The sequence below is a fragment of the Pseudomonas sp. NFPP25 genome (genome assembly GCF_900116505.1).
Taxonomy (GTDB): domain Bacteria; phylum Pseudomonadota; class Gammaproteobacteria; order Pseudomonadales; family Pseudomonadaceae; genus Aquipseudomonas; species Aquipseudomonas protegens.
On the sequence record NZ_FPBG01000007.1, the window covers coordinates 278,941 to 453,350 of the forward strand.

Annotated in this window: 186 protein-coding genes, 1 tRNA gene and 2 pseudogenes (1 of these 189 running past the window's edge); 115 read left to right on the forward strand and 74 right to left on the reverse strand. The window is 62.3% G+C overall.

Translation table 11 applies throughout. From position 1 onward, the window contains the following. A protein-coding gene (locus BM382_RS26510) for an LTA synthase family protein (RefSeq protein ID WP_072444476.1) crosses the window boundary here: on the forward strand, nt 1-1,471 show its 3' portion. It extends 563 nt beyond the left edge of the window; 1,471 of the gene's 2,034 nt are visible here — the last part of the coding sequence; the start codon falls outside the window, past its left edge; the stop codon is at nt 1,469-1,471. Nucleotides 1,472-1,863: 392 nt separating this feature from the next. On the opposite strand, the gene BM382_RS26515 is transcribed toward BM382_RS26510, so the two are convergent. Continuing rightward, nucleotides 1,864-3,141, reverse strand: coding sequence for a DNA cytosine methyltransferase (locus BM382_RS26515; protein ID WP_072444638.1), 1,278 nt, complete (start codon nt 3,139-3,141; stop codon nt 1,864-1,866). A gap of 116 nt (nt 3,142-3,257) precedes the next feature. Here BM382_RS26515 and BM382_RS26520 point away from each other — a divergent pair, with 116 nt between their 5' ends. Both BM382_RS26520 and BM382_RS26525 read left to right on the forward strand, forming a co-directional pair. Beyond that, nucleotides 3,258-3,494: a helix-turn-helix domain-containing protein gene (locus BM382_RS26520; protein ID WP_072444474.1), complete on the forward strand. Its 237-nt coding sequence runs from the start codon at nt 3,258-3,260 to the stop codon at nt 3,492-3,494. Nucleotides 3,495-3,619: 125 nt separating this feature from the next. Then, entirely contained in the window at nt 3,620-4,501 is an 882-nt protein-coding gene (locus BM382_RS26525; protein ID WP_072444636.1) for a Cfr10I/Bse634I family restriction endonuclease, read from the forward strand. 268 nt (nt 4,502-4,769) lie between these two features. Here BM382_RS26525 and BM382_RS26530 read toward each other — a convergent pair whose 3' ends face one another. After that, a complete protein-coding gene (locus BM382_RS26530) occupies nt 4,770-5,051 on the reverse strand; it encodes a fructose-bisphosphate aldolase (RefSeq protein ID WP_072444472.1) in 282 nt (93 codons plus the stop codon). 530 nt (nt 5,052-5,581) lie between these two features. Between BM382_RS26530 and BM382_RS26535 the strand changes: the two genes are divergently transcribed. The 3 genes from BM382_RS26535 to BM382_RS26545 all read left to right on the forward strand — a co-directional run bounded on the left by BM382_RS26535 (nt 5,582) and on the right by BM382_RS26545 (nt 7,786). Next, nucleotides 5,582-6,550 carry a hypothetical protein gene (locus BM382_RS26535; protein WP_072444470.1) on the forward strand — a complete coding sequence of 323 codons (969 nt, stop codon included), beginning with the start codon at nt 5,582-5,584 and terminating at the stop codon, nt 6,548-6,550. Further along, on the forward strand, nt 6,550-7,236 hold the full coding sequence (locus BM382_RS26540; protein WP_072444468.1) for a hypothetical protein: 687 nt from the start codon (nt 6,550-6,552) through the stop codon (nt 7,234-7,236). Before BM382_RS26535 ends, BM382_RS26540 begins: the two co-directional genes overlap by 1 nt. A 70-nt stretch (nt 7,237-7,306) precedes the next feature. Continuing rightward, nucleotides 7,307-7,786, forward strand: coding sequence for a DUF4265 domain-containing protein (locus BM382_RS26545; RefSeq protein ID WP_019094115.1), 480 nt, complete (start codon nt 7,307-7,309; stop codon nt 7,784-7,786). A gap of 89 nt (nt 7,787-7,875) precedes the next feature. On the opposite strand, the gene BM382_RS26550 is transcribed toward BM382_RS26545, so the two are convergent. The 7 genes from BM382_RS26550 to BM382_RS26580 all read right to left on the reverse strand — a co-directional run bounded on the left by BM382_RS26550 (nt 7,876) and on the right by BM382_RS26580 (nt 15,011). Further along, complete coding sequence (locus tag BM382_RS26550) at nt 7,876-9,195, reverse strand: MFS transporter (protein ID WP_072444466.1); 1,320 nt, start codon at nt 9,193-9,195, stop codon at nt 7,876-7,878. A 48-nt stretch (nt 9,196-9,243) separates the two neighbouring features. Beyond that, entirely contained in the window at nt 9,244-10,191 is a 948-nt protein-coding gene (locus tag BM382_RS26555; RefSeq protein WP_072444464.1) for a LysR family transcriptional regulator, read from the reverse strand. 25 nt (nt 10,192-10,216) lie between these two features. Then, nucleotides 10,217-11,641, reverse strand: coding sequence for an FAD-binding oxidoreductase (locus BM382_RS26560; RefSeq protein ID WP_072444462.1), 1,425 nt, complete (start codon nt 11,639-11,641; stop codon nt 10,217-10,219). 208 nt (nt 11,642-11,849) lie between these two features. Further along, nucleotides 11,850-13,061: a pyridoxal phosphate-dependent aminotransferase gene (locus BM382_RS26565; RefSeq protein WP_072444460.1), complete on the reverse strand. Its 1,212-nt coding sequence runs from the start codon at nt 13,059-13,061 to the stop codon at nt 11,850-11,852. Beyond that, nucleotides 13,058-13,681 carry an RraA family protein gene (locus tag BM382_RS26570; protein ID WP_065363271.1) on the reverse strand — a complete coding sequence of 208 codons (624 nt, stop codon included), beginning with the start codon at nt 13,679-13,681 and terminating at the stop codon, nt 13,058-13,060. The genes BM382_RS26565 and BM382_RS26570 overlap by 4 nt, the downstream gene beginning before the upstream one ends. A gap of 2 nt (nt 13,682-13,683) precedes the next feature. Continuing rightward, the gene (locus BM382_RS26575; protein ID WP_065363272.1) at nt 13,684-14,346 is read right to left on the reverse strand and encodes an RraA family protein; all 663 of its coding nucleotides are present in this window, start codon (nt 14,344-14,346) and stop codon (nt 13,684-13,686) included. Next, nucleotides 14,343-15,011 carry an RraA family protein gene (locus BM382_RS26580; protein WP_065363273.1) on the reverse strand — a complete coding sequence of 223 codons (669 nt, stop codon included), beginning with the start codon at nt 15,009-15,011 and terminating at the stop codon, nt 14,343-14,345. Before BM382_RS26580 ends, BM382_RS26575 begins: the two co-directional genes overlap by 4 nt. A gap of 103 nt (nt 15,012-15,114) precedes the next feature. Here BM382_RS26580 and BM382_RS26585 point away from each other — a divergent pair, with 103 nt between their 5' ends. From BM382_RS26585 to BM382_RS26595, 3 genes are all read left to right on the forward strand, one after another. Further along, on the forward strand, nt 15,115-16,008 hold the full coding sequence (locus BM382_RS26585; RefSeq protein ID WP_072444458.1) for a LysR family transcriptional regulator: 894 nt from the start codon (nt 15,115-15,117) through the stop codon (nt 16,006-16,008). 124 nt (nt 16,009-16,132) lie between these two features. Next, the gene (locus tag BM382_RS26590) at nt 16,133-16,951 is read left to right on the forward strand and encodes an alpha/beta fold hydrolase (RefSeq protein ID WP_072444456.1); all 819 of its coding nucleotides are present in this window, start codon (nt 16,133-16,135) and stop codon (nt 16,949-16,951) included. 1 nt (nt 16,952) lies between these two features. Further along, nucleotides 16,953-17,678 (forward strand): alpha/beta fold hydrolase, encoded by a 726-nt coding sequence (locus BM382_RS26595; RefSeq protein ID WP_065363276.1) that lies wholly within the window; start codon nt 16,953-16,955, stop codon nt 17,676-17,678. Nucleotides 17,679-17,764: 86 nt separating this feature from the next. On the opposite strand, the gene BM382_RS26600 is transcribed toward BM382_RS26595, so the two are convergent. The 3 genes from BM382_RS26600 to BM382_RS26610 all read right to left on the reverse strand — a co-directional run bounded on the left by BM382_RS26600 (nt 17,765) and on the right by BM382_RS26610 (nt 22,066). Continuing rightward, nucleotides 17,765-19,948: a TonB-dependent siderophore receptor gene (locus BM382_RS26600; RefSeq protein ID WP_072444454.1), complete on the reverse strand. Its 2,184-nt coding sequence runs from the start codon at nt 19,946-19,948 to the stop codon at nt 17,765-17,767. Between the two features lie 231 nt (nt 19,949-20,179). Then, nucleotides 20,180-20,494 carry an Arc family DNA-binding protein gene (locus tag BM382_RS26605; RefSeq protein WP_011062122.1) on the reverse strand — a complete coding sequence of 105 codons (315 nt, stop codon included), beginning with the start codon at nt 20,492-20,494 and terminating at the stop codon, nt 20,180-20,182. A gap of 180 nt (nt 20,495-20,674) precedes the next feature. Beyond that, entirely contained in the window at nt 20,675-22,066 is a 1,392-nt protein-coding gene (locus BM382_RS26610; protein WP_072444452.1) for an aldehyde dehydrogenase family protein, read from the reverse strand. Nucleotides 22,067-22,167: 101 nt separating this feature from the next. On the opposite strand from BM382_RS26610, the gene BM382_RS26615 reads away from it, so the two are divergent. After that, nucleotides 22,168-23,046 carry a putrescine utilization regulator PtrR gene (locus tag BM382_RS26615; protein ID WP_015636242.1) on the forward strand — a complete coding sequence of 293 codons (879 nt, stop codon included), beginning with the start codon at nt 22,168-22,170 and terminating at the stop codon, nt 23,044-23,046. Nucleotides 23,047-23,192: 146 nt separating this feature from the next. Then, nucleotides 23,193-23,435: a hypothetical protein gene (locus BM382_RS26620; protein ID WP_072444450.1), complete on the forward strand. Its 243-nt coding sequence runs from the start codon at nt 23,193-23,195 to the stop codon at nt 23,433-23,435. Nucleotides 23,436-23,500: 65 nt separating this feature from the next. Here BM382_RS26620 and BM382_RS26625 read toward each other — a convergent pair whose 3' ends face one another. The 3 genes from BM382_RS26625 to BM382_RS26635 form a co-directional block, all read right to left on the reverse strand. Next, on the reverse strand, nt 23,501-24,121 hold the full coding sequence (locus tag BM382_RS26625; RefSeq protein WP_011062117.1) for a LysE family translocator: 621 nt from the start codon (nt 24,119-24,121) through the stop codon (nt 23,501-23,503). 212 nt (nt 24,122-24,333) lie between these two features. Next, a complete protein-coding gene (locus BM382_RS26630; protein ID WP_072444448.1) occupies nt 24,334-25,362 on the reverse strand; it encodes a hypothetical protein in 1,029 nt (342 codons plus the stop codon). A 104-nt stretch (nt 25,363-25,466) separates the two neighbouring features. Further along, the gene (locus BM382_RS26635) at nt 25,467-26,465 is read right to left on the reverse strand and encodes a bile acid:sodium symporter family protein (protein WP_015636235.1); all 999 of its coding nucleotides are present in this window, start codon (nt 26,463-26,465) and stop codon (nt 25,467-25,469) included. Nucleotides 26,466-26,550: 85 nt separating this feature from the next. On the opposite strand from BM382_RS26635, the gene BM382_RS26640 reads away from it, so the two are divergent. After that, nucleotides 26,551-27,348, forward strand: coding sequence for an AraC family transcriptional regulator (locus tag BM382_RS26640; protein ID WP_015636234.1), 798 nt, complete (start codon nt 26,551-26,553; stop codon nt 27,346-27,348). Nucleotides 27,349-27,421: 73 nt separating this feature from the next. On the opposite strand, the gene BM382_RS26645 is transcribed toward BM382_RS26640, so the two are convergent. Genes BM382_RS26645 through BM382_RS26660 form a run of 4 tightly spaced genes read right to left on the reverse strand, consistent with a single transcriptional unit; the run spans nt 27,422 to nt 32,020 of the window. After that, a complete protein-coding gene (locus BM382_RS26645) occupies nt 27,422-27,874 on the reverse strand; it encodes a response regulator (RefSeq protein ID WP_015636233.1) in 453 nt (150 codons plus the stop codon). Beyond that, entirely contained in the window at nt 27,871-30,198 is a 2,328-nt protein-coding gene (locus tag BM382_RS26650; protein ID WP_170866350.1) for an ATP-binding protein, read from the reverse strand. Before BM382_RS26650 ends, BM382_RS26645 begins: the two co-directional genes overlap by 4 nt. Next, nucleotides 30,195-30,863, reverse strand: coding sequence for a response regulator (locus BM382_RS26655; RefSeq protein WP_011062112.1), 669 nt, complete (start codon nt 30,861-30,863; stop codon nt 30,195-30,197). The genes BM382_RS26650 and BM382_RS26655 overlap by 4 nt, the downstream gene beginning before the upstream one ends. Further along, nucleotides 30,860-32,020, reverse strand: a complete 1,161-nt coding sequence (locus tag BM382_RS26660) for a sensor histidine kinase (RefSeq protein ID WP_019094128.1) — start codon at nt 32,018-32,020, stop codon at nt 30,860-30,862. The genes BM382_RS26655 and BM382_RS26660 overlap by 4 nt, the downstream gene beginning before the upstream one ends. A 173-nt stretch (nt 32,021-32,193) precedes the next feature. On the opposite strand from BM382_RS26660, the gene BM382_RS26665 reads away from it, so the two are divergent. Next, nucleotides 32,194-32,715, forward strand: coding sequence for an SgcJ/EcaC family oxidoreductase (locus BM382_RS26665; protein ID WP_053152622.1), 522 nt, complete (start codon nt 32,194-32,196; stop codon nt 32,713-32,715). A 46-nt stretch (nt 32,716-32,761) separates the two neighbouring features. On the opposite strand, the gene BM382_RS26670 is transcribed toward BM382_RS26665, so the two are convergent. Then, on the reverse strand, nt 32,762-33,763 hold the full coding sequence (locus tag BM382_RS26670; RefSeq protein WP_011062109.1) for an AraC family transcriptional regulator: 1,002 nt from the start codon (nt 33,761-33,763) through the stop codon (nt 32,762-32,764). A 246-nt stretch (nt 33,764-34,009) separates the two neighbouring features. Here BM382_RS26670 and BM382_RS26675 point away from each other — a divergent pair, with 246 nt between their 5' ends. Further along, nucleotides 34,010-34,783 (forward strand): EAL domain-containing protein, encoded by a 774-nt coding sequence (locus BM382_RS26675; protein WP_072444444.1) that lies wholly within the window; start codon nt 34,010-34,012, stop codon nt 34,781-34,783. A 23-nt stretch (nt 34,784-34,806) separates the two neighbouring features. On the opposite strand, the gene BM382_RS26680 is transcribed toward BM382_RS26675, so the two are convergent. Both BM382_RS26680 and BM382_RS26685 read right to left on the reverse strand, forming a co-directional pair. Continuing rightward, nucleotides 34,807-35,196, reverse strand: a complete 390-nt coding sequence (locus BM382_RS26680) for a YceK/YidQ family lipoprotein (protein WP_072444442.1) — start codon at nt 35,194-35,196, stop codon at nt 34,807-34,809. A gap of 60 nt (nt 35,197-35,256) precedes the next feature. Continuing rightward, nucleotides 35,257-35,556 carry a YceK/YidQ family lipoprotein gene (locus tag BM382_RS26685; protein WP_041118988.1) on the reverse strand — a complete coding sequence of 100 codons (300 nt, stop codon included), beginning with the start codon at nt 35,554-35,556 and terminating at the stop codon, nt 35,257-35,259. A 92-nt stretch (nt 35,557-35,648) separates the two neighbouring features. On the opposite strand from BM382_RS26685, the gene BM382_RS26690 reads away from it, so the two are divergent. Next, nucleotides 35,649-35,960, forward strand: a complete 312-nt coding sequence (locus BM382_RS26690; protein ID WP_041118987.1) for a hypothetical protein — start codon at nt 35,649-35,651, stop codon at nt 35,958-35,960. On the opposite strand, the gene BM382_RS26695 is transcribed toward BM382_RS26690, so the two are convergent. Then, the gene (locus BM382_RS26695; protein WP_011062104.1) at nt 35,961-36,497 is read right to left on the reverse strand and encodes a DinB family protein; all 537 of its coding nucleotides are present in this window, start codon (nt 36,495-36,497) and stop codon (nt 35,961-35,963) included. Between the two features lie 239 nt (nt 36,498-36,736). Between BM382_RS26695 and BM382_RS26700 the strand changes: the two genes are divergently transcribed. The 9 genes from BM382_RS26700 (at nt 36,737) to ykgO (ending at nt 46,928) form a co-directional block, all read left to right on the forward strand. Beyond that, on the forward strand, nt 36,737-38,011 hold the full coding sequence (locus BM382_RS26700; RefSeq protein ID WP_072444440.1) for a cystathionine gamma-synthase family protein: 1,275 nt from the start codon (nt 36,737-36,739) through the stop codon (nt 38,009-38,011). A gap of 153 nt (nt 38,012-38,164) precedes the next feature. Further along, nucleotides 38,165-39,601 carry an amino acid permease gene (locus BM382_RS26705; RefSeq protein WP_011062102.1) on the forward strand — a complete coding sequence of 479 codons (1,437 nt, stop codon included), beginning with the start codon at nt 38,165-38,167 and terminating at the stop codon, nt 39,599-39,601. 41 nt (nt 39,602-39,642) lie between these two features. After that, nucleotides 39,643-40,533: a LysR substrate-binding domain-containing protein gene (locus BM382_RS26710; protein ID WP_011062101.1), complete on the forward strand. Its 891-nt coding sequence runs from the start codon at nt 39,643-39,645 to the stop codon at nt 40,531-40,533. A 16-nt stretch (nt 40,534-40,549) separates the two neighbouring features. Next, nucleotides 40,550-41,926, forward strand: coding sequence for a threonine synthase (gene thrC / locus BM382_RS26715; protein ID WP_072444438.1), 1,377 nt, complete (start codon nt 40,550-40,552; stop codon nt 41,924-41,926). A 22-nt stretch (nt 41,927-41,948) separates the two neighbouring features. Next, a complete protein-coding gene (locus BM382_RS26720) occupies nt 41,949-42,386 on the forward strand; it encodes an Lrp/AsnC family transcriptional regulator (RefSeq protein ID WP_011062099.1) in 438 nt (145 codons plus the stop codon). A 375-nt stretch (nt 42,387-42,761) separates the two neighbouring features. Then, the gene (locus BM382_RS26725; protein ID WP_011062098.1) at nt 42,762-43,805 is read left to right on the forward strand and encodes a homoserine dehydrogenase; all 1,044 of its coding nucleotides are present in this window, start codon (nt 42,762-42,764) and stop codon (nt 43,803-43,805) included. A 10-nt stretch (nt 43,806-43,815) separates the two neighbouring features. Continuing rightward, nucleotides 43,816-45,222, forward strand: a complete 1,407-nt coding sequence (locus tag BM382_RS26730; protein ID WP_011062097.1) for an aldehyde dehydrogenase family protein — start codon at nt 43,816-43,818, stop codon at nt 45,220-45,222. 155 nt (nt 45,223-45,377) lie between these two features. Then, nucleotides 45,378-46,592, forward strand: a complete 1,215-nt coding sequence (locus tag BM382_RS26735) for a TPM domain-containing protein (protein ID WP_072444436.1) — start codon at nt 45,378-45,380, stop codon at nt 46,590-46,592. 186 nt (nt 46,593-46,778) lie between these two features. Beyond that, a complete protein-coding gene (ykgO, locus tag BM382_RS26740; protein WP_011062095.1) occupies nt 46,779-46,928 on the forward strand; it encodes a type B 50S ribosomal protein L36 in 150 nt (49 codons plus the stop codon). Nucleotides 46,929-47,008: 80 nt separating this feature from the next. Here ykgO and BM382_RS26745 read toward each other — a convergent pair whose 3' ends face one another. Then, the gene (locus BM382_RS26745) at nt 47,009-47,203 is read right to left on the reverse strand and encodes a hypothetical protein (RefSeq protein WP_011062094.1); all 195 of its coding nucleotides are present in this window, start codon (nt 47,201-47,203) and stop codon (nt 47,009-47,011) included. A gap of 223 nt (nt 47,204-47,426) precedes the next feature. Between BM382_RS26745 and BM382_RS26750 the strand changes: the two genes are divergently transcribed. Both BM382_RS26750 and BM382_RS26755 read left to right on the forward strand, forming a co-directional pair. Next, entirely contained in the window at nt 47,427-48,311 is an 885-nt protein-coding gene (locus tag BM382_RS26750; protein ID WP_011062093.1) for a LysR substrate-binding domain-containing protein, read from the forward strand. Between the two features lie 186 nt (nt 48,312-48,497). Next, nucleotides 48,498-49,334, forward strand: coding sequence for a bifunctional allantoicase/(S)-ureidoglycine aminohydrolase (locus BM382_RS26755; RefSeq protein ID WP_011062092.1), 837 nt, complete (start codon nt 48,498-48,500; stop codon nt 49,332-49,334). Nucleotides 49,335-49,449: 115 nt separating this feature from the next. Here the strand turns inward: BM382_RS26755 and pseH are convergent, their stop codons facing one another. Next, on the reverse strand, nt 49,450-50,007 hold the full coding sequence (pseH, locus tag BM382_RS26760) for a UDP-4-amino-4,6-dideoxy-N-acetyl-beta-L-altrosamine N-acetyltransferase (RefSeq protein ID WP_011062091.1): 558 nt from the start codon (nt 50,005-50,007) through the stop codon (nt 49,450-49,452). Between the two features lie 210 nt (nt 50,008-50,217). Further along, a complete protein-coding gene (locus BM382_RS26765; RefSeq protein WP_019094218.1) occupies nt 50,218-50,418 on the reverse strand; it encodes a hypothetical protein in 201 nt (66 codons plus the stop codon). A gap of 544 nt (nt 50,419-50,962) precedes the next feature. Between BM382_RS26765 and BM382_RS26775 the strand changes: the two genes are divergently transcribed. Continuing rightward, nucleotides 50,963-51,619: an HD domain-containing protein gene (locus BM382_RS26775; protein WP_011062090.1), complete on the forward strand. Its 657-nt coding sequence runs from the start codon at nt 50,963-50,965 to the stop codon at nt 51,617-51,619. A gap of 3 nt (nt 51,620-51,622) precedes the next feature. Here the strand turns inward: BM382_RS26775 and BM382_RS26780 are convergent, their stop codons facing one another. Further along, a complete protein-coding gene (locus BM382_RS26780) occupies nt 51,623-52,399 on the reverse strand; it encodes a hypothetical protein (protein WP_072444434.1) in 777 nt (258 codons plus the stop codon). A gap of 405 nt (nt 52,400-52,804) precedes the next feature. Here BM382_RS26780 and BM382_RS26785 point away from each other — a divergent pair. Together BM382_RS26785 and BM382_RS26790 are read left to right on the forward strand one after the other, a co-directional pair. Beyond that, nucleotides 52,805-53,409: pseudogene (locus BM382_RS26785) on the forward strand (glycoside hydrolase family 19 protein). Further along, a complete protein-coding gene (locus tag BM382_RS26790) occupies nt 53,406-53,585 on the forward strand; it encodes a DUF2514 family protein (protein ID WP_041118972.1) in 180 nt (59 codons plus the stop codon). Before BM382_RS26785 ends, BM382_RS26790 begins: the two are co-directional and overlap by 4 nt. Before the next feature lie 132 nt (nt 53,586-53,717). On the opposite strand, the gene BM382_RS26795 is transcribed toward BM382_RS26790, so the two are convergent. Continuing rightward, nucleotides 53,718-54,029, reverse strand: a complete 312-nt coding sequence (locus tag BM382_RS26795; RefSeq protein WP_225368698.1) for a hypothetical protein — start codon at nt 54,027-54,029, stop codon at nt 53,718-53,720. A gap of 243 nt (nt 54,030-54,272) precedes the next feature. Further along, nucleotides 54,273-54,953, reverse strand: a complete 681-nt coding sequence (locus BM382_RS26800) for an SOS response-associated peptidase family protein (RefSeq protein WP_072444430.1) — start codon at nt 54,951-54,953, stop codon at nt 54,273-54,275. A gap of 350 nt (nt 54,954-55,303) precedes the next feature. Between BM382_RS26800 and BM382_RS26805 the strand changes: the two genes are divergently transcribed. Further along, nucleotides 55,304-55,819 (forward strand): hypothetical protein, encoded by a 516-nt coding sequence (locus BM382_RS26805; RefSeq protein ID WP_011062084.1) that lies wholly within the window; start codon nt 55,304-55,306, stop codon nt 55,817-55,819. 120 nt (nt 55,820-55,939) lie between these two features. Next, a pseudogene (locus tag BM382_RS26810) lies at nt 55,940-56,104 on the forward strand (IS5/IS1182 family transposase); the annotation flags it as partial. Nucleotides 56,105-56,561: 457 nt separating this feature from the next. Here the strand turns inward: BM382_RS26810 and BM382_RS26815 are convergent. From BM382_RS26815 to BM382_RS26845, 7 genes are all read right to left on the reverse strand, one after another. Next, nucleotides 56,562-57,611, reverse strand: a complete 1,050-nt coding sequence (locus BM382_RS26815) for a phage integrase (RefSeq protein ID WP_072444428.1) — start codon at nt 57,609-57,611, stop codon at nt 56,562-56,564. Between the two features lies 1 nt (nt 57,612). Continuing rightward, nucleotides 57,613-57,855 carry a DUF4224 domain-containing protein gene (locus BM382_RS26820; RefSeq protein ID WP_041774360.1) on the reverse strand — a complete coding sequence of 81 codons (243 nt, stop codon included), beginning with the start codon at nt 57,853-57,855 and terminating at the stop codon, nt 57,613-57,615. A gap of 245 nt (nt 57,856-58,100) precedes the next feature. Then, complete coding sequence (locus tag BM382_RS26825) at nt 58,101-58,853, reverse strand: adenine nucleotide alpha hydrolase family protein (RefSeq protein ID WP_072444426.1); 753 nt, start codon at nt 58,851-58,853, stop codon at nt 58,101-58,103. A gap of 155 nt (nt 58,854-59,008) precedes the next feature. Further along, nucleotides 59,009-59,344, reverse strand: coding sequence for a hypothetical protein (locus tag BM382_RS26830; protein WP_072444424.1), 336 nt, complete (start codon nt 59,342-59,344; stop codon nt 59,009-59,011). Between the two features lie 49 nt (nt 59,345-59,393). Beyond that, the gene (locus BM382_RS26835; RefSeq protein ID WP_083541090.1) at nt 59,394-60,134 is read right to left on the reverse strand and encodes a hypothetical protein; all 741 of its coding nucleotides are present in this window, start codon (nt 60,132-60,134) and stop codon (nt 59,394-59,396) included. Nucleotides 60,135-60,216: 82 nt separating this feature from the next. Continuing rightward, nucleotides 60,217-60,567 carry a hypothetical protein gene (locus BM382_RS26840; RefSeq protein WP_072444423.1) on the reverse strand — a complete coding sequence of 117 codons (351 nt, stop codon included), beginning with the start codon at nt 60,565-60,567 and terminating at the stop codon, nt 60,217-60,219. A 107-nt stretch (nt 60,568-60,674) separates the two neighbouring features. Beyond that, the gene (locus BM382_RS26845; protein WP_072444421.1) at nt 60,675-60,965 is read right to left on the reverse strand and encodes a hypothetical protein; all 291 of its coding nucleotides are present in this window, start codon (nt 60,963-60,965) and stop codon (nt 60,675-60,677) included. A 320-nt stretch (nt 60,966-61,285) separates the two neighbouring features. On the opposite strand from BM382_RS26845, the gene BM382_RS26855 reads away from it, so the two are divergent. Both BM382_RS26855 and BM382_RS26860 read left to right on the forward strand, forming a co-directional pair. Continuing rightward, a complete protein-coding gene (locus BM382_RS26855; RefSeq protein ID WP_072444420.1) occupies nt 61,286-62,404 on the forward strand; it encodes a PIN domain-containing protein in 1,119 nt (372 codons plus the stop codon). A gap of 131 nt (nt 62,405-62,535) precedes the next feature. Next, nucleotides 62,536-62,787, forward strand: coding sequence for a hypothetical protein (locus BM382_RS26860; protein ID WP_139187219.1), 252 nt, complete (start codon nt 62,536-62,538; stop codon nt 62,785-62,787). On the opposite strand, the gene BM382_RS31745 is transcribed toward BM382_RS26860, so the two are convergent. From BM382_RS31745 to BM382_RS26880, 3 genes are all read right to left on the reverse strand, one after another. Beyond that, the gene (locus BM382_RS31745) at nt 62,788-63,060 is read right to left on the reverse strand and encodes a hypothetical protein (RefSeq protein ID WP_072444416.1); all 273 of its coding nucleotides are present in this window, start codon (nt 63,058-63,060) and stop codon (nt 62,788-62,790) included. 39 nt (nt 63,061-63,099) lie between these two features. After that, nucleotides 63,100-63,312 (reverse strand): hypothetical protein, encoded by a 213-nt coding sequence (locus BM382_RS26870; protein WP_072444414.1) that lies wholly within the window; start codon nt 63,310-63,312, stop codon nt 63,100-63,102. Between the two features lie 350 nt (nt 63,313-63,662). Further along, the gene (locus BM382_RS26880; protein WP_072444410.1) at nt 63,663-65,168 is read right to left on the reverse strand and encodes a DNA cytosine methyltransferase; all 1,506 of its coding nucleotides are present in this window, start codon (nt 65,166-65,168) and stop codon (nt 63,663-63,665) included. Between the two features lie 43 nt (nt 65,169-65,211). Between BM382_RS26880 and BM382_RS26885 the strand changes: the two genes are divergently transcribed. Next, on the forward strand, nt 65,212-66,282 hold the full coding sequence (locus BM382_RS26885) for a hypothetical protein (protein ID WP_139187218.1): 1,071 nt from the start codon (nt 65,212-65,214) through the stop codon (nt 66,280-66,282). A 52-nt stretch (nt 66,283-66,334) separates the two neighbouring features. Here the strand turns inward: BM382_RS26885 and BM382_RS26890 are convergent, their stop codons facing one another. The 9 genes from BM382_RS26890 to BM382_RS26925 form a co-directional block, all read right to left on the reverse strand. Next, nucleotides 66,335-66,817 carry a hypothetical protein gene (locus tag BM382_RS26890; protein ID WP_072444406.1) on the reverse strand — a complete coding sequence of 161 codons (483 nt, stop codon included), beginning with the start codon at nt 66,815-66,817 and terminating at the stop codon, nt 66,335-66,337. An 81-nt stretch (nt 66,818-66,898) separates the two neighbouring features. Next, complete coding sequence (locus tag BM382_RS26895) at nt 66,899-67,417, reverse strand: hypothetical protein (RefSeq protein ID WP_072444404.1); 519 nt, start codon at nt 67,415-67,417, stop codon at nt 66,899-66,901. Between the two features lie 7 nt (nt 67,418-67,424). Beyond that, complete coding sequence (locus BM382_RS26900) at nt 67,425-67,988, reverse strand: siphovirus Gp157 family protein (RefSeq protein WP_072444402.1); 564 nt, start codon at nt 67,986-67,988, stop codon at nt 67,425-67,427. Further along, nucleotides 67,985-68,734: a hypothetical protein gene (locus tag BM382_RS26905; protein ID WP_072444400.1), complete on the reverse strand. Its 750-nt coding sequence runs from the start codon at nt 68,732-68,734 to the stop codon at nt 67,985-67,987. Before BM382_RS26905 ends, BM382_RS26900 begins: the two co-directional genes overlap by 4 nt. Before the next feature lie 139 nt (nt 68,735-68,873). Further along, nucleotides 68,874-69,047, reverse strand: a complete 174-nt coding sequence (locus BM382_RS31945) for a hypothetical protein (protein ID WP_011062073.1) — start codon at nt 69,045-69,047, stop codon at nt 68,874-68,876. Beyond that, complete coding sequence (locus BM382_RS26910) at nt 69,044-69,244, reverse strand: hypothetical protein (RefSeq protein WP_072444398.1); 201 nt, start codon at nt 69,242-69,244, stop codon at nt 69,044-69,046. The genes BM382_RS31945 and BM382_RS26910 overlap by 4 nt, the downstream gene beginning before the upstream one ends. Continuing rightward, nucleotides 69,241-69,432, reverse strand: a complete 192-nt coding sequence (locus BM382_RS26915) for a hypothetical protein (protein WP_041774353.1) — start codon at nt 69,430-69,432, stop codon at nt 69,241-69,243. Before BM382_RS26915 ends, BM382_RS26910 begins: the two co-directional genes overlap by 4 nt. After that, complete coding sequence (locus BM382_RS26920) at nt 69,429-69,860, reverse strand: hypothetical protein (RefSeq protein WP_072444397.1); 432 nt, start codon at nt 69,858-69,860, stop codon at nt 69,429-69,431. Before BM382_RS26920 ends, BM382_RS26915 begins: the two co-directional genes overlap by 4 nt. Nucleotides 69,861-70,397: 537 nt before the next feature. Then, nucleotides 70,398-71,249 carry a ParB/RepB/Spo0J family partition protein gene (locus tag BM382_RS26925; protein WP_072444395.1) on the reverse strand — a complete coding sequence of 284 codons (852 nt, stop codon included), beginning with the start codon at nt 71,247-71,249 and terminating at the stop codon, nt 70,398-70,400. A gap of 525 nt (nt 71,250-71,774) precedes the next feature. Between BM382_RS26925 and BM382_RS26930 the strand changes: the two genes are divergently transcribed. After that, the gene (locus BM382_RS26930) at nt 71,775-72,065 is read left to right on the forward strand and encodes a DUF1654 domain-containing protein (protein ID WP_092137486.1); all 291 of its coding nucleotides are present in this window, start codon (nt 71,775-71,777) and stop codon (nt 72,063-72,065) included. Between the two features lie 39 nt (nt 72,066-72,104). Here the strand turns inward: BM382_RS26930 and BM382_RS26935 are convergent, their stop codons facing one another. Both BM382_RS26935 and BM382_RS26940 read right to left on the reverse strand, forming a co-directional pair. After that, complete coding sequence (locus BM382_RS26935) at nt 72,105-74,114, reverse strand: ATP-binding protein (RefSeq protein WP_072444393.1); 2,010 nt, start codon at nt 74,112-74,114, stop codon at nt 72,105-72,107. Between the two features lie 29 nt (nt 74,115-74,143). Next, nucleotides 74,144-74,965: a S24 family peptidase gene (locus BM382_RS26940; RefSeq protein ID WP_072444630.1), complete on the reverse strand. Its 822-nt coding sequence runs from the start codon at nt 74,963-74,965 to the stop codon at nt 74,144-74,146. A 113-nt stretch (nt 74,966-75,078) separates the two neighbouring features. On the opposite strand from BM382_RS26940, the gene BM382_RS26945 reads away from it, so the two are divergent. The 15 genes from BM382_RS26945 (at nt 75,079) to BM382_RS27010 (ending at nt 84,113) form a co-directional block, all read left to right on the forward strand. Beyond that, on the forward strand, nt 75,079-75,351 hold the full coding sequence (locus BM382_RS26945) for a hypothetical protein (RefSeq protein ID WP_072444391.1): 273 nt from the start codon (nt 75,079-75,081) through the stop codon (nt 75,349-75,351). 74 nt (nt 75,352-75,425) lie between these two features. Continuing rightward, the gene (locus BM382_RS26950) at nt 75,426-75,848 is read left to right on the forward strand and encodes a phage regulatory CII family protein (protein ID WP_041118597.1); all 423 of its coding nucleotides are present in this window, start codon (nt 75,426-75,428) and stop codon (nt 75,846-75,848) included. 2 nt (nt 75,849-75,850) lie between these two features. Beyond that, nucleotides 75,851-76,255, forward strand: a complete 405-nt coding sequence (locus tag BM382_RS31750) for a hypothetical protein (protein ID WP_139187217.1) — start codon at nt 75,851-75,853, stop codon at nt 76,253-76,255. Then, on the forward strand, nt 76,245-76,697 hold the full coding sequence (locus BM382_RS31755) for a hypothetical protein (RefSeq protein WP_139187216.1): 453 nt from the start codon (nt 76,245-76,247) through the stop codon (nt 76,695-76,697). The genes BM382_RS31750 and BM382_RS31755 overlap by 11 nt, the downstream gene beginning before the upstream one ends. Nucleotides 76,698-76,699: 2 nt before the next feature. Continuing rightward, nucleotides 76,700-77,503 (forward strand): Rha family transcriptional regulator, encoded by an 804-nt coding sequence (locus BM382_RS26960; RefSeq protein WP_239690420.1) that lies wholly within the window; start codon nt 76,700-76,702, stop codon nt 77,501-77,503. 417 nt (nt 77,504-77,920) lie between these two features. After that, nucleotides 77,921-78,895, forward strand: coding sequence for an SIR2 family protein (locus BM382_RS26970; RefSeq protein WP_072444387.1), 975 nt, complete (start codon nt 77,921-77,923; stop codon nt 78,893-78,895). Continuing rightward, on the forward strand, nt 78,882-79,682 hold the full coding sequence (locus BM382_RS26975) for a hypothetical protein (protein ID WP_072444385.1): 801 nt from the start codon (nt 78,882-78,884) through the stop codon (nt 79,680-79,682). The genes BM382_RS26970 and BM382_RS26975 overlap by 14 nt, the downstream gene beginning before the upstream one ends. After that, the gene (locus BM382_RS26980; protein ID WP_011062057.1) at nt 79,675-80,262 is read left to right on the forward strand and encodes a DUF1367 family protein; all 588 of its coding nucleotides are present in this window, start codon (nt 79,675-79,677) and stop codon (nt 80,260-80,262) included. The genes BM382_RS26975 and BM382_RS26980 overlap by 8 nt, the downstream gene beginning before the upstream one ends. Then, nucleotides 80,259-80,870: a recombination protein NinG gene (locus BM382_RS26985; protein WP_072444383.1), complete on the forward strand. Its 612-nt coding sequence runs from the start codon at nt 80,259-80,261 to the stop codon at nt 80,868-80,870. Before BM382_RS26980 ends, BM382_RS26985 begins: the two co-directional genes overlap by 4 nt. Further along, nucleotides 80,867-81,562 carry a hypothetical protein gene (locus BM382_RS26990; protein ID WP_072444381.1) on the forward strand — a complete coding sequence of 232 codons (696 nt, stop codon included), beginning with the start codon at nt 80,867-80,869 and terminating at the stop codon, nt 81,560-81,562. Before BM382_RS26985 ends, BM382_RS26990 begins: the two co-directional genes overlap by 4 nt. 123 nt (nt 81,563-81,685) lie before the next feature. Next, nucleotides 81,686-81,949: a hypothetical protein gene (locus BM382_RS26995; protein WP_072444379.1), complete on the forward strand. Its 264-nt coding sequence runs from the start codon at nt 81,686-81,688 to the stop codon at nt 81,947-81,949. A 446-nt stretch (nt 81,950-82,395) separates the two neighbouring features. Further along, nucleotides 82,396-82,719, forward strand: coding sequence for a hypothetical protein (locus BM382_RS31760; protein ID WP_072444377.1), 324 nt, complete (start codon nt 82,396-82,398; stop codon nt 82,717-82,719). 347 nt (nt 82,720-83,066) lie between these two features. Beyond that, complete coding sequence (locus BM382_RS27000) at nt 83,067-83,387, forward strand: hypothetical protein (protein ID WP_072444375.1); 321 nt, start codon at nt 83,067-83,069, stop codon at nt 83,385-83,387. Between the two features lie 114 nt (nt 83,388-83,501). Beyond that, nucleotides 83,502-83,825: a phage holin, lambda family gene (locus BM382_RS27005; protein ID WP_011062053.1), complete on the forward strand. Its 324-nt coding sequence runs from the start codon at nt 83,502-83,504 to the stop codon at nt 83,823-83,825. A 57-nt stretch (nt 83,826-83,882) separates the two neighbouring features. Next, complete coding sequence (locus BM382_RS27010) at nt 83,883-84,113, forward strand: Acb2/Tad1 domain-containing protein (protein WP_072444373.1); 231 nt, start codon at nt 83,883-83,885, stop codon at nt 84,111-84,113. A 43-nt stretch (nt 84,114-84,156) separates the two neighbouring features. On the opposite strand, the gene BM382_RS27015 is transcribed toward BM382_RS27010, so the two are convergent. Continuing rightward, nucleotides 84,157-84,477: a hypothetical protein gene (locus BM382_RS27015; protein ID WP_072444371.1), complete on the reverse strand. Its 321-nt coding sequence runs from the start codon at nt 84,475-84,477 to the stop codon at nt 84,157-84,159. Between the two features lie 76 nt (nt 84,478-84,553). Between BM382_RS27015 and BM382_RS27020 the strand changes: the two genes are divergently transcribed. From BM382_RS27020 to BM382_RS27040, 5 genes are read left to right on the forward strand one after another with little or no spacing between them, the layout of a single operon-like run. Next, complete coding sequence (locus BM382_RS27020) at nt 84,554-85,162, forward strand: putative metallopeptidase (protein ID WP_170866351.1); 609 nt, start codon at nt 84,554-84,556, stop codon at nt 85,160-85,162. Nucleotides 85,163-85,193: 31 nt separating this feature from the next. Then, nucleotides 85,194-85,655 (forward strand): DUF2280 domain-containing protein, encoded by a 462-nt coding sequence (locus tag BM382_RS27025; RefSeq protein WP_072444370.1) that lies wholly within the window; start codon nt 85,194-85,196, stop codon nt 85,653-85,655. Continuing rightward, complete coding sequence (locus tag BM382_RS27030) at nt 85,642-86,943, forward strand: terminase large subunit domain-containing protein (protein WP_015636176.1); 1,302 nt, start codon at nt 85,642-85,644, stop codon at nt 86,941-86,943. Before BM382_RS27025 ends, BM382_RS27030 begins: the two co-directional genes overlap by 14 nt. Further along, the gene (locus BM382_RS27035; protein WP_072444368.1) at nt 86,940-88,403 is read left to right on the forward strand and encodes a DUF4055 domain-containing protein; all 1,464 of its coding nucleotides are present in this window, start codon (nt 86,940-86,942) and stop codon (nt 88,401-88,403) included. The genes BM382_RS27030 and BM382_RS27035 overlap by 4 nt, the downstream gene beginning before the upstream one ends. After that, nucleotides 88,378-89,466 (forward strand): minor capsid protein, encoded by a 1,089-nt coding sequence (locus BM382_RS27040; protein ID WP_072444366.1) that lies wholly within the window; start codon nt 88,378-88,380, stop codon nt 89,464-89,466. Before BM382_RS27035 ends, BM382_RS27040 begins: the two co-directional genes overlap by 26 nt. A gap of 13 nt (nt 89,467-89,479) precedes the next feature. Here BM382_RS27040 and BM382_RS27045 read toward each other — a convergent pair whose 3' ends face one another. After that, nucleotides 89,480-89,947 carry a hypothetical protein gene (locus BM382_RS27045; protein ID WP_041774338.1) on the reverse strand — a complete coding sequence of 156 codons (468 nt, stop codon included), beginning with the start codon at nt 89,945-89,947 and terminating at the stop codon, nt 89,480-89,482. Nucleotides 89,948-90,056: 109 nt separating this feature from the next. Here BM382_RS27045 and BM382_RS27050 point away from each other — a divergent pair, with 109 nt between their 5' ends. The 17 genes from BM382_RS27050 to BM382_RS27130 all read left to right on the forward strand — a co-directional run bounded on the left by BM382_RS27050 (nt 90,057) and on the right by BM382_RS27130 (nt 102,967). Further along, the gene (locus BM382_RS27050) at nt 90,057-90,773 is read left to right on the forward strand and encodes a hypothetical protein (RefSeq protein ID WP_072444365.1); all 717 of its coding nucleotides are present in this window, start codon (nt 90,057-90,059) and stop codon (nt 90,771-90,773) included. An 11-nt stretch (nt 90,774-90,784) separates the two neighbouring features. After that, nucleotides 90,785-91,732: a major capsid protein gene (locus tag BM382_RS27055; protein WP_072444362.1), complete on the forward strand. Its 948-nt coding sequence runs from the start codon at nt 90,785-90,787 to the stop codon at nt 91,730-91,732. 51 nt (nt 91,733-91,783) lie between these two features. Then, on the forward strand, nt 91,784-92,092 hold the full coding sequence (locus tag BM382_RS27060; RefSeq protein ID WP_072444360.1) for a hypothetical protein: 309 nt from the start codon (nt 91,784-91,786) through the stop codon (nt 92,090-92,092). 3 nt (nt 92,093-92,095) lie between these two features. After that, complete coding sequence (locus tag BM382_RS27065) at nt 92,096-92,599, forward strand: DnaT-like ssDNA-binding protein (protein WP_072444358.1); 504 nt, start codon at nt 92,096-92,098, stop codon at nt 92,597-92,599. A 16-nt stretch (nt 92,600-92,615) separates the two neighbouring features. Next, nucleotides 92,616-92,984, forward strand: a complete 369-nt coding sequence (locus tag BM382_RS27070) for a hypothetical protein (protein ID WP_072444356.1) — start codon at nt 92,616-92,618, stop codon at nt 92,982-92,984. After that, on the forward strand, nt 92,981-93,634 hold the full coding sequence (locus tag BM382_RS27075; RefSeq protein ID WP_072444354.1) for a hypothetical protein: 654 nt from the start codon (nt 92,981-92,983) through the stop codon (nt 93,632-93,634). Before BM382_RS27070 ends, BM382_RS27075 begins: the two co-directional genes overlap by 4 nt. Continuing rightward, entirely contained in the window at nt 93,631-94,047 is a 417-nt protein-coding gene (locus tag BM382_RS27080; RefSeq protein WP_072444352.1) for a phage tail terminator-like protein, read from the forward strand. The genes BM382_RS27075 and BM382_RS27080 overlap by 4 nt, the downstream gene beginning before the upstream one ends. A 402-nt stretch (nt 94,048-94,449) precedes the next feature. Then, nucleotides 94,450-95,106 carry a phage tail protein gene (locus BM382_RS27090; RefSeq protein ID WP_072444350.1) on the forward strand — a complete coding sequence of 219 codons (657 nt, stop codon included), beginning with the start codon at nt 94,450-94,452 and terminating at the stop codon, nt 95,104-95,106. A gap of 3 nt (nt 95,107-95,109) precedes the next feature. Beyond that, a complete protein-coding gene (locus BM382_RS27095) occupies nt 95,110-95,490 on the forward strand; it encodes a phage tail assembly chaperone (RefSeq protein ID WP_053158990.1) in 381 nt (126 codons plus the stop codon). A gap of 65 nt (nt 95,491-95,555) precedes the next feature. Continuing rightward, entirely contained in the window at nt 95,556-95,807 is a 252-nt protein-coding gene (locus BM382_RS27100) for a DUF1799 domain-containing protein (RefSeq protein WP_072444349.1), read from the forward strand. After that, nucleotides 95,804-99,052 carry a phage tail tape measure protein gene (locus BM382_RS27105; RefSeq protein WP_072444347.1) on the forward strand — a complete coding sequence of 1,083 codons (3,249 nt, stop codon included), beginning with the start codon at nt 95,804-95,806 and terminating at the stop codon, nt 99,050-99,052. Before BM382_RS27100 ends, BM382_RS27105 begins: the two co-directional genes overlap by 4 nt. Nucleotides 99,053-99,098: 46 nt before the next feature. Beyond that, nucleotides 99,099-99,437, forward strand: coding sequence for a phage tail protein (locus tag BM382_RS27110; protein WP_072444345.1), 339 nt, complete (start codon nt 99,099-99,101; stop codon nt 99,435-99,437). Further along, complete coding sequence (locus BM382_RS27115; protein WP_072444343.1) at nt 99,434-100,906, forward strand: hypothetical protein; 1,473 nt, start codon at nt 99,434-99,436, stop codon at nt 100,904-100,906. The genes BM382_RS27110 and BM382_RS27115 overlap by 4 nt, the downstream gene beginning before the upstream one ends. 4 nt (nt 100,907-100,910) lie before the next feature. After that, a complete protein-coding gene (locus tag BM382_RS27120) occupies nt 100,911-101,303 on the forward strand; it encodes a hypothetical protein (RefSeq protein WP_072444341.1) in 393 nt (130 codons plus the stop codon). After that, entirely contained in the window at nt 101,269-101,439 is a 171-nt protein-coding gene (locus BM382_RS31950) for a hypothetical protein (RefSeq protein ID WP_170866352.1), read from the forward strand. The genes BM382_RS27120 and BM382_RS31950 overlap by 35 nt, the downstream gene beginning before the upstream one ends. 59 nt (nt 101,440-101,498) lie before the next feature. Then, entirely contained in the window at nt 101,499-102,182 is a 684-nt protein-coding gene (locus BM382_RS27125) for a phage minor tail protein L (RefSeq protein ID WP_072444339.1), read from the forward strand. Between the two features lie 2 nt (nt 102,183-102,184). Beyond that, complete coding sequence (locus tag BM382_RS27130; RefSeq protein ID WP_072444337.1) at nt 102,185-102,967, forward strand: C40 family peptidase; 783 nt, start codon at nt 102,185-102,187, stop codon at nt 102,965-102,967. Between the two features lie 19 nt (nt 102,968-102,986). Here BM382_RS27130 and BM382_RS27135 read toward each other — a convergent pair whose 3' ends face one another. Beyond that, on the reverse strand, nt 102,987-103,331 hold the full coding sequence (locus BM382_RS27135) for a hypothetical protein (protein ID WP_072444335.1): 345 nt from the start codon (nt 103,329-103,331) through the stop codon (nt 102,987-102,989). Nucleotides 103,332-104,011: 680 nt separating this feature from the next. Between BM382_RS27135 and BM382_RS27145 the strand changes: the two genes are divergently transcribed. The 6 genes from BM382_RS27145 (at nt 104,012) to BM382_RS27175 (ending at nt 110,786) form a co-directional block, all read left to right on the forward strand. Further along, the gene (locus BM382_RS27145; protein WP_072444331.1) at nt 104,012-104,404 is read left to right on the forward strand and encodes a hypothetical protein; all 393 of its coding nucleotides are present in this window, start codon (nt 104,012-104,014) and stop codon (nt 104,402-104,404) included. 39 nt (nt 104,405-104,443) lie between these two features. Beyond that, entirely contained in the window at nt 104,444-104,794 is a 351-nt protein-coding gene (locus BM382_RS27150) for a hypothetical protein (protein ID WP_072444329.1), read from the forward strand. Nucleotides 104,795-104,846: 52 nt separating this feature from the next. Beyond that, nucleotides 104,847-105,419 (forward strand): tail assembly protein, encoded by a 573-nt coding sequence (locus BM382_RS27155; protein WP_072444327.1) that lies wholly within the window; start codon nt 104,847-104,849, stop codon nt 105,417-105,419. Between the two features lie 57 nt (nt 105,420-105,476). Further along, nucleotides 105,477-108,566 carry a TipJ family phage tail tip protein gene (locus tag BM382_RS27160; RefSeq protein WP_072444325.1) on the forward strand — a complete coding sequence of 1,030 codons (3,090 nt, stop codon included), beginning with the start codon at nt 105,477-105,479 and terminating at the stop codon, nt 108,564-108,566. 1,255 nt (nt 108,567-109,821) lie between these two features. Continuing rightward, nucleotides 109,822-110,268, forward strand: a complete 447-nt coding sequence (locus tag BM382_RS27170; protein WP_092137484.1) for a structural protein P5 — start codon at nt 109,822-109,824, stop codon at nt 110,266-110,268. Beyond that, nucleotides 110,265-110,786 carry a lysis system i-spanin subunit Rz gene (locus BM382_RS27175; RefSeq protein ID WP_011062017.1) on the forward strand — a complete coding sequence of 174 codons (522 nt, stop codon included), beginning with the start codon at nt 110,265-110,267 and terminating at the stop codon, nt 110,784-110,786. The genes BM382_RS27170 and BM382_RS27175 overlap by 4 nt, the downstream gene beginning before the upstream one ends. Nucleotides 110,787-110,788: 2 nt before the next feature. On the opposite strand, the gene BM382_RS27180 is transcribed toward BM382_RS27175, so the two are convergent. Then, nucleotides 110,789-111,748: a fimbrial protein gene (locus BM382_RS27180; RefSeq protein WP_083541085.1), complete on the reverse strand. Its 960-nt coding sequence runs from the start codon at nt 111,746-111,748 to the stop codon at nt 110,789-110,791. Nucleotides 111,749-112,178: 430 nt separating this feature from the next. Here BM382_RS27180 and BM382_RS31955 point away from each other — a divergent pair, with 430 nt between their 5' ends. Next, the gene (locus BM382_RS31955) at nt 112,179-112,328 is read left to right on the forward strand and encodes a hypothetical protein (protein WP_162865001.1); all 150 of its coding nucleotides are present in this window, start codon (nt 112,179-112,181) and stop codon (nt 112,326-112,328) included. Between the two features lie 54 nt (nt 112,329-112,382). Here the strand turns inward: BM382_RS31955 and BM382_RS27185 are convergent, their stop codons facing one another. Then, entirely contained in the window at nt 112,383-113,057 is a 675-nt protein-coding gene (locus tag BM382_RS27185) for an SOS response-associated peptidase family protein (protein ID WP_072444319.1), read from the reverse strand. A 111-nt stretch (nt 113,058-113,168) separates the two neighbouring features. Here BM382_RS27185 and BM382_RS27190 point away from each other — a divergent pair, with 111 nt between their 5' ends. After that, nucleotides 113,169-113,462 carry a hypothetical protein gene (locus BM382_RS27190; RefSeq protein WP_041752365.1) on the forward strand — a complete coding sequence of 98 codons (294 nt, stop codon included), beginning with the start codon at nt 113,169-113,171 and terminating at the stop codon, nt 113,460-113,462. Between the two features lie 218 nt (nt 113,463-113,680). On the opposite strand, the gene BM382_RS27195 is transcribed toward BM382_RS27190, so the two are convergent. Continuing rightward, nucleotides 113,681-113,768 (reverse strand) — tRNA-Ser (locus BM382_RS27195). A gap of 123 nt (nt 113,769-113,891) precedes the next feature. On the opposite strand from BM382_RS27195, the gene BM382_RS27200 reads away from it, so the two are divergent. After that, nucleotides 113,892-114,563, forward strand: a complete 672-nt coding sequence (locus BM382_RS27200; protein WP_011062013.1) for a Bax inhibitor-1/YccA family protein — start codon at nt 113,892-113,894, stop codon at nt 114,561-114,563. 248 nt (nt 114,564-114,811) lie between these two features. Here BM382_RS27200 and BM382_RS27205 read toward each other — a convergent pair whose 3' ends face one another. Beyond that, the gene (locus tag BM382_RS27205; RefSeq protein ID WP_011062012.1) at nt 114,812-115,249 is read right to left on the reverse strand and encodes an Lrp/AsnC family transcriptional regulator; all 438 of its coding nucleotides are present in this window, start codon (nt 115,247-115,249) and stop codon (nt 114,812-114,814) included. 132 nt (nt 115,250-115,381) lie between these two features. Between BM382_RS27205 and BM382_RS27210 the strand changes: the two genes are divergently transcribed. From BM382_RS27210 to BM382_RS27220, 3 genes are all read left to right on the forward strand, one after another. Next, complete coding sequence (locus tag BM382_RS27210) at nt 115,382-116,275, forward strand: DMT family transporter (RefSeq protein ID WP_011062011.1); 894 nt, start codon at nt 115,382-115,384, stop codon at nt 116,273-116,275. Between the two features lie 251 nt (nt 116,276-116,526). Next, a complete protein-coding gene (locus tag BM382_RS27215; RefSeq protein WP_072444317.1) occupies nt 116,527-118,800 on the forward strand; it encodes an FdhF/YdeP family oxidoreductase in 2,274 nt (757 codons plus the stop codon). A gap of 326 nt (nt 118,801-119,126) precedes the next feature. Further along, entirely contained in the window at nt 119,127-120,101 is a 975-nt protein-coding gene (locus tag BM382_RS27220) for a Dyp-type peroxidase (protein ID WP_015636148.1), read from the forward strand. Nucleotides 120,102-120,157: 56 nt separating this feature from the next. Here BM382_RS27220 and BM382_RS27225 read toward each other — a convergent pair whose 3' ends face one another. The 5 genes from BM382_RS27225 to BM382_RS27240 form a co-directional block, all read right to left on the reverse strand. After that, nucleotides 120,158-120,304, reverse strand: coding sequence for a DUF2474 domain-containing protein (locus BM382_RS27225; RefSeq protein WP_011062008.1), 147 nt, complete (start codon nt 120,302-120,304; stop codon nt 120,158-120,160). After that, nucleotides 120,297-120,428 carry a hypothetical protein gene (locus BM382_RS32215; RefSeq protein WP_275656339.1) on the reverse strand — a complete coding sequence of 44 codons (132 nt, stop codon included), beginning with the start codon at nt 120,426-120,428 and terminating at the stop codon, nt 120,297-120,299. Before BM382_RS32215 ends, BM382_RS27225 begins: the two co-directional genes overlap by 8 nt. Then, on the reverse strand, nt 120,415-121,431 hold the full coding sequence (gene cydB, locus BM382_RS27230; RefSeq protein ID WP_011062007.1) for a cytochrome d ubiquinol oxidase subunit II: 1,017 nt from the start codon (nt 121,429-121,431) through the stop codon (nt 120,415-120,417). Before cydB ends, BM382_RS32215 begins: the two co-directional genes overlap by 14 nt. A 16-nt stretch (nt 121,432-121,447) precedes the next feature. Further along, entirely contained in the window at nt 121,448-122,869 is a 1,422-nt protein-coding gene (locus tag BM382_RS27235) for a cytochrome ubiquinol oxidase subunit I (protein WP_072444315.1), read from the reverse strand. A 128-nt stretch (nt 122,870-122,997) separates the two neighbouring features. Further along, nucleotides 122,998-125,322, reverse strand: a complete 2,325-nt coding sequence (locus tag BM382_RS27240; protein WP_072444313.1) for an FdhF/YdeP family oxidoreductase — start codon at nt 125,320-125,322, stop codon at nt 122,998-123,000. A 456-nt stretch (nt 125,323-125,778) separates the two neighbouring features. Here BM382_RS27240 and moaA point away from each other — a divergent pair, with 456 nt between their 5' ends. From moaA to moaE, 5 genes are read left to right on the forward strand one after another with little or no spacing between them, the layout of a single operon-like run. Continuing rightward, complete coding sequence (moaA, locus tag BM382_RS27245; protein WP_041118959.1) at nt 125,779-126,777, forward strand: GTP 3',8-cyclase MoaA; 999 nt, start codon at nt 125,779-125,781, stop codon at nt 126,775-126,777. A gap of 45 nt (nt 126,778-126,822) precedes the next feature. After that, nucleotides 126,823-127,722 (forward strand): bestrophin family protein, encoded by a 900-nt coding sequence (locus BM382_RS27250; RefSeq protein WP_072444311.1) that lies wholly within the window; start codon nt 126,823-126,825, stop codon nt 127,720-127,722. A 26-nt stretch (nt 127,723-127,748) separates the two neighbouring features. Continuing rightward, a complete protein-coding gene (gene moaC / locus BM382_RS27255; protein ID WP_036996513.1) occupies nt 127,749-128,231 on the forward strand; it encodes a cyclic pyranopterin monophosphate synthase MoaC in 483 nt (160 codons plus the stop codon). After that, a complete protein-coding gene (gene moaD, locus BM382_RS27260) occupies nt 128,228-128,479 on the forward strand; it encodes a molybdopterin converting factor subunit 1 (protein WP_011062001.1) in 252 nt (83 codons plus the stop codon). Before moaC ends, moaD begins: the two co-directional genes overlap by 4 nt. A gap of 2 nt (nt 128,480-128,481) precedes the next feature. Then, complete coding sequence (gene moaE, locus BM382_RS27265; RefSeq protein ID WP_072444309.1) at nt 128,482-128,940, forward strand: molybdopterin synthase catalytic subunit MoaE; 459 nt, start codon at nt 128,482-128,484, stop codon at nt 128,938-128,940. A 72-nt stretch (nt 128,941-129,012) separates the two neighbouring features. Here the strand turns inward: moaE and fdhD are convergent, their stop codons facing one another. From fdhD to mobA, 3 genes are all read right to left on the reverse strand, one after another. Then, nucleotides 129,013-129,840, reverse strand: a complete 828-nt coding sequence (fdhD, locus tag BM382_RS27270; protein ID WP_072444306.1) for a formate dehydrogenase accessory sulfurtransferase FdhD — start codon at nt 129,838-129,840, stop codon at nt 129,013-129,015. Between the two features lie 58 nt (nt 129,841-129,898). Continuing rightward, nucleotides 129,899-130,789, reverse strand: coding sequence for a LysR family transcriptional regulator (locus tag BM382_RS27275; protein ID WP_011061998.1), 891 nt, complete (start codon nt 130,787-130,789; stop codon nt 129,899-129,901). A gap of 109 nt (nt 130,790-130,898) precedes the next feature. Beyond that, nucleotides 130,899-131,513 carry a molybdenum cofactor guanylyltransferase MobA gene (gene mobA / locus BM382_RS27280; RefSeq protein WP_011061997.1) on the reverse strand — a complete coding sequence of 205 codons (615 nt, stop codon included), beginning with the start codon at nt 131,511-131,513 and terminating at the stop codon, nt 130,899-130,901. A 226-nt stretch (nt 131,514-131,739) separates the two neighbouring features. Here mobA and moaB point away from each other — a divergent pair, with 226 nt between their 5' ends. Together moaB and glp are read left to right on the forward strand one after the other, a co-directional pair. Next, the gene (gene moaB / locus BM382_RS27285; protein WP_015636134.1) at nt 131,740-132,279 is read left to right on the forward strand and encodes a molybdenum cofactor biosynthesis protein B; all 540 of its coding nucleotides are present in this window, start codon (nt 131,740-131,742) and stop codon (nt 132,277-132,279) included. Continuing rightward, nucleotides 132,276-133,481 carry a molybdopterin molybdotransferase MoeA gene (gene glp, locus BM382_RS27290; protein ID WP_072444304.1) on the forward strand — a complete coding sequence of 402 codons (1,206 nt, stop codon included), beginning with the start codon at nt 132,276-132,278 and terminating at the stop codon, nt 133,479-133,481. Before moaB ends, glp begins: the two co-directional genes overlap by 4 nt. Here the strand turns inward: glp and BM382_RS27295 are convergent. The 4 genes from BM382_RS27295 to BM382_RS27310 all read right to left on the reverse strand — a co-directional run bounded on the left by BM382_RS27295 (nt 133,478) and on the right by BM382_RS27310 (nt 138,398). Next, on the reverse strand, nt 133,478-134,521 hold the full coding sequence (locus BM382_RS27295) for an FUSC family protein (RefSeq protein WP_011061994.1): 1,044 nt from the start codon (nt 134,519-134,521) through the stop codon (nt 133,478-133,480). The genes glp and BM382_RS27295 overlap by 4 nt on opposite strands. A 106-nt stretch (nt 134,522-134,627) precedes the next feature. Beyond that, nucleotides 134,628-136,253: an NADP-dependent glyceraldehyde-3-phosphate dehydrogenase gene (locus BM382_RS27300; RefSeq protein WP_065363311.1), complete on the reverse strand. Its 1,626-nt coding sequence runs from the start codon at nt 136,251-136,253 to the stop codon at nt 134,628-134,630. 183 nt (nt 136,254-136,436) lie between these two features. Continuing rightward, entirely contained in the window at nt 136,437-137,474 is a 1,038-nt protein-coding gene (locus BM382_RS27305) for an AraC family transcriptional regulator (protein ID WP_011061992.1), read from the reverse strand. 9 nt (nt 137,475-137,483) lie between these two features. Next, nucleotides 137,484-138,398: a GGDEF domain-containing protein gene (locus BM382_RS27310; RefSeq protein WP_011061991.1), complete on the reverse strand. Its 915-nt coding sequence runs from the start codon at nt 138,396-138,398 to the stop codon at nt 137,484-137,486. A gap of 455 nt (nt 138,399-138,853) precedes the next feature. On the opposite strand from BM382_RS27310, the gene BM382_RS27315 reads away from it, so the two are divergent. The 8 genes from BM382_RS27315 (at nt 138,854) to BM382_RS27350 (ending at nt 148,713) form a co-directional block, all read left to right on the forward strand. Continuing rightward, complete coding sequence (locus BM382_RS27315; RefSeq protein WP_072444302.1) at nt 138,854-141,376, forward strand: TonB-dependent receptor; 2,523 nt, start codon at nt 138,854-138,856, stop codon at nt 141,374-141,376. Between the two features lie 39 nt (nt 141,377-141,415). Then, nucleotides 141,416-143,338, forward strand: coding sequence for a phytase (locus BM382_RS27320; protein ID WP_072444300.1), 1,923 nt, complete (start codon nt 141,416-141,418; stop codon nt 143,336-143,338). Nucleotides 143,339-143,419: 81 nt separating this feature from the next. Further along, entirely contained in the window at nt 143,420-144,130 is a 711-nt protein-coding gene (tolQ, locus tag BM382_RS27325; protein WP_011061988.1) for a protein TolQ, read from the forward strand. A gap of 16 nt (nt 144,131-144,146) precedes the next feature. Then, nucleotides 144,147-144,593, forward strand: a complete 447-nt coding sequence (tolR, locus tag BM382_RS27330) for a protein TolR (RefSeq protein ID WP_072444299.1) — start codon at nt 144,147-144,149, stop codon at nt 144,591-144,593. Continuing rightward, nucleotides 144,590-145,402, forward strand: a complete 813-nt coding sequence (locus tag BM382_RS27335) for an energy transducer TonB (protein WP_072444296.1) — start codon at nt 144,590-144,592, stop codon at nt 145,400-145,402. The genes tolR and BM382_RS27335 overlap by 4 nt, the downstream gene beginning before the upstream one ends. A gap of 197 nt (nt 145,403-145,599) precedes the next feature. After that, nucleotides 145,600-146,007, forward strand: coding sequence for a c-type cytochrome (locus BM382_RS27340; protein WP_011061985.1), 408 nt, complete (start codon nt 145,600-145,602; stop codon nt 146,005-146,007). A gap of 86 nt (nt 146,008-146,093) precedes the next feature. Next, nucleotides 146,094-147,422, forward strand: coding sequence for a D-arabinono-1,4-lactone oxidase (locus BM382_RS27345; protein ID WP_170866355.1), 1,329 nt, complete (start codon nt 146,094-146,096; stop codon nt 147,420-147,422). Between the two features lie 85 nt (nt 147,423-147,507). Next, nucleotides 147,508-148,713, forward strand: coding sequence for a DSD1 family PLP-dependent enzyme (locus BM382_RS27350; protein ID WP_162470472.1), 1,206 nt, complete (start codon nt 147,508-147,510; stop codon nt 148,711-148,713). Between the two features lie 226 nt (nt 148,714-148,939). Here BM382_RS27350 and BM382_RS27355 read toward each other — a convergent pair whose 3' ends face one another. Beyond that, entirely contained in the window at nt 148,940-149,884 is a 945-nt protein-coding gene (locus tag BM382_RS27355) for a SphA family protein (protein WP_072444291.1), read from the reverse strand. Between the two features lie 260 nt (nt 149,885-150,144). On the opposite strand from BM382_RS27355, the gene BM382_RS27360 reads away from it, so the two are divergent. From BM382_RS27360 to BM382_RS27370, 3 genes are all read left to right on the forward strand, one after another. Further along, the gene (locus BM382_RS27360; protein WP_011061981.1) at nt 150,145-151,182 is read left to right on the forward strand and encodes an AraC family transcriptional regulator; all 1,038 of its coding nucleotides are present in this window, start codon (nt 150,145-150,147) and stop codon (nt 151,180-151,182) included. Between the two features lie 271 nt (nt 151,183-151,453). Beyond that, nucleotides 151,454-152,341: a Dyp-type peroxidase gene (locus tag BM382_RS27365; RefSeq protein ID WP_072444289.1), complete on the forward strand. Its 888-nt coding sequence runs from the start codon at nt 151,454-151,456 to the stop codon at nt 152,339-152,341. 17 nt (nt 152,342-152,358) lie between these two features. Next, a complete protein-coding gene (locus BM382_RS27370) occupies nt 152,359-153,327 on the forward strand; it encodes a Gfo/Idh/MocA family protein (protein WP_170866356.1) in 969 nt (322 codons plus the stop codon). Nucleotides 153,328-153,522: 195 nt separating this feature from the next. Here the strand turns inward: BM382_RS27370 and BM382_RS27375 are convergent, their stop codons facing one another. Further along, entirely contained in the window at nt 153,523-154,260 is a 738-nt protein-coding gene (locus tag BM382_RS27375; RefSeq protein WP_072444285.1) for a TorF family putative porin, read from the reverse strand. A gap of 101 nt (nt 154,261-154,361) precedes the next feature. Beyond that, nucleotides 154,362-156,104 carry an amidohydrolase gene (locus BM382_RS27380; protein ID WP_011061977.1) on the reverse strand — a complete coding sequence of 581 codons (1,743 nt, stop codon included), beginning with the start codon at nt 156,102-156,104 and terminating at the stop codon, nt 154,362-154,364. Between the two features lie 103 nt (nt 156,105-156,207). Between BM382_RS27380 and BM382_RS27385 the strand changes: the two genes are divergently transcribed. The 12 genes from BM382_RS27385 to BM382_RS27440 all read left to right on the forward strand — a co-directional run bounded on the left by BM382_RS27385 (nt 156,208) and on the right by BM382_RS27440 (nt 171,101). After that, the gene (locus tag BM382_RS27385; RefSeq protein ID WP_011061976.1) at nt 156,208-157,125 is read left to right on the forward strand and encodes a LysR family transcriptional regulator; all 918 of its coding nucleotides are present in this window, start codon (nt 156,208-156,210) and stop codon (nt 157,123-157,125) included. 38 nt (nt 157,126-157,163) lie between these two features. Continuing rightward, on the forward strand, nt 157,164-157,781 hold the full coding sequence (lexA, locus tag BM382_RS27390) for a transcriptional repressor LexA (RefSeq protein ID WP_047337206.1): 618 nt from the start codon (nt 157,164-157,166) through the stop codon (nt 157,779-157,781). Further along, nucleotides 157,781-158,398 carry a translesion DNA synthesis-associated protein ImuA gene (imuA, locus tag BM382_RS27395; protein WP_011061974.1) on the forward strand — a complete coding sequence of 206 codons (618 nt, stop codon included), beginning with the start codon at nt 157,781-157,783 and terminating at the stop codon, nt 158,396-158,398. Before lexA ends, imuA begins: the two co-directional genes overlap by 1 nt. A 7-nt stretch (nt 158,399-158,405) precedes the next feature. Further along, nucleotides 158,406-159,821 (forward strand): Y-family DNA polymerase, encoded by a 1,416-nt coding sequence (locus BM382_RS27400; protein WP_072444283.1) that lies wholly within the window; start codon nt 158,406-158,408, stop codon nt 159,819-159,821. Continuing rightward, on the forward strand, nt 159,818-162,922 hold the full coding sequence (locus tag BM382_RS27405) for an error-prone DNA polymerase (protein ID WP_072444276.1): 3,105 nt from the start codon (nt 159,818-159,820) through the stop codon (nt 162,920-162,922). The genes BM382_RS27400 and BM382_RS27405 overlap by 4 nt, the downstream gene beginning before the upstream one ends. A 449-nt stretch (nt 162,923-163,371) precedes the next feature. Further along, nucleotides 163,372-164,031: a CsgG/HfaB family protein gene (locus tag BM382_RS27410; protein ID WP_015636114.1), complete on the forward strand. Its 660-nt coding sequence runs from the start codon at nt 163,372-163,374 to the stop codon at nt 164,029-164,031. Nucleotides 164,032-164,060: 29 nt separating this feature from the next. Continuing rightward, nucleotides 164,061-164,432 (forward strand): DUF4810 domain-containing protein, encoded by a 372-nt coding sequence (locus tag BM382_RS27415; RefSeq protein ID WP_011061970.1) that lies wholly within the window; start codon nt 164,061-164,063, stop codon nt 164,430-164,432. After that, nucleotides 164,429-165,088, forward strand: a complete 660-nt coding sequence (locus tag BM382_RS27420; RefSeq protein ID WP_015636113.1) for a DUF799 domain-containing protein — start codon at nt 164,429-164,431, stop codon at nt 165,086-165,088. The genes BM382_RS27415 and BM382_RS27420 overlap by 4 nt, the downstream gene beginning before the upstream one ends. Nucleotides 165,089-165,337: 249 nt before the next feature. Beyond that, nucleotides 165,338-167,449 (forward strand): hybrid sensor histidine kinase/response regulator, encoded by a 2,112-nt coding sequence (locus BM382_RS27425; protein ID WP_019094004.1) that lies wholly within the window; start codon nt 165,338-165,340, stop codon nt 167,447-167,449. A gap of 208 nt (nt 167,450-167,657) precedes the next feature. Next, nucleotides 167,658-167,924, forward strand: coding sequence for a DUF1652 domain-containing protein (locus BM382_RS27430; RefSeq protein ID WP_011061967.1), 267 nt, complete (start codon nt 167,658-167,660; stop codon nt 167,922-167,924). Nucleotides 167,925-168,065: 141 nt separating this feature from the next. Beyond that, complete coding sequence (locus BM382_RS27435) at nt 168,066-170,732, forward strand: ATP-binding cassette domain-containing protein (protein ID WP_072444274.1); 2,667 nt, start codon at nt 168,066-168,068, stop codon at nt 170,730-170,732. Nucleotides 170,733-170,867: 135 nt separating this feature from the next. Beyond that, entirely contained in the window at nt 170,868-171,101 is a 234-nt protein-coding gene (locus BM382_RS27440) for a DUF465 domain-containing protein (protein WP_015636110.1), read from the forward strand. Between the two features lie 130 nt (nt 171,102-171,231). Here the strand turns inward: BM382_RS27440 and BM382_RS27445 are convergent, their stop codons facing one another. Then, a complete protein-coding gene (locus tag BM382_RS27445; RefSeq protein WP_072444272.1) occupies nt 171,232-172,335 on the reverse strand; it encodes an SMP-30/gluconolactonase/LRE family protein in 1,104 nt (367 codons plus the stop codon). Nucleotides 172,336-172,359: 24 nt separating this feature from the next. Further along, entirely contained in the window at nt 172,360-173,535 is a 1,176-nt protein-coding gene (locus BM382_RS27450) for an SRPBCC family protein (RefSeq protein WP_072444270.1), read from the reverse strand. A gap of 355 nt (nt 173,536-173,890) precedes the next feature. On the opposite strand from BM382_RS27450, the gene BM382_RS27455 reads away from it, so the two are divergent. After that, a partial coding sequence (locus BM382_RS27455) for a filamentous hemagglutinin N-terminal domain-containing protein (RefSeq protein WP_139238034.1) occupies nt 173,891-174,410 on the forward strand: 520 nt, incomplete at its 3' end.

Here is a 174,410-nt window from a genome sequence, read left to right on the forward strand (position 1 = left end):
GGGCATCGCCGCCGTGTTCCTCGGCCTGCTGGGCCGGGGAGAAAACCTCAACCTGGAAAACCCCGTCCCCCTGCGCTGGAGCGACGCCTACTTCTCCGGCAACAGCCAGATCGCCGCCCTGGGCCTGAACCCCGTGCTGTTCTTCTACGACACCCTCAAGGCCGGCCAGGCCCAGTACGACGAAGCCCAGGTGCGCCAACACTACCCGGCCCTGGCCCGTTACCTCGGCGTCGACCAGCCGGACCCGCACAGCCTGAGCTTCACCCGCCAACAAGGCGTGCAGCCGTACCGCATCGACCGCCCCCGGCCGCCCAACGTCATCTTCGTCATGCTCGAATCCCTCGGCACCAGCGCCGTGGGCGCCTACGGCAACCCGCTCAACCCCACCCCCAACCTCGACCGCCTGGCCCGCCAGAGCTGGTTCTTCAAACACTTCTACGTCCCGGTCACCGGCACCGCCAAGACCGTGTGGGCCAGCATCACCGGCGTGCCCGACGTCACCCGCCAAGAGACCGCCACCCGCCAGCCGCTGATCACCCGCCAACACAGCCTGATCAACGCCTTCAGCGACTACCACAAGCTCTACCTGATCGGCGGCAACGCCGGCTGGGCCAACATCAACGGCCTGATCCGCCAAAGCATCGACAACGTGCGCCTGTACGACGAAAGCCACTGGCAATCGCCCCAGGTGGACGTCTGGGGCATCTCCGACCTCGACCTGTTCAAGGAAAGCGACCGCCTGCTGCGCGCCATCCCCCAGGACCAACCGTTCTTCGCCTACCTGCAAACCTCCGGCAACCACCGCCCGTTCACCATCCCCAAGGACAACGACGGCTTTCAAGCCCAGGACCTGCCCCTGGAACAGGTCCAGGCCGCCGGTTCCCGCAGCCTGGAGCAATACAACGCCGTGCGCCTCCTGGACTTCAACATCGGCCGACTGATAGAGATCGCCAAGGCGGGCGGTTACTACGACAACACGATTTTCGTGTTCTTCGGCGACCACAACACCCGCATCAGCCAGATCCCCCACATGGCCCCCGCGTTTGAACAGCTAGGGCTGGAAAGCAACAACGTACCGCTACTGATTCATGCCCCGGGGATGTTGCGGCCCAGAGTGATCGAAGAAGCCGTCGGCCTCGCCGACCTGCTGCCCACCGTGGCCGGCATGGCCGGGATGCCCTTCACCAATGGCGCCATGGGGCGGGACATTCAGCAGCCCGCGCCGGAAGGCGAGCGCGTGGTGCCGCTGGTGTTGAGGGAAGGGACCTTTCCGGTGATTGGCGGCGTGACCAAGGATTTTTTGTTGCAGATGCAGCACGACGGCAGTGGCGCGACCTTGCATGACCTAGCGTCAAACACACCGCGTGAGGATGTGGCGCAGGAACATCCGCAGGAGTTTGAACGGTTGCTGGAGTTGACGCGGGGGATGCATGAGGGGGCGCGGTTGATGCTTTATCGAAACGTGCGGTAACCCAGGGATTAACGCATTCCTGCAGCCGCTGCTGGAGGCTGCGCTGGCCCTGCCGGGCGGCATGTGGCTGCTGTCGAAAGTTGCGCAGGCTGGTGCAGCCTCGAACATCGGCATTGAGCAACAACGAAACGCCATCCAACCCTTGCGGTTAATCCAGTCGTCGGGTACTAGCTCTACGTACCAACGATTATCCCGTCGAGTTAGATGCGGATAAGCCTAGGAGTTACTCCATCTATGTTGTTGAGGCATGAGCGGTTGCGCATCCCATTTTTTGTAACTAAGCGGCCACCAACGATGAGTCAACCGACTTAGTAATACGAGATGCCCAACTGCTTACCTCTTTTTTATCTATGTGCGTCTTAGATTGATAAATTAGACCCGAGGAGCGTTTGCTAAGCTGGAATCAACAGCTCAGATTGAACTGTCGGTGATTGCAGAGAGCTGGTGACGAGCTGTTCCCCGTCAAGTACAGAAAGAATACGGTGCGACAGCTTGCCCAAGGCGTACGCAAGCAATGGAGGCACGGCATTACCAATCTGTTTTAACTGTTGCCACTCACTACCAACAAAGACGAAGCCATCATGGAATGATTGTAGGCGTGCAGCCTCGCGAACTGTAATCCATCTGTTCGCGTGTGGGTGGATCCACTCACTCATGTCTCGGTGCATCTGAGCCAGAATCGTGTGCGACGGTTGATTTGGATGCAATCTCCTCCATTTTTCCGGCCGCTTCCCGTCCCAAATTTCTTTGGGGAGGCTGTTCGCTTTCATCCCAGGTTTGAGCAAGGAAATAAGATTGGCTCTGCGAGCTTGAATTTCTTTGGTGTGGTGGTTGTGCAGCGCAGCTGTTTTTTTACCTAATCCACGTTTTTTCTTGAGCGCTTTAGAGTAGCGCGGGCCATCGTAGTCCAGTCTCATATCTTTCATGAACTTTGATGGTTTAGCAGTTTTTGGGTAGTCTAAAATTTCACCGCTATGGACAATTTCATCTGGTAGATCACCAATTGCTTCGCTAACCGTAACGACTTTATCTACGCGGTATCCGTCTAGCGTCGTCTCGCAAAAAGAATAAAGATCGAAAGGGAACTTATCTTCGTCGCGAGTGCCAACAAATATGACCCGTTGCCTGGTTTGGGGTACGCCAAAGTCATCAGCGGAAAGCTGAAGCATTACTGCATTGCTGTAGCCAAGGCTTGCGAACTCTTTCAAAATTAACCGTTTGAAGTGGCCTTTGTTCATGAGTGCAAGGTTGGGGACGTTCTCCATAAAGAAGACTCGTGGACGCAGGGTGTCAACTACCCGGGTGTATTGTTTATAGAGCTCATTTCGTTCGTCATCTAACTTTCTCTGGCCTATTTGGCTAAAGCCTTGGCAAGGAGGGCCCCCAAAAACAAGGTCAACCTTGCTCAGTCGATAATCGTGAATGTGCGAAGAGTCATCAGCTAAGAAACTGTGAACATCGCCTTCGAATAGTGGTGTGCTAGGAAAATTGTGTCGATAGGTCTCGCAAGCAAATTTATCGAGCTCTACGGCGACCTGGATTTTTGTGCCAGCGCTTTCTATGCCCTCGCAGAAGCCGCCGCATCCTGAAAACAAGGAAACCGCCGTGGGCGTTAGGTTTGGCGCCATCACTGTGGTTGGTGCCGGCGCAAGGGGGTGACTTTTAGGCATCTTCTCTACCGCGTAAATCAATCAATAGCCCACAGTAGCTGGATCAAATCTATCTGTACACCCTATGTGACTCATAGTCCGTGGTCTCTTAGTCACCATGGCAGTAGCTTTCCGCCATGAATCTAGCGGACTACTTCGGTCTAGCCATCCGTCGGCACAGAGAGCTTTTGCGCCTTAGCCAGGAAGAGCTAGCCAACAGAGCAAATATTGATCGCACCTACATTAGCGGCGTGGAGCGCGGCGCGCGTAATCCGACGCTCCTCGTTATGCAGAAAATTGCGACAGCTCTTGGTAGTGATCTAGACGTGATTTTTGCCACTGCCCGCGATATAGCGCACGCTAAGGAAGGTTGATGCCATATTCATTCGATCACGCTACGGTTTGCATAAACTGCCCTTTCGGAAAGTGCTTTGAAGATAGGCGTGTAAATACGGTTAGAGGAAGAAGCACTAAGTTTCGGTTTCGTCAGATGGCCGCAATGAACTGTACTTTCACTGACTTTATGCCAGGTTGTGATAATGATCCCGATCCGGCACGTTCATTTGGAGAGTATCTTACACAGTTTACTAAGAATGCGACCTTGGCTGGTGAAACGCTATTTGGTGGTGACTTTGATGTTAAAACCTCAGCTATTGCAAAAGTTGAGGGGGATGTGTTTGAACTCTTGGAGGCCGGTGCATTCTGGAACGCAACTGTGGCGTGGAATAACTTTATGGATTCAGGTGTTTGGGTGTCCACAAGCTTCAAAAAACCACCCCAGGCCGTTCCTACCCCTACTCGAAAAATAGCTGTCGTTAAACTTCCGCGAGGGTACGATGCTACTAAGCTATTTCGCCCGGAAATTCGCAGTAGTATCTTGGCACATGAGGCAGCTCTGAGCACTCGAGGTTTGGCATTGGGGTTGTCTAGCCCAGATATTGTCGGGGTTCGCCTTCCATTTCCACTTCCCCTGGAATTGTCATGTTTTACTGAGCCAGCCGAGAGTTTGAGCGTAGTTGATTTAGTAAAGCTGGAAAACGCGCATAAGCTTTTAGAAGGGAAAATCGAGTCGACAGGCTTTCTGTTTGCAGTAGCTGTTAAAAGAACTACTAGGAGCGATCGATTGTATCAGCCTCTCTTTGAGGCTAATGTCTTGAAGTATTTGATCGAAGTGGTATTGAAGGGGGCAGCCTTTAGATTTTATGCTCATCTAAACTCGTTTGAAGGTGCGGATGTGGTTCGGCATTATAAAGCTGCATCTTTGATTTCGCTTGCGAGGGGAGGGACGCCTACTAAAGCAGTTGATGTGCTTTACCTAGCCACATCTCCTCGCGACTCAGCGCAATCACTTCTTGATGATTTTCCGCTTTTTCATCTTTAGTTGTTACATAACTATAACTGTCTGCAAATTTGAGGCGAAGCGGTCGGGTTTATTTTGGTGGTTTTAATAAGTAAGTAAAACCTATTTCTATCTTCATAAGTTCCGGGTTCGATTAGATTTTCGACTTGCTTTGGATTCAGCTCGCTCATTGGGTTTCCCTTGTCTTACGTTTTGCCACTCGCTTCTTTCCTGCTACATCGTCAGATGAGATAGGATCAGTTAAGACAATCAAAAAGCCGGCTTATGGCCGGCTTTCTTAGTATTTAAATCAAACGCTAAACGCCCTTGTCTCAATCACCGCCAACACATCCCGTACATCTTGCATCAACAATCTGGCTGTGTTGGTCACGGTGCCAATGTCCTTATCGCTCGCATCACGCAACCTAATGCAGGCCATCAGATTCAGAAAGTCGAGCGCAGTCACCAACCGCTCACTCGCACACGCATGCAAATCCACCAACGGCGCCTGGCTGTCTACAAACAGCACCGGCCCATCGCTGGCGATTGGGGTCATGGGAATAAATCGTTCGGATAGATCTTGAGTATTCATGGTGTCGTTTCTTCCAAGAAAATGAAAAATCGCCACCTGTTGCTGCGAATCAACTGGGTGGCAGCTGTACGCGGGTTCGCAGACCGAGGAAAGAAACAAACCCGGCAGACCCGAAGGTCTCCCACGCACAGCTGCCATAAACGAAACGCAGGCGAAGTTTGCCTGAGTTGGCATGGACTGTGTTGCTTGAATCTTTCTGTTGGGCTGCGAAACCCTGTTGCTGACAAAAATCAGCGAACGAGAAAACTATAGGGACGGGGCAGGTCCGGGACAATGGCGCTTCTGTAGGAACGGTCTCTATTGCGAGTAAGGACCGGCTGAACTCTCCAGTGAATTCATATCCGCTGTGCCTGACCCTAACTGTATGGGCCTTTCAGCTTGGTAATCGGCAGCAGAGTGGAGCCCCCAAGGTAATTGTCCAACAGCCTGTTGGACCATTTCAGATTCGGGCCAGGCCTCGGCAAATCCATCTGACCTCCAGTCGATTTTGCTATCCTGCGCCCCTTTTCCCCACCGCAAGGAACGCAGGCATGACCCAGCCCATTGGCAGCAGTTCGCAAACAAGGGCTGGCCAACAGCGTCACCTGCAACACCTCCTGTTCCGCCTGACCGCAGCACTCTTGCTCTGCCTCGGGCTCATCACCCCAACCGCCCAAGCCAACCCCACCACCACCTACCGCGGCACCCTCGGCGACACTCCGGTTGAACTGGCGCTCACCTACGACTCCCAATACGGCGGCGGTATGTCCGGCTATTGGTTTTCCGAATCCGAGCGCTTGCCCATGGCGTTGGAATCCACGCCTTTTCATCCCGGCTCCGCGCTCTTGATCAACATCATGGACAACCCGACCCTGCCGGCGACGGCGGTGTCGTTGCAGTCGTTTACCGAGGGGGCAGAGGCGCTGCAGGGCAGTCTGGTGGATCTGCGCACGGGCACGCAGCAGCCGTTGCAGTTGCAGCGGGTGACGCGTTTTGGTGACAGTCAGCTGGGCGCTTTTGAGGGGGAGTTGCTGCAGCCGGTGTTCGATCGGGATTTCTATTTCAGTGTGCATGCCGCGCGCAAGGCCGGGGAGGAGGTGGCGCGGGTGGACAGTATTCGGGTGATGAGCCGCACCACCGGGCGGCGGGTGCAGGAGATCAGTGGGCAGTGGTGCCTGTCACCGGTCGGTACCAGGACGCTGACTTTCGGGCATTTCCAGGCCGAGGCGCGGATTGATTTTCAGGCCCAGGGCTATCGCCTGGCGGAGTCGGATGGCCGGCTGTGGTGCTCGCCTACTCAGTACTACCTCTATAACCGTGAACGCCGGGAATACCTGCGTCATCCGCAGTTGGAGCAGTTCGCGGTGGACGGTGATCTGCGCTTTTCCCCCGGTGGCCAGATGGAGTTCAGCAAGCAGGACTTCATCAATTACGACCAGCGCACTCGGCGTTGGGATTATTACCGGGTGATCAGCCCTGATCGGCTGGAATATCTGTCGTCGGGCGAGGAGCGTTTCTGATGCGTGGGTTTGATGTTGCTCGGGGGCTGGCGGTGCTGGTGTTGGCGCTGTGGCTGTTGCCGGCGCAGGCGTCCCACGGGGTGTATGAGGGCACGGTGGGCAAGCAGGCGGTTGTCTTGACCCTGGGCAGCCAGAATGCGGTCTACCAGGGCACCTATGCCTATCAGCGCTATCGCACGCCGATCCGCCTCAAGCCAACCTTCAGCTACAGCAACAAGACGCTGGCCATGGATGAGCTGGACGAGCAGGGCTTGCCGGTGGCGCGTCTGCAGTTCAATGACTTGATGAACTCCCGCCAGCAGGAGCAGGTGCGCGGCACCTGGACCAGTTATCGCACGGGCAAGACCTTGCCCATTGCGCTGAAGCTGGTGGGCCTGGTGGATTCGGATCGCTCGTGGCCGCAGCCGGTCACCCCGCTGCTGCAGAGTGCTTCCACCAAACGCTGGTATTTCCAGGTGCAGATGGCGGGCAATGATCAGCGGATCACGACGGTGGAGGTGATGGACAAGGCCAGTGGCAAGTTGCTGCAGAGCCTGGCGGTTGCGGCGCCGGGGTGTCGCAACCTGGGGGTGGATACCTTGCAGGTGCAGGCTGAGGGGGAGCAACTGTGGATTGGCTTTCAGGACTGCACGTTGCCGGGGTTTGCGTGGAATGTGGGCAGTGGGCGCTTTGAGCCGTTGCCCTGAGGCAGGGGATGGAAGCGCTGGGTAACAGAACAAGGGTCAGGTGTAGAACGTGGAAACTGTGGAGCCCCGTATGGACGACAAGCAATCCCCTGTGCTGATTCAGGTGTACATGGCCGATGACGATGGCGCCGTTCGCGAGGAACTGCTGGCGCGGCGCATCGATGAGGATACCTACGAGTTGCTCTCCTCACCGGGCCTGGCGCAGAACCTGGCGCGGGGCGATATCGTTTCCATCCGCAATCCCGATGCGCCGGCGCAAGTGCTGAAGCGGGGCGGGAATTTCTGCATTCAGATCTATGCCGATTACATTGATCCGGCGGTGATCTCGGCACTCGAAAGCGATGTCATTCGTGAGCTGAATGGGACTCTGGATGGGGTGTGCGAGGGGACGCTGGCGTTGGCGGTCCCTGCAAAAAACGGGATGGAGAACATCAACAGGTTTTTTGATGGTTTCCGCGAGCAAACCGGGATCGAGTGGTACTACGCCAATGTCTATAAAAACCTCGATGACGATGAGGACGAGACGCTGTTGAACTGGTGGCTTGACTGATTCAGGTGCTCGGCGATGGTGTTACTTGTGCCGGCGAGGGCGGTCTTGTGGACGCCTTCGCCGGCAAGCCGGCTCCTACAGGGGGCGCGTCAGGCAGTTTGTAGTCGTGCCGTCTTGCGTACGTGGTTGACCATCAAGCCCAGCCCGCCGCCGATCAGCAGGATGGCCGCCATGAAGTACATTGCGGTCTGGGTGTTTCCCGTTACCTGGGTCAGCCAGCCCACCACGATGGTGCTGAAGAACCCCGCCACATTGCCCAGGGTGTTGATCAATGCCACGCCCGCCGCGGCGGCCGCGCCGCCCACTACGGCAGTGGGCAAGCCCCAGAACACCGGCAGGCTGCTGATCATGGCGGCGGTGCCGACGATCAGGCCGAACATGGCCAGTATCAGGTTGTCACCAAAGAAGGTGCCAAACGCCACGCCTAGCGCACCAATCCCCGCGCAGACCGCCAGGTGCCAGCGGTACTCGCCGTGGCGGTCGGAGCTGCGGCCCACGATGACCATGGCCACCGCTGCGGCGGCGTAGGGCAGGGCGGTGAGGGCGCCGATGGCCCAGGGCTGTTGCACGCCGCTGTTGCGGATGATGGTGGGCAGCCAGAAGCTGATGACGTATTGGCCCAGCACCAGGCAGAAGTACACCGCGCCCAGTAGCCAGATCTGGGGGTTGAGCAGGCCGTCGCGCAGGCGGTGGCTCTGTTTGTTGGCAGCTTCGCGGTCGATGGCGGCCTGCATGCCGTGGCGCTCTTCGGGGGTGAGCCAGTGGGCGTCGGCGATGCGGTCGCGCAGGAGGAAGAACACCGCGGCACCGAGGGCCACGGCGGGCAGGCCTTCGATGACGAACAGCCATTGCCAGCCGGCATAGCCGGAGACGCCGTTGAGGTGTTGCAGGATCAGCCCCGAAATTAGTGAGCCGAACAGGCTGGAAATCGGTAGGGCCATGATGAACAGGGCGGTCATCACCCCTCGGCGCTGGCTGGGGAACCAGGTGGTGAGGTAGAAGATGATGCCGGGGAAGAAGCCGGCTTCGGCAATGCCGATCAGCAGCCGCAACACGTAGAAGGTCAGTGGCGTTTCGATGAACATCATGGCCGCCGACAGCAGGCCCCAGGTGACCATGATCCGCGCGATCCAGCGCCGCGCGCCGAAGCGGTGCAGGGCGATGTTGCTGGGGATCTCGAACAGCAGGTAGCCGACGAAGAAGATCCCGGCGCCGAGGCCGTACACCGCTTCGCTGAACTTGAGGTCGTCGAGCATCTGCAGCTTTGCGAAGCCGACGTTGACCCGGTCCAGGTAGGCCACCAGGTAACACAAAATCAGCAGCGGGATGATGCGCCAGGCGGTCTTGCGGTAGGCCGAGTGCAGGGCCGCATCGTCGAGAGCCGCAGGTGGCGGGGCAGGTGGGTTCATGGCTAGCCTCTTTATTCTTGTTGTCGAAGCAATGGGTGAAACAGCGGTTCAGGCCTCGGGTAGCAGGCGGGTGGCGGGCCATTCGCCGGAGCGGCTCATGTCGCGCACCACCTGGGCGATCAGGTGGGCGATGGCGCTGCGCAGGTTGCTGCCGGGCAAGGCTTCGCAGACGCAGATGCCCAGGGTGCGAAAGACTTCCCGGGGTTGAATGGCGTGGGCCACCAGCCGGCCTTCGGCGACTTCGCGCAGGGCCAGGTTCAGCGGCATGATGCTGGGGCCGATGCCGGCCTCCACGGCGCTCTTGAGGATGTGCACCGAGTTGACCTCCATGGCCACTTGGGCCGGTGGCAAGTGCAGGCGTTCCAGGGCCTGGTCGACGCAGGCCCGGGTGCTGTGGCTGTGGGCGCGGCTGGGAAACACCAGCGGTCGGGCCACGGCTTCGGCCAGGGTGACGCTGCCCGGTGGCGGGGCGTGGCGGTCGTCGGCGCGGTGGATCAGGTAGAAGTCTTCTTCCAGCAGCGGGCTGAAGCTGACTTGCGGCGGCAGGCCGATGGGGGTGAACAGGGCAATGTCGACCCGACCCCGCACCAGTTGGTCCACCAGGTTGCCGGTGAGCTCTTCATTTAGATGCAGTTCGACCTTGGGGTAGGTGCGGGCCACGGCCTGGATCAGCGGCAGGGCCACGGTGCTAGCCACGCTCTGGGGCAGGGCGACCACGATGGAGCCGCTTAGCGCGCCGGGTTCGCTGCTGATTGCGGCGCGGGCGTCCTGTAGGTGCTTGAGCAGGCCCTGGGCGTATTCGTAGAACAGTTTGCCGGCGTCGTTGACGCGGATGCCGCTGTTGCTGCGATGAAAGAGCTGGGCGCCGAGGTCGGCTTCCAGGGCCGACATCTGCTTGCTCAGGGCCGATTGCGCCACGTGCACTTCCCGGGCGGCGCGGGACAGGCTGCCGGCATCGACCACGGCGACGAAGTATTTCAGCTGGCGGATTTCCATGCTGGCTCCTTGGCGGGCCGCTGCCTTAGTCGACGGCCGGGCCGCGGGGGAAGATCTTGCCCGGGTTCATCAGTTGTTGCGGGTCGAGGGCGGCCTTGATCGCCGCCATCACGTCCACCGCGTTCTGCCCGTGCTCCAGGCTCATATAGGCCCGCTTGGTCAGGCCGACGCCGTGCTCGCCGGTGCAGGAACCCTGCAGGGCGATGGCCCGTTCCGCCAGGCGCTGGGCCACGCCGTCGGCGCGCTGCACTTCCTCGGGGTCGTCGGGGTTGACCAGGATCACCGCATGGAAATTGCCGTCGCCGACATGGCCGAAAATCGGCGCCAGCAAGCCTTGCTGCTGCAGGTCGGCGGCGGTGGCTTCGATGCATTCGGCCAGGCGTGAGATCGGCACCACGGCGTCGGTGGTCAGGGCGCGGCAGCCGGGGCGCAGGGCCACGGCGGCGAAGTAGCCGTCGTGCCGCGCCTGCCACAGGCGGCTGCGGTCTTCAGGGTGCACGGCCCATTCGAAGTCCTGGCCGCCGTGTTCATCGGCCAGCAGGCGGATGGTTTCCACCTGTTCCTGGACCGAGGATTGCGAGCCGTGCAGCTCGAAGAACAGCGACGGCGCCTCGTTCAATCGGGTTTTGCTGTAGGCGTTCAGGGCACGCACGGTGAGGGCGTCAATCAGTTCGATACGGGCGATCGGCACCCCCAGCTGGATGGCCTGGATCACCGTTTGCACCGCTTGGTCGACGCTGGGGAAGTTGCACACCGCGGCGGAAATGGCTTCGGGAATCGGGTGCAGTTTCACCGTCAGCTCGGCCACTGTGGCCAGGGTGCCGCCGGAGCCTACCAGCAGGTGGGTGAGGTCATAACCCGAGGAGGATTTGCGCGCCCGACCGCCGGTGTGCAGCACTCGGCCATCGGCCAGCACTGCGGTCAGGGCTAGGACGTTTTCGCGCATGGTGCCGTAGCGCACGGCGTTGGTGCCCGAGGCCCGGGTCGCCGCCATTCCGCCCAGGGAGGCGTCGGCGCCGGGGTCGATGGGGAAGAACAGGCCGGTACCGTGCAGCGCAGCGTTGAGCTGCTTGCGGGTTACCCCGGGTTGCACGGTGACGTCCATGTCGTCGACGCGGATTTCCAGAATCTGGTTCATCGCCGACACATCGATGCACACCCCGCCGTGCACCGCATGCAGCCAGCCTTCCAGGGAACTGCCGCTGCCGTAGGGAATGATCGGCACCCGATGGCGATGGCAGGCCTGCTGCACGGCGATGATTTCGTCGAGGTGATTGACGAAGGCCACCCCTTGCGGCGGCAGCGGATCGAGGGCGGAGATGTCCCGGCCATGGTGCTCGCGAACGCTGGCGGAGGTGCTGAAGCGTTGGCCCAGCAGAGTGGTCAGTTCATCCACCAGGGCGACGGGCAGGGGCTGGAGTCGGGCGATATCGGGGGCAGGGGGCAGCATCAGGCAATCTCCGGTTTGTTGTTCGCACCGCACGGAAGGTCAGGCCGGGGTGGGGAGGGAGTTGCCCATATCGTAACTGCATACGCAGAGGGTGGGTCGTGCAGATTGGAGATGGCGCTATCGCGGGGGCAGATGGCGGCAGGTCTCTGCAGGAGCTGGCTTGCCAGCGAAGGGGCCCCCGAGATCGCCTTCGCCGGCAAGCCGGCTCCTACAGGGCGGTGCAGAAGCGTTCGATGGCGTCGCAGGCGCGCTGCAGCGCTGGGTCATCCAGGGCGTAGGCAATGCGCAGGTAGGGCCCCAGGCCAAAGGCGCTGCCCTGGACCACGGCCACATCGGCTTCCTCTAGCAGGGCATGGGCCAGGTCTTCATCACTGTTCAGCAGCCGGCCGCCGGGGGAGGTGCGGCCGAGCAAGCCGGCGCAGCAGACAAACACGTAGAAGGCCCCGGCCGGCACTGCGCATTTGAGCCCGGGAATGGCGTTCAAACGCGCCACCATCCAGTCCCGTCGTCGCTGGAATACCTCTCGGCTGTGCAGGATAAAGTCTTTGGGCCCGTTCAACGCCGCCACTGCGGCCTGCTGGGAAATGGCGCAAGCCCCGGAGGTTTGCTGGCCCTGGAGTTTTTCCATGGCCGCCAGCAGCCAGCGCGGCCCGGTGGCAAAACCGATGCGCCAGCCGGTCATGGCGTAGGCCTTGGAGACGCCGTTCATGGTCAGGGTGCGCGGTGCCAGGCGCGGTTCCACCTGGGCCAGGGTGTGGAAGGCCTGGCCATCGAAGATCAGGTGTTCATAAATGTCGTCCGCCAGGATCAGCACCTGGGGGTGCTTGAGCAGCACCTCGGCCAGGGCCTGCAACTCTTCGCGGCGGTACACCGCGCCGCTGGGGTTGGACGGTGAGTTGAGGATCAGCCAGCGGGTCTGCGGGGTGATGGCGGCTTGCAGGGCGGCCGGCGTCAACTTGAAGCCGCTGCCGGCCTCGCAGCGGATGATCCGCGAGGTGGCGCCGCACAGCTGGACCATCTCCGGGTAGCTGACCCAATAGGGCGCCGGCACCAGCACTTCATCGCCCTCATCGAGGGTGGCGGCCAGGGCGTTGTAGATCACCTGCTTGCCGCCGTTGCACACCAGGGTGTCCTGCCACTCCACTTCCAGGCCGTTTTCCCGGCGGAACTTGGCCGCCAACGCTTCGCGCAGGGTGCGGCTGCCGGCCACCTGGGTGTAGCGGGTGTGGCCATGCTCGATGGCCTGGATGCCGGCCTGGCGCACGTGGGGCGGGGTGTCGAAATCCGGCTCGCCGGCGCACAGCGAGATGACCCTGGCCCCCGCGGCGCGGCGTTCGGCCACCCGATCGATGATGCGGTAGGTGGCTGAAGGCTGGGTGGCGGCCAGGCGCTGGTTGAGGCGTTGCTGGTCTGTGTTCATGCCGGTGTTCTCCAGGCCGTCAGTTGCATCAGTTCCAGGGTCGAATGGCCCTGCTCCAGGGCCTGCATCATCTGCGCTTCCTTTTGCGCTCGGGCTTCGCCCTCGGCCAGGGTGCGGGCGATATGAGCCTGGGGAATGATGATCACCCCGTCATCATCCGCCACCACCAGGTCGCCCTGGGCCACGGCGGCGCCGTTGAAGTTGAAGGGTTGGCCGACCGAGGGCGCGCTGGCCTTGACCGTGCCCTGCACTGAAACGCCCCGGGCGAACACCGGGAAGCCCCGGGCCCTGAGCGCCGCCACATCACGTACGCCGCCGTCGATCACCAGGCCCACCACGCCGGCGGCTTCGGCGGCCACGGTCAGCACTTCGCCCCAGTAACCGGCGATGAAATTGCCGGTGGCCACCACCAGCACGCTGCCCCGGGGCGCCCGCTCCATGGCCAGGTGCAAGGCCAGGTTGTCGCCGGGGGAGCACTGCAACGGGAAGGCCGGGGCGGCGATGAAGGCGCCGTCCCAGATCGGGCGAATTCGGCTGTCCACGGCGCAGGGCAGGCCGCTGGCTTCATACAGGGTCGAGCTGCCCAGGCGCTTGGCCTGGGCCTTGAGGTCGTTGAACATGCTCAGGATTTCCTCTGCAACTGGTGATAGCCCAGGGTTTCCCGGGCTTGCTTGAGTGTCTGGCCCTGGTCGAGCAGGGCGCGGATATCGGCTTCCACCGCTTCGATCCGGCGGGCGCAGGCGGCCACTTCCCGGGCGTGCTCGCGGGGCACCACCACCACGCCATTGGCGTCGGCCACTACGATGTCCCGGGGGCAGACCCGGGCGCCGCCGATGGAGATCGGCTGGTTCAAGGCCTGCACTTGCACCCGGTCCTTGCCGGTGCGCATGTAGCGGCCCTTGCTGAACACCGGGTAGCCATCGCCCAGCGCCTTGCCGACATCACGGCAGACGCCGTCGATCACCGTGGCGGCGATACCCTTGCGCCCGGCGTACTGGGTCATGATGTCGCCCCACACGGTGCAGTCGCTGCGTCCGCCGTTGTCGATCACCAGCACGTCCCCGGGCGCCACGTCGTCGATAAAGTCGCCCACGGTGCCCGGTGGCACGCTGGCGCTGACGTACTGCACGGTAAAGGCCGGGCCCACCAGCGTCTGTCGGTAGTTGTCCAGGGGCATCAGGCCCAGGCATTGGCCCGGCAGGCCGAGCTTGTCCAGGGCATCGGAGACTCCGGGGGTGTCGAGGCCGGCGAACAGCGCCACCAGTTCCTGGTCCTGGCTGTTCATTGGGCCGGCTCCTGCTGGATGGCGTCGAAGTGGCTGTCGTGCATCACCTCGGCCACCGAGCGGCCGCTGCGCACGGCGGCGACCATGGCGTCCTGGCGCCGAGTGATGCGTTCCGCCAGCTCCAGCACTTGTTCGACATGCTCTGCGGCGACGAACACCGTGCCGCAGTTGTCGGCGATCACGTAGTCGTCTTCATTGACCCAGGTGCCCGCGACCTCGATGGCCACGGCGCTGGCCAGCTGCACCACCCGGTTGCGGGCGCTGATCATGGTCACGCCACGGCCGTAGACCGGGTAACCGATGGCCGCGCTACCGTCGATGTCGCGGCTGTAGCCGTCGATCACCGTGCCGCGAACCTGTTTGGCGCTCGCGGCATTGGCCAGGATGTCGCCCCAGCAGGAAATGCCCTCCAGGCCTCCGGCAATCACCAGCACCCGGTCAGTGCTGCAAATCTGCTCCACTACCGGGGTAATCAGGTGCGCCGTGGGCTGCTGGTCGGTCTTGGGCCCGAGCAGTACGGTGCTGGCGCGGCCGACGATTTTTTCGCAGTTCCACAAGGGCCGCAGGCCCAGGGTGGCGCCGGGCAGGGCGAGGAAGTCGAGGGCGTCGGAGACGGTGTTGCTGTCCAGTGCGGCAAGGCGCTGGAGAGAATTGGCACTGGGCATGGGTGGCTCCCGTGGTGAAGGAGGTGCCAGTGTCGAGGCTGGGCTTTGATAGGTATATTACGAATCGCAGAAGCCTTTCATACGTTCAACCTATGGAATTTCCATGATCAATTTCCGCCTGATTCGCCACCTCTGGCTGTTCCTCGCGGTGGCCGAAGAACAGAATTTCAGCCGCGCCGCCAAGCGCCTGGGCATGTCCCAACCGCCGCTGACCGAGCAGATCCAGGTGCTGGAGCACGCCCTCAAGGTCAAGCTGTTCGACCGCTCGCGCCGTGGCGCGCAGCTGACCCCGGTGGGGGCGGCGATCCTGCCGGCGGTGCGCAAGTTCGCCGAGCAACTGGAGCGCCTGGAGCTGGCGGTGCACGAGGCGGTGGCGGGGCAGACCGGGCTCTTGACCATCGGCGCCATCACCAGCGCCATGCTCGATGTGCTGCCGCCGCTGATCGAACAGCTCAAGGCCGATTACCCGCAGTTGACGGTGTCGGTGCGCGAGATCGACAGCGTCGAGGCGATTCCGGCGCTGGAAGCCGGCGATATCGACCTGGCCTTCGCCCGCCTGGAAGGCGACCTGGGGGCCAGCGTGCGTTCGCTGCCCTTGACCGAGGACCGCCTGGCGCTGGCTTTGCCCGCCGATCACCCGCTGGCCTCGCGTTCGCGCATCAGCCTGTCGAGCCTGGCCAACGAGCCGCTGGTGATGTTTTCCCGGCGGGTCAGCCCGGTGTATTTCGACAACCTGATCGCCACCTGCCGCGACAACGGTTTCTCGCCCCGGGTGCTGCATGAAGTGCGTTCGGTGGCCTCGCAGATCGCCTTTGTCAGCTGCGGCCAGGGCATTGCCCTGGTGCCGGCCTCGCTGAAGACCGTGGCGCCGGACAACGTGGTGTTGCGGCCTCTGAGCCAACGGCTGAACGTGGTGACCACCGCCATGGCCTGGAATTCGACCCGGGCCAATCCCCTGGTGCAGGCGCTGGTGGCGCAGTTCCAGGGCGCCAACTGAGTGGCGGGGTTTTATAGCTTTGCCCTATGGCTGTGTTCTGCAATGGGGAATTTACAGGCAGCTTGCCGGCCCCGAGACTGGCCTTCCTGTCGCCTGCGCCTGCCTGAAGCCCAAGGATTGTTTCGTGCCATCAGCCCCCGAGTTCACCCACACCCATCTGCCGCTGAACGTGGCCGGCGTGCCCCTGCAAATCGCCACCCTGCATCGCGGCGGCACCCGTGCGCCGATCCTGTTCCTCCATGGTTTTGGTTCCACCAAGGAGGATTACGCCGATATCACCCGTCACTCGGCCTTCGCCGGCCAGCCCTTTATCGCTTACGACGCGCCAGGTTGTGGGGCAAGCCAGTGTGAGGACCTATCGCGGATCTCCATCCCGTTCCTGCTGGAGACCGCGTTGCAGGTACTGGAGCATTTCGGTATCGAGCGCTTCCATCTGGTGGGGCATTCCATGGGCGGCCTGACGGCCCTGATGCTGGCGGACCGCTGCCCTGAGCGGGTGCTGAGCTTTGTCGATATCGAAGGCAACATCGCCCCTGAGGACTGCTTCCTCAGCCGGCAGATTGTCGACTACCCCGAGGCGGATGCGCAGCGTTTCCTCGACGATTTCATCGAGCGCGCGCGCCATGCCCCGGCCTATGCCAGTGCCCTGTATGCCGCGAGCCTGGGGCACAAGGTGCGGGCAGGCGCGGTTCGCGGCATCTTCGAATCCATGGTCCAGCTATCCGATCACGGCAATCTGATGCAGCGTTTTCTCGGCCTGCCGTGCCCGCGCATGTTCATGTACGGCGAGCAGAATGCCGGGCTGTCCTACCTGGCGCAGCTCCAGGCCCGGGGTGTGCAACTGGCACGGATTCCCGACTGCGGGCATTTCCCCATGTATTCCAACCCGGGCCTGATGTGGCAGCACATCGCCCGGTTCCAGGCGGCTGCCAATGGAGGTTGAGATGCCGGGTTCAGGCACTGACAAACCATTGCCCCTGGTCCTGCTGCCCGGGCTCTTGTGCGATGAACGCCTGTGGCAGCAACAGGCACGGGCCCTGGGGCCAGAGCGCGAGGTGCAGATTGCCGACCTCAGCCTGGATGCCAGCATTGCCGAGATGGCCCGCCGCACCCTGCAACAGGCGCCTGCGCAATTCGCCCTGGCGGCCTTGTCCATGGGCGGCTATGTGGCCATGGAAATGTTGCGCCAGGCCCCCGAACGGGTGCTGAAGCTGGCGCTGTTCGACACCATGGCCCGCCCAGACGACGAGGCCCGGGCGCGGATGCGTCGCGGCTTGCTGGCCCTGGCCCGTCAGGGCCGTTTCAAGGGCGTGACCCCGCACCTGCTGCCGCGGCTGATGCACCCGCGCTGCCTGGACACGCCGGTGGCGAAACTGGTGCAGGACATGGCCCTGGCCATTGGCAAAGAGGGGTTTGTGCGACAGCAACAAGCGATCATCGACCGTGCGGACTACCGCCCGCTGCTGGCGAGCATCAAGGTGCCGACCCTGATCGTGGTGGGCGAAAACGACGCCATCACCCCTCTGGCCGAAGCGCAGTTCCTGCACCAGGGAATTGTTGGTTCACGCCTGCAAGTGCTGGCGCAATGCGGTCACCTGCCGCCCCTGGAGCATCCCCAGCGCACCACCGAACTGCTGCGCGACTGGCTGACCCCGACCGCTGGCCTGTAGGAGCTGGCTTGCCAGCGAAGGGGCCCCGAGATCGCCTTCGCCGGCAAGCCGGCTCCTACGGGAGAGGCAGGTAGGGGCCGTCTGCATCAGAAATTCACCGAAGCACTCAATCGAGCCGTCAGCGGCGCGCCCTGGAAAAGGTAGTCGTCGCCCATGTATTCCCCGGTGTCGCGCCAGTAGCGCTTGTCGAACAGGTTGTCCACGGTCAGGCGAAACACCGTGTCGTAGCCATCAATTCGAGTGCTGTAGCGGCTGCCGATGTTGAAGATGGCGTAGGCGCCGGTGGCGACGTTGCCCTGGCGGTCGGCGTATTGGCTGGCGCTGTATTGCATGCCGCCCAGCAAGGCCAGGCCGTCGAGCCAGGGCAGGGCGTAGTCGCCCTGCAGGCTGGCTCGCAGGCGCGGGACGTTGAGGGTCTGGTGCCCCTCGTAGGCCGGGGTACCGGTGCCCTCCACCCGGGAGCGGATCGCCGCGACGCTGGCGGCAATCTGCAGGCGCTGGGTGGCCCAACCGTTGGCGGAGAGCTCCAGGCCGGTGTTCTTTTGCTGGCCCTGCTGGACGTAGGTGAAACCGCCGGAGGCATCGGGGCGCGAGTACTGGTAGGCCTGGCGCATCTGGAACAGCGCGGCGGCAAAGCTCATGCGCTGCCAGTCGTACTTGACCCCGGCTTCGATCTGCCGGGAGACGGTGGGGGCGAGGGTCTCGCCATTGTTGCTGGCGAACCAGGGGGCCTGGCCACCCAGGGACAAGCCTTTGCTGTACTGGGTGTACAGCGAAATGTTGTTGATCGGTTTGTAGATCAGCGCGGCCTGGGGCAGGAACACATAGCGTTGGGTGTGGCGATCGCGCACGCCGTCCTTGTCGAAGCTCTCTTCGTCGAGGCGTACTTCGCGCCCGCCGAGGACGGTCTGCCACTGTTCGTTGAAGCTGATGCGGTCGCTGAGGAACAGGCCGTATTGGCGGCTGTCGAGGCGTTTGTGGGAGTCGTTGAGGGCGCCGTCGTAGCGGCCGAAGTTCTCAGGCTCGTTCTGGATATTGCCCGTGCCAATCCATTGATTGATGGACTCGCGCCGGTCCACCACACGACGAAACGCACTGGTCCCCACGCTCAACTCATGGCCCAGGCCTGCGGCGTCGAAGCGACCATTGAGCACCGCCTGCACTTCATCGTTGCGCCGGGTGTCGTCGGGGCTGCGGAAGTCGTAGATGTCGTAGTTGCCTTCGGGGCTGAAGTAGTTGCCGTTGGCGTTGATGCAGCCGGTGGTACAGCCGCCCCAGGCAAACGAACTGTAGTCATCGATCACCACCTTGCTGCGCGACGCACTGAGGTTGCCCTTCCAGTCGTCGTTGAAGCGGTACTCGAAGTTGCCGCCGATGTTCAGCGATTCATTGGTCACCGGCTTTGATCCGCTCTGGTGCCCCAGGAGTCTTTTCGGCGAGGCGTGGTGGGGCAGGCTGGAGCCCCCCAGCAGTTGATAACCCGGGGCCGAGCGCTGCTGCTTGTTCTGGTATTCGATGTCCAGTTGCAGCAGGGCATCGGGGCTGATGTTCCAGTCCAGGGCCAGGGAGGCGAAGTCGCGCTGGCCATTGGTGTGCTCGACGTAGGAGTGCAGGTCTTCATGGGCCAGGTTGGCACGCAGGCCGAACTGCTGTTCGCTGCCGAACCAGCCGCCGACATCGGTGGCCAGGTAGCCGCTGCCGCGGTCGTCGGTGGAAACGGTCACCGAACGAATGTCCGTGGGCCGCTTGGTCACATAGTTGATCAGCCCGCCGGGCTCGCTGACCCCGCTTTGCAGGCCGGAAAGGCCCTTGAGCAATTCCACCCGCTGCTTGTTTTCCAGGGCGACGTTCTGCTCGCCGGTGATGGTGCGGTTGTTGATCTTGTAGCTGCTGGCGGCATTCAGCGAGAAGCCGCGCACCTCGAAGTTTTCGTAGTAGCCCACCGGCGCGTAGCTCTGGCCCACCGAGGCATCGTTCTTCAGCACGTCGCTGAGCAGCCGGGCCTGCTGGTCGAGGATCATGTCTTCATTGATCACGCTGATGGAGGCCGGGGTATCCAGCAAGGGCGCTTCGCTGAAACCACCCACCGAGGCGCTGTCGACGCGATAGCCGTAGGGCTCTTCGCCGCTGACGGTCTGGGTCGGCAACTGGGTGCCCGCGGCGTTTGCCACGGCGCTGCTGCCGGCCAGCAGCAGGCCCAGGGTCAGGCGGTTGAGGGGCAAAGCTGAGCTGCAGGTGCGCGCGGGGGCAGTCGGGTGAATCCGGCTCATGAACAATCCTAGAAGGCGACGCGGCCCCATGGCAGAAGCCGGGGGAGGTTCCTGGGAAGGCTAGGAGCGTCGACCTGCGTGTGTAGTGAGGAACAGCGGGGGAGCCCTGCGGGCATCAGGCCGGGGCCTGGCGGTTGCCGCTGGGTACTGTCGGGCAGGCGCCATCATACAAGCTGCAGCGAGGGGGTAAAGGCGGGAAAGGTAGAAGATCGCGTGGCGGGAGTGGCCGCTTCAAGTCCTTGCGTAACACGGCGGTGGGCAATCCTGCTCGGGCTCCGGGTGGCCCATCTGCAGGCACTTGATCCGCTCCTCCATGGAATCGACCTTGCGCAGCAGCAGGCTGATGAGCTTCTCATTCATCTCGCGGGTTTCATCGACGACCAGGGACTTTTCCAGGCGGTCGACGATTTCATTGTTCATGCTGCGGTTTTCTCGTTTGGCAATGTGTTTGAGCTGGTTGTGCAGGTCGCCTGGAAGACGAACGATGAACTTTTGCAGGGAGGAGCACATAGCGGACCTCAGAGTAATGCCAAAGAGCAGCATCATAAGAATGAGGCAGGCTTGCTTGCTTCAAGAAAATTCTTAAAAGAATGAAAAAAACGGCGCTTTTTCATTAGGAAAGTTCTGATTCGCACCAGAGCCGGCCTCTAATCCGATTAAAAAGCGGACCTGATCCAGGTCCGCTTTTCACCGGGGTCGTTCAGCCTATGACGTGGCCTCCGAGCCTCAACGGCGATCCAGCCACACCGTCTGCGCATTGCAGAATTCGCGTACGCCAAAGTGCGACAGCTCGCGCCCGAAGCCGCTTTTTTTCACTCCGCCGAAGGTCACCCGGGGGTCGCTGGCGCTGTAGCCGTTGATGAATACGCCGCCGGTTTCCAGCTCGTCGGTCATCTGCCGGGCCCGTTCCAGGTCCTGGGTGAAGATCGTGGCGGTGAGGCCGAACTCGCTGTCGTTGGCCAGTTCCAGGGCGTGTTGCGCATCCCGGGCGCTGATGATGGCGGCCACCGGGCCGAACAGTTCCTGCTTGAAGGCGGTCATCTGCTCGGTGACGTTGGCCAGCACCGTGGGTTGGTAATAGTTGCCGGCGCCTTCGACCTTGTCGCCGCCCAGCAGCAGGGTGGCGCCTTCGGCCAGGGTCGCCTGGACCTGCTGGTGCAGCTCGTCACGCAGGTCGAAGCGGGCCATGGGGCCGATATAGGTGTCGCTGGCCAGCGGGTCGCCCATGACCAGGGCGCGGGTGGCTTCGACGAATTTGCGGGTGAACTCCGCGACCACCCCTTGCTCGATGATCAGGCGCTTGGCGGCGGCGCAGACCTGGCCGGTGTTCTGGTAGCGCCCGATCACCGCGGCCTTGACCGCTTCGTCAAGGTCGGCGTCGTTGAGCACGATAAAGGGGTCGGAGCCGCCCAGTTCCAGCACGCACTTCTTCAGCGCGGCGCCGGCCTGGGCGCCGATGGCGATGCCGGCGCGCACGCTGCCGGTGAGGGTCACAGCGGCGATGCGGCGGTCGGCGATGGCGCTGGATACGCCGTCCGGGGTGACGTTGAGCAGCTCGAACACCCCTTCAGGGAAACCGGCGCGCTGCATGGCGTCCAGCAGCAGGTAGGCGCTGCCCATGACATTCGGGGCGTGCTTGAGCACGTAGGTGTTGCCCGCCAGCAGCGCCGGCACCGCGCCGCGCAGCACCTGCCAGATCGGGAAGTTCCACGGCATCACCGCCAGCAGCGGGCCCAGCGGGCGGTACTCGATGCGTGCCTTGTTGTTTTCCACCAGGGTCGCTTCCGGGGCCAGCATGGCCGGGCCGTGCTCGGCGTACCACAGGCACAGCTGGGCGCACTTTTCGATTTCGCCCCGGGCCTGGGGCAGGGGCTTGCCCATTTCCAGGCTGATCATGCGGGCCATGGCCTCGCTGTTGTCCCGCAGGGCCTGGGCCAGTGCGTTCAGGCGGCTGGCGCGCTCGGCGATGCTCTGGCGTTTCCACTGGGCGAAACCAGCGGCGGCACGGCTCAGCGCGGCGTCCTGCTCAGCCTCGGACTGGTAGGGGTAGGCGCCGATCTGCTCGCCAGTGGCGGGGTTGATCGACAAGGCGTGGGTGTGGCTGGAAACAAGGCTCATGGCACCGTCCTGCTCGGGTGGGAATGGCGGCAGGTTACGGTGCTGGATCTTTGCTGAAAACTGAATAATATTGAGCAAGTCGTTCACGTTTGGAGAATGTCGTGGATCTGGTCCAGCTGGAAATTTTCAAGGCTGTTGCCGAGCAGGGCAGCATCAGCGCCGCCGCGCAACTGATCCACCGGGTGCCGTCGAACCTGACCACCAGGATCAAGCAACTGGAGCAGGACCTGGGGGTGGAGCTGTTTATCCGCGAGAAGAGCCGCATGCGCCTGTCCCCCGCCGGCTGGAATTTCCTCGACTACGCCCGGCGCATTCTCGACCTGGTGGCCGAGGCGCGTCTGACTGTGGCCGGCGAGGAGCCCCAGGGACCGTTCGCCCTGGGCTCGCTGGAAAGCACGGCGGCGGTACGCATCCCGGCGCTGCTCGCGGCCTACAATCAGCAGTACGCCAAGGTGGAACTGGACCTGTCCACCGGACCCTCCGGGACCATGATCGACGGCGTGCTGTCCGGCCGCCTGGTGGCCGCCTTCGTCGACGGCCCGGTGCGCCACCCGGCTCTGGAAGGGCTGCCGGTGTTCGAGGAGGAAATGGTGCTGATCGCCCCGCTGGGGCATGCGCCGATTACCCGGGCGCGGGAGGTCAACGGCGAAAGCATCTACGCCTTTCGCGCCAATTGCTCCTACCGTCATCACTTCGAAAGCTGGTTCACCCAGGACGCCGCGGTGCCGGGCAAGATCCATGAAATGGAGTCCTACCACGGCATGCTGGCCTGCGTCAGCGCCGGCGCCGGGCTGGCGCTGATGCCCCGCAGCATGCTGGAAAGCATGCCCGGCTGCGCCACGGTCAGCGTCTGGCCGTTGTCCCCGCGTTTTCGCTTCCTGCGCACCTGGCTGGTCTGGCGGCGCGGCACCGTGTCGCAGAGTTTGAGCAGTTTTGTGAAGCTGCTGGAAGCGCGGGGCGTGGTGCTGGCCGAGGGGTGAATGGCGGGGGTGGGCAGATCGCCTGTGCTGCCCAGCCGTTGTGTGCGAAAGCGCCCCCGGCAGCCGTTATTGTCCTTGTGCAATGGCTGCGCAGGGCCGATGTGTGTAGGCTTTTCGGCCCTTGCCTAACCCCTGGACACTGAGCCATGACCGATCAGCTTTGCCTGGTATTCGTACCTGCGTTGGTGGCCTTGCTGCTGAATGCCGAAAACACCAAGGGCAGGCCCCTGACCGAGGCCGAAGTGCTGGAGATTCGTGATAACGCCGCCTGTGTCGCGTTGCCGGTGGCAGTGGCGCTGAGCATGGAAAACCAGCGGGGTTACCGCGATCTGGTGGCCGAGAACTGCTGGGAACAGTGGCAACAGTTTAGGAGCGAGGCGCAAGCCTGAGTGGCGGCCTTGGCGTGACCTCGTGAGTTTGTCGGGGGGTGTTGGCAGTGGCTGGGAGCGGCTTCTCAGCGCCTGCTCAAGGCCAATCGAGCGGCAAACAGTACGAAGATCATCCCTGTGGTGCGGTCCATCCACTGGATCACCTTTTCCCGCTGCAGCACACCGGCCAGGGGCCGGGTGGCGGCGATCAGCAGTAGCGACCAGACCAGCCCCAGCACCACGTGAATGCTCACCAGGCCGAAGGTCCAGGCCACCAACGGCTGGCCCTGGGGAATGAACTGCGGCAGAAAGGACACGTAGAACACTCCCACCTTGGGGTTGAGCACATTGCCCAGCATGCCCTTGAGAAACCAGTTGGTGCCGGGGTCGCTGTTCGCGCCTGTGGGAGCAAACGAGTGGCGCGGGCGCAGCAGCATGTTCAGTCCCAGCCAGGCGAGGTAGGCGGCGCCGCAGTACTTCAATAGGTTGAAGGCCAGTTCCGACACCGCGATCAAGGCCCCCAGGCCGAAGGCCACAGCCGCGCCCCAGATCAGGCAGCCGGCATTGATGCCCAACGCCGCGCGTAGCGCCTGCCGCCGGCCTTCTACCGTGGCGGTGCGCAGCACCAGGGCGGTGTCCAGGCCCGGGGTCAGGGTCAGTAGCGTGGCAGCCAGGGTGAAGGCCAGGAGATTCTCAGTGATGGACATGGGGCAGGGTTTCAAGCTTTGGGGTTGGCGAACGTTAGCACAGCCGTGGGGTGCCAATGCGCGCCACGGGTGCGGGTGATCACGGAAGGGGCGGTGAATCTGTAGGAGCGAGCTTGCTCGCGATGATTTCCAAAGCGCCGCCTGTTCCCTGCAAGTGCGCGTTATCGTTGACGTCCTTCGCGAGCAAGCTCGCTCCTACGAGAGGGCGGCGGTCAATAGGGGCCGCGGGGTTCAGGAATGCCCAGCTGCTGTTGCCGGGCGTCGAGCTGTTTGTCCACGGCGCGTTTGCCACTGAGCAGCTTGAGGTGCTGCACGCTGGCCGGTAGGTGGCTGTCGATCAGTGTCAGCAGATCCAACTGTGGGGCCTTGATGATGCGCAGGTCAGCGATGTTCGAGGTTTTCAGGCCGCTGAGTTCCCCCAGGGTCTTGAGGTTGATCAGGCTCATCTTGCGCAACTGCGGCGCCTCGCCAAGGTCCAGTTGGCTCAGTTGCGCCTGGTCCTCGATCTTCAACACTTCAAGCAGGGGAAAGCCATCCAGGTCCAGGCGGTTGAGGCCGCGCACCCGCATGATCTCCAGTTCCTTGACCTGGGGATTGCGCAGCTCCGGCATCTGCTCACGGCTGCCGAAAGTCACCGAGAGGCTGTGCAGGCCGGTCATGCCGGCGACCATGCCCAGGGGCGTCTTGGCCGGCATGCGATGCAGGTCCAGGTGGCGGATGCCCGGGCACTGGCTCAGTACGTCCAGGTGATGGCTTTGCACGCTGAGGGACAGGGTGTGCAGCTCGGCCATGGTGGCCAGGGGCGCGAGATCGATGGCCGGGCCTTTGTCCAGGGACAGGCGCAGCGTTCGCAGCCCCCTCAAGTTGGGCAGGGCCAAGAGGCCCGGCAGGTCGGCGCTGATGACTTGCAGGGCGAAATCCTTGAGCTTGTGCAGGCTGCCAATGGTTTCGAAGTGTTCCAGAGTGTCCAGGCAATCCAGGCTCAGGGAGTGAACATTGGGCAGGGCGAGCAAGGTGCGGCCGTCAAACGCGCTGCCCGGATAGTGGCTGTAGAAACGCACATTGAGGCGCTCGCCGAAACGGGCGCAGAGCGTGTCGAGCTGACTTAGCAGTTCGCCGTCGTACTGTTCGGCCTTGGCGAACTGGACGATGACCTGGGCCTGGTCATCGGCCTCCAGCCGGGCGCTAACCTGCAGTTCCAGGTCGGCCTGGCTGGGGGCTTGAATTCGATGGGGAAACATCAGCGGTCCTTGATGATTTTCGCCGCGGCATCATGCCATTGCGCGATCTTCACCGCCATCTGCGCGCAGGCCCGGCCAGCCACCGGGCCGCCTTGCAGGAAAGGCTACGGGTCGACCTGGCCCATCAGCTCGGCCACCGATTCCGGGCGCTTGGCGTAGCGCTGGGCCAGCACCGCGCAGACCATCAGCTGGATCTGGTGGAACAGCATCAGGGGCAGAATCAGCACGCCCATGGTGCTGCCGGCAAACAGCACCTGGGCCATGGGCACGCCGGTGGCCAGGCTCTTTTTCGAGCCGCAGAAGAGGATGGTGATGCGGTCTTCCTGGTCGAAGCCGAACAGCTTGCCGAGAAAGCTCGACGCCAGCAGCACCAGCGCCAGGAGGACGCAGCAGGCCACCACCAGGCCGGCCAGTTCCCACAGCGGGATCTGGTGCCAGATGCCTTCGTTCACCGCTTCGCTGAAGGCGCCGTAGACCACCAGCAGGATCGAGCCCTGGTCGACGAAGCGCAGCCAGTTCTTGTTGCGCCCGACCCAGGCGCCGATCCAGCGTCGGGCGATCTGCCCGGCGATAAAGGGCAGCAGCAACTGCACGCTGATCTTGAGGATGGCGTCCAGGGTCGAGCCGCCTTCGCCGTGCACGTTCAGCAGCAGGGTCACCAAGAGCGGGGTGAGGAAGATCCCGAACAGGCTCGACGCCGCAGCGCTGCAGATGGCTGCCGGGATGTTGCCCCGGGCCAGGGAGGTGAAGGCGATCGCCGATTGCACCGTGGCCGGCAGGGCGCACAGATACAGCATGCCCATGTACAGGTCGTTGCCCACCAGCGGTGACAGCAGCGGCTTGAGCGCCAGGCCCAACACGGGAAAGAGGATGAAGGTCAGGCTGAACACCAGCAGGTGCAGGCGCCAGTGGCCGGCCCCGGCAATGATCGCCTCGCGCGAGAGCTTGGCGCCGTGGAGGAAGAACAGCAGGCCGATGGCGATGTTGGTCAGCCAGCCGAAACCTATGGCCACCTGGCCGCTGGCCGGCAGGAAACTGGCCAGCAGCACCACGCCGATCAGGGTCAGGGTGAAGTTGTCGGGCAAAAGACGCGAGCGAGTCATAGCGGGATCATCCGGGGGTTGCCAAGTGCGGTGGGGCGACTCTAACGTGGCTGCGTTTTACCGACTAACGCCAAGGAGCCAGTTAATGCCGCCTAAAGGACATGAAAAGATCGTCCGGCGCAGTATTCCCGGTTTGCCCAGCCTGCCGCGGCCGGTGTACGGGCGCACCGAATCCTTGCCCAATCGCGCCTTGACCCGGCGCCACAGCCACCCGTGGGTGCAATTGTCCTACGCTATTGCCGGGGTGCTGGAGATCCAGACCAGCGGCGGGCGCTTTATCGCCCCGCCGCAACGGGCGGTGTGGATTCCCGCCGGGGTGCCGCACCGGGTGTTCAGCTCGCCGCGCACCGAGATGCGCAGCCTGTATCTCGATTGCAGCGTTACCACCTGGGCGGCGCCGGACAGCTGCCAGGTGCTGGCGGTCAGCAGCCTGCTGCGGGAGTTGATCCGCGCCTTCAGTGAATTGCCGGTGGAATATGTCGAGGACAGCGCCGACGGGCGCCTGGCCCAGGTGCTGCTGGACCAGTTGGCCGCCGCGCCGCAGCTGGACCTGATGCTGCCGCTGCCCCACGACGTGCGCCTGCGGGCGATCTACCGCAGCCTGCAGGCGCACCCGGAGCAGGCCACGACGCTGGGCCAGTGGAGCCAGAAGCTTGGGGTGACGGAGAAGACCCTCAGCCGCCTGTTCCTCAAGGACACCGGGCTGACCTTCCGTGCCTGGCGCCAGCGCCTGCGCCTGCTGGGCGCCCTGACTCCCCTGGAGCAGGGCGAGCGGGTCACCGATGTGGCGCTGGCCTGTGGTTATGACTCGACCTCGGCATTTATCGCCGCCTTTCGCCAGCAGTTCGACGCCACCCCGGGGGAGTTCTTCCGCGACCTCTGACCCCCCGAGCTTCCTGTAGCCGCAGCCTGCGGCAGCGGCTACAGGGGGCGGTGGTGGGGCCAGGTGCGGCAGGTCAGGTTCTTGGTGGGCGCAGCAGTTCGATGCGCTCCGGCGGCACCAGGGTGCGCAGGGTCTTGTACAGGGCCCGGGTCTCCAGCAGGTTCCAGATCCGCAGCAGGGTTTCCAGGGCATCCAGGGGTTTGCTGATGAAGTCCCGGGCGCCCAGGGCCAGCGCCCGCAGGCGGGTGTCGCGGGTGGCGTCGGCGGTGAGTACCAGGATCGGCAGGTAGTCGTTGGCCGGGATCCGTCGGTTGAGCTGTTCCAGTACCGCAAAGCCATCGAACTCGGGCATGTGCAGGTCGAGGATCACCAGGTCCGGCTCGAAGCTGTTGAACAGCTCCAGGCTGCGCAGCGGCTGGGTGCTGCTGAGGACGTTGTGCAGCCCTTCGCGGGCCAGCAGCTGTTCCATCAGGTCGAGGTTGGGGCGCTGGTCATCGATGATGAGGATGCGCAGATCGGCAGTCATGGGAGCTCCGGAAGACAGGCATCGAGGTGGGCGAAGAACACCGGGATGTGGATGGGCTTGGTCAGGATCGCCGTGGCCCCGGCGTCGAGCAGGGCGCGCCGGGTCGGTTCGCTGGCGTCGGCGGTGATCATCAGGATCGGGATGTCGGCCGTGGCGCTGGAGGCCCGCAGGCGTTGCAGCACCTCCAGGCCGGGCAGGTCCGGCAGGCTGACATCCAGCAGGATCATCTGCGGCGCGTGCTGGCGGGCCAGGTCCAGGCCCATCTGGCCTTGCATGCTCGACAGCAGCCGGATGCCCGGGCGCCGTTGCAGCAGGGTTTCGATCAGCGCCAGGCTTTGCAGGTTGTCTTCGATGCACAGCACCTTGCCCTGGTAGCGGCTTGCGGGCTGTGGCGCCGGCACGTTCAGCGCCGGGGCGTTGCAGGGCGCCACGGCGGCTGCAGCGGCCAGGCGCACGAAGGGCAGCTCCAGGGTGAAGCAACTGCCGCTGCCCGGGTTGCTCTGTACACCCAGGCTGCCGTCCATCATTTCCAGCAGGCTCCTGCTCAGGGCCAGCCCAAGGCCGGTACCTTCGACCCTGGGGTCGGCGTCCAGGCGTTCGAAGGGCTTGAACAGGCGCTCCAGGCGCTCGGCGGTGATGCCGGCGCCGGTGTCGAGCACGCTCAGGCGCAGGCGCGATGCCTCGATCGCCACGTCGATGCTGACCCGGCCACCCGCGCGGTTGTACTTGATGGCGTTGGACAGCAGGTTGAGCAGCACCTGGATCAGGCGCTGGCGGTCGGCGATCACGCCGCTGTCCGCCGCCAGTTCCGGCAGCGGCGCCAGGGTGATGCCGGCGTCCGCGGCCATGGGTGACACCAGGGTCAGGGCTTCGTGCAGCACCGCCGCCAGGGCCATGGGCTCGACGTTCAGCGGCAGGCGCCCGGCCTCGATACGGGCAATGTCCAGCACCTCGTTGATCAGCCCCAGCAGGTGCTGCCCGGCCCGCAGGATATGCCCGACCTGGGGCCGCTGGCCGGCACTGGAATCCATGTCCAGCAGTTGGGCGAAGCCGAGGATGGCGTTCAGCGGCGTGCGCAGTTCGTGGCTCATGCGCGAGAGGAATTCGCTCTTGGCGCGGCTGGCGCTTTCCGCTTCCTCGCGGGCGGTGCCCAGGGCGATTTCCGCGGCACGGCGATCGGTGATGTCCCGGGTGATCTTGGAAAAACCGCGCAGGGCGCCGCTGGCGTCGTACTGCGCGGTGATCACCACGCTGGCCCAGAAGCGGCTGCCGTCCTTGCGACAGCGCCAGGCCTCTTCCATGTAGTGGCCGTGGGCGGTGGCCTCGCGCAGGGCCATGTCCGGGTGCTGGGGGCACTCTTCGGGCAGGTAGAACAGGGAAAAATGCCGGCCGATGATTTCCTGCTCGCTGTAGCCCTTGATCCGTTCCGCGCCGACGTTCCAGGTGGTAACCCGGCCTGCGGTGTCCAGGGCGAAGATCCCGTAGTCCTTGACCCCGTCGATGATCAGCCGCAGGCGTTCCTCGTTGTCGCGCAGGGCCCGTTCGCGCTCGGCCAGCAGTTGCCCGGCCTCCACCAGGCGCGTGCCCAGCTGGCCGATTTCATCCTGTTCCGGCGCTTGCGGGCGCAGCGGCTGGCCCAGGGCCAGGCGCTGGGCATTGCCCTGTACCTGCTGCACCCGGGTGACGATGCCCCGGGACAGCAACAGCACCGCGACGATGGCGCCGAACAGCCCGCAGCCGGCGGCCAGCAAGGTGGCGAACAGCAGGCGCATGCGGGTTGCCGCGGCGGCTGCGCTACGTTCGGCCAGCAGCGCATCCTCGCGCACGCGCATGGCGCTGATCTGCTCGCGCAGCACGTCCAGTACCTGCTTGTTGTCGATCAGGATCGCGGTCACCGTGGCGGCGTCGTCGCGGCTGCCGTTGCGCAGGGCCACCAGGCCGTCGAGCTTGGTGCGGATCAGCGGGGTGATGGTCTGCAGGTAGTCGCGCATGCGCGGGTCCTGGACATTCTGGTCCAGGCGTTGCAGCGCGGCCTCGATCTGCGGCCGGGCCTGGAGGTAGGCGGGCAAAAAGTCCTCGCGCCGGGTCAGCAGGTAGCCACGCACGCTGGCGGCGGCCTCGGCCAGGAGGGTGTGCACCGCCTGGATATCGCCCTGCACCAGCAGCACCCGGCGCACGTCCTCCTCGGCGCGGGCGGTCTGGCGCTCGGTGCTGTAGATCAGCACCAGCGACAGCAGCAGGATCACCAGCGGCAGGGAGATCACCACCAGCGCCTTGCCCCGCAGCGGCAGGTCGGCCCAGCGCCGGGCGCTGAGCAGGTTCACGGCCACTGCCCGGCAGGTTGCGCCACCAGCCCCAGGGCCATGCCGCGCACCGCGGCCTGGGTACGGTCGGCGGCGCCGAGCTTGCCGATCACCCGTTCCACGTGGGCCTTGGCGGTGCCGGTGGTGATGCCCAGCTTTTCACCGATCTCGCGGTTGCTGAAGCCACCGGCCACCAGCCCCAGCACCTGGCGCTCGCGGGCAGTCAGGGCCTGAGCCTGGGGCGCCTGGCCGTTGCCGCGCTCGCTCATGCGCCGCAGCAGGCGGGCGCTGACCGCACTGTTGAGCGCCTCTTCGCCCCGGGCCACGCGCTGCAGGGCGTCGAGCACCTCTTCGCGGCTGGCGTCCTTGAGCAGGTAGCCCACGGCGCCGGCGGCCATGGCGGCTTCCAGGTGATCGGGGCTGTCGTCCATGGTGAAGATCACCACCTTGACCTCGGGCTGGCGCTGTTGCAGCAGGCGCGCGGCCCCCAGGCCGTTGAGCAGGGGCATGCGGATATCGAGGATGGCCAGGTCCGGGCGCAGTTGCTCGCACAGGGCCAGGGCTTGCTCGCCATCCCTGGCTTGCCCCACCACCTCGAACTCCGGGTTGCCCGCCAGCAGGGCGATGAAGCCGGTGCGGGTGACTTCATGATCGTCCGCCAGGACCAGGCGTATCACCGCTGTCATACCGCGTGCTCCAGGGAGGGGACGGGGACGCGGGCGAGAATCCGCGTGCCGCTGCCGGGCCGGCTGTGGCAGGTGAAACGCCCGCCCAGCAAATGGGCGCGTTCCTGCATGGCCACCTGGCCCAACTGTTCGATGCCCTGGCCGGATGCCGGCTGGAAACCTGCGCCGTCGTCGCTGATGCCGAGCACCGCCTGGCCTGCTTCCAGGGCCAGGTTCAGGCTGACGCTGTGGGCCCGGGCATGCTTGAGGATGTTGTTGATGGCTTCCTGGGCGATGCGGAACAGGGCGATTTCCAGGGCCGCCGGCAGGCGCTCCGGGTAGCGCTGCTGCCAGTGCACCGCCAGCCCGGCGTCGCGCAGGCGGTCGGCCTCGCGGTCGATGGCCCGCAACAGGCCGAAGTCGTCCAGCACATGGGGGCGCAGGCCGCCGATCAGTTGCCGGCCTTCGCCGACGCAGCCCTGGGCCAGTTGCAGGATGGTCTGCAGTTCATCGTGCAGGGGCTCCGGCAGCGGCGGGCAGCGCCCGGCGAAACCCTGCAGGCGCTGGTGCAGCCCGGCCAGGGTTTGCGCCAGGCCGTCGTGCAGGTCGTAGGCGACGCGCTTGCGCTCATCCTCCTGGGCGCTGAACAGGCGCTGCACCAGCTCCGACATGCTGCGCTCCCGGGCTTGCAGGTCCTGCAGCAGGCGCTGGTTTTCCAGGTGCGTGGCCAACAGCGTGGCCAGCAGTTGCAGGGATTCCAGGTCTTCGCTGTCCGGCGCGCTGATGGGCACACTGTTGGCCAGCAGCAGGGCGCCGAAGGGCTGGCCGTCGGCGCGGTGCAGCAGTACGCGCAGCACCCCGGTTTGCGCAAGCGGGCGCTCCAGCCACTGGGCCTGCCCGGCCACGGCGCGCAGGGCTTGCAGGCATTCGCCGTGGCCCTGTTCGGCGCTGGCGTGGGCCACGCCGTCGCTGCTCCATTCCAGTAACAGCCCCTGGTCCATGGCGACAAAGGCGCAGGCCCGCTGCACCACCCGCTGGCGCATCTGTCCGGGGGGCAGTTGCAGCAGCTCCTGGCCGGTGTCCACCAGCAGCCGCAGGCGCGCGGCGCGGCTTTGCGACTGCCGGTACTGGCTGCGCAGGGCCAGGGCGCTGGCGGGATCGAGGGGCGGGCTGGGCATCGGGAAACTCCAGGGTGGGGGCGGTGCAGTGGCTCGGGGCAGGGTATTAGACCCCCGTGCCCGGTATCGCGCCTATCTGCCGAATGGCATAGGCCGCAGGCTCCAGTTGGCCGATGGCAGGGGCGACGGCCCGGGGCACAGTGGGGCTCATTGAAACCCACTGGAGTCCGTGAATGAAACTGAAAAGCACCGCCCTGGCCCTGTTCTTCGTGCTGAGCGCGCCACTGGCTCAGGCCCTGGAAGCCACCCCTTACGTGTACCGCACCGTGGCCGAGCAGCCGCAGAACCTGCAGGACCGGGAAATCGCCGGTCTCTTCGATCGCTGGAACAGCGCCCTGCAGACCGGCAACCCGCAAGCCGTGGTCAGCCTCTATGCGGCCAATGCAGTGCTGCAACCCACGGTCTCCAACCAGGTGCGCAGCACCCACGCGCAGATCCAGGACTACTTCGAGCACTTCATGGCCTCGCGGCCGGTGGGCCAGATCAACTACCGGGAGATTCGTCACCTGGGCCCGGATGCGGCCATGGACAGCGGCGTCTACACCTTCACCCTGACTGCCGCCGACGGCAAGAAACAGCAGGTCCAGGCTCGCTACACCTTCCTCTACGAGCGCCTGGGCGGACAGTGGAAAATCCTCAACCACCACTCTTCGGCCATGCCGCAAGTGCAGCCGCAGTTGCAAGCCAGCCACTGATCCAGGCTCCAGTCGCCTTGCGCCGAGCCTTTGCTCGGCGTTGCTGTCACTGCTCGCGGTAGCGCCCCGGGGTCATGCCGAACCAGCGCAGGCAGGCCTTGTGAAAGCTGCTCTGGTCGCGAAAGCCCAACAGGGCGCCGATGTACTTGACGCTGCGCATGGAGTTGCGCAGAAAACTGTGGGCCAGCATCAGCCGCGCCTCGTCCTGCAGCGCCGAGAAGTGCACGTCTTCATGGCCCAGGCTGCGTTGCAGGCTGCGGGTGCTGACCCCCACTGCCTGGGCGATATGCGGCAGGTCGCTGGGCGCGCCCTGGGCCAGGGATTCGGACAGGGCGCGGCGCACCCGCGCAGTCATCGAGCCGCTGAGCAGCACATTGAGGCGGTTGCGGGCGTATTCCATGTGCAGCACATCCAGCGCCGGGTCGGCGGTGGGCAGGGCGATGGCGCAGTCCTGGCTGCTGAAGGTCAGGCTGTTGTGGGGCGCGCAGAACTGCAGGTTGTCGCCCATCAGCCGGCGCAGCATGCGCGTGTCCGCAGGCTCGGGGTAGGTGAAGGCCGCTACCAGCGGCCGCGGCTTGTGCTGGGGCAGCAGCCAGTGCAGCAGGCCCAGGGTCTGGGCGGCGCCGGCGTCGATCACCGCCCGGGGGATCAGCGAAGGCTCGGCGGTGACGTCGAAACCGATCAGTTGCAACGCGTCGGGCTTGCGTTCCAGGCACATGCAGAAGCCGTTGCTGGTCAGCGCCTGGTAATCCACCAGGCGCTGCAGCGCTGCCCCCAGGGTCGCGCAAGACATCACCGCATAGCCCAGGGCCTCCAGGTTGGCCGGGTGGGCCTTGCTGTAGGCCAGCAGCCCGAGGTCCGGGTTGCCGGTGCGGCGGGTGGCTTCGCGCATTACTTGATAGACCAGTTCCAGCCTCACGCCCTTGGGATTTTCCTCAACGTCCTGGATGCTGCTGCCGAAGGTTCTGAGCAGGGCGTCGACATTCGCGCCGCCTTCTCTCATGACATCGGCAAGCACCCGAAAGCTGGCGCTGGTCATTCTGTGCATAGGTCTTCCTGGACTAGTGGCTAAATGATATCGATGAGGCCTTTTGCATGATTGCAATAAACAAAAGGCCACAGACGAATAAGCACCGGCCCAGGTTTCCGAGGACAAGCGAAAGGTATCCGGGAACACTTCCGGGTGGCCCGGGCAGGGTCGATCATGGTTGGGCAGGGACCCTTGGGCGAGTGCGGCGGCGGGCTCGTCGTGCCACGTTCGAGGGTGCGTCGTTGGCTTGCCTATGGATCTGTCATGCAAAGCATCAAAGACTTTTATCGTGAATTGGCCGAGGGCCATTTGATGCTGGCATTCCAGCCGGTGGTGTGGCTGCCCGACAGCAGCCGGGTGCTCTACCACGAAGGGTTGCTGCGCCATGTCGATGCCCAGGGCGGGGATGTCTACCCCCTGGCGCTACTGGAGAAACACCAGGTGATGCGCGAGCTGGACCGCAGCGTGGTGCTCTGTGTGATCGACAGCCTGCAACGGGACGAACGCCTGCGCCTGGGGTGCAATATCTCGGCCCAGAGCGCGATCATCGATTCATTCTGGTACCCCATTGTCCAGCAGTTGCGGGACTTTCCCGGCGTGGCCGCGCGGCTGGTCATCGAGATCACCGAAAGCGCCACGCCACCGAGCATCGAGGCGGCCAGCGAGTTTGTCCTGTGCCTGCGCGAACTGGGCTGCCGGGTGGCCATCGACGATTTCGGCGCGGGCCTGGGCACCCTGGAGTTCATCCGCCAGACCCGGCCGGACATCGTCAAGATCGACAAGGGCTACATCCAGCGCGCCCGCAGCGAACTCAACAGCGCCCAGACCCTCAGCCACCTGGTGCAACTGTGCAAGACCCTGGCGCCCTGCGTGATCATCGAAGGGGTGGAGACTGCCACCGACCAGGGCCTGGCCACGGCCTGTGGTGGCGAGTGGGGGCAGGGCTACCTGTTCGGCCGCCCCCAGGTGGATCGCCTGGGGCGACGTTGCCGCCTGGCGCAGCGGGTGCCCCAGCTGTGCGCGCCGGATCAGGTGTAGCCTGCATGCCCGCCTGAAGGGGTTCAATCAGCCTGCGGGGTGATGGGCGGGGTGTGGGCCGTCGGGTCTTGCACCTCGGCACTGATGGGCAATGCCTGCAGGTCTTGCTCGGGAATCTCCTTCATATCCACGTGCGTGTTGCGCTTGGGCCGCTCCGGCTGGAGCGCGTCGTAGGGCAGCAGCACGGTGTCGAGCGCCGCGTCCAGGGGCAGGCTGGCGATCATCAGGATCGGACACACCACCATCACCCAGCAGCCGCCGGTGATCATGCGTGCGTAGCCCATGTCGTAGCCGGTGAGCACTTGGGCGTTGGTCTTGACGCTGCGGTAGTAGCGGTCGTCGCGAAAGTCCAGGGCATTGCCGCGAGTCATGTAGGTGCCGCAGCCGGACAGCAGCAGGGTGTTGAGCAGCAACAGGTAATTGATGATTCGGATGATCGCTCTTCCATTCAGGCCATTGGCAGGGGGCGCGAATCAGTGATTCATCGCGTCATAGGGCAGCAGCGCGGTGTCGGCCACGGCGTCCACCGGCAGGCTGACGATGGCCACCACCGGGCAGACAATGCTCATCCAGCAGAACAGCGTGACGTAGCCGTCGTAGCCGCTGGCTCCGCGCATGGTCAGCAGTTCGATATTGGCCTGGGTGCCTTTGTAGTAGTCGTAGCTGGTATGGGCATTGGGGGTGCGGGCGATCAGGGTGCCGCAGCCCACCAGGGACAGCAGGGACACAACGAACAGAGCATTGAGGGCTTTGATGGCGCCATTCCTTAGCAAGCGGGTTTTTCCGCGCGCATGGTCGCAGAAGCCCGATGCAGACGCTAGATTGGGCGCTGAATAAATACTGGGCGCAGTGCCGGGAGGGTTCGATGGAGGGAGAGCGCAGCGTCGCACGGCTGTTCGCCGAGGAACCGCTGTCCTGGGGGCTGCGGGGTGACCCCTATTTGTGGCGAGCCATGGCCACGCATCTGGCCCACACGCCCTGGCCGGCCACGGCGCAGCAGTTGGAAGCCCTGATCGTCCAGGCCTTCGAGCAACTGACCGGCAGGGCCTGGAGCTCGGCAGGGCACTTCTTCGTCGAGGCCTTTGCCCATGGCGGCATGTCCAGCGGCGGGATTTCCATGGGCTTCTGGCACGAGCGCGGCCTGCCCCTGTTGTGCGCCCGTTGGGCTCAAGCCTGATCAGATATCGCTGGGTATCAGCATAAGCAGGTCGGTATCGCCGATATCCACCCCGGCCTGGGTCAGCAGGGTGCTGGCCTGGCCGCGGTGGTGGGTCTGGTGGTTGAAGAAATGCACCAGCAGGCTATAGAAATCGCGCTCGGCGACCACGCCCCGGGTGTTGGCGTAATGCAGGCTGCTGTCCAGGTCTGCGTCGCTCAGGGACTGGCTGAAATCGAGGATCAACTGGTCCAGCCACTGACGCTGCTGCCAGAGCCCGCCCAGGTTTGGGAACAGCAGGGTCTTGAGGTCCTGTGGCAGGGCCACCTGCTGCAGCGGCGCCAGGGCCGCAAACCGCGCCGGGTGCTGGGCAAAGCGCTTGAGCCAGATGGTGTCGCCGGCCAGCAAATGATTGAGGGTGCCGAGGATCGAGCCGAAAAAGGCCTGCCGGTCCAGAGCCAGTTGCGCATCGGACAGGCCCATGGCGGCGCTGTACAGCTTGCTGTTCATCCACTGGTTGTAGCGAGCCATCAGGCACAGGTGCTCGGTGCGGTTCATTGCGGTTCCTTTCGGGGTTTGCGGGCTGGCGCGCAGCAGCTTCGCAAGCCCCGGTGCCGCAATGCAAGAGGCGTCACAAAAGCCTCGTGCGCAGGCCGTTTGCAGGGCTGTGCAGCCATTAAAAAAACTGCCCCTTTGGCCCCGATAACATCGTTTCTCGGGGCTTGGGCTTTTCTCTATATTGGCCACCAGATCCAGCGCGGCAACAGGCCGCGCACCCTTTATGGTGAGCCGTTGCAATGAATAAAAAACCTGAACGCACAGGGCTGGAAAACCCCGGAACCGCTACCCGGGTGGTCTGGGGCGGAGAGCAAGTCCGTCATCCCTACAACGCCACGCAACCCCCGATTGTCGCCAGCGCCGCCTATGGCTACGACGACATCGAACAGTGGTACGACGTGGCCCTGGGCAAGGCCCCGGGCTTTATCTACAGCCGCATGAGCAACCCCACGGTGCAAACCCTGGAAGCCAAGCTGCAGGACCTGGAAAACGCCGAATCGGCGGTGGCCTTCAGCAGCGGCATGGCAGCCATCAGCGGCGTGCTCTACAGCTTCCTGCGCCACGGCCAGCGGGTGGTGTCGACCAAGGACAGCTACGGTGGTACCAACAAGATCTTCGAGGAATTCCTGCCGCGCATGGGCGTGGCCGTGACCCTCTGCGAAACCTTCGACCAGCAGCAGATCGAGGCCGAGATCGCCAAGGGCTGCGACCTGCTGTACCTGGAGACGCCGACCAACCCGACCCTGAAGATCGTCGATATCCAGCGTCTGGTCGCCGCGGCGAAACAGGTCGGCGCCCTGGTGGTGGCGGACAACACCTTCGCTACGCCGCTGAATCAGAACCCCCTGGCGCTGGGCGTGGATGTGGTGATCCACAGCGCTACCAAGTTCCTCAGCGGTCACGGCGATGTGCTTGGTGGCGTGGCCTGCGGCAGCGAAGCGCTGATGAGCCAGGTGCGTCACTACCGGGAAATCAACGGTGCCAGCCTCGATCCGTTCTCGGCCTACCTGATCATTCGCGGGATCAAGACCCTGGCCCTGCGCATGCGCCAGCAACAGCACAGCGCCGCGCAGCTGGCGCAGTTCCTGCTCAACGAGCCGTTGGTGGAAGCCGTGAACTACCCGGGCCTGCCCAACCACCCGAACCACGCCGTGGCCTGTGCGCAGATGCGCGGTTTCGGCGCCATCGTCAGCTTTGTCCTGGTGGGTGGCATGGACAGCGTCAAGCAGCTGTTGCCACGCCTGCGCTATGCCCACTGCGCCGGCAACCTGGGGGCGGTGGAAACCATCTACGGCCCGGCGCGCACTACCAGCCATGTGGAGAACACCCTGGAAGAGCGCCAGGCCCTGGGCATTTCCGAAGGCCTGGTGCGGATTTCGGTGGGCATCGAAGACACCGATGACCTGCTGGCCGACCTGCAGCAGGCCTTCGCCTGGCTGCGCCAATCCCTCAAGCAGAATGCGGCGCCTGGCGCCATCCCATCCCAGGACCCGCGGGCCGAGGTCGCCCACTGAAAAGAGCGCGCAACACCCCCACAGCAAGGCAGCCAGTGGGGGCTTCATGAAGAGGAATAACAATAAAAACCTGGTGGCATCCGATTTGTTTTCTGCCCATTTCCACAGTCGCAGAAATTGAGACTTGCCCTGACAACTTTCATGAGAACCATCATGTCCCTACAAGAACAACAGACCGACTTGCGCGGCGGCTTCAAGCAAGAAATGCAGACCCGGCACATTGTCATGCTCGCCCTGGGCGGGGTGATAGGCACCGGGCTGTTCCTCACGTCCGGCTACACGGTGAACCAGGCCGGCCCGCTGGGCGCGGTGATCGCCTACATCATCGGCGCGCTGATGGTGTACCTGGTGATGATGTGCCTCGGCGAGCTGGCGGTGCAGATGCCCGAGACCGGCTCCTTCAGCACCTACGCCACGCGCTTTCTCGGCCCCGGTACCGGCTACACCGTGGCCTGGCTGTACTGGCTGACCTGGACCGTGGCCATCGGCTCGGAATTCACCGCCGCCGGGATCCTCATGGCCCGCTGGTTCCCCGAGACCCCGGTGTGGATCTGGAGCGCGTTGTTCGCCATGGTGGTGTTCTTGTCCAACGTGGTGTCGGTGCGGCTGTTCGCCGAGACCGAGTTCTGGCTGTCGCTGGTCAAGGTGATCACCGTGCTGGCATTCCTGGTGGTGGGCGGCGGGGCGATTCTCGGTCTTCTGCACATCGACCAGGCCCACAGCATCGGCCTGAGCAACTTCACCCGTGAGGGGCTATTCCCCACCGGCTTCATGCCGATCGCCATGACCCTACTGGCGGTGGCCTTCGCTTTCTCCGGCACCGAACTGATCGGCATCGCCGCTGGCGAAACCCGTGACCCGCAACGCAATGTGCCACGGGCGATCCGCACCACGGTGCTGCGCCTGGCGATCTTCTTCGTCGGCACCATCTTCGTCCTCGCCACCCTGTTGCCCCGGGAGCAGGCCGGCCTGGTGGAAAGCCCGTTCGTCACGGTGTTCACCTACATCGGCATTCCGTACTCGGCCGACATCATGAACTTCGTGATCATCAGCGCGTTGCTGTCCGCCGCCAACTCCGGGCTGTACGCCGCCTCGCGGATGCTCTGGACCCTGAGCGACCAGGGCCACCTGCCCAAGCAGTTCTCGGCCCTGACCCGCATGGGCACGCCGCTCAACGCGATCATCGTGAGCATGGCCGGTGGCGCCGCCTCGCTGCTCAGCAGCGTGTTCGCCCCGGACACCATCTACCTGGCCCTGGTGTCGATTTCCGGGCTGGCGGTGGTGGTGGTGTGGATGAGCATCGCCGCCAGCCAGATCGCCTTTCGCCGGCACTTCGTGGCCAACGGCGGTGACGTGCGCGACTTGAAATTCCGTGTTCGTGGCTACCCCTGGGTGCCGTTGGGGGCGCTGTTGTGCTGCGCCCTGGCCTGTGTCGGCATCGGTTTCGACCCCGAGCAGCGCGTGGCCCTGTACTTCGGCCTGCCCTTCATCGCCTGGTGCTACCTGGTGTATTACATTACCCGCAGTAGCCGCCAGCGGCGCCTGTCCCTGGCAGCCCTGGCTCGGCCCTCCGATGCCCTGCAGGGTTGACGGGTGCGCCCGGCGCCCAGGGTGTCCATGAGAGCCAGGCCATGAAGCAGAAAAGCTTGCCCCCGCTGAACTGGCTGCGCGCCTTCGAGGTGTCCGCCCGTTGCCTTAACTTCACCCACGCCGCCGAGGAACTGTTCCTCACCCAGGGCGCGGTCAGCCAACAGATCCGCCAGCTGGAAAGCCACCTCGGGGTGGCGCTGTTCAAGCGCCTGCCCCGCGGCCTGGACCTGACCGAGGAGGGCCGCTCCTACCTGCCGGTGGTGCAGGACGCGATCACCCGGTTGGCGGTGGGCACCAACGAAATTTTCGGCCAGCACAAGCGCCGGCCGATCAAGGTGCGCGGCAGCCTGGCGTTTTTCGTCCACTGGCTGGCGCCCAAGCTGGCGGATTTTCAGCACAGGCACCCGCTGGTGGATATCCGCTACATCAGCAATATCTGGGTCAAGGAGCTGGACGGCGAAGACGACCTGGAAATTCGTTGGGGCCACGGCCACTGGCCGGGGCTGGTGGCCCAGCGCCTGACTTGGGACACGCTGTTCCCGGTGTGCGCCCCGGCCTTGCTGGACAAGGCGCCGCTAGAGGTGCCGGCGGACCTGGCCCGGCACCCGCTGCTGCATGTGCTGGGCTACGAAGAGGGCTGGGGCTACTGGCTGCAGCGGGCCGGCGCCGAGCAAGTGGATTCGTCCCGGGGGATGCAGTTCGACACCCTGATTTCCACCTTGCGCATGGCCGAACTGGGCCTGGGCGTGGCCCTGGCCCGTTCCTCCATGGTCGACCAGATGCTCGCCGACGGGCGCTTGCTGGAGCCTTTCAGTCAGCGCATCGAGGCCAGCGAATCCTTTTACCTGGTGCGTGGCGCCGGGGCCGATCCGCACCCCGATGCGCTGGAATTTTCCACCTGGCTGGTGGAGCAGGCCCATCGCCATAAATGACTGGCCGGAGCCAAACATGCGTTATGTGAGTACCCGCAGTACCGCCGAGCAGGTGGATTTCGAAAGCGTGGTGTTATCCGGCGTGGCTGCCGATGGCGGGCTGTACGTGCCTGCCGAGCTGCCACGCTTCAGCCCCCAGGAGATCGCCAATTGGTCGACCCTGGATTACCCCGAACTGGCCTTCCGGGTGCTCAGCCCCTTTGTGGGCGACTGCCTGCCCGAGGCGGACTTCAAGGCCTTGCTCAGCCGCGCCTACAGCGGCTTTGGCCACCGCGCGGTGGCGCCCCTGCGACAGATCGACCGCAATGAATGGGTGCTGGAACTGTTCCATGGGCCCACAGGCTCGGCCAAGGATTTTGCCGCGCGGTTGCAGGCGCAACTGGTGGGCTATTTCCTCCAGCGCCGGCAGCGCCACGGGGTGCTGGTGGGGGCCAGCAACGGCGATACCGCGCTGGCGGCTATCGACGCCTTCAAGGACTGCCCGCAGACCCAGGTGCTGGTGTTCTATCCGCAGCACGGCGTGCCCGAGCAGCAAGGGCAGCAGTTGCAGGCGGCACACAACCCCGGGCTGTGGCGCTTTGCCGTGCAGGGCAGCTTCGACGACTGCCAGACCCTGGTGGCCCGCCTGCTGCGCCAATGGCCCCTGGCCGAGCGCGAGGTGATCGGCTTCAACTCCAGCAATTGGGTCGGGGTCATGGCCCAGCTGGTGCTGTATTTCCATGCCGTGCTGCAACTGGGGGGCGGCCAGCGGCCCATCGGTTTCAGCGTGCCGGCGGCCAGCTTCGCCGAGGTCTATGCCGGCTATATCGTGCAGAAGATGGGCCTGCCCATCACCCAGATGATTGTCGCCACCAACCGCAACGACGCCCTGCACCAGCTGTTCCTGAAGAACCGCTATTGTCGCGCCGAGGCCAGCCAGAGCCTGTCGCCGGCCATGGACCTGTCGCTGTTCGCCAACCTGGAGCGCCTGGTCTGGGAGCTGTATGGCCAGGACCCGCAGGCGGTGGCGGTGCTGATGCAGGGCTTCGAGGACAGCGGCGAGATGACCCTGGACAACGAGGCCTGGCTCCAGGCGCGGATGATCATCGACTCCTATTCGGTCAGTGATGAAGAGACCGGCAAGGAGATCGTCAGCCTGTATCGGGACACCGGCTACGTCATTGACCCCCATGCCGCCACCGGCGTCCTGGCGGCGCGCCTGTACCGCCGCAGCCTGGTGGCACCGATGGTCACCCTGGGGGAGATTGCACCGGCCAAGTCGGCGCGCCTGCTGAGCTCGCTGGGTATTCCCGGGCTGGCACCGCAGCCACTCGCGGCGCCTTCCACGGCGCAGTGGCAGGCACTGGCGGCGGATGATTTTGCCGCCGTACTGCACTGCCTGAAGGCACTGTGATGGGCACCGCGAAGGAGGCTTCATGAAGCGGATCCTGGATCCACTGGACGAATGCATCATCGCCGAGCTGACCCGCAATGCCCGGGCGGCTCATGCCGAGCTGGCGGCCAAGGTCAACCTGTCGCGCAACGCGGTGCGCCAGCGCATCGAACGCCTGGAGCGCGACGGAGCGATCCAGGGCTACACCATTCGCCTGGGCGAAGGGCGCGGGGCGGATACCCGGATCAATGCGCTGATCTTCGTCTACCGCTACGACCGCATGCGCGGGGCCGATGTATTGCAGGCGCTGCGCGCGATGCCGGAGATCATCCAGTGCGAAGTGCTCAGCGGCGAGTTCGATGTGCTGGTGCGGGTCAGCGCCGCCAGCGTAGAGCGGGTGCACCGGGTGTGGAATGACATCGCCGCCTTGCCCGGGGTGGAAAACACCGTGACGTCCTTTGTCTTGTCCTCTGTGGCCTGAGCGCAGAGCCGGATCTTCTGGCCTCCTGTAGCCGCTGCCGAGCCTTTGGCGAGGCTGCGAAAAGGGCCGAAGGACCTTCCTGCGCGGTCAATCAGCATGTTGCGATGAATGGAACCCTGTGTGGTGTCCTGTTGGACCGCACCGCCAGGGTTAGCGTCTCCTGCGGAGCCGGGTGCAGCTTTCGGCAGCGGCTACAGGGGCAGTCTTGGTTGCGGGTTTTGCGTAGCCAGCGCCTGTGAGCGCAGCCTTCGGCAGTGGTCACGGGCGCTGGGCAAAATGCTCAGCAAATACAGCAAAACGGCATATTTCACTGCCCGGTCCCGACCCCTAACCTTGTGTCCATCAGCTTCTCAACCCGGATGGAACACAACAAAAATGACTGAATACAACATCGCCCTGGTGGGCTTCGGCGGGGTCAACCGGGCCCTGGCGCAACTGATTGCCGAGCGCAATCAGGCGTGGAAAAAACAACTGGGTTTCAGCTTGAAGATCGTTGGCATCAGCGATCTGTTCCTGGGCTCCATCGTCGCTTCCCAGGGGCTGGATGCCGGTCTGCTGAGCAAGCTGCCGGCAACCAAGGGCGCCTTGGCGCAACTGCCGGGCGGCCAGGTGGAGGCGCTCAACGAACAGGTGATCAAGGACTCCGGCGCCGACATCATTGCCGAGGCCACTTTCACCAACCCGGTGGACGGCGAGCCAGCGAGTACCTTCTGCCGTTGGGCCCTGGAGCAGGGCAAGCACGTGGTGACCACCAACAAGGGCCCCATTGCCCTGCACAGCGCCGAGCTCAAGGCCCTGGCCCAGCGCAATCTGGCGGCCTTCGAATACGAAGGCGCGGTGATGAGCGGCACCCCGGTGATCCGCATGGCCAAGCAGTCCCTGGCCGGCAGTGGGCTACTGGGGTTCGAGGGCATTCTCAATGGCACCTCCAACTTTGTGCTGACCCGCATGGAGGCCGGCCTGGGCTTTGCCGAAGCGGTGGCCGAGGCCCAGGCCCTGGGGTATGCCGAGGCCGATCCGAGCGCGGATGTCGAAGGCTTTGACGTGCGCTTGAAGGTGGTGATCCTGGCCAACGAATTGCTCGACGCGCAGTTGACCGTCAGTGATGTCAGTTGCCGGGGTATCTCCGGCCTGACGGTCAAGGACCTGGAGCAGGCCCGTGCCGAGGGCGCGCGCTGGAAGCTGATCGGTTCGGCCCAACGCCTGGCCGATGGCTCGCTGCAAGCCAGTGTCGAGCCGCGCCTGTTGCCCCTGGCCCATCCGCTGGCGGGCATTGGCGGGGCGATCAACGCGGTGTCGTTCAACACCGAACTGCTGGGCGCGGTGACGGTGTCCGGGCCGGGCGCTGGGCGCATCGAGACCGCCTTTGCCTTGCTCTCGGACATCATTCACATCCACCAGTCGCGCTTGGCCCGCTAGGAGCATGCCCATGAACCTGTCACGTCTGGCGCTGGCCGCCGATTCGATTGATGTCTGCAGCCCCTTCGATGGTCGGCTGATCGGGACAGTGCCACGCCTTGAGGCCTGTGCCGTGCCCTACCTGTTGCAGCAAGCCCGCCAGGGTGTCAGCGACTGCGCGGCGCTGCCGCGCTATCAGCGGGCACGGATTCTGGAGCGGGCGGCCCTGAACATCGAGCGCGACGCCGAACATTTCGCCCGGTTGATCGTCGATGAAGCGGGCAAGACCCTGAAACAGGCGCAGAAAGAGGTCAAGCGCTGCATCAACACCCTCAAGCTGTCGGCCGAAGAGGCCAAGCGCAATGCCGGCGAGGTGCTGCCGTTTGATGCCTATGAAGGTTCGGAAAACCGCCAGGGCTGGTTTTCGCGCGAGCCCTTGGGGCTGATCCTGGCGATCACGCCTTACAACGATCCGTTGAACCTGGTGGCGCACAAGCTGGGCCCGGCCATCGCCGGGGGCAACGGGGTGATTCTCAAGCCCTCGGAGCTGGCGCCGCTGTCGGCGATCAAACTGGTGGACTACTTGCGCGATGCCGGCCTGCCGACCTCGGTGGTGACCCTGGCCACCGGTGGTGCGGACCTGGGCAAGGCCCTGGTGGAAGCCCGTGAGGTGCGCATGGTGTCGTTCACCGGCGGCTTCGTCACCGGGGAGCAGATCGCCCGCAGCGCCGGGTTGAAAAAGCTGGCCATGGACCTGGGAGGCAATGCGCCGGTGATCGTGATGGCCGACTGTGACCTGGCGGCGACGGTGGAAAGCTGCGTGTCCGGGGCCTTCTGGGCGGCGGGGCAGAACTGCATCGGCACCCAGCGCCTGCTGGTCCAGGCCTCGATCTATGAGGCGTTTCGAGAGGCTTTTGTGCGCCTGGCTCGGGAGCAGGTCAGTGGCGACCCGCTGGCCAGCAGCACGGACATCGGGCCGATGATCAGCCTGCAGGCGGCGCAGAACGCGCAGAAGGTCGTGGATGAAGCGCTGCAACAGGGCGCGCGTTTGCTCTGTGGGCATCAGCGCCGGGGTTCCTGTTACGCCGCCACGGTGCTGGAGAATGTCGACCACGGCAGTCGCCTGTGGCAGGACGAGGTCTTTGCGCCAGTGGTGGTCTTGCAACCGTTCGACGATCTGGATCAGGCCATCGCTTTGGCCAATCAGCCCGAATACAGCCTGCATGCAGGGATCTTCACCAATGACCTGCGTATCGCTATGGACGCTGCGCGGCGGATCGAGGCGGGTGGGGTGATGATCAACGACTCTTCCGATTACCGTTTCGATGCCATGCCCTTTGGCGGCTTCAAGTACGGCAGCCTGGGCCGAGAAGGGGTGCGTTTCGCCTATGAGGAAATGACCCAGCCCAAGGTGGTGTGCCTCAACCGCCTGGGCTGAGGCTGATTGCAGCAACACGACAGGTCGCCGGGCACCGGGCAGGTTTGGTCACCTGCCCGGTGTTTTTTGCTGGCGGTGAGGTGCGGTGAATCGGTCGCGGTACGGGCAGTGGTAAAGTTCGCCGCTTCAGGATGAACGATGCGGGAAGCGGGCCGATGATCAAGGTGTGGTTGCAACAAGGGCGTGGCCTGTGGCTGGCGCTGTTTCTCGGGCTGCTGTCGCCGGCCCTGGTGCACGCCGAGGAGGCGCCGCCGGGGCTGGTGAAGGTGCCCCTGGACCGGCGGGTGATCGACCTGACCGCGACCCTGGATAGCGCCACCCAGGAGCGGATGGTGCACAAGCTGGAGGCGCTGGAGCAGCGCCGCGGCGCGCAGATCGCGGTGATGCTGGTGCCCAACCTGGGCCAGCAGAGCATCGAGGCCCTGAGCAACCAGTTGTTTCGCGCCTGGAAGCTGGGGCGCAAGGGGGTAGACGACGGCATCCTGCTGCTGGTGGCGAAGAACGACCACAAGGTGCGGATCGAGGTCGGTTATGGCCTGGAACCGGTGGTCACCGACCTGCTGGCCGGGCAGATCATCGCCCAGGACCTGACCCCGGCCTTTCGTCAGGGCGACTTTGCCGGCGGTATCGACCGTGCCCTGGATGACTTGATCCTGCTGGTGGACGGGGGCTCGTTGCCCGAGCCTGCGGGGCTGGCGGTGCCGCTCGAAGCCTATGCCTTGCTGCTGGCGTTCGTTTTCGGCTCGGTGGCGGGGGTGATGCTGGCCGCCGGCTGGAACTGGCGCCGGGTGCTGGGGGGCGCAGTGGTGCTGATGGCGGTGCTGGTGGGAGCCGTGGGCGGCCATGAGTGGCTGGCGCAGTTGTTCCTGGTGCCGCTGTGCATGTTGATCGGCGGTGCGACCTTCGCCGGGCTGTGGCAGGCGCGGCGGGTGTTCTACGGGGTGCTGGGGCTGCTGCTGTACATCGGCCTGCTGACCCTGGTCAGCCAGTATCTGGGCCGTTTGACTTTCCTCTACGGCCTGGCCTGGCCGGCGGGGGTGCTGCTGGTGCTGGGCGGCCATTGGCTGCTGTACTGGATGATGCGCAACAGCTGGCGCAAGAGCCCCCGGGGCTTTTTATGGCGCTTTGCCGTGTTGCTGACGCTGGTTCTACTGATGGGCCTGGGTGTGGATGCCTGGCAGGCGGCGCAGCATTGGCTGAGGGTCGTGCCGTTCGCCTATTTCCTGAGTTTCATCCTGTTTGCCGGCGGCAGTGGCTTTCGCTGGAGCAGTGGCGGTGGCAGCAGCAGTGGCGGCCGCTCAAGCTCGGGTGGCGGTTTCTCCGGGGGCGGCGGTTCCAGTGGCGGCGGCGGGGCGTCGGGCAGTTGGTGAGGCTGGGCGCGGTAATGATCACGCAGCCGTCCTGCTCTCCCAAGCCTGCGGGGCCGGGCAACGGGCCGATGGCGGCGCGGAGAATCGTTGAGCGGTCAGGGTGGCGGAAATTGATGGTTGATAATAATTCTCATTGGTGAATATGATATGTTATTACATTAATTTCAGTCCCAAGGAAGCGTTGCCATGAAAGTCCTGTCGTCCCTCAAAGAAGCCAAGAATCGTCACCGCGACTGCCAGATCGTCAAGCGTCGCGGTCGCATCTATGTGATCTGCAAATCCAATCCGCGCTTCAAGGCTCGCCAGGGCGGGGCGAAGAACCGGAACAAGGGGTGAGTGCGGGGGCGGTCGGGAGTGACAAGGCGCTGCTGGAGCGAGCCAATCCCGACAGCACCCAGGCATGGGGGGCAGGTTTTTCAGTCGTGCAGCAGGGTCGAGCCGTACTCGTTGAAGCTGTTGCCCAATGCGCTGTTGCCGTTGAGATTCAGATTGCTCACGCCACCGCCAAGCCGGCACTTGTCCGAATAGCAGGGGTGGGTGGTCGCACTGGAGCAGGCGCCCAGTAGAAGGGTGGCGCCGATCAGCAACACCTTGAGGCAGTTCAACTTCATTTTCAGCATCTCCAGAGCAGGGTCAGGGATAGAGCGAACCGGAGCCTCATCCTACGCCGTTACATGTCGGTACACATTGCCAATCAGGCGGGCCCGGAAAAAATATCTGCCGTGCTTGCAGGATGCCGCCTTGGCACGGGGCTGCTCAGCGCCGCGGGGGCAATTGTGTCCTCGGGCCAGACCCGGTAGAAAGGCGCAACGCATTCAGAAAACAGATACCAGCATGAGCGACATTGAGAAACCCAATAGCCGCCTGTTCGACCTCGACTTGCTGCGGGCCATTGTCACGGTGGCCGACTGCGGTAGTTTCACCACGGCCGCCACTCGCTTGCATTCCACCCAATCCACCATCAGCCAGAAGATCCGCCGCCTGGAGGAGATGGTCGGGCAGCGCCTGCTTGAGCGCGGCAATCGCGATGTGTTGCCCACCGATGCCGGCGAGACCCTGCTGGGATATGCCCGGCGCCTGCTGGCACTGAACGATGAAATGTTCGAGGCGCTGTCCGGGGCCACGGTGGTGCTGACGGTGCGTATCGGCGTGCCGGACGACTTCGCTGCCGGCCGCACCACCGAGCAACTGGCTGCGTTCAACCGGCGCTATCCCCAGGTCAAGCTGGAGGTCACCAGCGGCATGAGTCGCGACCTCAACGCCAGTTATGACCGTGGCGAATTGGACCTGGTGGTGCTCAAGCAACTGCGCAACAGCCGCGAGGCACTGGCCTGCTGGCCGGAGAAGACCCGATGGGTGGATAGCGCGAAAAACCCCTGCATCGATCTCGACCCGCTGCCTATCGTTACCTTCCCGCCGCGCGGGGTGTACCGCGATGCCATGATCAATGCCCTGGAGGCGGTGGGCCGGCGCTGGCATATCAGCTTCACCAGCTCCAGCCTCAGCGGCCTGCAGTCGGCCATTGCCGATGGCATGGGCATAGGCCTGCTGCCATTGCGTGCGGTCACAGCTGGCCACCAGGTCCTGTCCAAAAGCACCGGGCTACCCTCGGTGGACGTGTTCGAGGTGGCGTTGCTGCACCGCCCGGCGGCAGATCCCATGGTCAAGGAGCTGGCGCGAGTCTTGTCGCGGGTGCTGGCCCAGGACACTCAGGGCTGAAGTCGCGCGGCATTCGATAAATGAATATGGCGGATTCCAGTATTTAATTTGTGCATGTGCGTAACGCTGGATATCGTGGTGGCCAGCAGCGGTCTGCGCCGCTTCCCTGGCGCGTCGACCCGCAGGTTTGTTCACCCTGGCGGCGTTGCCGCGCGGGGCAGCAAAACAACAATGAGGAGAGTCTCCATGTCCAAAACCACCTATTACGCGCCTCACGGCGGGCACCCGGCACAGACCGAACTGCTCACCGACCGCGCAATGTTCACCGAAGCCTACGCCGTGATCCCCAAGGGCGTGATGCGCGACATCGTCACCAGCCACCTGCCGCACTGGGACAACATGCGCATGTGGGTCATCGCTCGTCCGCTGTCGGGTTTCGCCGAAACCTTTTCCCAGTACATCGTTGAAGTCGGCGCCAATGGCGGTAGCGACAAGCCCGAGCAGGACCCCAACGCCGAAGCGGTACTGTTCGTCGTCGAAGGCGAGGTCAACCTGACCCTGCAAGGCCAGGTGCATGTCCTCAAGCCCGGCGGCTATGCCTTTATCCCACCGGCTGCCGACTGGAAGCTGCGCAACACCAGCGGCACCGAGGCGCGTTTCCACTGGATCCGCAAGCACTACCAGAAAGTCGATGGCGTGCCATACCCGGACGCTTTCGTCACCAACGAGCAGGACATCGAGCCGCGGGTCATGCCCGATACCGAAGGCCGCTGGAGCACCACGCGTTTTGTCGACATGAGCGACATGCGCCATGACATGCACGTCAACATCGTCAACTTCGAGCCGGGCGGCGTGATTCCGTTCGCCGAGACCCATGTCATGGAGCACGGCCTGTACGTCCTGGAAGGCAAGGCGGTTTATCGCCTGAACCAGGATTGGGTCGAGGTCGAGGCCGGTGACTTCATGTGGCTGCGTGCCTTCTGCCCACAGGCCTGCTACTCCGGCGGCCCGGGTCGTTTCCGCTACCTGCTGTACAAGGATGTGAACCGCCAGATGCGCCTGACCCTCAACGCAGCGCATTGATCCGATGGCAGTGCAGGGGCCGTTCTGGCCTCCGCACTGCTGAACGGCGAGTGACAGGAACCGGCGATCATTCGCCGGTTTTCTTTTGTCTGAGGGGCAGGGTAGCTGCCTATGCCTAGGACTCTCGCTGACCGAGCCGCGCGATCAAACCTTCAAGGGCCGGACGCTTGTCCTGCCACTCCTGGCGAGTAATACCTAGCAGCACTACGTCGATTCGCTCGCCGTCTTTCAGAATGTTCTGGCGCCGCAGGCCTTCCTGTACGAATCCAAATTTCAGGTGCAGCCTGATCACCGCTGTATTGCTTGCGAGCACCTCGCAGTTGAGTTTGTCCAGAGCAGCTTGATTGAAGGCATAGTCGAGCAACCAGAACTCCATGAGACTGCCCAGGCCTTTGCCTTGAAGCTCGGCGTCCAGGTAGAACGCCCAGTCGGCAGTTTTCTGCAGGGCATTGATGGCGTTCAGGGACACGACCCCCAAGGCTTGCCCGGCATCGACCGCGACAAACACCTCCTGACGCGGGTTGCCTTGAAGGCTGCTCAGCCAGTTTGCATGCTCCTGTTCGCTGATTTCATGGGAGGTGTACATGTATTTGCGCACCTCCTGCTGGTTGCGCAGCGCGCGCACTTGGGCTTGAACGGTGGGGCTGCTAGCAAGCAAAGGAATGAGCTGCATGGGAGGGTCCTGGATTGGAGGCGAGCCTGAGGTGCGATCTTCAGGCGCGAAGATTCTTTCAGACTAGAGATTATTCGGCCAGCAAGCTTGCTGCAGGTGTCGGGAGATGCTGGAGGTTCGCTTCAAGCGAGGAGGGATCGGCCTGGGCGGCCAGTGCCGGTTTATATGAGGGCTGGGTGTAATCAGGGAGGGAGCGCTGTTGCGCTGCCCTCACATCTCGATGGTTGGAATGGTGGTCTTGCCGCAGCTTATAAGTTGCCCTGCGGTTACCTGGAGCCCATTGCTGGGCTTGATGCTGTAGCCGATAAGGACGCCTGCCATTACCAAGGCCATGTATAGAGCCGTTTTTCTCAAGATCATGCCGGTGCCCACTGAATGATTGATCGGAAAGCGTGCAGCACTGATTGCCATTCCGGAAAAAGGTTCCTGCTACAGGTGAGTAACGGATACAGCGTGTGGCATTGGCCAGGGTTGTCGATTGGCTTGCCTTATCGGTAAAGTCCCAGCGCGTCGTCAGCGTGCTTGTCAGTCGTCCCAATCCACCTGCGGACACAGTCCATGGTTCATTCAGACCACCTTGCCAGCTACGTCAGTGCAAGCCTGGGAGTTGCATCGCCTCGCACCGCGCTACTTGACAACGCGAGTCAGGAAAGCCGGCTCGATCAGGGGGACACCGTCACCGCCGACGATGACAGGGCACTCATCAAGCGGCTAGCAGAGCAGGGCGGTTTCCCAGCGATGCAGCCTGCGTCGAAGGCTGGATCTGCCATGAAGGGGTTCGCCAACCTCTCGACAAAATCATCCGCCCTGCTCACATCAGCTTCACCAATGAATGCCGGGATGCTTATTGGCTCAAGTACTTCTCTGCTTAGCCGCCGATTCTCTATAGCGCCGAGATATCTGCTCGAGTCGTTTCGCCGACGCTGCAGGATCAGTACTTCCATGGAGCCACGAAATGCTTGAAGAGCCGTTTTTTCCTTACCAGAGCCTGGCGTCCGACTTGCTCGCTTTCCTGCCTGAGGACAGCACGGACGGCTCTCACGATCTTTCTCATATTCATCGGGTCTGGATGAATGTTCGGCGCCTGCAGGACAAGGAAGGTGGGGACCTGGAGGCGTTGCTTGCCGCAACCCTCTTGCACGATTGCGTGGCCGTCGAGAAAAACTCGCCATTGCGGTCGCAGGCATCCACTCTTTCGGCCAATAAAGCAGCGTCTATTCTGCAGCGCATGGGCTGGCCTGCCCCGCGTATTGAGCTTGTTGCCCACGCGGTCCAGGCTCATAGCTTCTCCGCGGGCGTCGAACCCCTCACCCTGGAAGCCAGGATCCTTCAGGACAGCGACCGCCTGGACGCCATCGGCATGATCGGAGTCGCCCGTTGTTTCTACATCGCTGGGCGAATGGGCTCTGCGCTGTACGACATCACAAACCCCACCGCCATCGGCAGGCCCTATCAAGACAAGCGTTTTACCATTGAGCACTTCCACACCAAGCTACTCTCCCTTGCCTCGGGATTTCAGACGGTCGAAGGGGCGCGGTTGGCGGCAGTCAGGCATGCGCGCCTGAAGGATTTCCTGGACGGATTCATGGAGGAGATCGGAGCCCCCGATTAATCGTCAGGCCGTAGGCCTGACGCGGAAGGCCAGGAACACCGGGCCGAATGGGAAGGTGCTGACTTCCAGCTCATCCAGGGGATTGAGCGTGCGCGTGCGGCCCCCTGCGTTGCTGTAGATCATGTGGCTGCTCGACACCGCGATGTTGATCTTGCCGGCGGCGGCCTGGATTAGCGTGGCCTTGAACCCTTCAGTCACATCGTCACCTATCGTGAGCGTGACGTCGGTGTCGCTAATGACCAGGATCGACTTACCTGAATCCGCCATGGTCAGAGGCCTGCTGCTGGTGATCGAGACATTGGGGTGCACATGGCCCCCGGCGTGGTAGCTGACCATCCTGGGGTCGGCGAAGACCCGGGCGAAGGAACCGACATAATTGACACTGGCGCGCATGTCATCGAATTGTTCGACCACATAGGTGCCGATGCTGCCCGAGACCTCGCCGTTGGGGTCCAGAACCCACTTGCGTCCGACCATCAGCCCAATCTGGGTGTTGGCCCGTACACCGGCACGCATCTCCTCGAGAAACAGCTGGCTGATCTGGCCGCCGCCTTTGCCCTGGACATAGGTAAAGCGTGCTATGGAGTGGCTGTCCCCGGTAGGGCTGCCTTGGGCTGTATCGATTCGGTAGTCGACAAAGTCCGCTGATACCGTGGTGGTCGTGGTGTTGGCGTTAGGTGCCCAGGTGAAATCCAAGACCCTTCCGGTTTTCACCTGTTCCAGCGATGTGGTGGTCTGCGAGGTCGTAGTAGAGCCTGACTGCTTCAAATCATCGTTCATGCTGCTCATCCTTAAGTGAAGTGCGTGCTTGAGTGCGGGCCGAAATGCCCGGGGCATATGACCGCCGCCATATCGCCACTTTTCCTGAAAAGCCCTGGTGTCTCGCTTGATACGTATGGAGTTCCTGCCTCGCTCCAGGGGCGTGAGGGGAAGCAGACAATCGGCTGTTGCGGTGCCTCCAGTGTGTGCGGTGCTGACTCGAGTTGGTTGCTGTATATATATACAGTATTCGAAGCTTGAGCACGGCGCGACTTGCGCCGACGAACTGTAGGGGGGGAGGGGGTGGTGCTGGGTCGGCAGAATGCCGGAGGCGGGCTACAGCAGTACCCGTTCAATCCACAGCTGTAATTGAAGCGTCCGAATGCGCCCCCCTGAGCGGGTTTTTTATTGCCTGGAGAAAAATAAATGCCGATCACCGAGCAGCAGTTGCTGCAGATCCTCCCTCAAGCCCGCCAAGTCGCGGGCTTTTTTTGCCTGCACTGAATGCGGCGATGGCGCGCTTCAAGATCAACTCGCCTGTGCGGATGGCCGCGTTCATTGCCCAGGTAGGGCATGAGTCGGGGCAGTTGACGCGCATGGTCGAGAATCTGAACTACAGCGCTGATCGGCTGCGGGCAGTCTGGCCGAACCGTTTCGACGCAGCCCTGGCTGCCCAGGTGGCCCGCAAGCCTGAGCAGATCGCGAACATCGTCTACGCCGGCCGTATGGGTAACACGCTGCCGGGTGATGGCTGGAAGTACCGGGGCCGCGGCCTGATCCAGTTGACCGGTGCAAACAACTACCGAGCCGTCGCCGCTGCCTTGGGCCTGGACTTAGTGAATCACCCTGAACTGGTAGAGCAACCAGAGGCTGCAGCTCTGGTCGCCGGCTGGTTCTGGCAGTCGAATGGGCTCAACGAACTGGCCGACTCTGGGCAGTTCGCGAAGATCACCAGGACAATCAACGGCGGGCTGACTGGCCATGCCGAACGGGTGGCCCTGCGTGATCTGGCCGCGAAGGTGCTGGCGTGAGCGCCTGGCTGTTACGTGGCGGCCTGCTGGTGCTGGTGCTTGCCTCTTACTGGGGGATCTATCAGCACGGACGGTCGAACGAGAGCGCAGAGTGGCAGGCGCGTTGGAATGCCCGTGACGCCGGCGATAAGCAGGCTTGGGCTATTGAGCAGGCTTATGATGGGGTGTGGAAATAACTATCTTGGCTTAGAGGAAAGGGCACTGAATTTCTCCCGTACATGCTCAGCGTACCCCGCACTGAAATGACCAACATCATGTGCGATGTTGGTCATTAGTGGTGTGTTTGTTAGTTTAAAGATTCTTCGATGTTATTGAACTTCCAGCGCGAGCTTGGTGATAGTTTTTCCGCGATCCTTTACAAGGCTGTCTTCTATGAAAATTTCGCTGTCAAAGGCAACGTAATATACGCCTTGTTGGGATTGGCCTTTTACAGTCATTAAGTAACCTCTTGGGTCGTTACGTTTCCATTTGTCACCCTTGTCGGGTGCCAGAGAGTAATAGGCATCACTGATGTCGCTATCTGTGCTCCAAGTACTGACTGCAACTTGGATCTCTCTGCTTCCTGCGTTCGTGATAGATATGCTCATATTTATATTCCTTTTTTGGATTGATTGTTCCATGAGTTGGCTCCCTATTCAAAGAACTTGCAGGCTTGCTACTGCTGACTTCAATAGTTGGATTGAGTCGCGGGGGCTAACTTTTGTTGGTGCTGAAGGAAATACATGCATGTCGCAAGTTTTTTGATTTAGTACGTTTGCTGCATCGAACAGTTAAGACCATCAGCGAATGAACGCAAGGCGTTCTAAATTTTTCTAGGCTTGGTGATTTTCAGGCTGTTCAAATGAGCTGAAGTGTGAACAGGCTTATGGCAGTGTCACCAATGGCTCGATCAGTTCCGGCCCATGATTCCGCACGTTTCCGACCGCGGTGCATACCCTGAACCACTTGAAGGAGTTGGCCGATTCGCCTTGGTGCAACGCCATCTGTTCGGCGCGTTCCTTCGGCGTTGCCGGATCGAGCCATTCCCGGGCCAGGTCTGGTGCAAGGACCACAGGCCGGCGGTCGTGGATGTCGACCATTCCCCCTTCGCTATCCGCTGTGATGATCACAAAGCCTTCGTGCTCGCTTCGGTCCTGGCCAGGCAACTGTCCGATTGAGGCGCAGAGGATGGGGGAGCCGTTGCGGTGATTGATCAAGTAGGGCTGTTTCTTAGGTCCGCCTTCGTCCACCCATTCAAACCAGTTATCGATCGGGCATATGGCCCGGTGCGGCCAGATCTGGCGGAAGAACGGCCCGTGAGCCACTTTCTCGACCCTGGCATTGATCGGCGCGGCGCGGTCGGTGGCCCAATGTGGCCTCCAACCCCAGCGCACGGCGTCGGCGTGTAGTTTGTCTTCGGCGACGTGGAAGAGGGCTAGCTGCATCGTCGGCGCCGCGTTGTATCGCCCCAGGGGCTGATCACCGACGTTATTGATCAGGGCCCCGGGCATGCGGGCTGCGACGAAGTCATGGATGCCGCGGTACTGAGAGAGTCTTCCACACATGGCTGTGTCCTCGGTTGCTCTCAGCGTAGCTTTCCACGAATACCTTCAGGTATCTGCCGACCTAAAGGGGGGGGCTTTGTTGATTTCTGTTTCTGGTTCATGTGTCTAGCAAAAAGGCGAGTGCTATTTGAATTGGTTTTTATTGCTGTTGGCGATAGGGGGGGAGCAATTATTTATAGCGGATAGAAGTTTGAAATCTCTTGTTTAGAATACTATTTGCAAATTTTGACATGGGGGTTTTACCAAGCTTTAATCGACAGGGCGTATCCAAAGATTGGATTCGAGTAACAGGGAGAGGCTCTTATCAAGAGTCTCAGTAAATAAGGAAATAAGAAAATAAGGAAGTTAGAATGTCTGAATCAGCCAAAAAAACAGGCTCGCAACTAGAGGCATCACCTGCTCGCAAAGATGTCACCCTCTACGACAAGGATAAAATCAAGATCCACATGTCAATGCCCGTTACAGTGAAAGTCAATCAGAGCAAAGACGTGAGCTACGACTGCGTTCCATATTTGATGAACAACACGGGCTTTCCCGTCGAGTCGGCGGAGTTCACCATCACACTCAATAATGTGAGGAATGGTGGTGGCACGAAAGACGAGATCCTGAACGTGCAGTGGTGGGACCCACAAACTTTCACGCCGTACCGGACCATGACTTTCAGGTGTGGTCGGGTTGAGGTCGGTGAAGACAAGAAGTGTGATCCCAACCCTCTTACTTGCTCTCAAATCAATTGCCACACCACAGTGACGAACGGGAACGGCACGCAGACGCTCCAAAATACCCTGAGCATTGTCTCGCTCACTTATAAACCCACAAATCCGACCTCTGATATTGGTGATGGACCGAATATCATTATTGGCTAGTTGATTTGCGATCGCGAGGCCCAGTAGTCAGGGGCTCGCGGTCGTCCCCGGCTTTATGGATTCTCCGAACAAGTCCGCAGATGTGCTGAAATACGCCTGACTACCTGATCCGAGCCGCCCATGCGCCAGTTCGCACGCCTGACGCTCAGCGCGCCGATCCCCGAAGACACCACGATCATGAACTTCCGGCACTTCCTGGAGAAGCATCCGCTCGCACCTGCGATCCTCGCGTTGCAGGAAAAAGGCCTGTCGCTGCGTCAAGGTACCATCGTTGATGCAACCATTTCCGCCACTGCTTAATGCCAGGATCAACGGCATGGCTCAGCTCGGGATGAACATCAATGGCATTGAGGAGGTCGATGGAGCCCTATATGCGCAATCGTGGTGGTGTCGCGTTGAGTAGCAATTGGGGGTGTTTTTTGTTTGGCAGGACGCCGGGGAAGGGAGAGTTTTGCAACGATTACTAAATAGTTTTGTAACGATGCTCAAGAAGCGCCGCCTGGAAAATCCCCCAGACACAAAAAAGCCCTGAAAAATCAGGGCTTTCTCGTTGAGATTTGGCGGAGGCGTAGAGATTCGAACTCTAGGACCTGTTACAGTCGGCGGTTTTCAAGACCGACCTACAAGTCTAGATAATTCGGGCCTTTGAAGCTGTTTTGCGTCCTAATACTGCTTTGAAATAGGGCGGCTACAGGCCTTGATATGCAAGGCCCGAGCTTCCAGTTTTGGAACTCTTTTTAGGCTATTTTGTGGGCTTTGCGAGAGCCCCGATGCGACGGTAAACGCGCTCTGTTATGTCGCCTTTGGTATGACCCAGCAACAGACTTGCATCTTCCACGTTCGTGATTTCGGAGGCCGCTTTGGGCCGGATATCGCGAAACTGAAACTGACGGATTCGGCTCGCAAGAATCATGTCGCCATCCGCCTCAGCAGCTTTTGCCGCCTCATCTCGAGCGTCGTCCCAGCGCCTGCGTAGCATGGTTGTGGTAACTCGCCTGCCTTCCTCGGTCAGGATGAGATAAGGCGAGCTGTGGCTCTCGTTTCGCCGGAGAATGCTCTGCACAAGAGCTCCTAGACCTGTCTCTTTCCCCTCTACCTCCAGCATGATCCTGAGCTTTTTATGGGTCTTGTTCTGTACGACCCCTAGCGCAGATCCCTCGATGTCATCCTTCCTCATTAAAAGCACGTCTGCAGGCCGCTGGCCGCTCAAGTACGCAAGATCCATTGCGACCTTCAGCTCCTGAACAGCCTTCTTGTAGACCGCATCCCACACTGCGTCATTTGCATAGAAGTCCCGCGGTGTTTCCTTGTTCTTGCGAATGCCTTGGCACGGATTCTCCCGGGCGGTCAGCCCCCATTCCCGCGCCATGTTGAAGACGTGAGAGAGGGTAGCAATCTCCCTGTTTGCCCTAACCTTTGCGCTGCGCGCGTCACGGTACTGTGCGATCTGGGAGGGGGTGATCGCATCAATGGGTGCGTCGTCAAAGTAGGGCCTGAGCTGGCGCAGCTCGGCGCGGTTGTCCTTCTGGGTTCGCTCTCCCTTCTTCGGGATGATGTCTCGCTCGTATCGGTCGAAGATGGCCCGCATAAGGCACAGATCCTGCGGCTTGTCCTTCGCCTCCAGCTCTGCCCACTTCAGGCGCGCCAGGCTCAAATCGCTGCCAAGCGTGACCTCCTTTCCTTTGGGATCCAGGTAGTAATAGCTGACCCATACCTTTCCGTTCTTTCGCGTGCGCTGCCGCACATACATGCGCGGCGGCAGATTCCGATTTTGCGTTTTGCGGGGGCGCATATCACCTCACCTTTGAGATATCAGGTATCCACGCAGGGGTGGCCGGCGGGGGTGGCGCGAGCTGGACCACTTCCAGAGTTGCGCCCAGTTTCATGCGAACGTACTGACGCCCAACCAGGGGGCGACCGCTACGGCTCTCGACAAAAGTCCAGCCACGATCAAGGAGCCAGCGACGTTGCCAGCCCCTGAGCTTGTAGCCAGTCAGATCGGCCAGCTCCTCGTCCGAAAGGATCTCTGTTTCCATAGGGTTCTCCACGCCGCGCGTGGCGGCAGAAGGTGGTTAATCAGCCTGTAGGCGGTAGTAGGTGGTGCACCGGCACCGTGGGCAGATCATGTCGCTGACGCCCGAGCCGTACTTTTTGCTTGGCACCTTTAGCCGCTCGCTTTCCATGTGCTTGTTCTTGCAGCGGCAGCACTGAACTTTTATGTCGGGCATGCGTGTCTCCTGCCCGCAGAGCTGCAGGCTTTCCGATTGTTGAATGGGGTGTTTTAGGCCGAGAGCTCGATCAGCGGGATTCGGCTCATGTGCATCGTGTAGCCAGTCTTCTTTTCCATGGCGTTGTACTGGGCAAGCAGGTCAGGGTGATGCCGGCGACCATTGCGCAGGTCACCCTTGCTACCGAACATGCAGTACACGCAACTGAGCCGGTCGTTGCCCTCGGCGTAGGCGTAGTGGGGCGTTTGGCCGGCAGCTGCAATGGTGCTGAACACCTCTTCGGTCTTCATGTCGTGCACCACCAGCCACTCGTACCAGGTCAGCACCGAATTGCTGATGCCCATCTGGCTCAACTCTTTGCGCTTGGCCCGCCCCGGGGATTCTTCGGCGCGCAGGCCCAAGCAGTTGACCACCACCTTGTATCCGTTGGCCTTGGCATACCGGCGCACTTCGCGTTGGATAGGGCCCCGCTTGAGGTCACTGGTGCATTGCCTGGTGGATGCGGACGGCCAGCTCGGCACCTCGGGCCGGCTCTCGAAACGGCGTTCGACCATTTCCAGCAGGGTCTTTTTTGCCTTTGCTACGATGAAGGGGAGGTCGGCTGCTTCCGCTTGGTCGCGCGCCAGCTCGAGTGCGCCGGGCCACTCCATGTCACCTAGGCAGGCGTGAACGACGATCAGTTGTCGGACCGGTATCACCTCCAATAGCTTGATCAGTTGGGCTTGTGAGTCCTTGCCGCCTGAATGGTTGGCAGCGAAAAGCGCGCCGGAGGCCACCAAGGCCTCAACGTGTTCATTGAGTTTCATGGATACCTCGCCGGATTGCGTGAGGGTTGTTTTCGGGTTTGTCTTATCGCCGCCGGCGTTGCGCCGTGGCACTGTTCAGGCGTTCGCCCGGTCTATGTCTTGCCTGCTGCCCGGGCCGGGCGGACTCTTCAGTTCTTGTAGCCGCTGCTAATGAGTCATGGTTTCCAGCTTCTGCCAACGCGAAACACCATCATCAGGTTGTGATGGAGTGGCACCTTGAGAACGCTGTCGAAAAACTCGCCCTTTCCGGAGATGAACCCCGTCGGCACCTTGCTTTTTGCGGTCCCGAATTCCCGCCAGCATTCTTCGCCACCGTTCTCTTCCCAGTAGGCGCGTTCCCGCTTCGGAATCTCCTCGTAGGTGTTGTAAAATACGCAGCTATCCGGGATATCACAGATCCGGCGCCATGCCGGATGACGCCTACACCAGTCGGCGGCATGCTGAGACGCTTGCTCGGTAGAGTAAAATTCTTTGGTGTTTTGCTCAGTCATGGCCTTGGCCCCGTGTAGATCAGGTAGAGCATGTAGAGGGCGGGGAGGATCATGGCTGCCTGCTCTGTCTGACATCCTCGGCAGTGACGATATGCGGCGTGATGTCCTTGATGGTGAAGAAGTCAGGCTGGCAGTGCTTGCGCGCCCAGGCCCTCAGCGGCGCCAGTGCGATATCCAGATCAGCCTTCGCCTCTGCATTCAGCGTGGGATAGTTGTCGGCCCACTCGCCCGCGTCGCTGTCGCAGGCGCGCTCTGCCATGTGTTCGATTACATAGTCCTGGTCCGGGACGAAGTCGGCAGGGTCATCCTTGCATTCAATACCGCGATAGACCGTGCCCCCTTCATACAGGCCGAGCCTGAAGCTGGCCGGGTGTCCGTCGCCATCGCTATCATGGCCGTAGTTGTCCTTAAGCAGATCATCGAGGCTGTCGTAATCCCAGGAGCCGTTTTCACCGTCTAGCGACCATTTTTCACCGGTTACCGGCGCCTCGTAAGCAGGTACTGAGTTCGCGGCGGCTACCGGTAGGGCAGCTCTGAATTGCTTGAGGTATTCGATCTGCGTCGATCCCCAGCTATTGACCAGGCACTCGTCATCAATTGGAGCGCCTTCGTCCTCGGGCTCGCCGGATGGCTCGCCGGGCACCATGAAGAACTCACGCTCAACCGCGTGCAGCAGGCCGGAGAAGCGCTTGATGTTCTCGATATTGGCCAGCAGGGTCGACAGTTCGTGATTGGAGCTGAGGCCGAACGCGTTGTAGATGCGGGCAAGTTCCGGCTGATGTTTGGGCATGACTTCGTCCTTGGCCGCTATAGCGGCTGACTTGAATGTGGGGGAGGGGTTAGGTTTTTGCGGGATGAGTACAAATGTACTCCTATCGGGGTTTGGCGCTCTGCCGCGACAATTCCAAGGCGTCTTCGCCTTGCTGGGTCATTTCCCAAAGGGCAGGGCTGCGCTGCACACGATTCAGGAGGCCGAGCTGGGTGAGCAGGTCAAACCAGTGCCGGCCAATGTCCGCACCCTGGCCGTCGTCCGCGCACTCCTGAAAGCGTTCCAGCTTGCGAATGACCTTTTCAGCAAATGGATGCATCGCCGTTGTCGAGGTTAATTTGCGCTGCAGGGCGTCACGCTCTTTGATTGCCTGGGCATGCTTACCGCGCCAGTGCAATACGGCGTCCAGCTCCTCGGCGGCGGTCACCTTCAGTTCCGGAGTGGTGGCTGGCATTGGAGTCGGCCCGCGTTTTCCGGCTCCGGATCGGCCTGGGCAGTCTGGAGCATGACGTTCAGGGGCGGCGGAGAACCCCGCCGGGCAGTTACAAAAACAGAATCGGCTCATAAAGCCTCCTCCGATACCAGGTCATGGCCGGGGCAGCCGCCCCCCCCGGAAAAGTCGAAGCCAGCGCACGGTGGGCCGAAAGGCAGAACCTCTTTACCCTGGGCCAGGGCCTCAAGCAGATGATCTTTCGCTTCGTCAGCGGTGCACGCACGACCACCCTCAAAGCGGAACATACCCTTGAGCTGGCGCTTGCTGAAGTCGCGTAGTGCGCCACGCACTGACAGGTGGAGATGGAAGGTGCGACCGTTTGGGCCGAACTGGTCGGCCGGTTTGTTTTCTGTGGGCATGGGGCGTCCTATCCGGGCCGTGCCCGGGCGGTGGGTGCTACGATGGCGCCTTCCTCAAGTGGGCAGGCCCATGACAAAGCACGATATTTATGACGAGTACGAAGGCTTCCAGCTCTGGAGCTACATGGAGTGCGAGTAGAGCGAAGAAGGGCGGGAGACCTGGCGTATTAACGTCGAGGTGAAGCGCGGTGGTGAGGTGGTGATGCCGGTTGTTGCGGGTGACCGAACCTATGTTGACCGTGGCCTGGCGCAGGTGGCCGGGCGTGAAGTCGGGGCCAGGCTGATTGCCGGACTTTAGCTTTCTGTAGGCGTTCCGATTAATGCTCCGTATGATCAGAGAAAAGGGAGAGGTGCTTATGGAGCTCAGGTCACGCTTGGTTTTTTTAGATACCAATATATATGAAGGCAAAAACTTCCAGTTTCTGACTCATAGTCTTGGCGGGTTGAAAGATCTGATAGATGATGGCGAAGTCCGCTTGTTAATTACAGATGTAACAAAGGGGGAGGTTTTATCGCATATAAAGAAGAAGTCTTTAGCTGCTGTTTCCGAGCTCAAGGCAATCAAGAAGAATGCGATGATTTTGAGGAATGTTCCAGGCATTCCGGCGCATGGAATATTTTCCAAGGTTTCGGCGGATGAAATATCACGGTTGATTTCCCTGGATTTTGAAACGTTCCTTGACTCCCAAAACGTTGAGTATGTTTCAATTGATGAAGTAAAGCCAAGTTATGTGTTCGAGAGGTATTTTTCTTCACTCGCTCCATTTGCTTTGGGCGAGAAAGAAAAAGAATTTGCAGATGCTTTTGTATTGAAAGCTTTAGACGACCTTTCAGCAGGTCGAGGACACTCAGTCCATGTTATATCTAGTGACAAGGACATGCATAGGTATGCGGAAGAACATCCGCGTTTGATTTGCAGTGACTCGGTTGACGAGTTCATCGATGCCGTCATTAAGAGTGTTTCCATAGAGCCATCCGAGTTCGCTGCCAAAGCGCTGGAGGTTGTTCGTGGAGATTTCATGAACGTAATCCATGAGTGCATACAGGCGATTGATACTGATTTCAAAATGGGCGGCTGGGACTCGGAGTTAGAAGATGTTGATGTATACGATATCGAGCTGGTTAAGGCTAACTTGATTTCGGTCGGCGATGAAGAGTGCACCTATGATTTAGAATTCAAATTCACAGCTGATACCATTGAAGTTGAGAAGGACTACGATAGAAGCCCGTTCGATCACGAAGATGGTAATTATCCATTCGTGCTTGAGAATGTATTTAAAAGAACGTTCGACGGTGAAGCTAATCTTCAAATTACAATCTCTTATCAAGATAAATTACTTGATACTGTGGAGCTATGTGATTACGAGCCACCAGTAACACTGAAATTGTCAGCGCCTTATAATGAAGAGGTCAAATATCTCGATATAAATGGCGAATGAGGTTCAATTGATCGCTGGTCTGGTTCGGTGGCTCGACCTGGCGGGGCTATCAGCCGCCGTGCCTGCTGGCGTGATTCGTTGATATGGGGTATTACGGGTGACCGGCATGGGGCCGGGCAAAGGAGAGCGTTGTGAGCAGCCGTCAACTTGAAGATCAAATGGAAGAAGAATCTAACAAGCGTATCGCTGAAATTCTTGGGATTTCAGAGGGTGACGCCAGCTCTTATGTGACTATTGAGACCAATGAGAGCGATGATGGTCTGGTGTACAACTACATAGCGGTATTTGATGAGTCGACCCCGGCTCACGTTCTAGAAGCTGCAGGCGCCGAGGAAGACCGCTCTGTTGAAATTAGTGTCAATGCTTTCGACGAGGAAGAGTAATCATTTCAGCGGCCACACAACTTCGTCACCGGGGTCCTGCTGAATCATCAGCGTGCTCTTACGGCTGAACTCCAGCGCCACAGATTGCGAGACCTCGTATTTGTGGCGCGGCGCGCTCGGCTCTTCGCTGGTGGATAGGGCGGCGTCGATCTTCCTGCGCATTTCAACTTCGAAGGCGGAAGCCTCGGCGGTACTGAACTCGGACGCACATTCACGCAGCAGCGCATCCCGCTCGGCCAGCTGCTTGGCGTAGTCGTTCCGCTGAACCTTCAAGCGCTCCAGGCGTTCGCGCAGGTTGATAGCGTTCTGCGCTTAGGCCTCCTTGTCGGCATTGGCGCTGGTTAGATCGCCATGCAGCTCCTCGACCCGCTTCTCTGCCACCTGCGCGGCTTCGAACCAGTCACGCCGGGACAATTCGCGCTCGTTGTTCTCAGTTGCTGCGTCGTCCAGGGCTTGGTCCCGGGCGTTGAGATCCGATTGGAGGGCAGCTACTCGCTGCTCCAGGTGTTGGGTTTCTGTGGGCATGGGGAGTCCTTGCCGGGGGCACGCCCGACGGTTGAAGGTGGCGAGGGATCAACTACAGTTCAGCGATCAACGGAAATGGAGTTGCGGTATGGCCTGTCCAGTTTGCAGAAACGAAGAAGCGGTTGAGCATCTAACCTATGGAGGCGGGCTGCGTTTCCATTGCCAACCATGCGGTGGATTTTTCAGAATTTCTTCCACCCTAGAGGCATATCTCGAAAGGAAAGTTTTTGATATCGACCGGGCCAGACGGCGGCTCGAAGTGGATCGAGAGCGAAAGAGGCAAGAACCGCAAGATCCGAACCGCCCTCAAGATCTGGAGCCAGTATTAAGCTCAAATGACCAAGATCTGCTCATCGATCCGGCTCGATCTGCTTGAGAATCCTCCGGCCGATCCAGCGGACGACGGTTACGGCTTTGCTGTTGCCGATCGCCTTGTAGCGCGGGCCATCAGGGCATTCGTTGGCAGGCTTGCCGCGCCAGGGGATTAGGGTGTAGTCGTCGGGCATGCCCTGAAGGCGCTCGCATTCCCTGGGAGTGAGGCGCCTCACGCCGGAAGTGGCGGGCACTATAGGTTGTCCGCGCCCGGTGCCGTCCTCGCTGCCGTCGAATCCATCGGCCTTGAGCGTGTGGGTGATATCGCCTGTTATGCAAACAGCGACTTGCCCGCCGGCGTTTGCGTGGCTTCCTGAGTGGTTCATGGCGCGTAGGGTCGGGGCGATCTCCCCGACATCTGCGCCGTGATCTTTGCAGGAAAAAGCCAGCACCGCATTTTCCTGGCCGTTGTTTCGACCCAGGGCAAAGGCAAGTTTGTCGCTTACACCTGGGTCTTGTGTTCCATGGACCACAAATGTCTCGCTCTCGAAATCCATGCGACCACTGGCGCTGGAGCAGGCGTTGCGAGCAGTTGCCACGTCAATCGGGCCGGTCTGGTTATTTCCACCGAATGCCAGGATGTGCCCAGCCTCTGCACCTTTATCTGTCGCCAGACCGCTTCCGCCATGTCCATTCGGACCGCAGCCAGCAGTCAACGCGCCGACGATCTCACCAATCGCGATTAGGTTTACATCGCCGCCCCGATCGGCCTTTGGCTCGCTGGAAAGCAGTGCACTTGCGGTCAGTGGGATGTCGTCGGTGCTGTATCCGCCACTGCTACGAGCGCCGCCTGCAATCGTTCCGGCAAGCTCTTCTTGCGTGCCTCGGCGCGGCGCAGTATCCCGGCGCACGCCTTCGCGCTCAAAAAGTACCTCGGTGGGATCGAACCCGTCTCGAGCACTTGCGACAACGAACACACGACGGCGTCGTTGGGCCAGGCCGAAATATTGGGCGTCCAGAACCCGCCACGCGATTGTTCTTTTGGGTCCATACACACAACCAGCGTCCTGCCATTTTTTCCCTGGAGGCTGCAGATCGCAGTCTTCCCCAGCAAGCGCGCCAAGAAAGCATCCGAAGGCGTTCCCTTTGTCACTGAGGACGCCGGGGACGTTCTCCCAGACGACGATTGAGGCGGCCTTTCGCTGGCCGGCTCGAACATAGTCAACTGCATCTGCAAGCTCCACATATTTGATGGTGAGGGCGCCGCGGGGATCGGTGAGGCCTTCGCGCATGCCGGCTACCGAGAAGGCCTGGCACGGGGTGCCGCCGACCAGTATGTCTGGGGCCGTGATCTTGCCGGCCAGCACTTGGGCGCCGAGTTTTGTCATGTCGCCAAGGTTTGGCGTACTGGGGTAGTGATGAGCCAGCAACGCGCTGGGGAACGGCTCAATCTCGGCGAACCATGCGGCCTTCAGGCCCAGTGGGTGCCAGGCCTGTGTCGCGGCCTCTATTCCACTGCAGACACTGCCATAGCTAATAGCCATCCTGTATCCTCAGCTAAAATTATAGGTTTTTATAGGAAGCGTCATGAGCAACCCAATGGGCGATGGATCGACAGGTTTTCAACCAAACATTGGCGCGGATGACACGCTTAAAATGGAGAGGCGAAAAAGGGCGAGAAATATACTTGTTATTACTCCTTTGATATTGGCAATCTCCTTGGTTGTCTCTGCCGGGATTAAAAAAGACTACTATTTGGGGTTCATTCCGGTTCCTCAAAGCCTTATGTATATTTTTGCCTTTGTTCTATCTTTGTGGGTTTTGGGTTTTTCGATATTGGCCTACTTGCAAAATGGTTTCTCGCTAAGCCCTAAGGTTATTTCCTTTGTAGGAGAAATTGCTGGGTTGGGTTTAAAGAGCACTCTTGGGATTGATTTGCATGATGGCCGAGAGGAGCGCTTAAATAAACTGGAAGAGTCTGTTGACCATCTGAAAAGGAATCTGCCTCTGATGTCTTCGGCCGATCACAAGAAAATTGTGGCGGATGCTGTTTCATCGTTAAAGGCTTCGGCAGGGAAGGAATTATTGGAAGAGCTGTCTAAAGCAGCTTCAAAAAAAGCTGATCAAGAAAGAAAACTTCAAGTAATTGAGCGAGAGTTTGCTCAGTCTAGAATTAGACTGATGGACGAGGTGTCTGCACTCGGTCTGCGAGGAAATGTAAACTTAACGTTAGGTTTTCTCACTACAGTTACTGGGCTGGGTGTTTTAAGTTATTTTGTTTGGCAGACTGCGGGAATGCAGCAAGATATGATTAGTTTTGCGATATCGTTTATTCCACGCTTATCTTTGGTTGTCTTTATTCAGATGTTTGCTTTTTTCTTTCTGCGTCTGTACAAGGCCGGTTTGCTTGAGGTGAAGTATTTCCAAAATGAGATAACTAATTTAGAGCTAAAATATTTTGGTATAAGTACAGCTTTATTAGCTGAGTCCGCCGACTCTTTAACCGAGGTTGCAAGAAATCTAGTCGAATCTGAAAGAAATAAGGTTTTACAACCTGGGCAGACAACTTTTGAGCTGGAAAGAAGCAAGTTGGAACAAAACACCGCGTCTGAGGTCCTAAAAGTTCTTCCGCGTATTTTAGGTCGTAGAACTGGCTAATTTTTTATTTTTTGGGTATCTATCTGATATCGGGTGCAGCGAGTAGGGTGGGTTATTCGTCGCCGTCGTCGGCGTTCATCTGCAGCGATTCGGCAAAACCTGCCTGTCGTAATTTGCGCGCCACGTTTTGCGGTACTTCAATTTTGTGGCGCGGAATTTCGAAGAGCGACGCGGAGCCGTCGGGGCCAAGCGAGTGGGCATATGCGATCAGTCGCCAGATGGTGTTTCGGTCCTTTGACTCGCCAAGGGCGGAGGTGATGGTCGCTAACCTGTCACGCACTCCCTGGCGGAAGTAGTGCCTGATGATGTCGGACGGGCCTTTGACCTTTGTCGGCGCTGGCGGCATCTCCTCGGGCGTGGCGTTGATCACCAGCAGTTGCACGGCCTCGCTGACTTCCTCGATCTCACGCCAGCGCATCAACTCGTCGAGCATCCGCCGCGTTCCGTAGGGAACTGTGTGTCGTAGCTCCTGCTCGCCCAGCTCTTGCCGCCTCTCGGCAAGTTTGGCTGTTCGTTCTTCCTGAGTCGCAGCCATGGCCTACCTCTTCGATGCCGCTGGCCGGTATCGTCGACCAGGTTTGACGTTTGCGCTGTTGCGGGCGGTTGCTGAAGCGCCTCAAGCTCGCTTCTCCCAGCGCTTCGGGAAGTTGAAGTCGTAGTCGAGCACCAGTCGGTTCAGCAGGGTGTCAGAGATCCCGACCTTCCTGCAGGCAGCGATGCGTGACACTCCAGCGTCCCGCAGGGCAGCTAGGCGCTGGATGAGCTTCAAATCCCGCTCCCTATCCACGACCTTGCTCTTGAACGTGAAGCCGCCTTCATGGGAGGCGCGGCGCATGGCTGACTCGGACTTTCCGGTGGCGGCCATGGCCTGGTCGATGGTCATGGTCTTGGCGAGCTCTCGGATCGTGTCGACGTAGGCCTTGCGCTGGGCGAAGTGGTCTTCGTAGGTGCGCTTTGGCTGCGGGCGGGTGGCGCGTTTGCCATGCTGGCCACCCAGGTCCTTGCGTGGCCGGCGAGGCTGGAACCTGAAAGACTCCAGCACCTGGACCTTGTTGCCGGACATGAAGAAGGCAGCCTTAGCTGCCTCCAGTTCTGCCTGGCGCTCGGAGCAGACCAGGATGAAGTTGTTGCTCATGGTTACCTCACTTGATGCGAATCGAGCTCTCGCCGCGCTCCAGGTGGGCCCAGCTTGGTTCTTCCAGAAGTTCGGCTTCCGCGTCCTCGCCGGCGGCCATACGCTTACGCACCGCCTCGTTGTGATCGCGGATTTCCTTGAGCCGGATGGCGATGGTTTTCTTGTCCGGGGTGATCACGCTCTTCAGCGACACGAACTCGTCAGGCACGGCCTTCTCGTCATCGACGATCACCTTCTCTGGCGAAAGGGCGAGAGTGATGGTGAACAGCGGTCGCTTGATCGACTTGATGTCCGCAGCCTCCATGTTCCGGCGCAGGTAGTCGCTGATCTGGCCGACGGTGTTCTTCTTGATGCGCTTGAGCTCGTTCAGACGATCGACTTCCTTGTCGATGGCGTCGATGTCGCCCTCGATGTTTCGGCGCAACATGACGATGTTGTCAGCCTTCACTTCGAACTCGCCCTTGATGCCGTCCATGGTGTCTTGGATGGCCTGGCGTAGCCCTTCGTCGTCGGTATCTGCCAGGGCGGCAAGTTCGGCCATCTGGCCAGTCAGTGCGTAGAGCTCGGTCATGCTGCACCCTCCATAGAGTCTTCAAGGTCCGCTTTACGGGCGTCCTTGGCGCGGGTGAATTTGAGTTTGTGGGCTTCGCGTTCTGGATCGCTCTGACGGAGGTCCAGCTTGCGCATCGCCGATTTGTAGAGCTGCTGCAGCTCGTTGAGCGACTGCGCGGTGCCGATCAGATGGAGCGTCTCAGCCAGCCATTCGCGGTACTCGGCGGCCAGTCGCTCCTTCGCTTCGATCTTGTCTTCGGCGCGCTCGATCTCGGCTTCACCCAGGCGCTCGTTGACGTAGTGAATGTCGTCGTAGAGACCCAGGCGAACGTCGGCGGAGAAGCCAAGCTGGCTCAGGCATTTGCCGATCGCATCGGTGAGGGACTTCTTCGGCGCGTCAAAGTCGGTGCCGATGCTTCCGAATTTGTTTTGAGTGATGAAAGGCGTGTGCCCGTAGTGCGTGATCGTCTTGCGCTCACCGTCGCCGCCCAGGTACCACAGGGCGACCTTGAGGGTGTGCACCTGGGCGTGGGCCAGCACCACGCCTTCCTTGCTCAGCAGCGGGCCACCGATGTCAAAGCGCTCCTCAATCACGTCATAACCCCAGCCGGTGCCGCAGGGGCCGAACTGTTCCGTGGCGCGCTTGGCCAGGTACTGGGCATTCACCGCGGTACCGCTGAAACCACCAGGGCCGGTGTACTCCTTGGTGAACTTGGGGTCGGTCTTTTCGACCTCTTCCCAAAGGGCGAGGTTAGGTACAGGCATGACTATCTCCCGCCGCGCAGGTGCGCAGCTTTGAAAGATGTGAGTTATTGGGTGAGGTGATCGGCGAGAGCGCTGATCAGCATTGCAGCGGTGCAGAGTGCGATGGCAGGGAAGGAGCTACGCCAGTAGAGAAAAGCGATCACGACTCGACCAGCGAGAGAAGCCGCTCGCCCAGAGTGATCTTGGCGTTGGCCTGCTCCTTTTTGATGCCGGTGGCTTGGGCCACTTCGGAAAGGGACAGGCCTTCGCGTCGGAGTTTCGCGCAGCGGATCGCCAACTGCTGGCCGCGCTTGTGTGCGCCGGCGCCGCTCATTGCCGCTGCTCCAGCTGGGCTACGCGATAGCGCAGAACCTGCAGCACCCGACCGCGGTAACCTGGCTCCGCAAACTGTTCAACTGGCGGTCCGAAAAAGCCTCGGCGCTCGGCCAGGCTGTAGGCATCGCGCAGGTTGTGAGCGGTGATGTCTTCCAGCTGCTCCTCGGTGAGTGACTTGACTGGGGAAGTGGTCATTCTGCCTCCTTGCGCCGGTGACAGGCTTCCATCAGGCGCTTGCAGTAGTGAGTGAATTCGTCGGTAGTGATTGCCCCGTCAGTGAACAGGCGGGTGATCAGGCTTTGCACCAGGACATCGATGTCGGACTGGCTGTTGGGATCGGCAACGCCTTCGAGGGCTTGGTCGATGAGAATGTGAGGGCTCAAAACCCGCACTCCTGCTCTAAGCGCGCCTGCTCCTGTTCAAAGGCCACCGCTGCCTCGGCGTGAGGCTTCAGCAGTTCCACCGCGATGTCCTTCAAGGCTGACTTCTTGCCAAGCAGGTACACCGCCAGATCCAGCAGGAGCCCCGAGCTGCGAAAACCCATGGCACTGATCACCAGCTGGCCGAAGGCATCTTGCTGGTCTTCACCGTCGATCTGGCGTTGGTTCAAATGGTCCTGAACCGCCCTTGCAAAGTCGGCCTGGGTGACCTCGCCGAGCTCTGAAGGCTGGTAGCCCCAGGAGATCCGGTATCCCATCAGCAGGCGCTCGGCGTTTGCCTCAAGCCATTCCGATTCGGCCAGGTCGTCCTCGCTTACCGGTGGTGGCATGCGGTTGTCGTATTCGAGCTGTGCCTTGCGTAGTGCTGACATGATTGCCTCCAGAGTGGCGGGTGCTGGTCCAACAAAACTCGGATGCACTCATCCGCTCCGCTGGTTGCCGATGGGCGCGGAGGGGAGTGCATGCGAGTGGTGTCGGAGAGTGAAGGGGGGGCGTAAAGCTTGGGCTTGAACCTCTTCAGATTGGGCGGATCAAACCAGAACAAGGTCGGGCTTCGCCCGGCCGGAGATACTCAAATGAAACGTACAACTGTTTGGATCGTCGCGTTGTCAGCAGCACTGCTTCTCAGCGGATGCTGGCCTTATTGGCATGATGGTGATGGACACGGACGTGATCATGGGCGTGGCTACGATAGAGATCGTGGCGGCCAGGAATACCATCGCTACTAACGCTTAACCCGCACTGGTCGTCACTCTCGCCCTTGCCATGCCTGCAAGCAGAGGCCCTTGGTTCATTCAGAGAGTGACGACCGATGCGGCCTAGTGCTGGGGAGCACCAAGGATCGGGCAGTTAACGACAGGCTGTCGTGGCGCAGGTTGTTCAGAAGAACAGGGGATGCAATTGAATTGCTAGGTAGCTTCACTCGCCGCGCTCTGTAGCTTGAGGAGCAGTTCTATAGGAAGGCTGATCTCTGGCACTGAACCGTCCAGGCAACCATCAGGCAATGCCTTGAAGATTTCCTGTGCTGCTGCACGTACCGCTTCGAGCCGCTGACGGGAGGTTGTAGGTCCGCGCATCGATCCCGCGGTTACCTTTGACTTGCCGGTCGCCTTGGCCTTTTGCAGCTCGCCGCCGAGCACCTTGCCTGCCGCTTCTCCATGCTGGCGCACTACTTGAACTGCTGTGGTTGCTGATACCTGACCAGAAGCAACCAGCTGCTGGACGTCGGTGTTGGCATTTCCGAGCGTCATCACCTGCTCGACGTGCTGGCGGGTCTTGCCGACCTTCTTGGCGATCTGATCGGGCGTCCAGCCAAATGCGGTGAGCCGCTTGTAGCCGTCGGCCAGTTCAAGAGGAGAGAGCTTCTTTCCTTCCTGGCTGGTGATGACCCTGGCCACTCGTTCGGCGTCGTTGCCCTCGAAGGGAACAATCGAGATCCAGGCCTCCAGGCGTTTGGGATCATCCTTGCTTGGAATCCTCGGCAGCCGGCCTGATTGATCGAGCTTCAGGTAAGCGCGGCGACGGCGATGACCATCGACCACCCACATCCCACCTTCAGCACGCGGCCGGACTTCAAGCGCTGGAATCTGGCCGCCAGCAAAGATGAACTCCGCCAGGGCGTTGATGCTTTCTTCCAGCTCTTCACCCTCAGCACGAAGGTTGAAACCAGGCTCTTCGTGGAGATCTTCCAGGCGGGCCTTCATCGCATCAGCACGCTTCAGGTCCCCGTCTTTGATCATTTGCTTGAAAGACTTGGCCATGCAATTTATTTCCAAGTGGTTGTCATCCCAAGCAGCCCTCGCGAGAAGGCTGCTCAGTGATGCGTTCCAGTCGGGGCCCGCTACTGGCGTCGGCCTCCGGCTATCTTCTGATTGTTGACTCCAGCCGCGGGCCTTTCGGCTTGTTCTCCCGCTGGATAACTGTTCTTGGCGCTTTACGCTGCACGCCCGGGTCAGTTGCCAACCCTCTGAACCGTTGAGGCCGGTTCATCGCTGCCTTTGAATCTGGGCCGGTGGTGATCCGGCAATGGGTGTCGCTAAAAAGCAGTGAGGCTGGAGGGCCTCCCGAGAGGTCGTACAGTGCCTCGACGGAATTAAATTTAGCCAATGGCTAAAATTGCGTCAATAGCTCAAAGCTAAATTATTTTGATTGGGCGACAAACAACCGGCTGAACTGTTGACCTCCGTGGAGCCTTTACGCTTGGTTTATCACTGAGATATGATTCTGACTTTAATGTATGGATATACAGTATTTTGGATGGGGAGATGGGAGTGGAGCTCGAAGTCATGGCGCCCCTGCAACAGGCAGGCCTCACCAGCCTTGAGAGGCTAGGCCTACGGGTCTCTGCGATGATCAATTCACCAGAGGCGCAGTTAGGGAGGAGGGCTCTGATCCATCGTTTGGATACAGATAGCGATCAGGACTGGGATGAGATTATGGAGTTACTAGCAGAGAACGACCGCTTGCGCATGACGTTCTGCGATGACGGATCGGTGATCCTACAATGGGATACTGCTACTGATGATGATCGTGTGATCAAGAGGGCGGTGGAACTGGACTTGGTCAGCCAAGAGTAGAAAGCGCCGCTCTGAATAACGGCGCTGTTTGAGGTGTCTTTAGGCGGTTTTCTGATGCAGCGATTCGAGTAAACCTTCTTTGGTCGACTCGATCTCTAAACGATCTCTTTGAGTCTTCAGAGTCGAGAGCATAAAATCGTGGGAAATCTCAAACTCCTCGGTGATCGTTTTCCAAGTCTTTACATATTTTTTAATTGGGTTCGCCAGCGTGCCAGATCCTATTAATCCAGGATCATTTTTTTCAAGAAGACTATTGAGTCGATCTTGGATGTCAAAATCAGAGTCTGATATTTTACGCCCTACCAGAATAATTTCATATTTTGTTCTGATTCCGTTGAATTCCGGGTGCCGCGCAAGGATGGCAGCATAATCATCTATTTGACGTAGGTGCTTTTTGTTTAAAGCTACACTTGGGCGTTTAATCTCAATGATTACGCATCGGAAATATGGCTGATTATTTGAGTCGTATTGTTTTTGGCGTCTAACGAGAAATAGATCGACTTGTCGATTAGCACCCTCAATCGAGGCGCCTTCGTCGATGTCTTCTTCTTCGATATAGTCAATTTCCTTTATTGAAGATCTCAAGTTTTCAGCGATTTTAGTGAAGGTGTCTTCCTCTGCGCCGATACTTTCGTATTGGTTTCCAAATAGCCACGTGTTGCTCTCGATTACACCCTGAAGGTCGGGAGTCTCTAATGTTTCTTTATAGTGGCTACGCATGATCTCGGCGATGCGAGCTATCGCGTGCTCACGCTTCTGTAAAGTTTCTATGGTCTGTATTATGTTTTGAAGCTTGGTTCTTTTGATTTGATTGGCAAAGTTGTCCATGGCGGTGGCGTCCAGTTCAAGTACGCTCTCCAAAATTTCTAATAGAGAGCTATTTTCGCTAGATACCGATATCTTGTCCAATAACCTAATGATTATCTTTCGCTGCTTTTTAGAGCTGTTTTTGAAAAGCTTCGGGTCAGCTAAGATTATTCCTTTTACAATTTTTTTAGTGTTGCTGAGCCTCCAGCTTGAGTAGGCTGGATCAATTCCCTTGTAGTCTGGGAAGTCGCCTTCTTCTATGTAGCCTTCTATTTGCTCATCTGCCAATCGAGCAAGAAATTCTTGATAATGGGTTTGTGTGAAAATTGATAGTTTCTTAGAAAAATCTTTCCAGACTTTTGAGCTCGATAGCTCTTCAAAGCTAGATCGTAACTGGGTGTCACTCTCGGATAGTACGTCCAGCCATGGCGATGAGACTAATAGGCTTGTGTAGTACCCAGGTTTATGATTAAGACTGCTAGGCATGTGATGCAGAGGTACGCCATCACTGCCTCGCAAATAGGTATAGGATTTTTCTGAGTTTAGTTTCTGGCTCCATTGAATAAGCTCGATGGAGAACTCTTCGTCATCTACTTTAATTGTGTGCTTTGTGAGCGTGTGTGGTGGAGGTGTGATAGCAGTTGCATTGAGGGTTAAGCTTTTCTCAGGATTGAACGCAAGATGCCAGCCATGCTCTAACTGAAGCTGTACCAATAGCTCGTCATGTTGTGGTAGGTTCTTTATGAAGTTGGTCAGTTCTACGCAGGTACCATGCGACTGATTGACTAAGAGTGCGTTTTGCTCGCTGTCTGCTATCTCTCTACCAAGTATGTTGCTCAAAGACGAGCTTTGAATTCCAATTATTGCATTTCGGCCATGGTATTTTGTATGCCACGTTGCATTCGCGCATACTTTGTGAAATGCCAGCCTTCCTCGCCCCTTGGAGCCATGAGTTGAATGTGATTTTTTTTTCAACGAATCATTGAATCTGCGGAAGTTGTTCAAAGGTTGAGTAAAATCAATACCTTCGCCATCGTCTACTACAGTTACTGACTCGGTCCCACCTAGCTCGCTTTCACGGGTTATGATTCGAACTGACTTGGCGCCAGCGTCGAAACCGTTCCAAACAAGCTCCGCGATGGGTTGCCAAGGCTCTAAATCTTTCTTGAAGTGATTACGGATACCCTCATCCGTGATGGTTGTAGTTCCGGAAAAGTCAAGAGCTTTAGAGGAGGTTGTCAAGTCATTAATCCTTTAATTACCGGCCTTAGTTAGACCTTTTTGGCATTCCATACAAGAAGGACTTTCGCATGGATTGTGACATCGTCGATGCGCGCAGATTGCCTCTCATAGTTTCGGTTATCCGAGATAAGCCAAACATGATCTTCATCCTTGCGTTGTAGCCGTTTGATCAGGAGATCTCCGTGCCAAGTCAGCACGTAAACACCTTCACCTTGATAGTCACTGACACCGCGATCAACAATCACTGGATCTTTGTCGTTGATAGTCCCCTCCATACTTTGACCCCAGCCGGTAATCATCGACAACGCTTGGGCTGAAGTGTAGGCGACGCCTTTCTCTCGCAGCACCTCTTCACGAATCACTACGTTACGGATGACTTCGCTGTACTCGGCTGGCACCTGGCCGTGTCCCATAGCTGCCCGGATGTCGTACTGGGGGATGGAGATATCGCCGTCAGCGGGGATGACGATTTGGCTTTTGAGGGAGGGTTCTGACGGATTTTCCTCTGCCGCAGCCATCAATCGCTGGCGCGTCTCCTCGGGAATTCCCTTACCGCTCTTGGCTAGCATCTGCTTGACTAGGTCGGCGGCCGATTTCCCGATGGCGTCTGAGTCTGACCCGGCCGCGCGCTGCTCCTCGTTCGGCGGGATCGAGTCGAACCATCCGCGGGGCAGGCCTTCGATCCCCTCGATCCGCCGGGCCACATCGTCGCCCAAGTTCTTCGCGGTCTTGTCCGAAAGGATCTGGCTCAGGTGCGCGGGCGCCATCCCCCAGCGCTCAGCGCAGGAGCCCTTTCTCTGGCCGCCAATCAGGTTGACCAGGTTGTGCTTGCGAATCTCGTAGATATCCATGGCGCGAAGAATGCCAGTGTTTAGCTGGCTGCTAAATGTGCGCAAAGCTAAATTATCCTTGCTAGCAAATTAGCCATGAGCTAAATTTATCTCTATGTGTAAGGAGAAGCCTCATGAATGATCACCTCCGTGATTGGCTGGGCAGGGCCACGAACGAACGCCGGCAGCAGGTTGCAGCCGACGCGAAGACCACTATTGGCCACCTGTGGCAGCTTGCAGGTGGTCACCGGAAGGCCTCCACCGAGCTCGCCGAACGACTACAGGACGCATCGGGTGGCGAGATCACGATCGCTGGTCTGCGTCCAGATCTCATTTCGTTTGCCAGAAAAGCGCTCAAGGGTGTCGCTCAATCCATTCCGGCCGCAATGAGTAGATCTCAGGTATAGAGCGCCTGGTCACACCCAAATTCTCGCCCGCCCACCTGGCAGGGCGCCACGGAAATAGAACTGAGGTTTTACGAATGGAAGATTTTCTGCGGTCCTGCCAGAGCGCTGTGCTGGACAACGAGGCGAAGGCATTGGCCGCCAAAATGGGGGTTCCTCATGTGAGCCTGCTGCAGCGCGCCAACCCAGACAATGATGCACACCACCTGACGGTTGAACATCTGTTTGGGATCTTGCTTCACACCGGGGACATGCGGCCCCTGGCTGCACTGGCCAGTGAGTTTGGCTTTGACCTGGTGGCTCGTGCCGCGCCGAAGCCGCAGGCCCTGACCAAATCACTGATCAGCGTGGGCAAGGAAGTGGCCGAACTGACCATCGCAGTGCATGAGGCCCTGGATGACAACCACGTTAGCGCTTTCGAGAAGTCCCAGATCCGCCAAGAGATCCAGCATGTCCGCCATAGCCTCGACGTGATGGATGCGTCGGTGAAGGCGGCGTAGTGATGAAAATCACCCAAAGCCAGGTCGTGCAGGTTTCCATTGCAGGCCGGCGCAGTCCTGCGAGCACGGAAATCATCCCCTCAATTACCGGATTGACCCTACCTGAGTTCTGGTTGGAGCTGTGGGGAGAGGATGGTGGTCAACGCTCGAAAATGGGCTATGCCAAGTTCGAGTTGGCTACTACCAATGTCACTGAAGGACTTGCTGAAGGTACGTACCAATTAGCGCAGCTGTTGCCGGCAGACGCCCAACCCCCTCATCCAATAATTTCAATGTCAGGTGTTTTATGGCCTCGGCAGAGAGTCCTTTCAGACTTTGAACAAGGCGGCTCTTCTCTTCTGGCGGCGCATCGCTCTCAAGGATTTTCCTTTCTAGAAGTTCGCGAAGGGTGTCCTCATGAATCTTGATCGTGACCACTCCAAGGACTGCGCTAAGCCCTCCGTCATCGGCGAGAAAGTCCATTCCGGACTTCGTGCACTGAATACCGTTGTTGGTATGCAGGGCAAATCCATCACCAGTGAGTTCAATGCATTTTTTGATGAGGCCGTGCTCCGCCAGGTAGCAGAGGTTTGCGTCGACCCTCTCCTTTGTCTCTGCCGCGCCAAGATCGAAGTACAGGCCATACGGGGCAGGGAATGGGTACGCCTCAGCTGCCGCCTCGAGAATCCGCTTCTGAAGAGCTCTATCCAACTTCATTTGTCCGGCCTCCCAGGCCTTCTTGTGTGGAAGCAGAAAGCTATCACGGATGCACCGGACACCCAATTCACTCGCGCCACCAAATCGCAGGCGAAAAAAAACCACCTGGCCGGGTGGTTCTTCGTACTGCAAATCAAAACGATCTGGAGCTGATTATGCAGAGCCAATCCCATTCGAACAATACCCCTACCAATATCGCGCCACGTTTTCAGGGTTCGCAAAACGTGGCGCGGACTATGTCGTCTCGCGAAATCGCCGACTTGGTCAACTCCCGCCATGACAAGGTCAAGCAATCCATCGAGCGCCTGGTAGATCGCGGTGTAATCGTCCAACCCCCAATGGGGGATGAACAATTCCGTGATTCTCTTGGTCGCCCTCGGACTGAGTGCATCTATCACGTTGGCAAGCGCGACAGCTTTGTAGTCGTCGCTCAGCTCAGTCCTGAGTTCACCGCGGCACTCGTTGATCGCTGGCAAGAACTGGAGGGGCAAATCGCCCAGCCTCGCGAGCTTTCTCGCATGGATCTGATTCAGCTGGCCTTTGAGGCCGAGCAGGCCCGGCTTCAGCTGACCATCCAGGTCGAAGCCCAGGCCACCAAGATCCACTCCTTGGAAAACCTGTTCAAGGAAGGCATGACCCACACCCAATTCTGCAAGGGCCTCAACGGGGTCAACGTGATGCAGGTGGGCAAGTACCTGGAGAGCCGGAACTGGCTCTACAACGAGAGCAAGTCCGGTCTGCGCCTTCGCGTGGCTTCCTACGCCCGCGACAAGTACATGACCGAGCACCAGCACGAAGTCACTCCCCACGGCAAAGAGGCCTTCATTTCCTTCACGCCGGTCTTGCTCAAGAAGGGCGCGGTGCGCCTGTACGACCTCTACCTGGCTGGCGAGTTGCCTATGAAAAAGACCTGGGACGGCCTGTTCACTCACGACAAAGCCTTGCGAGGTGCCGCGTGAGCATGGTGCCTACGACTTCATGCCCTGTATGTGGCGACTCGAGCCAGGAAGCTCGCAACGCCATGTACTGCTATTCCCTTGAGGTGCCAGGTGCCTCTGTCTGCGGAGAGTGTGCCGAACGAATTGCGAACGCCTATAGCAAGAAGCATGGCGGTACCTGGCTTACCTGGCCGAACGAGGAGGCGCCGAGGCCTAAAAAAACTGTTATCGGCCAATCCATAAGAACCCAGGTTTTCGAGCGCGACCTGTATCGCTGCCTGCGATGTGGCGATCACAGAAACTTGCGGGCTGATCACATTTACCCTGAAAGCTTGGGCGGGGAGGCCGTTTTAGAGAATCTCCAAACACTCTGTGCCAGTTGTAATAGCTGGAAGGGCGTGAAGGTCATTGATTTCCGCGGATCGGCGGAGGCCTGAAATGCAGTTCACCATCACGATCAACCAGGTGAAGGCGCTTGAGTGGGGGCTGAACTCTCAGCAGGCCCTGCTGTTCGCCTTCATCTACGGCTGCCCGAGCTGGACCAAGCCGGTTAAGACTGACGATGGGATCTTCTTCGCGCTTAGCAAGGCCAAGATCATCGAGGAGCTGCCGCTTCTCACCGACAAGCCAGATACCGCCTATCGCATGCTGAAGGCCCTGGAAGAGGCTGGTTTAATCGAGCTTTCCAGCACTTCCAACATCACGCTTTTCCGGCTGACCGAAAAGGCCGTCGAGTGGAATCAGAAGCTTGATGGGTCGGAAAAATATCCGACCCCAGCAGAAAACAAAGGTCGGAAAAAAATCCGATCTACCTCGGATAAATCTCCGAGCAAGGTCGGAAAAAAATCCGAGCAAGGGTCGGAAAAAAATCCGACAAATCAGGATACCAATCATCAGGGTACTAATCAGGATACCAGTCAGGACTTGAACGGCGGCTCCGAAGAGCCGGCCGTATCCGGTGGGTTGGTGGTGCTTGATCGCATTGAGGTGCCCCGAGTCGAAATTCCCGCCGACATGCCGGGCCCGAAAGACCAGACCTGCAAAACCTTCAAGGCCTGGGCGAACTACGCCATGGCCTACCGCAAGCGCTACAGCACTTGGCCGGTGTGGAATGCCAAGGTGGGTGGCCAGCTCGGCCAATTGGTCGACCGCCTCGGCGCCGATGTCGCCCACCACGTCGCAGCGCACTACCTGAAAACCAGTGATGCCGCCGTTCTGCGCAAGTGCCACAGCCTCAACGAGCTGCTGGTCAACGCTGAGAGCTATCACACCCAGTGGGTGACCGGGCAGCGCATGAATGGCACCACGGCCCGCCAGCAGGAGCGCACTGAGGCAAACCTTTCCGCTGCTGAGCAGGCCGCTCAATTGGTCCTGGCCAGGCGCCAGTCGGGAGAGCGCAATGAGTACCTTTGAAATGAACGACGCCCAGGTCGCCGGGCTGTCGTCTGCGATCGTTGCTACTGCTGAAGCAATGGGGCATGAGATGAACCCTGGGACCGCGGCGATCATGGCCGAGGATCTGTGCGCTTATCCGGTGTCCGTTGTCCGTGCAGCGCTGAAGGCCTGCCGGCTTGAGGTGAAGGGCAAGCTGGTCATGGGCGAAATCATGCAGCGCGTCCAAGCAGCGGATGGGCGCCCAGGAAAGGATGAGGCCTGGTCAATCGCCCTTACCGCTGCCGATGAGATCGAGACTGTGGTGATCACTTCGGAGATTCAGCAGGCCATGACAGCCGCAGCGCCAATCCTCAGGTTGGGCGACAAGGTCGGGGCTCGTATGGCGTTCATGGACGCATACGCGCGCCTGGTGAAGACCGCCCGAGCTGAGGCTGCCCCGGTGTCCTGGTCTGTGTCCCTGGGTTTTGATCCTGGTCGCCGGGTTCTCGCTATCGAGTCAGCTGTCCGGATGCAGTTGATCACTCAGCAGGCCGGTACCCAGTACTTGGCCGACTTGCGCATCGCGCCGATCACCTCCGACGGCCAGGCCATAGCTGGCCTGCTCACTGGTTCCCCAGTTGAAGCATCACCCAGCCTTCGCAAGAAGCTCGCCGAGGTCCGCGAGATTGTCGACGCGGCCAAGGCCCGGAATGAGCGCCTGCGCCTCAAGAAGGTCAAGGCGGCGCGAGTCGACACTTATCTGCGCAAGCGCAAGGCTCGAAAGGCTATCGCTGCTGCTCAATGCAAGGAGGCCAACCATGGCTGAACTCGCCCTTATTCGCACGGCCCAGGGCCTGGTACCGGCCACAGAGGCAGACCGTGAAACCATCCAGTGCTGGAAGGCTGGCCAGGTCATCCATGGCAAGTTCACCAAGATGAGAAACGCCCGGTTCCACGGCAAGTTCTTCGCGATGCTGGATCTGGCTTGGGAATACTGGGAGCCGGTCGGGGGGTTGATCCCGCGCCAGGAGATGCGTGGCATCCGCGGCCTGGCCAAGTTCTTCGAGGCGCAGAACGGCAGACCAGGGCAGCTATCGAATGCGGTTGATGCCTACATCGCTGGGCTTGAACAGGCTCGCGCCGAACGCTTCCCCTCAGTCGACAAGTCCCGCGAAGCCTTCCGCGAGTGGGTGACCATCGAGGCCGGCCACTTCCACCTGGTGCGTACTCCCGACGGCGTCCGCAAAGAGGCCAAGTCCATCAGTTGGGCCAACATGGACGACACCCAGTTCGAGCCCCTGTATCGCGACGTCTTCAACGCCTGTTGGCGCCTGGTGCTGTCCGCGCACTTTGAAACCGAGGAGGCCGCCCTGGCTGCTGCTGATCAGATCGGGAGCTTTGCATGAAACGCACGCCACTGCAGCGCAAAACCCCTCTCGCATCCGGTGGCCCGCGGCGAAAGCGGTGTCCATCTTGCCGGGTGATGTTCACGCCCGTACGCGCCTCCCAGGCTGTGTGTGGAGAGATCGAGTGCGCCATCGCTCATGGCCAGTCAGAGAAGGGGCAGGCAAGCGCCCGGAAAGCCCTGGCTGATGTTGAACGCCAGGAAATCAAGGTCCGCAAAGAAAGGCTGAAGAGTAGGGCGGACCACCTCCGAGAAGCCCAGGCCGTGTTCAACGAATGGGTACGCCTGCGCGACGCTGATCTGCCCTGCGTCAGTTGCGGGCGGCACCACGACGGCCAGTATCACGCCGGACATTACCGCACCGTAGGCGCGAACCCAGAAATCCGCTTCGAGCCTTTGAACGTCTGGAAGCAGTGCGCCCCATGTAACACGCACCTGTCCGGCAACTTGGTGAACTACCGGCTTTCGCTTCTGGAGCGAATTGGCGCCGAGAAACTTGCCTGGCTGGAAGGGCCGCATCCCGCATGCAAGCACACCATCGAAGAGATCAAGGCCATCAAGGCCGACTACCGCGAAAAAATCAAAGAACTGAAGAGGGCTGCCGCATGATTTACCCAGGCGTTCTAAGCGCAGTTGTTTCGGCCCTAGCCGCCGAAGCTATCGACAACACCAGCAAGCAGGCATGGCAGAAACTTTACAACTCTGCCGACGAGGAGGAGGGCGGTGATCTGGCCACCCTGGTTCGCTCCCGCGGAGCAGAAACCATCGACCGCACCCAGGTGGATTGCTGGGTATCGGCCAGGCTGCACCATGGCCTGGAGCCTAAATACTGGAATGCGCTTGTGGCCAAGTACAGCACTCACAAGGGGCGGAAGGTGCAAGCAATCTCGGCGCTGCAGGCTCTGATCAGCACCCCGGCCCCGAAGCTGTTCCTGTTCAAGGCTACCACTGCCTGGGCCATTCCCCAGCTCAAGGGGGCACGGCAGAAGGTGGCGGCATCCGTGTCGATCGAGATTCCTCTTGATGCGCCTGCGTGGCGCCGGGAGTCGATGGTGAAGGCGGCAGTGGCGGCCGGTCAGGCCAAGGCTAAGAAGGACGAAACCCGATCCGCCGACATGATCGTGCTGAAGGACAGCTTCTACGACATGAACACCTGGGACAACGACGGCACGCCGGAGTCGACACGGCGTCGGTGGCGTCTGGAAATTGGTCGGGCTGCTGATGACTTGGTGAACGAGGCCCTGGCGCACGCCGCCGAAATTTTGGAGGCTGAAGGTTTGCTGATTGAGCAGGCAGCGTAATCGCCTGTTGACACCAGTGAGCGGATGAGCGAAATTAATCCCATCCTGTCATTCCTGCGCGTTAAGGATTGATCAAAGAAAGCCCGGCATGAAGTCGGGCTTTTTCATTTGAGGCAAAGGAAGATGCGGGCTCTATTACTTCTCGGAATGCTGCTCTCGCCATTGGCGTTTGCCGACCTGACTGAACCCTTGCATGACTGCAACCAGCCGGACGTGCCGTACGAGTTTCAAGACCAGTTCGAGCGCGACCAATTTCAAGCTGATGTTGAGGAATACAAAACGTGCATCACCGACTTCGTAGAAGAGCAGCAGGACGCGATTCGGAAACATAAGTCCGCAGCCGATGACGCCATTGAAGCATGGAACTCGTTCGCCCGATCGACATGATTACCGTGCAACTTTTCAAAGCCCCGCCAAGCGCGGGGTTTTTATTGCCTCGAATTTACCTGTAGCCAGGACAGCCCTCGGGAATGCCTGGACGTCGATAGCCGGATAGTGCGACGTACGGAATCAACGCCGGCAGCCCGCGCACTCTGGCCTCACATGCTTGTGGAGAGGTGCGATCGATGCGGTAGGGCGTCGGCGCCGGGAGCGTTATCGGTAGAGTGAGATTTGTAGGGATGGGAAATAGCGCATAAAATACTGGTTGCATGTACAGTATTTTGTTGAGATATTCATTTCACTCCTCGGACGCACAGGATGTGGATATCAGCTCGATATTGGGCCCAATCTACAGGTGTCCGAGTGAAAGCCTTGAGCCTCGAGCAATCGCCTTTGAGCGACATGAATGCGGAATTTCCCTCAACCAATCATTCGACTTAATAGGTGGAAAAATGGAACCAGTAATAATCGGCAGCAACTTTAAATCCTCCGGGGCCGATTACCCCGAAGCGATCTTTACTCCTGCACAGAACGTAAATGGCGCGGTAGTTCGAACCGCAACAATGATCAGCGGCTCTGGGAACGGATTTCTGAGCACTGGTACGATCGCTCCGGAATCGCGCACGTCGACAAAAGTGCCCGTCATCCTGTCGGTGTTTAACGGCTCTTCTACTCTTCCGTTCTCGGTAACTATTCCGGCCGGCCAAGGGTTGTGGGTTGCATTGGCGCAGAACAGCGGTGCAAGGGCATATGTGACCTACGACCTGCTCCCCTAAAAAAGGGGGGGCACGGGCTGACAGCAGGAAAGACCGCGTACCTATTCAGGGCCTCGACATTGATCGGGGCCTTTTCGTTGCGGTTTTTGCTCAGGTCAGCGCAAAGAGCGTTATCGGCAGAAACAGGTTGGTCGGGGTCGGAGATAGGTTGTTAGATGCTGGTTGTATATCCAGTATTTTGTTGAGATAGTGATTCCACTCCTCGAGCGAATCGGAAGCGAAAACCAGCATGTCGTTGGTGCTTACCTTCCTAGGCTCGCGTGAAGGCCTTGAGCTTCGAGTAATCGCCAAGAGCGGCTATATGCGGCATCGGCCGTGATTATTGAAAAGCTCAAGGAGATCCACTCATGCAACCAGTTAAGATCGGTGAAAAATTCTATCAGTTGAAAGGCTACACAGGGGCCTATGTCATTGTTATTGATGCTTCACAAAACACAGCAGGGGTAACCATTCGAACCTGCTCTGTGACTGGCGGAATACTTTTTACAGGCACGGTGAAACCTACGAACCCCAATGGATACCAGCTATATCATGCGTTCTATAAGGCTACGCTCGCAGGGTGGTCGACTATTCCGTATGAGGTGTTTGTGCCAGCTGGCCAAGGTGTGTATTGGGCGGCAGAAAACGACTTGTCTTGGATTATGATGACCTACGATATGCAGCCCTAAGCAGCCATTTTTGCTCGGAACCAAATGAGCTAATTCTAGATTGTGCTTAATAGATGAGCCTCGGCATCCGCCGGGGCTTTTTCATTTTCGCTCCCCGAAAGGGAGGAATCGAGTATGTCCAACATGCCAGAAAAGAACCCTGACCTGTGGGCGGCAGCACTGGCATGGTTTGCTGTACATCAGCCACAGATCTATGCAGGTGGCACGGCTGCCATTGTTGCCGTTTTCCGCGTGATCTATGGCGGTGGTAGCGGTCGCAAGATGGTGCTCGAAGCCGTCATCTGCGGCCTGATCGGTTCTAGCCTTATCCCGTTGCTTGAGTACTTCACGCTCCCGGCCAACCTGGCCACGTTCGCTGGCTGCATGGTTGGCTTTGTTGGGGTAGAGAAGCTGCGGGACTACTCCGATCGGTTCATGAGCCGTAAGGCCGAGGGCTGATCCGCGCCACGTTTTCTAGTACGCCAAATTGTGGCGCGCAATCATGAGGAGTCACCGATGGACAACCAGCACAAGAAAATCACCGGCTGCCGGGACCTGAGCCAGTCCGAAATCGACGGCATGAACTCGATCAAGGCCCTGGAGGCGGATGCCGGCGAGCTGTTCAAGCAGATTGGCCAGATCGAGGGTGTTGACCAGCGCCTGCTGGCCCTGGCCAAGAGCAACCTGCAGCAGGGCTTCATGTGGTTCGTGCGTTCGATCGCTAAGCCGACTGACTCGTTCGCATGAAATCAGCCATACGGTTCGCTCAAGGCTGGAGGGTAACGTGTATCTAGAGGAAGTCCTTGTCGTAAATGTCGAGGGCCTTCTGGCACGGAATTTCCACTGATTCGTTGTTGGCGGTTTTGAACATTATCAGCGTGTCCAACGGACCGCTGCTCAGCACTACAAGGAAATCTCTGGGGCTAACAGCGACGGCACCGCGCACAATGACTTTGTCAGAGAATCCAGCTGTCATCAGCTTCTCCCAGGCTATCGCATGCTTCTCTTTTGCAGTTTCGAGCTTGGTTTCCGGTATCGAGCCCTCTTGTGCGATTGCAACTTTCGCTGCAACGAACAAAGCTATCAGATCCTTCGCATTTTCATCGGTCATCAGAGCGGTGCCTGTTGGAAGACGGGAGCTTCTACATGGGGCTGATTCTTAATTTTTCAACCGTGAGCGTACAGCTGTGAGTCGACCGATCCCGCCCGGAAGTCTGCTCGAGGCAGTGTTCCTAGAGCTGCAACCGGCTCCTGAAATTTGGCAATGGGTACAGAGCGAGATCCTGGCCGACACCGGCAGCATCCACAACGAAGACCACGCTCACCTGATCGACGCCAACATAGGCGTGCTGTGGGCATCGACTGGGTTCGCCAAGCAGGGACGCATAGTCCTTGGCCAGGCTGAGCAGCTGATGTTCCGTGCTGGCGGATGGCAGAAGGCCCGGCAAGAGCAGCAGATGCGTGAGTGGTTCGGCGAAGAGCCGGACTTCCTTATCACGCTGGCTGCAGACTACTGCGCCCAATGCTCTGACGCTGAGTTCTGCGCTCTCGTTGAGCACGAGCTATTCCACATCGCACACAAGCTCGACAAGTACGGTGCGCCGGCCTTCACCCAGGACGGCATGCCCAAGCTTGAGATGCGCTCACACGACGTCGAAGAATTCGTCGGAGTGGTGAGGCGCTACGGTGCAAGCCACGACGTACAGCAGCTGATCGACGCTGCAAGTCGGCCGCCTGAGGTGGCCAAGATCAACATATCGAGGGCCTGCGGAACCTGCCTACTCAAGTCGGCCTGATTTTTGACAGGTTTTGACGGATGACAAACCCATGGCAGCACTACGAAGCGAGGTCAAAGCCTTCATTGTTCAGGCTCTGGCCTGCTTCGATTCACCCAGTCAGGTGGTGGAGGCTGTCAAGAAGGAATTTGGGGTCGAGTTGAGTCGCCAGCAGTGCGAGTCGCATGACCCCACCAAGTATGCAGGCAGGGGCCTGGCCCAAAAGTGGGCTGACCTGTTCCATGAGTGCCGCAAGCGCTTTCGTGAAGAGACAGCAGATATCCCGATCGCCAACCGCGCGTTTCGTCTCCGCAGCCTGGCAAGGATGGCCGAGAAAGCGGAGAACATGCGTAACCTTGCTCTGACCGCCCAGCTTTACGAGCAGGCCGCTAAGGAGTGCGGCGATATGTACGTCAACCGGGCCCGCAAGGAAGAGCCGGACGACGAGCCGCTGATCCCGAGCCGGATTCAGGTCGACGTGGTGGATGCGAGGAAGCCGAATGCCGAGCCTTAACATACCCCAGGCTCAGTTCCTCACGTTGCCCCACAAGTTCCGCGCCTTTGTTGCTGGCTTCGGGTCGGGGAAGACCTGGGTAGGCTGTTCGGCACTGAGCAAGCACTTCATGGAGTGGCCCGGCGTCAACGCTGGTTACTTCGCGCCAACCTATCCGCAGATTCGGGACATCTTCTATCCGACCATGGATGAAGTGGCCTATGACTGGGGGTTGAAGACCAAGATAAACCAGGCGAACCATGAGGTTCATATCTACAGCGGCCGGCAATGCCGCGGCACTGTGATCTGCCGGTCGATGGAGAAGCCGCAGACCATCGTCGGCTTCAAGATCGGCCACGCCCTGGTGGATGAGCTGGATGTCCTGACGTCGATCAAGGCGCAGCAGGCCTGGCGCAAGATCATTGCCCGGATGCGCTACAACCTGCCGGGCCTGAAGAACGGGGTAGACGTCACCACGACCCCTGAGGGCTTCAAGTTCGTCTTCCAGCAATTCGTGAAGCAACTGCGCGACAAGCCGGCGCTCAAGGAGATGTATGGCCTGGTCCAGGCCAGCACCTTCGACAACGAGCTGAACCTGCCCGACGACTACATCCCGTCGTTGATGGAGTCGTACCCCGAGCAACTGATCAGGGCCTACCTGAACGGCCAGTTCGTCAACCTGACTTCGGGGTCGATCTATCACGCCTACGACCGCAAGCTGAACCAGTGCTTTGACACTGTGCAGGCTGGCGAACCGCTGTTTATCGGGATGGACTTCAACGTCGGCAAGATGGCGGCGATCACCCACGTCAAACGCGACCAGGGACTCCCCAGGGCAGTCGATGAGCTGATCGATGGCTACGACACGCCGGACATGATCCGCCGCATCAAGGAGCGCTACTGGCAGCACGACGGCAACGACTTCAAGAAGACGTGCGAGATCAGGATCTATCCGGACGCTTCGGGCGACTCGCGCAAGTCGGTCAACGCCAGCATGACGGACATCGCCATGCTCAAGCAGGCCGGCTTCTCGGTCATCGCGCCTGCGGCCAACCCGCCAGTAAAGGATCGGATCAACGCCATGAACGCCATGTTCTGCAATGCCCAGGGCGAGAGGCGTTACCTGGTGAACCCGTTTACCTGCCCGACCTACGCCGACGGCCTGGAGCAGCAGGTATGGGCACCCAATGGCGAGCCCGACAAGTCACAAGGAAACGACCACGCCAACGACGCCGGCGGCTACTTCATCCACAAAGAGTTCCCGATCGTGAAACCGGTCACCTCGCTGAATATGGGATTTGCCCGATGACAGACGTCACTTTCACCCGCCCCGAGTACGACGCGGCGAGAAACCGCTGGCGCTTGGTGCGCGACGTCTGCAAGGGCTCGGAAACCATCAAGGCTGCTGGCGAGCGATATCTGCCGCGGCCGAATGCTCATGATACGAGCAGGGAGAACCGGGAGCGCTACGACGGCTACAAACAGCGGGCCGTGTTCTACAACGCCACCGGCCGGACCAAGCACAGCCTGGTGGGTGCCGTATTCCGTACCTGGCCGACGCTGACGGTCCCGGGCGCGCTCGATTACGTGGCCAAGGATGTCGATGGCCAGGGCGTGAGCATCTATCAGCAGTCCCAGTCAGTGATTGGGCACCTGCTCGAGGTGGGCCGTCACGGGCTGCTGGTGGACTACCCGCAAGTTGATGGTCAGGCCGTGAGTGTTGCCGATATGGCGTCTGGCCGTGTCCGTTCGACGATCAGCAGTTACCCGACGGAAGCGATCAAGAACTGGAAGACCCGCAAGGTTGGTGGCCAGCACCTGCTGAGCCTGGTGGTTCTGGAGGAGAAGGTCGATGTCGACACCGATGATGGCTTCGGCAGCAAGCAGGTAACCCAGTATCGAGTGCTACGTCTGGATGCAGAAGGAAACTACACCCAGGAGGTGTGGGAGGAGGGCTCGGGTCAGACCTCCATGGTCATAGCCCCTTTCACCCCGTTGAACGGCGCAGGCCAGCGGTGGAGGGTGATCCCTTTCCAGTTCCTAGGAAGCGAGAACAACGACGCGAGCATCGACGACTCTCCGCTGTACGACATGGCTGAGATCAACATCGGGCATTACCGCAACAGTGCTGACTATGAGGATGCGGCTTACCTGATGGGCCAGCCCCAGGTTTACATGGCTGGCCTTGATGAGCAGTGGGTGAAGATGCTGGAAGAGAAGGGGATCTACTTCGGTTCCCGGGCCATTCTTCCGCTGCCCCAGAACGGCACCGCCGGCATTCTCCAGGCCCAGGCCAACACCATGATCAAGGAAGCCATGGACGCCAAGGAGGATCAGTTGATCGCCCTCGGCGCCAGGTTGATCGAGCGTGGTAGCGCAGTGAAGACGGCCACCCAGGCCGACAACGACAGCGCCGCCGAGCACAGCGTGCTGTCCTTGATCGTGAGCAACGTCAGCGAGGCCTATTCGCAGTGCCTGGAGTGGATGGGCGAGTTCCTGAACGTCGCCGGTGAATCGCTCTACAAGCTGAACCAGGACTTCACGCAGATCAGCCTCGACCCTGCGATCCTTTCTGCCTTGTTCAACGCTGTGCAGGGTGGCCGGCTGCCTGAGGCTGACTTCTGGCAATACCTGCGCGACCGCGGCGTCATCGATCCGGAGAAGACCGACGACGAGATCCGGGATGAACTGCAGACCGCTGACGCGGGCCCGCAACTGGATGACCTGACCGGAGGGGCTGGTGATGGCGGCAAACCAAGCGATCCTTGATGCCACTATCCGGCACGCTGTCTTCCTCGAGCAGCTGAAGTCGGGAGAGGTCGAGAAGTTCGGCCCCTTCCTCAAGGAGATCGACAGGTCGATCCGCGACCGCCTGGCCCGCGCGGACCTCACTGAGTACACCGCTCGGCGCCTTGAGGTGCTGCTGCAGGAAGTCGACAGTCTGCTGCTGGGCATCTTTGACCGGTACAGCGAGAAGCTGAACCTGGACCTGGTCGACATCGCCAACTATGAGGCGCAGTTCGAGGCTACCAGCCTGACCCGGGCGGCGCCGGTGGGTGTGTCCTTTGAGGCTGCTGTCCCAGGCGCTGCAGCGATCAGAACGGCGATCCTTTCCAATCCGCTCAGTGTGCGCGGCGTGGATGGTGGGAAGCTGTTGAAGTCGTTCATTGATGGTTTCACCGCCACCGAGCGGCAGCGTCTCACGGGCGCTATCCGGCAGGGCTTCTTCGAGGGCCAGACCAACTTCCAGATCATCAAGAACATCCGCGGGACAAAGACGCTCAACTACAACGACGGCATCCTGGCCACGACCAACCGCAACGCCGGCGCCATTGTGCGGACGGCAGTGCAGCACGTCGCCACCCAGGCGCGCATGGAGACGCTGAAAGAGAACTCCGACGTCGTCCAGGCCGTGGAGTGGGTCAGCACGCTGGATTCGAAGACTACGCCTCAGTGCCGAACGCTCGACAAACATCGGTTCAAGCTGACCGAAGGGCCCAGGCCGCCGATCCACATCAACTGTCGCTCGACGGTGGTGGCGGTGACCAGATTCAGCAAATTGTTTGCTGAGGGTGCTACGCGCGCCTCTATTGGGGATGATGGACCGCAGCAGGTAAGGGCGGATCTTAGCTATTACGAGTGGCTGATGCAGCAGCCGAGCGCGTTTCAGGTTAAGGCGATAGGCCCTAGCCGCGCCAAGCTGCTGCGTGATGGTGGGTTAAGCGTCGTGCGATTCAACGAGCTTCAGTTGGACCGAAATTTCTCACCCCTAACCCTTGAGCAAATGAAAGCCCTAGAGCCGCTTGCATTTGAAAAGGCAGGGCTGATATAGCCCGCTTAGCCGGTTAGTCGACGAGTTCAATCGCATTTACGGCGCGGGTAAATACGCCTTCGTAGCGTTGCTTGCAACGGCGAAACTTTCCAGTCGATACCAATGCATCAATCACTTCGGTCGTTGCTTGCATGGTGTTTTTGTAGCGCAGGTCATCAATGAATTCGCGACGGATGATCGGGTCCAGGGTCATGAGCTGGTTCTCCGGATAAGCCGTATAGACCTGAGCTCGTTGGTTGATAGCAAGGTGCTTGATGCCGTGCTTTTGCAAATAGCTCACCAGGTCAGGCACATGCAGATAAGCATTAAGACCGCCATAAGGAAGTTTGATCATGGTTTGATCCTCGTTAACAAGTGGGTGGGTTTGAGCCGCTGGCTCTAAAGCTGACCTACCTGCTACGAGATCCCGATACGCAGCGATTGGCATCACTGCAAAGATCGCTTCGCCGTTTTCACCATGAATGAATTGTACCGAGCTCATTTACCGTTCCTTTTGCTTTGTTGTGATTCCAATGTAATTACAATGAAGAATTAAATCAAGTTTTTTCTTCGCAGGCAGGGCCTGCATCTACGTCTCCGGGAGACACCTCATGCTGAAATTCCAACTGGATACCCTGGAAGGGGTAGACGAATCCGTGCGCGCTTTTTACACCGAGAAGGATGGCAAGTACGTCTTGGGCATTGAAGGGTTGCCACAACCAGAAGACGTATCCGGCCTGAAGTCGAAGGTTGAAGAGCTGCTGGCTGAGAAGAAGTCCGAAGCCGACAAGCGCAAGGCAGCTGAAGAGCAGGCTCGCCTGGAGCGCGAAGAGGCGCTGCGCAAATCTGGCAACGTCGAGGAACTCGAGAAGTCCTGGTCCGAGAAATACAGCCGCCGCGAGGCAGAGCTGAATGGCCAGCTCGAGTCGGAGCGCAGCACCCTGCAAGGCCAGATCCGGGATCTGACCGTGGGGCGCACGGCTACCGAGATCGCAACCACCTTGGCCATCCCAGGCAGTGCAAAGGCACTGCTCCCCCATATCGAACGCCGGCTGAGCGTCGAGCAGCGCGACGGTAAACCAACCGTGGTCGTGCTGGACCAAGCCGGCAAGCTCTCCGCAACCACGCTGGAAGAGCTGAAGAGTGAATTCACGAAAGACCCTGCGTTCGGTCCTCTGATCGCAGGCAGCAAGGCATCTGGCGGCGGGGCCGGCGGTGCTGGAAATGGCGGTGGGGCCGCTCTGAAACGCTCCGAAATGTCCTCAGTCGCCAAGCGTGAGTTCATCACTGCAAACGGCCAGGACGCCTATCTGAAATTGCCCAAATAATGGAGTAACCCATGGCGACTACCGTCAACTCGGACATGATCGTCTACAACGATCTTGCCCAAACCGCTTACCTGGAGCGCATCCAGGATGTGATCGACATCTTCAACGCCTCTTCCAACGGCGCCCTGGTGCTGGACAACGAACTGATTGAAGGCGACCTGCGCAAGCGTGCTTTCTACAAGCTCGGCGGCTCTATCGCTCACCGCGATGTCAACTCGACCGCCGCGGTGGCCGGCCAGAAGATTGGCTCCGGCGAAATGGTCGGAGTGAAAGTCCCGTTCAAATACGGTCCTTACGAGACCACCGAGGAGGCCTTCAAGCGTCGCGCGCGCTCGCCGGAAGAGTTCTCCGAGCTGGTGGGCCAGGACTATGCCGACGCAGTGCTGGAAGGCTACATCCAGTACGCCATGGCCGCGCTGAAGGCTGCCATCGGTGCGAACCCCAGTATGGTCACCAAGGCCAGCTTCGCTACTGACGGCAAGAAAGCGCTGACCAAGGGTATGCGCAAGTTCGGCGATCGCTTCGGTCGCATTGCGTTGTGGACCATGGACTCGGCCACCTACTTCGACATGGTGGACCAGGCCATCACTGAGAAGGTCTACGAAGAAGCCGGCGTGGTTATCTACGGTGGCCAGCCTGGGACCATGGGTAAGCCCGTCCTGGTATCGGACACCATCCCGACCGAAACCATCTTCGGTCTGCAGGCTGGGGCGATCAAAATCACCGAGTCGCAGGCTCCGGGCTTCCGTTCGTACCCCATCAACACCCAGGAAAACTTGGCGATGGGCTTCCGCGCTGAGGGCACCTTCAACCTGGACCTGCTCGGCTACAGCTGGAAGGACGCCACCGGTGGGGTGAACCCGAACCTGGCCGCGATCGGCGCGGGTGCCAACTGGACCAAATACGCCACCAGCGACAAGGTCACCGCCGGCGTTCTGATCGACCTGTCCGCGCCTTAATCAGCGCCTTCCTCAGCAAGCGGTTCGCATTGAGCCGCTTTGGAGACTCCTATGGAATTGACTTACTCTGCGCAAACCACGGACTTTGATCCCGATAAGCGCTATCGCAACCCGCAGTACTTCGATAAGCCAGAGACTGGTGTGACCAAGGTCACTGTTGTGGGTGATTGGCCGGTTGTGGTCGAGGCTTACAAGGCCGTCCAGGTTGAGGTGGATATCGTCGAACCCGGTGGCGCTGTTGAAACTGATCCGGCCAAAATGGGTGTGGCAGATCTGCGTGATTGGCTCACTGCCCAGGGCATTGAGTTCGATCCGAAGGCCCCGAAAGCCGAAATTGTGAAACTCATTCCAGCGAGCTGATTTATGGCACTGATAGTCGAGGACGGCACCGGGAAGCCTGACGCTGAAAGCTACGCATCCGCTGAGGATCTGGCCATGTACGCCGTGAAGTTCGGTGTAACCATCCCCGCTGAGGTGCCTGCCCAGGAAGCCTTGCTTCGCCGCGCGGCTCTGGCAATGGATGGCATGACCTGGAAGGGCCGCAAGACCAGCAGCGAGCAGGCTCTGGCCTGGCCGCGCCGGGAAGTGTTGCTGGATCAGGAGATCAAGCCGAACAACTACCTGCCAGCGCGGATCCAGTATGGCCAGCTGGCCCTGGCGGCCGAGATTCATCAGGACGACATTGACCCGATCGAGAAGCGCAAAGGCGCGGTAACCCTGGAGCGTGTCGAAGGTGCGGTAACCCGCGAGTACGCCGCCATCCCGAACACCAGCGGCCGACTTTTGCCAGCGGCGCCGGACCGGCCGAGTGCTACGCAGTTTGCTGACTATCTACAGAAGCGCGGGCTGTTTGCAGTGCGCGCATAGTTGAAACGGAGCCACCATGGCCTTCTACGACGAAATGGCCGTGATGGCTCTGGAGATGATCACGGAGTTCGGCCAACCCGTAACCATCCGCGACATCAAGCCCGGCGAGTACGATCCTGATACCGACTCGGCCGGCCCTGACACCATCATCGAGCAAACCGCTCAGGGCATCCTGCTCGACTTCACAGGCCTGGAGTTCCAGAACAACAGCCTCATCAAGCAGGGCGACAAGAAACTCAAGGTCGCCGCTCAGGGGCTGGCGTGGGCGCCGGATCTGCTGAACAAGGTGGTCATTCAGGGCCGGACCTGGTCCATCATCCCGCCGCTGAAAGAGATCAACCCAGCCGGTACGCCGATTCTGTACGAGCTGCAGGTGCGGTCATGAACCGCTACGCCGGCAGGAATGGCAGCTTCGCCGAGAACATCCGCCAGTTTGCCGAGCAGGCCCAGGCCGGCATTGACGCCACCTTTCGCGAGATCGTGATCGAGATCGGCAGCAGCGTGATTCGCATGTCTCCGGTTGGCAATCCGGAGATCTGGGCGGCCAACGTGGCGCACCGCGCAACCAATACACGCGCAGCCGACGACTACGACTTCAAGGTCTCGGTGCGCAACACGCTGATCAACCTGGACGAAAGCAACTTCACCAAGGCCGGCAAGCTGCGCCGCGGTGTGAAGTATGCCAAGCCCCTGACCAAGACCGAGCGTGACCAGAACTTCAACGTGAACGGCCTGGTCGCCGGGAAGGACTATGTCGGCGGTCGCTTCCGGGGGAACTGGCAGTTCTCGATCGATACACCCGCCGACGGCACGCTGGATCAGGTCGATCCTTCTGGAGGTGTGACCCTGGCCAAGCTGCGGCTGCAGGTCGGGCAACTGACAGCAGGCCAGACAGCCTACATCGTGAACAACCTGCCTTATGCGGTGCCGCTCGAGTACGGGCATTCAAAGCAGGCCCCTGGCGGCATGGTTCGAATCACGCTCGCCAGGTTCCAGCAGATCGTCGACGAAGCCATCAGGAACAACCAGGTATGAGCCATAACGTGATCGCCACGATCTACCAGGCCCGGGTTATCGCCTGGGCGAAAGCCAGGGTACCGCCGCTGAAAGTGGTCGTCGAGAACGAGGCCTACACGCCAAAGGGCGGAGAAACCTACCTCCGTGCCTACACGCTGCCGGCGGATACTGCGAGCAACACCCTGGGCGGCGATCACCGGTTGTACACCGGCGTCTTCCAGGCCAGCGTTGTAACGCCATCGGGCAAGTACCGCGGTCCTGCTGTAGGCCTGGCAGATGAGATCAGTGCGCTGTTTCCGCTGTATGAACGGAACGAGAAGGCCGGCCTAACGGTGGTCACCATGACGCCACCAGACCAGGGCCCGGCTATTCAGGGAGACACTACCTACACCGTACCTGTGTCCTTCCAGTACCGCGCCGATACCAACTGATCGTCATCGCGCTAGAATCGCGTGCATGCAGATTGGGTGATCAGGGTTACGCCATGGATGAAGCAACAAAAGCACGCTTACAGTGGCTGGATGAGTCAGCCGATAACCACGGCTGGAACAATCGAGAGGAAGTCAGTGCAAGTGAAAGATGCATCTGTAGCGCCTGCGGCCAATGGTCTGTTCCAGCTCAAATAACGAGATGGTACGAAGACAAGCATGCTTGTTGCCCTCACTGTGGACTTGCCGGCGTTGTCGTTGGATCCAAGTCTAGACTGCCACTTGAAGAGTACGAACGCTGTCGATTTCCTGAGTAGCGCTTCTGCTCCATAAATCGCCCATCGGGCAACCCTACAAACCCGCCATTGAGCGGGTTTTGTCATTTCTGAAGAGAGGAAACACCCAATGGGCTACAAAATTCCCAATGGCGGCACCTTCCAGCACGCCGCGACTTACGCCACCGCTCTGTCCTTCACCGCAATTTCCAACGCCTCCGAGGCGGTCGCCACCGTTGTGGGCGCCGACCTGGACGCCGGCGATATCGTGCTGCTGACCTCCGGCTGGAGCAAGCTGGACAACAAGGTGGTGCGCATTAAAGCCGCGACTGCCACGGCGATCACCCTGGAAGGGATCGATACCACCGATACGCAGCTGTTCCCGGCTGGCAACGGTGCAGGCACCATGAAAAAGATCCTCACCTGGGTACTGATTCCGCAGGTTACCGACCTGGCTTTCTCCGGCGGTGAGCAGAACTATCTCGACGTCACCTTCCTGGAAGATGACCAGGGCAAGCAGATCCCGACCGACAAGTCCGCGGCGAGCATGGTGCTGACCATCGCGGATGATCCGGTTCAACCCTTCAACGCGGTGCTGATGTCGGCTGATGCGGGCAAGAAGGTGCAGGCTGCACGGCTCAACCTCCCGGGCAATGACACGCTACTGTACGGGGCCTACACCTCGTTCTCCAAGCAGCCGGCGGTATCGCGCAACAACCTGCTTACGCGGACGGTCAACCTGGCGCTGCAGTCCGAGCCGACCCGCTACCTGACCGCGGTGGTGTAACCCATGGCCAAGTTCTCGCTGATCCAGAACCCAACCTTCAAGGCTGACGTGCTGATCCCTCAGTTGGGCGGCGAGCCGGTGAAGGTGGGGTTCGAGTTCAAGTACCTGGACCGGACCGGCTTGGCCGAGCTCTACGCCGAGTGGGGCGAGCGGCACAAGGCCCTGGGGTTGAAGGCTGACGAGATGGACCTGAAAGCATTCACCGCAGCCCAGATCGACCTGCAGGTGGATCAGGTGAAGGCTGTGGTGGCCGGTTGGGACTTCGAAGAAGAGTTCAACGACCAGAATATCCGCATCCTGGTCACCTCGATTGTCTCGATACCCAGCGCGGTATTGGCCGCATATTCCGAGGCGTTCAACCAGGCCCGCCTGGGAAACTCCTAAGCGCCGCGCGCGCACTCTACGAGCAAGGGCCTTCGGCTGAAGAGCTGAAGACCTTTGGCTTTCTGGTGGGTGATCTCACCGGCCAGGACTGCGAGGTCTGGCCAGACAACTGGCCGGCCTTCACCGTTTTCGAAGCGATGAGCACCCAGTGGCGGGTCGGCGCGTGCGGCGCTACCGGTCTGGACTACGGCGTCCTGCCGAGTGTCATCCGAATGTGTGGCGTGCCGGCTGCCTCCAGGCAAAGCATTTTCAGTGACATCCGGCAGATGGAGGGCGAGGCCCTGGCCGTAATGGCTGAACAGAGAGACAACAAATGAGCACTACCTTCGCTTCGCTTGGCATTGCGGTTGAGTCGTCTCAGGCGGTCAAGGCTGCCGATGACTTGGATAAACTGGTCGACGCGGCCGAAGGGGCAGAGAAGGCCGTCGATGACCTTGGCAAGGCTGGGGAGGGCCTGGCCAACACCGGCAAGAAAATCAGCCAAGCGGAGGCGGAGGCCGCCCAGGGCATCGATAAAGCGACCAGTGCGAAGGAGCGCCAGGTCGATGCGAGCCGCAAGGCCGGGATAAGCGCCGCCAGCGAAATCGCAATCATCAGCCAGCTAGACAGGGCGATGACCGGCAATATCGACAGCATGGAGAAGCTGGTCCAGGCCGAGGGATTGCTTGAGCGGGCCCGCAAGGGCGGCCTGGTCACCATTGAACAGCAAGAGGCCTATCAGGAGCGCCTCGGCAAATCCTTCGACAAGATCGAGAAAGCCGAAGCCAAGGAGATGGCGCAGAAGCAGCGCCTGATTGATGCCGAGAACCGGCAGATCGAGGCGCTGAAGCGCACGGTCAACAGCATCGATCCCCTGAATGTGAAGCTGGCCAAGCTGGAGGCGCAGGAGAAGGCGGCGCACGAGGCTTTCCGCCTTGGTGCAATCAACGCTGACCGCTACAGCGAGGCCCTGGCCAAGGTCGGCAAGGATCGGGCTGGCATTACTGCTACAGAGGGCGCATTCGACAAGCTGAAGCTCGGCACCCGCCAGGCTCAAGAAAACGTCATGCAGCTGACCAACGCCCTGCAATCTGGGGATTGGGGAAGTGGTGTTCGTGCGGTTGCGCAGCTTGGTGCTGGAGCCGGTGCCAGTGCTGCTAGCCTTCTCGCGCTCGCGGCGCCTATCGCTCTTGTAACTGCTGCAATCGGTGGCCTTGCTTACGCCTATTACAAGGGCAGCGAAGAGCAGGATGCCTTCGATAAGTCACTGATCTTAACTGGCGGATCGGCCGGGCTTACCGCTTCCCAGCTTGGCGTCATGGCCAAGCAAGTCAGCGATATGGTCGGGACAACAGGGCAGGCCGCGGAGGTTCTGACCACCCTTGCGGGTAACGGCAAGATTGCTGGAGAGAGCTTTCTGGGGATCACCCAGGCCGCCGTGTCTATGCAGGAGGCAACAGGCAAGGCGGTGGGCGACACGATCGCCGAGTTTGTGAAGTTGGCTGATGAGCCCGTTAAGGCCTCTGCCGCGCTCAATGAGCAATACCACTATCTGACCACGTCGGTTTATTCGCAGATCGTTGCTCTCGAAGAACAGGGGCGACATGCGGAGGCGGTAAAGCTGGCCACCGATCAGTATGCGGATGCGATCAACGACCGGACGCCCAAGATTCTGGAGAACCTCAGTCTCTGGGAGAAAGGTTACAACCTGGTCGCAAAGGCTGCGGACAATCTGAAGAGCGCAGGGCGCAGCCAATCCAACGCGGAGCGGATTCAAACTGCAAAGGAGGCTCTTGAGCGCCTTGAAACTCGAGGTGGCAGCGAGAGAATACCGGGCGAGGATCCTGTTTACATTGGTGAGAAGGGAAAACAAAGCCTCCGCGATTACATCAAGGGATTGGAAGTAAAGGACGCAGCAGAGACCGATTACGCGAAGAGGCAGAAAGAGCGTAACGCGATCATGGAGGCCGGCCAGAAGGCGATTGATAAGCTTGATGCGAGAAAGAAGGCCACAAGATCTAACGCAGACAAACGCAAGGATGAGCTGGAGGATCTGGAAAAAGAGCTTGCAGCTCTCCGGGTGTCTGATCCGACTAATAGTCGCTTGACCAAGGAAAGTGTTGATGGTCAAAAAGCGGCGATTAACAGCAAGTACAAAGACACGAAGACCGCCGCCAGCGCGGTAGACCTGACGGCCTTCAACAACTCGAAAAACAACCTCACCGGCATCCTGTCCGAGTACAAAAACGCCCAGAAGGAACTGGACGCAGCGCAGAAGTCTGGGCTGGTGTCCCAGGCCGACTACCTGCTCAAGCGTGAGGCCTTGATCGGCAATGAGCGGGACGAGGTCACAGCGGCCTATGAAGCGGAAATTGCGGCACTTGAGGCCGCCAAGGGTAAGGCCAGTACCTCCGCCGCCCAGCGCATCCAGTTGGACCAGAAGATCGCCGATGCCCGAGCCGCCATGGTCAAGGCTCAGCGGGACGCTGATACCGAACTGAGTGTGCTGGCCAAGAACGAAGAGGGCCGGCTGAAGAAGCAGGAACTGGCGGTCAAGACCTACACCAGCGCCCTGCAGCAGCAAGTCGACACCTTGCGCGAGCAGGGCCTGCGCGCTGCCGCGGGCCTTGGCCAGGGTGGCCGCCAGCGGGACCTGACCAACCAACATAACGCGATCGACGACCGCATAAACCAGCAGAAGCTGGACCTGGCCAACCAGTACGGCGATGGCTCCCGGGGCATGAGCCTCGACGAGTACACGCAGAAGCTGCAGGCATTGGAAGCCACCCAGCAGAAGCTGCACGACACCGTGGTCAGCAACTACGACGACATGACGGCAGCTCAGGGCGACTGGAGGAATGGAGCATCTTCGGCCTGGCAGAACTACCTGGAGTCGGCACGGGATGTTGCTGGCCAGACCAAGAGCCTTTTCACCAACGCCTTCGGCTCAATGGAAGACGCGATTGTGCAGTTCGCGATGACCGGGAAGCTGTCGTTCGCTGACTTCACCAAATCTATTCTCGCTGATATGGCCCGAATCGCTGTGCGCCAGGCCAGCTCCTCGGCACTGAGCTCGTTGTTCGGCATGGCGGCTTCTGCTGCTGGGTCGTACTTCGGCGGTGGGGCGGCCTCGGCCGGCTCAACGCAGGCCGGGTATACCGGGGTCGACTTCTCCAGCTATCAGGCCAACGGTGGCGGATGGGATGGCGGTGTCCAGTTTTTCAAGGATGGCGGCGCCTTCACGAACAGCATCGTGAGCAAGCCCACCGCTTTCGGGATGGCTGGCGGCAAGACTGGAGTTGTCGGCGAGGCTGGGCCCGAGGCGATTGTGCCGCTGGCCAGGACCTCTGGCGGACAGCTGGGTATCCGAGCATTGGGCGGTGGTTCAAGCTCAAGCAATAACCAGGTGGTGATTCAGCAGACCTTCAACGTCCCTGAAGGGAGCGGCGGGGCCAGCGAAGCGGACGGCCAGGTTCTGGCTCAGGCCTATGCCAAGTCCGCCAAGCAGGGCGCCCAAGAGCAGATCGCGAAGGACCTCCGGCCAGGAGGCCAGATCTACATGGCCATCAGGGGGCGCGGTTGATTGGCGTTGCCCGCTTCGGCGGGCTTTTTTTATGCCTGGAGAAAATATGGCAACTGAAACCTTTACCTGGAAGCCGAACAACGATCCTGCGGCGACCATTGCGTTTCGAACCAAGTCGGCCAAGTTCGGCGATGGTTACGAGCAGCGGGCCCAGGACGGAATCAACAACCGCTCGCAGTCCTGGCCCCTGACGTTCACGGGCCAGAAGGCGCGCATCAAGGAGATCATGGCGTTTCTCGACCGACATGCCGGCGCAACGCCTTTTTTTTGGTCTGACCCGCTGGGCGATCAAATGCTCTATCGATGCTCCGAGTATCAACCCAAGGCCATGGGGGGCGATGCCTACACCCTGACCGCAACCTTCGAACAGGCATTTCACCCATGAGCATTCGGCTAATCGATGTAGGCGAGGAGGCGAACGACGAGACCGGCGCCACGCTTCGTGACGGCGGGATCATCATTAACGAGAATTTCGCGGAGCTTGATGCTCGCACAGCGGCAGCACAGACGAAGGCTGAGCAGGGTGTGACGGACGCTGCTGCAGCCAAGGTCAAGGCGGATGCGGCAGTTCCTGGCGCAGCGCTGGGTGTCTCGGTGGCTCAGCTGGTCAGCGGAAAAGTTCCGGTGCCCCAGCTTCCGGAATTCGTTGAACCCGTTGCAGGCAAAGGGTTGTCGTCGAACGACTTCACGACCACTGAAAAGACCAAGCTGAGCACCCTGGTCAACCCAGCCTCCTATGGCGTGGGCGGACCAGCACCATTCATAGACAACATCTACCAAATCAAGGACGGGGGTATCACCTACTGGAACCAGTCGACAACCGGCAGGCCACCCAGCGGAGGCCAGGGCAACCTGATCTCAATGACTGGCGGGGCCAATGGTAGCGCCTCTACCTTCCTTGCGACCTCGCTCGATGAGGACAAGGTTTTCTTTGGTCGAGTCAATGGTGCCACTCGCCCGCCATGGAAGCAGTTCTTGCTTGCTGGCGATCAGGGTATTGGCGGACCCACCATCCCGGTTTCAGAGGGCGACTGCAACAAGGCGGTAGCTGCGGGCAACTATCGCACTATTCCCACCACTCTCAACGGGAGGAACGTGTACGGAGTGCTTGAAGTTTTCGACTACGGGGACAACGGAAACTCCAAGATTCAGCGCCTAACCGCCACTTACGGACACCCTATAGGTGAGGCTATGTGGTTCCGAACCGGGACCGACCAGGGCACGCTATGGAGTAACTGGCAGCGATTTGTAAATACTGGCAACTATGGTGTCGGCTCCGACCCTCGCACCGGCTCGCCTGCCGAGCGTGTAGGGGCAATCAATGACGCCAACGTCCTACTTCCTGGTGGAACATACCTCGTTCACGTCGAAACACTGAACAGCCCGAAGGTTTACGGGACGCTCCGCATGGAGTGGTACGACGCGAACGGCTGGACGCAGACCATTACAGAGATTGCGACCGGGTATATCTGGACTCGCGGCTGTATCAACGGCTCCATTCAGCCATGGGGGCGTAACTTTACTGAAACCGTAAGTAACGCAAACGGCACCGCCACAAAGTTTCCGGACGGAACCATGATCTGCCGTTGTGCGCGCAAGGACTCAGGCACAGCAAATCTCGCGATTCCGGCGAACCTTTTTATGTCCTCTGGCATTGCCTTCACGTGGCCGGTTCCATTCGTTGGTGAGGCACCGATAATCGCGCACTCGTCCGAGACTACAGCAGTTACCCTTGGCTGGTCCGTCATTAACGTACCCCCAACGCTTACCGGTATATCGGATGTCAGACTTATCGCGCCGAGCACTGGCGCAGTCTCGAAAATATCAGTAATCGCTGTAGGGCGATGGAAATAAACCCATGATTATCAACTTCTCGCCGGTCCACGCCCCAGACTGGACGCCGCTCAAGTCGGTGTTCGTCCAAGGCCTCACAATCACTATCAATGGCGAGTCTTTCGATTTCTCGCCCCTGGGCAAGGGATACGAGCTATCGCTTGAGGCTATCGGGTCCCCGCTGTTCGCCGACAAGGCTGTCATGTCCGGTGACGGTGTTCTGGCAGTCACTCTGCTGATGCCCTACGACGAAGCGACTGCCACCCATGCCATTCGCTTTCCTGAGCCTGTGACAGTCACTGCAGACGGCCAGGTGGACATTCCCACCGATCACCCAGCACAACCTCCTGAGATCCCAACCATCGAAACTATCGAGGAAGACCATGGACTTCTCGCAGAGCAAGAAAACGTTCACTGAGCAGGATCAAAGGGGGCAAGAGGCCAGGGAGTACCTGCAGCAAACTGACTGGCTTGTGGTACGCAAGCTGGAAACCGGCAAGGACATCCCGGCGGACATCGCAGAGAAGCGTGCCGAGGCGCGCAGCCTGATCTAACACAGCAGCACCCGACCACACCCGCCTAGAGCGGGATTTTTTTGCCTTGAGGAAACACGATGCCAATTACGGCCGATATCCAGACCTTGGAGCCTGGCGCGTGGGTGGAGCTTTTCGAGCTCGACGCTACCGCGCTGGGCGCCGAGCTGTACCGCTTTCACGGCTACCCGCAGCAGTCGTCGATCTATTGGCAGGGCGAGGAGTATTCGCCCTGGCCAATCAAGGCCGAGGGCTTCGAAATGACCGGGCAGGGCGCCCAGCCTATGCCGACCCTGTCTGTCGGCAACGTTGGCGGGTTCATCACGGCCCTGGTGCTGTACTTCGAGGATCTGGTGGGGGCCAAGTTGATCCGGCATCGAACTCTGGGCAAGTACCTGGACGGCCAGCCCGAGGCGGACCCTGACGAGGAACTGCCGCCGGACATTTGGTACGTCGAGCGCAAGGCTGCCGAGAACAACGAAACAGTGCAGTTCGAGCTGGCCTCAGCCTTGGACTTCGCCGGGGTTCAGCTGCCGCGCCGGCAGATCGTGGCCAACGTCTGTTGGTGGCTCAGCTGCGGCGGTTACCGCGGGCCCTACTGCGGCTACAACGGCGGGCCCGTGGCCGACGAGAACGACATCATCGTCACCGATGCCTCCAAGGACAAATGCGGCGGGCGCCTGAGCAGCTGCAAGCTTCGCTTCGGCGAGAACAACCCTCTGCCTTACGGCTCATTCCCGGCCGCAGGCCTGCTTCGGAGCTGATCATGAACAAGTCCACCCGCGCCGCCATTGAGCGGCATGCGCTGGCTGAGTACCCGCGTGAGTGCTGCGGCCTGGTGATTCGCGAAGGGCGAAAGGAGGTCTATGTACCTTGTCGCAACACGGCCTCGACGCCCAGCGAGCATTTCCGCCTGGCGCCCGAGGACTTCGTCGCCGCCGAGGATCGCGGCCAGGTGCTGGCGGTCGTGCATAGCCATCCAGACTACCCTGCAGCACCCAGCGAGGCGGATCGCGTCTCCTGCGAGGCCTCCGGGCTTCCCTGGCACATCCTTGAGGTCCGCAAGGGCGATGACGAACAGGTGCGCCCAGGCGAGTTTGTGAGCTTCGCGCCTGAGGGCTACCAGGCCCCGCTGATCGGCCGCAAGTTCGCTCACGGCGTGCACGACTGCTTGAGCATCATCCTCGACTTCTACTGCCGCGAAATGGGCATCGACCTGGGCCAGTATGAGCGGGAGGACGGGTGGTGGGAGAAGGGCGGGAACCTTTACCTGGAGAACCTACCCGCGGCCGGGTTCAGCCAGGTCAGTGCGCCGCAGCACGGCGACATCGTGCTGATGCAGATCCGGTCGAAGATGCCGAACCACGCCGGGGTATACCTGGCCGAAGGTGTGCTGAAGACCGAGCCCCAACACTTCCCGGCGCCAGGGTCGATTCTGCATCACCTCTACAACCGGGACAGCAAGCGGGACACCTACGGCGGGTACTGGCGAGAGGTGACCGTCAGCTACTGGCGGCACATGGCAAGCAATCTCACAAACACGGCATAGCGGATAGCACTCTGTCGCGCTATCCCTTCAGCGAGTACATTTTTTTTAACTGTGCTGGTGTCAGCGGAGGAAGTTTCTGCGTTCGCCTGACCCCGATCCGTTTATTTTCGGTGTGCACGTTGAGCGGATAGTAACTCGCACCATACTCAAAATTGCCTTCGCAGGTTTGCACAAGCCATGCGCCGAGGCGTACTCCGTTGCTTCCAAAGGTGGATCGGTATTCGTCCAACCGACTCACACAGCCGTCTTGGAAGTCCGCTTTTATCAGATGCTCCCATTCTTGGGAGACTTCGTCATTGGCAGCGCCGGCAGTTGAGGCCAGCAGAAAGATGAGGGCAAGAGCTACTCGGCTCGGTGAGGGCATTACTGCAAGTCCTTTGCGTCTGCAGGGTGGTAACATCAGGTTTCCAGCAGCACAAAGCCCAGTCCCACGTTGGGCCCTGTGCATCTGGTACTATCCCGCTTCCGCCTGAGCCATCTTCCAGAAACCTTCCAGATCATATTGAGGGTAAGGTCGGGTCGCTGTCGGGAAATAGTTGTCCAACTGCTCCAGCAGGCTGAGAGCGAAGCAACGAAGCTCGCTGGTTAGCTTTGTGCCGTAGGGCATGAATGTGCAGCAGCGGTCAGTCCTGCCAGACCAACCCTCAAGGGCATTTATGAGTCCCTGACGGACTGCTAAAGCAGCCAGTACGTCATTCGATGGGTTGCTCAGCGCAGTTTTCAAAGATATTAGTCGGTGTGGCATCTAAGTTCCTTCTGATCATGGCGTGTAAGTCCGCGCGGATGTACCCGGCTCTTGGCCGGGCTTCAGTTGCCTGCTGATTGAGTCTCAAACATCTGACGGATCGTATGGTCGTGCTCTTGCTGTGTTGCGCGGTACAGCAGCAAGCAGGTCGAGACGTTTCACTACAACCAGGCTGCCGTAGAGCGCTTCCGAGAGATCTTGCAGGACATCTAACCCTCCCATTTTCACGAACCCCGCCCATGCGGGGCTTTCGTGCTTGAGCGTAAATGGTATTCTCCAAGAAAACATGGAGAGTTGTTATGCGCTGGATTTCACTTCTGCTTCTGTCGTTATTTTTAGTTACTGGCTGCGCCTCAAAACCGACCCCTGAGCAAATACAGGCGGCTGATTATGGAGCCTCTGTGTATCAGGAGGACGCCGAGAAAGCAGTGAAAAATTTCTTTGGCATTTATCTGAAAGACCCCGACTCAGCTCGATACAGCTTTGGCACGGTATACAGGGGGTACATGGTAGGCAGCGTTTTTGAAGGCAGGAAAATTGAGGCAGGATTTCTCTTGGATGTGACGGTCAATGCAAAAAATAGTTACGGTGGATACGTTGGCGCCAAGCCTTATAAGTTTCTCATCCGGAATGACAAGCTAGTCGGCGGGTGGGAGATCGGCTCAAGCGGTATACCAATCAGAATCCGGTAAGCCAATTTTTGTCTTTGTATCTCTGTTCGAGAGGTAATCATGCGGATACTGATTGGGGTGGTTGCGCTGGCGCTGTTGGCGGGATGTTCAACCCCATCTGACTTGATGGCAGGAAATCCAGTCAGCACCCACATTTCTACGAAAAAACCCAAGGACATTGCGCTCTGTGTGTATCCGGCATGGCAGGACTACAGGTCCACATCTGTGATGAGCGAGACCCAAAATGGATATCGGATTATTGCTGGAACTGACTCTGGCCAAACCGATGATGTTTTGAACATTGAGCTTGCTCAGCAGGGTAGTGGGAGCATCGTCAAGCTCTATCAGAGAGCTTCCTGGTCGCAGATTGGTCGAGGCGGTCTTGTCCCCTCGTTGAACAGGTGTTTGTGAACGCCGAATACTCAAGCCGCCTACGGGCGGTTTTTTATTGCCTGGAGAAAATATGTCTGCTGAAAAGATGCAAACCGTCCTGCTGTCTGGCTCCCTGGCTAAGCTATTTGGCCGTCGGCACAGGATGATTACCCGGGGAGGTTGGCGGGACATCATGGGTTATTTCAAGCAGTTTCCGGGCTTTGAGCAGCATATATCTGAGAGCTCAAGCAAAGGACTGCGCTATGCGATCTTCAATGGGAAGGAAAACCTTTCCGAAAGAGATCTTGTAAAACCAACCGGGCGTGATGCTGTACGGATTGTCCCAGTCATTTCAGGATCGAAGCGCGCGGGCCTACTGCAGACAATCGTGGGTGCGGTTCTGATTGCTGCTTCCTTCATTCCTGGATTTCAAGGGCTTGCCCCAGCAGGTATTGCAATGGTTGCCGGCGGCGTAATTCAGATGCTCAGCCCGCAAGCCAAGGGCCTGGGCACCCAGGACAGTCCCAATAACCGACCAAGCTACAGCTTCAACGGCGCCGTAAATACCAGCGTCCAGGGCAACCCGGTCCCGCTGCTTTATGGGCGGATGATCGTCGGCAGCGCGGTGATCAGCGCCGGGATCTACTCCGAAGACCAGATGTAAATCGAACCTGACACCAGGCCCGCCATGAGCGGGTTTTTTTTCGCCTGAAGGAAAGTCATGAACCAGCACATTACCGGCAGCAAAGGCGGCGAGTCGAAGCCGCGGCCGTCTGTCGAGGCCCCCGACAGTCTGCAGAGTACCGCCTATGCGCGGATCCTCGACCTGGTGAGCGAGGGCGAGATTCAGGGCCTGGTCGCGGGTGAGCGCTCGGTCTATCTCGATGAGACTCCGCTGGCCAATGCCGACGGTACCCGGAACTTCAGCGGTGTCACTCTGGACGCTCGCACTGGCAGCCAGGACCAGCTACATATCCCGGGCTTCCCAGCGGTCGAGAGCGAGATCGCGGTGGGTGTTGAGCTGAAGTATGGCCAGCCCTGGGTTCGTGCTGTGCAGAACCTGCAGCTATCTGCCGTGCGCGTGCGCTTGTCCACCCCGCGCCTGGCCCAGACGAACACCAGCAACGGCGACACCAATGGCTACATCGTGCAATACAAGATCGAGGTTTCCACCGACGGCGGGCCCTATGTGCAGGTGCTGGCCTCGGCGTTCAGCGGCAAGACCTCGACGAAGTACGAGCGCTCCCACCGGGTGGACCTGCCGCCGGCGAGCAGTAACTGGCAGATTCGCGTTACCCGCCTGACGCCGAACAGCACCTCTGGCGCTATTGCGGACAAGACAAGCATCGACGCCATCACCGAGGTCATCGACGCCAAGCTGCGCTATCCGGGCTCTGCTGTCGTCGGCCTGCAGTTCGATGCCTCGCAGTTCCAGGCGATCCCCACCCGGTCCTTCGACTTGCGCGGCCGCATTATTCGCGTGCCGAGCAATTACGACCCGGAAAGCCGGCTGTACTCCGGCATCTGGGATGGTTCGTTCAAGTTAGCCTGGACTGATAACCCGGCCTGGATCTTCTACGACCTGTTGCTGCACTTCCGCTATGGCCTGGGCCACCTGCTGAACGAGGGCCAGGTGGACCGGTGGGAGCTGTACCGCATAAGCCAGTACTGCGATCAGCTGGTGCCGGACGGGAAGGGCGGCCAAGAACCGCGGTTCACCTGCAATCTGTTCCTGCAGACCCGCTCCAACGCCCTGGACGTGCTGCAGGACCTGGCCACTACCTTTCGAGGCATGTCCTACTGGGCCGCCGGCTCGGTCATGGCCATTGCCGACATACCCGAGGACCCGGTTTACACCTACTCGAACGCCAACGTGACCGATGGCAAGTTTGGCTATTTCGGCTCGGCGAAGAAGACCCGCTACACCGTGGCCCTGGTGAGCTGGAACGATCCGGCCGACTTCTACCGGCAGAAAGTCGAGTACGTCGACGACCAGGCCGGTATCGCCCGCTACGGGATCCAGCAGACCGAAATCACCGCCACCGGCTGTACTTCCCAGGCCCAGGCGCAGCGCATCGGCAAGTGGGCGCTGCTGACCAACCGCTTGGAAACCGAAAGCGTGGGGTTCTCTGTGGGCCTGGACGGCACCCTGGCACGCCCCGGGCAGATTATCCGCATCGCGGACAACGATCGGGCAGGGCGCCGCATTGGTGGGCGCCTGCGCTCTTCCACGCTCGACAGCCTGGTACTGGATGCCGACGTGAAGGCATACCCCGGCGACACCATCACAGTGATCATGCCCACGGGCACTGCTGTCTCCCGCAAGATCAAATCGGTCGGGTATCCGCTGACCTGGGACCGCAAGGGAATCAAGTGGTCGAGTGGTCGCGTGACGATGGATACCACCGGGTTTCCTGCTGAAGTCCAGCAGGTGGTGCTGGAGAAGAAGCTGGATGAGCTACCGCCCCAGCATTCGATGTGGGCGATTGACTCGACAACCCTGGCCACGCAGCTATTTCGCGTGATGTCGGTTGCTGAGGACTTTTCCGACTCAGAGATCAAGTTCACGATCAGCGCGGTGCGCCACAACGAGAGCAAGTACGGCGCAATCGACAACGGCACGCGCATCGAGCGGCCACCGGTGACGGTGATCCCGCCGAGCGTCCAGCGACCGCCGGCGAACGTGACGGTGAGCAATGACCACTTCGTCGACCAGGGCAGCGCGGTCAGCGTCATGACGATTGAGTGGGAGAAGCCAGAAGCGGCGATCGCCTACGAGGTCTACTGGCGAAAGAACGATGGCGACTGGATCTTTGCCGGCCGCACGGGCACCACATCCATCGATGTGAGCGGGATCTACGCGGGGCGGTATGTGGCCAAGGTGCGGGCCATCAACTCGCTCGACATCGGGTCGGTGTTCGCGACCTCTGTCGAGACCGTACTGAACGGCAAGACCACGCCGCCGCCGGTGCCGTCGTCCTTCACGGCCGAATCGATCGTATTCGGCATCAAGTTGGCCTGGGGCATCCCGGCCGGAGTCACCACCGCGGATCTGCAACGAACTGAAATCTGGTACAGCCAGACCAATCAGGTGGCCACGGCGACCAAGTTCGGCGACTACGCCTATCCGCAGACCGACCTGACCATCATGGGCCTGGCCGCCGGCGTGCGGTTCTTCTTCTGGGCCCGGCTGGTGGACCGCATCGGCAACGTCGGGGCGTTCTACGGGCCGGTGATGGGGCAGTCCTCCGCCGATGCCGGTGTGATCCTTGAGTACCTGAACGACCAGATCACCGAGACGCAGTTGAGCCAGCACCTGCTGGAAAAGATCGACTCGGGCGGCGGTGCCCAGATAGAGGTCGAGGCTCTGAAAAGCGAGCTCGCGGCAATGTATTCGATCAAGACCCAGCTCACGGTCGATGGCAAGCCGTACCTGGCCAGCATCGGCGTAGGCGTGGAGAACGACGAAGGGATCATCACCAGCCAGGTGCTGGTCGCGGCCAGTCGGTTCGCAATTGTCGACCCGAATGCCGCGGAAATCTATTACCCGTTTGTTCTTCAAAACAATGCCGCCTATCTCGACACTGCATTCATAAAAAACGGCTCTATCGACATGCTTAAAATCGGCAGCAACTTGCAGTCTGAGAACTATGTGGCTGATGTTTCGGGCTGGGCGTTTCGTCCGGATGGAACATTCCAGATGATGGGCAACGCCCCCGGAGGAGCAAGGCTGATGATCAACAACAAAGGACTGTATGTTTTCCATCCGAATGGCGTTAAAGCCATCGATCTGAGCGTGGATGCAACATGACGATAGGTCTTATCACCCGTGATAGCAGCGGTGTAATAACCGCTGACATGACCAAAAATCTTAGCCAGATGATTGGTCATGTCATATCGAACAGAGCTAACGGCACTGTGACGTTCACGATTCCTCCTGGGAAGATACCGATAAGCATCGTATCCCCCCTTGAGCCATGCATGAATACAGCGGGAAAACTGCCTGGCGTGATCATGACGAGCACGTCAATGTCATGGACATACAACATCCCTAGCGGCTTTCCGATGAACTGCATCATTTACTACGGGTATTACTAATGGGCCCAGCGCTAATCGTTCGCAAAGAGTCTGAAGAGATTCTTTATGACACGTCTAAGTCGGTATACGGGCTGGTCAAAAGCGGACCCGTTGAGTATCACGGGATTTGGAGGAAGCTCCATCCTGCAGGAGGGCCAAGCCCTTACTACGACAATATTTACAAGTTCACGGTAGAGAACTGTGTGAACCCAATTGTGTACGTAACAGGGACGTGCGGAAAGCCATTCGCGTCAAAGGAGGGTACGTCAAGCGTCTTCTACTTTGCCGGACCTGTTGAGGGTATCAAGGTCTATTGCTTTGATGTAATGGCCCCAATATTCAAAGGGCCAGCACTAAAAACTCGAGATGAAGACGGAGGCTTCACGTTCAACAGCCTGCAGAGGCCTTTAAATATCATTGGTACGTCAACACCACCGCCACCATCGCCACCATACCCAAACGGAAGGGTTGCGCCATTCCTCGGCGGCTATCAAGTGTTAGTGCTTGATCAGCCGCTGCTGCCAAGCAGGGCTGGATTTCGCGGGTACTTCTACACGGTGCCGTTGAATCCCGCAAAGACCTATGCGGCAAATATCCCGTGGAGCAGGGGTTGCTGGCTGGCATCTCAGCTGGGTCGTGACGAGGTGTGGCAGACAGGCTCGCAAGAGGGGTGCTCAGGTGACACCGGAAGCATAACCCATAGTTTTTGGACGTCTCCAGAGACGACCCACGGGACCGTACACAGCACGACGCCAACGGGATGGTTCTCGCTCACTGTTAACCCGAGACCGCAATGCACATACATAGATGTATCTGAGTACCCTTATCCGTTCAATCCGCAGTAGTAACAGCAGCGTATGAATGCACCCGCCTTGCGCGGGATTTTTTTGCCTGGAGAAAAGTAATGCCAATCACAGAGCAGCAACTGCTGCAGATCCCCCAAGCCCGCCGAGTGCGGATTTTTTTGTGCCTGGAGTTTGACCATGACCATTCAGAACGCCCGCGGCGTCCGCTCTAACAATCCTGGAAACATCGACTACAACCCACGCAACCAGTGGGAGGGGCAGCTCGGCCTGGAGGTCGGCGTACCGAAACCTCGCTTTGCCCGCTTCGATACCGCCGAGAACGGCATCCGCGCCTTGGGTAAGCTGCTGCTCAACTACCGCGGCAAGGACGGCATGCCCGGCGTGGGCAAGCCCGGTATCGACACGCCCCTGGAGTTCATCAGCCGATGGGCCCCCACCAACGAGAACAACACCCAGGCATACGCTGCAGCGATCGCCAAACGCCTGGGCGTCGGCTTGCGCGATTCGATCAACATGGCCGACCCCAATACCCTGCGCGAGACCGTGCTGGGCATCATCGTGCACGAAAACGGTGGCAACCCTTACCCGGATGTTGTGGTTGAGGAAGGCCTGCGCAGGGCCTTGAAATGAGCGTCGGGGCCTGGCGGACGGTTGGCGCCTTGTTGCTGGTGGTCCTGCTAATCATCGTCGGCGCAGCTGCTGCCTGGAGAGTCCAGGACTGGCGCTATGGCAAGCAGTTGGCTGAGCAGGCCCGGATGCATGCCGACACGCTTAATCAACTGAGCCAGACCGCTGCCATTGCGCAGCGGGCCGAGCAGGACAAGCGCCTGGCGATTGAGCAGCGGCTGGCGGCTAGTGAGCAAACCCATTTTAGGAAAATGAGTGATGTCCAACGTGACCAAGATCGCTTGCGCGATCGCCTTGCTTCTTCTGATCTGCGGCTGTCAGTACTCCTCGACGCAACCGAGGTTGCCAAAGGCTGTGGAGTGCCAGCCACCCCCACCACCAGCGGCGTGGATCATGCAACCGTACGAGCCCGACTTGACCCGGCGCATGCTAAACGAATTGTCGCCATTACCGACGAAGGCGACCGTGGACTGATCGCATTACAGGCGTGCCAACAGTATGTGTGGAATCTGCAACATTGATCTTAAAGGTAGTTAACTATAAAAGTGACCTCGGCGTTGGCGCTGCCCGCCTTGAGTTCATCCGTAGTCAAGCGGTAATAAGTAGCTGAAAGAGGAATGTTGAAGTTTTCGCCCGTGCTAGTGAAGTCATTGAATGGGTAGGTGATGCCCAATGAGATTGGTTGGCCCACGCCGTCCATCAGTTTTAATCCGATGCCTCTGGCAGTTGAATTGGAGTTCAATGCCACGATTCCCTGTTGCTGATCAATTACTTGAGAAGTTGCTTTTAGGGCGTATGTGACTTTTTGGATGCCAGATTGACATTTATTCAGTTTGATGTTGAATTTAACATTGCGCGGTGTGCTGCCGATGTTACTGAATTCGTATAGGTGGTAATCATCCCCCATTTGAACTGACACATCAGGAGTCTCGCAGGAGGCAGTGTTCAATACAATTGGATTGACTAGGTTGATCTTAACAAGGTCAAGATTGCCGTATTGGTGCGCTCCAAGGTAGCCTGAAGGGATCTTACTTTTTGATGAAAGCTCACCTGATTTTATTATCTCAAGGGTGTAGGTCCGAGCTGGATCAAGATAATTACCACTAAGGTATCTATCTGCAGATAGATAGCCGTTTTGAGAGGTATTTATTTTAATCGATAGTCCAGTTTTGCCCAGGGGAAAGATTTTGCCACTGGTAACGCTACCAAATGTCGGGTTTAGAGCAAAGATAAATGGGGACGATGTAGAACACGTAAAACCTTGCTGCGGTGCAGTGACGGTCTCTTCGTAAACCACGGTGCCAATGGGAGCATCTCGAGGTATCGTCAATGCAGCCGGCGCGCTGGCGTAGTTAGCCGTGAACTCTTTCCCTTGAGTGAAAGAGCAATTCGCGGCTATTGCACTCGCTGAATAGGGAAAAATTAGGGCGACTGAAATATTCAACAGAGCGCGTAGTCTATGATATTTGTTTGAGTCAAACATTTTTGAAAGCCATGATGAAATTCAGTGTCGGAGGCATATCCTATTGATGTTGTACCTTTGAGAAAATCAGATGATTCTTAGATTTTTTTGCTGAGATAATTTTACGGCAGTGGCTTGTTTAAGTTGAAGGGGGCCGGAGAAGCCTGTCGTTCCACTGGCCACGGAGACGAAGGATTAATTGCTCTGTAGGTCTAACAGGATTGTGTTCTGAGTCTGAAACGCGGATGGCCTCAAGCCATTTGGTGGTGGGGCACTAGTCACGAGTTGTCATTTTTTGTTTGAGTGATTATGTGATGTGAATGGCGAAGCGACTGACTAAACTCTCGTTTCTTAATAACTATCGTCTGGGCAACGGTCGTTGTTGTGGTTTATAGGATGGAGTGGTGAAGGTAAAGGTGGGGAATGTGGAGGTGTAGTGCTGGGCGAGTAGATGCAGCGAGAAGCGGATCGGCTGCTGGCGCAAATTGTCCGGGCAGATTCGATGATCATCGCTGTGAGGGCGGTGGCACGGGCGGATGTCTTCGTGCTTGGTCTGGAAACCTGCGGTGCTTTGCGCACCGATGATGCTGAGATGCTGTAAATCATTTTTGAAGCTTCTCTGGTGGAGCGCCTTAAAACACTGACCAAGAGCTGATCAATCGACTGGATTAATCAGGTCGGAGCCTTGGTTTCGGACATTCCCTACCGCCCGGTCCACTTTGAACCACTCGAAAGCCTCGGCTGGCTCGCCCTGATGCAAGGCCATCTGTTCCGCGCGCTCCTTGGGCGTTGCAGCATCGAGCCATTCCCGAGCCAAGTCCGGGGCCAGGACCACCGGCCGGCGGTCGTGAATATCGACCATGCCGCCGGCGCTGTCGGCTGTGATGATCACAAAGCCGTCGTGCTCGCCCTGGTCCGGGTCGGGCAGCTGTCCGATTGAGGCGCAGAGGATAGGGGAGCAGTCACGGTGCCGGATCAGATATGGCTGCTTCTTCGGGCCGCCTTCGTCCACCCATTCAAACCAGTTGTCGATCGGGCAGATAGCGCGGTGCGGCCAGATCTGGCGGAAGAAGGGCCCGTGAGCCACTTTCTCTACGCGCGCATTGATCGGCGCGGCGCGGTCGGTGGCCCAGTGCGGCCGCCACCCCCAGCGCACGGCGTCGGCGTGTAGTTTGTCTTCGGCGACGTGGAAGAGGGCGAGCTGCATCGTCGGCGCCGCGTTGTAGCGCCCCAGGGGCTGATCACCGACGTTATTGATCAGGGCCCCGGGCAGGCTCAGGGCTGCGACGAATTCGTGAATGCCGTGGTATTGCGAAAGTCGTCCGCACATAGACGTTTCTCCCTGCAGAGGAGAAAGCATAGCTCCGTCTGTCGGCGTCAATTCGCTTGCACGCCAAGTGGTGAAATACTGTTCATATATACAGTTTTGGCGTGATCCCCCATGAATTTTCTTATCGTTCGCCGCAGGGAGCGTGGCGCAGCAATACCTTCAGAAAGGCTCAGCAAGATCCAGCCTGTCAAAGGAGACATCCATATCCTGGAGAGCCACAGCCAGGCGCTGGGACGACCTTGCGTTCAGGCCTGGATATTCAAAAGCGATCCAGGCCCCGATGTGTTTCCGCGACTGCTCGATGCAAAGGTCAACGGCATGGCGCAGCTTGGGATGAACATCAATGGCGTTGAGGAAGTTGATGGCGCCTTGTATGCGCAGTCATGGTGGTGTCGGGTGGAATAGGGGATGTGGTCGTTCGGCAGGACGCCGGAGGAGGGCTACAGCAGTATGCGCCATCGGCATATTGCGGTTGCAGTAGTTTGAGGCGAAAGCCTCTCAAAAAGATCAAAGTATTTGGACGCGTCCAAAAATGCTTGAGCTGGGTCGGTGAGGAGAGGCTGGGAGCAAAATACGCCAGACACAAAAAAGCCCTGAAAAATCAGGGCTTTCTCGTTGAGATTTGGCGGAGGCGTAGAGATTCGAACTCTAGGACCTGTTACAGTCGGCGGTTTTCAAGACCGCTGCCTTAAACCACTCGGCCACACCTCCAGATCGCATTGCGGGCGCCATAATACCCGAATGAAACACACTGTCAAACTCTCTGCGTCGCGAGTTACAGAGCCTCTGTTATCATCCATGCCACTAAATGTTTCCCCCAACAGGAGTGTCGCCATGCGCGAACAGGATTACGCAGTTAACAACGGCGTGCAGGCCGAGCAGCTAGAGGTTAGCCGCGTCCTGCGCAACACTTACGGCCTGCTGGCCCTGACCCTCGCGTTCAGTGGGGTGATGGCCTATGTGGCACAGCAGATGCGTGTCGGTTATCCGAACATCTTCGTGGTGCTGATCGGCTTCTACGGTCTGTTCTTCCTCACCAACAAACTCCGTGACTCGGCCTGGGGCCTGGTGTCGGCTTTCGCCTTGACCGGTTTCATGGGCTTTCTGCTCGGCCCGATTCTCAACCGCTACCTGGGCATGCAGGGCGGCGCCGAAGTGGTCAGTTCGGCCTTTGCCATGACGGCACTGGTATTCGGCGGTCTGTCGGCCTATGTGCTGATCACCCGCAAGGACATGAGCTTCCTCGGCGGCTTCATCACCGCCGGTTTCTTCGTCCTGATGGGCGCCGTGCTGGCCAGCCTGTTCTTCCAGATCAGCGGCCTGCAACTGGCGATCAGCGCCGGCTTCGTGCTGTTCTCCTCGGTGTGCATCCTGTTCCAGACCAGCGCCATCATCCACGGCGGCGAACGTAACTACATCATGGCCACCATCAGCCTGTATGTATCGATCTACAACCTGTTCGTCAGCCTGCTGCAACTGTTCGGCATCATGGGTCGCGATGACTGATCACAGGTGCTGAGCCATTGAAAAAAGCCCGCTTCGGCGGGCTTTTTGTTGCCCAGGTTTTCTTTGGCTGTCCAGCTTTTCGACGCGCTCATACCTGTAGCTGTGCGGTGGTCAGCAGATGGGAGATAGCCAGTGCGCTGAACAGTGCTGGCCGCAGGGTTCGCTGTTCGCGTTCCGTCCGGCGCTGCCAAGGCGCCGGGGCGCAGAAGGGTGTTTTTTCGGACCTGGAAAGCGGTCCGGACCGCTCCCTATTCCAGAGGCGGCAGGCGCCGTTTGATCGGCGATTTCTTGACAATCGCGGTGTTGGTTTCGGCGTAGTGATTGAGGTGGTCCAGCAGGCTGTCCAGTTGTTCCATGGAGCGCACCTGGAGACGGGCAATGAAGCAGTCGTCGCCGGTGACCTTGTCGCATTCGGTGAACTCGGCAATCGCGAGGATCTGCCGTTCGACCTCCTGCAACTTGCCCGGCAAGGGGCGGATGCGGACGATGGCCTGCAACTGGTAACCGAGAAACCTGGGGTCGATCTCCAGGGTATAGGCGCTGATCACGCCGCGTTCTTCCAGCCGGCGCAAGCGCTCCGAGACGCTGGGAGCGGACAGCCCGCTGATCTGCGCCAGGGCTTTGAGGGAGCGTCGCGAGTCCTGCATCAGGGCGCTGATCAGGGTTTGGTCGATGGCATCCAGCATGTCGATCTCGTTAGGTGAATGGGCTCTTTGGCCTTGATAAAAAAGGTCTGAATCGATTCTAGCCCAGGTTTTGATCTGGCGATGGGCTCTGCTGGCTGGGCATAATTTGCCCACTTGCAAAGGAGCCTGATGATGGATGCACAAACCCGACGCGGATCATTGGAAATGACCGCTGCCATGCTGATTTCCGGAACCATTGGCTGGTTCGTCCTGGTGTCCGGGCAACCGGTGCTGGATGTGGTGTTCTGGCGGTGCCTGTTCGGCGCCGGGACCTTGCTGCTGATTTGTGGAGCTTTCGGCTTTTTGCGTAAGAACATTCTGAGCAAGCGCGCCTTGATCCTCGCGGTGCTCAGTGGCGTGGCCATTGTCGGCAACTGGGTGCTGCTGTTCGGTTCCTACTCCCGGGCTTCGATCGCCATCGGCACCGCGGTGTACAACGTTCAGCCGTTCATTCTGGTGGCCCTCGGGGCGTTGTTCCTGGGAGAAAAGATCACCCCGCAGAAGCTGTTCTGGCTGGGCCTGTCGTTCGCCGGAATGCTGGCCATCGTCAGTGCCCACGGCAGCCAGGGCGAGGAGGGTGGCGACTACCTGTTGGGCATTGCCCTGGCCCTGGGCGCGGCGGCGCTGTACGCCTTTGCCGCGCTGCTGATCAAGCGCCTGAGCGGCACGCCGCCGCACCTGATCGCCCTGATCCAGGTCTGCACCGGGGTGCTGTTGCTGGCGCCCTGGGCCAACCTCGGCGCGCCACCCCAGCAGGCCAGCGCCTGGGCCAGCCTGCTGACCCTGGGCATTCTCCATACCGGGGTGATGTACGTGCTGCTGTACGGGGCGATCCAGAAACTGCCGACGGCCCTGACCGGCGCCTTGTCGTTCATCTACCCGATTGCGGCGATCCTGGTCGACTGGGTGGCCTTCGGGCACCGCCTGGGGCTGCTGCAATGGGTGGGCGTGGGGGCGATCCTGCTGGCCGCGGCCGGCATGCAGCAGGGCTGGACCCTCAAGCGCCGGCGCAGCGTTTTGCAGTAGGCGCTACAGGTTCTGGCGGGGGCCTGCAATAGGCTCCCCCGGGCCTGGCCGGGGCCCTGGCATGGGCCCTGTACCGGTCGGCGCCTGGCCTTGACAGGCCAACCCGCAGGGCTAGATTTTACCCTGCGCTGAGGCTTTTCCAGCGCACTTGCCCCCTGATCCAGGCCCCTGGGCATCCTGCCCTGGCGCGCCTCGGTCATCCGCAACCACCGGTTCGCGTCGTGCAGCGCCGGGCCGGCCCTGGAGCGCTCATGAGTACTCGACGCAAGGTTCCCGGAATCCGCAACTACGATGGTCCCGCCGGTGGCTGGGGCGCGCTCAAGGCCACTGCGACCGCGGTGCGCGAGCAGATGGACACCCTCAAGGCGCCGCTGACCCTGATGCGCACCAACCAGCCCGACGGCTTCGACTGCCCGGGCTGCGCCTGGCCGGACAAGGAGCACAAGTCGACCTTCCAGTTCTGTGAAAACGGCGCCAAGGCGGTGACCTGGGAGGCCACCAACAAGCGGGTAACCCCGGCGTTCTTCGCCCAGCATCCGGTGACCTCATTGCTGCAGCGTTCGGACTACGAACTCGAAGACCTCGGGCGCCTGACCGAGCCCCTGGTCTACGACCGTGCCAGCGACACCTTCAAGCCTGTGGCATGGCAGGACGCCTTTGCCCGCATCGGCGAGATCCTGCGCAGCCTGCAGCCCGAGCAGGTGGAGTTCTACACCTCCGGGCGCGCGTCCAACGAAGCGGCCTACCTGTACCAGCTGTTCGCCCGGGAATACGGCTGCAACAACTTTCCCGACTGCTCGAACATGTGCCACGAGCCCACCAGCGTCGGCCTGCCGCGGTCCATTGGCATCGGCAAGGGCACGGTGTCGCTGGAGGACTTCGACCTCTGCGAGCTGATCATCTCCATTGGCCACAACCCCGGCACCAACCACCCGCGGATGATGGGCACCCTGCATGAAGCTTCGCGGCGCAAGGTGCCGATCATGGTCTTCAACCCTTTGCGCGAGCGCGCCCTGGAGCGGTTCGCCGACCCGCAGAACATGGTGGAGATGGCCACCTACGGCTCCACCCGCATCGCCTCGTCGTACTTCCAGGTCAAGGCCGGCGGCGACGCGGCGGCTATCAAGGGCATCATGAAGGCGCTGCTGGCCCTGGAGGACAGCCTGGGGCAAGTCCTGGACCAGGCATTCATCGCCGAGCACACCCAGGGCTTCGAGGCCCTGGCGGCGGACCTGCATGCCACCGCCTGGGCAGACATCGAGCAGGCCAGCGGACTGCACCAGGCGGACCTGGAAATGGTCGCCGCGGCCTATGCCAAGTCCAACGCCACCATCGTCACCTACGGCATGGGCATCACCCAGCACAACGAAGGCACGGCCAATGTCCGGCTGATCTGCGACCTGCTGATGCTGCGGGGCAACCTGGGCAAGCCGGGGGCGGGGATCTGCCCGTTGCGCGGCCACTCCAACGTGCAGGGCAACCGCACCGTGGGCATTACCGAGAAGCCTTCCCCGGCCTTTCTCGACAAGCTGCAGCAGACCTTCGGCTTCACCCCGCCGGCGCATCACGGCCACGATGCGGTGCAAGCCATGCAGGCGATGATCGCCGGCAGCTCCAAGGCCCTGCTGTGCCTGGGGGGCAACTTTGCCGTGGCCCTGCCGGACCCGGGCCAGTGCTTCCCGGCCATGGGCAAGCTGGACCTGAGCGTGCACATCGCCACCAAGCTCAACCGCAGCCACCTGCTGGTGGCCCGGGAAACCTTCCTCTTTCCCTGCCTGGGCCGTACCGAGCTGGATATGCAGGACGGCCTGCGTCAGGCGATCACCGTCGAAGACTCGATGTCCATGGTGCATGCCTCGGCCGGCAAGCTGGCGCCGGCCTCCGAGTTTTTGCTGTCGGAGCCGGCGATCGTCGCCGGCATGGCCCGGGCCACCCTGCCGGGCAGCCGCGTGCCCTGGCTGGAGCTGGTGGCCGACTACGACAAGATCCGCGACCTGATCGAACAGACCGTGCCCGGCTTTGACGACTACAACGCCCGCATTCGCGTGCCGGGTGGTTTCCGCATGCCCCTGGCGGCAGCCGAGCGGCAGTGGCTGACGCCCTCGGGCAAGGCCGAATTCTTCGTCTTTCCCGGGCTGCATGAGGACAAGGAAGTGGACGGCGCCGATGTGCTGCGGCTGATCACCCTGCGCAGCCACGACCAGTACAACACCACCATCTACGCCCTGGACGACCGCTATCGCGGGGTGTTCGGCCGCCGCGACGTACTGTTCATCAGCCCGGCGGACCTGGCCGCCCGGGGCCTGGCCCATGGCGACCTGGTGGACATCGAAACGGTGATTGGCGGGCGCCGGCTGCGCTACGAGAAGATCACCGCCATCGAATACAAGATCGCCAATGGCACGGTGGGCGCCTACTACCCCGAAGCCAACCGCCTGGTGCCCCTGGACTACCTGGACGTGGACAGCGGCACGCCGTCCTACAAATCGGTGCCGGTGCGAGTGTTGCGCTCAAGCCCCGCTTGAACGGAGCCACAGCGTCACAGCGCCTCGCGACTCGTGCAGCCGCTGCCGCAGGCTGCGCACGGTCGCGTAGCGGCCGCGGCGATCCGGAAAACGCTGATGCCCGGCGGTAGATCGCCAAGCAAGGCCCTGCGGTCCTTTGCGCAGCCTCGCAGGCTCGGCAGCGGCTACAGGGTCGTGCGCTGTGGGAGGCCAGAGATGCTTGATGGCCCGGGGATTCGGTGAATGGGAGGGCGGCACCTTCCAGGGGGAGCAATCTCCCTGGCCAAGGTCACAATCTGCTATTTTCCTGTCGGTGATTTTTCCGACCGCAGCCTGTGGAACCCATAATGACCCAGCCGTCCTCCCTGGCCGAGCGCAAGCCCGAGCCCCAAGCCATCTGCAATCCCATCACCCGTAGCGCGATCTTCATCGTCGCCACCCTGGCGCCCGGCGCCGCTGCCGCGCAAACCGTGCGCGACTGGTGCGCCGATATCGCCGCCTTGACCCGTTCGGTGGGCAAGCGCGTCCCGGGGGGCAATCTGTCCTGTGTCTGCGGTTTTGGCTCCAGCGCCTGGGACCGCCTGTTCGGCGGCCCGCGCCCGGCGTCGCTGCACCCGTTCATCGAGGTGGGCGTGGAGGGGCGCCGCGCGCCATCGACTCCCGGCGACCTGCTGCTGCACATCCGTGCCGAACAGATGGACCTGTGTTTCGAGTTGGCCACGCAGTTGCTCAAGCCCCTGGGGGATTCGATCAAGGTGGTGGACGAGGTCCAGGGCTTCCGCTATTTCGACATGCGCAGCATGGTCGGCTTCGTCGACGGCACCGAGAACCCGGAAGGCCGCGAGGCGGTGGATTTCACCCTGGTGGGGGACGAGGACCCGCAGTTCTGCAATGGCAGCTACGTGCTGGTGCAGAAGTACCTGCACAACATGACCGCCTGGAACGAACTGACGGTGGAGGCCCAGGAGCGCATCATCGGCCGCACCAAACTGTCGGATATCGAACTCGACGATGCAGTCAAACCCAGCTGCTCACACAGCTCCCTGACCACCCTGGAAGAGAACGGCGAGGAGGTGAAGATCCTGCGCGACAACATGCCGTTCGGCCGCCCGGGCGCCGGGGAGTTCGGCACCTATTTCATCGGCTACGCCCGCTCGCCACGGCCGGTGGAGCAGATGCTGGAGAACATGTTCGTCGGCCGCCCTGCAGGCAACTACGATCGCCTGCTGGACTTCAGCACCGCGGTCACCGGCGGGCTGTTCTTCGTGCCCTCCGCCGACCTGCTGGAAGACCTGGCCGAGCGCGCGCCCACCGGCCTGTAGGCGCAAAAAACCGGCCCGCTATTGCGGGCCGGGGTTGCAGGCGTTATCGCCCCTGCTCAGTGGCTGTGCATGCCGGCGGCTTGCATCAGCAGCCGCAACACGCCGGCCACCAGCCCCAGGCCCACCACACTGGCCAGCCAGATACCCCCCATCCACAGCAACCGCTGCCAGGTGGATGCCGGCCGCGTCGATAGCCTATCCATGCGCCAGCTCCAGCATCAGTGCGCCGCTGCAGGCGAGCATCAGCAGTGCGCCGATGAACAGCAGGCTCAGTTGCGCCACAGCCTTGTGCCAGGGCAGGGGTGTAGCTAGATCAATGGTAGCCATCGCCAATCCTCACTTTGCCGCGGAACACGTAGTAGCTCCAGCAGGTGTACATCAGGATGACCGGCAGGATGAACAGGGTGCCGATCAGGATGAACAGCTGGCTGGACAGCGGTGAAGCCGCCTCCCACAGGCTGATGGACGGCGGCACTATGTTCGGCCAGATGCTGAACGCCAGGCCGATGTAGCCGAGGAACACCAGCACCAGGGTGAACACGAACGGCCAGTGGGAATGGTGCTGGCGCAAAGTGCCCAGGAGCCCGAACAGTGCCGCCAGCCCCAGCACCAGCAGCGCACCGAAGATCACGATATGGGCATGGCTGAACCAGCGGTTGGCGATCTCCGGGTGCAGCAGCGCGGTCCACACGCAGAGCACCGCCACCACCGCGGTCAGCGCGAACGCCAGGGGCCGGGTGTAGTGGCGCATGCGCGCTTCCAGCATGCCTTCGGTCTTGACCAGCAGCCAGGTGCTGCCCAGCAGCGCATAGGCCACGATCAGCCCCAGGCCGCAGAACAGCGGGAAGGGCGCCAGCCAGTCCAGGGTGCCGCCGGCGAACTGCCGATCGACCACCGGGATGCCGCTGATATAGGTGCCGATCACGATGCCCTGGCACAGGGTCGCCAGCAGCGAGCCGCCGATGAACGCCCAATCCCAGATGTGCCGTTTCTCGGGGCTGGCCTTGAAGCGGAACTCGAAGGCCACGCCGCGGAAGATCAGCCCTGCGAGCATGAAGATCAGCGGCAGGTACAGGGCCTCCAGGATCACCGAATAGGCCAGGGGAAAGGCGCCGTACAGCGCCGCGCCACCGAGGATCAGCCAGGTCTCGTTACCGTCCCACACCGGGGCCACGGTGTTCATCATCACGTCCCGCTCCCGGGCATCGGGGATCAGCGGGAAGAGGATCCCCAGCCCCAGGTCGAAGCCGTCCATGATCACGTACATCATCACCCCGAAGGCGATGATCACGCCCCAGATCAACGACAGGTCTATGCCTTGAATCGTCATGTCGATATCCCTTGTTTCAGTGGTGTTGGTCGCTGGACGCAAAGGTCTCGGCGATGGCGGACAGTGGACGGCGCGGTGTTGGCTCCTGGCCGACAGGGTGGGTCGGCGGGTGCTCGTGGTGGGGCTGCGGGCCCTTGCGCACCAGCTTCATCATGTAGCCGATGCCCACGGCGAACACCGAGAAGTAGATCACCACGAACAGCGCCAGGGAGATGCTCAGTTGCGCCACGCTGTGGTTGGAGGCGGCGTCGCTGGTGCGCAGCAGGCCGTACACCACCCAGGGCTGGCGCCCGACTTCGGTGGTGATCCAGCCCGCCAGCAGGGCGATCAGGCCGCTGGGGCCCATCCACAGCACCAGGCGCAGGAACAGGCGGTTGCGGTACAGCCCGCCGTTGCGTCGCAGCAGCAGGCCCAGCAACCCGGTGAGGATCATCAACATGCCCAGGCCGGCCATGATGCGGAAGCTGAAGAACACAATGGCCGAGTTGGGCCGGTCTTCCTTGGGGAAGCTCTTGAGCGCCGGGATCTGCTTATCCAGGCTGTGGGTCAGGATCAGGCTGCCCAGGTAGGGCACTTCCACGGCGTAGTCGGTTTTCTCGCCGTCCATGTTGGGAATGCCGAACAGCACCAGGGGCGAGGGTTCGCTGCCGTGGTTTTCCCAGTGGCCTTCGATGGCAGCGATCTTCGCCGGCTGGTGCTCCAGGGTGTTCAGGCCATGGGCGTCACCGACCACCGCCTGGATCGGTGCCACGATCAGCGCCATCCACAGCGCCATCGACAGCATCTTGCGCACCGGCGGCGTGTCGTTGCCCCGCAGCAGGTGCCAGGCGGCGCTCGATCCGACGAAGAACGCCGTGGCGACGAATGCGGCAATCGCCATGTGCATCAGGCGGAAGGGGAAGGACGGGTTGAAGACGATCGCCAGCCAGTCCATGGGCATGATCCGCCCATCGACGATGGAGAAGCCCTGGGGCGTCTGCATCCAGCTGTTGGAGGCGAGGATCCAGAAGGTCGAGATCAGGGTGCCGATGGCCACCATCACCGTGGCGAAAAAGTGCAGCCCGCGACCCACCCGGTTCCAGCCGAACAGCATGACCCCGAGAAAGCCCGCTTCGAGGAAGAACGCGGTCAGCACTTCATAGGTCAGCAGAGGGCCGGTGATACTCCCGGCGAAGTCCGAGAAGCGGCTCCAGTTGGTGCCGAACTCGTAGGCCATGACCAGCCCGGAAACCACGCCCATGCCGAAGTTGACGGCGAAAATCTTCGACCAGAAGTGGTACAGGTCCTTGTAGGTGCTGTTGTGGGTCTTGAGCCACAAGCCTTCGAGCACCGCCAGGAAACTGGCCAGGCCGATGGTGATGGCGGGAAAGATGATGTGGAACGAGACCGTGAACGCGAACTGGATGCGTGCAAGGTCGAGCGCATGTAGATGAAACATGACGATACCCTCGTAATGGCTGGGGGCCCGCGCAGGCGCCTTCCGGCCGCCGTGAACCCGGGTTCGCGGCGTACGGCAAAAGGCTGCGCGGGGCAGGCTGGAGCGGCGCCTTGGCCGCTCCGGCCGGGTCAAACGCCGACGGACTGGATCAGGTTGCTGGCCGCCGCCGGCTCCAGGCGGATGGCGATGAACTTGGAGGTCGGCGTGTAGGTGCGGTCGCCATAGCTTTCCAGGGGCACCAGGGGGTTGGTCTCCGGGTAGTAGGCGGCCGACTGGCCGGCGGGAATGTCGTAGGCGATCAGGGTGAAACCGCTGACCCGGCGTTCCCGGCCGTCATCCCACAGCGACACGATGTCGACCTTCTGCCCCGGCTCGTAGCCCAGCCGGCGGATGTCGTCCTCGTTGGCGAACAGCACCTCGCGCATGCCGTAGACCCCGCGATAGCGGTCGTCCAGGCCATACAGGGTGGTGTTGTACTGGTCGTGGGAGCGCATGGTCTGCAGGATCAGGTCGGGCTTGACCTTGAGCTTGCGCACCCCGGCGCTGACCAGGTGTTCCGGCAGCTCGCTGGGGATGAACCGCGCCTTGCCGGTGGCGGTGTTCCAGCGCCGTTGGCTGGCGTCGTTGCCCAGGTGGAAGCCGCCGGGGTTGAGCAGCTTGAGGTTGAAGTCGGAAAAACCGGGGATGGTGTCGGCGATCAGGTCGCGGATGCGCCCGTAGTCTTCGATCGCCCACAGCCAGTCGATGGGGTGCTGGCCCAGGGTGGCGTTGGCGATGCCGGCGATGATCGCCGGTTCCGAACGCAGGTGCGGCGACTTGGGTTTGAGCTGGCCGTGGGAGATATGCACCATGCTGAAGGTGTCTTCCACGGTGATGCCTTGCGGGCCGTTGGCCTGGATGTCGATATCGGTGCGGCCCAGGCACGGCAGGATCAGCGCCTCGCGCCCGGTCACCAGGTGGCTGCGGTTGAGCTTGGTGGCGATGTGCACGGTAAGCTCGCAGTTGCGCAGGGCCGCGTGGGTGCGCGGGGTGTCCGGGGTGGCCTGGGCGAAGTTGCCCCCCAGGCCGATGAACACCTTGGCCCGGCCCTGTTCCATGGCCGAGATCGCCATCACCGTGTTGTGCCCGTGCTCTCGGGGCGGCTTGAAGCCGAAGCGCGCCTCAAGGGCATCCAGCAGCTCGGTGGGCGCCAGTTCGTTGATGCCCATGGTGCGATCGCCCTGCACGTTGCTGTGGCCGCGCACCGGCGACAGGCCGGCGCCGGGACGGCCGATATTGCCCCGCAGCAACAGCACGTTGATCACTTCCTGGATGGTCGGCACCGAGTGGGTGTGCTGGGTCAGGCCCATGGCCCAGCACATGATCGCGCGCTTGGCCTTGCGGTACATGCGCGCGGCCAGCTCGATGTCGGCCAGGCTCAGGCCGGACTGCTCGACGATGTGGTTCCAGGACGTGGCATCGACTTCGGCCAGGTAGCTGTCCAGGCCCGAGGTGTGTTCGGCGATGAAGGCCCGGTCGAACACCGCTTCGCCATTGTTGGCCAGGGCTTCGCGCTCCCAGCGCAGGAGGAACTTGGCGATGCCGCGAAAGGCCGCCATGTCGCCGCCCAGGGCCGGGCGGAAGTAGGCCGAGGAGGTGGGCTCGGAGCCGTTGGTGAGCATCTCCAGCGGGTGCTGCGGATGCTGGAAACGCTCCAGGCCACGTTCCTTGAGCGGGTTGAAGCAGATCACCTGGGCACCGCGTTTCACCGCCTCGCGCAGTGGCTCGAGCATCCGCGGGTGGTTGGTGCCGGGGTTCTGGCCGATGACGAAGATCGCGTCGGCCTGTTCCAGGTCATGGAACACCACCGTGCCCTTGCCCACGCCGACGCTTTCGAACATACCCACGGCACTGGCCTCGTGGCACATGTTGGAGCAGTCGGGGAAGTTGTTGGTGCCATAGGCGCGCACGAACAGTTGGTACAGGTAGGCCGCCTCGTTGCTGGCCCGGCCGGAGGTGTAGAACTCCGCCTGGTTGGGCGAGTCCAGGCCCTTTAGGTGGCTGGCAATCAGGTCGAAGGCTTCGTCCCAGGTGGTTTCCACATAGCGGTCCTGGGTGGCGTCATAGCGCATGGGGTGGGTCAGGCGGCCCTGGTACTCGAGCCAGTAGTCGCTCTGCGCGGCCAGGGCCGAGACCGTGTATTTGTTGAAAAAGGCCGGGTTCACCAGGCGCCCGGTGGCTTCCCAGTTGACCGCCTTGGCGCCGTTCTCGCAGAACTTGACCAGGCCGTTTTCCGGCGACTCGCCCCAGGCGCAGCCGGGGCAGTCGAAGCCGCCGTTCTGGTTGGTCTTGAGCATGGCGCGGATGTTCTTGAAGGCGTTCTCGCTGCCCAGCCAGTTCTTGGTCACTGCGATCAGCGCCCCCCAACCGGCAGCGGCGCCCTTGTAGGGTTTGTATCGATCAACTTCGCTCATGATATTTCTCCAATACAGCGCACGCAGGCAACCGGCCGACATTGAATCGATGTCAGTGATTGTTTGACTGCACAGGCTAAATGCGGTTGTTGTGAACTTGTTTGAGTTCGGTATTGCTTATTGGCGTGGAGTAACTTTCAGGGCTCGTTATATGGGCCACGAATAAAGCCTATTCGTCACCCGTGGCCGCTGTCTAATCGCAATTAATGACCGGCTGATCGAAAGCCTCTATCAGCGTTAAAAATCTATATATATCAAATAGATGGTTGTTTGTTTCGGTCTTTGTTGGAAGCGATTTGAGGAGCGATAGATTGTATTGATCAGCCAGTTGTTAATAGCGATTGGACGGGGCTTTTAATGGCTTTTAATCTTGCCGCCAATAACACCTTCTGCATGTGCTTGTGTGGAAGAACTTCAACTAATCGCGATGGATTCCCACCGTCGAAAGAGGCTCGGATGTCAGATCAGGTATTGCTCGATGGCTTCGCTCGGCGGGTCGACTATCTGCGCATGTCGGTGACCGACCGCTGCGATTTTCGCTGTGTGTATTGCATGGCCGAGGACATGCAGTTCCTGCCGCGCCAACGCATTCTTACCCTGGAGGAGCTGTACCAGCTGGCCGAACGTTTCGTGGCCCTGGGCACCCGCAAGATCCGCCTCACTGGCGGCGAGCCGCTGATCCGCCCCGGGGTGGTCCAGCTGTGCCGGGACATTGCCCGGCTGCCCGGGCTGCGAGAGCTGTGCATGACCACCAACGGCTCGCAACTGGGCAAGCTGGCCGCGCCGTTGTTCGACGCCGGGGTCAAGCGCCTGAACATCAGCCTCGACAGCCTGGACCCGACCCTGTTTCGGCAGCTGACCCGCACTGGCGAGCTGGGCCAGGTGGTCGCCGGCATCGACGCGGCGATTGCCGCCGGTTTTGAGCGCACCAAGCTCAACTGTGTGGTGATGAAGGGGCGCAACGACCGGCAGATCAACGAACTGGTAGCCTTTGCCATCGACCGCGGCCTGGACATCTCCTTTATCGAGGAAATGCCCCTGGGCACCATCAGCGAACACAGCCGCAGCGATGCGTTCTTTTCCAGTGCCCGGGTTCGCGAGCGGATCGCCGAGCGCTACACCCTGATCGAGTCCGCCGAGTCGACCCAGGGCCCGTCGCGCTACTGGCGCCTGGCCGAGGCGCCGCACATTCGCCTGGGGTTCATCTCGCCCCACAGCCACAACTTCTGCGGCACCTGCAACCGCGTGCGCCTGACCGTCGAAGGCCGCTTGCTGCTGTGCCTGGGCAACGAGCACTCGGTGGACCTCAAGGCCGTGCTGCGCGCTCACCCCGGCGATACCGGGCGCCTGCAGCGGGCCATAGTCGAGGCGATGAAGCTCAAGCCCTACAGCCATCACTTCGAACTCAACGACGAGGTGCAGGTGGTGCGCTTCATGAACATGACCGGCGGCTGAACCGCTGCTCATCTCGGCTTTTCATTGTGCAAAGGTTCTACCCCGATGATCGTCAGATCCAAACCCAACCTGATCAGCGTGCTGATTTCCCTCAAGGGGTCGATTGCCAAGCGCATCGCCCTGCGCAGCCTGCTGGTGACCCTGCTGGCCTCGGCCATCGTGCTGATCGAGACCTTGCACCCGGCGTATTTCTCCAAGGTCAATGCCACCCCGTTCACCTTGCTCGGCCTGTCGCTGTCGATCTTCATGAGCTTTCGCAACAACGCCTGCTACGACCGCTGGTACGAAGCGCGCAAGGCCCTGGGCACGGTGGTGACCGAGGTGCGCTCGATGATCCGCGAAACCCAGGTGCTTGAAGACACCCGGGCGCGCAGCGCGATCCTGGGTGACCTGTGCGGTTTCGCCCATGCCCTCAAGGCCCGGCTGCGCCGCGAAGATGAACTGAGCGCTGCCGAAACCTGGCTCAGCCAGTTGCCGCCGGCAAGCACCAGCAACCTGCCGGACAGCCTGCTGCGCCAGATCGCGCGCCAGTGTTCGGACCAGGCCCAGGCGGGGCGGCTCAGCGAATGGCGCTACCTGCTGCTGGCCAATCAACTGGCAGCCATCACCGGCGCGCAATCCACCTGCGAGCGGATCAAGGCCACGCCGCTGCCGTTTCCCTACACGTTGCTGCTGCACCGCACCAGCTACATGTTCTGCATCCTCCTGCCCTTTGCCATGGCCGAGCCGCTGGGCTGGCTGACGCCGATCTTCACCGCCATCGTCAGCTACACCTTCTTCGGCCTGGACGCCATTGGCGACGAGCTGGAAGACCCCTTCGGCCACGACGAGAACGACCTGCCGCTGAGCGCCATCGTGCGCAACATCGAGCGCGAGATTCTCGAAGCCCTGGGGGCCACCGAACTGCCGCCGGCGCTGGAGCCGGTGGACTATGTCCTGAGCTGATCCACTGTTGTTATCCGAGGTTGCACATGAATGAACTCACTCACCTGGACGACCAGGGCCGGGCCAGCATGGTGGATGTCACCTGCAAGGCCGCTACCGAGCGCGAGGCCCAGGCTCGGGCCTGGGTACGCATGCTCCCGGCCACCCTGCAACTGATCCAGGACCAGGGTCATCCCAAGGGCGATGTGTTCGCCGTGGCGCGCATCGCGGGGATCATGGCGGCAAAGAAGACCCACGAACTGATCCCCCTGTGCCACCCGTTGCTGCTCACCGGGATCCACATCGAACTGCAGGCACTGCCGCCGGACCGGGTGCAGATCACCAGTTGCTGCCGGCTCAACGGCGCCACCGGGGTCGAGCTGGAAGCCATGACCGCCGCCAGCGTGGCGGCGCTGACGATCTATGACATGTGCAAGGCGGTGGACCGCGCCATGGTCATCGAAGGGCTGCACCTGCTGAAGAAGCAGGGCGGCAAGTCCGGCACCTTTATCGCAGGAGAGGCCCGATGATTCTGGTCAACTACTTTGCCCGCTACCGTGAGCAACTGGGCTGCGGTGGCGAGAAACTGCCCCTGGATGCCAGCCTGCGCACCGTCGAGGACCTGCGCCAGCGGCTGATGGCCCGGGGTGAAACCTGGGCGCAGGTGCTGGGGGAGAACAGCCTGATGTGCGCGCTGAACCAGGAACTGTGCAAGCTCGATGCGGCCATCGAGGACTTCGATGAAATCGCCTTCTTTCCGCAAGTGACCGGAGGCTGAGCATGAGCATCCAGGTGCAGACCCAGGCGTTGAGCCTCGACCAGCTGAATGCCGGCTTGCAGGCCGGCGACGCCAGCGTCGGCGGCGTGGTGACCTTTGTCGGTTATGTGCGCGATCTCAACCTGGGGGAGGCGGTGCACAGCCTGTTTCTTGAACACTACCCGGGCATGACCGAGCGCTCGCTGCAGCGCATCGTGGAGCAGGCCCAGGCGCGCTGGCCGCTGAACCGGGTGAGCCTGGTGCACCGGGTGGGGTTGCTGCAGGTGGGTGAGCCCATCGTCTTTGTCGGGGTGGCCAGCGCCCATCGCCAAGCGGCCTTCGAGGCTTGCGCCTTCATCATGGATTACCTCAAGACCCGCGCCCCGTTCTGGAAGCGCGAAGTCACCCCGACCGGCGAACGCTGGATCGACGGCCGCGAGAGCGACCGGCAGGCGGCCGAACGTTGGGGTGTAGAACGTTGAGCTTATGCCGCTGACAGAGGCTTGAGGGAAGGGGCTAGCCACGCCGGATGCATGTCATCCGGCGTGGTGCATTTACACCGGGCTGTAGATCCGTGGGGCGTTGCGGTGGGGGACGTGGATCAGGTTCAGGCGATGCTTGTTGGCCCATTGCACGGTGAGTGCGGTCGGCGCCGAGAGGCTGACCAGGGTGCCGAGGCGGGCGCGCACGGCCTTGTGGATCAGTTCCAGGCTGCAACGGCTGGTGACCACGGTGAAGCCCTGGCGGCCATCGATCCCGGCCTGCAGCAGCGCGCCAATCAGCTTGTCCAGGGCGTTGTGGCGGCCGATGTCTTCCTGGCACAGGCGCACCTCGCCCTGTTCGTCGAAGTACAGCGCCGCATGCAGGGCGCCGCTGCTGCGGGCCATGTGCTGGGCCTGTTCGATGCGCTCGCGCAGGCCCTGCAGATGCTCGGCAGGTGGCAGGGCCGCGGGTTCGAGGATCTGCAGTTGCGGCAGCGCCTGTTCCAGGGCCTCCACTCCGCACAGACCACAGCCGCTGGTGCCGGCCATTTGCCGGCGATGGTCCTTGAGGGCCCAGAACGCCCGGCTGGAAATTTCCACGTCGGCCTGGCAGGCCTGGGGGAAGTGGCTGAGGCGGATGTCGTAGATTTCGCCGAGGTCATTGACGATGTCGTTGGTGATGCTGAAGCCGCGAATGAAGTCTTCCAGGTTGCCCGGAGACACCATCATCACCGCCTGGCTCAGGCCGTTGTAGGTAATCGCCAGGGCGATCTCGGCGGCCAGCGGCGCCTCGGCCAACGGGCCGTCGGCGCTGTACTCGCGATAGGCCACCCGCTGCGGCGCCGGCGCCGGCGCATTGGCCTCGGGTTGTTGCTCCGTTTGTTCGATCCGGCAAACCATGACCACACCTCGTTGCATTCGATTTGCCCAGGGCCATGGGCGGCCCTGGGGCATTGATTCACTCTTTGATCGCAAACAGCTTCTTGGCTTCGGCGAAGCACTTTTCGGCAATCGCCGAGCGCGGCTCGGTCTTGCGCATCACCAGCCCCAGTGGCGCCAGCACGCTGGCATCCGGCAGTTGGATAAAGGCCAGGTTCTCGATGGGCGAATCCAGGCCGCTGTCCAGGGGCATGATCGAGCAGCAGAAGCCTTCGTGGATCGCCTGGAACAGCTGGTAGGTGGAGTCGCTTTCCAGGATCGGCTGCGGGTTCAGCCCGCGGCTGCGAAAGCTCAGGTCGATGGACTTGCGATAGTGCATGCCGGTGCTGAGCATGCCCAGCGGCAGTTCGGCGGCGTCCTCCCAGCTCATCTCGGTGCCTTCGAAATGAAAGTGCCGGGTGTCGTAGAGCAGGCCGACCCGGGTCTCGCCGATCTCGAAGAAGTCCAGGTAGTTGGGGTTGACGTGGTCCAGGTAGCAGACCCCCAGGTCCAGCTGGTTGTTGCCGATGTCCTCGATGATCCGGTCGGAGCTCATGGACGACAGGCTGAACTGCAGTTCCGGGAAGCTCGACGATAGCTGCTGCACGTAGCTGATGGGGTTGAAGCCGCTCAGCGGTACCAGCCCCAGGCGCAGCTTGCCCACCAGTTGCCCGCGGCAGGCAGCGGCTTCGGCGAACAGCCCGTCATGGGCTGCCAGCAGGGTCTTGGCCCAGGCCAGCACCCGCTCGCCGGCTTCGGTGAAGCCTTCGAAGCGCTGGCCACGGGTGACCAGGATCAGGTCCAGTTCATCCTCAAGATTGCGCAGGCGCATGGACAGGGTCGGCTGGGTGATATGGCAGCGCGCGGCGGCCTGGCCAAAGTGCCGGGTCTGCTCCAGGGCGATCAGAAACTTGAGTTGCTTGATGTCCACGGTGGCACCTGTTGTGGGAAAAGTCGGGTTCAGTAATAACGCAGGTGTTGCGCCCATGAAAAGGCCTGGGGCCTTGCCCGGTCGCGCCCTTGGGCACCTCCGGCGCTGTTCAGGCCAGGGGCTTGGGGCCTGCTTCAGACAGTAGTTCAGGGGTATTGAAGTTGCTCAGCCGCGGATCGTCCGCGGCGCAGGGCAGGGGCCTCAGCCCATGGGCGGCCAGGGCCCGCAGCAGGCTGCGCTCGCCGTTGTCCCAGGCCTGGCGCAGGTCGCCCAGCAGCGCCGTGGGGATCAGGCTGAACATGGGTTGCCATTGCCCGGCCTGCTGCACCATCACCGGCCTGGTGTCGTTGCCGCGGGCATCCAGCAGGGCCTGGATCAGCGCCGCGTCGATCTGCGGCGCATCGCAGGCCAGCACCAGCAGCCAGGGGTGGCGGGCCGTCGCGAGGCCGGCCAGGACTCCGGCCAGGGGCCCGGGGAAATCCTTCTGCCCGTCCTCCACCAAGCGGTCGGCATAGGCCCGGTAGCGCTCGGCGTTGCGGTTGCAGGAAATGATCAGGTCATCGCTCAAGGGCCGCACCACCGCCTGCACATGGGCAATCAGCGGCTGGCCGCGCCAGGCCACCAGGCCCTTGTCCTGGCCGCCCATGCGCGAGCCGCGGCCACCGGCCAGCAGCAGGATCGAGCAGGGCAGGGAACAGGCGGGGGCGGGCTGGGTCTGGGTCATGGCAGGACGCATATCAAGTAGGTGGCGCAAACGATGGCATTGTCCTTCGGGTACGTCCAATCGGAAGTGTTGAATGGCCGATTGACGGGCTTTATCGGCCCCCTGGCAGGGCCCGGCAGGATGATAGAGCGCATCGATAATCCGGTCAGCCAGAACGATTAGACAGCCGCGTCGGCGGGCCTTTAGCCTGGGTTCATGATTTTTAGCCTGCCGGTCGGAGAATGACATGAGCGTGAAGTCGGATGCGTTGTTTGTACCCTTGAACATGGCCGTGCTGACGGTCAGCGATACCCGGGAATATGCCACTGACACCTCCGGGCAACTGCTGGTCAGCCGCCTGCTGGAGGCCGGCCACAGCCTGGCCGAGCGCAACCTGCTCAAGGATGACCTGTACAAGATCCGCGCCCAGGTGGCGGCCTGGATCGCCGACGAGCGCATCCAGGTGGTGCTGATCACCGGTGGCACCGGCTTTACCGGCCGCGACAGCACCCCGGAAGCCGTGGGCTGCCTGCTGGACAAGCACATCGACGGTTTCGGCGAGCTGTTTCGCGCCATCTCGATTCTCGATATCGGCACCTCCACGGTGCAGAGCCGGGCCCTGGCCGGGCTGGCCAACGGCACCCTGGTGTGCTGCCTGCCGGGCTCCACCGGGGCCTGCCGCACCGCCTGGGAAGGCATCCTCGCCGAGCAGCTGGATGCCCGACACCGGCCATGCAACTTCGTGCCGCACCTCAAGCCGGTGCAGGCCTGCGAGAGCCGGGGATGAGCCAGAACCCACTGATGCCGGTGGAAGAGGCACTGGCCAGCCTGCTGGCCATGGCCGACGCCCAGCGCCTGCCGGAGAGCGAAACCCTGACCGTGGATCAGGCCCGGCAACGGGTGCTGGCCACCGACCTGGTGGCGACCCTGGACCTGCCGCCCTGGCCCAACAGTGCCATGGACGGCTACGCCCTGAACCTGCAGCACTGGGACGGTGCACCGTTGCCGGTAGCGCAGACCGTGTTCGCCGGGCAGTCCGGTGCGCCCCTGCAACCGGGCAGCTGTGCGCGGATCTTCACCGGCGCCCCGGTGCCCGAAGGCGCCGACTGCGTCGAGATGCAAGAGAACGTCGAGCTGCTGGAAGACGGCCGGGTGCGTTTTACCCAGGCCCTGAAAACGGGGCAGAACATTCGCCCCCAGGGCCAGGAGAACCGCGCCGGCGAGGTGTTGCTGCAGGCCGGCAAGCGCCTCGGCCCCTTCGAGCTGGCGGTGGCCGCCGCCCAGGGCTGCACCGAGTTGCAGGTGGTGCGCCGCCCGCGCGTGGCGCTGCTGTCCACCGGCGATGAATTGCTGGAGCCGGGCACGCCCATGCGCCCCGGCTGCATCTACAACAGCAACCGCACCCTGCTCAGGCACTGGCTGGACGCCCTGGGCTGCGAGGTGATCGACGCCGGGATCCTGCCCGACCGGCCGCAGCACACCCGCCTCAGGCTGGAGCAGTTGCAGCATGGCGCGGACCTGATCCTGACCACCGGCGGCGTTTCCGCCGGGGATGCCGACTGCCTCGGGCAGGTGCTCAGGGACAGTGGCCGGCCGCTGTTCTGGAAACTCGCCATCAAGCCCGGCAAGCCCCTGACCGTGGGTTACTTCGGACAGGTGCCGGTGATCGGCCTGCCGGGCAACCCGGCCTCGGCACTGGTGACCTTCGGCCTGTTGGCCCGGGCCTACCTGCTGCGGCTGCAGGGGGTACAGGAGGTGGCGCCGCTGAGCGTCGAGGTGCCTGTGGCCTTCGCTTGGCCCAAGGCCGGCAAGCGCCGCGAGTACCTGCGAGCGCGCCTGGAGAACGGCCGCGCCGTGCTTTATCCGAACCAGAGTTCCGGGGTGTTGCTGGGGGCTTCCTGGGCCGATGGCCTGGTGGAAATCGTCGAGGGCCGGACCTTGCAGGCAGGGGATCGGGCGCCCTTCATTCCTTTCAGCGAGCTGTTCTAGATCTTCCAGTGCCGGGCGCTCTTGGCCAGGCGCTGGTGCATCTCGCCGAGGGTCGCGGCCAGTTGCCGGGTCAGCAGCCGGTAACCATCCAGGGCCGAATACACCGGGGCCTCCAGAGCGTTTTCGGGGTGGCCTTCCACGGATTTCTCCAGGCGCTGGGTGACCCCCGATTGCAGGGCCCGGGCCATGCCGATCAGTTGGACGCGGATCTGCCGGTGCTCGGCCTTGAGCGCCAGTTGCATCTGCGCCATGGCCTGCGGGTCGCTGGCATCGGGGCGGGTGTTGCCGAGGATCTCCAGGGTGCTGATGCACATGCGCAGGTTGCGCTGGATGGCGTCCAGCTCGGTCATGGAAATCCGTACTTCCTTGGACACCGAAGGCATCAGCGAACGCAGTTGCAGCATGGCGCTGTTGACCCGGCCCAGGAGCTTGAGGTGCTCGTCGTCGGTCACCGACTGGCCCTTGATGATCCGCCCGTACAACTGCGCGCAGTCGCGCAGGGCGCTGGCCAGGTTGTAGCGCCAGGAGTACACCGCATACAGCGGAATGGCGAAGGAAAACGCCAGGGCCAGGGCAATGCCGATGAGGATGTCCACCGCCCGCCACAGGCCGTCGCTGACCTGGTTGTCACCGTGGCCGGCGACGATGAACACGGTGATCGCCGCCAGCAGCGCGGTGTAGCCGCCCTTGCCGATGGCGTGATAGGAAAAGTAGCCGCACACCACCGACATGCCCAGGTAGGTCAGCCAGGGGTGGCCGAAGTAGGCCTGCTGCACCACCAGCACCAGCCCGACCCCGGCGCCCACCAGGGTGCCGATGGCCCGTTCCGCGGCTTTCTTGCCGATGTTGCCGTGGTGCTGCAGGCCACCGATCACCACCAGCATGGTTACCGAGGCCCATTCGCCGTGGGGCAGGTTGAGGCCGGTGGTCAGGAGGATGGTGGCGATCAGGCCGAGGGCGACCCGCACCGCGTGGATCAGCCGGGCGTGACGGTAGCGCCGGTACGGGTCGAGCACGGGACGCAGCAGGCGGCGCAGCAAAGGTGGCAGGGTGATGCCCCGCAGGTGTTTGAACGGGCCCAGATCGGTTCCTCCGGTTGGCGGCAGGGGCCGGGCGTTCGCGCCAGGGCGAACGCTCGGGGCTCCCTCAGAAAATGTAGTCGGTGGTCAGGAAGCTCGACTCGCGATTACGGATGATGTCGCTGATCAATTGCTTGTTGCGCTCCTGGAACTTGGTCGCCACCAGGGTGCGGATCGAGAAGGTGCGCAGTGCGTCATGTACCGACAGCGTGCCCTCGGCGGAGTTCTTGCGGCCGTTGAAGGGGAAGGTGTCCGGGCCGCGCTGGCACTGGGCGTTGATATTGATCCGCCCGACCTGGTTGGCGAAGGCGTCCACCAGCCGGCCGATCTCGGCCGGGTCGCTGCCGAACAGGCTCAGTTGCTGGCCGAAGTCCGATTCCAGGACATAGTCGATCACGGTGTCCAGGTCGCGGTAGGGCACGATGGGCACCACCGGGCCGAACTGCTCCTCGTGGTAGACGCGCATCTGCGGGGTCACCGGGTACAGCACCGCCGGGTAGAAGAACGAAGCCCGGGCCTCGCCGCCGTGGGCGTTCACCACCTTGGCGCCGTGGGCCTGGGCGTCGGCCACCAGGGCGTGCAGGTAGTCGACCTTGGTGTTCTCCGGCAGCGGCGTCAGGGCCACCCCCGGTTCCCAGGGCATGCCCGGCTTGAGGGCTTGCAGCTTGGCGTTGAACTGCTCGATGAAGCGTTCCACCACGGCTTCGTGGACGAACAGGATCTTCAGCGCGGTGCAGCGCTGGCCGTTGAACGACAGCGAGCCGGTGAGGGCTTCGCTGACCGCGTTGTCCAGGTCGGCATCGGGCAGCACGATCCCCGGGTTCTTCGCGTCCAGGCCCAGGGCCGCGCGCAGGCGGTGGGGCTTGGGGTGGAGTTTCTTCAGGTCGCTGGCGGCCTTGTTGGTGCCGATGAAGGCGAAAATGTCGATCTTGCCGCTGGCCATCAGGGCGCTGACGGTTTCGCGACCGCTGCCGTAGATCACGTTGATTACCCCGGCCGGGAAGCTGTCGCGGAAGGCTTCGAGCAACGGCCGGATCAGCAGCACACCGAGCTTGGCTGGCTTGAACACTACGGTGTTGCCCATGATCAGCGCCGGGATCAGGGTGGTGAAGGTCTCGTTCAGCGGGTAGTTGTAGGGGCCCATGCACAGGGCCACGCCCAGGGGCACGCGGCGGATCTGGCCGAGGGTGTCCTGCTCCAGTTCGAAGCGGCTGGAGCGCCGGTCCAGTTCCTTGAGCGCGCCGATGGTGTCGACGATGTAGTCGCAGGTACGGTCGAACTCCTTTTCCGAGTCCTTGAGGTTCTTGCCGATTTCCCACATCAGCAACTTGACCACCGCCGTGCGCTGTTCGCGCATGCGCGCCAGGAAGGCTTCCACGTGCTGGATGCGCTCGGCCACGCGCATCGTTGGCCAGGCGCCCTGGCCGCGATCGTAGGCGCGCACCGCGGCGTCCAGGGCGGTGAGGGCGGTGTCGGCGTCCAGCAGCGGGGTGCTGCCGAGAATCACCTGGGTATCGCCGTCGGCGCCGCTCAGGTAGATCGGGCTGCGGACCTGGGCCAGGGGGCCGTTCCAGGTGCGCAGTTCACCGTCCACCAGGTAGTCGCGCTGCTCCACCGGGTCGGGCAGGCGAAAGGCTTCGGGGATGTCGGCGGCGGCAGGAAACAGGTGGCTCAATAGATTGGCTGTGGTCATGACTCTACCCCGTGTTGGAAATGGCTCCGGCGCGGTGACAGCGACGGCATCGCTCCATGGTTTATACGCCTTAATGGCCCGGCGCTTTAGCGGTTTTTCCACCGGGCGCCCGAGCGCGACGGCCCGCGGCGCCCCTGTGCGGGCCCGCGGCGCGTCAGCGGTCGTGGTTCGAGATTAAACGTTTCAGCCGCTGCCCAGCAACTGCCGGATCAAGCTCGGGGTGCTGCCGGTCCAGCGCTTGAATGACCGGCGGAAGTTGGCCGGGTCATTGAAGTTCAGGTACTCGGCCACCGCCTCGTTGCTCCAGCCCTTGATCTGGTACAGGTACAGCGCCACGTGCTTGTGCACCCGGTCCACCTGTTGCTGGTAGCCGCTGTGGTGCTTGCTCAGCTTGCGCTTGAGGGTGGCCGGGCTCATGGCGAAATCCTGGGCCGCCTGCTCCAGGCTCGGGGTGTGGCGTACCTGGGTTTTCAGGTAGCGGTACAGGGTGTCGAGGAAACTGCTGGCAAACCCCAGTTGGCGCAGGTGCTCGCCGGCCTCCAGGCGCGCCACCTGGCCGGCGGTGGCCGAGGCCCCGGGCCAGGGCCGGGTCAGGTATTGCCGGGGGATGCGCATCAGGTCCAGGGGCCGCTGGAACTGGGTCTGTTCCCCCAGGTGCACCCAGTACTGCTCGACGTAGCGCGGCTCGCTGTGGCTGAAGCTGCATTCCCAGGGCAGGCGCTGGCCGGCCAGCCACTGACTCATGGCCACCAGTGAAGTCATGCTGGCTTCCAGGAGGAACCGCCAGTGCTCGCCGGCTCCGCAGCTGTCCAGCCAGTAGCAGTAGGCGTGGTGCTCGTCCAGTACCAGGCGCGGGCTGGCCAGGGGGCTGAGCAGCGCCTGCTGCTGCACCAGGGCGTCCAGGGCCTGGTGCAGGTTCTGCGCATGGCGCAGGGCATGGCTGGCGGCGCCGTAGTGCCCGGGCAGCAGGCGCTGGCCAAACAGGAAACTGCTGTCGTCGGCATCCAGCAGGCGCCGGCCGTTGCCGATCAGCGCCAGGAACTGCTGCGGGCTGAGGCGGGTCTGGCCGGCCAGGATGTCCTCGTGGAACAGCCCGGTGCCGCGCAGCAGGCGGTGGCTGTCGATGTCCCGGGACAGCGCCAGGTCGATCAGCGCCGCCGGTTGATAGTGCCCGGGGATAAACCGCGTATCGGCTTCGTACCAACTGGTCTTCACGGTCATGACGGCGCCTCAGGCGGTTTTTGCCAGGGGCTGCTTGGCCCGGGCCAGGGCCAGGTTGAGGCGCTTGAGCAGCCCCTCCGGGGTTTCCTCCAGGGCCATCACCACCGCAGTGCTGGCCGCCAGGTGCAGGCGCTCGCCGTGTTGTCGGGTCTTGTGTGCCAGGCCCTGCACCGCCTGTTGCAGCTCCAGGGCCAGCAGCCGTGCCTGGCTTTCCCCGGTGTTGGGCAGCAGCACCACGAAGCGGTCGCCGGCCAGCCGGCACAGCAGGTCCTGGCGCCGCAGGTTGAGCAGCAGCACATGGCTCAGGGCCTGCAGCACCGCATCGCCTTCGGCATGGCCGTAGTCCTGGTTGATCGCCGCGAAGTGGTCCAGGTCCAGGGCCAGCAGCGACAGCGGCTGCTGCTGGCGGCGGCTGTCTTGCAGGCTGCTGGCCAGCTCGCGCTTGAGGTAGTCGGCGCCGGCCAGGGGGGTGAGCTTGTCGAACTGGCGATGCTCGCGAAACAGTCGCTCCTTCTTTTCCATCTGCGCGCTGATGGCCAGCTGTTCGCGGTGCCAGTGGTAGATGCCGATGGTCAGCAGGATCATGCCGATGGGCATCGGCCCGGACTCCAGCCAGTGGTCCCAGGTGATGCTGTCGGGCAGGCGGATGAACTCGTCGAGGCTGTCGATCCACCAGGAAAAGAAAATGCAGCTCAGGCCCAGGGCCAGGTAGTTGGTGACCCGCCCGGCGGGGCGGCTCTTGAGCACCAGCCCGAGCCAGACCAGGGCCAGGAGCGCCGAGCCGCCTTCGCCGATGATGTCCAGCCACTGCCACTCGCTGACCGATTTCAGGCTGCCGCAGGCCAGGTGCAGCAGCAGCCCGGCATTGGCCGCCAGCAACAGCGCGGCGAGTTTCCAGCGGTGGGGTTTGAGCACGGAGAACATGGCCGCGATCCTTTTTGCCAGGAGTGAGAGGGCGCCAGCACAGCAGATGTTTGTGACAGGGGGGTGACGCCGGGGAAACCCGGCGTGAGGTCGAATCAGCTCACGGCGAACGCGTTTTTTTTCGGCCCGCAGGAGCCGGCTTGCCGGCGAAGGGGCCGGCAAGACCTGCGCCCGACGGGGGATGGCTTTCGCGGGCAAGCCCGCTCCTACGGGGCGGCGGGTGCACCACGGATCTGTAGGAGCCGGCTTGCCGGCGAAGAGGCCCGCAAGACCTGCGCCTGGCGGGGGATAGGGGTCAATTCAGCTCATTTGCCGGGGCGAAAGCCGGGCAATGGGGCGTTTTGGCCCGTTGCCGCCCAGGCCTGTCACAGAACCGTCATTCGCCGACCCTAGCGTGCCCTCCCAGTTGCCGGGCCTCTTGCCCGGCGTTAGCGGACTCTTGGGGGAGGACCAACATGTACAAGCGCAGCAGTCCCGGGCTTGTCAGCTTTACCTTGACCGCGCTGGCCATGGCCATCGCCAGTGAACGCTTGAGCGCCGCGGAACCTGCGGCCACCGAGCATGTGGAAGTGGTGGGCCAGGCCGCCAGCATCGACCAGGCGCTCAAGGAGCAGCGGCGCTCGGACAGCATCGAAAGCGTGGTGCACGCCGACGGTGTGGCCCAATTGCCGGACCAGAACGTCGCCGAGGCGGCGCAGCGCCTGCCGGGCATCAGCATCGAGCGCGACCAGGGCGAAGGGCGCTTTGTCAGCGTCCGCGGCCTGGGCCCGGACCTCAACAGCGTGACCATCAACGGCACCCTGGTGCCCTCGCCGGAAAGCGCCCGCCGAGCCGTGGCCCTGGATGTACTGCCCTCGGAACTGGTGCAGTCGCTGTCAGTGATCAAGACCCTGACCCCAGACATGGACGCCAACTCCCTGGGCGGCACCGTGGATGTGAAAAGCCTCTCGGCCTTCGACCACAAGGGCCTGTTCTACACCGGCAGCAGCGAGGCCAGCTACGACCAGAACACCCGCCAGACCAGCCCGAAATTCTCCGGAGCGGCGAGCAACCGCTTCAGCCTCGGCGACGGCGTCGACAACTTCGGCGTGGCCGCGGCCCTGAGCTGGCAGAAGCGCGATTTCGGCTCCGACAACGTCGAGACCGGTGGCGCCTGGGACTTCGAACAAGGCGCCAAGCTGCAGGAATTCGAGCAGCGCGACTACGCCATCAGCCGCGAGCGCGCCGGTGGCGGCCTGAACTTCGACTACAAGCCCGACGACAGCAGCAGCTACTACCTGCGCACCCTGTACAGCCGCTACAAGGACAGCGAGACCCGCAACTCCACCAGCATCGAGTTCGCCGATCCCCTGGCGGCCGGCGAGCGCGGCGATGCCGAAGCCTCGCGCAAGCTCAAGCAGCGCGAGGAAACCCAGGAGATCCAGTCCTACGTGTTCGGCGGCGAGCGCCAGCTCGGCCTGTGGACCCTCAGCGGCCAGACCGGCTACAGCCGCTCCAGCGAAGACAGCCCGGCGCATATCGCCGGGGCCACCTTCAAGGGCAACAGCGATTTTTCCGACAGCGGCTTCTACGACAACGGCAAGCCGCGCCCGGTGATCGGCGCCGGTTTCTATGACCCGGCCAACTTCACCCTGGACAAGGTCGACTGGGAAAAGCAGAACACCACCGACACCGAGAAAAACCTGCGCCTGGACCTGGCCCGGGACTATGACCTGAGTGGCTACGCCGCGCAGTTCAAGTTCGGCGGCAAGCTCAGCCGACGCAACAAGGACAACGACCTGGAAGCCTGGGTCTACAAGGACTTCGACACCCTGGGCTTTACCGACCAGCAGCTCAACCTCGGGCAGTTCCAGAAGGGCAATGTGGACTATTCCCTTGGCCGCTTCGGCCCGGGCATCAGTGGCGGCGCCATCAAGCAACTGATCGGCGGCCTGAATCAGGCGGCCTTCTACGACGAGGAAGAATCCCGGGTCAACGACTTCAAGATCCGCGAAGACATCAACGCCGGCTACTTCATGAACACCCTGGACATCGACGACTGGCGCTTCATCGCCGGCCTGCGCTACGAGGGTACCGAGTTCGAGGCCAAGGGCACCGGGGTCACCGACGGCGCCTTCACCGCCACCGACACCCAACGCCGCTACCAGCACTGGCTGCCGGGGCTGCATGCGCGCTACCAGCTGGACAAGAACACCCAGGTCCGCGCGGCCTGGACCAAGAGCGTGGTGCGCCCGACCTTCGGCCAACTGGCCCCGGGCTTTGTCATCGACGGCGACGAGGCGACCTTCGGCAACCCCGACCTCAAGCCCCTGGAGTCGAGCAACCTGGACCTGGGCATCGAGCACTACATGGGCCATGCCGGCACCGTCTCGGCCTTCGTGTTCTACAAGGACATCCAGAACTTCGTCTACAACACCGACCTGGCCGGCACCGGCGCCTGGAGCGGGTTCTCCGAGGCGCACACCTTCGCCAACGGCGACAGCGCCAAGCTGTACGGCCTGGAACTGGCCTATTCGCAGAAATTCGACTGGCTGCCGGCGCCGTGGAACGGCCTGCTGCTGGGCGCCAACAGCACCTTCAGCCGCTCCAGTGCGAGCATCGAGGGCTTCGACCAGAAGGCCGGGGTCAACCGCAAGCGCGACATCGACCTGCCCAACCAGTCGGACACCGTGGGCAACCTGATGCTCGGTTGGGAAGACGACAAGCTCAGCCTGCGCCTGTCGGCCAACTACAAATCCGCCTACCTCTATGAGCTGGCCTCCATCAGCGACAAGGCCCACGACCTGCATGTGGATGCCCAGACCTTCGTCGATTTCAGCGCCAAGTACTCCCTGACCAAGAACCTGCAACTGAGCTTCGAGGCGCAGAACCTCACCGACCAGCCGTACTTCGTCTACACCGGCAACCGCTCCTACAACGCCCAGTACGAGGAATACGGCCCGACCTACAAGCTCGGCCTGACCTTCACCCATTTCTAAGTAGCGGGCCCTTGCCCGACCGCACACCCAAGGATTGTGATGAGCACTGTATCGACCGCAAGAAATGGCCTGCTGGCCCTGTGCATTGGCTTGACCTGTGGCGCCGCCCTGGCTGCCCCCAGCGTGCCCGGCCTGAACCTCAAGCCCTGGGCCGAGCAGACCCCGGGCGTTACCGGCCTGGGTTTCGTGCCCGCCGGCACAGGCGCCGACCGGCTGCTGGCCAGCGAACGCGAAGGCCTGTTGCTGGTGGATGAACAGGGCCGGCAACTGGCCCGCTTCAAGGGCTCGTTCAACGGCCTGGACAGCCGCGCCGCCGGTGGCCAACTGCTGGTGGCCAGCCTCGACAACCAGCGCCAGCAGGCACTGCTGGTGAGCCTCGACCCGGCCAGCCGCACCTGGGGCCAGCCGTTGTACCTGCCCACTCGGGACTACCCGGTCAACGGCCTGTGCCTGTACCGCGACGAGGCCAGCAACCTGTTCCTGTTCCTGGTGGGCGAGGAGGGCAAGGGCGAGCAGTGGCTGGTGGGCCACGGCGCGCAACTGAGCGCCGAGCCGCAGCGGGTACGTGGCCTGCCCCTGCCGCCGGAGGCCAAGTTCTGCCAGGTGGACGATGCCGCCCAGCAACTGCTGGTCAATGAACAGAATGTCGGCTGGTGGGCCTACCCGGCCCATGCCGAAGCCGACACCGCGCGCCAGCCGGTGGCCCTGCGCGCGCCCTTTGGCGACATCAGGAAAAGCGCCGGGGCCATGGCCCTGGTGCCGGGCGGGGTGCTGGGCCTGGACCCGAAGGCCGCGCAACTGCATCTCTATCAGCAGCAGGAAAAAGGCTGGGTGGCCCAGGCCACGTTGCCCCTGGCCGGCCTCAAGGAACCGGAAAACATCGCCCTGCGCGCCAGCGACAAAGGCCTGCAGGTCTTGCTGCGCGATGACGAGGACGGGCGCCTGTACCAGGGCCAGTTGAACTGGCAGGCCACCCCGGTGGCCCTGCCGCCGGTATTGCCCACCGTACAGGCGGCGGCACAGAGCGAGCCGGTGGGGCGCCAGGGCGATGCCGCCGATGATCCGGCGATCTGGGTCCACCCGCAGCAGCCCTCCCTGAGCCGGGTGCTGGGCACCAACAAGAAGCAGGGCCTGCTGGCCTACGACCTGCAGGGCAAGCTGTTGCAGGAGCTGGCAGTGGGGCGCCTGAACAACGTCGACGTGCGGCCCAACTTCCAGCTCGGCGAGCGCCGTGTGGACCTGGCCGTGGCCAGTAACCGCGACCGCAACAGCCTCAGCCTGTTCGCCATCGACCGCGCCAGCGGCGAGCTGAGCGAGGCCGGGGAGGTGCCCACGCCGCTCAAGGAAATCTACGGCATCTGCCTGTTCCAGCCGGCCAGTGGCGAGATCTACGCCATTGCCAACGACAAGGACGGCACCTTCGTCCAGTACCGCCTGAGCGCCCCCGGCGGTACCGCCCAGGGCGAGCTGGTGCGCCGGTTCAAGGTGGCCAGCCAGCCCGAGGGCTGTGTCGCCGATGACCAGCGCCAGCGCCTGTTCCTCGGTGAAGAGGACGTTGGCGTGTGGGCGGTGGATGCCCGGCCCGAGCAGCCGGCGACCCTGCACAGCGTGATCAAGGTCGGCGGCCTGTTGCAGGCCGATGTCGAGGGCCTGGCCCTGTACCAGAGCAACGCCCGCGACTACCTGGTGATTTCCAGCCAGGGCAACGACAGCTACCTGGTGCTGGATGCCGAACCGCCGTTCGCTTCCCATGGCGCCTTCCGGGTCAGCCTCAACGCCCGTTCGGGGATCGACGGCGCCTCGGAAACCGATGGCCTGGAAGTCACCTCGGCCAACCTCGGCGGGCCCTGGAGCCAGGGCCTGCTGGTGGTCCAGGACGGGCGCAAGCGCATGCCCGAGCAGACCCAGAACTTCAAGTTCGTGCCCTGGGCCGAGGTCACCCAGGCCCTGAAGCTGCCCTGAGTCGGCGGTCATCACCTTGTCATTTGAATGTCATCGAATAGCCCCGCCAGCCCAGGCGGGCACCCGAGAAGGAGTTCCACCATGCAGGCCACACTCGAACACATGAGCATCTGGGGGCTGATCAGCGATGCCAGCCTGTTGGTCAAGGCGGTGATGCTGACCTTGCTCCTGGCGTCCTTGCTCAGCTGGTACCTGATCATCCAGCGTGGCGCCGTGCTGCGCGGTCGTGAGCAGCGCTTCCAGGCTTTCATCCAGCGTTTTCGCGCCGCCCCCGAGCTGCTGCCGCTGTACCGCGAAGTGGCCAAGGGCAGCGACGCCGAAGGCGGCGTGGAGCCGATCTTTGCCGCCGGCTACCAGGAGTTCAGCCACCTGCGCGGCCAGCCCGGCGGTGCCGGAGAAGGGGTGCTGGAGGGTGTGGAACGGGCCTTGTACGTGGCCATCAGCGAGCAGGAAACCCGCCTGGAAAAGGGCCTGCAGTTTCTCGCCACGGTGGGTTCGGTAAGCCCCTATATCGGCCTGTTCGGCACCGTGTGGGGGATCATGAATTCCTTCCTCGGCCTGTCCCAGGTGCAGCAGGCGACCCTTTCCACCGTGGCCCCGGGCATTGCCGAGGCGCTGATCGCCACCGCCATCGGCCTGTTCGCGGCCATTCCCGCGGTGATTGCCTACAACCGTTTTTCGGCCCGCAGCCAGACCCTGCTGACCCGCTACTATGCGTTTGGCAATGAACTGCAAGTACGCCTGCATCGCACCTTGCAGGGCACCCCGAGCCACCTGGCCGTGGCCGCCTGAGAGAAGGAGCAAGCCGATGTTGACCCGGCCGCAACGCAAGCACGGACCCAAGGCGGAAATGAACGTGGTGCCCTACATCGACGTGATGCTGGTGCTGCTGGTGATCTTCATGGTCACCGCGCCGATGCTCACCCAGGGGGTGAAGATCGAATTGCCCAAGGTCGCCAGCGAAGCCCTGGCCACCGACAGCCGCCAGCAGATCCTCACCCTGTCGGTGCAGGCCGGCGGCGGCTACTACTGGAACCTGGGCGGTGAACTGGACACCCGGAACCAGACCGACAGCGCTGTGGACCTTGAGCAGATGCGCGCCAAGGTGGCCCAGGTGATTGCCCGGCGCGGCGACACCCAGGTGTATATCCGCGCCGACCAGGACGCCGCCTATTCCAGCGTGGTGGCGGCCATGGCCGCGTTGCAGCAGGGTGGGGTACACAACCTGGGGCTGGTGACCGAGGCCCCGCAATGACGGCGATGATCATGCACAACCCCACCGCGATGCCCCTGCGGCCCGAGGCGTCCGGCTTCTGGCGCAACAGCCTGGCGGCCAGCCTGGCCCTGGCCCTGCACGCCGGAGTGCTGGTGGCGCTGGTGCTGGGCTGGTCGGTGGACAAGCCGCAGGTCGAGACGCCGCCGGTACTGACCACCCAACTGGTGATGCTGGCGCCGCCTGCCGCCCCCGCGGAACCGCTGCCGGCGGTGGCCGAGGTGGCGCCACAGCCACCGTCAACGCCACCGCCCGCGGCTGCGCCGGAGCCGGCCAGGCCCCGGGTTGACCCCCAGGTACAGGCGCAGAAGCTGGAGCAGGCGGCCCTGGCGCGCAAGCGGGTGGAAGACAAGAAACGTGAGCAGGTGCAGGAGCAGCAGCGCGAGCGCCTGGAGGCCGAGCAGCGCCAGCGCGATACCGAGCAACGTGTGGCCCAGGAACAAGCGCAGGCTCAGCGTGCCGAACAGTCGCGGCTGGCTGCCGAGCGCACGCGCCAGCAGGCGGCCCAGGCGGCGGCCGACAGTCGCCAGTACCAGCCCCTGAGCAAGGAGGCCCCGGACTACCCGCAACGGGCCCTGGACAAGAACCTGGAAGGCGACTGCACCGTGGAATACAGCGTCAACCCCCAGGGGCGGGTGGAGAACCCCAAGGTCATCGACGGTTGCCACCCCCTGTTCATGCGCCCGTCCCTGGCAGCGGTGGCGACCTTCCGTTATCAGCCGCGGCTGATCGACGGCCAGGCGGTAACGGTGCCGGCGGTGCGCAACACCTTCCACTACCGGATCCAGTAAGGCGCGGGGCAGGCATGGGCCCGTTGCCATGCAGGCAGCCTCTGGCTGACCGTGCGCGCCCTGGCTGGCCGAGCCTGTCCCCTTGGCTGGCCGCCAATGCCCTCAACCCCGGGGCGCGGGTGTCTTAGTGTGGCCGGGTGTGGTCCGCCGCTGTCGCCGGGGCGGGCCCCTTGCCCTGGCCGCACTGAGGACCGCCGATGCCCACTGTCACCCCCGCCTGTTCGCGCCCGTTGCGGCGCCACTCTTGGCTACCGATTCGTAGCGCCCTGGGCCTGGCCCTGGGTCTGCTGCTGAGCGCCTGCGGCGAGGCTGAACCGCCTGCTGCCGTGCGCCTCGACGCCGCCCGCCAGAGCCCGGCCGACCCGGCCCTGGCCCAGGTCTACGCCAGCAGCTGCCAGCTGTGCCATGCCAACCCGGCCTCCGGCGCGCCCCTGGCCGGCGATGCCAAGGCCTGGGCGCCGCGCCTGGCCCAGGGCGCCGACACCCTGCTGGACCACAGCATCAACGGCTACCAGGGCATGCCGCCCATGGGCCAGTGCATGCAGTGCAGCGAAGAGCAGTTCCTGGCCCTGATCAGCTTCATGTCCGGCCATTCATTCCAATAAAAAGCACAGGTTCCCCCTTCATGGTCATGCACCTTTCCCGACGCCGGCTGCTGCAAGGGGCCGGCGCCCTCGGCGCGTTCAGCGCGCTGTGCAGCAACCCGCTGCTGGCCGAACTGGCCCGCGCCCCGCGGCTGATTCCCTGGCGCAACTGGTCCGGCGCGCAAAGCTGCCTGCCCCAGGCGCGGCTGGCGCCCAAGGACCTGGATGAACTGCGCCAGGTGGTCCGCCAGGCCCCGGGCAAGATCCGCCCGGTGGGTGCCGGGCACTCCTTCAGCGCCCTGGTGCCCACCGACGGCACCTTGCTGTCCCTGGCCTATTTCAACGGCCTGCTGGACCACGACCCCAAGACCCTGCAAGCCGAATTCGCCGCCGGCACGCCCATGTCGCTGATGGGCCCGGCGCTCAAGGAGGTGGGGCAGGCGCTGTGGAACATGGCGGATATCGACTACCAGACCCTGGCCGGGGCGATTGCCACTTCCACCCACGGCACCGGGGTCGGCTTCGGTTCCTATTCGTCCCGGGTCTGCGGGCTGCAACTGGTGACCGCCAGCGGCGAAGTGCTGGACTGCGACCCCCGGCGCAACGCCGAGGTGTTCCACGCCGCCCGGGTGTCCCTCGGCGCGCTGGGGGTGGCGACCCGGGTGCGCCTGCAGAACCGCGAGGCTTATCGCCTGCGGGAAAAACAGTGGATCGGCAAGACCGAGGAACTGCTGGAGGACATGGACAACCTGACCCGCGACAACCAGCACTGGGAAATGCTCGTGGTCACCCACTCCGACTACGCCCTGGCGGTGGCCCTGAACGAAACCACGGAGCCGCCGACCCCGCCCACCGATCCGGCCGAGGAGGGCGGCAACGAGTTCGTCAACCTGATCGAAAACCTCGACAAGTACGTCAGCGACTTCCCCGAGACCCGCCGCCACCTGCTCAACAGCCTGCGCTGGCTGGCGCGCTTCGATGAGCGGGTGGGGGATTCCTACCAGATCTACGCCAACGTGCGCAGCGTGCGCTTCAACGAAATGGAGTACTCGGTGCCGGCGCACCTGGGGCCGGCGTGCCTGCGCGAGATCCTCGCGCTGATCCGCGACAAGGACCTGCGCACCTGGTTTCCCATCGAGTACCGCTACGTCAAGGCCGACGACATTCCCCTGAGCATGTTCGAAGGTCGCGACAGCTGTTCGATCTCGGTGCACCAGCACTACAGCATGGACCACCACAACTTCTTCGCCGCCGTGGAGCCGATCTTCTGGAAGTACCAGGGGCGCCCGCACTGGGGCAAGCACCACAGCCTCAACGCCCGCACCCTGCAGGGGCTGTACCCGCAATGGGCAGCCTTCGCCAGGGTGCGCCAGGCACTGGACCCGCAAGGCAAATTCATCAACGCCCACCTGGCCTCGGTGCTGGGTGTGGCGTGAACAGGAGATGCGCACAATGAACCGTCGTCATTTCATGGCCGGCACCCTGGGGGCCGGAGTCTTGCTGGCCGGTGTCGGTGCCTGGCTGCGGCCCGGCGACCGGGGCCTGCCCTACAGCCCGTACTTCGCCGAGCTCAATCGCGAGCTCAAGGCCCACGGGCCAATGCAACCGGTGATGCTGATCGACCTGGATCGCCTGGACCACAACATCGATGTGGTCATGCAGTCGGTGCAGCGCGGCGGCAAGCACCTGCGCCTGGTGGAAAAATCCCTGCCGTCGCCCGGGCTCCTGGCCTATATCGCCCAGCGTGCCGGCACCCGGCGCCTGATGTCCTTCCACCAGCCGTTTCTCAACCACGACGCCGAGGTATTTGCCGACGCCGATATCCTCTTGGGCAAGCCCCTGCCGATCCGCGCCGCCGAGCTGTTCTACCAGCAACTCAAGGGCCCGTTCGACCCGCGCCGGCAACTGCAATGGCTGCTCGATACCCCCGAGCGCCTGCAGCAATACCTGGGGCTGGCCCAAGGCCTGGGCACGCGGATGCGCATCAATATCGAGCTGGATGTGGGGCTGCACCGTGGCGGCGTGGCGGACCATGCCGTGCTCGGGCAGATGCTGGCGCTGATCAGCGCCCACCCGCAGCACCTGGAGTTTGCCGGGTTCATGGGCTACGACCCCTTTGTCGACATGGGCGTGCCGGGGATTCTGGGCTCGCCGCAAAGCCTGTTCGACCAGGTCATGGCGCTCTACAACGGTTTTGTCGACTTCACCCGCCAGCAGTACCCGGCGCTGTGGCACGCCGGCCTGACCCTCAATACCGCCGGCAGCCCCAGCTACCGTCGGCACGAGCAGGAATCCCTGAGCAGCGAAGTGTCGGTGGGCACCGCACTGCTCAAGCCCAGCCACTACGACCTGGCGTCCCTGGAGCAGCACGTGCCGGCCGCCTTTATCGCCACCCCGGTGCTCAAGAGTACCGGGCCGGTGCGGATCCCGGCCCTGGACGACAAGTCGCGGCTGTTCTCCTGGTGGGACCGCAACCAGCGCCAGACCTTCTTCATCTATGGCGGCCACTGGCTGGCGGATTTCGAATCGCCGGCGGGTCTGCAGAGCAACGAGCTGTTCGGTCGCAGCTCCAACCAGGAGATGGTCAACGGCTCCCGCGCCGTGGGCTTGCAGGTGGACGACCAGGTCTTCCTGCGCCCGCAGCAGAGCGAAGCGGTACTGCTGCAGTTTGGCGACCTGCTGGCCCTGCGCGGCGGGCGCATCGTCGAACGCTGGCCGGTGTACTGATCCCACGTATAGCCCTTGCCTGGCGATCCTCCGTCGGAGCGCTGTCGGCCTTAAGAACGCCGCGTCCCTACGGGCCGTTCGCAGCCTGCGGCAGCGGCTACACGAAACGCGTCCCGGCAACCGCCTGTAGCCGCTGCCGAGCTTCGGCGAGGCTGCGCAAAGGCCCGCAGGGCCTTGCCTGGCGATCTCCCGCCGAGCCCGCAGCGGCTTCAGGCTGCCGCGGGTTTCACAGGGCAAAGGGAATGGTCAGCTTGGCCCAGAGCATGTCGCCCTCGGGGCGGTTTTCCACATCGAACTCCTTGGCCCAGCGGATCTCGGCGCTGGCGTACTTGAGAAAACGCAGGTGCAGCGCCGGGCCGATGGCGAACACTTGCCCGCGCACCCCGTCACTCACGTCCTCGCCCATGAAGGTCACGGTCTTGCCGTGCTGTTTGTCGTCGGTGGTCTGCTTCAGGTAGTAGCCGTTGAGCCCCAGGCTCAGGTTGTCGGTCAGGCGGTAGCTGGCCGAGTAGTCGAAGTGCAAGATCTGCCCGGAGCGGTAGTGGGTGGCGTGGTTTTCCCGGTTGAAGCTGTAGGTGGTCTTGAACGACAGCTCGGTGCGTTCGCTGGGCAGCCAGGTCATGGAGAACAGCGGCTTGTAGGTGGTGAAGTTGTTGCTGGTGTTGGCCAGCCGATCGGCATCGTACTGCCCGGTGGGCAGGGTCACTTCCAAGGCCGCGCCCAGGGTCAGGTCGGGGCCCATGTCCCACAGGATGATCGGCGCGAAGGTGATATCGCCCATGCTTTCGCGGCGGTCGCTCTGGCCGTACAGCGACACCTGCTGGCGCAGGTAGGGCTGGGCCACGTAGCCCCCCAGGCGCCCGCCCAGGACCCGCAGCGGGCTCAGGTAGTCCAGGCGCGGGATGATCGCGTCGGAGGTGATCCTGACCTCCTGGACCTTGCCGCCAAAGGAGCTGATGTCGAGCTTCCTGGCCTGGTAATGGTTGTAGTAGAGGTTGAAGGCGAACATGTGCTCCGGGAGCTGGTCGGGGCTCAGGGGCAGCACGTAGAAGCCGTCGGTGCCGGGGCCGATATTGTCGACCCCGGATTCGGTGGCCTGGGCATTCAGGCTGGCGCAGGCGGCCAGGGCCACGCCCAGGTGCAGGGAGCGAGTGAGGCGGGTCGGGTGCATGGTTGGGCTCATTCTTATTGTTAGTGGGGGCGCGGCGGCAGGCACGCCGCCCGCCCCATAGAAATAAGCCCTGGGCCGGGCGCGGGGCAGGGTATTGGCGGACAGGGAGGGGGACTTTGTCGGACACTTTGCAATGCTTTGTTACATTCCCCCGTAAAACCCCAGGCAACGGGATATGCTTGAACCGCCGGTGAAGCCTTGGCACCGGTGCCTGACCGACAATAAAAACAGCCGCTCAAGCGGCCCGGAAGCCCACTCTCATGCAGATCAAAGCCGCCGATGCCCACGACCAGCTGGCCCTGGTTTCACCCTTCCTGCTGCAGACCCTGGCGGATGTCGCCGAAGCCAAGGGCGTCAGCGCCGAGCGCCTGTGTCGCGGCCTGGGCTTTACCCTGGACGACCTGCAGGACCCGACCCTGCGCATCTCCTATCGCCAGGCGGTGGCGATGATCGAACGTGCCCTGGCGGCATTGCCGCAGCAGGGCCTGGGGCTCTGGGTCGGCAGCCGCAATGTGCTGGGCACCCTGGGCCTGCTGGGGCATGCGTTGTCGTTGTGCCGGACCCTGGGCGACGCCTTCGAGCTGGGCATCCGCCATCAGCACACCTCCGGCACCATCGTCAGCGCCGATGTCGGGCGCCAGGGCGAAGAGTTCTTTGTCGAGCTGCAATGCCGCCTGCCCTACGGCGAGGTGCAGATCTTTGCCGCGGAAGAGTTCTTCGCCAGCCTGCTGATCTATGGCCGGGCCCTGGTCAGCGCGGATTTCCAGGCCCTGCGGGTGGAGTTCATGCACGCTGCGCCGGCCTATGCCGAGCTCTATACCCGGTTGTTGGGCCCCCACGTGCAGTTCGGCTGCCTGCAGGCGCGCATGGTGATCGAGGCCCGCTGGTTGCAGGCGCCGCTGCCCAACCATCATCCGGTGGCGCTGCGCCAGGCGCTCAAGCTGCTGGAACTGGAAAGCGCCCAGGTGCACCAGAAGATGGACCTGATCCAGGCGGTGGAGCGCGCCCTGAGCCGGGACCTGCGGGCCGGCAGCCATATCGAGCAGGTGGCGGGGGATTTGAACATGAGCGGGCGCACCCTGCGCCGGCGCCTGACCGAACACGGCCTGACCTTCGAGGCGCTGCTGGAGCGGGTGCGCCAGGCGCGAACCCTGAACCTCTTGGGCAACCCGGAGCTGTCCATCGAACGCATCACCGAAGAGGTCGGCTACAGCGACGTGCGCAGCTTCCGCCGGGCCTTCAAGCGCTGGACCGGCCTGAGCCCCAGCGCCTTTCGCGAAGAGGCGGCGCTGCATTGACCGCCCCTGTAGCCGCTGCCGAGCCCGCGAGGCTGCGCAAAGGCCCGCAGGGCCTTGCTTGGCGATCTCCCGTCGAACCTTGAGCGGCCTCAAGATCCCCGCGTCTGCTGCGTCGCAATGCCGCCCATGCCATTCTCAGCCAACCCCGGCCCGGCCTTTTCACCACGGCCTTGCAACGTCGCCGCGCAAGCGGCGACAAGCCTTGCCCGTTTCGACGCTGACGCCGGCAGCCCATGGCGGTAAACTCCTGCGCCTTTATTCAGGAGTTCCCATGAGTTACTACCAGCCCGGCATCCTCGCTGCACCCGTTCCGTCCCAGGCCCGCCACCTGTTCTTTGCCCTTGAATCCATCGAGGCGTTGCCCCAGGCCCTCGACCAGTTGCTGGCACGGGTGGATGGCGCAACGGCGGTGGCAGGTTTTGGCGCGTCACTGGTCAAGGCCCTGGGCGCGCGAGTGCAGGGGCTCAAGGCGTTCCCGGCGCTGACCGGCGTGGGCGTGGACAACCCTTCGACCCAGCACGCGCTGTGGGTCTGGCTGCACGGTGATGATCGCGGCGAGCTGCTGCACCGCAGCAACGAGCTGGCGGTCGCCCTGGCCCCGGCCTTGCGCCTGGTCGGCATGAACGAGACCTTCCGCCACAAGACCGGCCACGACCTCACCGGTTATGAAGACGGCACCGAAAACCCTCAGGACGAAGCCGCCGTGGCCGCCGCACTGGCCGAGGGCGAAGACGGCCTGCGCGGTGGCAGCTTTGCCGCGATCCAGCAGTGGCAGCACGACTTCCAGGGGTTTGCCGCGATGCACCAGCAAGAGCGCGACCACATCATGGGCCGGCGCCTGAGCGACAACGAAGAACTGGACGACGCGCCGGTCTCGGCCCACGTCAAGCGCACCGCCCAGGAAAGCTTCGCCCCGGAAGCCTTTCTCGTGCGCCGCTCGATGCCGTGGATCGAAGGTGACAAGGGTGGCCTGATGTTCCTTGCCTTCGGCCACACCCTGAACGCCTTCGAAGCCCAACTGCGGCGCATGAGCGGCCTGGAAGACGGCATCACCGACGGCCTGTACCGCATGAGCCGGCCGATCACCGGGGGCTACTACTGGTGCCCGCCGCTGCACAACGGCCAGCTCGACCTGCGCGCGCTGCAAGCGTCGAAATGAACACCGGGGCCGAGCCGCTGCAGACCGTGCGCTGGGGCATGATCGGTTGCGGCAGTGTCACCGAGCGCAAGAGTGGCCCGGCCTTCTACAAGGTTCCGGGGTCGGCGCTGGTGGCGGTGATGGGCCGCCGCCCCGAGGCGGTGCGCGACTATGCACAGCGCCACGGCATTGCCCGCTGGTATACCGATGCCCAGGCCCTGATCGACGACCCCGAGGTGGACGCGGTGTACATCGCCACGCCCCCCGACAGCCATTACGCCTACAGCCTGCAAGTGGCTGCCGCCGGCAAGCATTGCTGCGTGGAAAAACCCATGGCCCTGCATGCCGGGCAAAGCCTGGCCATGCAGCAGGCCTTCGAGCAGGCCGGGCTGCATCTGTTCGTCTCCTATTACCGGCGTTCCTTGCCGCGCTTTGCGCAGGTGCGGCAATGGCTGGCGGATGGGCGTATCGGGGAGGTCCGGCACCTGCACTGGAGCCTGAGCAAGGCTGCCTCCGAGGCCGACCGCAGCGGTGCGGCCAACTGGCGTACCGACCCGCAAGTGGCCGGCGGCGGTTATTTCGCCGATTTGGCCAGCCATGGCCTGGATCTGTTCCAGTACCTGCTGGACGATATCGTCGAGGTGGCCGGCTTCAGCACCCGCCAGGCCGGGCTGTATGCCGCCGAGGATGCGGTCAGCGCCAGTTGGCGCTTCGCCTGTGGGGCGCTGGGCAGCGGCGCCTGGAACTTCGTCGCCGACCGCCGGGTAGACCGGGTGGAAATCATCGGCAGCCAGGGGCGCATCACTTTTTCCGTGTTCGACGAGCATCCGCTGCAACTTGAAGCCGAAGAGACCCTGAACCTGTTCATCGACAACCCCGCGCACATCCAGTGGCATCACGTGCAGGGCATGAACGCCCATATCCGCGGCCAGATCCGGCACCCGGCCCTGGCCAGCGAAGCCCTGAAGACCGACCGGGTGATGGACCGCATCCTGCAGCGCGGCTGATCCCAGGGCGCATGCCTGTCGGGCCTCTTCGCCGGCAAGCCGGCTTCTACGGGGTTTGTGGGGCGCATTGCCGGCCTGTTCCTGCGGGCTTTTGTAGGCGCTGGCTTGCCAGCGAAGGCGGCCTTGAGGCGGGTGCCAGTCGTTCGGGCCCCTTCGCCGGCAAGCCGGCTCCTACGGGGGCGGGCGGCTGGTCGCTCAGAAGGTCTTCTTGACGCTGGCCACCCAGGTCGCTCCGCACAGGTCGCTGAAGCCGTAGTTGCTGGTGCACTGGCTGCGGGACAGGTCGGTGTCGATGTAGCTCAGGCCCAGTTCCAGACCGGCCATTTCCCGGGTCAGTTTGGCTTCCCATTCGTGGTAGCTGTCCTCGCCCTGGCCCGAGGCGCGGATCAGCCGCGGATCCTTGAAGTCCATCTGGCCGTAGCGCAGTTGCAGCCCCAGTTCCAGGGGTAGTCGGATCTCGTAGCCAAGGTAGCGGTACAGGGTGCTCTGCTGGCTGTCGATGCCGGGGGCATCGTCGGAGTAATAGGCCCCCAGCTTGACCCCGTAGACGCTGAGGATGCCGTACATCTCGCTCTGGTTGAACTGGGCTTCCCGGGGGTAGCTGTACTTCAGGTAGCCCAGGTCCAGGCTGATGTCTGCGCTGGCCTGCCACAGCCAGCCGCCGTAGTAGTCGACTTCCTGGCGGGTCTTCAGGCCACCGCCGAAATCGACGTTGGAGCTCCAGGTGCCCAGGTACAGGCCGCTGCTGTGCAGCAGGGTCACGGCCGCCTGGGCCGCGGGGTCGTTCTGGGTCTGGGAGATGCCGCGGGTGCGGTAGTCGCTGGCCAGGGTCAGCTCCAGCTCCACGGCCAGGTCGTCGGTCAGGGGCAGGGCGTGGCCGGCCTGCGGCAGCAGGCACACGGCGCCCAGGGTGAGCAGGGTGAGGGTCTTCATGGGTATCCCGTTGTTGTGATTGTTATGGGGGAGCGGGCAAGGCGCCGCCGTACCCCGGCGTCACCAGGGCGCGGGGCAGGCGGTGCAACGGTGGAGCGGGGTCAGAGCGGGCGGCTGTAGATCTCGCGGCCGGCGAACCAGGTCTGCAGCACCTGGGTTTCATGCAGGGCCTTTTCGTCCACGGTAAACACGTCGCGGTCGAGGACGATGAAGTCGGCCTGCTTGCCGGCCGTCAGCGAGCCGATCTGCTGTTCCAGGCCCAATGTGCGCGCGGCATTCTGGGTGTAGGCATAGAACAGGGTTTCGCGGTCCAGGCGTTCGTCGGCGTTGAGCACCCCCAGTGGCCCCTGGCGGGTGATGGCCTGGGCCATGGCGTTCCACGGGTTGGGCGACGACACCGGCCAGTCGCTGGCGCCGGCGAGGGTCGCGCCCTGCTTGAGCAGCGAGTGCGCCGGGTACTGGTAGCGGAACGCCAGGGCGCTGACGTAGGGCTTGATCATGTCCAGGGTGTAGTCGTCGGCCGAGGCCCAGAGCAGTTGCATCGAGGCAATCACGTTGAGCGGCTTGAAGCGGGCGAACTCCTTGGGGTTGACCATCTGCAGGTGGGTGATGGAGTGGCTGATGCCGCTCTGGCGATCCTTGCGCGCCTGCTCGATGCCGTTCAGCGACTCACGCACCGCACGGTCGCCGATGGCGTGGATGTGCACCAGCCAGCCGCGCTGGTCGATGGCGCTGACCAGTTCGCCAAAATGCGCCGGGTCGATCAGCAGTTCGCCGGGTTTGTGCGAGTTGCTGTAAGGCTCGAGCATCGCCGCGCTCTGCGCCGGGTATTCGATCACCCCGTCGGCGAAGATCTTGATGCCCGGCAGGGTCAGGTTGGGAATGCCCTGGAACTGCTGGCGCACCTTGTCCAGGGTGTCGAGGTCGGCCGGCCGGCTGCGGGGGTTGGCCACCAGCAGGGCGGCGACGTGGGCGGTCATCCCGCCGCTCTCGGCCAGGGCCTTGTAGGCCGGCAGCACGCCGACGGTGTGCTCGGTGGGCTTGAGGGCGAACACCGCTTCGCCGGGGGCGGCGTTGGCGGCCGGGTCCATCCAGGCGGTAATCCCCAGGCTGTTGTTGTAGTGCAGGGCCGACTGCGCGGCGCGCAGCATCTGCTCGGGCCCCGGCACCGGCATTTTCGCGGCCACCCGGTCCCAGCCGGCGTCCACCAGGAAACCGTTGGGGCGGCCGTCGGGCAGTTGGCCGATGGTGCCGCGTTCGGCCTCGGGCAGGCTCTTGAGCAGGGCGGCGTCGATGCCGGCGCGCTGGAGCATGAAGTCATTGGCCCAGGCGGTATGGTGATCGCTGCCGGTGAACACCACCGGTACCCTGGCCCATTCACCCTGGTTGAAGCGCTGGCCCAGGGCCTGGGCCTGGGCCCAGTAGGCCGAGCTCATGCCGGCGATGCTGAGCACGTCGGCATGCCGGGCGCTGCCGTCGTCACGCCAGGCGCGCAGGCGTTTTTCCAGTTCGTCGAGGCTGACCACCTCGTCCTGCAGGTTGGCGCCGGTCATTTCCAGGCCGCCGAAGATAGCGTGGGAGTGGGTGTCGATCAGGCCCGGCATCAGGGTCTTGCCGCCCAGGTCGACGACCCGGGTGTGGCTGTCGATCAGTGCCTTGATCTGCGCATCGCTGCCGGCTTGCAGGACCTTGCCGTTCTCCACCGCCAGGGCCTGGACCTTGGGCTGGGCGCGGTCGGCGGTGAAGACCTGGCCGTTGAGCAGCACCAGGTCGGCGGCGGCCATGGCTTCCAACGAGGCAAAACTCATGGCGGCCAGTAACAGCGTCGGGGTCAATCTTTTCATTGAACATTTCCTTGTTATTGCGTCTGATCGCCAGCTTAGGGGCTGTCCATAACGGGCAGAACGGCTGCTTCACGAAAAACATTTTTGCCTGGGTGGAAAAACCATGGACAAGTTGAATGCCTTGAAGATGTTCGTGGTCACCGCCCAGCTGGGCAGTTTCAGCCGGGCGGCGGAGCAGTTGGGCAAGACCCCCTCGGCCCTGACCAAGGCGGTCAACCACCTGGAGGCCGAGCTGGGTTCGCGCTTGTTCGAGCGCAGTACCCGGCGCATCGTGCTCACCGAAATCGGCCGGCTCTACCTGGAGACCGCGCGCCAGGTGCTGCAGCGGCTGGAAGAGGTGGGCGAGGAGGTGGAGCAGTTGCAGCACGGTCTGCGCGGCAACCTCAAGGTCACCGCGCCGCTGGCCTACGGCCAGGCATTCCTGGATCAGGTGTGTGGCGGTTTTCTTGAGCAGTACCCGCAGATCAATCTGCAAGTGGACCTGTGCGACGAGTTCGTCAACCTGCTGGAAAGCGGCTACGACCTGGCCCTGCGCGAAGGCCATGACGACCTGCCGGGGCTGATTGCCCGGGTGGTCGGAAGCAACCGCCTGGCCCTGTGCGCCAGCCCGGCCTACCTGGCGCGCAAGGGCCGGCCGGTGACCCCGCAGACCCTCGAAGAACATGAATGGCTGCTGTATCGCCACCCCTTGCTCAGCCGGGAGTTCTGGTGGGTCGAGCGCGACGGCCAGCGCCTGAGCCTGCCTCAGCCCCAGGCACCACGCCTGCGCAGTGACAATTACGACCTGCTGCTGGCCAATGCCCTGGCCGGGCGCGGCCTGCTGCACACGCCGCTGTGGAGCGCCGCACCGTACCTGGCCGACGGGCGCCTGGTGCGGGTGATGGCCGACTACGCGATCGACCCGGACAGCTTCGGGCCGCACATCCTCGCGGTCTACCCCAGCCACCGGCGGGCGACCGCCAAGGTGCAGGCATTCATCGACTATGTCAGTGGCTTCCTGGCCAGCCGTGGCCTGGACTGATTGGCGGTTCTTGTCAGATAAATCCGAGAGGAGTACAAATGTACTCCATGACGACTTTATCTCCCCGCCGCAGTGCCATCCTGACCTTTATCCGCGAACGCATCGCCGATCACGGCCAGCCCCCGAGCCTTGCTGAAATCAGCCAGGCGTTCGGTTTCGCCTCGCGCAGCGTGGCGCGCAAGCATGTGCTGGCGCTGACCGAGGCCGGGTTCATCGAGGTCAACCCGCATCAGGCCCGGGGCATTCGCCTGCTCAACCAGCCACGGCGCCCCGAGCTGCTGGAAATTCCGGTGCTGGGGCGGGTGGCCGCCGGTGCGCCGATTGGCGTCGATGCCGACATACACGGCCAGTTGCTGCTGGACCCGGGGATGTTCTCCCGCACTCCGGATTACCTGCTGCGGGTCCAGGGCGATTCGATGATCGACGACGGCATCTTCGACGGTGATCTGGTGGCAGTGCGCCGCAGCAGTGAGGCGCGCAACGGCCAGACCGTGATCGCCCGCCTCGACGGTGAGGTCACCATCAAGCGTTTCGAGCGCAAGGGGCAGGGCATTCGCCTGTTGCCGCGCAACCCGGCCTACCAGCCGATCGAGGTCACGGCCGACCACGAACTGTTTATCGAAGGCGTGTTCTGCGGTCTGGTGAGGCAAGGCTGATGGGCGCCGTGGTCGCACTGGATTCGCTGTTCAATGCCGGGCGGGTGTGGAAAGGCCGCCCGGCCGCCGCGCCTGCCAGCCCGCAGCCCACCGGCCATGCCGCCCTGGATGCGGTGCTGCCCACGGGCGGCTGGCCGGAAGCGGCACTGACCGAAATCCTCATTGCCGCCCAGGGTCTGGGCGAGCTGCAACTGCTGTGGCCGAGCCTGGCGCGGCTGAGCGCGGCGGGGGAGCGCATCGTGCTGGTGGCGCCGCCGTTCGTGCCCTATCCCCAGGCCTGGCAGAACGCCGGGGTGGATGTGCGCCAGTTGTCGATCATCCAGGCCGGGGAGCGTGATGCCCTGTGGGCCGCCGAGCAGTGCCTGCGTTCCGGCAGTTGCGGCGCGGTGCTGTGCTGGCCGCAGCAAGCCGACGATCGCGCCCTGCGGCGCCTGCAGGTGGCGGCTGAAAGCGGCCAGACCCTGGCCTTTGCCTACCGCCCCCTGGAGACGGCGCGCAACCCCTCGCCGGCGGCCTTGCGAATTGCCGTGCAAGGCCGTCCCGGGCAGTTGCGGGTGCTCAAGTGCCGGGGCGGGCTGGCCCATCCGGCGCCTATCGCCTGGCCCGCCGGGCACTGAGGTTGGCATGCGTTGGGTGTGCATCCTGTTCCCGCAATTGGCGCTGGACGCAGTCTTGCGTCAGCGCGCCGAGCCCGAAGCGCCCCTGGCGCTGCTCAGTGGCACCCCGCAGCGCCGGGTGATCCAGGCGGTGAACGCCGCCGCTCGCGAACTGGGCCTGCGCCCCGGGCAATCGCTGACCGCCGCCCAGGCCCTGACCAAGGCCTTTGCCAGCGCCGAATACGACCCCCGGCAGATCGAGCACTGGCAGCAGTTTCTTGCGGCCTGGGCCTATGGCTTCAGCTCCCAGGTCAGCGTCGCCTACCCGCGCACCCTGGTGCTGGAGATCGAATCCAGCCTGGGCCTGTTCGGCCCCTGGCCGCAGTTGGAAGCGCGCCTGCGCCGTGAATTGCAGGCCCTGGGCTTTCGCCACCGGATCGTTGCCGCGCCCAATCCGGCGGCGGCCCGAGCCCTGGCCAATGCCTATGACGGCTTGGCGGTGGCCGACTGCGAGGCCCTGGCCCAGGCCCTGGGGGCCATGCCCATCGAGCGCCTGGGGCTGGCCCCGGAGCAGGCCACGGCCCTGTCGCGCATGGGGGTGCGCAGCTTCCAGCAACTGCGGGAGCTGCCCCGGCCCAGCCTGGCCCGGCGTTTTGACGGCAGCTTGCTCAAGCACCTGGATACCCTGCTCGGCGAGCGCCCGCTGGGGCTGGCCTTCTATCAGCCGCCGGACCGCTTCGACCTGCGCATCGAGCTGAATTTCGATGTGCAGTCCCATCAGGCGCTGCTGTTTCCCCTGCGCCGGCTCACCGCGGATCTGGCGGCTTTTCTCTGTGGTCGCGACAGTGGCGTGCAGCGCTTTGCCCTACACCTGGAGCACGCCGAAGGCGCCGACACCCTGATTCCGGTGGGGCTGCTCAGCGCCGAGCGCGACCCGGCGATGCTGTTCGAACTGGCCCGCGGGCGCCTGGAACAGATCCAGGTGCCGGCGCCGGTGCGCAACCTGCGGCTGGTGGCCGAGGACCTGCCGCTGTTCGTGCCCCGGCACAGCGAGCTGTTCGACGAGCGCCCGCAGCAGAACCTGCCCTGGGAGCAGTTGCGCGAACGCCTGCGGGCGCGCCTGGGGGATGACGCGGTGCAGGGCCTGGGGCATCGCGCCGATCACCGCCCGGAGCGCAGTTGGCAGGCGCAGACCGATTCGCGCCCGTGCCCGGCCACCCCCGGGCTGCGCCGCCCCGGCTGGCTGCTCACCGAGCCCCAGGTGCTGGGCGAGGGTTCGGTGCGCATCCTCATGGGCCCGGAGCGCATCGAGTCCGGCTGGTGGGACGGTGCCGATGTGCGCCGCGACTACTACCTGATCGAAACCGCCGCCGGCCAGCAGGGCTGGGCCTATCGTCAGGTCGGCGAGCCCGGGCCGCTGCTGTTGCAGGGCTGGTTCGCATGAACACCTACGCCGAGCTGCATTGCCTGTCCAACTTCAGCTTCCAGCGCGGCGCCTCCAGTGCCGCCGAATTGTTCCAGCGTGCCAAGGCCCTGGGCTACCAGGCCCTGGCAATCACCGACGAGTGCACCCTGGCGGGGATTGTCCGCGCCTGGCAGGCCTCTCGCGATACGGGCCTCAAGCTGATCGTCGGCAGTGAAATGCAGATCGAGGACGGCCCGCGCCTGGTGCTGCTGGTGGAAGACCTGGCGGGTTACCAGGGCCTGTGCCGGTTGATCACCCGGGCCCGGCGCCGGGCCGAGAAGGGCAGCTATCGCCTGCTGCGCGAAGATTTCGCCGAACCCTTGCCGGGGCTGCTGGCCCTATGGCTGACGGGCGCCGGCGAGCCGCTGGCCCAGGGCCGCTGGTTGCAGCAGGTGTTCCCCCAGCGCCTGTGGCTGGCGCTGGAGCTGCATTGCGGCCAGGACGATGCCCGGCACCTGCAACAGCAACTGGCCCTGGCCCGGCAACTGGAGCTGCCAGCCGTGGCCTGTGGCGATGTGCACATGCATGTGCGCGGGCGCCGGGCGCTGCAGGACACCATGACCGCGATCCGCCATCACCTGCCGGTGGCCGAGGCCGGGCAACGCCTGTTCGCCAACGGCGAGCGCCACCTGCGGCCCGTCGAAGTGCTGCAAGGCCTGTACCCCCAGGCCCTGCTCGACGAGTCGCTGGCCATCGCCGGGCGCTGCGCTTTCGACCTCGGCCAACTGCGCTACCAATACCCCCGGGAGCTGGTGCCCGAGGGGCACGACGCTGGCTCCTGGCTGCGGGTGCTGACCCAGCGCGGCATCGTGCGCCGCTGGCCCGCTGGTGCCCGGGCCGAGGTACTGAAGCAGATCGACAAGGAGCTCACGCTGATCTGCGACCTGGGCTACGAGAGTTATTTCCTCACGGTGCACGACATCGTCGACTTCGCCCGGCGCCAGCACATCCTCTGCCAGGGCCGGGGCTCGGCGGCCAACTCGGTGGTGTGTTTCGCCCTCGGCATCACCGAGATCGACCCGGACCGCTCGACCCTGCTGTTCGAGCGTTTCCTGTCGCGTGAACGCAACGAGCCGCCGGACATCGATGTCGACTTCGAGCACGAGCGCCGGGAAGAGGTGCTGCAGTATGTGTTCCAGCGCTATGGCCGGCATCGCGCGGCGCTGACCGCGGTGGTCAGCACCTACCATGGCGCCGGGGCGGTGCGGGATGTGGCCAAGGCCCTGGGCCTGCCGCCGGATCAGGTCAATGCCCTGGCCGACTGCTGCGGCCACTGGAGTGATACGCCGCCCAGCGTCGAGCGCCTGCAGGAGGCCGGGTTCGATCCCCAGAGCCCGGTGCTGCGCCGGGTCCTGAGCCTGACCGGGCAGTTGATCGGCTTTCCCCGGCACCTGTCCCAGCACCCCGGCGGTTTCGTGATTTCCGAGCAGCCCCTGGACCACCTGGTGCCGGTGGAGAACGCGACGATGGCCGAGCGTACGGTGATCCAGTGGGACAAGGACGACCTGGACATGGTCGGCCTGCTCAAGGTGGATATCCTCGCCCTGGGCATGCTCAGCGCCATCCGCCGTTGCTTCGACCTGATCCACGGCTACCGTGGCCAGCGCTACAGCCTCGCCAGCATTCCGCCTGAAGACCCCGCCACCTACGAAATGATCGGCCGCGCCGACACCATCGGCGTGTTCCAGATCGAGTCCCGGGCGCAGATGTCGATGCTGCCCCGGCTCAAGCCGCAGAACTTCTACGACCTGGTGATCGAGGTGGCCATCGTCCGGCCCGGGCCGATCCAGGGCGGCATGGTCCATCCCTACCTGCGCCGGCGTAACCGTGAAGAGCCGGAGACTTATCCGTCGCCGAAGTTGGAAGCGGTGCTCAAGCGCACCCTGGGAGTGCCGCTGTTTCAGGAGCAGGTGATGCAGATCGCCATTGTCGCCGCCGACTACACCCCGGGCGAGGCCGACCAGTTGCGCCGCTCCATGGCCGCCTGGAAGCGCCACGGCGGCCTGGAACCGCACCGCGAACGGCTGCGCCGGGGGATGAACCGCAATGGCTACAGCGATGAATTCGCGACGCAGATCTTCGAGCAGATCAAGGGCTTTGGCAGCTACGGCTTTCCCGAATCCCATGCCGCCAGCTTTGCCTTGTTGACCTACGCCAGTTGCTGGCTCAAGTGCCACGAACCGGCGGCCTTCGCCTGCGCCCTGATCAACAGCTGGCCCATGGGCTTCTACAGCCCCGACCAGATCCTCCAGGACGCCCGGCGCCATGGTTTGCAGGTTCTTGCGGTGGATGTGGGCGCCAGTGACTGGGACTGCAGCCTGGAGCCGATTCCTGTCCAGCCTGCACGCGCTGGAAATGGCCCCCCCGGGCAGCCGGCCCTGCGCCTGGGGCTGCGGATGATCAAGGGTTTTCGCGAGGACGATGCCCGGCGCATCGAACGTGCCCGCCGGCAACGGGCCTTTGTCGATATCGCCGACCTGGGCGAGCGGGCCCGCCTGGATGTCCGCGCCCAGGAATTGCTGGCCGATGCCGGCGCCTTGCAGGCGCTGGCCGGGGATCGCTATCGGGCACGCTGGGAAGTGGCCGGGGTGGAAAGACAGCTGGGGCTGTTCGCCGGCCTGCCGAGCCAGGAGGAAGCGCCGGTAGCGTTGCCCCGGCCCAGTGTCGGCGAAGACCTGCAGGCGGATTACCACAGCCTGGGCACCACCCTCGGGCCGCACCCCCTGGCGCTGCTGCGCCCGCAGCTTGCGGCCCGGCGCTGCCGCAGCTCGCGCGACTTGCTGGCGGTGGAGCACGGGCGTTCGGTGAGCGTGGCCGGGCTGGTCACCGGGCGCCAGCGGCCGGGCACCGCCAGCGGGGTGACCTTCGTGACCCTGGAAGACGAGTTCGGCAACGTCAATGTGGTGGTCTGGCGCGACCTGGCCGAGCGCCAGCGCCGGGTGCTGGTGGGCGCGCAGTTGCTCAAGGTCGACGGCACCCTGGAAACCGAGGGCGAGGTGCGCCACCTGATTGCCGGGCGCCTGAGTGACCTGAGCCCGTTGCTGGATGGCATTCACGTACGCAGCCGCGACTTTCGTTGATGTAGCCGCTGCCGAGCCCGGGCGATGCTGCGAAAAGGCCCGTAGGGCCTTGCTTGGCGGTCTCCCGCCGGAACCCCGGCGTCCTCAAGACCGCCGCGTCTGCTGCGTCGCAATGCCGTCCAAGCCGTTCGTCCGAACGCGGCCCGAGCCTGCGGCAGCGGCTACACGAAACGCGGATCGGCAGTGGCCTGCCGCTTTGCTATCCCCGAGTCTGTGGCAATGGTTACAGAATGACGCCAAGGTTTTTTATTCCTTTTCGCACTGATGGCGCTTTGGCATAATCGCCGCCGATGATGCCCCCTGCATCAAGTTTCAGAACGCTCGGCCGACGACTTTCGAGCCTGCACAGACTGGGGCCGCAGACGTGCGGCAGGGCGCAAGTGCATCTAGACAGTGCACCTAAATGGATACTCAAGAAGGAACATAGAGTGAGAGTGATCTCGAAGTTGATGTTGTCCGCTGTAGCACTGGCGGTGCTGGCGGGCATGAGCGGTTGCGCCACGGAAAGCTCCCGGGCCTTGCCGGTGGAGAAGGTCCAGAGCGCCAGCCAGGTATGGACCGGAGCCCGGGTGCCGATGGCCGTGGGCAAGTTCGACAACCGCTCCAGCTACATGCGCGGAATCTTCTCCGATGGCGTCGACCGCCTCGGCGGCCAGGCCAAGACCATCCTCATCACCCACCTGCAGCAGACCAACCGCTTCAGCGTGCTGGACCGCGACAACATGGGCGAGATCCAGCAGGAAGCGGCCATCAAGGGCCAGGCGCAGAAGCTCAAGGGCGCGGACTTCGTGGTCACCGGCGATGTCACCGAGTTCGGTCGCAAGGAAACCGGCGACCACCAGCTGTTCGGCATCCTCGGCCGCGGCAAGACCCAGGTGGCCTACGCCAAGGTGGCGTTGAACATCGTCAACATCAGCACCTCCGAAGTGGTCTATTCGACCCAGGGCGCTGGCGAGTACGCCTTGTCCAACCGTGAAGTGATCGGCTTCGGCGGCACCGCTGCCTACGATTCGACCCTCAACGGCAAGGTCCTCGACCTGGCCATGCGCGAGGCGGTCAACCGCATGGTCGAGGCCATCGACGCCGGCGCCTGGAAACCGGGCCGCTGATCACACAGCTGACAGGGAGAAGTGCAAGCATGTCGAAGACGATGATGGCGCGGCCAATGATGGCCGGCGCCTTGCTGGGCTGTGTGCTGCTGGCCGGTTGCAGCGGGCCGAAGACGCTGTACCAGTGGGAAACCTACCAGGCCCAGACCTACGAGTACTTCAAGGGCGAGGAGGCCCGGGAGGCCCAGGTCGAGGCCCTGGAGCGCGACCTGCAGAAGATCAAGTCCACCGGCAAGGCCGTGCCGCCGGGCTACCACGCCCACCTGGGCATGCTCTACGCGAGCCTGGGCAAGGATGACCAGATGGTGCAGCAGTTCAATACCGAGAAGGCGCTGTTCCCCGAATCCGCCTCGTACATGGACTTCCTGCTCAAGAACGCCAAGAAGGGAGCCGCCCAATGAGCCTGATGACCCTGCGCAACCTGCTGGGCCTGTTGGCCGTGAGCCTGCTGGTGGGCTGCGCCGCGCCCAGGAGCGTGGACTACTCGGCCTACAAGCAGGCCCGGCCGAAGTCGATCCTGGTGCTGCCGCCGCTCAATGAATCGCCGGACATCAAGGCCACCTACAGCATGCTGTCCCAGGTGACCTTTCCCCTGGCCGAAGCCGGTTACTACGTGATGCCGATCGCGGTGGTGGATGAAACCTTCCGCCATAACGGCCTGACCAACCCGGCGGACATCCACGGCCTGGCGCCGGCCAAGCTCAACGAGATCTTCGGCGCCGACGCCGGCCTGTACATCACGGTCAAGGAATACGGCACCAGCTACATGCTGATCAGCAGCGCCACCGTGGTCACCGCCAGCGCCACCCTGGTGGACCTGAAGACTGGCACCACGTTGTGGACCGGCAGCGCCCGCGCCTCCAGTGAGGAAGGCAACAACGGCAACAACGGTGGCCTGGTGGGCATGCTGATCACCGCTGCGGTGAAGCAGATCATCAACACCAGCACCGACGCCGGCCATCCGATTGCCGGCATCACCAGCCAGCGCCTGCTGTCGGCCGGGCAACGCACCGGCTTGCTGTACGGTCCGCGTTCGCCGAAATACGGCACCGACTGAGGGGCAGGGAGCGGGCAATCCGCTCTTTTTCAGGCGGCGCCTGTCGGCGCCCGCCTGGAACCCGGGCCATCGCCTATTCTGTCTTTGCAGTCGCGCGAAGGGCGTTGCCCGGCGGCATGGCCGACCAGTGGCGAAGCCGATCCCGGCCCTGGTGAAACCATCCGCGTGCACCGTGCTCAAAGGCTCTGGAGGCTGCGTCGCGGCCTCTTGAAAACCCACGCTGTGCCACGTTCTTCGTAGAGTCCGCTCATGCCGTTCTTATCTGATCATCACGGGTGCCAGGGGTGGAAGGGCGAAATGGCCGAGCGCATCCGTGCCTTCGACTGGTCCGCCACCAGCCTCGGGGCGTTGCAGCACTGGAGCCACAGCCTGTGCAGCACGGTGCAACTGATGCTCGGCTCGCCGCTGCCGATGGTGATGCTCTGGGGCCCCCTGGGCTACATGATCTACAACGATGCCTATGCCGAGTTCGCCGGCGGCCGCCATCCCTACCTGCTGGGCTGCGCCGTGGAGATGGGCTGGCCGGAGGTCGCCGAGTTCAACCGCGGGGTGATGAACACCTGCCTCAGCGGCGGCACCCTGTCCTATCACAACAAGGAACTGGTGCTGCTGCGCAACGGGGTGCCGGAAGACGTCTGGATGGACCTCTACTACAGCCCGGTGGCGGGGGACGACCAGGCTCCGGCCGGGGTCATCGCCATTGTCGTGGAAACTACCGCCCATGTGATTTCCGAGCGCCGCCGCCAGGCCGCGGAGGCCGCCTACCGGGCGGAGAACGAGCGCGTGCAGCTGGCGCTGAATGCCGGGGCGTTGCTGGGCTCCTTCGTCTGGGACGTCCAGGCCGACGTGCTGTCTTGCGACGAGCGTTTTGCCCGGACCTTTTCCTACCCGGCGGACCAGCCCCTGGACAACCTGCCGATCGATATCACCGAAAGCCGCATCCACCCCGATGACCTGCCGCGCATCAAGGAACTGGCCCATTACAGCGTGACCCAGGGCGGGCCCTACAACGCCGAATACCGGGTGCGCCGCGAGGACGGCAGCTACACCTGGGTGCTGGCCTGCGGCCGTTGCGAGTTCGACGAGTCGGGCCAGGCCTTGCGTTTCCCCGGGGTGCTGATCGATATCCAGGAGCGCAAGATCGCCGAGGAAGCCCTGCGCCAACTGACCCGCAACCTGGAGCAGCGGGTGCTGGAGGAGGTCAACGCGCGGCTCAGCGCCGAGGAGCAACTGCGCCAGGTGCAGAAACTCGAAGCCATTGGCGGCCTGACCGGCGGCGTGGCCCATGATTTCAACAACCTCCTGCAGGTGATCGCCGGCAACCTGCATCTGCTGTCCCGCCACGAAGCGGGCAACGCCAATGTGCAGCGGCGCACGGCCGCCGCGCTGACGGCGGTGGAGCGCGGCGCCAAGCTGTCGAACCAACTGCTGGCCTTTGCCCGGCGCCAGCCGCTGTCACCGGCCAGCTACAACCCGCGGCACCTGTACGAGGGCCTGGGGGAGTTGCTGCAGCGGGCCCTGGGCGAAACCATTTGCATCGATGTGCAATTGCCCGCCGAGCCCTGGTGCATCCATGTGGATCGCAACCAGTTGGAAAACGCCGTGCTCAACCTGGCGATCAATGCCCGGGATGCCCTGGGCGGCGAGGGGCGGATCCTCATCAGCGCCGAGAACCAGGTGCTGGATTCGCGCTTCTGCGCCGGCAAGGGCATCGCTGCCGGCGAGTACCTGTGCCTGAGTGTGGCTGACGATGGCCCGGGCATGCCCGCCGAGGTGCTCAAGCAGGCCTTCGAACCCTTCTTCACCACCAAGGCCGACGGTCATGGCACGGGCCTGGGCTTGAGCATGGTGTTCGGTTTCGTCAAGCAGAGCGGCGGCCATATCGAGATCTTCAGCAGCCCGGGGCAGGGCACCCGGGTGCAGATGTACTTTGCCCGCAGTGCCGAACCTACGCTGCAGCAGGCGCCGCGCCCGGGTCAGCGGGCGGGCGGTGGCGAGGAAAGCATCCTGGTGGTGGAGGACAACGCCGAGGTGCGCAGCGCCGCGGTGGAAATGCTCGAACACGAGGGCTACCGGGTGCGCACCGCGAGCAATGGTGACGCTGCCATGCAACTGCTGCTGGACGGGCTCAAGGTCGATCTGATCTTCACCGACGTGGTGATGCCCGGTCTGATCAAGAGCACGGACCTGGCCACCTGGGCCAAGACCCAGGCACCGCCAATCGCGGTGCTGTTCACCTCGGGGCACACCCGCGACATGATTTCGCGCAACCACCAGCTCAGCCCCGACACCCACCTGCTGAGCAAGCCCTACGGGCCTGCAGACCTGAGCGCCATGGTGCGTTCGGTGCTGGAGGCCTGAGCGGCGCCTGGCGCCAAGTGTGAAGCAGCGCATAAAAATCCCCAGGGGGCGACGACAAACTGGCGTCAAACTTCTACGCTGCATGAAGTTGAATGAACTTGTACGTTTTTTCTGCTGACCAAGGACAGGGGCATCGACCGCCTGATCCCATAACAACAAACGTCGTCTTGCGCGGTTTTTCTTCTCAACCTTTTTTGGATGCTCCGCCGTGATCTCCACCCTTGAACTGCGCAGAATCGTTGAAACCAGCTTCCTGCCCCTGCATTGCCAGTGCACCGTCGGCCACGACGGGGCCATGACTGTGCGCATCTGCGACCCCGCCAGCGGGCGCGTCGACCTGTTGGTCACCGGCATCGCCACCCGCGGCCTGACCAGCTCCCGGGCGCTGTCGGAGCTGATTGCCGAGTTGCGCTACGACCTCCAGCACACCCGCCTGAGCACCGAGCAGCAAGCCCGCCGCCAGCACGGTCGCTGAAGCGCCAGGGAACATTGCGCCGGGGGCGAGGCTCGAACCCCGGGTACGCGCGTCGATCTTCCACGGGGCTTGCCTCGGGCCTCGGACCTTGTGTGATGATCGCGCTTCGACTGTTCGCGGTTCTCGACATAAGGCTGGTTCATGACTGCTTCCCGTAGCCCCTCCAATGCTTCCCAGGCGAGCCCTTCGTCCTTTCCAGCCAGCGGTTTTGTCCGGGTGCGCGGCGCCCGCGAGCACAACCTGAAGAATGTCGACGTGGACATTCCCCGGGATGCGCTGGTGGTGTTCAGTGGGGTGTCGGGCTCGGGCAAGTCGTCCCTGGCGTTCTCCACCCTGTATGCCGAGGCCCAGCGTCGCTACTTCGAATCGGTGGCGCCCTATGCCCGGCGCCTGATCGACCAGGTGGGGGTGCCGGATGTCGACCGCATCGACGGCCTGCCGCCGGCGGTGGCCCTGCAACAGCAGCGCGGCACTCCCAGCACGCGCTCTTCGGTGGGCAGCGTGACCACCTTGTCGAGCCTGGTGCGCATGCTCTATTCCCGGGCCGGTAGCTACCCGCCGGGGCAGCCGATGCTGTATGCCGAGGACTTTTCGCCGAACACGCCCCAAGGCGCCTGCCCGGAATGCCATGGCCTGGGGCGGGTCTATGAGGTCGACGAAGCGAGCATGGTTCCCGACCCTTCGCTGACCATCCGCCAGCGCGCCGTGGCCTCCTGGCCCCTGGCCTGGCAGGGACAGAACCTGCGGGACATCCTGGTGACCCTGGGCTACGACGTCGACATCCCCTGGCAGCAACTGCCGAAAAAGCAGCGTGACTGGATCCTCTTCACCGAAGAAACCCCCACAGTACCGGTGTACGCCGGGCTGACCCCGGAACAGACCCGCGAAGCCCTCAAGCGCAAGCAGGAACCCAGCTACATGGGCACCTTCAGCGGCGCCCGGCGCTATGTGCTGCACACCTTCACCCACACCCAGAGCGCGCTGATGAAAAAGCGTGTGTCGCAGTTCATGCGCGGCAGCCCGTGCCCGCTGTGCGAGGGCAAGCGGCTCAAGCGCGAGGCCCTGGCGGTGACCTTTGCCGGGCTGGATATCGGCGAGCTGGCGCGCCTGCCGCTGCTGCAACTGGCCGAGGTGCTGCGGCCGGTGGCGGCGGCAGATTACCTGGAGCAGGCGCCCGCCGATGATCCGGTGCTGAGCCACGCCCAGACTCGTGCCGCGCGTCAGCAGCGCCATGCCCAGGGCGCCCCGGAGCATCGCGGCGCGCCGGATGTGCGGCATACGCCGAACCTGTCCCTGGAAAAGCGTCTGGCCGCCCAGCGCATCGCCCAGGACCTGCTGGAGCGGGTCAGCACCCTGACCGACCTCGGGCTGGGCTACCTGGCCCTGGAGCGCAGCACGCCGAGCCTGTCTTCCGGTGAGTTGCAGCGCCTGCGCCTGGCGACCCAGCTGGGCTCGCAGCTGTTCGGGGTGATCTATGTGCTGGACGAGCCCTCGGCAGGCCTGCACCCGGCGGATGCCGAGGCACTGTTCGAGGCCTTGCAGCGGCTCAAGGCCGCCGGCAACTCGCTGTTCGTGGTGGAGCACGATGTGCAGACCATGCGCCGTGCCGACTGGCTGGTGGACGTGGGCCCGGCGGCGGGAGAGCGTGGCGGCCAGGTGCTGTACAGCGGCCCGCCGGCCGGCTTGGCCGAGGTGGCGCAGTCCCAGACCCGGGCCTACCTGTTTCCCGAGCAGGCCCCGGCCCGGCGTACCCCGCGCCCGCCCCGAGGCTGGCTGCGGCTGGAAGGTATCAGCCGCAACAACCTCAAGGAGCTGGACGCCGAGTTTCCCCTGGGCTGCTTTACCGCGGTGACCGGGGTTTCCGGTTCCGGCAAGTCGAGCCTGGTGAGCCAGGCCCTGCTGGAACTGGTGGGCGCGCACCTGGGCAAGGCTTCGGCCAGCGATGAGGCGCCGGAGCTGGACCTGGCGGACGACGCACCGGTCAGCAGCGGCGGGCGGGTGGTGGCCGGCATGGAGCAGATCAAGCGCCTGGTACAGGTGGACCAGAAACCCATCGGCCGCACCCCGCGTTCCAATCTCGCGACCTACACCGGGCTGTTCGATCAGGTGCGCAAGCTGTTCGCCGCCACCGACGAGGCCCGGGAGCGGGGCTTCGACGCCGGACAGTTTTCCTTCAACGTGGCCAAGGGCCGTTGCCCGGCCTGCGAGGGCGAGGGCTTTGTCAGCGTCGAGCTGCTGTTCATGCCCAGCGTGTTCGCCCCGTGCCCGACCTGCCATGGCGCGCGCTACAACCCCCAGACCCTGGCCGTGACCTGGCAGGGCCTGAACATCGCCCAGGTGCTGCAATTGAGTGTCGAGCAGGCCTTGCCGGTGTTTGCCGAACAACCGGGCATCCGCCGCGCCCTGGAAGTGCTGCGCGACATCGGCCTGGATTACTTGCGCCTGGGCCAGCCGGCCACCGAGCTCTCCGGCGGTGAGGCGCAGCGCATCAAGCTGGCCACCGAGCTGCAGCGCACTGCCCGGGGCGCCACCCTGTACGTGCTGGACGAGCCCACCACCGGCCTGCACCCACGGGATGTGGACCGTCTGCTGGAGCAACTGGACAAACTGGTGGCGGCCGGGCACAGCCTGGTGGTGGTGGAGCACGAAATGCGCGTGGTGGCCCAGGCCGACTGGGTGATCGACATCGGCCCTGGTGCCGGCGACCAGGGCGGCACCCTGGTGGCCTGCGGCACCCCGCACCAGGTGGCAAAGCAGCGCACTAGCCGCACCGCGCCCTTTCTTGCCCAAGCGCTGGGCGGACGTTGATCCAGGGCAAAAGTGGCGACGAACGGTTACCGCTGGTCTGATTGGCGGTCGACAGACCCGGTCCGGCGAGGCCATTCTGATAACCGGCGGGGGCGTGATGACGCCCTTGCTGCCGATCAACCACGGAGGTGTTCCATGCCGGTGACCCACGACCTTTACCAGGACCTGAGCTGCAGTAAAGAAGACATTCAACAGCGTCGGGCCAGTGACCCCCACCTGAATGCGCTGTTCGACAAATACACCAGCATCGACGATCAGGTGCTCAAGGCCGAAGCTGCCGCTGCCGCAGACGACGAACTGAAGAAACTCAAGGAAAAACGCCTGCTGATCAAGGATGAGATCGCCGGGAAACTCACCGCCGGTTCCTGACCCCCCTGTAGCAAAGACGCTCGCAGTAGCAAGGAGCTTGTTGTGGCAAGGGAGCTTGCTCCCGCTGGGCGGCATAGCCGCCCAGACGCCCGCCGGGCTGTCCCCACCCCAAGCTGCAACGCCCCCAGCCTCAAGGCGCCAGCGCCTCCTTCAACGACAACCGGGCCATGTGCCTGGCCGTCAGCGCCCCCAGGTACAAGGCATCGCCATATTCGCGCACCGTGGTGATCGGCGAGTAGTTGCCGCTGCTGCCATCCTGCAGGTTGGCGATCACCTGGCCCTGGGTATCCAGGCCCAGCACGAAGCCGCGCTTCTCCACCGGCTTGGGCAATACCGTCATCGCCCGCACCAGCATCTTGCGCACGAAGGGGTAGGGCGCGGTGGCATCGAGCAACGGGTTGCGCGGTGCGTACAGGGCCACCCAGAAACGCCCGGCGCCATTGAAGCTCAGGTTGTCCGGCAGCCCCGGCAGGTTATCGATGAACAGGTCGTGGCTGCCGGCCTTGTCACCCTTGAGCCAGTAGCGGCTGATGCGGTAGGCGCCGGTTTCATTGACCAGCACATAGGCCTCGTCCGGCCCCAGGGCAATGCCGTTGGCGAACTCCAGGCGGTCCAGCAGCACCTCGGTGGTGCCGCTCTGGAAGTCGTAGCGCAGCAGGCGGCCATCGGCGTCGTGCTCGATCACCGCTTCGCCGTCATGGCCATAGCCCCAGCGGCTGGTGGCGTCGCTGAAGTAGGCGTAGCGCCCCGCGGCATCGACCGCCACATCGTCGGTAAAGCCGAACTTCAGGCCGTTGGCCTCGGTGCTCAGGGTCTGCAACTGGCCCTGGCTGTCCAGGGCCAGCAGGCCCTTGATGGCATCGGCGATGATCAGGCGCCCGTCCGGGTGCCGGGCCAGGCCCAGGGGCCGGCCGCCGGTATTGACCAGCACCTTGAGCGCACTGCCGTCGAGGCTGCTCTGGATCACCCGGCCGTCATGCAGGCCGCTGAGCAGTTGTTCGTGTTCCAGCAGCAGGGCTTCGGGGCCGTCGATGTCCCGGGCGCCCACCGGCTGCACGGCCTTGAGCTTCTGGTTCTCGGCAAACGGCCCCTGGCTCAGGGACGGCGCCGGCGCCGGGTTCCAGGCCACCGGCTGGACCCTGGTCGGCATCAGCAGCAGGAAGGCCAGGACGGCCAGCAGCACCAGCAGGACAATCCGCAGGCCGCTGAAGCGGCGGGGGGCAATCTGATTCATGCAATGACTCCTGTCGGGGCGGCCTCAGGACGGGCGGCCGGGGGCCTCGGTGGCGGGCAGCGGGATAGCTTGCTGGGCCATCTCGCACAATGCCAGCAATGAGGCGGCGGATTCCCGTTCTATCCGTCGCTTGAATAGCAGCTGATTGCCCAGGCGCATCAGCAGGTTGTCAAAGCCGTACTCCAGGGTCCGCACGAAGCGCGTGTGCTGCGCCCCCAGGGGCTGGCATTCGTAGGTCACCTGCAGGTGCAGGCCGTGATCGCCCCGGGCGCTGGCACGCCAGCGGTGCCCGGGCAGGTACTCCTCGACCGTCCAGCTCAGGTGGCCGCTGCGCCCGCCGGCATGGATGTCTTCCTCGAAGCCTTGCCCGGCGAACAGCGGGCCTTCGTCGCCCTCGACCTTGAGCGAGGGGGGGTGCCACTGTGGCCAGAGCCGCGAGCTGGCGGCATAGGCCAGGGTGCTGGCGGCGCTGCGGGGGATGTCGACCTGGTGCTGCATGCGGGTCATGGGCGTGGCCTCGTCAGGGGTGGAAGTGACGGCTGGCGGCTCTTGCGGTTGCCAGTGCAGGGTACCGAACAGCCAGTCCATCAGCGGCAGGACAATATTGAAGTTGCGCTCCTGCATCAGCTCGCGGCGGTGATGCAGTTCGTGCAGGCGGCGCATCTGCCGCACCCAGGGCAGGCGCGCCAGGGGGTGATTGGCGGGCAGGTGCTCGCAGGCATGGAACACCTCGTAGGCCAGGTAGCCGAGCAGGGTGCAACTGGCGAACAGCGCCGCCACGTTGCCATTCCACAGGCGCAGCAGCGCCCACAGGGGCAGGGCGAAGAGCAGGCTGTGCACCACGATCAGCCAGGCCGGAAACAGAATCACCCGCCAGTCCCGGTAGCCTTCATAGGCCATCAGCCCGGGGGCGAAGAAGCTGTGGTGGTCGCCGGTATGGCGGGCATAGAACATCCGCGCGAAGCGCTGCTTGTGATGCCCCAGCCAGCGGTGCACCACGTAGATGCACAGGTTGAAGAACAGCAGCGCCACCGGCACCGCCAGCCATTCCAGGGGCTGCACCTGGCTCAGGGTGCTGCATAGCAGGCCGATGCACAGCAGGCCATAGGCCAGGACAAAGCCGCCATGCAGCCAGGGGTTGTAGCGCGGACTGACCGCCGCTCGGTATTGCTGACGAAAGTGCTGGGTGGTTTCTCGCACGGCCCGATTCCCGTTGTTGTTTTTATGGGCTGCAGCGTAGCCGGCGGGTAATTATCCAGCCAATGGATAGTGGGAATGAGGATTATTCATCAGGCTGAAAATGCCCGGATAAAGCCCAGGGAAACGACAGCGAGGCGAATGAAAGATTGACGCCAGAATAGTGGCTATTTAGTATTTTGATATTGAATTGATATCATTTCTGCTCGCACTCTGCTCCTTTCTGGTTCCGTTTTGCCTGTCAGGCATCTAGGGGCTGCCAGTTCGACCCTGCTTGCCGAAATCAATTTTTCCTCGCCATGGGCCTTCAGGATGAAGGCTCCAGGGGCTTGTGCTCCTGCATTGCTAAGAGACTGACATGGACGTTCGCCACTTCACCTTCCTGGCCCAGCAACCCTCTGCTGTCCTGCAATCCCGTGATTCGTTCTGCGGCTTGTCCAAGCGCAGCCTGGCGTTCGTCCTGGCCAACATGATGTTCTGGCAGCCGCTGGTGGCGATGGCCGACGGCATCGTGGTCAACGGCAGCGGCACAACACTGGGTCAGGCGGGCAATGGCGTGCCCATCGTCAACATTGCCACGCCCAATGGCAGCGGCCTGTCGCACAACAAGTTCAGCGACTACAACGTCGGCCAGCAGGGGCTGATCCTCAACAACGCCACCGGCCGCACCCAGGAAACCCAACTGGGCGGAATCATTCTCGGCAACTCCAACCTGGGCGGCCGCGCGGCCAATGTGATCCTCAACGAGGTCAACGGCGGCAGCCCCAGCCAGCTCAAGGGCTACACCGAAGTGGCCGGGCAAGCGGCCCATGTCATCGTCGCCAACCCCTATGGCGTGACCTGCAACGGCTGCGGCTTCATCAACACCCCGAAAGCCA

Excerpts from the sequence above, each read along its gene's own strand:
- BM382_RS26515 (WP_072444638.1), bottom strand. The coding sequence starts at position 3,141 with ATGCCTAAAAGTCACCCCCTTGCGCCGGCACCAACCACAGTGATGGCG.
- BM382_RS26520 (WP_072444474.1), top strand. The coding sequence starts at position 3,258 with ATGAATCTAGCGGACTACTTCGGTCTAGCCATCCGTCGGCACAGAGAG.
- BM382_RS26525 (WP_072444636.1), top strand. The coding sequence starts at position 3,620 with ATGAACTGTACTTTCACTGACTTTATGCCAGGTTGTGATAATGATCCC.
- BM382_RS26530 (WP_072444472.1), bottom strand. The coding sequence starts at position 5,051 with ATGAATACTCAAGATCTATCCGAACGATTTATTCCCATGACCCCAATC.
- BM382_RS26535 (WP_072444470.1), top strand. The coding sequence starts at position 5,582 with ATGACCCAGCCCATTGGCAGCAGTTCGCAAACAAGGGCTGGCCAACAG.
- BM382_RS26540 (WP_072444468.1), top strand. The coding sequence starts at position 6,550 with ATGCGTGGGTTTGATGTTGCTCGGGGGCTGGCGGTGCTGGTGTTGGCG.
- BM382_RS26545 (WP_019094115.1), top strand. The coding sequence starts at position 7,307 with ATGGACGACAAGCAATCCCCTGTGCTGATTCAGGTGTACATGGCCGAT.
- BM382_RS26550 (WP_072444466.1), bottom strand. The coding sequence starts at position 9,195 with ATGAACCCACCTGCCCCGCCACCTGCGGCTCTCGACGATGCGGCCCTG.
- BM382_RS26555 (WP_072444464.1), bottom strand. The coding sequence starts at position 10,191 with ATGGAAATCCGCCAGCTGAAATACTTCGTCGCCGTGGTCGATGCCGGC.
- BM382_RS26560 (WP_072444462.1), bottom strand. The coding sequence starts at position 11,641 with ATGCTGCCCCCTGCCCCCGATATCGCCCGACTCCAGCCCCTGCCCGTC.
- BM382_RS26565 (WP_072444460.1), bottom strand. The coding sequence starts at position 13,061 with ATGAACACAGACCAGCAACGCCTCAACCAGCGCCTGGCCGCCACCCAG.
- BM382_RS26570 (WP_065363271.1), bottom strand. The coding sequence starts at position 13,681 with ATGTTCAACGACCTCAAGGCCCAGGCCAAGCGCCTGGGCAGCTCGACC.
- BM382_RS26575 (WP_065363272.1), bottom strand. The coding sequence starts at position 14,346 with ATGAACAGCCAGGACCAGGAACTGGTGGCGCTGTTCGCCGGCCTCGAC.
- BM382_RS26580 (WP_065363273.1), bottom strand. The coding sequence starts at position 15,011 with ATGCCCAGTGCCAATTCTCTCCAGCGCCTTGCCGCACTGGACAGCAAC.
- BM382_RS26585 (WP_072444458.1), top strand. The coding sequence starts at position 15,115 with ATGATCAATTTCCGCCTGATTCGCCACCTCTGGCTGTTCCTCGCGGTG.
- BM382_RS26595 (WP_065363276.1), top strand. The coding sequence starts at position 16,953 with ATGCCGGGTTCAGGCACTGACAAACCATTGCCCCTGGTCCTGCTGCCC.
- BM382_RS26600 (WP_072444454.1), bottom strand. The coding sequence starts at position 19,948 with ATGAGCCGGATTCACCCGACTGCCCCCGCGCGCACCTGCAGCTCAGCT.
- BM382_RS26605 (WP_011062122.1), bottom strand. The coding sequence starts at position 20,494 with ATGATGCTGCTCTTTGGCATTACTCTGAGGTCCGCTATGTGCTCCTCC.
- BM382_RS26610 (WP_072444452.1), bottom strand. The coding sequence starts at position 22,066 with ATGAGCCTTGTTTCCAGCCACACCCACGCCTTGTCGATCAACCCCGCC.
- BM382_RS26620 (WP_072444450.1), top strand. The coding sequence starts at position 23,193 with ATGACCGATCAGCTTTGCCTGGTATTCGTACCTGCGTTGGTGGCCTTG.
- BM382_RS26625 (WP_011062117.1), bottom strand. The coding sequence starts at position 24,121 with ATGTCCATCACTGAGAATCTCCTGGCCTTCACCCTGGCTGCCACGCTA.
- BM382_RS26630 (WP_072444448.1), bottom strand. The coding sequence starts at position 25,362 with ATGTTTCCCCATCGAATTCAAGCCCCCAGCCAGGCCGACCTGGAACTG.
- BM382_RS26635 (WP_015636235.1), bottom strand. The coding sequence starts at position 26,465 with ATGACTCGCTCGCGTCTTTTGCCCGACAACTTCACCCTGACCCTGATC.
- BM382_RS26640 (WP_015636234.1), top strand. The coding sequence starts at position 26,551 with ATGCCGCCTAAAGGACATGAAAAGATCGTCCGGCGCAGTATTCCCGGT.
- BM382_RS26645 (WP_015636233.1), bottom strand. The coding sequence starts at position 27,874 with ATGACTGCCGATCTGCGCATCCTCATCATCGATGACCAGCGCCCCAAC.
- BM382_RS26655 (WP_011062112.1), bottom strand. The coding sequence starts at position 30,863 with ATGACAGCGGTGATACGCCTGGTCCTGGCGGACGATCATGAAGTCACC.
- BM382_RS26660 (WP_019094128.1), bottom strand. The coding sequence starts at position 32,020 with ATGCCCAGCCCGCCCCTCGATCCCGCCAGCGCCCTGGCCCTGCGCAGC.
- BM382_RS26665 (WP_053152622.1), top strand. The coding sequence starts at position 32,194 with ATGAAACTGAAAAGCACCGCCCTGGCCCTGTTCTTCGTGCTGAGCGCG.
- BM382_RS26670 (WP_011062109.1), bottom strand. The coding sequence starts at position 33,763 with ATGCACAGAATGACCAGCGCCAGCTTTCGGGTGCTTGCCGATGTCATG.
- BM382_RS26675 (WP_072444444.1), top strand. The coding sequence starts at position 34,010 with ATGCAAAGCATCAAAGACTTTTATCGTGAATTGGCCGAGGGCCATTTG.
- BM382_RS26690 (WP_041118987.1), top strand. The coding sequence starts at position 35,649 with ATGGAGGGAGAGCGCAGCGTCGCACGGCTGTTCGCCGAGGAACCGCTG.
- BM382_RS26695 (WP_011062104.1), bottom strand. The coding sequence starts at position 36,497 with ATGAACCGCACCGAGCACCTGTGCCTGATGGCTCGCTACAACCAGTGG.
- BM382_RS26700 (WP_072444440.1), top strand. The coding sequence starts at position 36,737 with ATGAATAAAAAACCTGAACGCACAGGGCTGGAAAACCCCGGAACCGCT.
- BM382_RS26705 (WP_011062102.1), top strand. The coding sequence starts at position 38,165 with ATGTCCCTACAAGAACAACAGACCGACTTGCGCGGCGGCTTCAAGCAA.
- BM382_RS26710 (WP_011062101.1), top strand. The coding sequence starts at position 39,643 with ATGAAGCAGAAAAGCTTGCCCCCGCTGAACTGGCTGCGCGCCTTCGAG.
- thrC (WP_072444438.1), top strand. The coding sequence starts at position 40,550 with ATGCGTTATGTGAGTACCCGCAGTACCGCCGAGCAGGTGGATTTCGAA.
- BM382_RS26720 (WP_011062099.1), top strand. The coding sequence starts at position 41,949 with ATGAAGCGGATCCTGGATCCACTGGACGAATGCATCATCGCCGAGCTG.
- BM382_RS26725 (WP_011062098.1), top strand. The coding sequence starts at position 42,762 with ATGACTGAATACAACATCGCCCTGGTGGGCTTCGGCGGGGTCAACCGG.
- BM382_RS26730 (WP_011062097.1), top strand. The coding sequence starts at position 43,816 with ATGAACCTGTCACGTCTGGCGCTGGCCGCCGATTCGATTGATGTCTGC.
- BM382_RS26735 (WP_072444436.1), top strand. The coding sequence starts at position 45,378 with ATGATCAAGGTGTGGTTGCAACAAGGGCGTGGCCTGTGGCTGGCGCTG.
- ykgO (WP_011062095.1), top strand. The coding sequence starts at position 46,779 with ATGAAAGTCCTGTCGTCCCTCAAAGAAGCCAAGAATCGTCACCGCGAC.
- BM382_RS26745 (WP_011062094.1), bottom strand. The coding sequence starts at position 47,203 with ATGAAGTTGAACTGCCTCAAGGTGTTGCTGATCGGCGCCACCCTTCTA.
- BM382_RS26750 (WP_011062093.1), top strand. The coding sequence starts at position 47,427 with ATGAGCGACATTGAGAAACCCAATAGCCGCCTGTTCGACCTCGACTTG.
- BM382_RS26755 (WP_011062092.1), top strand. The coding sequence starts at position 48,498 with ATGTCCAAAACCACCTATTACGCGCCTCACGGCGGGCACCCGGCACAG.
- pseH (WP_011062091.1), bottom strand. The coding sequence starts at position 50,007 with ATGCAGCTCATTCCTTTGCTTGCTAGCAGCCCCACCGTTCAAGCCCAA.
- BM382_RS26765 (WP_019094218.1), bottom strand. The coding sequence starts at position 50,418 with ATGGCAATCAGTGCTGCACGCTTTCCGATCAATCATTCAGTGGGCACC.
- BM382_RS26775 (WP_011062090.1), top strand. The coding sequence starts at position 50,963 with ATGCTTGAAGAGCCGTTTTTTCCTTACCAGAGCCTGGCGTCCGACTTG.
- BM382_RS26780 (WP_072444434.1), bottom strand. The coding sequence starts at position 52,399 with ATGAACGATGATTTGAAGCAGTCAGGCTCTACTACGACCTCGCAGACC.
- BM382_RS26795 (WP_225368698.1), bottom strand. The coding sequence starts at position 54,029 with ATGGAACAATCAATCCAAAAAAGGAATATAAATATGAGCATATCTATC.
- BM382_RS26800 (WP_072444430.1), bottom strand. The coding sequence starts at position 54,953 with ATGTGTGGAAGACTCTCTCAGTACCGCGGCATCCATGACTTCGTCGCA.
- BM382_RS26805 (WP_011062084.1), top strand. The coding sequence starts at position 55,304 with ATGTCTGAATCAGCCAAAAAAACAGGCTCGCAACTAGAGGCATCACCT.
- BM382_RS26815 (WP_072444428.1), bottom strand. The coding sequence starts at position 57,611 with ATGCGCCCCCGCAAAACGCAAAATCGGAATCTGCCGCCGCGCATGTAT.
- BM382_RS26820 (WP_041774360.1), bottom strand. The coding sequence starts at position 57,855 with ATGGAAACAGAGATCCTTTCGGACGAGGAGCTGGCCGATCTGACTGGC.
- BM382_RS26825 (WP_072444426.1), bottom strand. The coding sequence starts at position 58,853 with ATGAAACTCAATGAACACGTTGAGGCCTTGGTGGCCTCCGGCGCGCTT.
- BM382_RS26830 (WP_072444424.1), bottom strand. The coding sequence starts at position 59,344 with ATGACTGAGCAAAACACCAAAGAATTTTACTCTACCGAGCAAGCGTCT.
- BM382_RS26835 (WP_083541090.1), bottom strand. The coding sequence starts at position 60,134 with ATGCCCAAACATCAGCCGGAACTTGCCCGCATCTACAACGCGTTCGGC.
- BM382_RS26840 (WP_072444423.1), bottom strand. The coding sequence starts at position 60,567 with ATGCCAGCCACCACTCCGGAACTGAAGGTGACCGCCGCCGAGGAGCTG.
- BM382_RS26845 (WP_072444421.1), bottom strand. The coding sequence starts at position 60,965 with ATGCCCACAGAAAACAAACCGGCCGACCAGTTCGGCCCAAACGGTCGC.
- BM382_RS26855 (WP_072444420.1), top strand. The coding sequence starts at position 61,286 with ATGCTCCGTATGATCAGAGAAAAGGGAGAGGTGCTTATGGAGCTCAGG.
- BM382_RS26870 (WP_072444414.1), bottom strand. The coding sequence starts at position 63,312 with ATGCCCACAGAAACCCAACACCTGGAGCAGCGAGTAGCTGCCCTCCAA.
- BM382_RS26880 (WP_072444410.1), bottom strand. The coding sequence starts at position 65,168 with ATGGCTATTAGCTATGGCAGTGTCTGCAGTGGAATAGAGGCCGCGACA.
- BM382_RS26885 (WP_139187218.1), top strand. The coding sequence starts at position 65,212 with ATGAGCAACCCAATGGGCGATGGATCGACAGGTTTTCAACCAAACATT.
- BM382_RS26890 (WP_072444406.1), bottom strand. The coding sequence starts at position 66,817 with ATGGCTGCGACTCAGGAAGAACGAACAGCCAAACTTGCCGAGAGGCGG.
- BM382_RS26895 (WP_072444404.1), bottom strand. The coding sequence starts at position 67,417 with ATGAGCAACAACTTCATCCTGGTCTGCTCCGAGCGCCAGGCAGAACTG.
- BM382_RS26900 (WP_072444402.1), bottom strand. The coding sequence starts at position 67,988 with ATGACCGAGCTCTACGCACTGACTGGCCAGATGGCCGAACTTGCCGCC.
- BM382_RS26905 (WP_072444400.1), bottom strand. The coding sequence starts at position 68,734 with ATGCCTGTACCTAACCTCGCCCTTTGGGAAGAGGTCGAAAAGACCGAC.
- BM382_RS31945 (WP_011062073.1), bottom strand. The coding sequence starts at position 69,047 with ATGAGCGGCGCCGGCGCACACAAGCGCGGCCAGCAGTTGGCGATCCGC.
- BM382_RS26910 (WP_072444398.1), bottom strand. The coding sequence starts at position 69,244 with ATGACCACTTCCCCAGTCAAGTCACTCACCGAGGAGCAGCTGGAAGAC.
- BM382_RS26920 (WP_072444397.1), bottom strand. The coding sequence starts at position 69,860 with ATGTCAGCACTACGCAAGGCACAGCTCGAATACGACAACCGCATGCCA.
- BM382_RS26925 (WP_072444395.1), bottom strand. The coding sequence starts at position 71,249 with ATGGCCAAGTCTTTCAAGCAAATGATCAAAGACGGGGACCTGAAGCGT.
- BM382_RS26930 (WP_092137486.1), top strand. The coding sequence starts at position 71,775 with ATGGCGCCCCTGCAACAGGCAGGCCTCACCAGCCTTGAGAGGCTAGGC.
- BM382_RS26940 (WP_072444630.1), bottom strand. The coding sequence starts at position 74,965 with ATGGATATCTACGAGATTCGCAAGCACAACCTGGTCAACCTGATTGGC.
- BM382_RS26945 (WP_072444391.1), top strand. The coding sequence starts at position 75,079 with ATGAATGATCACCTCCGTGATTGGCTGGGCAGGGCCACGAACGAACGC.
- BM382_RS26950 (WP_041118597.1), top strand. The coding sequence starts at position 75,426 with ATGGAAGATTTTCTGCGGTCCTGCCAGAGCGCTGTGCTGGACAACGAG.
- BM382_RS31750 (WP_139187217.1), top strand. The coding sequence starts at position 75,851 with ATGAAAATCACCCAAAGCCAGGTCGTGCAGGTTTCCATTGCAGGCCGG.
- BM382_RS31755 (WP_139187216.1), top strand. The coding sequence starts at position 76,245 with ATGAATCTTGATCGTGACCACTCCAAGGACTGCGCTAAGCCCTCCGTC.
- BM382_RS26960 (WP_239690420.1), top strand. The coding sequence starts at position 76,700 with ATGCAGAGCCAATCCCATTCGAACAATACCCCTACCAATATCGCGCCA.
- BM382_RS26970 (WP_072444387.1), top strand. The coding sequence starts at position 77,921 with ATGCAGTTCACCATCACGATCAACCAGGTGAAGGCGCTTGAGTGGGGG.
- BM382_RS26975 (WP_072444385.1), top strand. The coding sequence starts at position 78,882 with ATGAGTACCTTTGAAATGAACGACGCCCAGGTCGCCGGGCTGTCGTCT.
- BM382_RS26980 (WP_011062057.1), top strand. The coding sequence starts at position 79,675 with ATGGCTGAACTCGCCCTTATTCGCACGGCCCAGGGCCTGGTACCGGCC.
- BM382_RS26985 (WP_072444383.1), top strand. The coding sequence starts at position 80,259 with ATGAAACGCACGCCACTGCAGCGCAAAACCCCTCTCGCATCCGGTGGC.
- BM382_RS26990 (WP_072444381.1), top strand. The coding sequence starts at position 80,867 with ATGATTTACCCAGGCGTTCTAAGCGCAGTTGTTTCGGCCCTAGCCGCC.
- BM382_RS26995 (WP_072444379.1), top strand. The coding sequence starts at position 81,686 with ATGCGGGCTCTATTACTTCTCGGAATGCTGCTCTCGCCATTGGCGTTT.
- BM382_RS31760 (WP_072444377.1), top strand. The coding sequence starts at position 82,396 with ATGGAACCAGTAATAATCGGCAGCAACTTTAAATCCTCCGGGGCCGAT.
- BM382_RS27000 (WP_072444375.1), top strand. The coding sequence starts at position 83,067 with ATGCAACCAGTTAAGATCGGTGAAAAATTCTATCAGTTGAAAGGCTAC.
- BM382_RS27005 (WP_011062053.1), top strand. The coding sequence starts at position 83,502 with ATGTCCAACATGCCAGAAAAGAACCCTGACCTGTGGGCGGCAGCACTG.
- BM382_RS27010 (WP_072444373.1), top strand. The coding sequence starts at position 83,883 with ATGGACAACCAGCACAAGAAAATCACCGGCTGCCGGGACCTGAGCCAG.
- BM382_RS27015 (WP_072444371.1), bottom strand. The coding sequence starts at position 84,477 with ATGACCGATGAAAATGCGAAGGATCTGATAGCTTTGTTCGTTGCAGCG.
- BM382_RS27025 (WP_072444370.1), top strand. The coding sequence starts at position 85,194 with ATGGCAGCACTACGAAGCGAGGTCAAAGCCTTCATTGTTCAGGCTCTG.
- BM382_RS27030 (WP_015636176.1), top strand. The coding sequence starts at position 85,642 with ATGCCGAGCCTTAACATACCCCAGGCTCAGTTCCTCACGTTGCCCCAC.
- BM382_RS27035 (WP_072444368.1), top strand. The coding sequence starts at position 86,940 with ATGACAGACGTCACTTTCACCCGCCCCGAGTACGACGCGGCGAGAAAC.
- BM382_RS27040 (WP_072444366.1), top strand. The coding sequence starts at position 88,378 with ATGGCGGCAAACCAAGCGATCCTTGATGCCACTATCCGGCACGCTGTC.
- BM382_RS27045 (WP_041774338.1), bottom strand. The coding sequence starts at position 89,947 with ATGAGCTCGGTACAATTCATTCATGGTGAAAACGGCGAAGCGATCTTT.
- BM382_RS27050 (WP_072444365.1), top strand. The coding sequence starts at position 90,057 with ATGCTGAAATTCCAACTGGATACCCTGGAAGGGGTAGACGAATCCGTG.
- BM382_RS27055 (WP_072444362.1), top strand. The coding sequence starts at position 90,785 with ATGGCGACTACCGTCAACTCGGACATGATCGTCTACAACGATCTTGCC.
- BM382_RS27060 (WP_072444360.1), top strand. The coding sequence starts at position 91,784 with ATGGAATTGACTTACTCTGCGCAAACCACGGACTTTGATCCCGATAAG.
- BM382_RS27065 (WP_072444358.1), top strand. The coding sequence starts at position 92,096 with ATGGCACTGATAGTCGAGGACGGCACCGGGAAGCCTGACGCTGAAAGC.
- BM382_RS27070 (WP_072444356.1), top strand. The coding sequence starts at position 92,616 with ATGGCCTTCTACGACGAAATGGCCGTGATGGCTCTGGAGATGATCACG.
- BM382_RS27075 (WP_072444354.1), top strand. The coding sequence starts at position 92,981 with ATGAACCGCTACGCCGGCAGGAATGGCAGCTTCGCCGAGAACATCCGC.
- BM382_RS27080 (WP_072444352.1), top strand. The coding sequence starts at position 93,631 with ATGAGCCATAACGTGATCGCCACGATCTACCAGGCCCGGGTTATCGCC.
- BM382_RS27090 (WP_072444350.1), top strand. The coding sequence starts at position 94,450 with ATGGGCTACAAAATTCCCAATGGCGGCACCTTCCAGCACGCCGCGACT.
- BM382_RS27095 (WP_053158990.1), top strand. The coding sequence starts at position 95,110 with ATGGCCAAGTTCTCGCTGATCCAGAACCCAACCTTCAAGGCTGACGTG.
- BM382_RS27105 (WP_072444347.1), top strand. The coding sequence starts at position 95,804 with ATGAGCACTACCTTCGCTTCGCTTGGCATTGCGGTTGAGTCGTCTCAG.
- BM382_RS27110 (WP_072444345.1), top strand. The coding sequence starts at position 99,099 with ATGGCAACTGAAACCTTTACCTGGAAGCCGAACAACGATCCTGCGGCG.
- BM382_RS27115 (WP_072444343.1), top strand. The coding sequence starts at position 99,434 with ATGAGCATTCGGCTAATCGATGTAGGCGAGGAGGCGAACGACGAGACC.
- BM382_RS27120 (WP_072444341.1), top strand. The coding sequence starts at position 100,911 with ATGATTATCAACTTCTCGCCGGTCCACGCCCCAGACTGGACGCCGCTC.
- BM382_RS31950 (WP_170866352.1), top strand. The coding sequence starts at position 101,269 with ATGGACTTCTCGCAGAGCAAGAAAACGTTCACTGAGCAGGATCAAAGG.
- BM382_RS27125 (WP_072444339.1), top strand. The coding sequence starts at position 101,499 with ATGCCAATTACGGCCGATATCCAGACCTTGGAGCCTGGCGCGTGGGTG.
- BM382_RS27130 (WP_072444337.1), top strand. The coding sequence starts at position 102,185 with ATGAACAAGTCCACCCGCGCCGCCATTGAGCGGCATGCGCTGGCTGAG.
- BM382_RS27135 (WP_072444335.1), bottom strand. The coding sequence starts at position 103,331 with ATGCCCTCACCGAGCCGAGTAGCTCTTGCCCTCATCTTTCTGCTGGCC.
- BM382_RS27145 (WP_072444331.1), top strand. The coding sequence starts at position 104,012 with ATGCGCTGGATTTCACTTCTGCTTCTGTCGTTATTTTTAGTTACTGGC.
- BM382_RS27150 (WP_072444329.1), top strand. The coding sequence starts at position 104,444 with ATGCGGATACTGATTGGGGTGGTTGCGCTGGCGCTGTTGGCGGGATGT.
- BM382_RS27155 (WP_072444327.1), top strand. The coding sequence starts at position 104,847 with ATGTCTGCTGAAAAGATGCAAACCGTCCTGCTGTCTGGCTCCCTGGCT.
- BM382_RS27160 (WP_072444325.1), top strand. The coding sequence starts at position 105,477 with ATGAACCAGCACATTACCGGCAGCAAAGGCGGCGAGTCGAAGCCGCGG.
- BM382_RS27175 (WP_011062017.1), top strand. The coding sequence starts at position 110,265 with ATGAGCGTCGGGGCCTGGCGGACGGTTGGCGCCTTGTTGCTGGTGGTC.
- BM382_RS27180 (WP_083541085.1), bottom strand. The coding sequence starts at position 111,748 with ATGTTTGACTCAAACAAATATCATAGACTACGCGCTCTGTTGAATATT.
- BM382_RS31955 (WP_162865001.1), top strand. The coding sequence starts at position 112,179 with ATGCAGCGAGAAGCGGATCGGCTGCTGGCGCAAATTGTCCGGGCAGAT.
- BM382_RS27185 (WP_072444319.1), bottom strand. The coding sequence starts at position 113,057 with ATGTGCGGACGACTTTCGCAATACCACGGCATTCACGAATTCGTCGCA.
- BM382_RS27190 (WP_041752365.1), top strand. The coding sequence starts at position 113,169 with ATGAATTTTCTTATCGTTCGCCGCAGGGAGCGTGGCGCAGCAATACCT.
- BM382_RS27200 (WP_011062013.1), top strand. The coding sequence starts at position 113,892 with ATGCGCGAACAGGATTACGCAGTTAACAACGGCGTGCAGGCCGAGCAG.
- BM382_RS27205 (WP_011062012.1), bottom strand. The coding sequence starts at position 115,249 with ATGCTGGATGCCATCGACCAAACCCTGATCAGCGCCCTGATGCAGGAC.
- BM382_RS27210 (WP_011062011.1), top strand. The coding sequence starts at position 115,382 with ATGGATGCACAAACCCGACGCGGATCATTGGAAATGACCGCTGCCATG.
- BM382_RS27215 (WP_072444317.1), top strand. The coding sequence starts at position 116,527 with ATGAGTACTCGACGCAAGGTTCCCGGAATCCGCAACTACGATGGTCCC.
- BM382_RS27220 (WP_015636148.1), top strand. The coding sequence starts at position 119,127 with ATGACCCAGCCGTCCTCCCTGGCCGAGCGCAAGCCCGAGCCCCAAGCC.
- BM382_RS27225 (WP_011062008.1), bottom strand. The coding sequence starts at position 120,304 with ATGGATAGGCTATCGACGCGGCCGGCATCCACCTGGCAGCGGTTGCTG.
- BM382_RS32215 (WP_275656339.1), bottom strand. The coding sequence starts at position 120,428 with ATGGCTACCATTGATCTAGCTACACCCCTGCCCTGGCACAAGGCTGTG.
- cydB (WP_011062007.1), bottom strand. The coding sequence starts at position 121,431 with ATGACGATTCAAGGCATAGACCTGTCGTTGATCTGGGGCGTGATCATC.
- BM382_RS27235 (WP_072444315.1), bottom strand. The coding sequence starts at position 122,869 with ATGTTTCATCTACATGCGCTCGACCTTGCACGCATCCAGTTCGCGTTC.
- BM382_RS27240 (WP_072444313.1), bottom strand. The coding sequence starts at position 125,322 with ATGAGCGAAGTTGATCGATACAAACCCTACAAGGGCGCCGCTGCCGGT.
- moaA (WP_041118959.1), top strand. The coding sequence starts at position 125,779 with ATGTCAGATCAGGTATTGCTCGATGGCTTCGCTCGGCGGGTCGACTAT.
- BM382_RS27250 (WP_072444311.1), top strand. The coding sequence starts at position 126,823 with ATGATCGTCAGATCCAAACCCAACCTGATCAGCGTGCTGATTTCCCTC.
- moaC (WP_036996513.1), top strand. The coding sequence starts at position 127,749 with ATGAATGAACTCACTCACCTGGACGACCAGGGCCGGGCCAGCATGGTG.
- moaD (WP_011062001.1), top strand. The coding sequence starts at position 128,228 with ATGATTCTGGTCAACTACTTTGCCCGCTACCGTGAGCAACTGGGCTGC.
- moaE (WP_072444309.1), top strand. The coding sequence starts at position 128,482 with ATGAGCATCCAGGTGCAGACCCAGGCGTTGAGCCTCGACCAGCTGAAT.
- fdhD (WP_072444306.1), bottom strand. The coding sequence starts at position 129,840 with ATGGTTTGCCGGATCGAACAAACGGAGCAACAACCCGAGGCCAATGCG.
- mobA (WP_011061997.1), bottom strand. The coding sequence starts at position 131,513 with ATGACCCAGACCCAGCCCGCCCCCGCCTGTTCCCTGCCCTGCTCGATC.
- moaB (WP_015636134.1), top strand. The coding sequence starts at position 131,740 with ATGAGCGTGAAGTCGGATGCGTTGTTTGTACCCTTGAACATGGCCGTG.
- glp (WP_072444304.1), top strand. The coding sequence starts at position 132,276 with ATGAGCCAGAACCCACTGATGCCGGTGGAAGAGGCACTGGCCAGCCTG.
- BM382_RS27300 (WP_065363311.1), bottom strand. The coding sequence starts at position 136,253 with ATGACCACAGCCAATCTATTGAGCCACCTGTTTCCTGCCGCCGCCGAC.
- BM382_RS27305 (WP_011061992.1), bottom strand. The coding sequence starts at position 137,474 with ATGACCGTGAAGACCAGTTGGTACGAAGCCGATACGCGGTTTATCCCC.
- BM382_RS27310 (WP_011061991.1), bottom strand. The coding sequence starts at position 138,398 with ATGTTCTCCGTGCTCAAACCCCACCGCTGGAAACTCGCCGCGCTGTTG.
- BM382_RS27315 (WP_072444302.1), top strand. The coding sequence starts at position 138,854 with ATGTACAAGCGCAGCAGTCCCGGGCTTGTCAGCTTTACCTTGACCGCG.
- BM382_RS27320 (WP_072444300.1), top strand. The coding sequence starts at position 141,416 with ATGAGCACTGTATCGACCGCAAGAAATGGCCTGCTGGCCCTGTGCATT.
- tolQ (WP_011061988.1), top strand. The coding sequence starts at position 143,420 with ATGCAGGCCACACTCGAACACATGAGCATCTGGGGGCTGATCAGCGAT.
- tolR (WP_072444299.1), top strand. The coding sequence starts at position 144,147 with ATGTTGACCCGGCCGCAACGCAAGCACGGACCCAAGGCGGAAATGAAC.
- BM382_RS27335 (WP_072444296.1), top strand. The coding sequence starts at position 144,590 with ATGACGGCGATGATCATGCACAACCCCACCGCGATGCCCCTGCGGCCC.
- BM382_RS27340 (WP_011061985.1), top strand. The coding sequence starts at position 145,600 with ATGCCCACTGTCACCCCCGCCTGTTCGCGCCCGTTGCGGCGCCACTCT.
- BM382_RS27355 (WP_072444291.1), bottom strand. The coding sequence starts at position 149,884 with ATGCACCCGACCCGCCTCACTCGCTCCCTGCACCTGGGCGTGGCCCTG.
- BM382_RS27360 (WP_011061981.1), top strand. The coding sequence starts at position 150,145 with ATGCAGATCAAAGCCGCCGATGCCCACGACCAGCTGGCCCTGGTTTCA.
- BM382_RS27365 (WP_072444289.1), top strand. The coding sequence starts at position 151,454 with ATGAGTTACTACCAGCCCGGCATCCTCGCTGCACCCGTTCCGTCCCAG.
- BM382_RS27375 (WP_072444285.1), bottom strand. The coding sequence starts at position 154,260 with ATGAAGACCCTCACCCTGCTCACCCTGGGCGCCGTGTGCCTGCTGCCG.
- BM382_RS27380 (WP_011061977.1), bottom strand. The coding sequence starts at position 156,104 with ATGAAAAGATTGACCCCGACGCTGTTACTGGCCGCCATGAGTTTTGCC.
- BM382_RS27385 (WP_011061976.1), top strand. The coding sequence starts at position 156,208 with ATGGACAAGTTGAATGCCTTGAAGATGTTCGTGGTCACCGCCCAGCTG.
- lexA (WP_047337206.1), top strand. The coding sequence starts at position 157,164 with ATGTACTCCATGACGACTTTATCTCCCCGCCGCAGTGCCATCCTGACC.
- imuA (WP_011061974.1), top strand. The coding sequence starts at position 157,781 with ATGGGCGCCGTGGTCGCACTGGATTCGCTGTTCAATGCCGGGCGGGTG.
- BM382_RS27400 (WP_072444283.1), top strand. The coding sequence starts at position 158,406 with ATGCGTTGGGTGTGCATCCTGTTCCCGCAATTGGCGCTGGACGCAGTC.
- BM382_RS27405 (WP_072444276.1), top strand. The coding sequence starts at position 159,818 with ATGAACACCTACGCCGAGCTGCATTGCCTGTCCAACTTCAGCTTCCAG.
- BM382_RS27410 (WP_015636114.1), top strand. The coding sequence starts at position 163,372 with ATGTTGTCCGCTGTAGCACTGGCGGTGCTGGCGGGCATGAGCGGTTGC.
- BM382_RS27415 (WP_011061970.1), top strand. The coding sequence starts at position 164,061 with ATGTCGAAGACGATGATGGCGCGGCCAATGATGGCCGGCGCCTTGCTG.
- BM382_RS27420 (WP_015636113.1), top strand. The coding sequence starts at position 164,429 with ATGAGCCTGATGACCCTGCGCAACCTGCTGGGCCTGTTGGCCGTGAGC.
- BM382_RS27425 (WP_019094004.1), top strand. The coding sequence starts at position 165,338 with ATGCCGTTCTTATCTGATCATCACGGGTGCCAGGGGTGGAAGGGCGAA.
- BM382_RS27435 (WP_072444274.1), top strand. The coding sequence starts at position 168,066 with ATGACTGCTTCCCGTAGCCCCTCCAATGCTTCCCAGGCGAGCCCTTCG.
- BM382_RS27440 (WP_015636110.1), top strand. The coding sequence starts at position 170,868 with ATGCCGGTGACCCACGACCTTTACCAGGACCTGAGCTGCAGTAAAGAA.
- BM382_RS27445 (WP_072444272.1), bottom strand. The coding sequence starts at position 172,335 with ATGAATCAGATTGCCCCCCGCCGCTTCAGCGGCCTGCGGATTGTCCTG.